Source organism: Saccharophagus sp. K07, from assembly GCF_014336955.1.
Taxonomy (GTDB): Bacteria; Pseudomonadota; Gammaproteobacteria; order Pseudomonadales; family Cellvibrionaceae; genus UBA5868.
This window is the reverse complement of record NZ_QRAI01000003.1, coordinates 403,700-603,799: the sequence shown is the minus strand read 5'-3', so window position 1 is coordinate 603,799 and position 200,100 is coordinate 403,700. Positions and strand designations below refer to the sequence as shown.

The following is a 200,100-nucleotide window of genomic DNA, read 5'->3' as shown; positions in this document are numbered from 1 at the left end:
CCCACCACCGCGTTTCTCACCTGGCCCACGGCCTGGTCATTGACCGTCGCCGTGTAGCTCACCGTGTACGTGCCCGGCACCGTGCCCGCAGGCAGCGTGCAGCTCAGGCTGCCCGTGCAGGTGAACGCACCCGCATTGGTCACCGACCCGAACGTCAGGCCCACGCCCAGCGTGTCGGTCAGCACCAGGTCCGTCACCAGCTGCGAGTTCGTCACCGTCGCCGTCAGCGTGTAGGTGATCACGTCACCCACCGACACCGGACCGGCCGTGTCCGCACTCTTGTTGTACGTCACCGACGGATCGGTCACCGGCACGTCGACGTCGCAGTCGGCATCGCACGTGCCCTGGTCGCCCAACACCGCGTTCGACACCGTGCCCGTGGCCTGGTCATTGACCGTCGCCGTGTAGCTCACCGTGTACGTGCCCGGCACCGTGCCCGCAGGCAGCGTGCAGCTCAGGCTGCCCGTGCAGGTGAACGGCGTCGCGTTCGCAGGATCCGTCGAGGTCTGCGTGCCCACCGCACCGAACGTCAGGCCCGTGCCCAGCGTGTCGGTCAGCACCAGCGCACTGGTCAGCTGCGACTCGCTCACCGTCGCCGTCAGCGTGTAGGTGATCACGTCACCCACCGACACCGCGGTCTGGCCCGCAGGCAGCGTCGCCGTCTTGTTGTACGTCACCGACGGATCGGCCACCGGCACGTCGATGTCGCAGTCGACCTCGCAGGTGCCCTGGTTGCCCACCACCGCGTTTCTCACCTGGCCCACGGCCTGGTCATTGACCGTCGCCGTGTAGCTCACCGTGTACGTGCCCGGCACCGTGCCCGCAGGCAGCGTGCAGCTCAGGCTGCCCGTGCAGGTGAACGGCGTCGCGTTCGCAGGATCCGTCGAGGTCTGCGTGCCCACCGCACCGAACGTCAGGCCCGTGCCCAGCGTGTCGGTCAGCACCAGCGCACTGGTCAGCTGCGACTCGCTCACCGTCGCCGTCAGCGTGTAGGTGATCACGTCACCCACCGACACCGCGGTCTGGCCCGCAGGCAGCGTCGCCGTCTTGTTGTACGTCACCGACGGATCGGCCACCGGCACGTCGATGTCGCAGTCGACCTCGCAGGTGCCCTGGTTGCCCACCACCGCGTTTCTCACCTGGCCCACGGCCTGGTCATTGACCGTCGCCGTGTAGCTCACCGTGTACGTGCCCGGCACCGTGCCCGCAGGCAGCGTGCAGCTCAGGCTGCCCGTGCAGGTGAACGGCGTCGCGTTCGCAGGATCCGTCGAGGTCTGCGTGCCCACCGCACCGAACGTCAGGCCCGTGCCCAGCGTGTCGGTCAGCACCAGCGCACTGGTCAGCTGCGACTCGCTCACCGTCGCCGTCAGCGTGTAGGTGATCACGTCACCCACCGACACCGCGGTCTGGCCCGCAGGCAGCGTCGCCGTCTTGTTGTACGTCACCGCGGGCGGCGCAAGCGGATGGTCCGTTTTGCAGTCGTCGCACGTACCGACATTGGGCTCGACGCTGTTGCTGACGCTGTCCGTGGCGCCAACGTCAACAGTCGTGCTGTATTTGAACGTATAGGTGCCGGCCGCACTGTTGGCCGGCACCGTGCAGGTCACGATGGTTTCCCCGCCGCCACCCGGGCTGCTGGAGCAGCCGGACGGCAGGGAGCCGGCATCGAGGGTCTGCCCGGGGCTGATGGTGTCGGTCAGGACGACGTCAGCCGGCAGGGGGCCTCCGCTGACCTCGACCGCCAGTGTGTATGTGATGGTCTGCCCGACGGAGACCGCCTCCCCGGAAGCCGGGCTGGAACTCTTCGAGGTCGCGACCTGGACGATGGGAGTCTCGTCCGTCGCCTCGTTGTTGTCCGTATCCGGGTCGACAACGCCGTCAGGCGGCGAAACCGTAGCGGTGTTGACGACGACCTGCTGGGCAACCGCTGGGGTGGCGGCAAAGACCAGGACCAACAAGGCGCACAACAGCAGCCACGCACGGCGGCCGCGCACCGTCACGAGTGCGGCAAGGCTTCCTGACACGTTGTCCCCCTAAGAAACATCAACTCCTCCTGAAACTTGATGCATTGACAGCAAGAATCGCGCCAACGTCGAAAACTGAACGAAATCAGTGGGATATCTTGCTCTGGGCAACGAGAGTGACGTCGGAAAGTGACACTCCCCGTCGTCGGAAAGTGACACTCCCCGTCACATCACGTCGGAAAGTGACGCTCCCCGTCACATCACGTCGGAAAGTGACACTCCCCGTCACATCGGAGCGGAACAACGGCAGCACGCACCGACGGGTTTTCCCGGTATTGGTTCCGGCTTCCATCGGCCATCACCGTGCCACACGGGGCCATTTGCACAGCGCACCGGCGAACGGCGGTGAAACCGTCGTGGAATTTCAATGCCGGGGCGGATGACAGGCAGCCGGAACGTTTCGCAGGGGCCGGCAGGGTCATCGCGGGACAGGCAGGCCTGCAGAGACAGGCCACGCCGGCCATGCGCCTGGCCGGCATGCGTCATGACACCCCGGAAGGGAGGAAATGCAGGCGATCCGGCCCCGGAGAGACGGCCGGTGATGCCCGCAACCATGGAGAGACGTGGTGGGTCGTGTTGGATTCGAACCAACGACCAGCGGATTAAAAGTCCGATGCTCTACCGACTGAGCTAACCGCCCGATGCGTTGCCCGATGCGCCGCGGTGCGGCGGATCGAAGCGATGCGGGCTGCAAATTCTACGGGGACGGCCGCCGGCAGACAAGCGGCGGACCATGCCGGGCGGAAGCTGCCGGATCCCGGGGGGCGGGGTCGGAGCGGGGCGGTGGCGGGAACGGCTTCTCCCGGGCAGGGAGGTCAGCCGGTGTACGCGCTCACGAGGCGGTGCAGGTGGACGCGCTCGCCGTCGCGCAGGAAGGGAGCGAGCAGCATCATCACCTGGACGATGCCGTCGCGGATCGCGGCCTGCTCGTCCCGTTCGCCGCGGATGGCGGCGTAGTTCAGCCAGAAGGTCGCCAGCACCAGCAGGTTGGTTGCGGCGGCCTCGATCTCGGCGGCGGAGGCGCGGATCACACCGGCCTGCGCCAGCCCGCGCATCACCGTGCGGGCGCGTTCGTCAGCGCGCCTGAGGATGCGCGAAACGCACGCGCAGGCGGCGGTTGCGGCTGAGGATCTCGAGCAGGTCGCGGTAGAGGAAGCGGTAGTCCCAGATGCACTCGAACACCCGGTGCAATTGCATCCAGATGTCCTCGAGGCCGGGCAGGCGGTCGTCCGGCGGGGTGAGGGCGCGGTCAGTATGGCCGGCACTGCCGGAAGCGCACGCGGGCGTCGCTGCCGGGCGGCGGCGTGAGCTGGATGCGCGAGGCGGCCAGCTCGTCGAAGCGCTCGACCAGCGGGCAGATGCGCTCGAAGGCGTCGCCGTTCACCGCGGACAGGAAGACCTGCAGCGTCGATTCGCTCGACCAGACGGCGCGGTCCACGTCGGGCAGGGTCGAGACGGCCTTGCGCAGCTGCTCGCGCTGCTCCCCGATGGACAGGGCCTTCGGCGCGCCGGCCGCCGCCTGCTCCCCGGCCTGGCTGTCCTGGCCGGCCGGACCGGCCGTGGTGGCGGGGGGCTGCGCGGCGGGGGTGGCGGCCGTGGCGGTCGGGGAAGGTTCCGCCTTTTCCCGTGGCGTCGGCAGCAGCAGGAAAACGGCGATGCCGGCGACGAGCGCCAGCAGCCACGACAGCAGGACGCCCTGGCGCGCGCGCTGGGCGGCCTTGCCGCGGATGGCGGCCAGCTGTTCGGCCGGCAGGGAATCGCGCAGTTCCGGCCACAGCGCATGGCCGTCGAGCAGTTCGATGCCCTGCACCGGGGCGATGTCGCGCGCGTCCTCGCCGATGCGGCCCTGGGTGACGAGGAAGCCGCCCGCGGCGTTCTTCAGCAGGATGTCGTTGGCCAACTGGTTGACCGCGGGCCGGCCGAGCACGTAGGCCCGGCCATGCTTGCATGACAGCAGCCAGAGCTTGCCGTCCTTCTCGAGGACGATGTCGCGGTCGCCGGCCGCTTCCTCCTGGTCCACGGCCGCCTGCTGGTAGCCACGGCGCGCGAGCGCGTCCAGCACCATGCGCACGAACACGCGCCACGACACGCCCGACAGCGCGTTGATGCCGGCCATGGTCTCGTCGCGGCGCATGCGGTACGTGAGGTAATACGCGGTCCCGGCGGCGCCGATGACCACCATGGCGGCAACGGCCACGAGCCAGCTCGCAATCGAACCCATGTGTCGCGATCACCCGATCGGTAGGGGCGCAACAGGATAACGGATGGGCCCGCACAACCGGGCATGCCGTTTCTCCCATGCGTGGCGCGCTTCACGGTTCCGGCGCGCAATGGGTGCGCGCCACCGCCCCCCGGCCGCCGGGCCGTTCAGTCGCGGGTCGCCCGGCTGCGTGCCTTCCCGGCCTTCTTCGCGGGGGACCGGTTCGCGGCCTTCGTCTTCGCCGTGCCCGCCCTGCCGGAGCGGGTGCCTGCGGAGGAGCCACCCGGGCGGCCACGCAGCTCGGCGGCGAGGGCGTCGATGCGGCGGGACAGCTCGAGGATGTCGTCGCGTCCCGGCACGCCCAGCGTGGCCAGCGCGCGCCGCACGCGCTCCTCGAACAGTTTCTCGACCTGGTCCCAGGCCTCCGTGGCGCGTTCGCGGGCGTGGCTGATGCTGGCCTCGACCACCTCGCGGACGGCGCCGGCCTGCCTGTCCGTGGCGCGGCGCGCGGTGTTCTCGAAGTCGAGCCCTTCCTTCACCAGCGTCTCGAACAGGCGCGTGCCTTCGGCCTGGGCACGGCCAAGGGCGCCGAGCCCGGCCAGCCAGATCTGCTGGGCGGTCTCGCTCAGCGTGCCGGCCAGCCCTTCCGACGCCGGCTGCGTCGGCTTGCGCCGGGTTTTCCTGGACGTGGCCATGGTTGCCTCCTTTTCCGGTTCTTCACCCAAGTCCGGGGAAGGCCGCCCGGATCTTCAGGAAGAAGTAGGCGTCGTCCCGGTAGCCGTAGGCCACCCGCTTGATGACCTTGATCTTGTTGTTGATGCCTTCGACCAGATTGGTTCCCAGCGGCCAGCGGCAGTGGGCCAGGATCCCCGAAAGGTAGGGCTCGAGCCGCCGCACGAACACGCGCAGCGGCTCCAGGCCGCTGCGCAGGGCTCGTCGCTTCCAGCTCTTCCACGCTTTCCAGGCCCATGCCTCGCGCCGGTAGCGCCATAGCCCCTTCAGGTCTCCTTTCAGCAGGTAGACCGTCAACAAGGCCTTGTTGGCCGCCAGCAGCTCTTCCAGCCGCACCACCTGCTCGTCGGGCACGTTCTCCCGATTACGAAGTAGCAGCCAGCGCGATGTCTTGACCACCCGCCGGGCCGGCTTATCGGCGCGCAGCCGGTCTGCCTCGTCCACCCGGACCCGGTCGATCACCTCCCGGCCGTACTTGGCCACGACATGGAACAGGTCGTAGGCGGAGTTCATGTCCATCGCCACGGCGCGGACCTGGGCGCAGCGCACCGGGCCCAGCAGCTCAAAAAACGGCCTGATTTCCGCTCTCGAACGCCCGCGCCCCACCCACAGCACCCGCTTGCGCTCGGGGTCGACCACCACGGTCGCGTACCGGTGGCCCTTCTGGATCGCGAACTCGTCCATCGCCAGCAGCCGCACGCCGTCCAGGTTCGGCGGGCCCAGCGAGCGCTCCAGATGCCGGAAGTCGATCGCTTTGACCGTCTTCCAGTCCAGCCCGAACCACCGGGCGGTGTGCCGCACCGATGTCCCGGCGCACAGCCGGGCCACGCTCTCGGCCAGCCGCCGGGTCACCCGGGCGTGGGGGTCTAACCAGTCCAGTCGCTCAAGCCTCGGGCCGCAGCGCGGGCAGGCCAGGCGCAGCCGCGGTACCCACAATTCCACCGCGTATTCGAACAGCGGCAGGTCCCGGATCCGGCGAACGGTCTGGTCGTGGATGGCCGCTACCGGCTGGTCACAGCCCGAACAAAGGCGCTCTGCGCCCTCTACGGGCGCCAGTTCCAGCACCGCCCAGGACTGGCCGCCCCGATCCTCCTGACGCCAATCCCATACGCGATAACCCTTCCAGCCACCCAGCTGGAACATACAATCCACTTCGGCCACGGCCGGTCCCGTTTTGTTGCCTCGAGAACAACAATTCTGCCGGGTCGGCCGTGCGCCTCTCTCCCCTCAGTTGGGAGAAGAACCTTAAAAAAGGCGTGTTGCCTCTGCTCGATGGACTGACCATGCCAGGTTGCATTCGTGATGCCGCCCCGGATGCGTGGGGACGGCGCGTGATCATCAACAAAAAGCTCGGACAAAAAGGTAAAGCTGCGGACACAGATGCTCTCGGTGAGCTGACCTATTTGCTGGAATCCGGCTCCGATCGCATTGGCGCCTTGGATTTTCAGCGCTCGCCAACAGAGTATGTTCCCCGCGCCCCAACCAATGTTCCCTTGGAGGAATTGCTGGAATCGGCTGCGCGGGTCGAACAGGGAGTGCCACTGATGCCGGAGCTGGATCAGGCCTTGTTTCACGGCAGCTCGATCGGCGGTGCACGCCCCAAAGCGTTGATTGAGGATCAAGGCAGAAAATACGTGGCGAAATTTTCTTCCAGCACCGACCTATACAGCGTGGTGAAAGCGGAATTTATTGCCATGCGTCTCGCCGCCTTGGCTGGAATCGACGTAGCGCCTGTAAAGCTGGTTCAGACTGCGGGGAAAGACGTTCTATTAATCGAGCGGTTTGATCGGCAAAAAAGCCCGCAGGGATGGACGCGCAAAGCCATGGTTTCTGCGCTGACGCTCTTTGGCCTCGACGACATGATGGCACGCTATGCGAGCTATGAAACCTTCGCCGAAATTATTCGCCTTCGATTTGAAAAACCGAAGGAAACGCTCAGAGAGCTGTTTTCCCGCATCGTCTTCAATATCTTGTGCGGCAATACCGACGACCATGCGCGCAACCACGCGGCCTTCTGGAACGGCAAAACTCTGCGTCTGACGCCGGCTTACGACATATGCCCCCAAAACCGCACCGGCAGAGAAGCAACCCAGGCCATGCTGATTTCCGGCAACAACCGGCTGAGCACCATGAAATCCTGTCTGGATGCAGCTCATCATTTCCTGGTTTCTGAAACCGAGGCCAAGACCATTATCGACGCGCAGGTGGAAGTGATTGAAAACAATTGGACAGCGGTTTGTGATGAGGCTGGGTTGAGTGAGGTTGATCGCCAGTTCTTCTGGAAACGGCAGTTTTTGAATCCGTTTGGGTTTGGGGGGTAGGTGGGGCGCCAGGGATGGTGGAAATGCAGGTTGTGCAGGAGCACACTACCTGCACTGCCGTTTGCGAACTTGCGGGAGGCTGACTCGGGGCATCCTTGCCCCTCGGGACTGCGCCCAGCCTAACGGCTGTCCAAAATGGCTGTCCTGCCATTTTGTCGCTCCCCAAATGCGCCATACAAAAAACCCCCGCCTTTTGGGCGAGGGTTTTTGAATTGGGAGTTGCTCCAAGCATTGGTGCGTAGTCCGGAGAGATTGACTCGGGACATCCATGTCCCTCGGGCTTTGCCCAGCCTGACGGCTGCCCAAAACAGCTATCCTGCTGTTTTGTCGAACTCGCGGGAGTTCTCGCTCTCCGGGTGCGCAAAAAAAACCCTCGCTTTTTGGGCGAGGGTTTTTTGTATTTGGCGCACCCGGAGAGACTCGAACTCCCGACCAAGTGGTTCGAAGCCACCTACTCTATCCAACTGAGCTACGGGTGCATGGTCGTTTCAGCTGGGCTGAAAGAGGCGCACATGATAGCAGGCGGCGGGATTTAGGCAAGGGTGGGATGCGGTGGTGGTTTAAATTTTCGTGCCTTGATTTTTACCAGTCCATTCCGGTCGCCAGACCAGCGTAGGTGTCTTTATCAAACAGGATGGCGACGAATTCGGCGTAGGAGGGAGTTAGGAAATAGAGGGCGATGACGGCGACGGCCATGATGCCGGAGGTGGTGATGTTGCGGTAGTCAAATAATTTGAAGGCGCTGCCGAATGAACGCTTCATAGCGACGTTCATAAAGTCCACCGCAAAAATTTCGTCGAGCAGCAGATGGATGCAGTAACCAAAACCGAGAAACAGCGCCAAAAACCAGCTCATAGTACCGCCCGCACCTAAAAAGGCAGCGCCTATGGCGGTGATGAACATAAACAACAGGCACGCCAGCAGCGAATGGAAAATGCCTCTGTGGCGCGTGAAGCGCGCAAACACGTAACGCACACCGAACTGCACCGCAATAAATACCATGGTGCAGGCTGCCCAAACCCAAATGAGAGGCCAGGCATCTATCCATGCCACTGCAGTAAATCCACAGGCAGTAACACTAAAGGCGCCAAATAAAATTCCAAGACTGTGGGAATTGTCGGAATCTATATCGGGCAACAAGCCGCCGAATGTGCCCATAATCCAACAGAGGAATGCTTCTTCCGCGAGCAAATGACCACTGCTGTAAAACAGGGTGCTGGCCAAGCCGCTGCTAATACTTGCAACCTGTAAATGGGTTTTGAAATTCGCCATACTGCCGTCCGTTATTTCCGTAAGGGCGGCATTCTAGCGATGGAGCCAAGCAGAATGAAGTCTGGCTTCGTCCATTTACTGGAAGCCATTCTCAAAAATGCAGAGTCGAAGCATTTTGTAGTAGTTTTTTCCCTATAGCGTTACTCACATGATCCCATTAGTCGCCCACCCCCAATACAGTTATCCATTTCCGGCAAGCCATCGTTTTCCAATGGAAAAATTCGGTTTGCTGCAGGAGTACCTGCGCCAAAAAAGTTTGGCGACTGAAGCTAATACTTACCGCCCGGGCAGTGCGCGTATGGATGTGTTGGAATTGGCGCACTGCCCGGATTATTTGCGGCGCTTTATCCATAACAGCCAGAGTGCTGCGGAAATTCGCCGAATGGGATTGCCGTGGAGCGAAGGGCTGGTGCGGCGCACGTTGATTTCACCCAACGGCACACTGCTCACCGCCAAACTCGCGCTGCAAAATGGTATTGCCTGCCACCTCGCTGGCGGGACGCATCATGCGCATCGCGATTTTGCTTCCGGTTTTTGCATTTTGAATGATCTCGCTATAGCTGCTTTGACTTTGTTGGCGCAGAAAAAGGTTACGCGAGTACTGATTTTTGATTGCGATGTCCATCAAGGCGATGGCACCGCCACCATACTCGCGCACGAACCGCGCGCATTTACCTGTTCTGTCCACTGCGAAAAAAACTTTCCCGTGCGCAAGGCGAGCAGTGACCTGGACGTCAATATCGCCAAAGGCGCGACGGACGACGAATATCTCAGCCGCGTGCACGAGTCTTTCGATTTAGCTGTCGACGCCGCCAAACCCGACCTGGTTTTGTACGACGCGGGAGTGGATATCTACGAGCACGACCCGCTCGGTTTGTTGAATATCAGCCTCGCAGGAATTCGCGCGCGCGACCGCATGATTTTGCAGGCGTGTAAAAACCGTGGCCTGCCAGTCGCCACGGTGATTGGCGGCGGGTATGATGACGACCGCGAGGCGCTGGCGCGCCGCCACGCCATAGTCACTGAAGAAGCTTTCGCCGTTTGGGCAGCTCATTTCCAACCGCAGAAAAATCGAGTACTCACATGCTGAATAATTTTTCCTGGCAAACCGGCCACAGCGATTTTGCCAAACTCTCACTGACGACTCCCAACGGAGCGAGCGCGGAAATTTATCGCTACGGCGCACACCTGACTTCATGGAAAACCCGCAGCGGACGCGAATGGATGTTTTTGAGCAGCCAATCATTGTTTGAGCAAGGCAAGGCCATTCGCGGCGGTGTGCCGGTTATTTTTCCGCAATTCAGCGGTTTTGGTCCCGGCCCGCGCCACGGTTTTGCGCGCAATATGGAGTGGCGCCTATCGCGCGAACCGCACAACGGTAGCTGCACTTTTTTATTGGAAGCGGATGAATCCTCCCTCGCCGCCTGGCCACATAAATTTCACGCGGAATTTACCCCGACGCTCGCAGACGATCAGCTCACCATGACTTTGCTGATCCGCAATATCGATGACAAACCTTTTACCTTTACCGCCGCACTGCACACTTATTTTGCGGTGAGCAATGTGCATCAGGTGGAATTATCCGGACTCGAAGGTTTGACCTATTGGGATAACAACGGCTCGGATTTTCACAAAGACCGATTTGTGCAAAAAGGCAATTCACTGAATTTCCCCGGCGCTATAGATCGCGTTTATTTTGCTTGCACCGGCCCGCTGCAATTAACCGATGGCAACCATAAGCTCAGCATTCAAGCGGAAGGTTTTAGAGACGTGGTGGTGTGGAATCCGGGCGCCGATGCGGCAAAAAATTTGTCGGATCTCGCCGATGACGAATACCAAAAAATGTTGTGCGTTGAAGCAGCCGTAGTGGATCAGCCGATTACCTTGGCACCCGGAGAAGTCTGGAGCAGGTCGCAAATACTGAAGGAATTATCCTGACAGTAAACCCCGCCTATGCGGGGTTTTTTATTTTTATCCAAGCAATTTCGCCAAAAATCCCAGCGGGTGATGAGCTCTGGCAACTGACACGATAAATCCATACACCACCAATGCGGCAAGCCAGAGAAAAAATCGTCTGCCGCGCGGACAATGAGTGCGAAAAGCCATAATTCCGAATGCGATATAAATCAGCACACAAATGACTTTTACCGTCAACCAAGGCTGCGACACAGGATATATATGCAACACGCCCATCAGCATAAAAGCGGCCAGCAATAAAATGCTGTCGACGGCATAGGTGGCATAGCGCAACACAGGGATTTTCGGCCAGGACTGCTGCAGTAATAATCCTACACCGCGAATAAAAAATAGTCCGCCGCTTAAAAGCGCGGCGGTTATATGTAGCGTGCGAATTTCCAAATAATATTCCAGCATAATATTCACACCGAATGTGCGCTGTGCAGGGGTTCCATACCGAGAAGGCGGATCATTTGCGGGCGATTTTCCGCAGGCAGCAAATCGGCAAGCGTGTATTTATCCAAACATTCGAAAAATGCCTGCAAGGCTCGGGCAAAGACTTTTTTCAGTTCGCAGGCGGGTGTCAAAACACAATTACCTTCGCCGGCAAAACACTCGACAATTTTCAGATCCTGTTCCAAATCGCGCACCAGCGCACCTATATTGATCTGCGCCGGATCGCGTTTTAAATACATGCCGCCATTTTTTCCACGGCTCGCCGCCAGATAACCCTTGGTGGAAAGTTCGTGCACAACTTTGCGCAGATGGTTTTTGGAAATACCGTAAGCCTCCGCGATTTCACCGATAGTGGAAATCTGGTCGCCTTTAAGAGCAACGAAAAGTAAGACGCGCAGTGAATAATCGGTATAAAGGGTAATACGCACAACCAGCCTCAGAATTTATCCCGGTTTTCCGTCCGCCCGCGGACGCAACAGCACCGGTATGTAAAGAATCAGAAAAAAAGTAAATGCCACCATCCAGGCCGCACTGGCCGCCAGCACTCCGACCCTAAATCCCAAGACTCCGGACGGCACTAAAATGCGCAACACCGCAGCAAGACTAATGGCCAGATATATCCACACGCCATAGCGGGGAAGCTGCAAGGGTCTTCCGGTGTGCCCCAGGGACACCCGGGTCATCACTCCCAAAATCATCGTCGCAATCGCCCCGACACCCAGCGCATGTTGCCACAGGGAAGGGACAATCGCCGGGAAAAATGACGCCAAGCCGCGCAGAAAAAGAGCCAGCACCAGCCAGAAATAAGACAGATGCAGAATCCACAACAGCGGTTCCTTCAGCGTCAGCCAGCCTCGCCACAACAGCAATCGCCACCCATTGAAGCAGGCCGCGAGCAGGGCAACACCTCCTGCTACAACCGCCGGCACAGGTGTTATATCCGTAACCAGCAAGGCGAACATACTACTCAAAGCGCCGATTTCCACCCACTGGGCCCGCTGCACCACAGTCCCATCGCGGGCATTTCTCACCAGCCAATTGGCGGTAAACAGCGGGGTAATTCTGCCGGCGATAATGACGATCAGAATGCTGATCAAATCCAAGCCCAGCAACTGGCCGGTTTGCAGCACGGCAGTTTTCCCCGTTGCCAATCCGATTTGCATAAGCACATTGCCGAGCCACAGGAGCGCCAGAACTCCGACCAAAATCAGATTCCGCCGGTTGTTATAGCGCAGCAACACAGTGCCCACATAAGCCGCCAGCACTGGCAAAAATGCCAAGTCGACCACCGCTACCAGCCAACCGGGCAGCCAGCCTGCCGTCCACATAACCACTCGTCCAGCCGCCCACAGCAGCGCCAATAACAATAGCTTTCGTCCCTGCAGCGGCGGTGCGCCGGTCCAGTTGGTCATAGCCGTCAGAACAAATCCGGCAATCGCGAGAGTGACGAATCCGTACAGCATTTCGTGGCTGTGCCACTGTATCGGCGCCCACCCGACCGGCAGCGGCCAGGAAGCAAATAAAAAGGCCATCCAGCCAAAAATCAGCAGCAGCGCATAACTACCGGTGAGGATAAAGAAAATGCGGAAGGGGTAGGCCAGGGCGGATTTCATAAAGGTCTCCGGGGCACGGGGCGAGTCAGGATAAAAGTGCCGACACAGATAAACAGTGCGCTGATCACCATCAATACCGGCAACACCGTTCCGACTATCCACAACAGCAGGGCGCTGGCCGCCATTGTTCCGATTGCGAGCCGTTTGGCGCGCCTGCTAATTGCACGCTGGTCTCGCCAGTCGCGCAGAGTGGGCCCCCAAATGGAATGTTGATACAGGCGTTCATAGAGTTCCGGCGCTCCCCGCTTTGCCGCCCAGGCGGCCACCAGCAGAAAAGGGACAGTAGGTAATCCCGGCAAAACCGCACCCACAACGGCAAAGGCGACACAGCCGCCGGCCAGCAACCGCCAACCCATTTGCGGCAGGAACAATCTCAATCGGCGCATAGCGACCTCTCTATTTTTAAGATGTATTTATTTTACATCATTTAAAGATGTACCTAGAATACATTTTATAAATTCCCGCAGACGCTGGATTTTTCCCCATCACACAACAGGAGGCTCAGTTATGGGCTCGTATCGCAAACTCTGGTGGCTGCTTATTGCAGTTCTGGGAGTCACCTTCAGCATATTGGGTTACTTCGGCTCCGAGGTTTACCGTCAGGCACCACCTATTCCCCAAGCGTTTATCGATGCCCAGGGACGCCCGTTGATCACCCAAGAAGACATCCTCGAAGGCCAGACGGCTTGGCAATCTGTCGGCGGAATGCAGTTGGGATCGATCTGGGGACACGGGGCGTATCAGGCGCCCGACTGGACCGCCGACTGGCTCCATCGCGAACTGCTCGCCTGGCTGGATCTCGCCGCCCGGGAACAGCACGGAAAACCCTACGCCGAACTGGATGGGGCGGCCCAGGCCGTTCTGCGCTATGAACTGAAAAACGCTTATAGAACCAACACCTTCGATCCCGCCGCCCAAACCGTGCGCCTGTCCCAGCGCCGCCTCGAAGCCATCCGCCAAACGGCTGATTACTACGGCAAACTGTTCAGCGATCACCCGGACCTCAGCAGCACCCGGGAAAGTTACGCCATGAAAGAGAACACCCTGCCGGATGCCTCCAGGCGTGAGAAGCTCGCCACCTTCTTTTTCTGGACAGCCTGGGCGGCAGCCACTGAGCGCCCCGACAGCACCGCCACCTACACCAATAACTGGCCCCATGAACCTCTGATCGACAACCGCCCGACTGGCGAAAATATCGTGTGGTCCGTGGTCAGCGTGGTGTTGTTGATTGCCGGTGTCGGCGGTTTGGTTTGGGGTTGGGCCTTTCTGCGCCGCAAGGATGAAGACGAGCCTTCCGCTCCCGCTCAAGACCCTATTTCATTGGTCAAACTCACGCCTTCTCAGCGCGCCCTGGGTAAATATCTGCTGGTAATCGTGGGGCTGTTCGGATTTCAGGTACTGATGGGAGGACTCACCGCTCACTACACGGTGGAAGGCCAGCATTTTTACGGTATCGACCTCTCCCGCTGGTTCCCTTACACACTGACCCGCACCTGGCACATTCAGGCGGCGCTGTTTTGGATCGCCACGGGATTTCTCGCCGCCGGCCTGTTTCTCGTTCCTATCATCAACGGCGGCAAAGACCCCAAGTTCCAGAAGTTGGGTGTCGATATTCTCTTCTGGGCATTGCTGGCGGTCGTCGTTGGCTCGTTCACCGGCAACTACTTGGCGATCGCCCAGGTGATGCCTGCGCATCTGAATTTCTGGTTGGGGCACCAGGGTTACGAATATGTCGATCTCGGACGCCTCTGGCAGATTGGCAAATTCACCGGCATAGCCTTCTGGCTGGTATTGATGCTGCGCGGCATGGTGCCGGCTCTGCGCCGATCCGGAGACCGCAACCTGCTGGCCTTGCTCACGGCGTCTGTCGTCGCCATAGGTCTCTTTTACGGCGCAGGCTTTTTCTACGGCGAAAAAACTCATATCTCCATCATGGAATACTGGCGCTGGTGGATCGTGCATTTATGGGTGGAAGGATTTTTCGAAGTGTTCGCGACGACTGCACTGGCCTTTATTTTCTGCAACATGGGTCTTGTATCGCGCGCCGCCGCCACCACTGCCAGTCTGGCATCCGCATCCCTGTTTATGCTCGGCGGCGTTCCCGGCACTTTCCACCACCTGTATTTCGCCGGCACCACCACACCGGTGATGGCGGTAGGCGCAACCTTCAGCGCCTTGGAAGTGGTTCCCCTGGTGGTACTGGGTTATGAGGCTTGGGAAAACTGGCGCCTGCAATCCCGCGCGCCCTGGATGCAGCAGCTTAAATGGCCGCTGTACTTTTTTGTTGCCGTGGCCTTTTGGAATATGCTCGGCGCCGGGGTGTTCGGCTTTATGATCAATCCGCCCATTTCGCTGTATTACGTCCAGGGACTCAACACCACCGCGGTACATGCCCACGCAGCTCTGTTCGGCGTCTATGGATTTCTCGCATTAGGCTTCACTTTATTGGTGCTGCGCTATATCCGTCCCAATTTCGTTTTTGATGAAAAATGGATGAAAACCGGATTTTGGTGGCTTAACGGTGGCTTGGTTTTGATGATTACGACCAGCCTCCTGCCCGTCGGAATTATTCAATTTGTCGCCAGCGTATCAGAAGGCATGTGGTACGCGCGCAGCGAAACCTTTTTACAGCAGGGATTTTTAGAAATGTTGCGCTGGATACGCACAATCGGCGATGTGGTATTTCTTATCGGAGCGTTTGCCGTGATATGGCAGGTTATCAAAGGCGTTTTTGGCAAGCAGCCAAGCAGCATCACAGCTCCTGCTCACACCTCGACAACGGCTGTTTAACCAAGCAAAAAGCCCGCATTTCGCGGGCTTTTTTAGTTACACCTCATGTCAATTTAATTCGGTGAATTTAAAAGGCCTTTTGCGGAGAAGGACGGGAAAGGATGAATAAGCTCACACAGATGAACACAAGTGCCATCACGATCCGTACCGGCAGCGCGGCGCCCAAAAACCATAATAAAAACCAGCTCGCGGCCATGGACACTAAGGCCAAGGTTTTTGCCTGTTTAGAGATAGCGCGCTGATCGCGCCAGTTGCGCAAAGATGGTCCCCATACATGGTGTTGATGCAACCGATCATAGAGTTCCGGAGCTCCACGTTTTGCCGCCCAGGCCGCCACCAATAGAAACGGAACTGTCGGCATTACTGGCAAAAAAGCTCCGACAACAGCCAGAAAAACACCAGCTCCCGCCAGCATCCGCCACCACAACCGCCCACCGTAACCAAACTGTTCCGGATATATTTTTTCATCATGCATACGCAACACCGAAAACTCTCAATCGCATAAGACGAAGATCGGCGCAATAAATTCCATTTTCATGAATATGAATGTTTCGGTGCGATAGCTTTATTTCGTCAATACAAAATGCCGAGACGAATTAAACGCTTACAGTAAAAAGCCATAGCAATCATGATTGCCGTCAGAATAATCGGCATAGGCCAAAGAACCCCCATGGCGAGGCGTCCATCGGTAAGCAAGTGGGTGTAGACCATATACACCACACTCCCTATCACGGAAGCGAAAAATAAATGTAACGCCCAATGTTTACGCATTAACAAAGCCAGCGCTCCCAGTGCACTGCCCAAAACAGAAATTATCCAACCTACGACCGCCCAGGCAGGCTGATTGGTAAAATAGGCAATCTGTGCCTCACTCATGCCGGAAGATCGGTAAAAATCCTCACCTTGTAAAAGACTCATAAAAAGGTCGAATGATGCGGCGAGGCCATATAAAAACAGCAGCCCAGCAATCATCCATATATGCATGGGCATTTTGGGTTTGGTCATAATGTTTCCGTATTGTTAATAAATAAACTTGCCTTGCAGTCTTATGTCCTGACTGGAGGTTCCAACCAAAACCTCAAATTCTCCCGGTTCGACTTTCCAGTTATGCGCATTCACATCCCAAAATGCCAAATCGCGCTGGGTAAGATTAACGGTAATGGTTTTTGCTTCTCCATGCTCGAGAAATACTTTTTTAAAGCCTTTCAATTCTTTCGCCGGGCGCTCGACACTGGCTTGCACATCGCGCAGATAAATTTGCACTACTTCGGCCCCGGCTTTTTCACCCGTATTTTTTACAGTCAGAGTGACCGGAATTTCGTTGGCTTTGGCGGAAATCTTTTGGGGGATTTTTAAATCTGATAATGCAAATTGCGTATAGGAAAGTCCGTGCCCAAAGGGAAAAATGGGTTCGATCTTTTGCTTTTCAAACCAGCGATAACCGATAAACACGCCTTCTTTATAAAGCGAGTCTTTGTCGTTGTAATCGTTGAGTGCTATAGGCGCTGTATCGGCAAGTTTTTGCGGCAGAGTAATCGGCATTTTTCCACTCGGATTGACTTCACCCAATAAAACCCGCGCATAAGCATTGCCAGCCTCCATACCACCGTACCACGCCCACAAAATAGCGTTGACCTTGTCCACCCACGGCATTTCCACCGCAGATCCTGCAATCATCACCACAATGGTATTGGGATTAGCTGCGGCGAGATCAGCTATGACTTTGTCCTGCATACCGGGCAGCGTCATGGTTGTGCGGTCATCGCCTTCCCGGTCGTGGTTGTGGTCGAGGCCGGCAAAATAAATAACGGCATCGGCACTTTTTGCTGCAGCGGCATATTCCGCTGCCGAAACCGTGCGCAATCCCGGCGCATCCCAACCTAAGGTTGCGCCTTTGCTGCCGTCGTAAAGAAATTCCACGTCGTATTCGCGATCGGCAGTTAATTCGATTGCATGACTGTGCGAGCGGCCCGCCAGGTTTTGTACTGCCAGTACTTCACGCCCGTCAATTTTAACGCGCGCTTTGCCATCACCTTGCACTTTCAGCACATGCTGACCATTTTCCAACGGTTTTATTTTTGCCCACAGAGTTAAATAGCGGGTTTCCGTTTGTGCAGGAATTTGCGAGGACGGCCATTCTTCGCGTTGCAATTCTTCTTTGCGCGCTGCCTCAGCGAAACGACGCACTTTCCAAACCGGGGTGCCGGAACCGCCGTGACGAGTAAGAATAAAATCCGCCGGAATGGGTTGTACTCGATCGCTATCCGCCGCGACCAGATAAAGAATTTCTGCTGTATCGCCCAAAGCGTTGCGCAAACCCTGTAAAGGTGTGACCTCATATTCGGATTTCACTTGCGACGAACCGCCGCCTCGACCGTGTGCCAGATTGGCGTTGGGACCCATCACCAGAATTTTGCGCAGCTGGCTTTTTTCCAGTGGCAGACTATTTTTGTCATTTTTCAGCAAGACTACGCCTTGTTCGGCAATATGTTGTGCAATGGCACGATGTTCCGGCGTATTGCGCGCACCGGGTTTGCGATCGGGATCATATTTACCGACGCGCAATTGCAGCCGCAGCACGCGGCGCACTTTTTCATCCAATACGGATTCGGGAATTTCGCCTTTTTGAATCGCTTCGCGCAGCGGTCGAGCGAAGAAATAATCTTCATAATCCGGCACATGAGTGCCCATTTCCAGATCGAGGCCGTTGAGCGCCGCATCGCGGGTATTGATATCCACATGCCAATCCGTCAGCAATACACCGTCAAAACCCCATTCACCTTTCAGAATTTTTTTCACCAACAATTCACTTTGATTGGCGTTGGTGCCATACACACGGTTGTAGGACCCCATCACGGAATAAGCGCCGCCTTCTTTTACCGCGGCTTCAAAAGCGGGCAAATACACTTCGCGCAATGTGCGTTCGTCGGGTTTGGCATCGACACCCCAGCGATTTAATTCCTGGCTGTTTAAGGCGTAGTGTTTTACACAAGCGGCGACATCCTGTTCCTGAATGGCGCGAATTTCCGGCACCACCATATGTGCTGCTAAAAACGGATCTTCGCCAAAATATTCAAAATTACGGCCGTAGAGTGGCAGGCGCGCAAGATTAACGCCGGGACCGAGAATAATATCTTTATTGCGATGCCGCGCCTCGCGCCCGAGCACAGTGCCGTGCAGATGAGCAATTTCCGGATCCCAACTGGCTGCGACCGCAGTGAGCGGCGGCAAATAGGTGGCGAAATCCGTCGTCCAATTGGCCGAATCCCAGCTGTGGCGCGAAATTTCTTCGCGTACTCCGTGCGGCCCATCGCTCAGCGTCATTTCTGCAATACCGAGCCGAGGAACACCTGCCACGCTGAATTTGCTATTGGCATGTACCAGGGAAATTTTTTCCTCCAGGGTCAAAAGACCCAATAAACGCTCAACTTCTTTTTCAATGTCAGGAGGGGCGTCGTTTTTACTGGCGGGAGCGCTACAGGCATTCAGAAGCAGCACAACAAGCGCTGCGAGAAAATAGAAGGGGTACAGTGGGGATTTGTTATGCATATGGGCCACCTGACCGTTTTTATGGTGGCCCAAGCTTGACCATTGAAGTTTATTTGGTCAAGCGAGATAAATCACCTAGGTACGACCGAGGCAGTGGTGCCGCCGTTTTTATCCTCCAGGTTGGTTTTGCAAAATAACAGTCCCTGGCGCGCAATAGGAGACAGGTATTCTTTGTATTTATCCAGATTGCCTACCAGGTGGCGCGCATTTTTCACATGCAAATCAAATAACACGTTCTCATGTAGTTCGTTTCGGTAAGCACCGATGAATTCACAATAATTGGCCGCAACCCGCAATAATTTTTCAACGGAGGATTTGAAGTAGGAATCAGCATTTTTCGGGAACGCAAAAGTGCCATCGATCATATCCGCAAGCTCCACCCGGCGCGCCGGATCCACCGCGAACTCACGGTGCAGCAAGTGAGTGAGTTCATTTTGATATTGGCTGAGATTGCGCAACATTTCCTGACTGCGAATTTCGCGGGTAATTTGCAGCATGTCGCGCCTTTGCTGGCGCAGAGTGTAAATCAATAAAAATAGCAAAACCCACATCACCACCGGCCCCAGGATTCCGCCAAAAAAGGTGGCGAAGTCCGACCAGTCGAGAGGTGCACCTAATAAATCCAGTGTTCTGTCGGCGTAATTGAAATAGAGAAAAACCGCCGTTGCGATCAGAATAATTCCAACCACTGCTGCAATCACAAACTCCATAGAGGGGCTCCTGGTTTTTATTGTTCTGCAAATAGCGAATTGGCGTGTAGATCACTTAATACTGGGTTCGCTTGGTTTAAACAAGCGCAACGGTACGTAAAATAGCTGCGATTGACGGAAACAGCGGAGTTTTTCGCGGTGAGATGTGAATTTATTCGCAGTTCACCGCGATTTTCTTCGACCGAGGCGATTTGACAGGCGCTGGTTTGCGGAGTAGGGTCAGCGCCCCTTATTTACTCGGGAATCTGTCATGAGCCAATTACCTAACTGCCCCAAATGCAATTCCACCTACACATACGAAGACAATGGCCTGTTTATCTGCCCGGAATGCGCCCATGAATGGTCCGGCGACGCAGCGGCAGTCGCGGCCGATGATGTGAAGGTGGTGAAAGATGCGCATGGCAATATCCTGCAGGACGGCGACACAGTCACCGTGATCAAGGATTTGAAGGTAAAAGGCTCCTCCCTGGTCGTTAAAGTCGGGACGCGAGTGAAAAATATCCGTCTGGTGGAAGGCGACCACGACATCGATTGCAAAATCGATGGCATAGGCGCCATGAAACTAAAAAGTGAGTTTGTGAAGAAAGCCTAAGAAGCGGGCAAAAATCCACATAAAAGCCGCCCTAGGGCGGCTTTTTAGTTTCTCCCAAGTCGTTCTCTCCAGCTGGGGTGAGGGCCACAGGGCATGCCACTTAGGGAGCCGGTGGCGGTGGTTCCGACTCCTGCTTGGAGGGTTTAATCGGTGTCCACCAATACCCGTGCACACCCAGGTTGCGCCAGGCCCAAGGCAGCCAACGCATCAGCGCAAACGCCAGCCACAATGCCCACAACAGCATGGCGATGCGGTAAACCCACAAGGGCAAGGTAATGGCCCAGGCCGTGGGAATAACGCCATTGCCCTGGTCTTGATACCAATTCAAATAGCTTGCGCTGGAAGCGTTGCCTACCACCATCATGTCCGGGCGCGACAGGAGGGATGCTGGAATGGAGCTGATCAGCGCCCCTAACACCACCACTGACAACACAAATAAGACGATCTGGATCAGGTTGAACAGGTGATCTGCCGGTTCAGTCTGGCGGCGGCCGCGCCAGTACAAGACCACAAACCAGGCTGCAATCAGGGCGAGGACATACAAGTTGAAAGTCGCCACCCCCAAACTCAGCAGCACCCATTCATAGGCTTTCAGCGGCGTCATGCCGGTACGGGCCAAACCGACCGCCAGCAACAACACCACGATCAACACACCCCAGAACAGCAGTGCAGGACCCATTGCCGGACCGCCGACCAGCAGTAACCAGCGATCACTGGGCAAGTTCATGGTCAGATTCAAGTTGGTCGCCGGCATGGCCAGATCCAACGCCGGGGTTTGAGTGCGGAAGCCGCTGTGGTTGTCGCTCTGCCAATCCACCTGAATCCGGTGGTTGCCTGGATTGACCGGGATTTTCAGGCGGTTCTGACTCTGACTGATGGGCGTTTCCGAGCCGTCGATCAGAACGCGCTGCAATTGCGCCCCTTCGGGCAATTGCAGGTCGTAGTGTTCACCCTGGGTGGCGCGCATTTGTAAGCGCAGCGACAGGTTGTCGGCGCGTTTACCGACATTCTGACTGAGGTCTACCGAGTCGATGCTCAACTGCCTCCCTTCCACTGCCACTGGCCGGCTGATCGCAATGGTCAGCGCCTCGCCCGGCCAGGGCTGCCACAGGTTGTAGTTGCCCGCCACCGGAGGAATACCGCTCGCTTCCTTATGCCAGCTGGGGGAGATATCCATCGACCACACCTCGGCCCAAGGCTGGCCGCTCGGCGCCACCAGGGTGATATCGGCAAAGGGTTTGATGGTGGACTCCCAGCGATACTCCCGCTGCTGCGCGCCCAGGCGAACATCCATAGCGCCGTCGCGCACTTGTCCGCCATTGGGCGCTTCGCCCGGCAACAATGGCACGGACAGGTTGATCACACCCTCTTGCGGCGCCACCCGGCTGACCACTGTGGTGATGGTCCACTCCAGGCCCACCTGCAAACTGCGCGTCACTGTCACGTAGGGCGGGATAGGGTCCGGCAACAGGCGTTGAATATCATCTTGCGTGGTCTGCTCCTGCTCGCGTTGCAGCTGCAGCACCTGACTGGCTTGCTGCGCATTCGGCTCGCCGCTCACACGCCAGTGGCGCAGTGCATGTTTGAGATTCTGGATCGGCATCTCGAAGCTCAAGGAGATCTGCTCCCGCCCCGCAGTGCTACCCAACAACTGCACCTGATGCTGCCCCGGCTGCAGACGCACCCACAGGCGGCCATTCAAACTCTTGAGCCACGCCGCCTCCCGGCCATCGACGCTCACCTGTTGCGGATACCAGCCGCTGACCTGGGCGGGCAGCGGAAACGCCAGTTCGGTTGCGGCGTGAACTTTCATGCGCACGCTCAAGCGGTTCTCTTCATCCGCCAGGGTTACCGACTCGATCGAAGCGCAATCCGGCAGACATTTCGGCGGTTCGAGCAAACGTTTTTCTAGCGTCTCCAGCAACTTTTCGTCGATAAGCACATCCGCTTCCGCATTGGGTGAACCCAATCCAACCGCCAATACTAATGCCGCAGCAGCGGTTGCATTAAATGGCCAGATGCGCACTGGCGGCGTGGGAACGCGGCCGCTGATATGACGCAGCAGCGCCACCGTCAGCAGCAATGGCAGGATAATCGCCAGCACATAGCCCAAACGATTCAGCCACGGCGGCACCAGATACAGGCGGGTCTGCTCTCCAGCAACTACAGGTCCGCTCCAGCCGAGCTGCACCTGATGCCAATTCCAGTTGGGCACACCGGGACCCACCTGAATTTTCTGGCCCGGATCATAGGTTTTTTGTTGCGGGGCGGCTGAGGTGACCTTGGCACGCGGTGGCGGAGCGGCGTATTGGACGCGAGCGAGACTTTCCCGACTTACGAGTTCCGCTACTGCCGCTTCCTCACGCAACGCATCGCTAGTTCCGCTACCCGCGTAATAGTCGCGGCTATCGCTGCCCGACCATTCCCGCTCCAGTTGGGGGTAGAGCGCCTGACGCGCCTGCTGCACGGCAAATGGCAGAAGAATCAGTGCCAGCGCCGCAAAGCTCAGCCACAAATAGCGACGCAGCCAAGTCAGAAACTTGCCCTTGGCAAAGGGCAGCAGTGCGAAGATCGCGGCGAAATTCAGCCAGATCACCAACGGCGAATCCGGTCGCTGGAAGGTCAGCACCACGGTGACAAAAGCGAGTGCGCCGATTGCCGGGGTAGTCGCTCGCCCTAAAGCTACCGCAATAATGAGCACCAGAAATATCTCCCAAAGACTCCAATTGCCGATCCAACTGCCGGAAATCCGATCCGCGCCGGTGGCGTGAAACAGCGACCAACCGGGCGGCAAATGCAGCCTTGTATCCACCCGGTCAAAGCTCGCCTGCCAACCGCTGACCGGCAGAGACGAGGTCCGTTCAAGACGGCTGACCGCGAGCAGGTTCAGGTCCTGGGCGCGGATTTCCACCCCGCGCGGTCCCTGCTCGTCCAAGCGAGTGACCGACAGCGGTTGACCTTTCTGCTCCGCGCGGCCCAGCTCATAGGCCGGTGAGGCGTCCAGGCGCTGGCTGGCGGTAAAGGAGCCGTTGATCTGGTCTTTGACGGTGAATTGGCGACCGGTGAAATCGAGCCACAGGTCTTTGTTCAGAGTGAGCTGGTTGGCCACCGGATTGGGGTCGCCGCGATGCAATTCGCGCACAACTAGGCGGCTGCCCGGCTCGGCCAGATAGGCTGGCAGGCGCTGCCATTGGGCGGGCAATTGCGTCTGGCTCGGGTCGATACTGGGAAGACCTTCCAGCTGCACCGTGCGCAATGCGGGGTTGGCCTGGAATACCCAGATTTCCTGTTGTGGCCATAGGTCATCGGAAGGTTGATAAGTTAATTCAGCCAATGGCTGGGCACTGTGCGCAGTCAGGCGGATCTCCCAACGGCCGGGCTTGAGCTGCATGCGCAGGCGACCGTCTTTCTCCACTCGTGCCGGCAACTGGCTATTGAAACTGCGCGGCTGGAATCCCGGCAACAGAATCGGCCCGGTTTGCACCTCGCGCTCTTTGCCGCTGACGCTCAGCTGCACCAGGGTTTCCAGAAGCGCCGGGTTGGCGTCGTTGAGATAGCGGAAGACTTTGATATCGAGACTGTCGCCCGCAGGCGCGGCCTGTTCTTCTTTTTGCCCGCGCAACCACAGCTCAGTCGCCGTGGCGCGGGTGGGGTTGGCAACCGGGGTGCCGTTGATGGATAGGGTCAGAAGGCCGGTTTCTGCTGGGACCACCAGGGTGCGCGGCAGTCCTTTCCACCCCCAGACGCCATTCAGCTGATGCCGGCCTGCCGGCAAACGCACCTGCGGTTTGTTATCGCGCAGCAGTACCGCAACCGGCTCGCCGCGGTTGCTGACCTGCTCCGGCCAGACGCCGCCCGTACCCGGCAATTCAATCCAGGTTTCGGCAAAGGTTTCCACCTCAAAGGAGAACTCGCCACCACCGTCACCCAACTGCAACGCCAACCTACTCGGCCATACGCAGGTTTTTTGCGCTTGGTTGTGCAAATATGGGCAGCGGATGTCCGGGTGGTCGTGCAACACCCACTCGCGCCACTTCTCCAACTCTGGCGGCACCGCCACCTGGGCTGAAGCTGCCAAAACCAAGCTGAACCAGCCGATCAGAATTGCCAGACACTTTCCCATATTGTTTACCTGTTATTTTTTATTCGTCTCGAGGGAGTTAATCCTTCACATCGGCAACGGCCCAAAGACCCGAGAGGTCTGATTAACCCAATTCCACCCTTTTCCCGGTCGCCCCGGACTGCAATACCGCCTGCACAATCCGAATATCCTTCAGCCCCTCGCTGCCGGGTACCATGACGTCGGTGTTATTGAGAATAGCCAAGGCGTCGTCGTCCATTTGTCTGGCTTGTTGGTGGACGATTTTTTTATCCAGGGCTTTGCCGTCGCTGGTGCGGCCGCGCACGCCGTTGTACGCCTGCATGGGCGCCAGCTCGTACCAGCCTTTTTCGCAGTCCACGCGCAGTTGGTTGAAATTGCGGGTAACGCTGGTGGCGCAGTGAGCGATGACGCCGCCCGGGAATTCGAGATCGAAAATCGCGGTGGAATCGGCCTTGGTGAAAATTTCCGGGTAGTCGTTTTCGAAGCGTGCGGTGACGGCGGCCGGCTCCAACCCGGATGCATAACGCGCGGCATTGATCGGGTAAACGCCCATATCGTAGATAGCACCGCCGCCTTTGCTCTGGTCCATACGCCAGTCATCCTGCGGCGCACCGCGACCGGCGTAACCCGCTTCGGCTTTGACGGTTTTGATCGCGCCGTAAGGTTTGCTCTTGGCGAATTCGATCACCGTGCGCGTATTGGGCTCGTGTTGCAGGCGATAACCGATGGAGAGCTTCACCTTATTTTTATTGCAGGCATCGATAATGGCCTGACATTCCTCCACCGTCATGGCCATGGGTTTTTCACACCACACGTGCTTGCCCGCCTCGGCAGCGGCCACGGCAAATTTTTTGTGCAGAAAGGTCGGCGTCACTATGTAAACGACGTCTATATCCGGGTTGTCGGCAATTTTCGCCAAGGTGTCGTAGGTGTAGACGTTTTTATCCGGAATACCGTACTTCTTCTGCCACTCGGGAATTTTCTCCGGGCTGCCTGTGACAATGCCGCGCAACTCGCAGTGTTCAGTCAATTGCAGCCCCGGTGCCAACAAGTCGCGGCTGTAACCTCCCAGCCCCAGCAGGGCAACGCCCAGTTTCTTTTTCGGTTTGGCGGCCCAGGAAGGAAGAATCAATCCAGAAGCAGATGCTCCGGCAATTCCCTGAAGTAAACGGCGGCGGGAAAGAATAGACATGGCGTGTCTCCTTTGGCTGAAGGGGAGTCGGTGGGAAACGGCGAGCATATAACAGTCCGCAAGCACCGAACCACCAAGGTTTGTAAACGGCGCATAGACCTTGAAGCGGATGGGAAATTCGGATTTCGCCCTCTCCCAGAGGGAGAGGGGGGTTAATTGTGCGAATCTTCCTTGTGTAACCCTTGTTGCCGGTTTGCACGGGTGAGGGCCTAAAACAAAACGCCCGATGGGTTTACACCGGGCGTTGATAAAGCGGATGGGATTAAAGGATCAATTACATCCAATGCGGTTGGGCGATACCACAATATCGTCGTACTTCATGGTATTGCCCGCAGAGCCGTGCCAGCCTAAACGCACCAGACGCACATCGACGTTGAAGGAACCGCCGAAGGCATCCAGCCAGCGCTGGTCGTAACCGGTGTTACGGTCGTTGTCGATGGCTAGGCCCGGCACCTCGGTGCCGTTCATCCACACGCGGATCAGGTCGTTGGCGTTGTCGTAGAACAGCTCAAAACAGGTAGTAGCGCCGGTGGGCAGGGAGACGGTGGAGCTGCGTTGCGCCGGATCGAAGAAGTTGGGCGATACCGTGTCGCCAGCGGATTCCATGTTCCAGGCCAGAACATTGTTATCGAAGATGCGCATGCGCATGGACTGGCCGTTGCTGTCTGCCTGTGGACCGTTTTCCACCAGCATGAACCACTGCAAGCCGCTTTTCGCTGCCGCTTGGCGGGTATAGAAACGCACATAGCCCGCCGGCAGATTTTGCACGGCTTTCACATCCAGCCAGGCTTCACAGAAGTTGCCCGGCGAGGTGACATCGACCGATACATTGCCACGCAGAGCGCCGCTGGTAGTGATGTCGTAGCTGGAGCCATTGCCACCGCAGTTGCGGAACGACAAGCCTTCCGGCAATTGCCCGCCCGCCAGGGATTCGAAAGTCTCACAGAAGATTGCGCCATTAGCGCAGTTGCCTGTCACACCCGAGCTGCTGGAGCTGGAAGACGAAGAAGAGCTTGAGCTGCTGCTTGATGACGACGAGCTGCTCGAACTGGATGAAGAGCTGGAACTTGAGCTTGATGATGAACTGGATGAGCTGCTGGAGGACGACGAACTGGAACTAGAGCCAGTCCCACCACCACAGGCAGTCAGCAACAGGGCGAGGCTGGCAAGGAGCAAAGGTTGTTTCATAGGGCCACCCGGATTGAATCATTGTGATGGCGCGGAGCGCGCCGGATGCGCGCCATCTTATAGTAGGGATGACTGCGCTTTCCGAGTGGCCGGTCAAAAAATGATGTTCAGGCAAATGCCCAGGTTATTGCTGACTGTTGCCCAAATCCTTAATCCGCTGAGCAATAGGCGGCACTTCCTCGCGGTCGATGCGAATATCGAGCAGCAGTGGACCGCGCGATTTCACCACACTGGCAAAATCGACTTCCTCGAGTTGCTGCGCCGTATGGATCACCAGACCGGGCACGCCCATGGCCTGCGCCTGCAGGGCATAATTCACCCGGTTCAGCTCCCAACCTATAGGTTCAGCCCCGGCGATGCGCTGGCCGTGCATCACCATACCGAGCGCGGCGTCATTCAGCACCATAAATACCACCGGCAGATGATGTTGCGCGGCGACGCTCAGCTCCTGCGCGCTCATCAAATAGGCGCCATCGCCCACCAGGCAGACGGTCAACACATCCGGATTGGCTTTGGCCGAGCCTATGGCCGCCGCCAGCCCCCATCCCATAGCGCCAAAGCCCATGCCGGAACGCACCAGGCCGAGGTTATTGCGGTTGACAAAGTAGTGCGTCATCCAAGCCCAGACGTTGCCAGCGTCGAGGTAAATGCGCGCATCCTGTGGCAACGCCCGATTGAGCGCGACCATCAAGCGTTGCGGTTTAATTGGCGTGGAATTGTCCTCACAGCGTGCAGCCGCATTCAAGGTCACACGGGTACCCAGAGAATTCACCGGCGCATCAGCCCTGACACAATTGCGCCAGCGTTTGCCCTGGCCGAGTGCTTTCAACACCATTTTATTGAGCTTGCTGAACACCAATCCCGGATCGCTGCACACATGGTGATTGGCCATAGGCGAGCGGGTGAAATGTTCGGCGTTTTGATCTATATGCACGAGGCGGGTGTTGAGCAGATGGGGATCCCAGCCGCCGGTGGCGATCTCCGTCAGAGCCGTACCGACCGCCAGAATCAGATCCGGGCGCCCTTCAGTAAGCACGGCGTGAGCAGAACTGTGACCGGCAAAACCGTACACCCCGCGATACAGCGGATGGCGCTCGTCCACCCAGTATTTGCCAGTCGGCCCCACCACAAAGGGGGCGTTTACCAACTCGCAGAAGGCGATAACTTCATCTGCAGCCGGACCTATTTCACCGTCGATAAACAAGGCGATGGTGTCCACCTTACAGACTTTTTTGGCGAGCACATCTATGGCCGCATCGTCGGCAATTTTGAAATCGTGGGAAAACAGATCCGCATGAATACGCCTTGGCGGAGGGCAAGGCGAGTTGAGCAGGTCCGAGGGAATGCTCAAATGTGCCGGAGCGTAAGGGCTGCGATGGGCCGCCATAATGGCGGAGATCAACTTGCTCTCCAGTTGCTCCTGGTGGGACACCAGAGAGGAAAACACCGTGCAATGGCGCATCATACCGACGGTATCTATGGCGGTGCAGCTACTCTCTTGCAGCGCGCGGCGGCCAAATTTCGGCAGAGCCGTCTGCGCCGTGATCACCAACATAGGCACATGTTCCACCATGGCGGAGCTGACACCTGTGATCAGATTGGTCGCACCGGGACCTGTGGTGGCGCACACCACCCCCATCTTGCCGGTCTCGCGGTAGTAGCCGTCCGCCATATAGGCCGCGCCGCACTCATGGCGGGCGACGATCAATTGTGGACCGCCGGCGCGACCGCTGCGGGCAAGGGCGTTGAATAGAGGCTCTATAGCCCCGCCCGGCACGCCAAAAACGGCCTCTATGCCCAATTGCGCGAGGTAGTTCACCACCAAATCCGCCGAGGTTGTGGCCCTTTGGGTAGGCAGGGGAAGCGTTGCAATATTGGATTCGCTCATAAAAATATCCAGCAAAAAACTCGGCCAGGCGCAGGCGCTGTCCGCAGAAGTGTTGATAAAAAAGGAATTAGCGCGGGGGTAAGGCGCGGGGGCTCACCCCGTCGTAATGAACGTCCGTACATCGCTGCGGCAGAAAGGCCTGCGCCGTACTGCCATATAAATCCCCGTAACACGCCAGCACACCGCTCGCCACGTCCATGGTGCGGATGCGGTATACCTCCGTGGCGTTAAACCCTTGATCCATCAGCACAGCGCATGCATAAGCTGCAGCGTTCATATCCGCCTGGTGATGCAGGCGTAAATGTTCCGCCAAGGATTCGGTAAAGCTGAGATAAGGCCCGTCGGCCAAGCCGAGTTCTCGAGTAAATTGCCGCATAGGCTCGAGGCGCTCGTCGGCGATTTTCACCGGGCGCGCAAACCCGCTGATGCTCGGCACCCCGTTGCGCACGGGAAACCCGGCCACCAGCTCGGCGAAACTCTCGCCTGCGCAATAGCGGCGATAGAGTTCTTCCAGGACTTTTACCGTGAGGTACTGGGCGAGGCTGCCGTAGGCTCTGGAATCAGCGGCCAATACACCGGCAGCGACCGCGGCCACTGGCGATGCAGCACCGTTGCCCGCCAGAGCGCCGAGTTGGTTACACCAGATGCGATGATCGGGATAACTGGTAAAAAACACTGTCTTTTCCAGCCAAGTGGCCAGCTGCGGTTCAATCAACCGGCCGGTGATATTCAGCACTTTCAGTTGCGTAACGCTGATTTCCTGCAACAAGTCGCCGAGCAGCCAGCGCCCGCGCACACGCGTATCGCGCCCGCCGAACCATTTACCTATGGCGGTGCGAATATGGCGGCGACGTCTATCGAGTTGCTCGACCGCTGGATCGCCGGTTGCGCTGGCTATGTGCTTGTCCCTGTCTGTCATACATCGAGATCCGTACATTCATACTGGTCATCGCGCAGAAAAGGATTGCTGGCGATGGGTTTATGAGACTGTTCTATACCGTGAGCGGCGACGCCCGGCGCAATAGCGACTTGATAAAAACCCATGGTCTCACGCGCGCCGAGTCCAAGCGCGAGACCTCCCGCTGCGGCAATGCCGGGCAATAGCCAGCCCTGGCCTTGTCGATTGAGTGATTGGTTAAACGCAGAACACCATTGCATAACCGGGCTGTCCGGCAAGGCCGCAGCCAAGTCCTCCGCCAGCTGTTGCCAGATAGGCTCAATGTCACCAAATTCGCTGCCAAAACCGGGTGTGGTACTGGATTCACCGAGACACCGTTCGGCAAATGCGTGCGGCTCCTCCGCCAAATGCGAGGAAATAAATTGATGCGCTTCGGCCACTTGCTTTGCGCCACCTTGAACACCTGAACCTGTTAATAATCCCAAAGGCAGTAAATGTTCCGGCGCGGTTTTGCTGACGCCGGCGGTCATGGCAGCGCGCACGGCCACATGGCGCGGACCTGGATTGAGCAAACCGATCAGCAAAATTTCGCCAAAGCGGATTTGTGCCGGCGTCGGTAATTCACCTAAAAACAGCAGCAACAGCACTTCGGCGTAGCTGCGCCCGCGCCATAAATCCGCCAGGTTATAGCCAGCGATATAACGGCGCTCCGCGATATAGGGGTTGGTAGCGGCGGGTTCTTCCAAGCAAAGCTTGGTGGTGAAATCTGGGCGGAAATTAACGTCGCTCATCAAAGGCATAGGTCACATCAAACAGCCAATGGCGTCCCGCCAGCGGATAATCGTCCACAATAAATCCATTGCTCGGTTCCCTGGCGTCTTCGTCGAAGAGATTTTTCACAGATAAACCGAATTCAAATGCGCGCCAACGTTTTTGCAGGCGGGAATTCACCCATACGTAATCGTCGATCTTTGGCCGCGTATCGTTCTCGGTGCGGTCGCGGTCACCAACCCACTTCGCTCCCAAATACCAATTCCAACCATCGAGGCGCCAATTGAGGGAGAGATTGGCCATTTGCTTTGGCACTGCCGAAATGTCCACGTCACGCTGAGTCTGCTCATGCAACAGGGAATAATTGAACTCCAAGGTGATTTGCCGGCTCGGGCGCCAGTTCACTTGATATTCCAAGCCGTTCATATGCAACTCGCCGGAATTTTGCGCCACCTGTCCGCCGGCAGAAGGCTGGAACGCAATAATGTTGTCCGCCTCATAACGGAACAGGTTAATTTCCATATAAAGGGCGTCATTGAATAAATAATTAAGAGCAAAACCGCCGTCTAAAGTTTTAATTTTTTCCGGCTGCAAATCAGGATTGCCCAAACCTGCAGGATTATTTTGTGAATACAAATCGACGAACGAGGGGGTGCGAAACGCCGTTCCCAAAAATAATTTTGCTGTCAGGCGCGGCGTGGTTTGCCAGGTAATACCGAGACGCGGATTTACCGTGGAACCAAAATCGGTGTAGTAGTCGTAGCGTACACCGAGTGTGCTTTGCAGGGTTTCGCTGATGGCCCATTGATCCTGCAAAGCGACGAAATAGGTTTCGCGGGTTTTATTCGGGATATACACAAATGGTGTGTCGGTGACGTCCGTCAGTTCGCCCGGCGCAACCGTTTCGCCTGATCCCAGCACGCCGGTACCAAAGTTTTTTTGTTCAAACACGTCTGTGTCGACAAATTCATAGCCCACCGCCCAGCGCACGCGATGATTTTCCGCGAGATCAAAAATATGGTTGAGCCATAAGGTTGTCGCTTGATCGTCATATCCTGCGATACCGATCATGCCGTATGGGAAATCCACCAACCGAGTGGCATTTACAAAATCCAGATTGCCGTCGTCATCGAGAGGAAGCCGCGCCCCTGCAGGAAAAATATTGGAAACCAAACGTCCATAAACCCGGCGCCAGTTGGCCGTCAATTTCATGGAGCCGCGCACGAGCGAAGAGAGATCGTAAGTTGCTTCGAGTGTTTGGGATTGTTGGCGGAAACTGCCATCCGGATCGAGCGCCTGCGCCGCACCTGCACCATTGCCATTTTCGCGATTGAGCCAGTTGTAATACTGCACATTTAAATTGCGGTATTGCCAATGTGCCCGCGCGCTGTAAATTTCGTGGTATTCATTCATAGGGCCCGGCGCGCGCGAAGCGGAAGTATCGAATTGTTCATCCAACTGCGTTTGTAAATCCGCACCTACGATCCGGTTGGTATCACCATCACTTGTCTGTGCACCCAGCGCAAACTGAAACAGGCTTTCACCAAAATTCAATTGTTGGCTCAATTCGAATTGCTGAGTATCGAAATTTCCCGCTCGAACCGTCATACGCCGTGGCACTTCGCCAGCGTCATAACTGACGAGGTTAATAATGCCGCCCACCGCATCCGCACCATAAATGGCGGAGCCTGGGCTGCGGATGATTTCGATGCGTTTAAACGAATTTAAAGGAATGCGCTGCCCCCAAAAGGAGCCGCCATCGCGAATGGCGCGAAAACGAATGCCGTCGATCAGCACTAAAATCTGTTGCCCGAAGGTGCCGGATAATCCGCGAACCACGGGTCGATTATTACTGACAGCGGTCTGTGCTTTGGTGATGTGCAATCCAGGAACATGCAGCAGCGCTTCGAATAAATCGGTAGCGCCCATGGCCTGCCATTCTTCTGCGTCTATAACAGTTACGGTTGCAGGCGCTTCCTCGACGTTTTGTTCAAATCCCGCCGCTGCGGTTACCACGCGAACATTGAGCAGCTCAGTCAATCCCAGATCGAATAAAGACGTCTGACCTTTATCAGGATCAGAACTTACCGTGTCCTGACTAAAGGCCACGCAGGGAACCAGAGAAATGCCAATAATCTGGAATAACGTTGTCAGGTTCATGCAACGCCTTATTATGAATTAGCCCGCGAAGTAATTACTCACAAATAACTTGTGAAATAAGAACGTATAAATAATTCGTGTTATTTGCTCAGTATAGACAAGAATAAAAAATGGCAAATGCAGAATAAGCGGAATAAGAAATTACCGCCCCGGAGGGCGGCATTGATTTGATTTGCTTTAGAAAGGAAGGAAATCGAACGAATAGTTAAGCGTCGTTTGCAGGACGTCGGAAGCACCAAAATTAATCCCGCGAACGGCCGCGAGAAGTTTGCGTTCCAGATCGGGATCATTCAACTCAGAAGAAACGATCTGAGCGCTGGATACCGCACCGGTGGGTTCAATAACCAGTTTAAACACCACTTTTCCTTGCAAGGTCGGATTTTCCCGCAAGGCGCGGTTGTAAATACCAAAAATGCGCCCTTTGGCTTCCTCCATTTTCTGCCGAATCGCCTGATCGCTGCGATAGGCTTTGTCGCGCGTCTGCTGCTGGCGTGTCTCCGCAGCGGCAGCCGACACTTCTTCCAGTTTGCTTTGCACCGTTGTGGTCTCGCGTCCGGAAAGCGCCACACCGCCGGTATCGCGGCTGAGCGCCGAGGTATCTATGCCGCCGCTTTTTGCCTGTGCAGCGCTGTTGAGCAGATTGCGCTCCACCTGCGCAGCTTCGGTTTGCGCGCGCCTGAGGTTGGCTGCCGGCTTTTTCACTTCCGCAATATCAAATGCGTCGCGCATTTCTGCCAGCGCATCCATATGCTGCAACACACCACTCTGTTTCGCCTGGTCAATCGCCTTTTGCAATTTCACCGGATCCGGCTCCACTTTTTTTGGCTCTGGCGGTTTGACTTCCGGCTTTTTCTCTTCCGGTTTCGGCTCGGTTTTTTTCTCCTCAACCTTTTTTTCTTCCGGCGGTGGTGGCGGAGGTGGTTTGGGCAATTCCTTTTTCTCCAACACAACACGCGCCAACTGCGGTGGCAGCTGCTCCAGCTCTTCGCGTTTCGGCTCGGGCACCGGGATATAAGGAATGGCGATACTCAAAACCAATAAAGGAATACAGAGAAAACCCAGGACGCGCCAAAAGCGGCGGTCATCCTGCTGGGCACTGCTCCAGGGTAATTCCAGATTGGGCGCTGCAAAAACTACCGCCATATCAGCCGCCTCCCTGTGTTTCCGGAGGGAGTTGATTCACCGCGAGAGAAATATTGCGATATTCGGATTTCGCGCAGGTGGTGATGATTTTTTTCAACAGCGTATAGGGCAATGCGGCGTCACCCATAATGGTAACGTCGCGGCCTTTTTCGTGCGCCTCATCCGACGCGTAGGGTTCGCGGGATGCGAGATATTCCAGTTCTTTTTTCAACGGTTCAATGTCTTCCGCGCTGCTTTCAACCACCGATTTCACATCAGTGATCAGGCGGCCGTTGATGACGATATCGTCGCGGCTGACCATCACGATCAGATTATTTTCCGGTTTTTTATCCGAAACCGATTCCGGCAATTTGATGCTTTTATTGCTCTGCAGAACTTCCACTTCGGAAGAATTCACCAGCAGGAAAAACACCAGAATCGTAAAAATATCCATCAGCGAAACCAGATTGAGTTTCGGCTGAGTTTTTGCGCGCTTATGTCGGCGCGCCATGCGGCTGGCGTGCATCGACTGCTTCATGGAGCACCTCCAGCATCTGCGGGTGCATCACCGAGGGAAATATCTGGAAACAATTCCGCATCGACCACGGATGCCACTACCACCGCTTTAAATGAACGCACCGTATCCATCACGGAAACCAACGTCTGATAATCCGTATCCGGCTGCGACAAAATAAAAATATCGCGTTTTTCGATGCCTTGATCTTTCAGCAGGCGTTTGACTTCCTGCAATACCTCGGAGAGCAGCTTGTAATCGTATTCGCCGTCTTTTTTCGGCACCGTTTTAAGCGGCGCACCGGCGGGATAATTCACTACAAAGCGATCTTGCAAAACCACCAGTTCGAGCATCTGATTTTCTGCAGGGCTTTCAGCTGCACTGTCCGCAGAGAGATCCGGGAGCTTTAAATCCAGCACGGTGATATGCGAGAACACCATGCTCATCAACAGCACCGGGACCAGGATGATCATCAGATTCATGAAGGACGTGATTTCGAGATCCGCCTCTCCACCATTTCGTCTTCGAATGCGCATGCGAAACGACCGTTGAGATCAGGGAGTTCGTGGCTTTTCTGAAACTGATCGACCTACGTCGGACGCACGTGTTCTCTCACTGAAGGCGTCACTGCTGGACATGATATTCAGGGTTTTAACACCGGCCATTTCCAGGCTGTCGATAATTTCATTGGTTTTGTTTTGGATCGCGGTGTGCAACAGCAACAGCGGAATCGCCGCAATCAAACCAAATGCCGTGGTGTTCATCGCCACCGCAATACTCTGCGAGAGCAGCGCAGCCTTTTCTGCCGGATTGGCATTGGCTACCGCGGTGAACGCCTGAATCAAACCGATAATGGTGCCGAGCAGACCGAGCAGAGTGGCGATGTTCGCCAAGGTGGCGATATAAGACGTGCGCTTTTCCAAACGCGGAACCGCTTCCATCACACCTTCTTCCATCGCGTATTCAATTTCGTCGCGCCGTGGAGTTTGCTGCATGCGGACGAGGCCTGCAGCAATGATGCGGCCGATAGGAGCGCGGTTGTTACGCGCCAGATCGATAATCGCGTTGTAATCGCGCTTTTTCAGCAAGGGCAATATGCGATCGAAAACCCGGCGATTGGAGCTGCGCGCCGCACTCAGTACCACCCAGCGTTCGATGGCAACTGCCAGACCGAACACCAGCACTACGGCTATGGGGTACATAAACACACCGCCATCCTGAAAAAATTTCACGGCACTGTTAAACATGATGAATTGGCCTCCAAAAACTTGGGCAAGATTGAATAAATTCCGATTTTTTCGCTTGCACTGCGCGCCGCGCGCGCAATCAGCAGGTTATTTTTCCGGTTTTGGCGTCAACTGTTCCAGGTATTGCAGTTCACGTACATGCTCCGGGCGCTCTATATGGGCAAAAATATCGCGGTGTAATTTGGTGGTGAGCGGTTGGGTAAGAATAGTGTCGTCAGTGGCTGGCTGCCAGGGAACTATATACAACACCTTGGGTTGTTCCTGATTTCCGGTAACTGTGTCACTCAACACCACAACCCCTTCCTGCTGCGCATTCGCCCAACTGGGCAGCCAAAAGGCCAGCAAAAATAGCGTAAAAAGTTTTTTCATAGGCTACTTCCTCGACAGCTCAACCCGCCGCCATGCGCCGTTTCAAATCGATGATCCAACCTTCCACTTCTTTGTTGGGGGTGGGGGACAGTTTCAACACCATTTCGTAGTGCTTCAGTGCCTCCTCGAACTTTCCCATATAAAGATCGTAGAGAATGCCAAGATTGCGGTGCGCAGCGGCGTTGTGCGGCCACACTTCCAAGGCTTTCAAATATTGCGCTTCCGCGTCGGCAAAACGCCCCTGCTCACGCAAAAACAGCGCAAATTGCACATAGGCATCGTTGTTGAGCGGGTTAGCCGTCAGCGCGCGCGTAAAAAACGTTTCCGCGTCGGCCAGTTTTTCCTGGCGCCAGGACACTATGCCCAGATTGACCAGCGGACCTGATAACTCCGGATGGCGATTGTGCAAATCGAGCAACTGCTGTTCCGCCAAGCTCCAGTCTTCACTCTGCATGGCGACCAAGGCATTGCGATATTCGGTTTGCACCGCAGGCGGCACCTTGACGGCCTGGGCCAGATAGGGGTTGGGAATTAATTCGATTGGGCTGCTATCACCATCAACAGACACTTCGGCTGCCGCAGCGGGTTTGTCTTTTTTGCTGCCGCCGGATGCGGCGCATCCGGCGATCAATGCCAGGGCACTCACAATCCATAACCAGCGAACAATTCGTGTCTCAGTGCAGACCATCGCTTACCTCACTGCTCTGTTCCTTCTTGCCGTAACGCGCAGGCAGAATCTTCGCAAGTTCAATAAAACTCTGTTTCACCCACTTGTCGTACAAGCCTTCCCACGAGCGCTCGGCCGTCGCGGCCAGCAGCTCCACCGATTTGTCCTGGAACGGTTCGGCCTGCTCTTCCAGCAAAATTTCGTATTGCTCCAGCGCCAATTCGTCCAAGCCTTTGGGCCGTTCGGAATTCATCAGATCGCGGCTGAGCTGGGAATAGACATTGCCGATGCGGTAATTGGCTTCAGTCACAAATTCGGCCACACCGTAATCAAGCACGCGCTTGTAGGCATTGAGGGTTTCCTCCAGCGCTTTGCGTTTGGCCGCTAGACTGTTTTTGATGGGCAGCGTCAGGCGGATGCGTTCAAACCGGGCAAAGGCTTCCCCGGCAAATTGATTGGCGGCATAGGCGGCGAGATAGGTGGAGCGATCCGTACGGTCCGCGCCCGCACGCGCGTCCGCTTCGATCAATTGGTTCAACCACTGGCGGCGCGCCTTATCGTCGCCGCGTTGCTCTGCCAATTTCAGCAACTGATAGCGCGCCTCAGTGGCGAGCGCAAACGGCTTGGGATACAGGCGGACATAATCAGCATAGCGGTTGGCGGCATCAGCGAGGCGACCGGATTTTTGGTAGAGCTCGGCAGACAGGTACAAAGACTGGCGGCGCGCCTCGGGATCAGCTTCGTTTTGCGCCATAAGTGCGAGAGCAGCTGCGGCTTTATCCCACTGTTGGGTTTCCTGATAGATCAACGCCAGCTTGGGCGCAAGGGTCGGCGTCAGAGCATGGCGCGGAAAGCGCCGCTGAAAATCGCTGAAAACCTGCTCGGCGCGGTTCCAATCCTTTTGTTCCAATAAATAGTTACCGGCGTCGTACTGAGCTTTTATGGCAATTTCGCTGCCGGGGGCGGCACTTTCGATTAACAACAATTGCGCTATGGCCGCGTCTATATTGCCCGCCGCCACCTTTTGCTCAGCGGATTTGAACATGCTCGCGGCAATGCGCTCGATCACAGAAGCGCGCTCGCGGTCTGTCGGTTCCATCAGCGCCAGAGCCGAGCGATAAGAAGTCTCCGCATTGTCGAAATCCGCTGCATCAAACTGGCTGTGCGCCAGGATCAACCACGCGGTTTTGCGCAAATCTGCCGCTGGTTCCGGCTGCCACTGGGTAATGCGCGATGCTATGGCCACCGCCTGTGCCTGATTGCCACCGGCAAATACTTCCTGCGCCGCCCGGGTCAGCACCGCGACCGCGCGCGGATCTTCCGGGTAATAATCGGCAAAACTGATGGCACTGCGGATTTTGTGCTCCTGTAGCGCCTGGCGACGCACTGGGTCCTGCGTCTGCTCAATCTGCGTTTGCAGGGCCAGGACTGCCGCATAACCAGCTGCGGCGCCGCGGGTCTGATCGAGTTGGTCATAGGCCACGGTTTCGTAAGCTGGCACCGCGCGGTCGAGCCGGCCAGCCTCGAAGAAGGCTTCTGCCATCAAATAGGTAATTTCCGCTGTGCGCGGACCTTGCGGCACTGTGCGCAGATACTGATCGTAGTATTCGGCGGCGTGCAAAAACTGTGGCTCCGCTGGTGCAGGCTGCTGTCGCCCACGGCCGCGCGCCTGCTGATTAGCCCGTTGAGCCGCCAGCAAAGACTGGCCTTCGGCGTGATAGAAGCTGGAGAGTTCGTCGAGGAAACTTTCCAGGCGCGGCAGAAGCTGCTGCCGCTCGGATTCCGAGCGCGCTGCCCAAAAGGTGCTATCCACACCGAACTTGCGCACAAATTCTTCTTTGGCCGGCAATATCTCCGTCGGGAAGCCGCCCTCTTTGTAGACCTCTATGCGCTGTACTGCGAATTCCGGCCCGTGTTCGGAATCCGGAAACTGCTCCAGGTACTGGCTGAAAGTATCCGCCGCATCCTTGTAGCGTTTTTTCTCCAGATAGAGATTGCCGAGCGCCTGATACACCCGGTGTTGATAGGGGCGCGGACCTACCTCGGCAAAGGCCTCAGCAATGGTCGGCGCGCCGTCTTCATAGCTGAAGGTAATGCCGAGCACCCGCAGGGTGTCGTCCATCAGACTGCGCTGGGCATTGGTCAAATCCGCCTCAGTGCGGCCTTCATGCAGCAGGTCGAGCACCTGGATAAAAGTGTCGACACCCGGGCGGAAATCGCTGGCTTTGAACTGCGACCAGCCGAGCATATAGAGCGCATTCAAATAAAACGGCGTCTCGGTCCCGGCGGCCACCACGTTTTGATACAAACGCTGAGCCTCGCGATAGCGACCTCTGCTGAACGCCTGCTCGGCGCGGCGGAATTCCGCTTCTGCGGCGTAGGGTGAATCCGGGTGGAGGCTGACCAAACGGGCGAGCGCCGCGTCGGATTCCTCCATGCGACCGTCGAGGGCATAGGCCTTGGACAAGCGATAGAGCAGGCGCTCGTCGGTGGTTTTGTCGGCGCGGGTCTCTTCGAGGGTCAGCAGTTCGTTGTAAAGGGCGATGGCTTCCTGGAAGTGGACTTCCTGTTCCATCTGCGTCAATTGGCGATTTTCACTGCGCGCCATTTCGATATCCGCCAGGCGCACCTGGATGCGGTGGCGCAGTTCCGGCGCAGCGGCGACATCGAGAGCAGCGCGGTAGCTTTCTTCGATCTGGTCCAGTGTCGCCGGCGCCACAGGTTCACCTGCAGGAGGCAACTGCGCGGCCGGTAAATCGGCCAAGGTGGGACCGTAAGGACGGTATTCACTGCCCCACCAGGAGCAGGCGCTGGTGGTCAGCAGCAGGCCGGTCAGCCACAGGTAACGCGTATTAGCGATCATTCAGCGCCACCTCCAGTTTGTTCCGCATCCGCCGATTTAGCCGGTCCGCTGACGGTCTGGTCGAGCAACCGGGCGATGGACAGGCGGGACTGAGCGAGATAGTGCAGCAAGCGCGCTTCCTGTTGTTCCAGCACCCCCAATACCTTGCCGCGCAGTGCGTCCTGGGCCAGCTCGATGGCGAGGTCAATATCTGTGCTTTGCACCAATAACTGTTCCGCCGCGGCGGCTATGCGCTGGCGATAGGGCTGCAAGTCGAAGCCTTGATCGAGGATAGCCTGCACCCGCGCCTGGGTGGCGCGCGCCGCGCTGATTTCCTGATTCAGCTGCGCCAACTCGGTTTCTGCGCGCCAGAGCCGCTCTTCGTACATTTCCATGGCGCGCCACACCATCAAACCTTTCTGGCGGCGCAGGGTTTCGGCGAGTTCTTCGAGTTCACTGGCAGGCATGACTTCCACGCCGCGCTCCCATACCGCGCGCTGCAGAACGCCGATATTGCGCTCGGCGCGCAGAATCCGCTCCAGGCGCGCCGTGTCCTCTACGTCCACCAGTGCGAGAAAATCTTGTTGCGCGCGCAGTCGCGCGATCGTGTTCGCCAGGATGCCGCGCTGGGTTTCCAACTCGGTGAGCTTGCTTTCCAGCTGTTCGCGCGCGATGTAATCCATCTCCTTGGCCCTGTTGGCCTCACGCTCGTCGAGCATGGCGGTGTAAAAGTCGAGCTTGCTCTGCCATTCGGCAAATTGATTCTGAATCGCCAGCAAGTCGCGCAGCTCGCGCACCAGATCGATGAAATCCTCGCGCGCAAACAAGGCGACCAGATAGGTCAGTTGCGGGGACAACTGCTGTTGCTGGGCCTGGTCGAGCCAGTTGATGTCGGTACTGCGGTCGATATTGAGCGCTTCGCGAATGGCATAACCCTGCAGACTGCCGATCACCTGGCGCAATTGGGCGATCTCCGCCAGATAACTCGTTTCCGCTGTGCGAAACGATTCCAATGCCTGTTTGGGATAGCCCATTTTTTCGTAGGCGTAGGGAATGGCGACCAGCACTTCCTGGGTGTATTCATCGATCAGCGAGCGCTTGGCCAGCTGCTGCCAGGGTTTCAACGCCAGCACATAATCCCCTTGCTCAACCGCCGCCCAGCCATAACCGAGCAGCGCGCGGTTGGACAGTGGGCTGTTGAGGCGAACCTGGGAGAAGTGATTGATGGCCTCACCGTATTGTTTGTCCAACAAGGCCGCATAACCGGCGCCGGTCATGGCCTTGTCGTAGAGCGCGAGATATTCGGGTGTGGTGGTCGGTAGGGTGTGCAGTTTGGCGAAGTAGGGAATGGCACTGCTGTATTCGCCCGCGCGACTGTAGGCCGCGCCCAGGTTGAAATGCATATAGGGCGCAAGCGGCGACTTCAGATTGCTATCGAGGATTTTGCTCGCCTCATCCACACGCTCTTGCTGGACGGCGAGATTGAATTTCAGATTCGCCACCTCAGGCGCCAATTCGGCATGCGGACGCGGGCTGACTTTGGCGAGCGCTTCTTCCGCACCTGCCCAATCGCCGCGCCAATAACGCATCTGCGCCAGATAGAACCACGCCGAATCACGCGTGCGCTGCGGCCGATTGGCGTCCAGCAGACGGGTAAAAATATCAGCGGCGCGTCGCTCCATGCCGTAGGCCATGCTGAAACCACCGGCCATGATTTCCGGGTTATCCCCATGACCTTTGATGCCGCCTTTTTTCTCCGCCACCATGAGTTCCGTCATGGCTTCGAGATTGCGGTTTTGATAGTAGTTGTACAGCGCTACGCCATAACGCAAATCCGCCACAGTGGACAGCGGTTTTTCCTTGGCGCACAACGGCGCGGCGGCGAACACCGGGAGCAACGACATCACCTGCAACGCGGTTTTCAGTTGCAGCACATTGGCGCGCAAACGGCTGGGTCGCAACATGCTCATGCCGTTTATTGGACTTGCCATTCTTTGAATTCGAATTCCGGCTCCATGCTGGCGGTGGAGTCTTTGATGCGCATTTCCAGCATGGTGGGTTTCTGATCTTTCTTCAGGGTGTAAGTGGCCGCGCGTTTGTATTCACGCCGTTGCGGGCCATAGCCGTGCACAAACGCGGTGATTTCGTGTTTGCCGGTTTTCAAATTGCCCAAATACAATCTTTGAATACCGCCGCGATTCAGCGCGCTGTTTTGTTTTTCGGTGTATAGATGGCTCGCCACCAATTGGTTGTCGACATGCAGTTTGATGGCGTCGAGCTGAAAATAATGGCCGACATCCGACGACACATAGACGGCAATTTGCGTGTTGGCGGGGAACAACAAATCTTCTTCGAGAATCAGCAAATCGCGATTGAGTTCCAACGCGGCCTGCTTGAGATCCTCCACCTGCTGACTCAGTGATGAGACATTTTCCTTGCGTACGCTGAACTCCCCAGTGTTTTGCGCAAATGCCGGAGATGCAAAAAGAAAACTCAGCAGCACAGCCAAGAGTTCATGGCGCCAATTTAGATTTATCAAAGCTTTATCTCCCCAAAATGCGACAGCTGCAGAGGATAGGTGGAACAGCCTGAGCAGTGGATGCCGGGTCCAGTGGCCCTTGCGTTGGCAGTGGAAAACAGGCGTGAAATCGAGGTGCGATATTACCCGGCCAGGTCCAGCAATGGGAACCGACAAACAAGTTAACCTTCATAAATTTAGCACGGTGGGAAAAATCCAAAGGGGGCGAAGCGGAAAACAGCGGGAATTTTGTGGCCTGAATCCCAAATCGCACTGATCACTCGGTCGGTGCCTGTAGTCCCTTGCTGTAATGCACTTTCCCCTGGGCATCGATCATCACCGCGTCAAAATCCGCCAGCTCGTCAATCAGAGCCAACCCGTCCTGCACACCTAAAACAAATACGGTCGTCGACAGAGCATCAGTATCAATTCCGCGCGGGCCGAGAATGGTCACGCTGATCACCCCTTGCGCGGAACGTCCAGTTTTCGGGTTGATGATGTGATGGACACGCTCACCGGTTTTTTCATCGACGAAATAACGTTCGTAATCCCCCGAGGTGCTGACGGCCACATCGTTGAGCGGCATGGTCAGTACAACATCTCGGTCGTCCGGCCCTTTTTGGCGTGGATTTTTGATACCGATCAGCCAGGGGCGGCCGCGTCGGTCACCCAATAAACGGCTGTCCCCGCCAGCGCTCACCGACGCGTGCGCGACCCCATGGCGCCGCAGTATGTCGATCGCCCGATCCACGGCGTAGCCTTTGGCGATGCCACCGAGATCGACGCGCACATTGGGGTGGCCGTAGCTCAACGTCCGGCGCTCGGGGTCGTAATTCAGCAGGTGATAATTAATAGCGGGAAGCAGGGATTTTTGCTGTTCGGCATCCGGCTGTTTTTTGCCGCGGTAATCGTAAAACCAACCGATGGAGGCAAAAGTGATATCGAAAGCCCCGCCACTGAGACGGCTGTAATGCAGGGACCGGTCGATCAGCAGACTCAATTCGGAAGAAAGTTGCACGGGTTGTTTGGCGGCGGAGGCGTTTAGCTTGGCCAGTTCACTGGTTTCGATATAGGGAGAGTAGGTGGCATCAATCCGGCGCATTTCCGCCATCACCGCAGCAATTGCGGCTTTGCCCTGAGCGGCGTCCTCATGCCAGACGGTCGCGGTGATTTCGGTTCCCATAATGCTCTGCTGGTCGTGAACCCACTCGCCCAGTGCCGGAAAGGGAAGGGCGAGCATCGCCAACAGCAGCCAAAGTTGTCGCAAGCTAGCCTCCGATAGGCCACTCGAGCTTATAGGAGCCGTCATCCTGCATTTCCATAAACACGCCCAAGGCGTCTTTGAGCGGTTGCGGCGCCGTTTCTTTGGGTGTGATCACACCGCTCAGCTGCGGCTGCTCCCCCACCATCAAGTCACCCTGCACCTGCACACTGAAATCACCTTCGATATCCGTGATATTCAGCGCCACACCGCCGCGCCCGTTCTCCGTGGCGTCAGCCGCAAAAGAACCTAAGGAAAACCAGCCAGTGCCGACATTGATCGCCATGCGTTGGGCGGTTACGCTGCCAGCCAGATCCTTAATTTCCACTTGGCCGCCATTGCGCAAGGTCAACTCAGCGTGTTGCACAGTTGCGTTACCCGTCCCGCCAATTTGCACACCCGGGTTGTTGTAAAACACTTTGGCGGGCACCTGATCGACCAACAATTTATTGATGGTGACCCGTCCGCCCAACCCGTAGCACACCTCACCTTGAATGGTGGTACTGCGCACGTTCATGCAGGCTTTGAGCAACAGCAGTGATAGGCCATCCAGGCGCCACTGCAGAGCGCCCAAATCCATGGTCTCGCGATTTACCACTACCTGGGCAGAGGCCGCTTTGCCCGCCCACAGAGAACCCGACACCCCGTTCAAGCTTAAATTCGGCACAGCGCGCAGCGCCACCCAGGCACCCCATTCAGCTGGCGTTCGCGCCACTACGGCCATCAGGAAATAAATCAGCAGGCCGACAAAGAACACTACTTTTACAAGACGCTCCACTCAGCCCCCCTGAGTCAACTGGATATTCACCTGCACCACGCCGGGATTCCGGTCTGCGGTGATCGTCAGATCCGTGATCTGCAGTCCGTGTTTGATTTCCATGTCGTGCAGCCAGGCGAGTACACGATTGAAATCCGATGCGCCCAGACGCACCCGCGCACTGTTGCCGGACGGCTGAATGTTTTCCATCGTCAGGCCGTGGTTACGGGTGGTTTCGTTCAGCAGCGAGGTCAGGTTTTGATTGCTGCTGTTGCCGTTCTGGCCTGACTGTTGGCGGGCGAGCATTTGCCCGGCGAGCTGGCGGACTTCCTGCTGCTCATGCAAGGACGCCAGATTGCGTTTTTCTTTGCGCTCCAAATCGTTTTGCAGCGGAAACAGCACCAGAAAAATCAGGATGTAAATCAGCACTGCAACCCCGCCGAGCGACAGCATCATCTGGTCGCGCGGATTCTGATCGAGGAACCATTGTTTGATCTCGTTCATCAGCCAGCCCTCGATACGCGCAACTGCGCCTGGTGAACATCGCCGCTCACATTGGCGCTTCGGATATCAACCGTCATACCCGCTTCCGAAATTTTGCTGCGCAGGTTTTCAAAGGTATCGAAACTTCTTGCCTCCAAATTCAGCTGCAGCTGGCCGCTGTCATGGTTGTAGCGGAAGCTGCGCACGGAGACATCGTTAAAGGATTTGATCGCCGGGGCTACGCCCGCCAGCAATTCCACAGCATTGGACGAGGCTGCCTGGCTGCCTCTATTACCTAATAAACCGCGCAATTGTCGTAGAGGGTCGGTGATGGTCCCCTGTGGAACGACTTGGCGGAAGATCGCGTCGGTCTGCGCCATGATGCGTTTGCGCTCGCTCTCGGCTTTTTGCAGCCCGACCATAGTGGTGGCAACCGCAATCACAAAACCGGCGGCAGTGGCGATGATGGGATATTTGAATTCCTGCCACCATTTGTGGAATGGCAATTTGCGGGCGAGTTTGCCGCTGCGGAATTCCATCAAAGACGGATTTGAGGGAACCACCAGATCCCAGAAACCCGCTTCTTGTTCGGTGATAAGGATGGTTTCATTCTGAGTGATGGAGGCTGGCAGCAGCGCGTGCAGCGCCATCAAGGATTCTTCACTGTCGCCATACAGATAAATATTGCCTGGAGCTGGCGACTGCTCCGCCAGCGCCGCCAAGAATGCACCGGCCATAGGTTGTTCGACGGTAAAGCCAATCCCCTTGTCGACCAGGGCCAGCAAGATCTCGTTCTCCAGCAACAGGGTCCAAGTACCCGGCTGATACGGCAAATAGAGATAATCCGCCGAACAGCGCACCACTTCGGCGCCAGTGGCTTCCACTTCGCTGATGGTCGCCTGCAGGCTGTCGAAGTCCGCATAGGCGACGGGAATGGTGTCGTTTTCGATAGGCCCGAAGGCGAAATGCAGATCTTCCACTGCATCTATGATGGTGTCCTCGATCTCGTAGGGGAGCACCTTGAACAATTGTTTGCGGTCTTTGATATCCACATCGACCCGCTGGCTGACAATGTCCTGGCCCGGAAGGATCAGTACAATCGGCTTGCCTTCCACCGCCTCCTTCAGCAGGTTGATATCCCCTGTGTAAAAAGCATCGCGCAGCCATTCCCCCTGGCTGCTGGCTTCGCGCCACTGCCACAGGTTGTGCCCGATTTTTCTGACCAGAATTCGTTCTGACACTCGTCTCACCTATCGATGATTTTGTTATGCCCCATCCTGGGATGCGATTCGGCACTCCCGTGCTCGAATCGCCAATTGTTCACGAACGACCAAACTAAAAATTGGAGTCCGTCCGCCTCACTATGTGTACATGATCAACGCCATTCATGTTGCCCCGATACAGCAACGTTTTACTGCGCCGCACCTGCTCACCCACCAGGGTCTCGGAGATGAGTATGAAATAGCGCGACGAGGTCACCAAATCAGATTGGTCAAATTCTCCGCCGCCCAATATTGCCGCGGCATTGGGCGCGTTTACAAAATCCGCGACCTGGCGAAAGCCTTCTGTCGCAGCAGCGCGATCCTCCTTCAGCGCTTCCCACTCTGCCTCAGACAAAGGCTCCGGGTTTATTTTGCGATTCAAACTGCGCAGGATTGGATCCTTCAGTGTATTGATATTCATCATTTCGCCGTAGGGCAACACCACTACCAATGGCAGGAGCTTTTCGTAAAGCTCCGGTGTCATGCCTTTGATTAAACTTAGCTCACTGACGCTGGTCATGGGACCGTTGGTAATCGGGTAGGGCGGATCCTGATCGCGATAATAGTCCGCCTCTGCGCCGCCAAAACCTGTCACCTGATCATCCGGATCGAGCCAATCCTGGATGGCGTCGACCAGCTCCATCGCCTTTTGATAGGTGACCGGCCCATCCTCCAGTTCGATGGTCTGTAACAACCGCACAAATCGCCGTTGGCTTTCAATCAAAACGTCCCAGGGGTCCTTGTTGCGCTCGTTATTACGACCACCTTGCTGGGGGCGCACCAACAAATTCAGATTGAAGCGACCGTGGGCGTCTTCGATGATGCCGCGAATCCAGCCTTCATCCGTGGGCAGAGGGTCGCCCGACAATGCCCACATCTCACCCAGGTGATCAATATCACCCGTTTCAACCCGATCCTCCCATAATACCTTTCGTGCCAGCTGTTCCCCACCCTCCATATAGGCGCGCGCCTGGGAACCGTGCCAGCGATTTTCATTGCGCGCCATATCCAGGCTGAAACGCCAACTGACCGACACCACTATAGTGGTGACCAGCGCCACTACCAGCAGGGCCATGATCAAAATGACCCCTCGTTGACGCGATGGCATCTGGCTCAAGGTTCCGCTCATATCAATTTATCGTTTCCTGAACCGGCTCACCGCTGCTGGAAGACGAAGACGAGCCGGCTCCTGGATTGACCACTGGGTCAGGTCCTTTACCGGGCAACAAACTGTAAAGCCGTTTGATTTCACCCATGTCTTCCAATGTCAGCGTCAATTCGATGGCAATAGGCAACTGATCCGCCGGTCGCCCCGTCGCTGGCCAAGCATCGTACCAAGGACCACCGGCAATCGAGACGCCCGGGCCGGTTGGCAATACTCGCACTACCATATCCCTTACACCTGTCAGGAGCTTTTGCTGACGCGCCTGCTCTTGTTCCGTCTCCAAGGGGTTATACCAAGTATCCCGCCAGATGGTTTCCTCTATGTAGCGATAGCCAACCCTCACTTCCTCGGTACGGCGCTGATGCAGCGGATTGGCCATACCACCGCGCATGATCGTCAACCAATAATCATCACTTTGGGCGACATACAGGGCTGGCAGCGTTTCCCCGAGTCGCGTGCGCAGGGGCTTGGGAATGGCATTGCGCAGGTCGTTTTCGATCAACACCAGAGTCCGGTCAATCTCCGCCAGACGTTGCATAGCCTCGCGCGTGGCATCAGCGCCCGACGAGGCCGTGTTGAATGCTTGAGCGGCCAGAATCGCGATCATCGCCATGATGAACAGCGCGACCATCACTTCCATCAAAGTGAATCCGCGGCTCACCCTATTGGCTGATTTATTCAAGAAAGAACCCCGATATCTCCACCAAGTTGTCGTCCGAGTCCTGCAATTTCACCCGCACCCGCAGACGCAGCAGCCCCGGCAATGCGGTTTCTTCGGTCTCCGTCTGCCAATCCCAGGTCTCTCCCGCCATTTTGACGTCGTCCGCCTGCCGACCGCGGGGCGTCACACCCTGCAACCGCTGGGTGAGATAAATTTCCTGCATCTTGTTTTCCGCCACCCAGTAGGCAATCGCAACATCCCGGCTGTGCCCGGCTGCAGTGGCCATACCCCCGATGCGCATCAAAAGTGCCGGCAAGGCCATGGCGATGATCAACAGCGCCACCATCACTTCCACCAAGGTAAAACCGTGCACTGATTTAGAACGCATTGCGATCCACCTTCGGCGGTTCGGGGGCTTCCACCCAAATCAATTGCCCGGTTTCATCAACTTTTATGTTCTGGCTAAAACCGGGGGCGCGCTCATCGGTAATTTCGATACTGAATTGCGTGATATCACCCGTGGGATAGTAGGCAGCGACGGGTGTGGTGCGGTCGACTTGGCTTTCGTAGTCCCAGAGCATTTCGTCTATTTCCACCCGCAGGTGGACAGTGGGCGGCAAGCTCACGGCTGGCACATTAGGTATCCTCTGCCAGCCCTCACTGCTGGACGTCAGCCAAGTGTAACGCCAGCCGATGTCGCGCACCGACTGGCCGCGCTGCACCTGCCATTCCGGCGGTTCCAGATACAGAGCGGAGGTTTCACCCGAGAGAATGGCCCGCTCGCTGGCGAACTGGGCCAATCCCATAAATTGCTCGATGGCGGTCCATATCTCGTCTTGCGGCTCGCCGCCTCGCATGGTCAGGGCAACTATCCCCAGACTGATGCCGATCACAAAAATGACCGCCATCAACTCCAGTAGCGAAAAACCTCGTTGGTTCCTGACCTTCATATATCTCGCTTGCCAGCGCGTCCCGTTATGGCGTTACGTCGTTGGCGTCATCCCAAAAACCTATATCGGCATCTTCACCCTCACCACCGCGCACACCATCGGCGCCCAGAGTGTAAAGGTCAAATGGGCGGCCGTTATCGCCGGGGCTCACGTAGATGTAATCGTTGTCCCACGGATCCTTTGGAATCTTGTCCATGTATTGTCGCCAGCGTTTCGGCTCAGGGTCGCCACTCGGTTTGATCACCAGTGCCATCAACCCTTGTTCAGTCGTGGGATAGCGATAATTGTCGAGACGATAAGAATCCAACGCTGTCTTCAGGTTACCGAAGTGGGCTTTCACCGTCTGAATTCTCGCTGCGGTGATGTTATCGAATACCTTGGGCCCCACTACGCTGAGCAACAGTCCCATAATCACGATCACCACCATGATTTCGATCAAGCTGAAACCACGCTGACCACCTTGTTTCATATATCCCCCTGGATCATTAAAATGCTGGATTTCGATTAACCGCCGATCATTTCGTTCATCTGAACATGTCGTTCATCTGGAAGATCGGCAACATAATCGCCATCACAATAAAGAAGACGATGCCAGCCATGAACAAAATCATGGCGGGCTCCATCAATCCCATCATGGTCCCCAATGTAAAAGACAGTTCCCTCTCCTGGTTGCGCGCGGCGTGTAAAAGTTGTTCGGCCAACTGTCCGTTGGCTTCGCCACTTGCCACCATTTGCACGACCAATGGTGGAAATTCATCCACCTGATCCATGGCCCGGTGCAGACTGGTACCTTCCTGTACTGATACCGCCACCGCTTTTGACGCGTCCTGAATCACCCGGTTCGTTAAAACCTGGCTCGCGATACGCAGCGCTTCAAGCAGCGGCACACCACTTTTGACCAACAGGCCCAAGGTGTTGGCATAACGCGCCGATTCGGATACACGGATGAATTCGCCAAAGAGCGGCATTTTCAGTAACAGGCGGTGCCAGCGCAACTGCCGCTCTGGCGCTTTGAGAAGCTGTTTGAACAGAATGATCAGGCCAATAATGCCGATAAGGACAAACAAACCGTAATTGACGATAAAGTCGCTGGTGCCGATCAGAATTTCGGTAATCGCCGGCAGTTCCCGTTTGGTCTGGGAAAACATGCCGGTGAGCTTGGGCACCACAAACGCCATCAGCGCCATAACCACCCCCATACTCACGCACAGGAGCACTACGGGGTACATCATCGCCGTTTGGACTTTTTGGCGGGTCTCTTGGCTGGTTTCGGTGTACTCAGCCAACTGTTCTAGTACTGGGCCGAGAAAGCCTGCGGATTCGCCCGCTTTTACCATCGCCCGGTACAGACCGTTAAAGGCTTTCGGGGCTTCGGACATGGCTTGGGCGAGACTCAAACCCTCAAGAACCCGGGAGCGGACCTGCAACAACAAACTCTTAATGGTGGGTTTGCGGCTTTGCGTCGCCGCCGCTTGCAGAACCTCATCAAGCGGCAAGCCGGACTGCAGCAACGACGCCAGCTGGCGCGTCACCAGGGCAATATCTTTGTGGCTAAGTTTAGGACCTCCACCGCCGAACAGACGGCGTGGGGACGACGACGAGGTGTCCGAAGACTTGCTGCGTTTTTGCGAAACGCTGCGCACATCGAGTGGCTTGAGCTGGCGCTGGCGCAACAGCGAGCGCACATGGCGTTCCGAATCGCCCTCAACAACTCCTTTGACAGTTTTGCCATTGGCGTCCAGCGCCTGGTAGGAATAAGCTCCCATATCAACCGACGACCGTTACTCGTAACAGTTCTTCCACACTGGTGATGCCTGCCAGCACTTTGCGGCGACCATCTTCATCAATGGAGTCACTGAACTGGCGCGCGTGCGCCAACATGGCCTGTTCACCCACCCCCTCGTGAATCAACTGGCGCAGCACGTCATCCACCGGGATCAATTCATAAATACCGGTACGACCCCGGTAACCGGTGTAATGGCATTTGTCACACCCCACAGCCCGATAAATGACACTGCCTTTGGGAATATTGACCCGTTCGCATTCGGCGTCGCTGGCCTCGTGCTGCTGTTTACAATCGGGACAGAGTTTGCGCACCAGACGCTGCGCCATAAGCGCCTCAAGACTCGACGACAGCAAAAATGGTTCTATCCCCAAATCCTGCAAACGCATAACCGCACCAATGGCGGTGTTGGTGTGCAAAGTTGATAACAACAAGTGACCGGTCAAACTCGCCTGTACAGCGATGGCCGCAGTTTCGCGGTCACGGATCTCACCAATCATGACGATATCCGGGTCCTGACGCAGAATGGCGCGCAGGCCGCGGGCAAAGGTCATATCGACCTTGGTGTTTACTTGGGTCTGGCCAATGCCGGGCAGTACGTATTCGATCGGGTCTTCTACTGTCAGGATATTGCGCGAGCGGGTGTTGAGATGGCTCAAGCCCGAATAGAGCGTTGTGGTTTTACCGGAACCCGTCGGCCCGGTTACCAGAATAATGCCGTGCGGTTTGGCGAGCGCCGCTTTGAAATCGCGCAGCACTTTCTCCGGCATGTTGAGCTGTTCCAGCGAGATGGCGCCAGCAGCTTGGTCGAGAATACGCAACACCACACGCTCGCCGTGCGCTGAAGGCATAGTCGAGACCCGCAGGTCCACCGCGTGTCCAGCTAACTTAACAGTGATACGACCGTCCTGGGGAATCCGTTTTTCGGCGATATCCAAACGCGCCATTACCTTCAAACGGGAAACCAGCACAGGAGCCAGGGCGGGTTTGGGGGAGAGGACTTCTTTCAACACACCGTCGATACGGAAACGCACTGAAACCCGGTCTTCATAGGGCTCAACGTGAATATCCGACGCCTTCTCCTGCACCGCCTGGGACAGGATCGCGTTGATCAAACGAATCACCGGCGCATCGCCTTCACCGCTGAGCAATTCGCCGTCATCGATATCTTCCGCCAACGCCGACAAATCGAAATCGGCGTCCATATCTTCCACCGCCTGCTGAGCTTCTGCGTCACTACTCTGATACAGCTTGGTCAGGCGTGTCTTAAATTCACTTTCCGATAACTCTTCCAACTCTAAAGGCGCACTCATATAGCGGCGCAATTCGCGCAGGGTCTTCAATTTCAGCCCAGGCAAATGCACCAAACGCCCGTTTTCAATCATCACTCCATTGCTGGACGCATAAGAAAACGGCAAACGCGCTTTGGTTGGCGCCGCCGGCGTCTCTTCGGCGAGTGCAGCGGCGGGAAGTTCGTTATCCGATAAAGGTTCCATATCCATCACTGCTCGATTAAAGGTGCCGGGATATTCTTGGCCTCTTCATCAGCAGCCTCCATGGCTGCGTCGGCTGCTGGAGTCACAATGACATTGGCAGTATCCGCCGGAAGAAGTGGCGCCTTGTTGTAATAGGAAATATCTGGCAGCACTGGTATCGCATTGTCTTTGCGACGCATAAAACCACCGCCGCGCTGCTTGAGCTGCTGCCCACGCAAATATTGATATTTTTCCGCTGTCGCTCCGCTAAGCCCCTCAACATCGCGAATAACGGTGACTTTCAAAAACACCATCAGATTTGTACGTTCTTTGGTCCGGTTGTCAGAACGGAACAACCGACCGATAAGCGGAATGCGCCCCAGTACAGGTACACGCATCTCCCCTTTGTCCAGCTTGTCCTCAATCAATCCACCCAAGACCACGATTTCGCCATTGGAAGCCAATACTTTGGTCTCGATTTTCCGCTGATTCGTTACAAACCCTTGATCGGTCGGTGAAGAGGTATCAATGCTCGATACTTCCTGCGCAACCGTAAGGAGAATGGTGTCGCCTTCATTTATTTGTGGTGTAACCGTCAGTTTGATACCGACATCCTGACGCTGAATGGTTTGGAAAGGACTGCTCAAGCCATTGGTCGTCGCAGATGAACCTGTGAGAATCGGAATATTTTTACCGACAACAAAACTGGCCTCATGGTTATCCATGGTCAGCAGAGACGGCGTGGACAAAATGTTTGTCTGGCCTTCCTGCTCCAGCGCACTGATCAGCGCCATAAAATCGGTTTCATTATCAGATCCCATTATCCCCAGGGTCTGGCCCAATGTGGTCGACAAGGCTTTGCCAAAAGCCTCCAATGCCCCTTCGCCATTGGGATCTGCCAATGCGGCTCCCCCGAATGACTCAAGACCGGCATTCGCACGTGAAGCACCAAATACACCTTTATCCGTGTTGCGGAAAAGCCACTGGATACCGAGATTTCTCGAAGAGTTGTCTCCCACCTCCGCAATAATCGCCTCAACCAACACCTGGGCGCGGCGGATATCGAGCCGGGCCACCACATCCAACAACGCCTCCAAGTCGTCTCCAGAAGCCGTTATCAGAAGCGCGTTGGTATCCTCATCCGCTTCCACAGTCGCTGCGACCACATTTTCTTGTTTGCCACCAGGGCCCAGCTTGGCCAGGTTGGCCATTACCTTCGTCAAGGTTTCCGCAACGCTCTTGGCTTCTGCGTAATCCAGATAGACCACCCGGACATTGCCAGACTGAGCGCGCGGTTTGTCGAGGCGTTTGATCAGAGACTTCATGCGTTGGCGCTGTACATCCTCACCGGTGATCAGGATCGCGTTATTGCGCTTGTCAGAAGTCAGGTTGAGCGAATTGTTCGGCAGGTTATTGTTGTTCGGATCTGCCTTTTCCAGACCTTGTAAGACCTGCACCAAATCCGCCGCGTTGGCGTATTTCAATTCCACGATTTCGGTAACCGGCGTCGCGGATTTATCCAGGCGTTCGATCAGATCGCGAATACGCGCGATGTTTTCCGCCGAATCGGTAATGATGATGGCGTTCGATGGATCGTATGCGGACAGATGCGAATGCTGCGGCACCAACGGACGGATAGAGGGCAGAATTTTCGCCGCCGCGATGTTTTGCAACTGAATGACCTGCGTCAGGAAGCCTTTTTCCGGCGAATCGGCATTGACCACCGGAACCGGAGATGAGCGTGCATCTTTCAGCGGGATAATGCGCATTACCCCTTCGACGTCCACAACCGAGAAATCGTGCATTTCCAGCACAGTACGGAAGAGTTGCAACAGTTCTTCCTGATTGAGCGGTTTGGACGAGATAACCTTGATCCGCCCTTTGACACGGGGATCGATAATAACGGTGCGCCCGGTGACATCGGCCACGAACTTGATGAGCTCCTGGATATCCGAGTCTTTAAAGTTGATCATCCATGTCTGTTGGGCCCAGCTGTTCACCGCTAGTGTCAGCGCCAGCATACCTGCCGCACCCAAACTTGTTATTCGTCGCAACACTGTTACCCCTCGGAACTCATGGTAATTAGGATTGAGTGCGTCGAGCCGTCACGCACCACTTGAAGGTTGGCTTCTGTGGCATTCTTCAATGCTTGGTAAACCTCCCGCACTTTCTGCGGTTCATTCACCTCAATGCCATTCACTGATACAACGATGTCATCTGGACGCAATCCGACCTGGTCAAACAGCTCGCGTTTGCGCCCCGGCCGCACTTTATAACCGATCATGCGACCATTTTCTGTGGCGACCATAAAGCGCACCACATCGCCTATGTTTCTGGCTTGTTCAATCTGGTCACGACTGACCGTCGTCGCCTCAGGAGCGGGGCCGGTACTGATTGGGGGGGGAGTATAAGTGGGCTGTGGCGCTGAACTGGCGACCTTTAAACCATCTTCGCCATACAACCATAGCTCTTCCAGTTTGCCGTTATTATTCAAAATCACTTTCAGCGCATGGATTTCGGCAATTTTTACGCCGCGAGCGTTATCGATTTCATCGCCGATTTTGTATAACTTTTGATCGTTTGCACCACCAATGATTGCCCATGAAAGCTTGGGATCATTAGCCGCAATAATGCCCTGCAGCTCCAAATTGAGCTGGGTTATTTCGATGCGGGGTTGCTCAATGATTGGCTGCTGCACTATTGGCTGTTCGCCCATATTGCCAAACAGATTGAGTGACTGGATGCTGGTGATGTCGATATTGCGACCTGTGCCACTATCGACCCGCACTGCAGTCGATGGAGTCACGGGTGCCACTGGCAGTTTGGGAGCCGGAACCAGATACCAGACGAGCACGGCCAGGTTGTGGCAGATCCAAAACAACACCAAGCCCAATACGGCCATACGCCAGAACTTCAGCGGTACCTTTTTCACCACTGCAGCCCATCGTGTCAATGCGGCCTCTGCATTGGTAAAGAAGGGATTATTGGCGACGTTATTCAGGGCCACCACAGATCTCCGTTAGGGGCGTTGAATGATACGAAACCTGTGCGAGAACCTACACAGGGTGCGCAAGTATGCAGGTAAATTATTATGGATTCACCCACAATATCTCTTAATTAGACTTAAGCTGTAAACACTTTGCATCAAATATAGCCTTTAAATTCCGTATTTTGGGGCCTGTTCCTCACCCTAAGTCTCAACCTTGTTTCAGCGAAAAACAGTTTGTATCCTAGCGACCTTCGCGCAGAGGTACCCTATGTCTGAGATGTATATCATCCGTAATCAGGACCATTTTTACCTGAGCAAACAAGGTGAGTGGGTCGACGGCAGCGACAGCCACGGCCTATTCCGCACTGCGTATAAAGATGAAGCGATCAACGTAAAAGTCGAACTGTCAGTGCGTGACCCACATTTGCGCCTCACCATAGTCCCGGGTGTCCTCGACGAAAAAGGTCACCTGACCCTAAAAGGTGGCGAAGCCATAGGCCCGGTTATTGACCAAAGCCCAGATGGTTCGTTCAGCTCTGCCGCCACGGAATCCGCGGACCAAGCAGCAGATCACATTGCCGAAGATGCTATGCAACCTTCCGACTCATGCGCATAGCACCCAGTCTTCAACCAGTTCCCCAATTTGCTGTACTGTTAAAGCCTAGCCGCAAATTCTCTGTGCGGCTGCCCCTGGTCAACTGAGGATGGCATTGTGAGCCAATATACAAAGCTCAGCCCCGAGCAGATCCCTGCCGGATTATTCGATCGGGAGAATGCCCCTCTGTTGTCAGGCATTCTGCGCGGTGTCGAAAAAGAATGTTTAAGGGTTGCAGACTCCGGCTGGATTGCTGCGACAACTCATCCGATAGGCTTGGGTTCTGCACTTACCCATCCGCAGATCACGACAGACTTCAGCGAAGCCCTGCTGGAATTCATTACCCCGCCATCGCACCGACTGGGCATGTTGCTGGAGCAACTTACGTCTCTCCATCAATTCACCTACCGCCATATAGGCGACGAACTCCTGTGGAGCCACAGCATGCCTTGCCTGGTGGGCAAGAGTGACGATATTCCGGTTGCGCTCTACGGCACCACCAATCGCGGCAAAATGAAAACCGTCTATCGCATTGGCCTCGGCCACCGCTATGGTCGGGTGATGCAAACCGTTGCAGGCGTTCACTACAACTTTTCGTTGCCGGGATCGTTTTGGGCCTTCATGCATCAGAACGAAGGTTCAGTGGAAGAGCTGGACCAGTATACAAACCGGCGCTATTTCGACTTGATCCGCAATTTCCGTCGCAACTATTGGTTATTGATTTATCTCTTTGGTGCCTCACCAGCACTGTGCCGCAGTTTCGTACAGGACCGTCCTCACGCACTGCAGCCGTTTGGCGAAGATCAAAACACCTTGCACCTGCCCTATGCAACCTCCCTGAGAATGGGGGACCTGGGATATCAAAGCAAAGCCCAAGAGTCTCTGTATGTGTGTTACAACTCACTGGAGAGCTATGTCAAAACCCTGGGCCGCGCTATTACAACTCCTTACGCACCTTATGCAGAGATAGGAGTCACCGACAGCGAAGGCCACTTCTGCCAACTCAACACCGGCTTGCTGCAAATCGAAAATGAGTTTTACAGCGCCATTCGCCCGAAGCGCAGTGCGCAGAAAGGTGAAACGGCGCTGACCGCTCTATGCCGCAGAGGGGTTGAATATATTGAAGTGCGCTGCCTGGACATAGATCCCTTTTCGCCCATAGGTATCAATGCGGACCAGATCCGCTTTCTCGACATCTTCTTATTGTTTTGCGCCCTAGCCGACAGCCCCCATTGCGATAGAACCGAGTTTCAACACATTCTCGCCAACCAGAAAATCATCGTCAGCGAAGGCCGTCGTCCGGGTGTCGATCTCATCACGCCGGAAGGCCAGAGTATCTCTATGCGCCAATGGGCCAATGAGTTGTTCGATGCGTTTCAGCCATTGGCGGAACTGTTGGATCAGGTGCATGGCGGCAACGCCTATAGCAACTCATTGAAAGTACAGAAAAACAAAATCGACAACCCCGATTCCACGCCATCCGCTCGCGTGCTGACAGAACTGCACGAGCAAAAGCTTTCCTTCCATCAATGGGCAAAACAGCGGGCCGTTATCCATAAACGCACACTGCTCGCGCAGCCGCTCGCGCCTGCAGTGGAAAAGCTTCTCAATGATATGGCGGAAGAATCGCTGACGTTGCAAGCAGACGAAGAAAGGCAAGAGCAAGCGCCATTTGCCGATTACCTTAAATCCTATTACGAGCAATATCAGCGCTGCTGCAACGAATCGAAAGTGGCCTAAACGGTACTGCCTTTGAGATAAACGGTTATTTTTGGATTAAAAAGGCGTTGAAGTAGAGATCGACCACACCTTCTACCTGGTCCTCTCGCTGGATGACTTCGCGCACCGCCTGCAGTGCCTCTTGCCGCAGCGCTTCTTTACCCTCCTGAGACGAAATACTTTCGTCTGTTTGAGCGGAAAACAGCATGACAAGGTTATTGCGGATATAGGGCATATGGTGGCGCACAGAATTGGCGACTTGCTGGTCCTGTAAGCGCAACGAGATATCCGCCTTGATATATTTCAGCTTGCCGGGACCACCGTAATTCACAATAAATGCCGGTTTCAACGGTAGATAAATATTCCCCGCATTGCCGCCAGTGGCTTCTGCCGAGGCGTCAGAGGACGCCCACGCGAAGGATGGAGCGAGCCAGGCGCAGGCCAGCAACATGATTACTCTCAGCAACATTTTGCTTATCTCGTTTGCGATATTCGAACTTAAGAATAGTTGAATCCCCGTTCTCTGCTTGTTAGAGCAAAACGGCGCCTTGAGTTAAAACGAAACTTTCACTACCGTACAGCGTCCATCAGGAAAATTTTAATGCGGACTCCGATATGCCCTTACCTTCATCTCGCCAGACGTTTTTGCTGATTTTTCTCGGCTGTACCGGATTGATTCTCACCGGCCTTTATATGCAGTACTTCATGGATCTTTATCCGTGCCCGCTGTGTATAACGCAGCGAATTTTCATTATTGCGGTGGGACTCACCGGGTTGCTGGGGTTCATTTTTAATCCGCAGGCTAAAGGCAGAAAAATCTTCGGAATACTTGGGGTTCTGTTTGCTATTTTGGGCGGCTCTTTTTCCACCCGCCAATTATGGTTGCAAAGTTTGCCGCCAGATCAGGTACCCGCGTGTGGTCCCGATATCAGTTATCTGCTGGAAAACTTTCCTTTAATGGATGCTTTGTCGGTGCTTTTGCGCGGCGACGGCAACTGTGCGGAAGTCGTGTGGACCTTTCTTGGGATCAGCATCCCCGGTTGGACACTCGTCGCTTTTATCGGCTTAGCCTTATTTAATATCTGGCAGATCTTGCGCCGCGCTTGATGCGGCCTAAGTGCCCACTTCTCTTTGGCCCCGCTTCGATCTAACGCCCTCCAAATGCCCTAAACCCGGTTAAAGTTTAGGGCTTGCTCATTGCTCGCAGATCACCTATCTTGCTGAACAAGCCAGTCAATAATCCCAATTCGAATAATAATGGCTTTATAAAACCGAGGAATTATGAATGCTTGAGAACTGTCAATCGGCACGGGAGCGATGGGGTGGTGTAAGCGAAATCATCGACCGGTGGTTACAAGAACGACAATCCCTTCTGGTATTGTTTTGCAAACTTAGCGCAGAAAAGGAAAGCAATTTCACAGCAGAAACGGAAGAAAACCTGCGCCATTTCTGCCAAATCCTAGTGGATTATGTCTCCGCCGGACACTTTGAAGTTTACGAACAACTTCTGAATGAAGGACGTGAATTCGAAGACCAGGAGGGACTCGCGCAAGCCAAGTCGCACTACAAAATCATAGATACCACCACCGAATTTATTCTCGACTTCAACGATAAATATCAGGAAACCGATGACTTGAGTTCTCTGATAGCCGACCTATCCAAGTTGGGTGAATCTCTCGCTATCCGCTTCGAAGCGGAGGATCAAATGATCGAAGTGCTCCACCATTCGCACAGAGATCAGGTGATATAGATTCACACTCGCCCAATAAAAAAAGCAGCATTAGCTGCTTTTTTTATGTCCCTGGCCATCATCGGGAGTGCTGCTAAGCTTCCAATGAATAGCCCCCACCAATTCGAAGACCGCCGCATGAATCCGCGCACATTTATTCCTTTGCAACACTCCGCAACATTCCGTTGCTGTGCGCGGGCTCTGGTCGCGATTTCTGTATTAATGGCTGGGTTGGGCTGTAGCGAAAAAGCGCATCCACCAGCGGGCCAAATAAAAGTGGCTACCGCAGGGATTTATGCAGGTACGTTGGACGATCGTGGAAATTATGCGGTGATCGGCTCCATGCATCACGGCATCAGTTATTGGCGATTATCCGATGAAGAGCGCCTGTTCAACTGGAGCCATAAAGCGGCGACCGACACCATTTTGGCCGCTGCGGATACCTCCCCGGATGGCAATTGGGCGCTGACAGCCGATACTAATACATTAGTGTTGTGGGACACCAAAACGGGTGAGGCTTCGCGCTACTGGCAGGCACCAGGAGAAATATCCTCGGTACAGCTTTCTTCGGGCGGCAATAAAGCACTTTTAGGATTGGCTGACCACACGGCGGTAATTTTCGACGTCAGACGCGGCGGAATTATTCACACGTTCAATCATAAGGATCGGGTTCACAGCGTCAGCCTCGATGACAAAGGATTGATCGCCGCTACCGGCTCAGCGGATTACACAGCTGTGACATGGGATCTGCAAAACAACAAACACTTTGTACGTATGCGTCACAACGACGAGGTCCAATTGGTCGTCCTGTCGCCCGATGGCAGCCTTGTTTTATCCGTCAGCCAATACGATAAAGCCATTATTTGGCGCAGTCGCGACGGCCAAGTGGTAGGGGAAATTCCGCTCAAGGCGGGACGAGTAAAGCGCGGTTTAAGCTTCACCAGTGCTCGGTTCAGCCCGGACAATCAATTTTTATTAGCGGGCCAAACGGATCAGACCATCTCGTTATGGCATTTGAACGATCTTAAAAACCCCACCATTTGGAAGCTAGGGCAGCGCAGACTATGGAAACCGGCGGGTGCAGCAGTCATTGATGTCGCCTTTAGCGAAGAGCAGGGGAAATTTTACGCAATTGCATCAAATGGACTGGTTTTTAAATTGACCCAGAAAAAATAAACGGGGCCGAAGCCCCGTTTATTTTCAACACCTTTATATCAAGGGTGACCTTCCATTGATGGATTGATTTCCAACAACTCCACTTCAAAAATCAGCGCGTCGTTTGGACCGATCTGTCCAGAAGTACCACCTTCGCCATAGCCCAACTCTGGCGGAATGTACAATTTGAATTTATCACCCACTTTCATCAACTGCAGCGCTTCCACCCAACCGTTGATCACGCCTTTAACCGGGAAGCTGACAGGCTGACCACGTTCGACGGAGCTATCGAATACAGTACCGTCAACCAGAGTGCCGTGATAATGCACTTTGACCACGTCATCTTCAGTCGGTGACGCAGCGCCTTCCGGAGCAGCGGTCAACACTTCATACTGCAAACCGCTTTCGGTGACTTTCACGCCATCTTTTTTCGCGTTCGCAGTCAAAAACTCTTGCGATCTTTTCAGGTTTTTCTCAGCAGCCACTTTGCGCTCTTCTTCGCGCTTGCTGTGCTGCTCTTCCTGGAAGGACATCATGATTTGTTGCTGCTCGGCTTGAGCAATGCGGGGATCTTTGCCATCCAGAACATCCTGGATTGCAGCGGACATAACTTCTTTTTGGAAATCAAGTCCGTTGGCCTGAGCCTGTTTAGCCATGTTATATCCGACGATGTAGGTCATCTTCTGTTCGACGGTGTCGAGCTTGACCTCAGTTGAGGCTGCATTATTGGATTCTTTATTACAGCCTGAGGTAACCAATACTGCAGCTATGGTGGCACCCAGAAGGCCGGCTTTGGTGACGTGTAACTTCTTCATAGTGTTTTTCCAGTGAGCTCCTATTATTCAAAGGGTTCTCAGCTGTAGCGGGCGAGCCTTACTCCCGGGGTGCCGAGAAAACGAACTTGGTGCGCCATGGTAACGCAATTTTTGGCGGGATCGCAGACTGGCAGCACATTTTTTTGCTTTACCCACCCTCCCTTGAAGCATTACCCGCCAAAGTTGCCGAGCGAATGCTCGTATCGAAATTTCGACTCCCAACGAAACACTCAAGGCGCGCCGATCCAACCCCGTATTCAACTAGATATTTCTTGGCGGAAATCCTGCGAAAACGACATTTCACATCAATTAACAATACGTGCGATTGGGCTGTGTTATTACTGATGCTCGATCGCGATTCTATTCATTTCAATTAAATCGCGAATATTTAGTGATATTTTTTTGAAAAGTTGCATTTTTAAACTTGCAAATAGCGCAAAAACTGTACATTTTTTATTTGAAGCACGCTATTATTTTGAGTGTTGATTGAATCCCTTGTTTAACATTACACAGGTATCCCGTATGGCTGCGCCGAAAAAAAAGAAGGTAGATCCCGTTCTCGCACTCGAAAAACAGATCGCCCAACTGCAAGGACAACTCGCTAAAGCTCGCGCGAAAAAAGTAAGCGACGCGCAAAAAGCACTTAAAGCTGCTCAAAGCGGTGCCGCAAAAAACAAGACTGCGTTGAGCAAGGCTAAAGACAAACTGGCGGCTGCTGTCGCTGCCAACAAGAAGAAAAAGTCTCCAGCTAACCAAAGCAAAGTTAAGCAGCTCCAGGCTGAAGTGGCAAAACTGAAACAAGCTTCAACTGAACTCAAAGACGCAATTGCTGCAGCAAAACTCGAACTTGCCCAGGCAAAAGAAGGCGGTAAAACCGCAGCAGCAACCTCAAGCAAAGCTCCTAAAGCCAAAGCTGCTGCGAAAGCGACTGGCAAAAAACGCGGACGCAAGCCAAAAAGTGAAGCTGCCGCAGCCCCTGCAAAAGCGAGCAAAAAGGCAGATAAGAAAGCCGAGAAAGCCAGCAAAAAAACTGAGAAAGTCAGCAAGAAAGCTGAGAAGGCAAATAAGAAAGCTGAGAAGACCAGCAAGAAAGCTGAAAAGGTAGTGGTTGAGAAGAAAAAGCCCGGCAGAAAACCTGGCAAAGCAAAAACTGAAACTGCGCCAGCTGCAGCAGAAACTTCCACAGCGCCAAAGCGACGCGGTCGTCCTAAAAAGAATGCCGCCCCAGCGGAAGTGACGGAAGCTAAGAAAGCTACTGAGAAGAAAGAGAAAAAGGCGAAAAAAGCCAAGCTTCCCAAAAAAGAAGATGTGGTATCAGCGATTGAAGAAATTGCCAATGAGCCATCAGTAGTGGAAACCGCTGAAACTTCAGTTGAAATTCCGGCTCCGGCAGAAGCCGAGCACGCCTCTGAAGAAGCTACAACTGAAGCACCTGCGGCACCAACCAGCCTGTTCGATAGCGAAGCCTAATCATCCCACGCCGGCCGCCACCTTCTGGTGGCGGCAATTATCTGATTCCATCGTCGACCAAAGTCGATATTTGTATCTTAGAAGCGCAGTTGGTAGCCCGCGATCAAGTACGAATAATCGATATTGATCTTCTCATCCACATCCCGAATCGCTTCATTACCTACCTCCAAACGAAGATCGGTATTGCGCCAGGGGCGATATGAAAGAGCCAAACTGCCACGCACATTGGTTTGCGCCGTGTCGTCGGACTTTTTCTGGGTGTATTTCAACTGCACTTTCGGTGTAACGAACACGCGGTTGTTAAACAGGCGAAAACGCTCGGACAGCTGCAGAACATTGGAGGAGGATTGGGTGGTATCAATAAAACGCAAACTCATGATCGCCGAGTCATTGCCGCCAAAAAAGTTCTCGACAACCGCTTGCACGCCTACGGACGAATAGCGGTACTCGGCGTCTTTCGATTCCACAGTCCAAGTCAAACCACCGTCTTCTGCAGTAAAAATGGGGATATCCGTACTGACGGAGTGATAGACATCGGTAATGATTTGCAGCTCGTCGTCCACTTTCCACTGGTGGCTCAATGAGCCGAATTCGTACAGAGACGTTCGTTCCAGTGCGTAATAAAGGAGGTAGTCACGGTTAAACTGATCGCGTAAATACTGCTCCAGATTCAGATAGGGTTGCCCTATAAGAATGTTGGTAGAGGTCAGAAATGGCGACCGCTGGCGACCGTAATGAGCGGAGAGTTGGTGTTTGTCGTTGATATGGTAAGAACCCTGCCAGCGCAGAATATTCAGCTCGGCGAACTCGTAGTCATAATCCAGGTTGAGGTAGCTGGAGAACTTTTTCGATACATACTGCGCTTTGCCACCGTAAGCTGCCCGATCAGTCTCGCCATATACAGTCTGCTGGGTGATATAGCCACCAAAGCTCCAGTGGTCATCCCAGTCGAAGCTGGTTTGCAGGCTGTAAAATTTGCGGTCCATGTAATCGTAAAAGTCGGAAAACTGCACAGGCACACCTGCGCTGGCGCCGATTTTCCAGCGCTGCGAGAGCGGGTACTTCACGCTCACCCCGTCAAAGTAGTGATACATACCGCTGCCGTAATCGCGCTGCCGGCCGCCCACCAGGTTCAAACCTGTATTCACATGGGTGTAATTCACATAGAGGCGCTTGATGACGGTTTTATCGTCATCTACATAGTCGAGCATGTCTGCTTGGTCATAACCAGCCAAGCGCACTTCTACTTCATGTTCTGGATGGCGATAACCCGCGGTAAAGTCATAATTGGTCGCTAGAACGGAAAATACATCTTCCGTTGGCAGATGTTTGCCGCCGCGTTCCATGTAGTTGTATGACTGACCAAACAAACCGCGCCAATAAAATTTGGGGTTGCTCTCGGCATATTTGGATTTGCGCAGCGCCCCTTTGCCATCGTCCGCCGCGGTTTCCAATGCACGCAGACGCTGGTTGATGCGCTTAGCGCTGCTACCTTCCGGATTGCTCTCTACTAAATTGCGATACGTCTGCAGCGCCAGGTCTGTTTGGCCGAGGCGCTCATAGGTCAACCCCATCAACTCCTGCGCCCAGGTAGAGATTTCGCGATCAGACGCCAGCGACAGCACCGCGTAATAATTCAATGCCTGCTGGTACTGTTGGTTCATATAAAGATTTTTGGCTTCCGCCAGAATGGCCTGGAGGCCGGCGTGTTTATCTTCTGTAGACGGTGAGAGCCAATACCAGGATTGCGCATCTCCCGAAAACAATTGACGGTGCTCAGTGGGCGCAACGCTGACGACGCGCAGACCGGTAAATGCAGAACCGTTATCGGCGATAAATTTTTGTGCTTCCTGGCGTGAAATAAAAAATCCGAGATGCACCAACGGCAAAGGTTTGTTTTGCAGAAGCGTCGGGGAGGTATAAAACGCAAGGTAACCATAGCGACCGAGGCGATTGCGCAAAGCATTTACACCGCCCGCGCTAACCGGCCACTCCACTGCATAACCCGCATTGGCGTAATCGCGGTACAGGGAAAAAAATGTTTCCGCCTGCGGCTCAGTTTCCTGAGCCACGGCCACAACTCCGCAGACTGATAAAGCAGTGGCGAGGATGGCGTTGAGGAATGTTTTCGTTAAATTTTTCATAACACCTTATCCATCACCACTAAAAAGATAAGCCGCCCAAAAACGACGTAGTGCTTTTATGGCATGTATCGCACTCCAACGGCCCTGTTGGTATGTGGCCATCAAACTGCCCTTTAGCAATGACTCCGTTATGGCAGGATGAACAGGTCCCCAACACAAAATCGTGATTGACCACCGGTACCGAAGGCCAGATTTCCGTGCTCGTATGACACTCGTTGCATTGAGCATTCGGCAGCACATTGATGTGATCCACGGGTTTGTCTTCGGCGTGACAACCCTGACAGGTACCCGCAACAAACTGGTGATCCACTCGCATCACCGGAGAGAAGGCCACTGTGTTGTGGCAGTGCTGGCACTCCAATGTGTTGATCGAAATATGCGTAGCAGGAAATGACGTATCGGCATACTGGCCAAGATGGCAGGACGAGCAGTTGTCACTTACCAAACTGTGGTCAACTTCTCTGGGTTGCGTCCAGAACGTCGTGAAATGGCAATTGCCGCAGCTGTCTTGTAACAGCGGCATATGCTCCGCCGGTTTGCCCGGTGCAATATTGTTGTTGTGACAATCCACACAATTGCCGATCACAAAATCGTGGTCCACGCGTGTGACTGGAGCAAATGACACTGTGGAATGGCAAGCATCGCACTGTTGTTGCGTACGGATATGATTATCCGGCTGCCCTAGTGCAACAGTATTGTTGTGGCACTGGACACAAGACCCGCGAACAAAATCATGATCGACTCTTAATACTGGGCTAAACGCGACTGTGGAGTGACATGCCTCGCATTGCATCTCCGTCTGAATATGATCTGCATCCTGGCCAATCGCGTTGATATTGTTGTGGCAGGTAAAACAGGGGCGATCAGTCACGTGATCGTGATTAAACCGCGCGGGTTGCCAACTGAGCTCTGAATGGCAGTCGGCACAATTGTTTTGGGTCGGAATATGTTCGGGGTGCTGCCCAGGCGCAATGATGTTGTTGTGACAGTTCTGACAGAGACCGAAGACCTCGTGGTGATCCACCACCGGAACTGCCTGCCACGAAATCGTGTTATGGCAGGAGTCACAACGATCACTAGATAAAATATGCTCGATGGGTTTGGGCGTGGCGTTGAAGCGGCCATTGATGCTGTGACAGGCGGCGCACTCGCGCGGCGTGCTCTCAAACTGTCCGTTGATATGGCAGCTTTCACAGGGCACAAAATTGTGCCCACCAGTGAGTTCAAAACCGGTTTTTGCGTGATCAAAAAGGCTGCCTTGCGCCGCTGACACGCCGGCCCAGCCGATCAAGATCAACAGGCCAAGCACCCGCATACACCACTGCATTGCTCTGATCATGGGTCTAGTCCTGCAGTATCAACTCAAAAAACTTGTTCTGACTGTGGCACCGGCCGCAGTCCAGGCCAAAACCGCCGTTGTGAATATCCTGCCGTGCGTGACATTTACCACAGACTGGTTGGGTCTTGTGCGGATCAGTTCCGGGAGCATGACAGGCGTCACAGGCAAGATTCTCGTGTGAACCCAAGAGCGCATAGCCGGTGAATTCTTCGTGATCGAACTGCCAGAGGTTCCAGGCATTGGGCGAATGGCAACTATGGCAATTCTCACCGAGTGCGCCTTTGTGATGATCATCCTGCTTGTGACAGCTCACGCAATTGGTGCTGGTGCCGGCAAACTGGTTGCCGATATGGCAGTTCTGGCAAGGAACAATGCTGTGCAAACCCACCAACGGAAAGTTGGTGAAGTGGTGGTCGAAGCGATTGATTTTCTTCCAACCGTCAGTGATATGACAGGTTGCGCAAATCTGCATTTCCGGATTTTTGTGTACATCATCTGCGGCGTGGCAAGACGCACAGTCGCGCGGCAAATCATCTTGCAACGCACCTACGTGACATCTCGTACAGGCGAGCGCCTGGTGTTTGCCAGTGAGCGGAAAGCCGGTGACCCGCGCGTGATCAAACTTGGTTTTTTTCCACTCCGCCGGAGTATGGCAGCTCTCACACTGCTTGCCGTTGCGCCCCAGGTGAATATCGTCGGTGGCGTGGCAGCTGTGGCAGTTCATCGGCGTATTTTTTTCCACCACACCATTGGTATGGCAAGCGCGGCAGGGAATCTGCGCGTGTTTATGGGTCAGCGGAAATTCCGTGGTGTTGTGATTAAAAATGCGCTTATCCCAACCATCCACTGAGTGGCAGGTATCACACTGCTTGCCGTTTTTACCTGCGTGCACATCCTTCGCCTTGTGACAGCTCACGCAGGTGGTTTCCTGGAATTCGTAATTCTGTCCCGCATGGCAGCCACTGCACGCCACTTCACGGTGCAGCCCTTTTAGCGGAAAACCAGTCTGGGAGTGATCGAATTCCAGGCGCTTTTGCCAGCCGTGAGGCTCGTGGCAGGTCTGACATTCCGTGCCCAATGCGCCTTTATGGAAATCATCTTTTTTATGGCAGCTCGCGCACTCGGGTTCAGCATCGCGGAATTTTGTGCCGGGTTTGTGGCAGCTCTCACACGCCAGAGGCGCATGTTTGCCCTGCAGCGGAAAGCGGGTGAACTCATGACTAAAAGCGTCGATCGCAATTCCGACAATGTCGGCATCGCGGCCGAGGTGATCGGTATGGCAGGTATTACAAGGTTTGACGCTGGCTAGCGGAGACTGGCCATGGAAACCGGTTTTGCTCGTGCGGTCCGCGCGAATTTGATCGTGGCAGTCCAAACACAGATTGGACATGGCGGATTTATCGAAAGTCGAATGGCACTTATCGCAATTCGCTTCAAATTCCGCGTGCCCTTTGATCAAGTCACCCGGCATCAGCACACGCTGCTTGATGGACTGTCCCCAAGCAGATCCGCTGAACAATAAGCACAAGATCAGCGCCCACAGTGAATATTTCATTCGGCTATCCATTCAATAAATGCCATTCGTTAGATGTCATTCAATACTTATGAACCACTTACGTGGGCGATGGCCGTGATAATCATGTGACCTAAACGAAGAAGCTGTAACAGCGTTCGTCCACTCAGGGTCATACCACTCGACCTGCAAAGATCCCATCTGCTTGAACAGATGAATTCCTACCACTACGAGGTTCCAACAACACACTAATCAACTGCATGGCGGTTAAATAGGAACCGCCCTTGCAATTCAAACAGGGCTATCGTCAGCCAGACTATTTAATAGAAACGGCTTCTGCGCAGGGAGAATGCCCATCTGCGCAAAAACCCGTTTTTGGATGCAATGACCAAAGCAACACCCAGATGGGCTTTTGGTTATTGCAACCATAATATGTTAATTTGAACGCCACGACCAAGTTCACTCTAGTTCGGCAAGTCGATATTCGAAGACAGCCAATGTTGAGGATAGCCAAGGTTGCGCGGTGTGGGGATTGTTAACCTCTGTGGACCTTCCCGACTTTTTATACTTTTTAACCCAGCAGCTTATACTTTTCGGACGTTGGTTGCTCGATTTATCGCCACAGGGTTGATCAAATTTTAAGTAAAAGGATTGAAATTATAGGGGACATTCCTACACCAAAGTGAGCAGTGCATCTCACTGCCCGCGGAATTATCAACTTCTCTATATAGTGAATGCTAAACCCAATTGATTAAACTACGCGCGGCGAACGCGGGATTTTAATGGGTGACGATCGATATAGGGTTGAATGGTGATCGCGCAGCGGCAATTTGAATTCCGTGAAGCTCGTAAAGATCAACTTATGGATTTCTGGCACCATGCCATTAGATCCAAATCCAATCATGGTGCACAGGCCCCAAGGCCTGGGCACTCGGAACAAATAAATAGGACAAAAAGTCCTTATCCTGGGCGGCCACAGCCGCATTTTGGTTACCTGCGGCAGCGCGTAAATGAACGCTCTGCGAGGGAATCTCATTAAAGGAAAACAAATTCCATAGAGTGGCTCTGGAGATCAGCAGGGTCTGCAGACACTACCTATGATTAAGTCGTAACCTGTGCAATTGACCTTGTTGCGCAGTGCCGGAATCGAAGTGGAGGCAAAATTTGGGACTTGTTAATTTCGGGTTGCGTATTGGCGCAACCTTTCTGGCTTTTAGCATCATCGCCGGCGCGCACGCCGACGATATGGCTGCTGCACGCAAAGCCGTTCGCCTGCAACAATTCGCCGAAGCAGCCGCGCATTACCGCAGTGCCGCCGAGTCTGGCAATCCCGATGCCCAGTACGAATTGGGCAATCTGTATTTGTTGGGACGCGGTGTCAAAAAAGACGAGCGGACTGCACAGCAGTGGTTCGAGAAGGCGATAAATCAGAATCATGCCGGCGCTCAGTTCGCCCTGTCCCAATTGCTGCAATCCCATTCGCCTGAACGCGCCCGCGGTCTCCTGGAGGCTTCTGCCTCCCAGGGTTATGCCCCGGCGAAAAACCTGCTCGCGCGCGGTGTTCCGGAAACCAAGGTCAACCAAGATGCACCAATGGAAAATCAATGGTTTGGCGCAGCGCGCAGCGGCCAGATCGACCTGCTCAACCGCCTGCTGCAGCAACACGGCAATATCAATTTACAGGACAGCGCTGGTCGCACCGCGCTGTTCTACGCCGTGCAAAGCGGCAATGTCGCCGCAGTGAACTGGTTGCTGGAACGCAAAATCGACGTCCGCCACGCTGATAAATTCGGCTTGACGGCAACTCAGGCCGCCCTGGAAAGCAAGCAGCCAGCATTGGTTCGCAAGCTGCTGGAAAAAGGTGCAGACAAGGGCCAAATCCTCAGCAATGGCGACAACCTGCTGCACTACGCCATTCGCCTCAAACAATACGATCTGATAAGCCATTTGGTGCAGCTCGGGGTGAATGTCAATCACAGCAATAAAGAAGGTTTGACGCCGCTTGATCTGGCCGAACAGCAACAACACAAGCCCACCATGGCACAGCTGGAGAAGCTCGGCGCCAAACACGGCCAGGGCTGGCGCCGGGGCCGCGCAACCCAAGACGTGACTGTGGTAGCTGCACAGCTGGAAGGCGACCGTTTACCTCCCGCCGCCAAAGCCGTGATCAACGACAATGCCCCTCTGCTCAACCAACTGCTCGCCAAAGACCCCAGTGCGGTCAATTTGGAACTGGAAGACGGTTCTACGCTGCTGATCCTGGCGATCAAGCACAAAAAACCCAAGATGGTCGACGCGCTGATCAAGCACAACGCCAAGGTCAATCAGAAGGCCTATCGCGGGCAGACGGCGTTGCATGTCGCCGTGCAAACCGATCAGGAAAATATGGTGAAAACCCTGTTGGCCGCTGGCGCCGATGCAGGCATTACAGATAACAGCGGCCGCGATGCCCTGGTTACCGCGCTGGAGCAGGATCGCCTGGATATGGCGGATCTGCTGCTGACAAAGCTGATGGGGAACGCCACCAGCACTACATCCATCAAGGCACATTTGACGGTCGCCAAAGCGCCCGTAGACCGTTACATATTGCTCGCCACCCAGCACCATGCAACCAAGATCCTGGACCGCCTGTTGCCCTTCGCCAGCTCTGCCGCCGCGGTCGATGAGCAACAGCGCAACGCCTTGTGGTTTGCCGCCGCAGAAGGCAATGACAAGCTGATTCAGCGCCTGTTACAGGCGGGCGTGCCCGCCAGTCAGGCCGACTCTGTCGGGCGCACGCCTTTCCAGATGGCGGTTGATAATGGCTGTCTGGAGTGCGCGCGCCAGCTACTGCCCCACAGCGCCATTGATCATCAGTCAACCAGCGGCAATACAGCGCTGATGATCGCCGCCACCAACAAAAACGCGGCTATGACCTCCTGGCTGTTGCAGAACAAAGCACAAGTGGACTTGCGCAACCAACGCGGCGATACGGCGCTGATGATTGCGGTTTCTTCCAACAGTCTTGATGTGGTTCGCCTGCTTCTGGATGCCAATGCGAGCGTAACGCGCAAAAACCGCCTCGGCTTTTCCGCTATAGATCTTGCCAAACAAGTCAGCCCACAAATGCACGAGCTTGTGCGCAGCAAATCGGTGCTGGGGGTTTTTTGATTTTTAAGGGCAGGAAGCCCTCCTTAATCTCCCTGTTAATCAACTCGCTAAACCTGCATAAACAAAGATGTAGGTTTTACATTTCCCTTTTAAATTCCTCTCCTCATCAACCCGTCACAAAATTTATCTTCGAACAAATTCTGCCCAAAATCATAAAAATCAACACCTTTGATTTTATTGCCCAATTCTTGCAAAAGCTCTTTGGTTCAAAAAACAAATATTGAAATGCGGATCGCTAAGGCGCGCTTCCGGTGAATTTCAAGCAATTCCAAAGGGTATTTAGCTATGAACTATGAACACAGAGATGGCCAGCGAGAGCCAGCAAGTTCCCTGAACAATATCAGGGAGGATTTGCAAGCGGCATTGCAAAACACTGTAAGAACCACGCAAGACGCGGCGGATTATTTACGTGAGCATGACAATCCGGACCTTTCACATTACGTAGCGGAAATTGCTGAAGGTGTCGGTTCGTTTGCGAAAAAATTGCAAACCAAAAGTGTCAACGAATTAATTCACGATATGGAAGCGGTAGCGCGGCGCAATCCCGCTTTGTTTATTGCTGGCAGCCTTGCCATCGGCCTGGGATTAAGCCGCTTTGCCAAAGCTTCCTCGCGACGGCTTCAGTCTGAATATCCGCGCAGCGAATACGGTGCGGATTATGGTGCACAAGATGATTCGGAAGCTTGGTTTGATCGCTGGGAGGATGAACCCTGGTCAGACACACTGGAAGATCGCCATATAGTGGATGAGCCGTATGACTCTTCTGAAAATTTTGCTTCTTCCGCGAGCGATAATTTTGCTTCTTCCGAGAGCTATGCCTCTTCCGCGAGTGACTCGCCTGCTTCTGAAATTGACGCACCTATGGAGTCGGAAGCGGATTATGTCGCTGATGATTTCGCCGGCACAGAAAATCCCTCCCTCGACGAAATCAACAGCCCGGATAAATATGATGTCAACGAATTATCGTTCGAAGACGACATCGCGGAATTTCAACGCGCGCGCAGCCCGCGCTCAACCGCATCCAATTCCAATGATTTGCTAAACGGAGGTAAACGTTATGAGTGATTACAACCAATCTCATATTCGCCCGATTCCATCAGCGCAAAATCATTCTGCGTCGCTCACCAGCCTGATGAAACAATTAGCGAATGACATCACCTCTTTATTCACTAAAGAATTGGCTCTGGCAAAGGTGGAAATTTCTCATTCGGTTGACGAAGCCAAATCAGGGTTGGTCAGCCTGGTCACCGGCGGTTCAGTTTTATTTGCAGGATTTTTATTTATTCTGGCCGCGGCAACTTTTGGACTTGCAAAAGTCATGGAGCTTTGGTTGGCGGCATTGATTGTTGGTTTGGTCGTGTCTATTGTCGGGTTTGTAATGGTCAGTGCAGGCAAAAAGAATTTAAAAGCCTCGTCATTTAAACCACAACATACATTGGACTCCCTCGACAAAGATCAACGAGCGGTAAGGAGTGCGTTATGAGTCTCAAAACAGAAGCACAAAAAAACCAGGAACAATTAGAAAGGGAAATTGCGGAACAGCGCGCGCATATCGGCCAAACCATCGACGCATTGGAGCAAAAATTCTCTCCCGGCCAAATGTTGGATCAGGTTCTCGCTTACGGCCGGGAAAACGGCGGGGAATTTGCGCAGAATTTTGTTAATACGATTAAAAATAATCCCGTACCGACAGTACTCACCGCTATCGGATTGGCCTGGATGATGTTTGGCAGCCAAAGACGTGCAGCCTATCCACGTTCTTATGAGCATGCGAGTTCCAGTCCGGATTATGACGAGCCGGTCAGTGCAAGTTATGGTTTGGATGCGGATTACGATCCAGCCTATCGTGGGCCCTCGCGCAGTGCTGATGTAAAAGAAAAAGCGGGGCAGGTAAAAGAGCAAATGAAGGATTCCTGGCGCGGCGCGCGCAGAGCGGGCGATCGATTGCGTCATAGCGTCGGTCACACCGGCAAGGAAATTCGCCATCAGGCTCATCGCGCATCTGAGGGATTTCAGCACCTTTTGGAGGATCAGCCGTTGGCTGTGGGCGCAGCTGGTGTCGCTCTGGGAGCGATCATTGGCGGAAGCCTGCCATCCAGTCACGTTGAAGATAAATTGATGGGGCGCGCTAGAGATGATGTGCTTAATAAAGCGAAGGAAGCATCAGAGGAAATTACTCAGCGCGTAGAGAATGTCGGGAAAAAATCCGCTCGGGATATCAAGGAAGATTTTGCCGTGAAGCCCTATACACCGGAACCGAGATATTCGGATAGTGCGCCCAAATTAAATTCTTAAACAAGCAAATCCCGGCATAGCCGGGATTTTTTTATTTTAATTCTCTTTCAATCGCCTCCAGCGCAGTTTGCAGAGTTTTTCGCGGCGCCCCCAGATTCATGCGCATAAATCCGCTGCCGACTTTGCCGAAAATGATACCGGCACTAAAACCCACGCCACAGCGATGAATAAAAAAGTCGCGCAGCTGATGATCATCCATTTGCAGTTGCCTGCAGTCGAGCCATAACAAATAAGTGCCTTCAGCATCATTGGCACTAATTTTCGGTATACGCTCAGCGAGAAATTGTCGGACAAATTGTTTATTGCCGTCCAGATATTGCAAAAGCGCATCCAACCAATCGGCACCGTCGCGATAAGCCGCTTCAAAGGCGACAATACTAAAAGGGTTATGGTTACTGACGTGGAGCAACTCCATGGTTTGCAGAATTTTTTTGCGCTTCTGCGCGTCCGGCACTATCAGACTGGACAGACCCATGCCCGGAATATTAAAAGTTTTGCTCGGTGCAACGGCAGTAATTAAATTGCGCTGAATAAAATCGGCAAATTCCGGTTCGCTCGCAAAAGTGCCGAGCATCGTATGCTTATGACCTGGGAAAATAATATCCGCATGAATATCGTCAGATACCAGAATCAAATCGTGCCGCATGGCAATGCGCAATAATTGACGCAATTCCTCTGATTTCCATACCCGACCGACCGGATTGTGCGGCGTGCAGAATAATAGAATTTTTGCCTCAGCTGCCTGTTGATCCAGTTCAGCAAAATCGATTTGATAATTGCCGTCGATTTGCTGCAGCGGATTTAATAGCAAACGCCGTTTGGTATTGGTCACTGTGGAAAAAAACGGGAAATACACCGGCGGCTGAATAATGACGCCTTCCTGTTCATTCGCCAGCGCCAGACAACAAGCGTGCAGCGACGGCACCACACCCGGCATCATCAAAATCCAATCCCGCTCGATACGCCATTGATGCCGCGTTTGAAACCAGTCGATGACGGATTGATACAAACTTTCCGGATAGAGCGTGTAACCCAATACCGGATGTTGAGCGCGCTTATAAATGGCTTCGCTGACGCATGGCGGCACCGCAAAATCCATATCGGCAACCCACAGAGGAATAATATCGCCACGACCAAAATAGCGCTGGCGGCCGTCGAATTTTTCCGAGTCTGTGTTGGTGCGATCTATAGGGAAATCGAAATCAAACGTCATGGGCGGGGGAATGAATAGTGGAGATTGCTGCGGCATTCACCGCAGCGAAAAATAATCATCAAGGTGCGCTGACCGCCGCTTCCTCGGCTTCCAGGTTGTAGCCGAACTGGCGCCCCTCTTCGAGGAAATAAGCCGCTATCTGACCAGAGCGCTCGATGGCAAAACGATCCAGGTAATCAAACAAACTGAGGCATTCTTCCTCCGGACCAACAGAGGGCAGGCGCGAAGTGAGATCTTGCAAACGTTGCAGCAACACTTTTTCGATGGCCAATTCCGCCGCGAGTATGTGTTTGCGCACCAGCTGTTCCTGCACACGGGTAAAACTGCTGGCGGCAATAAGTTTATGACGCACCTCGCGCAGGCCACCCAACAATTCCTGATTGATACCGCCGACTATGGCAAGCGCCTGATCCAATGCCGACGGCGGCACATGAATGCGATTGGAGTCGATCCAGCACAACCAAAGAATCGTGTCCACATTCGCGCCGTAAACATCCTGCAATTCCAGGCATTTCTGGCGAATGGGCTCCTGGGCGTAAAAACCCGTGGCATAGGCCCACAGGTTGGTTTTGATCTCGTGGGTCATGATCGATCACTCCTCATTTTATTGCCCTTTTTTGGTCAGGCTTATTATTCATGAGCCGAAATTCGAACATGTGTTCTCGGCGATCTCAGGTCAGAGTTTCGGTAACTTAGACGGCGACGACTGCCTTTTTAAAAACTTACTCAGTTACCTAAATTCGATTTGGCGACCTAACACTACGCGCTTGTTTCATAAGCGTCCACTGCGATGATTTATTGCAGCGCGAACTCCATCAAATTTTTTCGAAAAGCAAATCCCATACCCCATGCCCCAAACGCTCGCCGCGGGCTTCGAATTTGGTTTTCGGGCGGAATTCCGGGCGCGGCGCAAAATCGTTTTCCGTGTTGCGCAGAGACGGTTCGGCGCTGAGCACTTCCAACATCTGTTCCGCATAGTTCTGCCAATCCGTCGCCATATGCAATAAACCGCCTTTGCCGAGCTTGCTTGCAACCAGCGCTACAAATTCCGGCTGCACGATACGGCGTTTGTGGTGTTTTTTCTTATGCCATGGATCGGGGAAATAGAGTTGAAAACGGGCAATGCTGGACTCGGCAATACAGTCCGTCAGCACGTCTTTCGCATCCGCCATATAGACGCGCAGATTGGTCACATTTTCTTTGGCGGCATTATTGATCAGACGACCAACGCCGGGAGGGTGAACTTCAATGCCGATGAAATTCAGGTGCGGTTCCGCCTGCGCCATGGCGAGCAGAGAGTCGCCCATGCCAAATCCCACTTCCAACACCAGCGGCTGATCATTGCCAAATGCCTTTACCGGATCGAGCAAACCGTCAAACAGGCTCAAACCATAGGTTGCCCAGTGCTCGTCAAAGGCGCTGCGTTGGCCCTCGGTCATACGGCCAGCGCGGATAACAAAACTGCGAATGGATTTGGGTTTAAATTCGGGTTTGATTTCCATGAAGTCTCACAACAAAAAAGGATTACCAGACCAGTGAGGTCTGTTGTTTCAGCCAGGCGCGATGGATGGCGTAATCGGGCATGACCTCGCGCACCACCTGCCAAAACGCCGGGGAATGATCGAAATGGCGCAGATGGGCTAACTCGTGGATCACCACATAGTCCACAACGGCAGGCGGGGCCATCATCAACAACCAATTGAATTGCAGCTCGCCGCGGCGGTTGCAGCTGCCCCAGCGGCTTTTGTAGAAGCGCACGGAAAACCCCTGCGGCTTCACACCTACGCGCGGGGCAAACTCCGCAACGCGACCTGGCAGATAAGCCTGAGCCTGACCCACCAACCAGCGCGCCAATTTCGCTTTGTACAGATCTGCCTCGCCGCCAATCAGCAAACGGTCGCCGTCGCGCACCACGCCATAGGGTTGTGTGGACATCTCCAGACGCAAGCTTTCCCCGAGAAACGGCAGAGAAGCACCCGGCTCCAGCTTCAATTCGGTCGGCCGCGCGGCGGCCTGCCGCTGCAACTCCAGATGTTTGCGGATCCAGCGCGCCTTGCGCGCGACAAACGCCTGAATCTCCACCAGCGGTGCCCGCATAGGCGCGCTGACGGTGACCTCGCCACGGTGCACTTTGATGCCAATAGAGCGCCGCCGCGTACGCTTGAGTTCCGCCATCACATCCGGCGCTACTGCAATTAGGGCCACACCGCACCTCGCGTTAAGCGCACCAGAATTTCCACATGGGGAGTCTGGGGAAACAGATCGACCGGCTGGACTTCGCACAAAACGAAGCCAAAAGTGTGAAATTCTTGCAGATCGCGACATAAAGTCGCCAGATCGCAGGAGATATATAAAACTTCCCGCAAGCGATTCTTTTTATCGAACAGGCCAGTGCGACATTTCAGGCCATCGCGGGGAGGATCGAGCACCAGTATTTCCGTATCGCGCTGACGGCGCATAAGGTCCGCGAAACTCGCTTCATCGAACAAGTCACAGGTCACCGGCGTCACGCCAGCCAGACCGCGCTCTGCCAAGGCGGATACCGCTTCGGGCACCACCTCCACCGCCGTGATCTTGGAGAAGCCAGCGCGGGCGATCACCTCGGTGAAATTGCCGGAGCCAGCAAACAATTCCAGCACGCAGCTTGCGGGCGACAAGGACGCCAAATGCTTGGCCAGCCAGTTCTGCATAGCTTCGTTTTGCGCGCGATTGGCCTGTTGGAACGGCAAACGTTTGTTAACGCTCACATTCTCCGAAGACACCGATTCATCTATATCGAGCGTCGTCCAATCCTGGCGATTTGCCGGTTTCCACGCCGGGTTGGGCAGGGTTTCGCGCAGCTCGCGCAAGGTCGCGCGATTGGTGGGCGTCAGCACCAGACAGTCCTGTACATCGACGAGCTGGCGCTGGGCATTGGCGACGAACCCGAGGGCGGTACCATCTGTTTTAAGCTGGGCTCGGATGCGGTAACCCAGGGGATCCGGGGACGGCAGTATGGGCAGCACCGGCGCGTCCGCCTGTATACGCCGAATGGCCTGCTCGACCCGCTGTTGTTTGGCGCTCAGCTGTTCCTGGTAGTCCATAAACATCCAGGCACAGCCGCCGCATTCACCAGCGGAAAAGCCGTGATAAGGGCAGGGCGGAGCGATACGAGAGGGGCTTGGCGTCAGAACCTTAACAAGCGTCCCTATGCCGTACTGGCTTTTCAGTTCTTTTATCCGCACGAGAATGCGCTCACCCGGCCAGGCGCCGGCCACAAATATGCGCCGGCCATCCGGGTGCTGCACGACGGCACTGCCAGTGTCGCTTACGCCGATCACATCTGCTTCAAACTCGCTCGGCCCGGACCTAGTGGTTCGCCCGGGTGTCACAAAGCGCAAACCGCGTTTTTTACTCACCACGGCTCAGGTTTCCTCGACTGGCTTTACGCGGCGCGGCGCAATCTTAGGCCGCCATTCCCTTGGGTCCACCTGGTAATAGGCAAGCAGCTCGTTGTAGAGCGCCGGATGTTCTTCGGAGAGAGTTTCCGGGTCTTCAAAGAAACTCTCCGTGGCGACGGCAAAAAACTCCGCTGGATGAGACGCACCATAGGAGTCCAATACGGATTCTTCGCCAAAATAGACGTGATCACGCAGGGAATTGAATTCTCGCGAAAGAATGGTCGCCCAGCTGCCATAGGCACCGCGGCTGCGGAGCAAAGGAGCACCGTTCATGGAACCGGACTCGGCATCCAGCTGATGGGCAAATTCATGCAATACCACATTGCGACCATCGTTGAAGTCGTAGACGCTCTTTTGCACATCGTCCCAGGACAAGATGACTTTGCCATCCGACCAGGATTCACCTGCCAACACGCCTTCTTCCGACGATACGACGCCCGCAACGTCATGCACAGTATGGCGCACGACAAACTCGGCGGGGTAGAGATAAATCCAGCGCACATTGCGGAAATGCAGAGTCGGGCGGTTGAGCAGAAGCAAGCAGGCGCTGGCCGCTATAGTCACCGTCATTTCTTCGCTGACTTCCAAACCGGCGCAACCGACAAAGCGTTTTTCGAACAGAAAGCGGGTGATATGAGCTTGCAACTGTTGCTGCAATTCACTGGGCATATGATCGTAAAAGGGAACTGACTTGCGCACGAGCGCCAGCCATTTTTCGGGAAAAGGAGCCCGGCGGGTGCGAAACCACTGGTACTGACGCCAGCCCCACATGGCGACGATGGCCACCGTGAGACCGCCGACTATGACGCTGAACAATACGGGGTCACGCATATACACAGTGGCTCAAGAACTCGACGGGATCGAATTGTACAGGGTGAGACCGGGGGATCAAACTGCGGCCCGCCGTGTTAATGCGGGCCGTGTTGCGTTTAGAAGGTGTAAACCAATGTCAGAGCAGTCTGCCGATCTGTGCTGGTGCGGTCTTCCGGCACTTCTGAGTTGTGGGTGATGATGAAAGACGCCTTCATCGCCAGCGATTGGTTGATATTGGCAATCAACGCAGTCTCTGCCTTGGATTTGGTGTTGGCGCCATCTTCCAAAGCCACATCGCTGGAGAATGTCTGAGTGAATTTGGCGTTATCGCTGAAATCGTATTGATACAAAGCGGCCAGTCTAACCATGATGGACTCATCATAGATGTTATCGGTCACCAGCACGCCATTAGCGTCGCGCACTTCATCCGTACGGCTCATGGAAATACCAGGACCGACGCTGTAATCAAAAAACGATTGGGTTCCCTGGAACAAACGGTCGGAAAAACCCGCGGCGATGGATGCTTGGAAGTCGTAGCCGCTGAATTTGTCTTCTTCATAGGAACCGAAGATAAACAGTGAGCGGTACTGATTATCCAATTTGTAATCGGCCTGGGCGGAGGCGAAGTATTTTTCCGCCGTGGTCTGCTCTTCCGTACGCGCAACGCCGTTTTCCACGATCTCCAGCTGATCTTCTTTATAAAGCGCTTCCAACACATATTTGGTACGCCAGCTCTCCAGCTCCTGCTTCAGATTCAGCTTGCCTTTCAAGGCGGTGGATTCGGTATTGCCAGAGGTCAACAACACCCCCAGCTCCGCATCTGCGGCAAATGGAGGTTCGTCTGCAGCATGAGCCAGTGACAAAGTTTGCAGCAAACTAGCGGTAATCACGGCTGCAAGCGCGTGTTTTTTCATGGTGTGCTCCTAATGTTTTTGGAAGTTGGAGGTTGAACTCTAGAGGGGTTAGAGAAGCCGGTGTTAAACCGGCGATTGAGCAAGAGCAATCGCGCCGAGGCGCCTGCCAGTCCGCCTAGCCCTGCGGGCACAATAAAGTGCTCAATGTCCTTAGTCTGATCGCCCAGATACGCGTTCATCTGGGCAAGATATGCCTTGCGTATCATGGGTAAGAGAGAAGCCCGCTCCATCACGCCACCGCCAATCACGATGCGCTGGGGCGAGTAGGTTAATGCCAGATTGACGCACATGCTAGCCAGATAGTGCGCCTGCAATTCCCAGGCGGGATGGTTATCCGGTAGGCTTTTTGGGTCCACCTGCCAGCGCTGCGCCAGCGCCGGACCACTCGCCAAACCTTCCAGGCAAGCGCCGTGATAAGGGCAGGAGCCGACAAATGGGTCACCGGGATAACGCGGCAACAACATATGGCCCGCCTCCGGATGCATGGTGCCGTGCAACAGTCGTCCGTCCACCATAACCCCAGCACCGATTCCTGTACCGACGGTGACGTAAATGGCGTTCTCCAACCCCTGCGCAGCACCCCAGCACCACTCCGCCAGGAGCGCGCCATTTACATCCGTATCGAAACGAATGGGCAATGCCAAAGCATCGCTGAAATAACCGACGATATTGATATTGGCCCAATGGGGCTTGGGCGTGGATGTGATCGACCCGTAGGTCGGAGAGTCGCGCCGCAAATCCACCGGCCCGAAACTGGCAATCCCCAGCGCCGCAAAACTGCCATGGGCTTGCTGTGCCGCGCGGAAAAAATCCCGGCAAGCCGCCAGCGTGGTTTCCGGATAGGTGACCGGGATCTTGTCCTGCGCCACCACCTGATCCGGCCCAGTGGCGAGGATACATTTAAATTCAGTGCCCCCCGCGTCTATACCGGCATACAGCTTTTCGTTTCCTCTCGTACCTACTGCCTGCTCATCAGTCATCGTCCTCTCCCTTGTGCCAACGCAATTTGTCCGCGCTGATCGTCTCCTGATCCACGAACGCCAACTGCTCCTCCATCGCCGGGATCAGTACATAGTCAGCGTAAGGACATTGGGTAGTGCCTGGGTGATACTGCTTTTCTTTGTCGCCGCCCACAGCGGAATGCCCGCCGCCGCGCTGGAGAATGTCCACCATCGGCTTATAGCCCGGCTGCCAGGCTTCAACACCAGGAAACACCTTCTTCAAGGCTGCGAGAATCGCCATACCGGCAAAATCGAGGTCGCCCCAAAAATAACAAGGCATCTGTTGGTGCCCCAGCCAGAATTGGCCGAAGCGCTCGCGCAGCTCTGGGCTGACCGCGTTGACGTAACTGAAGATCGCCTGACCCGCCTCGCGCACGCGCAATGCAGCGCCGCGAAAACCCGCCAGATAAATCAACCCTAAGCGTTCCGGAGCCTGGGCAACCAAGCCCAGATAGGAATCCTGGTTTTCCACAAACAGAATTTCCTCCATCGCCTCCGGGAGATACACCGATAACAACAGCGGACGCGCAATTATCTTGCTCGCCAGGGAGGGAAAGGTCGCCAGCAACAGCGGCTCGCGGCGATCGAGAAACTTCGAAGCCCCCCAAAAACACCGCGCCGACAACTGGCGCAGAGTCATAGGATGTTCCAGTGCTTTAGGAATACTGGCGAAGGCCGCGGCTAATTGTTCATAGGTTCGGCCGGGAAAGCGCAAAACTTCGCGCCTTAAGGCCTCACCACCATCTTCAAATATGTCCAGGTGAGGAGCGAGTGCAGAATCCCAGAGATGCTGGCGTGGGTCGAACGCCGGGCGCTGCAGCCAGATGCGCACCATCTCTTCCGCTTCGTATTTAAGCTGGATCAGGCCGTCGTCATAGTCGTTGTTGCCGGGTCGCTGACGCGCCTTCAGTTTGAGGTCGAGAACGCCCAACTTGGCCAGTTGCTTCAAATCGTCCCACACCACTTCCACCTGGGACTGGTCGGCAAAATCGTAGAGTTCCGGCGTTTCCCGGGCGGAGCATTTGAGCTGCCAGCGCATGTTCCCGGCGTCCACCTTATCCAGGAGCCGGTGTAGCAAAGCGTGAGTTTCTTCGGCCAAGAGAGGGGCTTCGCTCATGGTCATTTCCTTACTGGCTCATTAGGACATGAACTTAATATGAGTGAAAAAAGGCAGCGATGCAAAAAAACAAAAAGCCGCTTGGCAGCGGCTTTTGTATTGCGGGCGCAAATTGATCAGGCTTCGATCATTACCCGGATTTTTTTCATGGCATTTTTCTCCAGCTGACGGATGCGTTCAGCGGAAACACCATACTCTGCCGCCAGTTCGTGCAGAGTCGCTTTTTCTTCGTTCAGCCAGCGTTTTTGCAGGATATCGCGGCTGCGCTCGTCGAGTTTTTCCAGCGCCTGCTCGAGATTGCTGACGCTGTTGTCTTCCCAATCGGCGTTTTCCAGCATCACAGCCGGATCGAAACGGCGATCTTCGAGATAGTTCACTGGAGCTTGGTAGGCAGTGTCATCGTCTTCGTCGACACCGGCATCGAAACCGGCATCAAAAGCCGCCAGACGGCCTTCCATATCGTGAACGTGTTTAACGTCGACGTTGAGGTCCTTGGCAACGGCTTCCGCTTCTTCGCGACTCAACCATCCCAGATGTTTCTTCTGGCCGCGCAGATTGAAGAACAATTTGCGCTGGGCTTTGGTGGTGGCGATTTTGACGATGCGCCAGTTGCGCAGGATGAATTCGTGAATTTCAGCTTTGATCCAATGAACGGCAAAGGAAATCAGGCGCACGCCTTTTTCCGGGTTGAAGCGTCTTACCGCCTTCATCAACCCTACGTTACCTTCTTGAATCAGATCGCCCTGGGACAAGCCATAGCCTGAATAGGACTTGGCGATATGGACTACAAAACGCAGATGAGCCAGCACCAAACGGCGCGCGGCTTCCAAATCGTTGCGGTAATAGAGATCTTCCGCAAGGGCTTTTTCTTCTTCAGCGGACAGAATCGAGAACCCGTTGACGACCTGAATATACGCCGTCAGGTTCTGACCTGGTGCCAGAATGTCGACAGGCTGTAATTGGGTGCCCATTACTAATCCTCCTAATGAAATAGCCGGGGGAGTGTAGCACTCCCAAATCTGCAGGCCAATGCTCGTATGTTAGGTTTTCCGCCTGCTTTTCAAGCTTTCTAACCTGTTTGTCATGCTCTCTGAGAGTAAAAATGCCACAGAGTTCACGGGCTGCTTTTGATTTTAGACAAGCCTATGTGTTCCATAGCACTAACGGGGTTCTATGGCACTCAGGTGGCGACCCACGGTCAACCATGCGCCCAGCAAACCGAGAGTGACGCAACAAATTATCAAAAGTGCGCAGCCGGTCAATCCCAAGCCCTGCAGCTCAAAGGTCGACTGATAGCTGGCGGCCAGTTGGCGTACCGCCTCGGCCAGCGATGCCACCCCGACGCTAACCAGCAGGCAGGCGAGCAAACCGCCGATTACGCCGTACCAGAAGCCGGTATACAAAAAAGGTCGCCGCACAAAACCGTTGGTGCCGCCCACCAGTTTGATCACCACTATTTCCTCGCGCCGGCTTTCGATCTCCAAGCGAATGGTATTGCCGATCACGAACAACACGCCTATGCCAAGCAGGGCGGCAAAACCCAAAACCAGTTGGCGACCGAAGGTCATAATCGCATTCAGTCGCCGCACCCACTCCATATCCACACTGATGTCATCCACCAATGGCGACGCCGCAATCTGCTGGCGTAATTGTTCAAACCGCTCCGGCGCAATAGCCTCTGCTGTCGGCGTTACCACCACGGCGGGGGGCAATGGATTGACGTCCAGGGCCGCTATGGCTTCGCTAAAGCCGGATTGAGCTTGGAATTCGCGCAGGGCGCGCTCGGGGGAAATATATTCGACGGAACTTACCCCCACCATTTGCCGCAGTTGCGCCTGAAAGCCTTCTATGGCGGCAGCCTGGACTTGCTTGTGTAAAAAAACGGTCATTTGCGGCTTGGAATCCCAGCGATCGCCGAGTTGACGTAGATTCTCCAGCGCCAATAACAAGGTGGCGGGCAGCGCGAGGGCAATGGCAACGACCAGGGCGGTCATCAAGGTTTGCAGGGGCGTGTCAGCTAAGCGACCGAGACTATCCGAGGCCGAGGTGCGGTGGTGCTGCCACCAGGCCTGCCAGAGGTCGCTTATCCCGGTGCGGGACTGGCGCGCCCCGCGGGCAACTGGGTCACGACTCATACCAATGCTCCGTCGTGAATCAGCTGGCCGTGCTCCAACGTAAGCACGCGCGCGCCGACAGAACGGATCAGCGACCAGTCGTGGCTGGCGATCAACACAGTTACGCCGACCTGATTGAACTCGCTGAACAGGCGCATGATATCGGCGGCGAGATCGGGGTCGAGGTTGCCGGTGGGCTCGTCGGCCAACAGCACTGGCGGCTTGTTGACCACCGCGCGGGCTATGCCGACACGCTGTTGCTCACCGCCGGACAGGGTGATGGGATTGGCGCGCTCGTGGTCGAGCAGGCCGACTTTATCCAGTGCTGCGCGCACCCGTCGGCCAATTTCGCGATGCGGGTAACCGGCAATTTGCAATGGCAGAGCGACATTGTCGAAGACACTGCGGTCGAACAGCAGCTGGTGATTCTGGAACACCACCCCCACTTGGCGGCGGTGAAAAGGGATTTGACTGGAGCGCAGCCGGTTGAGGTTGTGACCGCCGACTACCACCTGTCCTTGGGATGGTCGTTCGATCAGCATGATCAGCTTCATCAAGGTACTTTTGCCGGCGCCTGAATGGCCCGTCAGAAACACCATTTCGCCTTCGCCGACATCAAAGGTTACACCCGCCAAGGCCTCATAGCCGTTGGGGTATCGTTTACTGACGTTGTGGAATTCAATCATGCCGTTGCGGAACTGTCGCTGCGGCTGAACAGGGCATCCACGAAGGGCTTGGCGGCAAACGGCTGCAGATCATCAATCCCCTCGCCAACACCGATAAACCGAACCGGCAGCTGGTGTTTTTCCGTCAGCGCAAAGATCACCCCGCCTTTTGCCGTGCCGTCGAGTTTGGTCAGGGCAATACCGGTCACTCCCGCACTTTCGCGGAAGATATCCGCCTGACTGACAGCGTTTTGCCCGGTACCGGCATCCAATACCAGCAACACTTCATGGGGAGCGGTGCTGTCGAGCTTGCCCATGACGCGGCGGACTTTGGAAAGTTCTTCCATCAAATGGCTCTTGTTGTGCAAGCGCCCGGCGGTATCGGCGATTACTACATCTATATTGCGTGCTTTAGCCGCAGCTATAGCGTCATAAATAACCGAAGCGCTATCCGCACCTGTATGCTGCGCGACTACCGGCACCTTGTTGCGCTCACCCCAAATCTGCAATTGCTCCACCGCAGCGGCGCGAAAGGTATCACCTGCGGCGAGAATGACGGATTTACCTTCGTTTTGCAGACGCTTGGCCAGCTTGCCGATAGTGGTGGTTTTGCCCACGCCATTGACCCCTACGACCAGAATCACAAAAGGCTTGTGGGAGCTATCAATCTGCAACGGCTTTTCCACCGGTTGCAGCAGGGATTGCAGTTCCGCCTGAAGCGCCATGTAGAGCGCGTCGGAATCCGCCAATTGTTTGCGCGCTACTTTGGCGGTCAGGGATTCGATCAGGCGATTGGTGGCATCCACACCCACGTCCGCCATCAGCAGCTGGGTTTCCAGATCTTCCAACAGCTCGTCGTCGATGGCTTTTTTGCCGAGCAGTAGATTGCCTAGCCCCTCACTGAATTGGGCGCTGGTGCGTTTTAGACCTTGTTTGATGCGGGCGAAGAAGCCGAGCTTCTTATTGCTGTCTTCAGCGGGCTTGGTCTCTTCACTAGGTTTAGTCTCTTCACTAGGTTTAGCCTTGTCGCTGATAGATTTGGCGTCTTCAACGGCAGCGTTGGCTTCAGGTTGGGCGTCTAAAACTGGCTGGCTATCTTGGACGGTAGCCTCAATGTCCTCGACGACAATAGACTCAATGTCTTCAATTTTGACTTCGACAGCAGGCTCGACCGCCGCTTCAGCCGGTGCGGGAGTAGAAGATTGTATTGCCTCGGGCTCTGGAGTAGATTGCCTCGCAACTTCTACTTCAGACGTCGATTCGGGCGAGGCGGGCTTTTCCGCTGCATCTTTGTTTTTGTTACGTTTAAAGAAAGAGAACATAACCTTCACGTATTCCGCAAAATGGCGTAATCCTACCACTTGTCCCCAGGAAATAAGAGAACACCTTGACTTCACGCGCAAAAAAGCCACCCGCATCGCTCCACCGCCTGCGCATCATCGGCGGCCGCTGGCGCAGCCGAACCTTCAGCTTCCCGGTAGTGGACGGTTTGCGACCGACCGGTGACCGCATCCGCGAAACCCTGTTCAACTGGTTGGCCCCCATACTGCCTGGCGCGCGCTGTCTCGATCTGTTCGCTGGCTCCGGTATTCTCGGCTTAGAAGCCCTGTCGCGTGGAGCCAGCCATTGCACCTTGGTGGAACTGCATCCGGCAGCGGCCAAACAACTGCGCCAAAACGCGCAACTTCTCGGCGCCAATAACGCCCAGGTACTGCAAACCAGCGCGCTGGCGTTTCTTGATCAGCAACCCGAGCCAGTGGATGTAGTGTTCCTCGACCCACCGTTCAGTGGCGATTTCTGGCAACCGGTCATGAACAAACTCAACGAGGGCTGGTTGCGCGACGGCGCCATGATCTACGTTGAATCTCCGCGCGATGCCGCGCTGATTGCACCAGCCAATTGGCTGCTTCACCGGGAGAAGCTGGCGGGCCAAGTGTGCTATCGGCTCTATCGATATGAGACAAACGTTAGTGGGCGCGTGTAATATGCGCGTTTTACCGATCAAACAGATCAAATTTTGATCAACCGGGAGCACCCCTTAATGTCGTCCCCCACTATCAAGCGCGTGGTTTACCCTGGCACCTTTGATCCCATCACCAATGGTCATATAGATCTTGTGCACAGAGCCAGCCATTTGTTCGATTCCATCGTTGTGGCTGTGGCGGCAAGCCCGAAAAAGAAACCGCTGTTCAGCCTGGACGAACGCGTACAGCTGTGCCGTGAAGTGCTGGCCGATCTCGACAATGTGGAGGTTTGCGGCTTCGATTGCCTGCTGGCGAACTTTGTGAAGGAACAGGGCGCTTATGGCGTCGTGCGGGGTCTGCGGGCGGTGTCGGACTTTGAATACGAATTCCAGTTGGCGAACATGAACCGCGCGCTTGCGCCGGAAATGGAAAGCCTGTTCTTAACTCCTGCCGAACATCTTTCTTACATCTCTTCGACTCTGGTGCGGGAGATTGCCTCACTCGGTGGCAATGTCCATCAGTTTGTACCACCGGCGGTGGAAGCGGCGTTGAAGGACAAGTATCAGTCTCTTGGATCAAACGTCTAAACCTTGGATTAGACATCTAACATCTAAAGGAGCAGTAGCCTGCTCCTTCTTTAGCTCCCTTCGAGTTTCCTTTCTCAGATCACCATAATCCCGTCAGCTTCGACCAAAGCACCTTTCGGCAATTCTTTCACGCCAATTGCGGCGCGCGCCGGATAGGGCTGAGTGAAAAAGCGGCCCATCACCTCGTTGACGGTGGGGAAGTTGCTGAGATCGGTCAGATAGATATTGAGCTTGACGATATCCTGCAAATCGCCATTGGCCGCACGACATACCGCCTGCAGATTCTTAAACACCTGCTCAGCCTGGGCGGCAAAGTCATCGGAGATCAGCTGCATGGTTTCGGGCACCAACGGGATCTGGCCAGACAGATAAACCGTGTTGTTGACTTTGATGGCTTGCGAATAGGTCCCTATAGCGGCGGGTGCTTGTTCTGTAGAGATAACGGCTTTATTGGTCATGGTCAAAATGCCCTTGGATCAGCAAAAAGAAAAAATGAATGACAGGACTTAGTTTTTCGCCCGCGAAACCCTGGTAACGGACCGCATGGTTCGCACCCGGCGCATCACGTCCGCCAAGTGCACGCGATTGCGCACGGCGATGGTCAGGGTGATGACGCTGTGCTGGGCATCGCGCTCTTTCACCTGGATACCTTCGATACTGGTGCGGGTATCGGCGATGCGCGTGGCGAGACTGGCAATTATGCCGCGTTCGGACTCGACTTCCACCCGCAGCTCCGTCAAAAACTCGCCTTCCACCTTGAGCGACCAGTTCACATCGCTGATATTTTCACGCTTGCTGCGCAAATCGGCGACGTTTTTACAGGTCTCCCGGTGCACCACCAGTCCTTTTCCGGTACTGATATGGCCGACGATGGGATCGCCGGGAATAGGACGGCAGCAGCGGGCGAAGCTGATCATCAGGCTGTCTGACGATTCAATAGTGATCGGCGCCACCTTAACTTGCTGGTCTTCCGCTTCAGGCCGCAAGGTTTTGGCTACGGAGATAGCGACCCGCCGGCCCATACCTATGCTTTCGTACAACTCCTCCATGGACTGCACATTGTGCACCGCCATCAGGTGGGCGATCTGCTCCTGGTTGATCTGCTCGAGAGAGAGATCCAAATTGGCCAAGGCGCGCGAAAACATGCGTTTGCCCAACTCCACCGACTCCATGTGACGCTGGTTCTTCAGATAGTGGCGGATGGCCGAGCGGGCTTTGGCAGTAACGACGAAGTTGAGCCAGTTGGGGTTGGGCTGAGAGGATTCCGACGTGATGATTTTGATTTTTTGACCGCTCTGCAGTACCTGCGACAGAGGCGCCGGGCGGTCATTGATCCGGCAGGCAACACAGCTGTTCCCCACCGCCGTGTGCACCGCGTAGGCAAAATCCACTGGCGTGGCGCCGGCGGGCAATTCGATGATCTCTCCTTTCGGAGTAAACAGATAAACCTCTTCGCGGAACAAGTCGATTTTGACGTTCTCGATAAACTCCAGGGAGTTGCCGGTGTGCTGCTGGATTTCCAGAATGCGCTTGATCCAGCGATCGATGCGCGCCTGTGCCACGTCGGTCGATTCTTCCGCGTTGACTGACTTATACAGCCAGTGCGCCGCCACACCGCGCGAGGCGAGTTCGTCCATCTCCTTGGTGCGGATCTGCACCTCAATAGGCACCCCGTGCATACCGATCACCACTGTGTGCAGCGACTGGTAACCGTTGATTTTCGGGATGGCGATATAGTCCTTGAACTCGCCCGCCATAGGCTTGTAGAGGTTGTGGATCGCCCCGAGGGTGCGATAGCAGGTATCGACGTTCTCCACGATGATGCGGAAGGCGTAGACATCCATAATCTCGTGGAAGGATTTGTTCTTGGTGCGCATCTTGTTGTAGATGCTGTACAGGTGCTTTTCCCGGCCGATCACCAGAGCGCTGATATCTTCGCGCTGCAGACGCGCTTCTATCGCGGACTGAATATCTTCGACTAATGCTTTGCGGTTGCCGCGCACGCGCTTCAACGACGCCTGCAGGCGCGCAGCGCGCAGCGGATACATGGCGGTAAAACCGCGATCTTCAAATTCGATGCGCAGGTCGTTCATGCCCAGGCGATGGGCAATGGGGGCGTAGATTTCCAGAGTTTCTTTGGCGATGCGGCGCTTTTTATCCGGCGGCATGGAACCGAGGGTGCGCATGTTGTGCAGACGGTCCGCCAGCTTGACGACGATCACGCGGATGTCTTTGGCCATGGCCAGGGCCATCTTTTGGAAGTTTTTCGCCTGTTTCTCTGCCTGGGATTCGTATTCGATCTTGGCGAGCTTGCTCACCCCGTCCACCAGTTCGGCAACTACATCGCCAAACTGCTCGCCAATGGCTTCTTTGCCAATGCCGGTATCTTCAATGACGTCATGCAGCATGGCGGCCATCAGGCTCTGATGGTCCATATGCATGGAGGCAAGGATGTTTGCGACAGCTAGGGGGTGGGTAACATAGGGTTCGCCACTACGGCGGAACTGGCCGTAGTGGGCCTGTTCCGCGTAGTAATAGGCGCGTTTGACGCAGTTGATCTGCTCGGGTTCGAGATAGGAGGAGAGTCTGTGGCTTAACGAATCTATGGTTAACAAAGCCGCCCTCCCACAGAATCAATCCATGCCGGCGTCGAAGGATGCATCCTGATGATGGTGGTGTTGCTGTTGAACCGGGGGACGCTCTTCCGGCTCGTCAAGAATGGCGGCAGTAACATAACCTTCTTCAATTTCACGCAGAGCGATTACAGTAGGCTTGTCGTTTTCCTCTGGCACATAAGGCGTTTTGCCGTAAATCGCCAATTGGCGAGCGCGCTTGCTGCCTACCAAAACCAGTTCGAAACGGTTATCTACATGATCCAGACAATCTTCAACGGTAATTCGTGCCATATTTTGATCCGCTTGTATGAGCTTTTAATGCTTGGAGCTTAATGCGATAGCTTAACGCAGTGCGCCAGGGGAACGCGAGCCGGCCATATTTTAACCAACTTTTGGCCACAGCCCAAAGTTCAGGATGGGGGCACGGAGTGTACGCAAATTGGTCAGTTACGACAACAAGCTGCGCAGCAGTGCCTGATGTTTTTCCGCCTGCCGCTGCAAGCGCAGCCGCTGGGCGTGGATGACTGCCTGAAGGTCCGCCAGAGCTGTGGCGAAGTCTTCGTTGACGATCAGGTAGTCGCTTTCGACGTAGTGGGAAATCTCGCTTTTGGCCTCTGCCATGCGGCCGGCAATCACTTCCTCGGAGTCCTGGCCTCGCCCTTTCAGGCGGTTGTACAAGGTTTCGCGCGATGGCGGGAGTATAAAGATGGATACCGCATCGGGCATCAGACGGCGGATCTGCAGCGCACCCTGCCAATCGATCTCCAGAATCACATCGGTACCACTCTTCAAAGTGGCCTCGACCCATTCGCGCGAGGTGCCGTAGAAGTTATTGAATACCTGAGCGTGTTCGAGGAATTCCGCACGCTCCAGCATCGCCATAAACTCCTGCTGGCTGACGAAGTGATAGTTGACTCCATCGACCTCACCGGGCCGCATTGCGCGGGTGGTGTGGGAGATGGACACCTGAATCCCTTGGGTGGACTCTATCAGGGCTTTCACCAAACTGGTTTTGCCCGCACCGGATGGAGCGGAAACCGTATAAAGAGTGCCTCGGGATATCATGGGTAAACCTTCCTGTACTTCGTGCGAAACGGGGCGCTAGTTGAGTAAGTGTAGCGGAAAGGCGCTGATTATACGGACCGGCGTCCTTTTCCCCAAACAGTCAGAAGTTCACCCAAGCTGCCATGCCGCAAATCGCGCTGATGTTATGGATCTGAGTCCTCAGAATTGTCATCGTCAGGAACTGTCTTTTTGCGGCTGTCGCGCAATCGCACTGCTTTTTCCAATGCCCACACCAGGGCCGCGCTGTACCAACTGCCGTTACTCAAATAGAAAATGCCGACGGAAATATGGCGCGGATGCCAGCGGTCGATCCAATTAACGCCTGTCACAAAGCTGACACTGTCGATAGAGCCCTGTGCCGCTGATTGCTCTGCTAATTTATACAACAGCAAATAACCTGGGCTGACCGCTGCAAAATCTTCGCGATAACCAATTTTCAGCAAAAAAAGCCGCGACCCAACACGCACACCAAATTGCGCCGCAATGGGAATGTCGTTGCAGTACAGAATATTAATCTGACATAAGCCGTGACGCGCGTAATGATCCAAGAGATATTGATAGTAAGCGAGTTTGTCCGGCTGTTTTTTGATGCTGGTACCTGCATCACCTTTCCAGCCGGAGTCTTCTACTGCGAGAAAATGCTCGAATGCCTCAGGCAATTCACCTGACCTGGTTGCGCACCATAAACGTAGAGCTCCTTGCTCCTCAGCTTTGCGCATTTTTTTCTGCAAGCTTTTGCGAAACTTACTCCTGTAGTTTTCCCAAAAAATATTAAAGCCCTGAGAAAAATCAATGTACTTTGATGTGTGTGTCGGGCGTGCTTTTTGATCTTCCGCAAGTAAAGTTACCGCATATCCATTTTCCAACACGCATTGGCAACGAATAAAAGCAAAATAGGGCAGTGTGCGACGCAACGTTTGCACAAGAGTAGCGCGATAAGGCGCCAGCGGACGGTCCGATATTATGTCATTAACACCCATTTCATTCGGATAGAACAATTGCAATACCGGAACAGTAATGCGGCCTTTGCGCCAAAAAGTCCGCTCCAATGGCAAAATTGCAAAAAGTTTCGCATCCTCGTAACACGCAACGAAATAGATTTGCGAATCATTGCGCCGATTTTTTAACTCTGCTCCGTACCAGCCCGGATAATGAAGGAAATGCGCCGCTTTTGCCGCCGCCAGCTGTTGCCACTCCGGCATAAGTTCAGCGAAGCCGGATTGACCAATGTAAATTCGAACGGTGGCCTTGCCTGAATTCACTGCCGCAGATTTCGCTTCGGTGATGGCCTTTACGTCAACCATTCTTTTGCTCACATGCACGAATGGATTCGTAAACCTCCATGACTGCATTGCCTGTCATCAAATTCGCGTGATCAGCGTCGACCTCGCGGATTTTTAGCTGGCCGCGGACTATGGATTTGAGATCGTAATCGCGCTTGGCTTTTAAGCCAAAACCAAAATTCGTTTTGGTCGCCTTTATCAGCAGAACATCAAAATCGTAGTGCCGAGGGGCGCGCTCAAACAAAATGGCCGCTCGGTCGTAAGCTCTTTCCCTGACTTTTTGTTCCTTGGAAAGATCGAAGACGGAATTATCTTCTATACCCATATTCACGGCGATTTTCCGCAGACTGCGCTCGAATATCTGTCGCAGGGCAGCCATGCCTTCCCGCTGCACGCGTTTGCGCAAATCCGTCATGAGTTTGCGAATCGATCTATAACCACTGGAAGAAATATAGGAATCCAACAAGACTACGCCGGATATTTTTACCCCTTGACCGAGCAATATTTTGGCCACCTCAAGCGCAACCAAACCGCCAAAGGACAAACCGACTAGCGTAATGGAGGAATAGCCCCCCTGGCGTTTAATTGCATCCACATAAGATTGCACGAATGCATCAAAAGAAAAGTGCAAATCTTCTGACGATTCGATAATGGTAAATTCCTTTTTGGCAAAAACGCCAAACACTGGACGCCGATCTTCAAAACACTGGGCGAGGTCCCGATAAATTTGCACCCCACAGAGACAAAATATCGGATTATCCCCAGTGGCAGAATTCAGTTTTACGACACTGGCCGCATGGGCCGCCTTATCACCAAGACTATCGCGCAATGCCCGTATCGTTGGCGTTTTAAAAAATGCGGAGGAGGAAAAACTCAGGCCTGTTGCTTTATGCATATCCGTGAGGACCTGCAGCGCCAAAAGCGAATGTCCACCGAGCGCAAAAAAATCGTCGTCAATGCTGATACCGTTAATGCCGAGAGCTTTTTCCCACACATATAAAAGGCTGTGGTCGAGGTCGTCCCGCGCATCCGATGATTTTCTTCCTTCACTCATGCGCTGGTGGCCGATGGCTACCAATGCTTTTCGATCCACCTTGTAATTCGCCGTCATTGGAAAATCAGCGAGCCAGATAAAGTGGTGCGGTACCATATGGCGCGGCAAATGACTATGGCAGAAATCGTATAACTCAGATGACTCCACCAAATCACCGAGATAAAACGCCATCATGCGGGTATCCCCCGCAGTTAACTCCGTAGCCACCACGGCAGCCTGTTTCACCTTGGGATGGCGCGCAAGCACATGCTCAATTTCTCCGGGTTCTATGCGAAATCCGCGAATTTTAATTTGGTTGTCGATGCGTCCGACATACTGAAGAACGCCGTCGCCGCGCTGAATGACGGCATCGCCTGTGCGATAAATCCGCCCATTTTCCAGCTGCGGCTGGATAATAAATTTTTCGTCCGTCAATGCTGAATTTCGATAATAACCTAGGGCAACACCTGCACCACCAATCAGCAATTCGCCAACCATGCCATCAGCAACTGGATTTGATTTTTCATCGACTACATAAATGGAAGTCCTGCGAATAGGTTTGCCGATAAAAATCTGCGAATCGCTTTCGTCAATTCGATGACACGTAGACCAGACGGTGGTCTCGGTTGGGCCATACATATTCCATAATTCCGTGGAGATCGCATGCATCAATGGACGCAAATCCACTGGCAATGCCTCTCCACCAACCAAAATCTTCAACTTCTGTCGCGGCTGCCAATTGTGACTGAGCAGCATGCGCCACGTTGCAGGAGTGGCTTGTACAATATTAATTTTCCACTGATCGATCAGACGCTGCAGCAGATCCGGTGTGGTCGCTTCCTGCCGGGAAGCCACAATCACATGAGCTCCGACCAGCAAAGGTAAAAACAGCTCGAGAATATGAATATCAAAGGAGATAGTGGTAACGGCTAAGAGCCTGTCACGACTGTGCATTCCAGGCTGCTCTGCCATACCAAGGAGAAAATTGATGAGATTGGCCTGAGTAATGACGACACCTTTCGGATTTCCGGTAGAACCGGAGGTGTAAATCATATAAGCGATATCATCTGGCTGATAACCAACATTGGCCAGGGGCTTAACAACATCATCTGTTGCAAACAACGAATCAAGAGCTACGACAGACCCAGGAAAAATTACATCCTGTCGCAGTTTATCCACGATCAGAATATCTGCCTGGGAATTTTCCAGAATGTAGGATTGGCGGTTCGGCGGATAGCTGGGATCCACTGGTACATAGGCAGCGCGCAAAGACCAGACCGCCAGCAACAGAGGCACCAGCATTTCCGAACGCGATACCCCTACGCCGACTTTACTGCCTGGCTGTACACCACATCTTTGCAATCCGGCAGCAATACGGCGTGTTAGTACGGCCAGTTCAGCATAGGTAAGGGTTGCGTGAGCAAAACTGACTGCGGGGTCTGCGGCGCGCTGTCCGACCCAATGGTCGACATACGCGAGAAATCCACAACTCTCCCGCTCAGCGGCAAACAAATTCCATGTATATGAGGACATAGAGAGACCGCTACTACGTTGACGTCAGCGATCCCTCGACCCTTTGCCATCATCCGTGATATTCAGGGTAGAGCACGTGGACAGCTCATCGTCCCTGACTATTGTTTAGTGAAAATCGCGGCAATGAGCGCACTGCCTTGCTCCACTGGATTTGCGCGGATCTTTTGTTCTTCCTCCGCAATTTGTCCATACAAAGCCGCCAATCCGCGATTAACAGCATACTGCTCAAAATCCAATTCCGGTTTATTGGCCAAGGGAATCGCTTTATAGGTATTCAACACTTGTTGATACTGTTTGTAGAAACCCAGCTGCTGCAGTTGATTCTGCATAATTGACTTGTAACGCACTGTGAGTTGGGCCTCAGTTGCAGAACGAAAATAGTCCGTTGCCGCTGTGCCGCCACTGCGGATAATGCCAATAGCGTCCTGCACAGGCATATCTTTTACTGCTTGCAGAAATACTAATTTCGCCTCGGCAGCAGCCAACTCCGCACCGCGATTCATCAATTTTTCTACTTCATCGAGCGGCCCGCCGAGACCGAGCTGGCGCAATGTGCCTACTACAGGCTCCACTGATTCCGGCAAACCTAGGCGCCAGCGATTGTTTTGTGTGTAGCCGCCAGACTGTCCCAGCTGGTCTGTTGCGCGTGTCACACTGAGTTGCAGCGCTTCTTTTACCGCGCTGTTTAATTGAGCAGGGCTATAACCAACCGCTTGGGATACCTGAGCACCAGTATCCAACACCTGATTAAGATTGCTGCACGCAACCGAACCAAGCGCAATTGCGAAAATCATCAGAAACCGTGGCATAAATACCTTCGACAGACTATCAGTGGCTAAAGCGCGGCATCATACCGCCCTCTAGGCGCAAATTGTCAAATCAAATGGCACTCAAGGTAGTGTAAAAAACAAATTCCCTTCCTGGTTTTGATTTGAAACAAATTGGCGCTTTCCCCGCATCTCCAACTGCCAATTCCGTCATCATTTTCACAAGCAGAAGAATTTTTCTGTCTCGAAAATAACAAAGGCTCCTAGTGGAGCCTTGTTGCAAAATTGTTCTTCGCGAATTACTCAATGTTCTGCACCTGCTCTCGCATTTGTTCGATCAGCACTTTTATATCGACTGCCGACTGGGTATTGCTGCTGGAAGTGGATTTGGAAGAGAGCGTATTGGCTTCGCGATTGAGTTCCTGCATCAGAAAGTCCAAGCGTCTGCCGATAGGTTCGTTTTGTTTTAATGTGCGGCGCACTTCTGCGATATGGGCTTCCAGACGATCGAGTTCTTCTGCGACATCGCTTTTTTGCGCGAGATAAACCAATTCCTGCGCCAAACGCTCCTCATCTACATCGACTTGCAGAGCGTCCAGGCGCGAACGCAATTTCTCCTGTTGTTGGGCGGCGAGTTCCGGCAAACGCTGGCGCACATCGGTCACCTGTTCAGCAATGGCCTGCAACCGCTGTTCAAGCAAATTCGCAAGCTCCGCTCCCTCTCGGCTGCGATTGTCCAGTAATTGTTGCAACGTTTTGCCGAATAACGCCAAGGCCTCTTTTTCCAGTTCTTCCTGGTCGATTTCGCGCGCTTTTAATACGCCCGGCCAACGCAGAATCTCAATAGCGTTGACGGGAGCCGGGTTGGCGGTCAATTGATTAACCTGCTCCACCATTTTGATGACGTCGCGCGCCAGCTCGTAATTAAAATCAGTGCTCAACCCCGAGGATTCATCCGGTTTGAACGCGAGTACCACATCGACTTTGCCGCGGCCAACCTGATTGCGCAATGTCTCCCGCAGAACCGGCTCAAGACTGCGCAATGCCTCGGACATACGCATACTGGGTTCGAGATAGCGATGATTGACGGTGCGAATTTCGCAAATGAGATGACCCCAGGGATATTGGGCCTCCAAACGGGCAAATCCGGTCATGCTGCGTGGCATTGTGTTCATCCTCGGTCGACAAAGGCTCGATATTAACACATTGGTTTTCGCCTCCTGCTCGTTATAATCCCGCCACATTTTTCCCACTGAAAGGTGCTCCATGCCTCGTCCAAGCGGCCGCGCAGCCGATCAATTGCGCGCAATATCCATCACCCGTCACTACACCAAACACGCTGAAGGCAGTGTTCTGGTCTGCTTTGGCGACACCAAAGTGCTTTGCAATGCGAGCGTGCAAGAAGGTGTGCCGCGCTTTTTGAAAGGCACGCAACAGGGCTGGCTGACCGCCGAATACGGCATGCTGCCGCGCTCCACCGGCACCCGCATGGATCGAGAAGCGGCGCGCGGAAAGCAGGGCGGGCGCACTGTCGAGATTCAACGTTTGATCGGCCGCTCCCTGCGCGCTGCAGTCGACTTAAAGCAATTGGGCGAATACACCATCACAGTGGACTGCGATGTGATTCAAGCGGACGGCGGAACCCGCACTGCTGCCATCACCGGCGCTTGTGTCGCAGTGGTGGATGCGTTACGCCATATGCAAAGGCAGCAAATTCTCAAAACTGATCCACTTCTGGGAATGGTCGCGGCCGTCTCGGTGGGAATTTATCAGGGCGAACCCGTGCTCGATTTGGACTACGCAGAAGATTCTGCCGCCGATACTGATATGAATCTGATCATGACGGACAAGGGCGGCATCATTGAAGTGCAAGGCACTGCGGAAAAAGAGCCTTTTACTGAACAACAATTTCAGCAGTTGTTAGCTCTTGGCAAACACGGCATCCAGCAGTTGTTGACCTACCAGCAGGAAGCGCTTAACCAATAAAAAAACCGGCGGAATTTTCCGCCGGTTTCAATTTTTCCCCATTCCCGTTTTATCTAGCGCGGCTTTCCATAATATCCGGGCACACCTGTGTAAGGCTTGCTGTAATCCGGCACATAGATCTGTATCTGGGTTGCGCGCACATATCCGTATTCGTAGTAACCCAGCACCCTTACAAAGGCGCCGTTGCCGCTGCGGAAAAATTCTGCGCTATCAATCGCCGCTTCACCCTTCTTATAAAGCGTGTCCGGGCCCACAACGATTTTAGTGCCAAAGATAAAGAACGATTGGGTCGACTCCGACAGGAAATAAGCTCCACCCATCAGATCTGCCGGCATTGCCTGCACATCCCGATTGTCCACAGCGATACTGCTAGCGATCACCAGATCGCCCCAGGTGTAACTGGAGATATAAACCTGATCGCCAATGCGCAAATCCCAGAAGTTGATGCGGCGGTCATACTCACCGGTCAAACGGGTATCTGCCTGAACCAAAAACTCCTGATCCTGCACCTTAATTTTGCCAAGCAACCAGTAATATCCCCAAATCGGATACACCTCTTGAATGCTGCCGTAAATCTTAGTGTGCGGCGAGGACAGGATTTTCACTTCCTGCGCAATTAACACGTCGTTAGCGTCAATTGAGCCTATGACACGGACTTTGGCGTTGGCGGTCAAACTCGCCGCATCGCCACCACTAAATGTGGTTTGGGACGTGGTTTTAACCGGCACGGAATCCATGATGAACAAACCGTCCGATTTGGTTTCCTGAATGATTCCGGACAACTCTATGCGCGGAATGTGGCGCAGGTTGCGGTAATCCTGATGGAATGACAGCTCTTCGGCCTCCAGCACCTCGTCTACCACAGAGCCTCGCACAACCACCAAGCGACCATTCGACAAACCAGAAGATGAAGCCACGGATGCATAAGACACCAGTTGGCCGTTAACTACGAAGGTTCTGGCAAAGACATTCAGCTGTTCAACCGAACCGACCAGTTCGGCAAATGAGCTTTCATCAAAACCTATGCGAGTAGCCTGAATCACCCGATTGGCATCCAGCGGTCCGCTGATCGATATGTGTTTGCCAACGGAGAGGCCATGGATGTTCTGCGGCATTATGTCGCTGGCGTAAACCGTGTCGACCAACAGCTGAATCACTTGGCCGAGAACGGAGAGCTGATTGCGCTCCACATCGATCCACTGTATCTCACCAGTTACTCGGGGCTGGTAATGGACTTCATAGGCAACAGGTTCGCCCTCAGCGTTGGTGCCGCCCACAACCGTGACGTAATCGCCGACATTGAGATCGATTTCGGAAGCTGGCTCGCCGCGCACGTAGACTCGCGCCTGGTCGGTGTTGTAATGCACACCGTTGACGATCACGCTACCAAACCCGTTGATAGGTCCAACCACTGATAATTCTGGCTTGGCACCACTGCCGTCTATACCTGCGTATCCGCCACCGCCACCGCAGCTACCTAACAAGACGGCGCACAATAAAGTTCCTGTCAGCCGCTGCCAGTTGAAATATCTGCCCATTGTTAATTACCTGTGTCCCGATCGGATTTTTCTATGGCAAAAACACCTACGCCAAGACGCACACTTGTAGTTGCGTTCGCCCGTTTTTCTGGAACCACCTCACCTGTGGGCGGCTCTGCCACTTCGTGCTCTGATAACCATGCATCCACGCGCTCTAGAAACGCCTGCCCTTCCGCTTCGAGAAAAGCATGAAACGCCTTTACATACCGACTATCTACCTGGTTGTTGCTCGCGCGACGCTCAAACCGCCGCCGATATTTAGAGGTGGGCTTGCTGTCATCCACCACATATAAATTGTGAAAAAGTGTTTCGCCCAGCTCACTGATCACTGAGCCCGCCCGCAACAGCGCCTGCGGATCGCTTTGCGCCGGGAAGTAATATCGGCTCAAAGGCGTCACGCGGTCGTCCTGTTTGGCAATAACACCAACCCGCAACATCTCCTTGAACAACGCCTGACGCGGCACGTCACCACCGAAGCGCCGCACCAGCGACTGAAAACTGCCGTGCTCACCCTCTATAGGTAAAGGCCTTGCCTGATGTTCATCGTCACTGAATTCAGGGTCTCTGTGCCAAGCCGTGAGAATGCGAGTGATGCGGTCCTGGGACGATTGCGCTTCAAGTGCCAGAACATTTTCCTGCAGCAAATCTTTAATGCGCTTGACCTCTTTGCGATCTATCCCGGTAAGCACGGCAATGCGCGAGACGTTAGTCGGCCTGCCGCGAATCCCGTAGTCCTGGGCAGCAGCCTCAACGAAGATGGATTTGCACAAAACCGCAAATTCCTTATAAGTGACGCCATTACGCAGCAATAACATGATGATGGGTTTCATCAAACTTTTGACTGTCGCAATAACGTGCGCTTTGAGATTGTCCGCCATAAACTCCCGGCTACTCCGATGATCCACTCAGCACAAATACCGCTAGCACACTCAGGCTAGGGCTTCAGCTGGATTCGACCGCAGAGCATACCTGGACTTGGCTGCTTAAAGAACTCCTATCCAGATATAAACCGCGCGATCAGATCACCCCTTAAATTAACAACCTTGCACGATCGACTTCGTGCATACCTCTCAATTCGTGAGCAATTTTTGTACGCTGCGTCACGTACTTGCTACAACACAAAAAAAAGAGCGCTCGCAACTGACGCTGCGGCGCCCCAAACGCATTGGACTTCAAGCATAACTTGAAGCCGTCGATGCTCAGCAAATTACATCAGTGAAAAAGCCTTGTCTCTTAACACGCAAGAGAACACCGGAGCAGCACTCCAGCACCGCAACCCCCAAGACTAACCAAGGCTGCGGCATGCGTCCTGCAGGGACCAGCAGCCATGCAGAACACATTCAGACCCAACTAAACCACTATTGGGGAACAATTGCCCAAATATTACCTTTAGGAAGAAGATGTCGACAGCAGGAGAGCTGAAATTTGTGAGCTTATTTGCAAAAACCTCAAGCAGTCGCCCTGTGACAGGGCAACCAAAGAAGGAGGGAAGGGCAGTTAGGACGATTACAGATCTTCTATGTCGTAATCGACAATCACCGGAAGGTGGCTGGAGAAGGTTTGTTTTTTGTAGATCACCGCATATTCCACTTTGCGGCGGATGGATTCGGAAACGATTTGATAGTCCGTTCGCCAGCCATCGCCAACGCCGATCTGGCCGGATGGCCACCAGGAAAATTCATCGGAGTCGCGATTGACCTGGCGGAAGGCGTCTACGTAGCCGATCTGATTGAACAACTGGTTCATCCATTGTTGTTCATGGGGAAGGAATCCTGGGGTGCTCTGATTTTCCTGCCAGTTCTGCACATCTTTGCGCGTGTGCGCCATACCCCAATCGCCGCAAATAATGAAGCTGCGGCGCTTGCGAGTCACTTTGTGGAGCAGGGCCTGAAAATCTTCAAAAAACTTGATTTTGACTTCCAGGGATTCGGTTTCGGACATTGCAGACGGCGCCAACAGTGACCCTATGCTGTAATGCTCGTAATCGACTTGCAGGTAGCGCCCTTCCATATCGACGCCACTGGAAAAACCCAAACCGTAGATCAGCGCTTTGGGTTGATGACGAGTGTAAATGGCAACGCCGTTATAGTGCTTGATACCGGAGTCGAAAAAATAGGCGAAATAGCCGGGGGGATGGAAGACCTCGTGATCCAGTTCGGATTCAAGGGCACGCAAATCCTGCAGGCATACAACGTCAGCGTCCTGATCTGCCAGCCAATCAAACAAACCACGCTGGGCCGCCTGGTGAATACCGTCGACACTGAGAGTTATGATTCGCATGATGGCCCCTTACAAACGGACTGTGTATCATACCGATGTTTTAGCATTATTGTTAATAAGTACCGTTTTTTAAGCACCAAACAATACAGCTTCCACGCATTTCGCTTTGAAGTCGTGCAAAGGAAAGGAGGCCGAATAAAATGGATTTTGATTGCCATCAAAGTGGCTGAGTCCCCATAAGGATAGCCTCAATTTCCGGCCAAGCTAAATCGGTTCGAACTCCAACCTCAACCGCTACTTAATTCCACAACTGCCACAAAAGTTGCATTTTCCCACAAATCATCCAGATCTAAGAACGGGTTTTATGAAAGAGTACCAAAAGCGATTCATTCAGCTGGCATTACAACACCAGGCATTAAAGTTCGGTGAATTCACGCTCAAGTCCGGACGCAAGAGCCCTTATTTTTTTAATGCCGGGCAATTCCAGACCGGCGCCGCCTTAGCGGAACTGGGCCGGTTTTATGCCGCAGCCTTAGTAGATGCCGGAATCGAATACGACATGCTTTTCGGGCCGGCCTATAAGGGCATTCCGCTGGTTTCCACTACAGCTGTGGCGCTAGCTGATGGTTACAAACGGGATGTGCCCTATTGCTTCAACCGAAAAGAAGCAAAGACTCACGGGGAAGGCGGGACTCTAGTAGGGGCCCCCCTGCGCGGACGGGTGGTGATTGTAGACGATGTGATCACAGCAGGAACAGCGGTACGAGAAGTGTTGTCTATTATCTCGCAAGCCCAGGCGCAGCCCGCAGCTATACTGATTGGACTTAATCGCCAAGAACGCGGACAAGGAGCCTTATCAGCGATTCAGGAGCTTGAGCAAAGTACCGGGGTTCCCGTTGTGAGCATCATCAATCTTGAGCACATTTTGACGTACCTGCAGGAGCAGGGTGATCCCGACATCGTGAACCGAATTGCAAATTATCGGCAGACTTATGGCTCGTTATAGAAATCACATTGTATGGCCGTTTGGCCGCTTGCCCGTGCTGGCGGCGCTATTGTCACTGGCGGTAACTTTAAATGTTGCCGCCGATACCAGACAGAACGAAATCTACGAGTACACCAACAAACACGGCGGACGGGTAATCAGCAATACCATACCGCCTGAAGCGATTCGCACTGGGTACAAGGTCCTTAATAAAAGCACCCGCGAGGTCATCCGAGTCGTCCCGCCCGCTCCCGATCCGGAAGTACTGAAGCAGCAGGAGGCTGAGCTTGCCGCGCTGAATGAGAAAAAAGCGCGCTATGAGGAGCTGGCCAAACGCTACAGCTCAGAGAATGAGATTTACGCGGCGCGCGACCGCAGATTGGCGCAGGTCGATGCCAATATTGCAATTCTGCGCAGCAATATCGGCAATATCAGCAATCACATCGAAAGCTTGATGAAAAAAGCGGCGGAAATCGAGCGAGCGGGCCGAGAAGTTCCCCGCCAGCACTTAAAGACGCTGGAAGAAACCCGTGAGGAACTGCGCATCGCTCAAAGCATGTTGCAAGAGCGGGAGCGGGAACATAACGGGATTCACCAGGAATACGAAGAGATGGTGGACTTATTCCGTTGGGGACAAACCCTGTTCGCCAAGAAGTAAAAGGATCAGCTAGCTCAGGCCGGCTCAGCAATACATCCCTTGACTAAATAGGGCCATTGCTCCGTCCAGCCAGTGGTGGGCGCCACACGGAATTGTCCGCGCACAAACTGCGCGATTTTTCCCTCTACCACAGCCAGCCAGAGATTGACGGTCGCACTGATGGATAACTGCAGACTGATACTTTCCCGCAGTTCCGCTTCACGCAGAATCTGCCGCAAATGCGTTTCCAGGCGATCAAAAAACTGTACGACCCGGTGATGAAGACGTTCGGTTTCCCCCGCCAAGGCGTCGCCGGTCAATATTCTTGTGATGCCCGGATTGCGCTCTGAGAAAACCAATAAAAGGTTGAGAATTTTTTCACACTTCTCAACGCCTGACGTTTCGGCTTCGGAGCTGATGATATTTACCCGGGCAAAAATTGCCTCCTCGATAAATTCAATCAAGCCTTCAAACATCTTGGTTTTGCTGGGGAAATGGCGATAAAGCGCGGCTTCAGAAACACCGACTTGTTTGGCCAGGGCTGCAGTTGTGATGCGAGCTCCGGGGCTGGCCTCCAGCATATGTGCAAACGCTTCAAGGATTTGTTGGCGTCGCGGCTTCTTGTTTTGCGTGGAATTCATGTATAGCGCTCAAACGTCTAGTGTCGCCCCGAAACATACCCGGCTCCTGCGGGTGCGCCGTTCGGAATGGTTAATCGCTCCAACTGACTGGCCGAACCCTGCCTGCCCGCCTGCATTCAGCTGGTTTATGCTGATTTTCCCTGTCGCTTCCCAAAGCTCTTATTCTCAACTCTTCTTTTATATCAGAGCCACAGGCACACGCGCGGGGAGAACAAGTCTCCGCGCGCGCTAAATACTTAATCGTGATCCTTGATGAGTGTCTGGCTTTAGAGTTGGTAAAAACTCACCTTATACCAGCCGGGATTCTTGGGCATTTCCAGCGATCCTACAAAATCCCGGAATTCCCTGAGAAATGAAATGTCCTGCATTGGAAAGTTCTCATCCGTGAGTTTTATAAAGACCGGTGTGTAATGACACCAAAATCATCGTCGCCTATCCTAGCCCCAATCTTATTACCCTTCAACTATTACTATAAAAAATTCAGTTTAATTTTTATTGGTTATAAGCGTTCCTACACCGGCATCGGTAAATATTTCTAGCAAAATTGCGTGAGGAACTCGCCCATCAATAATGTGAGCGCTTGCTACGCCAGATTTTACAGCGTCCAATGCGCAGCGAATTTTTGGCAGCATCCCACCGTAAATAGTGCCGTCTGCGATTAATTCGTCCACTTTCGCGGTGGTTAAACCGGTCAACACTTCTCCCGCCTTATTTTGTAAACCGGAGACATTGGTCAACAGCATAAGCTTTTCCGCCTGCAATACTTCGGCAACCTTGCCCGCCACCAAATCGGCGTTAATGTTATAAGAAGATCCGTCCGGACCTACGCCAATGGGCGCAATCACCGGGATAAAATCACTTTGCACCAATAAATCGATCACCCTGCGATTGATTGCCCGGACTTCTCCGACATGGCCTATATCAATTATTTCGGACACCTGCATTTCCGGCGATTTACGAGTGACTTCCAGTTTGCGCGCCTGGATGAGATTTCCGTCTTTACCGGTTACACCAATCGCCTGTCCGCCATTGCGATTAATCAAACTGACGATCTGTTTATTCACCGTTCCACCGAGCACCATTTCCACCACATCCATAGTGGCGCTGTCGGTAACACGCATACCATCGACAAAGCTGGACTCGATATTCAATTTTTTCAGCAAATCACCAATTTGTGGACCACCGCCATGCACCACGATTGGATTCATGCCAACCAGTTTCATCAAAACGATATCGCGAGCAAAGCTGTTTTCCAGCTCTATGTCCGTCATTGCATTGCCGCCGTACTTAACCACAATGGTTTTTCCGGTAAAACGCTGAATATAGGGCAGCGCTTCTGTTAATACCTGCGAAATCTGCAATGCATTTTCAATTGTGCTAGTCATGTATATTCCTGATATAAGCGTTAAAAAATGACAGGCCCATAAAGGGCCTGTTGATATTGTTCTTTGTGTAAATCTGTATTTACCAACGAATTTCCACAGAGGAATCAATTTTGCGAATTTCTCGCGTCAGCAATGCTTTGAGCTGATGAATTTGTTCTTCGGTTTCCGCTTCGAAACGCATGGTAATTTCGGCTCCCGTATTGGAGGCCCTCACCAGACCCCAACCAAACGGATATTCCACCCTTAAACCATCCAGCGTAATGACTTTTGCGTCTTCGAATTCACCCTCTGCAATCAGTCTGCGGATAAGGTCAAATTTTACCTCCTCTGCAACGGGAAAACGAATTTCCGGAGTTGCACATAACGGAGGAAATTCGGCAAAAATTTCATCGAGGTCTTCATCGCGCAAACTCATGATTTCAATCAGACGAGCTGCCGCGTACATGCCATCATCAAAACCGTACCAGCGATCTTTAATAAAGATGTGGCCAGAATATTCACCGCCCACCAATGCTCCGGTTTCCAAAACTTTGGCGCGCATGGGTGCGTGGCCGGTCTTCCACATAATAGGCCGCCCGCCATTGCTGCTGACTACCGTATTTAATTGACGCGAGCTTTTTACATCGAACACCACATCAGCGCCGGGATTGCGCGCAAGTATATCCTTGGCAAACAACATCAGCAGGCGATCTGGCCAAATGATCTGACCAGATGGTGTCACCACTGCGAGGCGATCGCCATCACCATCAAACGCTACACCGAGGTGGGCATGAGTCTCTTGTACTTTCTTAATCAGATCTTGCAAGTTGGCTTCAACTGACGGGTCAGGACCGTGGTGCGGGAAATTGCCGTCGAGATCGCAATACAAGGGTATAACTCGGCATCCCAATTCCTCAAACAGGCGCGGTGCAACCTTACCGGTTACACCACTGCCAGCATCTATAACGATGCTGATATCGCCCGCCAGGGCGATATCGGAAAAAATCGCATCGACGTAACGGTCGACAACATCAACATTTTCCTCACTGCCAATTCCCTGGCGAAAATCCTGTTTCATAATCCGTGTCCGTACCGCTTTAATATCGTCTTCGGTACGCACCTGTCCTTTCATCACCACTTTAAAACCGTTGTATTCAGCGGGGCTGTGGCTGGCTGTTACGATCACGCCGCTGGAAGATTCTTCCAATACCTCAGTAGCAAAATACAACAAAGGCGTGGGTACAGTGCCGATATTGATAACCTTACAACCGGTACTCAAAACTCCGCGAATTAAATTTTCAACCAAAATCGGACTGTGCGTTCGCGCATCGCGCGCAACGATTAAAGCTTTTTCCCCTTGCTCCAAGGCCTCACTGCCTAAGGCTTTGCCGATGAGAAGAGCTAAATCGTTATTGACTTCTTCCGGCACTTTGCCGCGAATGTCATAAGAACGGAAAATATGATCCGGAACTGCTGCTGCAGTTGCATCCGTCCCATTCAGCTCATCCGGCAAATCAATATCCAGAACATCATCGGACTCAGGTTCATTATCCAAGCCCAACAAATCTTCGTCTTCCTTCAACAACATGACTTCACGAATATCGCGCTCTTTCGGCACATTCGCACTTTCCCGCGGTTCCCGTCCCATACGAATGCGCGTTTCTTCCAGAGCCACTTGTTTGCGATAAATCTGTCTGCCAATAGCCAGACCGACTAAAGCAAAAAATGCCATAGAGGCCAGCGATATGACTGCACCAACCAACACAAGAAATGCGTAATCAATTTGCGTAGATTCAAACAACTTTTCCGATGCAGTAAATTCCACCTGCCAGGGTGAATCCGGCACATTAATTGTTCTTGCTTTATAAACTGTGCCTTTGCCAAACGAGCCTATTAATCGCGGAGTTTGGTTGAAGGTCTGATACAGACTGATTTTGCCGAGATCCTCAATTCCTTTGCGCATGCTTTGATGAATTTCATCCATCGGCAAAGTCACCAGAATGGTGCCCAATACGTCCTTCTGCGGATCCTGGGGAACGGGCACCACAATATTGACGCGCCATCCGCCGCCAATATCCAGCGCTTCTGGCACCACTTTTTCCCGCTGTTCCGCCTTTTTTATGATTTCAACTTCGGCAAAGCGCAAAGGCGGATCACCATCGAGATCTACTTTGGCTTCGCCGGTGCGAAAAATTCGTATTGCCTGCGCGCGCGGGAAGCTATTTCGCAGGGCTTTATCGATCTCCAGCAGTCCCACGGGATCCCGATAAGTCAGCGCCGTCGCCAAACTGCTGCTCTTGGTGAAAAATGCGAGTTTTTCGTAGGCAGCGTGCATATAGTTGGCGACATTAGCAGCTGCGACACGCGCATGATGTTCCGCGAAAGTTTCGAGCTGGCGATGGCGCTCCTGCACCACATATTTTTGCCAGGCAATCAACCCTCCCACGGCATTGATGGCTAGGCCAAGCAAAATACTCAATACCACTGCACTGGTAATAGGTGAGCGCGCCAAAAGCTGGCGAATTTTTGTTAAAGGGACACTCAGAATACTGGTTTTTAACTCTTTTTTATTTTTTTTCTGTATGTCTTTTATTAAGGGTGAAGCCACACTAATTTCCCCGCGATGCTTTGCTATTGCGTTGCTCTAGGCGCTTCGCGATGTCCCGCACAAGAACTTTCGCCAGTTGTCCTTTATCCTGTTCCGGATAAGCTGTTTCACCGTTGGCATCCACTATCCAAACAGCGTTGCGATCACTGTTAAAACCTATGGTTGTATCGGAGACATCGTTTGCTATAACGATATCCAGATTTTTCCGCGACAATTTATTTTTTGCATGCAGCAAGAGGTTTTCAGTCTCCGCCGCAAACCCGACTACAAATGGCCTGGGTGTTTGCGCTGCAACCGCTGCCACTATGTCCGGATTTTTTTTCAAGCTCAGTTGCAGCTCCTGGTGATCTTCCTTTTTGATCTTCTGCGCCGACACTTGCATCGGCGCATAATCCACAACGGCCGCGGCCGCTATAAAAATGTCAGCGCTGCGCGCAGTTTCCAACGAGTGCGTCAACATTTGCTGCGCTGTTTCAACTCTTACGGTCTTCACTCCAGGCGGATCTGGCAAGCTGGTGGGGCCGCTGATCAAAATCACATGCGCCCCCGCATCTCTTGCGGCAACGGCCAAGGCGTAACCCATTTTGCCCGAGCTGTGGTTGCTGATATAGCGCACCGGATCCAAAGGCTCGCGCGTAGGCCCGGCCGTCACCACCACCGTTTTGCCACTGAGCACATCGGGCTCAAAAAAGTCGGCAACCTGTTGGGTAATATCCGCAGGTTCCAGCATTCTTCCCGCGCCTACATCTCCACAAGCCTGCTCCCCCACGGCCGGCCCCCAAATCCGGATACCGCGAGCCGCCAGAACAGAGCAGTTATGACGTGTCGCCGCGTTGCGCCACATCGCCTGGTTCATTGCCGGTGCCACCGCAATGATTGCTTCGGTCGCTAAACACAGCGTAGTCAACAAATCGTCCGCATGCCCCGTTGCGAGCCGCGCCAAAAAATTAGCGCTGGCGGGCGCCACGAGAACCAAATCCGCCCATTTGGCCAGCTCTATATGGCCCATTCCGGCTTCTGCATCCGGATCCAAAAGGCGAGTATGCACCTGCTCTCCTGTCAGAGCTTGAAATGTCAGGGGTGTAATGAAGGTCTGGGCGCTGTCTGTCATCACCACCTTTACTATGGCTCCCTGCTTGCGGAGTAAACGAGCCAGCTCCGCAGCTTTGTAAGCCGCAATCCCTCCGGTAACACCGAGAAGAATTTTCTTGTGCAATAGACTGATCATAGGAGCAGGCACCCAAAGCCGAAGATCGATATCAGTTACCGGCCAACCGCCACGCGCGCGCGGGCTTCCAGCTTGCTTTGACCGGCTCGGTACAATACCATTTTGACCACTTTGCGTCCTCATTCTGAGCATTGAGGCACTTCAAGTGTTGACCCGTTAAAGGAATAACGATCATGTCAATCAAACATTGGCCAACCTGCGAACGTCCCCGCGAAAAACTGCTCTCCCACGGCGCTTCCCACTTATCCGACGCCGAGCTTCTCGCCATCTTTTTACGTACCGGCTGCCCCGGAAAGTCCGCAGTCGATCTCGCACGCGATCTGTTGCAGCGCTTCGGCGGTTTGCGGGGGTTATTAGAGGCCGAGCAAAAGCTGTTTTGTGAAGCCCGGGGTCTGGGGCAGGCAAAGTTCGCACAGCTACAGGCGGTGTTGGAAATGGCGAAGCGCCACCTCGCGGAACAGCTTGTGCGCGAACATGTATTCACTAACGTAGACCATGTGCGCAGTTTTCTCACTGCTCAGTTGCGCCATAAAGGTCATGAAGTATTTGCGGCGCTCTTTCTGGACAACCAGCACCGCCTGCTGCAATACCGTGAGTTGTTCCACGGGACTATCGACGGCGCCAGCGTCTATCCTCGGGAAGTAGTGAAACAAGTGCTGCAATTGAACGCCGCCGCCGTGATCTTTGCCCACAATCATCCTTCAGGTGTGGCCGAGCCCAGCCAGGCGGACAGACATATCACGCAGCAGTTACGCGATGCTCTCGCCCTGATCGACGTGCGGGTATTGGATCATTTCGTCGTTGGCGATGGCGAGATCACATCCTTTGCAGAACGCGGTTGGATTTGACACAGGTTGGTTGCCATTCAACCATTGTTCTGGTATAAAACGCGCCTCTTTTCGGCCGTCGACCGGTAAATTGTCGAAACTTACCCTGATGCAATGCGCCAAGCCCCCGAGGTTTGCCCTGCTGTTGGCCGAATCGCCCAATCATTCCGCAGACCGCATTGGCGCTCGGATGGGGTCATGCAGGGATCTTGTCGATCCCCAATAAGCGATACAGGTTTAATTTACGAGGCAGGACAATGTCTAGAGTATGTCAAATTACCGGTAAAGCCCCGGTAACAGGTAACAACGTTTCTCACGCAAAAAACCACACCAAGCGCCGTTTTTTGCCAAACTTGCACACTCACCGTTTCTGGGTTGAATCTGAGAAGCGTTTTGTGAAATTGCGTGTATCCGCCAAAGGTATGCGTATCATTGATAAAAACGGAATCGACAGCGTGTTGGCCGATCTCCGTAAACGCGGCGAAAAAATCTAAGCCGTCTTTATTGCAGGAGATTATCCGATGAGAGAGAAAATCCGACTGAACAGCAGCGCTGGCACAGGTCACTTCTACACCACTACCAAAAACAAGCGCACTATGCCGGAAAAAATGGAGATCAAAAAATACGATCCCGTTGTCCGCAAGCACGTTGTTTATAAAGAAGGCAAAATCAAGTAATCCCAAAAACCCGGCTTCTGCCGGGTTTTTTATTTCACCCCCAAGACTCTTCGTTCACTCACCCTCTTCCTTGTACACTGGATGAATTTCATCCAACTCCTGCTTTTTTTCGGAGATCAGTTGTGCCCGAACTACCTGAAGTCGAAACCACCCGGCGCGGGATCTCACCCCATATTCGCGGCCGCACCGTTGAGCGAGTCGTGATTCGCCACAAACAATTGCGCTGGCCGATCCCCGACGATTTACCAAAAAAAGTCATAGGGCAGCCGATTCGCGATGTTTCCAGACGCGCCAAATATCTCTTGATCCACTTCGACCACGGCTGCGCCATCTGGCATTTGGGCATGTCGGGCAATCTGAGAGTTCTGGCAGGAGAATCACCTCCGGGCAAACACGATCACGTCGATTGGGTATTGAGCGGTGGCGTGATCCTGCGCTTCAACGACCCGCGCCGGTTTGGCGCACTGGTCTGGACCGAAGACGATCCCAACAGTCATTTTTTGCTCGACCACCTGGGACCAGAGCCTTTAAGCGATGACTTCGATGGCGAGTATTTATTCCAGGCAACGCGCAAGAGCCAGCAAAACATCAAAACCTGGCTGATGAATGCCAGCAATGTAGTTGGGGTGGGAAACATCTACGCCAACGAATCCCTGTTCGGCGCCGGGATTCACCCGCTGAAGGTTGCGCGAACCTTATCTCGGCCGCGATGCGAAAAGCTCGCGGCAGAAATCAAAAAAGTGCTGGCCCGCGCTATCGAACAAGGCGGCACTACCTTAAGGGATTTTGTCGGCGGGGACGGTAAACCTGGATACTTCGCACAAGAGTTAAACGTCTACGGACGCGGCGGTGAGCCCTGTAAAACCTGCGCGAAACCCTTGATCGAAAAACGGGTAGGGCAGCGAACGACCGTGTATTGCAACGTCTGCCAAAAATAAATCGGAAGGAATAAAAAAAACCCCCAGTGGCCTTGGGGTGAACCACTGGGGTAACTAATGTGTACGGAAGACTCCGCACACCGTAGGCACTGATTTGGAGTAGCCCCAAATCCCTAAGTTCAATTTTTCAACAGCTCGCCGAAGAGCGTTAGTCAGGGCAAAAAAAAGCCCGGTTTGTTTCCAAACCGGGCACCAACAGGTTGTACCTTGGGACTACATCCATAAACAATTCACTAGGAGCGTTACCTGGGTCTCTCGCTACAGTTACCAGGCACAGGTTATGACTGAGCCCCCAAGAGGAAGTTCAACACAAAACCAAATTATTTTTGTTGGCCTGTTAATGAGCCTCGTCCCAATTGTCCCCGGCGCCGACCTCCACCAATAGCGGGACTTTCAATTCCATCGCAGATGACATGAGCGCCGCCACTTCTTTGCGGAAACGCTCCACATCGCCCGTAGCCACTTCAAAAACCAATTCATCATGCACTTGCATGATCATTTTTGCGTCGCAATCGCCGTTCTGTAGCCAGCCATCCACTGCGATCATGGCTCTCTTAATGATATCTGCCGCCGTCCCTTGCATAGGCGCATTAATCGCCGTGCGCTCCGCCGCCTGCCGGCGCGCCGGATTGCGGTCGCGAATTTCCGGCAAATACAAACGGCGCCCGCCCAAGGTTTTTACGTAACCCTGGTCTGCGGCTTCTTTGCGGGTTTCGTCCATATAGCGCTTCACACCGGGATAGCGCTCAAAATACAGATCGATATATTTCTGCGCTTCGCCACGCCCTATGCGTAGCTGTCGCGCCAAACCAAACGCCGACATGCCATAGATCAACCCAAAATTAATGGCTTTCGCGCTGCGCCTCTGATCTGCAGTTACTTCTTCCAAAGGAACACCGAACACCTCTGCCGCCGTTGCGCGGTGGACGTCGAGGTTATGGCTAAAGGCATAGAGCAGCCCCTCGTCGCCCGACAGGTGCGCCATAATGCGCAGTTCGATTTGCGAATAGTCCGCCGCCACTATGCGATAACCCGCAGGCGCCACAAACGCCTGGCGGATACGGCGGCCTTCCTCGGTACGAATCGGAATGTTTTGCAAATTGGGATCCGTAGAAGAAAGGCGACCCGTTGCAGCGACTGCCTGATGGTAACTGGTATGAACCCTTCCGGTTCTGGGGCTGATCATCTGCGGTAGCTTGTCGGTATAGGTCGACTTCAGCTTCGCCAACCCGCGATATTCCAGCAGTACCCGCGGCAACTCGTAGTCGTGAGCCAGCTCCTGCAATACTTCTTCCGCAGTGGAGGGAACACCTGTCGCGGTTTTTTTGGTTACTGGGATTCCCTGTTCTTCAAATAGAATCTGCGCAAGTTGCTTCGGTGACGACAAATTGAATTCTTTGCCCGCTAAAGCAAAAGCTTGATGCTGCAACTCCAGGATCTTCTGCGCCAGCTCCTCGCTCTGTTTTGCCAGCGCCCTGGCGTCCACCAATGCGCCATTGTTTTCCATACGGCATAAGACGCCGAGCAGAGGCAACTCAATCTCGGTGAAAACCTTAGCCAATTCCGGAATCGCTTCCAGCTTCGGCCACAGAGTTTGGTGCAGACGCAGGGTGATGTCGGCGTCTTCGGCGGCATAAGGCGCAGCTTTTTCCAGCTCGATTTGATTAAACCTCAGCTGTTTTGCGCCTTTGCCGGCGATATCTTCAAATTCGATGGTTTTATGCTGCAGATGAGAGGCAGCGAGGTTATCCATGTCATGGCGGCCAATGGAGTTCAGTACGTAGGACTCGAGCATGGTATCGAAGGCAATACCTGTGAGCTCAATTCCATGATTTCGCAGAACATGAGCGTCATATTTCAAATTTTGGCCCACTTTTTTGTAGCGCGGATTTTCCAATATAGGTTTGAGAGCACCCAAAACCTGCTGCTCTGACAACTGCGCAGGTGCGCCCAAATAGTCATGCCCAAAGGGGATATAAGCCGCCTTGCCGGGCGTCACCGAAAAAGACACCCCCACGACCCGCGCGTCCATATAGTCGAGCGATGTGGTTTCCGTATCGAAAGCAAAAAGTTCTGCGCTGCGCAGCTCTTCCAACCAACGCAAGAATTGCTCTTCTGTCAAAACCGTTTCGTATTCGACCGATACAGGTGGAGTTGGGGCAGGAGGCGCAACATCAGGCTCTTCTGCTATAGCGCTGTTACTTTCCAGCTCGGTTACCCAGGACTTGAATTCAAGATCCTTAAAAAGAGCCAAAAGCGCTTGTTTGTCCGGCTCACCGGGAATCAAATCCGTTAAATGGAGTTCCATTTCCACGTCGGTTTTGATGGTGGCCAGACGGTAGGAAAGAAATGCCTGTTCTTTAAAGGTTTCCAGCTTGGCACCGAGGGATTTGGCTCCGCGAATGGGTAAGGTCGAAACCCGCTCGATATCTGCGTAGATATTTTCCAGCCCGCCCAAACCTTGCAGCAATGCGACCGCCGTCTTCTCCCCGACTCCCGGAACACCCGGGATGTTGTCGACCTTGTCACCCGTCAGCGCCAGATAATCGACTATGAGTTCTGGCGGCAAACCAAATTTCTGAATGACCCCCTCTCGATCCATGACGGTTTCCGTCATGGTATTCACCAGGGTCACATGATCGCAGACCAGCTGCGCCATATCTTTATCGCCGGTGGATACCACCACGTGACGCTCCAACTCGCGCGCTTGGCGGGCGAGGGTTCCTATAACGTCATCCGCTTCAACCCCCTCTATGACCAACAACGGAATTCCCATCGCCTTGATGATCTGGCAAATGGGCTCAACCTGTGGCCGCAACTCTTCCGGCATAGGAGGGCGGTTAGCCTTGTAGTCCGCAAAGATGTCATCCCGAAAGGTCTTGCCCTTCGCATCGAATACCACCGCCAGAGGGCTATTGGGGTAATCCTTGGCAAGGCGGCGAACCATATTGATCACGCCTTTTACTGCGCCAGTCGGCATGCCTTTGGAGTTGGTGAGCGCGGGTAACGCGTGAAAAGCTCGATAGAGGTAACTGGATCCATCTACCAGCACGAGTGGTGGGACTTGATTCATCACAAATAACCATCGGAAACGGCGGGAAGGGCGGCAGCATAACCGATCTGTTACCGATTTTTTATCGAAGAGCCCACATCCGTGTTACCGAGTGGTTTCTTATAACCAACGGCTTTTAAAAAATGAAAAATTCGTCAACGCGAATCTTAAAAGTCGGGTAACACTTTTACTTTGTTACTGCGAATAAAAAACAATCAATTTTTTAAATCCATATAAATCAACATGATAACAGAAATTTACGAATTTTTTTCCACTTCGACTTGCAAACGCTTCCTTTTTTGTTACCATTAGTAACGTAAGGTAACACAAACCCTTACACGACATGTCGACCACCCATATCGACATTCGGTATCCAACCACCTTAAGAGGACCACACATGAACAAGCTTGGTTTTCTGCTGCTTGCCGCTCTTGCGTCTAAAGGCGCTCTGGCCAGTGAGGTTGGTGCCCCATTTCCACAATTAGCAAATACCACCGCCGTCCTGGCTGTTGCAATTGCGGAGACTGGCGCCAGCTCCAGTCTGGCTGTTGAAGCCAAACCCGAAGTCGTAGAAGAGGCTGCACAGTACATCCCTTTGCACACCTACACCGAAAATGCTCTTGAAGAGATGGCGGTAAATTTCGAGCAACGAGTTTTGCAAGATTTAGAGGCCCGCTACGCAGGTCGCTGATCGCCACCGCTATCACCGAAAGACGATAGCGGTACTTCTTCCCTAGAAACGCTACATGCTGAATGTGCGTTATTTGTTTAGCCCCTCCGGTTCGCTGGTATGGGGCTTTTTTTTGCTGCTACACTGGCCGTCCAACTCGCTTTAAAGCTGGATCATGCCTGTTTTTTATCGCTTTTTTTTCCCCCTCCTTTTAACGGTATTTACAGCCGACATCTGTTATGCAGCTTTGGATGATCTCCCTTTAATCGGCGACAAATTCCCGGTTACCGTTTCCGCCAATGGCAATAAAACCTTGGCAAAAGAATTGGAAGAAGCGCTCAAAATTCAGCGCAAGGAAAGCGCCGAATTTCAAGCGATTAAACGCTTAAGAGCGGCGGGGCGTTTTGACAGGGATGTGATTGTCCGCTGGTTGCGCTCTGAGGGGTATTTTGTCGGGACTCTTAATACAACGTTTGACGACGGGCGAATCTATCATCAGGTAACACCAGGCCCTCGTTACCGGATCGAGCGGCTCACCTTAAATTTTCCAGCGGATGTAGCGCCTCCCGAGATGAATAGCCTGCCTATACGCGAAGGCGCCCCGCTGCGCGCAGAGGATGTATTGGCAGGACAGGATTTCGTGCGCGACTTTGTGTTGGATCGCTACTGCCTTTATGAAGTGGCTGTTGACTATGACGCGGAAGTCGATCACCGCACCCAACAAGCCTTTGTTACTTACACACTGGCTCCCAGCCCTAGCGTGGTGTTTGGTGAAACTCAGATTTCCGGTGTTACCTCGTTGGAAGAGGATTACCTCCGGCTTTATCTGACCTTCGGCAAGGGCGCTTGCTTTAAGCGCCGGCAAATCGAATTGAGCCGTCTGGCGCTACTGCAAACCAATTTGCTGACACGGGTTGATGTCACGACTTCGCCACCGCAAAACGGTGTAGTCCCCATCGCATTCGAGCTGACCGAACGCAACCACCGCACTTTAAAAGCGGGCATAGGTTACGACAGCAATATAGGTCCCGGCCTGACCCTGGGATGGGAACATCGCAATTTGTTCCACCGCGGTCAGCGGTTGGAGACGGAAGCCAAAATTTCCGAAATCGAAAGGGGGTTGACCGGCGAGTTGACCGTCCCGCACTTTCGCCGCAAAGGTCAGACACTGGTTCTGCACAGCGAAATTACCCATGAAGTGCCTGATGCTTATGAACGCACGCTTGGCGAGGTAGGGGCGAGGCTCAGCCGCGAACTGAAGCAGAACTGGACGGGCAATATCGGCACAGTGCTGGAATTCAGCCGCACTATCGAAAACGAGCAGAAAAAAGATTTTGCACTCTTGTCCTTCCCGGTCGGGGTCGATTTTATTCACACCAACGACCTTCTCGACCCCCGTTATGGCTGGACTTTCGGGGTGCAGACCCGCCCCTTTATCAATCTGTACAACACCGGCACCCGGTTTGTGAAAACGACTTTTGTCGCGAGTGTGTATCTAACGGAAAGCGATTGGAAACTGCAGCCAACCTTGGCAATGCGCGCAGCGACCGGAACCATTACAGGTGAAAGTCTGGAAGCGGTGCCCGCTGCGCATCGCTATTACGTCGGTGGCGGCGGTTCTGTCCGGGGATACGCGTATCAAGCGGTGGGACTGTTAACGGATGGGGAACCGGATGGGGGTTTATCCTTTGGCGAAACGTCTGTTGAGGTCCGTCTGCGCCTTAGTAATTCGTGGGGATTTGTGGTGTTCGCTGATGGCGGATATGCCTATCCTGATAAAAATCCAAGTTTTGGTGAAGATTTTCTTTGGGGGGCCGGGATCGGGATTCGCTATTTCACATCGTTTGCACCCATTCGATTTGATGTAGCGACGCCTCTGAATAAACGTACGATGGAAAAAGATGGGGTCGCTGACGACAGCGTGCAAATTTATATCAGCATTGGACAAGCATTCTGACGATGTGGAAACGAGTGGTTCGATGGTTCCTGATTTGTCTGGTACTGATCCTGGTGCTGCCGGCAGTCTTTGTGACAATTCTGTTGGGCACGGAATCCGGTCGCCTTTGGTTGATAAAGCGCGGCGGGGAGTTTGCCGAAAATGCCGGCATCTATATCGAGTTAACCAATCTGCGCACCCCGAGCCTCGGTATATGGCGAGCAGATGAAATTATTGTCCGCCGGGAAAACCAGATCCTGGTGGAGGTACAGCAACTGGAATTGCTCTGGTCGCCATCAGCACTGGTCGACCGTCAGCTTTTAGTCCACCGTTTAGGTGCATATCAGATCGCTTATCACCATTCGCCTTCCGCAGAAGAAACACCGCCCGAGGAAGAAAAATCCAGCGGCGAATTTTCCTCACCAGTTCGCGTTACGCTCGAGGATCTGTCGGTCTACAAGCTGGATCTGCACAATCTTCAGGTATCCGAGCAAGCGTTGCCGAGCTATCAGATCAGCGGTGCAGCAGATGCGTTTGGTCCGCAGTATCCTCTGCAATTGCGCCTGGATATTACTTCTCTAGGGGCCATCGAAACCGCCTTGCACATAGACACCCAAGCGCTCTCTGCGCAGAAAGTGCGGTTTACCGGAGATTTTCGCGAAGCTTCCGGCGGATTATTGGGCGGGTTGATTCAATGGCCGAAGGAGCAAGATATTGAGGCTAATTTCGCTGCGACCTTGGAACATGACGCGGGATTTTTTGAGCTAGGCCTGGAAAACTTGCGCTTATCCTTAAGCAGTCATGCGTTGGAGGCAAACGGCAACCTCTCTTACACCACCAGCAGCCGTACCTTATCGGTTAGTGAATTGGCGATCATCATCGATGGCAATCGCCAACGCTTGAGCGGCAGCTATTCGCCACAAGACCTGTCTGCGCAGATCAATCTCGATCAATTACCGCTCGAATTGGCTCAACCTTGGGTAGAAGATTTGCAAAGCGGTAGCGTCAGCGGCGATATAAATGTCACTTGGTCACATCAGGAGGAAGGAACCTGGCCAAATGTGATCGCCACTGTCGACGCCACCGCGACCTATCAGCAACGCACTTACAACGCCAAAGTGTCCGGTAGCCTGTTAAACAAACTTGTCACCCTGCAACCGAGTTTCGCGCGCCTTGGCAATACTCAGGTTGAAGCCCAGGGCAAGCTGGATCTGATTGGCAATCAAAGCAATTTGAGTGGCAAAGTCGTCGGTCTCGAAGACGGACTGCTGCGGCAATTTAATGTTCCGATTCCAGAAGAATTAAATGTGCGCGCAGATCACGCAGTATTTACCGTGCGCGGAGCGATTACCGATCCTATTGTGCAAATCGATACGCGCTTGAACGGACAATTTCAGAAACGCGCATTTTCCCTGACGCTGTCCGGCAGCGGCTCGCAGAAATCCGCCAATATCAGCAACATGCATTTGCTGTCGGAAAAAAGTGAGGCCAAAGCCTCTGGTCGTCTCGACTGGACAGGCTCGTCAACCAAATTGCAGCTGCAATTTGCAAATCTCAGTCAGGATTTGCTGCAACTTCTGCCCGAGGAAAACCGCGAGGCGATTCCGCAAGAACTCACCTTTAACGCCAGCGGCAACCTCCATGTATCGGGTGATTTAAAGCAGCCGAAAGTGCAGACGCAAAGTGTGATCAGCGGTACTTACGCCCGCCCCACAGAGAGTTTGCCTTACAAGCTAAGCCTCGACGGCACTGTGCAGGTCGGCCAGTTGGCGGATTTGTCGATGGCGCTGACGCAAGTCGAACTTATCCTGTTTGATAAACCCGCTCTCACTTTGGACGGTCATTACAAAGCCTCCGACATCAACCTGCATTTACATATGGATGGATTGCCGACAGAAACACTGGCGGCGTTCGGCTGGCAGCGGGTGGATGGACAAGCGAAAGCCGACTTGCAATTCAGCGGCTCGCTGCAGAGTCCGGTGATTGCCGGTTTTCTCGAATATAGAGACCAAATGCCCAGTCCCGGTCGCGGGCGTGTGCCTGTAATGATGCGGCTCGACCTCGCCACCGAAAACGAACAACTGAATCTGCACGCCGGTTTTACCCACAACAATGACCAGGTCGGCAATCTTTCGTTTTCTCTGCCGCTCGGTCCCTATCTGCAAGGGCGATCCCAGCAGGATTTGCCGCTTTTTCTCGATGCCAAAGGCGAATTGGATTTGCGCTTTTTGCGCATGTTTGTCGATTTGGGCAGCCATCGTATCGACGGCAAAATCCTTACCGACTTGACCGTGCGCGGCACTGCCGCCGAACCGGAATTTGTCGGCAAGGTACAACTGCAGCAAGGCACCTACAACAATTCCGCGACAGGTTCACTGCTGGAAGATATCCGCCTGACACTGGAAGGCGACGGCCAGACCTTGCGGCTTACCGATGGCTGGGCACGCAGCGGCGATGACGGACATCTCGCTATGAGCGGCCATATTCACTGGAGTGAAGACAAGCGCAATCAACCCGATGCGGTGGAACTGACTGTAACGGCCGATAACCTGATCTTGATTCAGCGCCGGGATTTACAAGGCGAATTGCAGGGTGACGTTAAAGTATCCGGCAGTTTTCAGGAGCTTTGGGTTAAGGGGAAGCTGGATATTTCTCCGCTCAACGCCAGCGTGGAATCGGCCATTTCCTCACGCATTCCGGAAATTGAAGTGACCGAAATTAAAAGTGAAGAGCAAGACAAGCGCGCCAATCCGCTGCCGGTGATTCATTTGGATATCACCATATCCGCGGAGCGCCAGGCCTATTTACGCGGGCGCGGTTTGGATACGGAATTAGGTGGCCGGATTTCCATTCGCGGCACCGCGACCAACCCGGAATATCAGGGATTATTCACTACCCGACGCGGGCGCATCGATTTATTTGGCAAACGTTTTGTGCTGAACAATGGTGAAGTACGCTTCAATAACGACGGTGCAATTTTGCGTATTCCGGCTACCTACACCACTGAAGATCTCACTATTACCGCCGAGTTATACGGCACAGCCGACGAACCGAAATTAAAACTCACTTCCGTGCCGGCACGTCCCGAAGATGAAATTCTGTCGCTGCTGATTTTCGGCAAATCGGTGCAGGACATTACCGCTTTCGAAGCTATTCGTTTGGCCGGGGCAGTGCGAACGCTCAGCAGCGGCGGCGGATTTGATCCGGTCGACAGCGCGCGGCAGATGCTCGGGGTGGACACGCTCACCATCGACAATACATCTACCTCGGAAGGTTCGGGTGTCAGCGTTGGCGTGGGCAAATACATCAATGAAAAGGTGTATCTGGAAATCAAACGCTCTCCCAATCCGACACAGCCGTGGAACGGTTCTGTGCAGATCGAGTTATCGCCCAAATTAACCTTGCAAAGCGGCACCAGCGAAAATGGTGGGGCGGGGGCTGAGTTGATGTGGAAAAAGGATTATTAAATTTATTTGGAGCCAGCCAAACAGGTTTCAAACGCTGCCGCTATACCCGTGAGAAAATCCGCATAGGTTTGCAGCTTTGCGTCGGACGCCAAACCGTCTGCAACCACCATTGGCAAATTTAAAATTTTCGCCAGCCGTTGCTCCTGCTCGGCATTTTTTTCTGCCATTAAACACCGCGCATTGCGCGCCTGGTTTTGCAATTGATGCAGAGCTTTTGCACTCAGGCGCTGTTCCGAGGATTGGTTGACGGCATTTAATTGGTGCAAATCAAAAGCGGCAACAAAATGGCCGTAGGCGTCGTGATAGGCGATAAAACGGTGTTGTGAATGTGCCGACAGGCGTTGCTGAATATCAGCCTGTAATTTTTCCAGCTGCGCGATTTGTTGCTGCAGATTGTGTTGCACCGTTTGTTTCCAGGCTGGCCGAAGCTGCACAATTTTTTCCGCCAGGGCTTGATGAATTTCCATGGCGTTGGCGGGATTTAACCAAAGGTGCATATCGTGGCCGTGACCGTGATGGTCGTGTTCACGATGATCGTGGTGCTCCTCCGGCCATTGCAAGGCGGGCAAATCACCGAGTTGCAGATGGGCAAGCGATTTATGGCTGTGCAGGGTTTTGGCGAGGAAATTTTCGAAGTCGGGGCCGAGCCAGACGATCAGGTTAGCATTCTGCAGACGCGTCCGGTCGGACATACGCATGGACCAGTTATGAGGATCGGCGTTGGCCGGCAAGAGCGTCGCTACCTCGACGGGCAAGCCTTGGGTCAAGTCCTGCACTAGAAGACTCAAAGGGCGGATGCTGGCGAGCACTGCCAGTTTTTCCGTTTCCGCCGCTACACCCCGGGCGCACAACGCCATACTCAACAACAAAACTAATTTCGTCAGAGTGCAGCGGAAGGGAAGAAAGGAAGCCATATAAAACATCGCTCGTCGCACGAAGTGCAGAAAGGTAAAATGCAGACGATATATCATAACGTATCCCGCCTCTTCCCATCCGGGTGATTTGCCTATGAATGCCACCAGTTCCCCTTTAATCGCTTGCGAGAATGTCAGCTGGCGGCGCAACGGCGTGGATGTTTTACAGGGCGTGTCCTTTCATGTCGCCCCACGGGAGATCGTCACCCTTATCGGCCCCAACGGCGCCGGCAAAACGTCTCTGGTCAATCTTGCCATTGGTTTGCTTGAACCCACCCAGGGCCGCGTAGTGCGGCAGGAGCGCCTGCGGTTGGGCTATATGCCGCAGCATCTGCGCTTTGACAACAATCTGCCGGTCACTGTGGAGCGTTTTCTGCGCTTGGCGTCCAGCGATAAAAAGGTGATCCATCACTACAGCGAGCGCCTGGGCATTGCCAAGCTGCACAACCAGCAGCTGCAAAATCTCTCCGGCGGCGAGCTGCAGCGGGTGTTATTGACCCGCGCCGTACTGCGCAAACCGGAATTGCTTGTGCTGGACGAGCCGACTCAGGGCGTGGATGTCATCGGCCAGGCGGAGTTGTATCGGCATATTTCCGAGCTGCGCGATGAATTGGGCTGCGGGGTTTTGATGGTGTCTCACGACCTTCACCTGGTGATGGCGAAAACCGATACGGTGATCTGCCTCAACCGCCACATCTGCTGCCAGGGCGCACCGGAAAGCGTGGCGCGCCATCCGGAATATTTACAGATGTTTGGCAAGCAGGCGGAAGATATCGCGATTTATACCCACCACCACGATCACGAACACAACCTGCACGGCGATGTGGTGCCCGCCGCCCATCACCACCACGATCACTCCAACTGTCAGCACCACCACTCATGATTCCAGACTTTTTACTCTACGCATTGTTGAGCGGCGTCGGTGTGGCGCTGGTTGCCGGGCCTTTGGGTGCCTTTGTGGTATGGCGGCGCATGGCCTATTTCGGCGATACCCTTGCGCATGCATCCCTGTTGGGCGTGGCGCTCGGCGTGATGTTGGAAGTTCACCCGCTGCTGGCGGTAATCGTCACCAGCCTGATATTGGCGGGTGTGCTGGTGGGGCTGCAGAACGAAAAATGGCTGGCGAACGATACGCTGCTCGGCATTCTGTCCCACTCAACATTGGCACTGGGTTTGGTGTGTGCGGGCTTGTTGGCACATACACGTATCGATCTTTGGGGGTTACTGTTCGGCGATCTGCTGACGGCCAACGCGACGGATTTGCTGATCATCTACGGCATCGGCGGGCTGGTGTTGCTGACCTTGTGGCGCTTCTGGCAGCCGCTGATTTTCGCCACTCTGGATGAAACCCTGGCGCAGGTGGAAGGTGTGCCCGTGGTGCGTCTGCGTCTGTTGTTGATGGCGCTGGTTGCGCTAGTGGTCGCTCTGGCAATGAAGGTGGTGGGGGTGCTGCTGATTACCGCATTGCTGATTATTCCCGCTGCTACCAGCCGGCGTTTCAGTCGATCTCCAGAAACCATGGCAGTCGGCGCCGCCCTGATAGGCACAGTGGCGGTTATCGCCGGGCTGGTTCTGTCGTACACGCTGGATACACCGGCTGGACCGAGCATTGTGTTGTCGGCCAGCCTGTGTTTTGCGCTGAGCTTGCTTTTACCTCGACGAGATTAGGCTTTACCTCGACGGCAGCTTTGCAGCCTGTTGCAACAGGCTTAAGGAACTGACGCACCGTTGGACGCTTCCCAGATGCTGTACCACTGCTCGCGGGTCAGCAGCACATCCACCGCGCCCACCGCATCCTTCACCCGCTCCAGTTTGCTGGTGCCGAGCAAAGGCACCGGGCGACTCGGCAGCGCCATGACCCAGGCGTAGACCACCTGCTCCACACTCGCTGCGCCGCACTCTTCGCGCACTTGTTGTAAGGTCGCCAACAGACGCTGGCCTTTGGCATCCGTCGGATTCAACAGAGAGCCGGCGCCGAGACAGGACCACAACATGGGGCGGACGCCGTGGGTGGCGCATTGCTCCAACACGCCGCTGTCCAGAGCTTCCATGCGATAGGGCGACAATTCGATCTGGTTGGTCACCAGCCCGTCACTCCAGACGTTCTGCAAGGCGCCGAACTGCGCAGTGGAGAAATTCGATACGCCGAAATAACGCACTTTGCCCTGAGCTTTCAGGCGCGCAAAGGCTTCCGCGACTTCGTGTACATCCATCAGATAATCCGGCCGGTGCAGCAAGAGCACATCCAGATAATCCGTGCGCAAATCCCGCAGCGATGCCTCCACGGATTCGATAATGGCTTCGGCGCTGGAATCGTAATGATTGGTGCGCTGTGCGCCCAGAGGGCCAAACCCGGCAGGGCGGATACCGCATTTGGTGACGATCTCCATTTTTTTGCGCAGTCCCGGCTGCAGCGCCAGGGCTTCACCAAAAGGCGCTTCACTGCGATACACCATGGCGTGATCCATGGTGGTAATGCCCAGATCCATGATTTCTTCGATAAATCGCAGCAGCTCCTTTGCGCTCATTCCCCAATGCTTCAAACGCCAGAATCCGGCAATAAATTGCGAGACTTCCAAGCCGTGATAGCTGAGGGGCATTCTGGATATAGTCATAGGAACTCCGGAGAGATAAAAACCGCGATTCTACGCCTGTTTATTGCGCCGCGCGCGTCAGCCATTGACCGGCTTCCGGCTTGAATACGCCTTGGCCGAGCATAAAACGGAATGGCTCGGACACCATGCCGTTGCCGTCATTGCGTTGCAGGGCAAAGTGTAGATGCGGTCCAGTGGAATAGCCGGATGTGCCAGCGCTGGCGAGAAGATCGCCGGCTTTCACTCGATCGCCTTCTTTCACTTGGGCACTGCCCAACAAAATATGCGCGTAGATGGCGAAGGTGTGGTCGTCATGCAATACGCGGATGTAGTTGGCTTTATCGTAGAAAAACTTATCAACTCCGCCCATGTGATAGTCGTCTTTTACGGTGACCACCACACCATCCCGCGCTGCATGAATGCCATCGCCGACCTGCATCACTATATCTACGGCATGGCGTGAAGGTTCTTCCTTGTGGGAAAAGTGACCGTTGAATCCCTGACTGATGCGATAGCGCCCTTGCGGTGGAACCGGCGGTTGCAGCGGGCGCATATCACTGCGGGGAACGGGTTTGCCCATCACCAAAACGTATTCGTAGTGGGACTGCCATTCCAGCGGCTGGCCGCGGTGTAAAACCGGAGTTTCGCTGCGCGGTTCCACCACCCAGCGAACAATGCTCTGCCCCTCCGCGCGCACCTCAAATTGCACTGGCGCAAACCACGGGTTTATAGCGGTGAGCTGCTGGCTGTCGTCGTCGCGGCGCAGATACACCAATTGCGGTTCTTTGGGCTGGGGATTGGCGGTGACTACCAGCAGTTTTTCGTGGGGGACCTGCGGTTTGCGGTCGCTGAAATGCCAGCGGCCTTTTTCGTCCTGATAGCGATAAACCGTATCCGCCGCCGCACTGACGGCGAGGATAAGGCTTATTAGAATAAAGGGGCGCATGGCTTAATGGCGGAAGCTGACCACTATGGATTGATAAGTGGATTTTAGCTGACCGAGCTGGAAAGGCGGCTTGAAGATGCCGTGGTAGTGGCCGTACGGATTGATCAGCACCAAGTGGCCGGAGTGGTCCACCGTGTAATCCTCGCCGATCACAACCTTATTAAATGCCACATTCAACTGATCCGTGAGAGTTTTAATTGGCAGAAACTCACCAGTGACCCCGATAAAATCCGGGTCGAAATGTTTCATATACGCGCTCAGTTTTTCCGCGGTATCGCGCGCCGGATCCACGGTCAGCATCACCACCTGAGTATTTTTCTTGATATCGCCGTCGAGCTTTTTGTACCACTGGGATAAGGTCGCCAAAGTCGTCGGGCAAATATCCGGACAGGTGGTAAAACCGAAAAAAATCACCGTCCATTTGCCCTGTAAACGCTCCAGCGTAAAGGGGGCACCTGTGTGATCGACCAGTTCGAACGGCGGAATAATGCGCGGTTTTTCGAAAACCACCGCGCCGTTGATGCTCAGCTCCTGAGGCGACATAACCCGGGGAGAAAAAAACTTGTGCAGGAACAGCGCGATCACCACCAGGATAAGAAAAACCAGCCATCCCACCGTGCGCAAAATATTGCGCTGTTGCAGCTCACTGGGTACGGGTGCCGACATCAGAAACCTACCACATGACCGGTGAGAGGGAAGGTGTAGTGATCGATCAGCATAAGCCCGAATAGCAGCATCAAATACACGATGGAATAACGGAAAGTCGCCATGCCCGTGCCCGGCTCATTCGACACCAGCATCTTCACTGCATAACCAATAAAAATCGCGCCCAAAATCGCCGCGCCTGCGAGATAGATCAAATGCAGCATGCCGGTGGCGAAGGGCAACAAACTCACCGCGAACAGAATCAGGGTGTACAACAGGATATGAATTTTGGTGTAGCGCTCGCCGTGGGTGACCGGCAGCATGGGAATTTCCGCGTTGGCGTATTCCTTCTGGCGGTGCACTGCGAGCGCCCAAAAATGCGGCGGCGTCCAGGCAAAAATAATCAGCACCAACAGCAGTGCGTGACCGTCGAGTGTGCCGGTTACTGCGGTCCAGCCGAGCAGGGGAGGAGCAGCGCCAGCCAAGCCGCCGATGACAATGTTCTGCGGCGTCGCGCGTTTTAAAAACAGGGTATAGATCACCGCGTAACCGAGCAGGGACGCCAGGGTCAACCAAGCGGTGAGGGCGTTGATATAGACCAGCAGTATCGCCATTCCCACACCGCCAAGGGTAAAGGCAAATACCAGAGCCTGCGCTGGCGCGACCCGACCTTTGGCGATAGGGCGATTAAAGGTGCGCGCCATCTTTTGATCTACATGGCGATCCACCAGATGATTGATGACCGCAGCTGCCCCTGCACAGAACGCAATACCGAGATTGCCCAAAATCAGGATATGCAAAGGCACGGCTCCGGGCACTGCCAATAACATTCCGATTACGGAAGTCAGGATCATCAAAGCGACTACATTGGGTTTGCACAGCTCCCAATAATCCGACCAGACCGCGCGCTCGCGGCTTTCACTCATACTCTCAGACATGCTGTTGTTTCCTTAAGCCGTAATTCAGAGCAACCAAAACCAGCAGCAGAACCAAACCGACGCCGTTATGCGCCACCGCTACTGGAAGTGGCAGTACCCAATACACATTACTGATGCCCAAACCCACCTGTAGTGTCAGCACCGCCAGGAGCACCACCGTCATCTTGCGGCCCCATGCGCCAGATCGCCACAGGCTTATGGCTAAGGTGATCAAGATCAGGGTGACGGTGACAGCGCCGAGGCGATGGGTAAAGTGAATGGCAGTGCGCGCGTGGTTATCCAATAGACCACCGAGATAGTTCGGACCTACATGCTGGAAAATATTAAAGCCCTGCAAAAAGTCCGCAGGCGGCCACCAGACACCATGGCAGGTTGGCAAATCAGGGCAGGCAATAGCGGCGTAGTTGGCGCTGGTCCAACCACCGAGCGCGATTTGAATCACCACAGCCAACAATCCAATCGCCGCCAAGGTTTTCAGACCCGGCGAAAATTTGATACTCGGAAATTTCCAACCACTCAGGCGCAAGACCAGCAGCCATAAGCCCGCAGCGGTGGCAAAACCACCCAACAAATGGGCCGTAACTACTTGGGGCCATAACTTCAATGTGACCGTCCACATGCCGAAGGCAGCCTGCAGAATAACAAGACCGGCTAAAAACAATGGCAGTCGCAAGGGAATTGCACGATCGGTGCGATGTGCGCGCCAGGAGAGCCATGCAATGGCGAAGATCACCAGCCCGAGGGTGCCGGCAAAATAGCGGTGCACCATCTCCGGCCAGGTTTTATCGTGCTCCACGGGGGTTTCCGGGAAACGCGCTTCCGCCAATGCGACATCCTCTGTTGTCTTCGGCCATGTCAAATGACCGTAACAGCCAGGCCAGTCCGGGCAACCGAGCCCCGCGTCACTTAACCGGGTAAATGCACCCAACACCACAACCACCAGCACCAGCAATACGGCGAACAAGCTAAGAAAAAATAACGGCCGGCGTTGCAGGTGAGTTCTGGATACTGCGAAATCGGCGTTGATTGTTTGTGCCTTGGACATCCACTGAGTACCTATTTGTTATCGTTGAGTCAGTGTTGTTATTGTTGCTCTCAGCCTCCCGGGCTGTGGCGCAACACGCGTTTCAAATCCTTGAGCAGCTGGTTGCCGTCGTGCTGCAGGCTGTAATACATCATGGCAAAGCCCACCTGATCCACCAGCAAATAGTAATGATCGCCCGTGAAGTTGTTCGGCACATTGCTGCCCGCTAACCACCGCTCCCAGGTTTTTGGTGGAACAGAAAAATGTTTTAACCCTGGATGTTCCGCTTGAATGCTGCGCAGAAAATCCTCTCCGGCAGCACCGCCGAGATTCACGGCGTAGCGCTCCACACGATCGCCTTTCTCTGCAAGGCGAATATGGACCTGACGAGTGATATAAAGATTTTGCTGGCAGCCTTTGTCGCAATCCGCGGGCACAGGAATCAATAATCGCCACTGCAAATTATCGGCGAATTGCGGTTTATCACCCTCGGCCTCGGTGAGCAGATCCGCAACATTTTTAGCGGGCTGCAATAGGACACCCTCGTTCACAGTATCCTGAGGCACACCCCAACCGGTGTAATATGCGATGTAGGCAGCGACGATGGGAATGATGGATACAGCTAAAATGGCAAGCAATTGCCATGACATTTTCTTTTGATTATGCGCAGCTGCGTTATTCACAAATCACCCTTATTTAACTTCTTTTTTGCGGCGCCCGAGATTGGTATTGGCGAATACCCACAAAATTACTAACGCAATCGCCATCAAAAACCACTGCGCGGCGTAACCCAGATGTTTATCCGCTGACATATTGACGATCGGCCAATGAACCGTTTGTGCCATAGGACTGGTTTCATCCAATTGAATCACCCAAGGCAATAGTGGCTTACCCAGAGCTTGTGACATAACGGCAATATCCATTTGCAAAATCCGCTTCGGCCAACCCGCGTCCAAGGCCTCTCCACGTAAAAAACGGTTGTAGCTCGGTTGGCGGATCTGGCCAAAAAACCTCGCCGCCTCCGGCAATGCTGGAATCTGAGGCAATTGATCGCGACGTTCTGCGCCACTAATCCAACCGCAGTTCACCAGCACATACGTATCCGCACTCAACGCCACCGGCACGATCATGTGATAACCGAGACGTCCTTGATAAAGCTGATTCTCCAGCAACCATATGTGCTCTGCTTCAGGGGCTCCAGAAAAAACCACGCGGCGATAGGGCGTCATTTGCGCTGCAGTCGATGCGGTCAATTCCGCTGGCGGCAATGCCTGTTGCTCAGCGACTAATTGCTGTATGGTGCTTTTTTCGTCCGCCCTTTGCAATTGCCAAAATCCGAGACTCACCAGCAGCGGCAACAATAAAATCGTGAAGATGGTGATCTTCCAATTCAATTCCAGGGAAAACGGATCTTTGTCTGGGTTTTTCACTGCTCACCCGTGGAGGATGTAATCATGCTGTTGAAAGCACTGATCGTGATTCTTTTTATCGCGGTCGTAATCAGCCTTACCAGCGCGCTGATTTTTCTTCTGAAGGACATGAACGTGCCGGAATCCAAACGGACGCTTTACGCTCTCGGTATTCGCATCGCGTTAGCCGCTGCATTGATGGCGACAATTGCCTACGGCATTCAAACAGGTCAGCTAAAAAATAAAGCGCCTTGGGATAATTTGCCCAAGGCGCCAGTTGTTGAATAATCAAGACAAAATGTAAACAAAAATAAAGAGACCCAACCACACCACATCGACAAAGTGCCAGTACCAACTGGCCGCTTCGAAACCAAAACAATCGTCGTGCTTGAAATGGCCTTTCAACACCGATCGCAACAACATCACTAATAACATAAAGGTTCCAATGGTGACGTGAGCGCCGTGGAAGCCTGTGAGCATAAAAAATGTTGCGCCGTAAATACCGGAGTGCAGAGTCAGACCCAGTTCTTGATAAGCGTGAACGTATTCTTCGATCTGCAAAATCAAGAAGCAGATACCTAGAAAAACGGTAACACCCAGCCAGATGTTGAATTGTTTTTTGTTGTGCTTTTTAAGCGCTGTATGGGCGAAATGTACAGTAAAGCTCGAAGTCAACAGAATGACGGTATTCCAAAATGGCAGCCAGCTCAACCAACCGAGAATTCCCGGGTTGCTCATATTGCCTTCAGGTCCCAGATGTTTAGCGGCTTCGCCTTTTACGGCCATATCCGGCGTTGTCATCAGCGGCCAATCCGGTTTGAAACCACCCCACAATAATTCGCTGTTATTGGCAGTGCCCAACTCTGGTAAAGAAATTACGCGGACATAGAACAGTGCGCCGAAAAAGGCGGCGAAAAACATCACTTCAGAAAAAATAAACCAGCCCATGCCCCACACATAAGAGCGTTTGAGCTGAGCGTTATTGAGACCCGCGAGGTTTTCTTTGATCACCGCACTGAACCAGGCGAACATCACACCTGCCATCAGCAAAAATCCGCTGGCAAATAAAAACGGCCCAGCACTTACATTGTTGAACCAACTGCCCAGACCGTACACCGTAAGAAACATGGCGAACGCGGTAATGAGCGGCAGCTTGCTCTGCTCAGGTACGTAGTATGTCGATGCGTCGTGTTGATGAGCCATTCTTGTTGTCTCCGCCTTATTCAAGGTTATGCGGTTAAATTCCAATTCGTTTGGGCTGCGGCATCAATTTAATTGCGCCAGTCCGGGTTTTGCCTGCTCGGTAATATCAAATAACGTGTACGACAAAGTAATGGTGGTCACCTGCTTGGGAAGATCTTGATCCACCACGAATTCCAGCCCCAGTTCAGCGCTTTCGCCACCTTCCAAGGGCTGATGGTTAAAACAAAAACATTCGATTTTGTGAAAGTAATTCACGGCACTGAAGGGAGTGATGCTAGGCACTGCCTGGGCAACCATGGGGCGATCGGTATTATTTTTAGCGAAATATTTGATCACGGTTTTCTGCCCCGGATTGACCTTCACTTTGTAGGTCATAGGGCGAAACTCCCACGGCATAGCGTCGTTGTGAGTCGCCACAAATTGCACATTCACCCAACGTTCTGCGTCTACCTTGATTTCTTCCGCCTCGTAAGCGCCACCGACCTTGCGCAGGCCGGTGACTTCGCATAGCAGCGTGTAAAGCGGCGGCATAATGGTGAACACCGCAACAAACATCAAAACGGCGGATAGAGCCAGGCGCAAAACGGTTTTACGCGTGCCCTTTTCCATAACCGCTCCCCCTTAATCCACTTTCGGTGGTGTCGTAAAGGTGTGGTAGGGCGCAGGTGAGGGCACCGTCCACTCCAAACCGTGTGCGCCTTCCCATACTTGATCCGTCGCCTTGCGGCCGCTGACGATCGCGCGGATAACAATGTAGAGGAAGAGTACTTGCGCCGCGCCAAACAGGAATGCGCCTACGGATGACAGCATGTTCCAGTTGGCAAACAGCGGGTTGTAATCCGGAATACGGCGCGGCATACCGGCAAGTCCGGAGAAGTGCATGGGGAAGAACGTCAGGTTGAGACCGATAAATGCCAACCAGAAATGCGTTTTGCCCAACACTTCGTCATACATGCGGCCACACCATTTCGGCAGCCAGTAATAAACCGCTGCGGTGATGGAAAAGATCGCGCCCGGCACCAACACATAGTGGAAGTGCGCTACCACAAAGTAGGTGTCGTGATATTGGAAGTCCGCTGGAGCAATCGCCAACATCAGACCGGAAAATCCGCCGATGGTAAACAGAATCACGAAGGCGATAGAGAACAGCATAGGCGTCTCAAACGTCAGGGCACCTTTGTACATGGTGGTTACCCAGTTAAATACCTTAACGCCTGTCGGCACCGCGATAGCCATAGTCGCAATCATAAACACCCATTCACCGATAAAAGGCAGACCGACGGTGAACATGTGGTGCGCCCATACCATGAAGCTGAGAATCGCGATAGCGGCAGTGGCGTACACCATGGAGGAGTAACCGAACAACGGCTTGCGTGCGAAGGTGGGAATAATGGCACTCACCACACCAAACGCCGGCAGGATCATGATGTATACCTCGGGGTGACCGAAGAACCAGAACACGTGCTGGAACAGAACCGGGTCACCACCACCAGCGGCATCAAAGAAGGATGTGCCGAAGTGGATATCCATCAGCATCATGGTGACCGCTCCTGCCAACACCGGCATTACGGCAATCAGGAGATAGGCCGTAATCAACCAGGTCCATACGAACAACGGCATTTTCATCAGAGTCATGCCGGGCGCGCGCATATTCAGAATGGTGGCAATGATATTGATGGCACCCATGATGGAGCTGGCACCCATGATGTGAATCGCGAAGATAAAAAACGTCACACTGGGGGGCGCATAGGTGGTGGACAGAGGTGCGTAGAAAGTCCAACCGAAATTAGGACCGCCGCCTTCCATAAACAGGGTGGAAGCGAGCATTGCGAAGGCAAAAGGCAGAATCCAGAAGCTCAGGTTATTCATGCGCGGCAGCGCCATATCAGGTGCACCGATCATCATGGGCACCATCCAGTTCGCCAAACCGACAAACGCCGGCATCACCGCACCGAACACCATCACCAAACCGTGCATGGTGGTCATCTGGTTGAAGAATTCGGGCTGCACTATCTGCAAACCGGGTTCAAACAATTCTGCGCGGATTACCAGAGCAAAAATACCGCCGAGAAAAAACATTGCAAAACTGAACCACAAATACATGGAACCAATGTCTTTGTGGTTGGTGGTGTATAACCAGCGGGTTAAACCTTTCGCAGGACCATGTGCCATAAGATGTTCTCCTTATTATTGGCCTTGCTTGAAATTAACGACATCAATGGGCTGAATCTGATCGCCCATATTGTTGCCAAATGCATTGCGCTGGAATGTCACCACTGCGGCGATTTCCACCGGTGTTAACTGTTCTCCGAAAGGAGGCATACCGGCGCCACCGTTTACCACCCGATTGATATGGCCTGCGACTGGGCCGGTGGCTATAGGACTGCGGATGATTGCGGGGAAAGTGCCTGGAATACCTTTGCCGTCCGGCTGGTGGCAAGCGGCGCAGTTCTTCTGGTAAACCGCTTCACCCTGGTCGTAGAGTTCTTGGAAAGTCAGCGTCTGCTTTACTGCTTCGGCAATCTGGCGAGCCTTCTCACGTTTGCCCTCGAGCCACGCATCGAACTCTGCTTGCTCTACGGCGTGCACCACAACCGGCATAAAACCGTGGTCTTTACCGCACAACTCTGTACATTGGCCACGGAAAACACCGGGTTGCTCAACTTTGGTCCAGGCTTCGTGAATGTAACCTGGAATCGCATCGCGTTTGACCGCCAGCGCCGGTACCCACCAGGAGTGGATAACGTCAGCAGCAGTAACTAAAAAGCGGACTTTTTTACCTATGGGGATATAGACTGGCTCATCAACTTCGAGCAGGTATTCCGGGGATTTTGCTTCAGCATTTTCGATTTGACTGCGGGGGGTGCTGAGGAGACTGAAGAAACTGATGTTGTCACCGTTCTCATCCAGATATTCGTACTTCCATTTCCATTGATAGCCGGTGATCAAAATATCCAGATCCGCATCCTCAGTATCGTAGATATGGACCAGTGTTTTCGTGGCAGGAACGGCCATTGCGACCAGAATCAAAATCGGAATGATCGTCCATGTCAGTTCGAGAGCCACATTTTCGTGAAAGTGGGCTGGCTTTACCCCGCGTGATTTGCGGTGAACAAACATGGTGTAAAACATGACACCGAACACCACGACACCAATGGCAACACACCACCAAAAAATCTGCATGTGCAAACCGTGCACCTGCCGACTTATCGATGTTACCCCTTCAGTCATGTTCAGCGGCCATTCTGACGCCCACGCTAAGGCAGGTAGGCCTGCACTTAGAACTGCGTAGAGCGGCAACACCAACAACCGTTTCGATTTGCCTAACATCGCCCCGTCTCCGTGTTGTTTTTTTGTGAGGGAAAGTGAAAAAAGTAATCTTGTTATTCTTTTCGGGATTTGCATCCCAGGCATTCGTTATTCACTTCTGCGGCGCGGATTTCCGGCCGCTCAGGGACGGAGTGCAAACGGCTTCTGCGCAAGACCACCCCCAAAAACAGGGTCATAGCAAGCCATAAAACCTTTTAAAGGTCAACGCTTAAAATGCTCGTTTCAACTAACGCTCAGTGCGTCCCATTTCTTTTTTCTATATCTCAGCATAGGCGGCTTTGGCGCTTTTATCCTCTCATTTTCGCCCGATCGTCCAGCCAATTATTTTTTGTAACTAAATTTCTAGGAGTTTTAGCGAAGCTCATCTATCTTCTTTGGATTCGTCTGCTTCGTTATGGCGCACACCAAGGGTTATTTATTTTGTTTGGCTGTTTAAAAAATTTTTTTAATAGCGAAACGAAACTAAAAGGCGACCTTTGACACTTTTTTCTTTGCATACATAAGAAGCACTTCAACGACACATTACGCGAGTAATGATTTGATAGCCGGTACAACCGGTGCAGTGTGTGTCTCTGTATGACCGAACAAAACTTGGCTCTCATTCGTGAATGCATCGCGCGTGCGCGCATTCACGAAGAGACAACCCATCATCTGAAAAACTATTTGACGCTGCTGGTGCCGCGCCTGCACCGAAGTATTCGTTTACCTCAAGGTGACCCGGTTGCAGCGCTGTTGCAGTTTGTCATCCGCTATATCGAGTACGCGCCGGATTTTTTGCAGGCATTGCACGAGTCCATGCAACGCAGTGGCATTGAGCCTTACGGCGGAGTGTTTATTCGCATTGCCACCGATTTCTTTCTTCAGCCTCCAGAAGAGATCGAACAAAAAGGCGGCTTGAAAGAATTGATCGATGAGGCCTATCTGACCCACCGACTGATGGAAGAAATCAATGATCGGTTGTTGATGTTATGTGGGACACCGCTCGCACCCATGGACAATTCCCTGGCCAATATTCTGGTGTACGAGCTGTTGGGGGAAGAGTTTGCCAGCAAATTGGATATGGCCGTGTTCTATGCGGTAGAAACACTGTTTCAGCCGAACAATCTCGACGAACAATTAAAAGAATTCGTCAAACGTCATCCACAGGCGAGCCAGTTGCAAAGCTTACAGGACTGGCCCTGCTTGTTGAGTGAAGATTCGGATATCCAACTTAGCTTTAATAGTTTGACCTCAACGAAAGTAACCGAACACTAACAAGAAACTTTCATCCTGATTTTGATAGCTAAGTCTTATCCGGTTTTTTCGTCGGAATCGGCCCCAGAATTTTCACCACCTGAGTTTCTTCCGCCAGTTTTTCTTCCGGCGTATTCACCCGGGTTTGAATTTCCCGCACCACCGGTTTGAAGCGCATTTCATCTTTGAAACCGCACTCGACGCATTCGCGATAATCGATGTCGTCGATGCGATATATCACAATGCGATCCATCGCTTTGCAACGGGGACAGACAGCGCCTGCAACAAAACGTCGTTTGGGTGTACTCATGCGCCTATACCCGAGTGTCGCAACAGGGCAGCCAAATCCGGATCGCGGCCGCGGAATCTGCGGAACAGTGTCATGGCATCTTCCGATCCGCCTTTTTCCAAAATCTCATGCAGGAAGCGTTCGCCGGTCGCGCGATCGAACAAACCGTTTTCTTCAAATGCAGCAAAAGCATCGGCCGACAACACCTCCGCCCATTTGTAACTGTAATAACCCGCCGCATAACCACCGGCAAAAATATGGCTAAAACCATTCTGGAAGCGGTTGAACGTCGGTGGAATCAACACCGCCACTTCGCGGCGCACTTGGTCGAGCAGCGCCTGCACACCGGGGAAGCCGGCGGTGCCGTATTCCATATGCAGACGAAAATCGAAGGCGGCAAACTCGATCTGACGCACTGTCATCAGGGCAGCCTGGAAATTTTTTGCCGCGAGCAATTTTTCGATCAGTTCATCCGAGAGCGACTCGCCGGTTTTGTAGTGAGCGGACAGGCTTTTCAACACTGACGGCTCCCAGCACCAGTTCTCCATAAATTGGCTGGGCAGCTCCACCGCATCCCAGGCGACACCGTTGATACCGCTGACAGCGGCAACATCCACTTGCGTCAGCATATGGTGCAAACCGTGGCCAAACTCGTGGAACAAGGTGGTGACTTCGTTGTGCGTCAGCAGGCTCGGGTTGTCGCCAATGGGTGCATTGAAATTGCACACGAGATAGGCGACCGGCAATTGCAGCCCCTGCGCCGTTTTCCGCCGCACACGGCACTCCGCCATCCAGGCACCACCGCGTTTGCCTTCGCGCGCAAATAGATCGAGGTAGAAATAGGCGAGGGGCTCGCCCTTGCGGCTGATTTGATAGAAGCGCACATCCGGGTGCCATACCTCCACACCTTCCGCCGGTTTGACCTCAATGCCAAACAGTTTGTTGACCAGGGAAAACAGTCCGTCGAGAACCTTGGGCAGGGAAAAATAGGGTCGTAATACTTCCTGGGAAATCTGGTAGCGCGCTTCTTTAAGACGCTCGGAGTAATAGGAAACATCCCACACTTCCAGGGTTTCCATACCGTGTTCGCGGCGCGCCCATTCGCGTAATTCGGCCAGATCCCGCTCTGCCTGCGGGCGGGACTTTTGCGCCAGCTCATTGAGGAATGACAGAACCTGCTCGGTGCTTTGCGCCATCTTCGGCGCTATGGAGAGTTCCGCGTAATTGCTAAATCCCAGCAACTTCGCCAACTCCTGGCGCAGCTGCAGAATTTCTTCGATGAGCGCGGTGTTGTCCCACTGGCCGGCAGTAGGCCCCTGATCAGACGCGCGCGTCATATAGGCTTCGTACATCTGCCGGCGCAATTCGCGGTTGGCGGCCTGGGTCATCACGGTCAAATAAACCGGGCCATCCAAGGTCAACACCCAACCTTCCAGCCCTTTGTTTTTGGCCGCCTGCGCGGCCCCGGCAACGGCGGATTCCGGCAGTCCTTCCAGTTCAGCACTATCCGTGATGTGTTTGAACCAACCTTGAGTTGCATCCAATACGTTATTGGAGAACTGGTTGCTCAGCTCGGATAAACGCGTCTGAATTTCGCCGTAACGTTTCTTTTTGTCCTCGTCCAAGCTAACACCGGCGAGGCGAAAATCGCGCAGGGCATTCTGCACGGTGGTCTGTTGCGCCACAGTCAGTGTTTTGTACTGCTCACTGGCAGCCAGTTTTTCATAGGCTTTGAACAGCGCGACGTTCTGGCCGATTTTGGTGTTGTAGTCGGTAAGCAACGCGATACTGCGGTTGTAGGCTTCGCGCAATTCCGGGTTGTTGGCGACGCCATTGAGGTGACTGACCGGCGACCACGCTTGATTCAGCAAATCCTCGCGCTCTTCCAAAGGCTCCACCAAGGTCTGCCAATCCGGTTCGCCCAACTGCTCCAGCTGCGCCTGCAACTGCGCCAGGTTGCTCTCCGTCAAGGTTTGCACAGCGGGCAGCACATGGGCCGCTTGAATAGCCCGGAAGGGTGGCAGGCGGTGGTGCTCCAGTAATGGATTAGCAGACATACAAACTTCCCCTGAGAAAAATCGTGATTGGTTTATCATACGTGAATCCCTTTTTGACAGGAGCATTCCATGTCCGACTCCTTACGCCCCTTTAAAAACCAGCGACCTGTGCTCGGCCACAATGTTTACGTCGACCCGGCAGCCGTGGTGATTGGTGATGTCGTTTTAGGGGACGACTGTTCCGTATGGCCCGGCGCCATTGTCCGCGGCGATATGCACCACATCCGCATAGGTGCGCGCACCAGCGTTCAAGATAATGCCGTGTTACACATCACCCATGCCAGCGATTACAACCCGGGCGGCTGGCCGCTGACCATTGGCGACGATGTCACCATCGGCCATAAAGCCTGCTTGCACGGCTGCACCGTGGGCAATCGAGTATTGATCGGCATAGGTGCTACTGTGCTGGACGGTGCCGTGATCGAAGACGAGGTCATTGTGGGAGCGGGGAGTCTGGTGCCGCCGGGCAAGCGCCTGGAAAGCGGCTTTTTGTATGTGGGCAGTCCGTGTAAGCAGGTCCGCCCACTGAAAGACAGTGAGCGGCAATTCTTTTTGTACTCCGCCCAGAATTACGTAAAGCTGAAAAACGAATATCTGAATCCGCCTGCCTGATCAGGCGGATTTGGCCATTTCGGCGCGCAGGGACTGGATCACCGGCGCCGTATCCGGGCGCACGCCGCGCCACAGTTCAAACGCCTCTGCCGCCTGCTCTACCAGCATTCCCAATCCGTCGGACAAGGATGTGACACCCTGGGCAGCCGCCCATTTTAAAAACGCCGTCGGCTCTGCGCCGTACATCATGTCATAGACGCGGGTGTTGCCATTGAGCAAACCTTCCGGCAGCGGCGGTACCTCGCCACCCAAACTGGCCGAAGTGCCGTTGATCACCAGATCGAACTGGCCTGCCAGTTCGGCGTAGCCGCTGCTCTTCAAGACGTCCGACGCAAAACTCGCCGCTACGGCTTCAGCTTTTTCCACCGTGCGATTGGCGATCACGATTTCCTGCGGTTGCTGCGCCAGCAATGGCCCCACCACACCGCGCACAGCGCCGCCGGCGCCGAGCAACAGGATGCGTTTGCCCTGAATTTGCCAACCGAGATTGAGCAGATCCGCCACCAGCCCTGCGCCATCCGTGTTGTCTCCCAACACAGTGCCATCGCTGCGGATGGCCAGCGTATTGATCGCGCCCGCCTGCTTGCCTCTCGGCGTGAGCTCATCCGCGTAGCGGAAAGCATCCTCTTTGAAGGGCACGGTTACATTGAGGCCTTTGCCACCAAGGGCGAAGAAACTGCAGACTTCTTCGTCGAAAGCGGAGAGATCCACCAGGATTTTTTCATAACTCAGTTGCTGCCCGGTCTGCTGCGCAAAGCGCTGATGAATCATCGGAGATTTGGAATGGGCAATCGGATTGCCAACCACCGCGTAACGATCCATGGTCAGAGCCACTCCCTCGCTTTCAGATAATCGGTATATAACGCATGTTCAGGTGTGCCGGGTTCCGGGTGCCAGTCATACTCCCAGCGCACCAAGGGCGGCAGGGACATCAAAATGGACTCGGTGCGCCCGCCGGTTTGCAGACCGAACAAGGTGCCGCGGTCGTAAACCAGGTTGAACTCCACATAGCGGCCGCGTCGGTAAAGCTGGAACTGGCGCTCGCGTTCACCGTAAGAGGTATTTTTGCGCCGCTCAACTATAGGCCCGTAGGCATCGATATAGCTGTCGCCGACGGAACGCATAAAGGCAAAGCTCTGGTCGAAGCCGGGTTCGTTGAGATCGTCGAAAAACAAACCGCCAACACCGCGCGGTTCATTGCGGTGCTTGAGGAAAAAGTACTCGTCGCACCAGCGTTTGTATTTTGGATAAACGTCCGCGCCAAAAGGCGCGCATGCCGCTGCAGCGGTCTGATGCCAGTGTCTGCAGTCGTCGTCAAAACCGTAATAGGGCGTCAGGTCATAGCCGCCGCCAAACCACCACACCGGTGCTTCACCGGGTTTTTCCGCAATAAAAAAGCGCACGTTGGCGTGGCTGGTGGGAACATATGGATTGCGCGGATGCATCACCAGGGACACCCCCATGGCCTCAAAGCTGCGCCCGGCCAGTTCTGGGCGATGCGCCGTCGCCGACGCAGGCATGCGTGCCCCCATCACATGGGAGAAATTGACCCCGCCTTTTTCAAACACATCGCCTTCCGCCAACACGCGCGAGCGTCCGCCGCCGCCTTCTTCCCGCTCCCATTGGTCTTCGACAAAGGTCTTGCCACCGTCAATTTTTTCCAGGGCGCTGCAAATGCGTTCCTGAAGATCCATCAAATAGGTTTTAACCGCGTGTTTGTCCGGCTGATTCATAGGTTTACCAATTTGTCAGGGGCGAATGATCTGGCCGGTCGCCAGATCGCGAATAGTGCTGGGATTAGCGTTTTTATTAACCTGGCCCGGCGCGTACAAGACTTGGTCGGCAAAATAACAGCGCGCTTTAAATCCCGTGCGCGCCGGCGGCAAGCCCTGCGGATTTGCCGAGGTCGATACCAAGGGGCCTGCCAATTGGCACAAGGCTTTTACCACCGGATGAGCACTGACGCGCAACGCGACCGTGGCGTGATCCCCGCAGATCCAATAGGGAATTTCGTTGTAGTGAGGCACCAGCCAAGTATGTGGACCAGGCCAGGAGGATGCCAGTGCCTGCCGCTGCGCGGAATCCAGATGCCGCAAAATAAATTCAAATTGTTGAATATGCGCCGCAACCAGAATCACACCTTTGTGCACCGGACGGCGCTTGAGCTGCAGGATGGTATTAACGGCTTGTTGATTGAAAGGATCGGCGCCAAGTCCCCAAACGCCTTCAGTAGGGTAGGCCACCACACCGCCGGAAATGACGTGTTGTGCGGCCAAATGAATTAAGGGATGGGCGAGATAGTTCACTCAGATTTCCGGCGCCGCCACTGTTCACGGCATATGCAGTCGAAGGCCGGCAAAAGTACCTCAGTTGAGCTTGAGCGACAAGTCCAGCGCTCGCTCCATAGGGATCGCCCGCGCGTAGCCGCTGCCCATATTGCCCACCAGTCCTTTCAGCTCCATGGTCAGCAGCGCGGCCATCAATTCACCAGCACCCAAACCGGTTCGCGCTACCAGGGTATCCAGGGAAACCGGGTCGTATCCCAATTCCGCCAGAATGCGTCCTTCATGTTCGTTTTCGACCAGCTCGCCAGCGACTTTCAGAGCTGCGCGGGTCGGGTCTTCCAACTCCTGCCATTTCATCGATAAAAAACCGCGCAATTCGTCGACTATATCCTGGGCAGTTTCCACCAGTTTGGCGCCGTCTTTGATAAGTGCGTGGCAGCCGCGGCTGAGAGGATTGTGGATGGAACCGGGGATGGCGAAGACTTCGCGGTTTTGTTGTAACGCGTAGCGGGCAGTGATCAGGGAGCCGCTTTTAACCGCCGCTTCGACCACCAATACCCCGAGACTCAAGCCACTGATAATGCGATTGCGCTGCGGGAAATTGGCCGGCAATGGCTGAACCCCAAGCGGAAATTCGGTAATCACCGCGCCGCCGTGTTCAACGATTTCCTGCGCGATCTGAAAATGCCGCTGTGGGTATATCTGATCTATGCCGGTGCCGAGCACCGCAATGGTCTTGCCATTGACGTTCAAAGTGCCCTGGTGCGCGGCTATATCGATTCCCAAGGCAAGTCCGCTGGTGATAGTGACACCGGCAGCGGCGAGCTCTTTGGCAAATTGAATGGCGTTGTCGCGCCCACCCGGAGTAGGGCTGCGACTGCCGACCACGGCAATTTGCGGCAGTGACAGAACCGCCGGATCTCCCCATACATAGAGCAGCGGCGGCGGTCGGCGGATTTCGCGCAGCAGCGGCGGATAGTGTTCACTATGGGTATCCAGCAGCTGAATATTGCGCTCTCTGAGCCAGGCCAGATCTGTGCGCACCTGGCGCATTACAGCGCTGTCTTCACCGCGTTCGCGGTATTCCATCAGGGTGTTGCAGGCGGCGGGGGAGAGAACTTTAGACAGAACGTCGATGGGGGCTTCCAAGGCGGTATTGAGAACGGGAAATTCGTCCAACAAACGCCAATAAGTGCCCGAACCTGTTTCGGGCAGGCGTTGCAGCAGCAAAATCTGTTCAATGGAAGTCAACATGACATTCATCCATGAAAATCTAACGAATGAGGTGAAAGCCTATCAGCTAGAAACTTGGCTGTCACGGTAAAGAAAAGCCCCATAAAAGGGGCTTTTACACGCAATAGTACGTAGGTGTTGTAAATAAGTGTTAGGGATTGCGCACCAGGTCTTTGATGGCCAGCGGACGATCCGCTTCTAGTACCAATCCCAAGCTCAATTTTTCGAAGGTGCGGAACACCATTACCAATCCCGCGCGCTCATCCGGCAGAGTCACAATGTCACCTTTGACGCGGTCTTTCACTTTACCACCGCGCTTATAGACTGCCAGCACATTGCCAACTTCCATACCTTCGCGGTCACCGCGGTTGATCACGACCACATCCATTTTACCGACCTGAGTTACACCGCCTTCCACAGCAATAATCTGTGCGTTGACTTCGGTTTTCGGTGCGGACGGGAAGAAAGTGGAATCGATGGTGCGGGATTCGTCGGCCAGCAGGCGGTCGCCCACGCGGACTTCTTCAGTAGTGCGCGTCATCAGCAGAGTGGCGATCTCGCCGTCCAGCGCACGCATTCTGCCAGAGCCTATATCAATCGCCTGAATGCCCAACAATTCGCCAGTTTCGGGGTCTACGTAGATATCGCCTTTGCGGTATACGCCGTAAACGGAAACGTCGTCATCGAACTGACCGCGGGCGTAGAGACGGTCGCCTTTGCCCAACACCAGACGTTGCGCCTCACCGGACACCACATGGGGAGCGCGATCCAATTCAGCCTGGGTAACGATGCGACTGCGAGACAGAAAGTTGTTGATTTTATTCAGCGGGATTGCCGGGATTGCCTGATCGGCGTCAATGACGCGAACTTCCGGCGACAATTTCACTACTCGGTTGGAGGTGTCGACCACAAGGCGGGGTTTGCCGTCGAAGTACACTAGGCGAATGACGTCGCCGGGGTAGATCAAGTGAGGGTTGGATATCTGCGGGTTGACGTGCCAGATCTCCGGCCACATCCAGGGATTGTTTAAGAAGGTAGAGGAAATGTCCCAGAGGGTATCGCCTTTCACTACCGTGTACTGCTCGGGGTAATTGGCCTTGATGTCCGGCTCTTGCGCTATTGCCTGGCCGAGCAACAAACATGCGCCCAGCAATCCCAAAATGCGTTTTTTCATATTCGGAGGTCCTGTACCATGCGGCCCTAGAGATGTTTAAGTTATTATAGTAGTCGAATGCTGCTGGGTTTAAAGCCGGAACCGGCAGAGGTCGCCTTTAACAACTGTTATTGGATTAATGTTAGCAGCGACATTTACCCGTTTACTAGAGAAGTTTGTCACAAAGGCCAATGGCACGTTTAACCATACTTGAATTCCCTGACCCACGTCTCCGTATCCACGCCAAACCTGTGGAGACGGTCGACGACCGCATACGTACATTGATCGACGACATGTTCGAGACCATGTACGACGCTCCTGGAGTTGGCCTTGCGGCTACGCAAGTCAACGTCCACGAACAAGTTGTGGTTATTGACGTGTCCGAAAATCACGACCAACCGCTGGTGTTCATCAACCCCAAAATCGAAGTGCTCGATGAGACACTGTTCGATTATGAAGAAGGCTGCTTGAGCGTTCCTGGCTTTTACGAAAAGGTCACGCGTCCACGCCACGTGCGCGTCACTGCCCTGGATCGCAATGGCGAACCCTTCACCATTGAGCCGGAAGGTCTGCTGGCCGTGTGCATCCAGCACGAATGCGACCACCTCAATGGCAAGCTGTTTGTCGACTACTTGTCCAACCTGAAGCGCCAGCGCATCCGCGCCAAGTTGGAAAAGCACCGTAAAGAAGCCTGATCCCTCCTTCCTATTTACAAGGCGGAATTCTCCCCCATGTCCAGCAGCAATGGGCTCAAGATCGTATTTGCCGGCACACCTGAATTTGCCGCGCACCACCTTCAGGCCCTTCTCAATAGCCATCATCAAGTTACCGCCGTCTACACCCAACCGGATCGCCCGGCGGGGCGGGGCAAGAAGCTGCAAGCCAGCCCGGTTAAGGAAATTGCCCTTAACGCCGGTTTGGAAGTGCAACAGCCGCTCACGTTGAAAGATCCGGAAGCCCAAGCCACTTTGGCCGCCTATAACGCAGATCTGATGGTGGTGGTCGCCTATGGATTGCTCTTGCCCGCGGCGGTGTTGGCTATACCCCGGTTGGGCTGTGTGAATGTCCACGCCTCCTTGTTGCCGCGCTGGCGCGGCGCGGCGCCGATTCAGCGTTCCATAGAAGCCGGTGACGCCGAGACCGGCATCACCATTATGCAGATGGAAATTGGCCTCGATACCGGCCCTATGTTGCTGACCCGCACCTGTCCGATCCTGCCGCAGGATACCGCGCAGGATCTGCACAACCGCTTGGTGGAATTGGGTCCACCCGCTTTGCTCGATGCGCTGGATCAATTGGCCGCAGGCAGTCTCGTGGCACAGCCGCAGGATGACTCGTCGGCAACCTATGCACACAAACTGACAAAAGAAGAAGCTTTGCTCGATTGGCGCAAGCCCGCCGAACAGCTCAATCGTCAAATTCGCGCATTTAACCCCTATCCGGTCGCCTTTACGCTGCTAAATGGCGAGAACTTGCGCATTTACGCTGCCGAGAGCCGCCAGCTGGCGAAATCAGCGGAGCCGGGCACCTTGGTTTCCGTTGATGGCGAGCTGGTAGTCGCTTGCGGCAACAACACCGCGCTGGCCTTGCAAATAGTGCAACTGCCGGGCAAAAAAGCCATGGCGGTCAAAGATCTTCTCAACGGCCTGGCAGGTAAGGTCCGCGCCGGCAGTGTGCTAGGCATATGACAGCCAATGTCCGCACCCTCGCTGCGCGGGTTCTCGCTGAGGTAATCAAAGGCGAACGCTCCCTCGCAGCGCTGCCATCGACACCTAATTTAACCGCGCAAGATCGAGCCCTGCTGCAGGAGCTGTGTTTCGGCGTATGCCGGTATTTCTTCGAACTGCAATCGATCGTGCGACAACTTCTGCCAAAGCCTCTGAAAAGCAAAGATTCAGACGTTTTGGCGCTGCTCTATCTCGGCTTATATCAGCTGCGCCACACCCGCATCCCCGACCATGCCGCTATAGGCGCTACCGTGGAATCTGCGGTAGGACTAAAAAAGCCTTGGGCAAAGGGTCTGATCAATGGGGTTTTGCGAAATGCACAGCGCAAGCTTGATTCACTGACGCCGACGGATACGGAAGGCCAGTTCAATCACCCACTCTGGTTAATCGAGCTTTTACAAAAGTCCTGGGCGGACCAGTGGCAGACGATTCTCGTCAATAACGATCAGCGCCCGCCGTTTACCTTGCGCGTCAATAAGCGTCACAACACCCGCGATGAATACTTGGTCGCGCTGAAAGAAGCGGGAATTGATGCGACCGCCTGCGCTTTTGCTGCCGACGGCATCACTTTGAGCGAAGCCCGACCGGTGCAAGACCTTCCGGGTTTTCAGCAGGCCCGCGTCAGCGTGCAGGACGAAGCTGCGCAGCTGGCCCCGGATGTGCTGCAACTTGCGCCGGGTCAGCGGGTATTGGATGCCTGCGCCGCGCCCGGCGGCAAAACCTGTCATATCCTTGAAAGAGAAGCCGGTCTGGAAGAGGTGATAGCGCTGGATGTCGATGCGGAACGCCTGGCCCGCGTCCGCGACAATCTGCAGCGCCTGGGATTGAATGCCACTTTGAAGGCGGCGGATGCGGCGCAGTTGGACAGCTGGTGGGACGGCCGGCCATTCGACCGGATCCTGCTCGACGCCCCTTGTTCCGCCACTGGCGTTATCCGCCGGCACCCGGATATCAAGTTGCTGCGGCGCCCTGACGATATTGCTAAGCTGGCCGCCTTGCAGCGCAAGCTGCTCGGCGAACTCTGGCGCACCTTAAAACCGGGCGGCATTTTGGTTTACGCCACCTGTTCCGTGCTGCCGCAGGAAAATGAACACAATATCGCTGCATTTCTCGCCGATCACTCAGACGCCGAACATCTGGCGATCGAGGCGGAATGGGGGATTACACGGCCATTTGGGCGGCAATTGTTGCCCCAACATGGCGGCCACGACGGGTTTTATTATGCGGCGCTAAGGAAAACCCAAGCGCCTTGATTGCGTTTACGCCTTCGGTAAAGAGCTTGTCATCATGAAGATCATCATCCTCGGTGCCGGACAAGTCGGCGGGACGCTCGCCGTCAATCTCTCCAGCGAAGCCAACGACATCACGGTTGTGGATCGCAATGAAACCGCATTGCGCGAACTGCGCGACCGTATCGATATAGGGGCAGTTGCCGGCAATGCCTCGCACCCTTCAGTTTTGTTGCAGGCCGGTATCGAAGACGCGGACTTGTTGATCGCCGTCACGAACGATGACGAAACCAATATGGTGGCCTGCCAGATCGCCCACAGCCTGTTCAACACCCCCACCAAGATCGCCCGAATCCGCTCCCAGGAATACGCTTCCTACCCCGGCATGTTCGGCAAGGACGCGTTTGCCGTGGACGTTATCATCAGCCCGGAACAGATAGTTTCAGACTATATCTATCGGCTGGTGCAGCATCCGGACGCTTTGCAGGTGGTGGACTTTGCCGAAGGACGGGTGCAAATCGTTGCTGTAAGCGCTTACTACGGCGGCCCACTAGTGGGCCAGGAACTGCGCTTTATCCGCACCCATATGCCCAGCGTGGACACCCGAGTTGCTGCCATTTACCGGCGCAACCGTCCCATCACACCGCGCGGTACCACAGTGATTGAAGCGGATGACGAAGTATTTTTTATCGCTGCGCGGGAAGATATTCGCGCGGTGATGAGCGAGCTGCGCCGCCTGGACCGCCCCTATAAACGCATCATGATTGCGGGTGGCGGCAATATTGGTTTGAGCCTGGCGGCCAAATTGGAAGATCGCTATGCCGTCAAAATTATCGAAAACAACGAGCGACGTGCGGCCTATCTCGCCGAAAACCTGCGCCACACAATAGTTCTGCACGGTAACTCGTCCGACAAGGACCTGCTGCTGGAGGAAAACATTGAGGACACGGATGTGTTTCTCGCCGTAACCAACAGCGATGAAGCCAACATCATGTCGTCCATGCTGGCCAAACGCCTGGGGGCGCGCAAAGTGCTCACCCTGATCGGCAATCCCGCCTATGTGGATCTGGTTCAGGGAGGCGAGATCGATATCGCCATTTCGCCACAACAGGCGACTATCGGCAGCCTGCTCACGCACGTCCGTCGCGGCGACATCGTAAATGTTCACTCACTGCGCAGAGGAGCCGCAGAGGCAATCGAAGTGATTGCTCACGGGGATAGCAAGAGTTCGAAAGTGGTTGGACGGGCAGTGGAGGATATAGATCTGCCGGACGGCGCGACCATTGGCGCCATAGTGCGCGCCAAGAAAAACGATGCCGGTGAGGTGGAGGATTATCAGGTTCTGATCGCCCACGACGATACCCGCATAGAGTCCGGCGACCATGTAATCGTCTTCCTGGTCGACCGGCGCTACACCCGCGATATTGAGCGGCTCTTCCAGGTTGGCTTTACCTTCTTCTGATGCGCCCTGCGATTATCTGCAAGGTTCTGGGCGTTTTGCTGATGATGTTCAGCTTGACGCTCCTGCCGCCGATCGGCGTCGCTTTGTGGTATCAGGAGGGCAGTCATTGGACCTTTTTGTTCGCTTTCGCCATTACTCTGATCACGGGGCTTTCCGCCTGGTATCCGCTGCACGACATCCATAAGGAGCTGCGCGCGCGCGACGGCTTTTTGATCACGGTGCTGTTCTGGATCGTGCTCGCGGTATTCGGCGCCCTGCCATTTATGCTCTCCGACGCCACCCGGTTGTCACTGACAGACGCCTTTTTTGAATCCGTCTCTGGCTTGACCACCACTGGCGCGACGGTTTTATCCAACCTTGATGAGTTGCCGCGCTCCCTGTTGTATTACCGCCAGCAACTGCATTGGCTCGGCGGCATCGGCATCGCTGTAATTGCTGTGGCCATTCTGCCTATGCTCGGCGTCGGCGGTATGCAGGTGTACCGGGCGGAAACGCCGGGCCCTATGAAAGACTCCAAACTCACGCCGCGGGTCACCGGTACGGCCAAGGCACTGTTTCTGATTTACCTCTGCCTGACATTGGTTTGTGGTTTTGCTTATTGGGCGGGCGGAATGTCTGTCTTTGATGCAGTGGGTCACGCTTACGCCACAGTGTCCATCGGCGGCTTTTCCACCCACGACGCCAGTTTTGGCTATTACGACAATCCGACCATCCTGTTCATCGCCATGGTGTTCATGGTTTTGTCAGGCATCAACTTCGCGCTGCATTTTGTCGCCTGGCACGGACGCGGCTTGCGCCACTATCTGACCGATCCCGAATGCCGGTTTTATCTGCGCGTCCTGTTGGCCGGCAGTCTGGTAACCGCCGCTGCGCTTTATCTGACAGATACTTTGGGCCTCGCCGACAGTCTGGTGCACGGCAGCTTTGCCCTGGTTTCCACCCTGACCACTACCGGCTTTTCCTCCACCGAATACACGGTTTGGCCAAAGGCTTTGCTGGTCTTCATCTTTCTGACGGCGCTTATGGGCGCTTGCGCCGGATCGACCGGGGGGGGTCTGAAGGTGATTCGCGTATTGCTGATCATCAAACAGGGTTTGAGGGAAGTGCGCCGGCTGATCCACCCGAACGCCATCCAGCCGTTGAAGCTGGGGCAGCGCACTGTGTCGCAACGGGTCGTGGAGGCAGTTTGGGGATTTTTCGCGGTTTATTTGGCGCTTTACCTGCTGCTTTTATTGCTACTTCTGCACACAGGTCTGGATTTCTCTACTGCGTTTACGGCTGTCGGTGCCTGCTTGAACAATCTCGGCCCCGGCATGGGTGAAGTGGTCGTTCCCTACGCCGATATCAGCGCGTCGGCCAAATGGGTGCTGAGCGTTGCCATGCTGCTTGGGCGACTGGAAATTTTTACTCTGCTGATCCTTTTCACTCCTATGTTCTGGCAGCGTTGATCAGACGCCGCCGCTCCGCCTGTAACAGATAGTGTTTAACCTGAGGCAGCAGGACCTCCTTGCTCACGGGTTTGTAGAGAATGGCGTTGCCGCCGGCATCGTGACTGACATTGGCTTCTTCACCGCCGTGCCGCGCGGTCAGAAAAATGACTGGCAGCACATCCTCGGAATAGCTTTGCCGCAGTCTTTCGCAGACTTCAAAGCCGGACATGCGCGGCATCATCACATCGAGAATCACCAGGTCGACGCTGCGCTTTTCATCCAGTATGAGATGCAGCGCCTCCACGCCATTGCTCGCTTCGAGAATTTGATAATCGTGCAAACTGAGAATGCCGCTTAACACCATGCGGTTGACCGGGTCATCGTCGACGATCATCACGGTAAACCGATTGCCGTGGGACGGTGGAGATAATTCGTTGGCATAAGCGCATGGCCCCTGCGCGCTGAACTTTTCCAACGGCACTGGCGCTTCCTGATGTTCCGCCAGGGGCATAGTGAAAGTAAAACAGGTGCCGGATTCACCGTCGTTTGCCCCCCGCCAATGGCTTTCGAAGCTCAGCGTCCCACCGTGCAGCTCCACCAGATGTTTGGTAACCGCAAGACCGAGGCCAGCGCCGGACAATGCCTGCTCGCTTAAGGTTTTGCTGATGTGAGGGGTAAAGATCTTGTCGCGAATATCGGGTTTGATGCCGCAGCCGGTGTCGCGCACCTGGATCTTGAGCCAGCTCCCCTCCACCGTTGCACTTACGGTTACCGCGCCTTTGTCGGTGTATTTCACGGCGTTGCTGATCAGATTGGTGAGGATCTGTTTCAGATGGTTGCGATCAGCCATTACCCAGCCAGTTGCAGGATCGACTTCGTTCAGCAGGCGCACAGATTTGCCGTAGGCGAGGGGCCGGGACATTTGCATGACGGATTCGACCAGCGGGCGCAGTGCCAGGCGCTCAGAGTGCACTTCCAGTTTGCGTTCCGCGAAATTGCCGTAGTCGAGAATATCGTTGATCAGATTAGACAAGCGCTTGCCGTGGGCGACGATCAATTCAAGCCTTTGTCCTGCGTTGGGTGGGAGCCGCTCTTTGTCCTCGCGCAGGGTCGCCTCGGCCAGACCGATCATGCTGCTGATGGGCGAGCGCAGTTCGTGGGAGGTGTTGACCAGAAACGCGTCCTTGATCTTGTTGAGGCGCAACAGCTCGGCATTGAGAGCGCGTTGTTTGTCCAGCTCCAGATGCTTAAGAAACATGCGGATCAAAAACAACACCACCATTAGAGCCGCTAACAAGTAGACGACATAAGCACTGTAGCTGCGCCAGGGCGGCGGCAAAATGGTCACCGCCACTCGCGCTGTGTTGCTGTTCCAGTTGCCGTCCCGATCGGCGCTGCGCACATGGAAGACGTAGGAACCCGGGCTCAAATTGGTGTAAGTCGCGCTGTTAGTGCCCGCGGCTTCATGCCATTCCTCATCGAATCCTTCCAGCTTGTAGACATAGCGACTCTCGCGCGCCAGGCGGTAATTGAGCACCGCGAAGGAGAACGAAAACATGGCGTGATCGTGGCGCAGGGTGATGCCATTGCTATAGGTAATAGAGCGCGGCAGAGGGGAGTCCGGTTCACCTATGGCCACCGGCCGGTTGTACAGGCGGAAGTCGGTCAGCACCAAAGGAAAGTCATTGTCACCGCGCATAAAGGTGCGCGGATTAAATACGGAAAAGCCATCGGTGCCGCCGAAATAGAGTTGGCCTTTGCGATCCTTGAAGGTTGCGTGGCGATTGAAGGTATCGCCCACCAGTCCATGGGCGCGGTGGAAGGAGCGAATCTGCAGATTATTAGGGTTGATGCGCGCCACGCCGTTAGCCGTCCCCGCCCAGACAAATCCCAGATTGTCTTCGATAAAACTGGTCACCAAAGGGGCAAGGCTATCGGGCCAGTTCAAATGGGTGAAAGTCTCGTCTTCCGGGTTATAGATAACGGCGCCTACGTCCTGTGTGCCGATCCAGATACGTCCGACACTGTCCTCCATCAAAGCGCGAATGCGCACACTGTTGAGGGTTTTAGGATTGCCGGCCTCTTTGGTATAGCGGGTGAATTTGCGTGTGGCGCGGTCCATACGATTGAGGCCGTCCACTGTCGCCACCCAGAAACCACCGCGCCGGTCTTCCAGAATTGCCCAGACAAAATTGCTGGACAGGGAGTTGGAGTCACTTTGATCCAGGGTAAACGATTCGAATGAGTCCGTTTGCCGGTCATAACGGTTAAGGCCGCCGGTTTCTGTGGCGATCCAGAGGGTATTGTCGCTATCGAGCAAAATGTCCCATATGTAATCGCTATTGAGACTGCCCGGCTGATCCCGGTCGGCGGGGTAGTGAGTGAAGGTTTCGTTGATTCGATCGAATCTGTGCAGGCCGGCACCCCAGGTGCCGATCCAGATATCGCCGTTGTAATCCTCCGCAAGGCTCAATATGGCGTTGGCTTGTAATCCTTTATCACTTGTTGGATCGCGCATAAAGCGGCTGACGAAACGCTGACTCTCTACATCGAACAGATTGAGGCCGTTTTCCGTGCCGATCCACAAAAGGCCGTCGGCGGTCTGCATAAAATCCAGAACCGAACTGTGGCTCAGGCTGTTGGGATCGTCCTCGCGGTGGGTGTAATTGATGATTTCGCTGTGGCTGCGATCGTAGAAGTGAATGCCTTCGGGGAAGGTGGTGATCCAGAGGTTGTTCTCCCGGTCTTCGTAAATCGCCTGCACCTGATTGGACGCCAGGGTGTTGCGGTCGATTGGGCTGTGGCGGTAGTGCACAAAGCTGTCGGTGTCCGGCTGATAGCGCGCCAGGCCGCCCTGGTCGGTCGAGATCCACAGGGTGTCGGAACTGTCGAGATAGATATCCCAGATGGTATTGCTGCCGATGGCACCGGGGTTGGAGGAGTTTGCCAAATAGTTGGTGAAGGAGCGCTCGCCCTCATTGATGCGGCTGACACCGCCGCCATAGGTACCCACCCAGATCCTACCGAACTGATCTTCTTCGATGGTTTTCACCATGTTGCTCTGCAAGGCCGACGGGTCTTGCGGATTGCTGACATAACGGCGAACGATGAAGCCATCGGTGTTCAATAAAAATAAACCGTAGTCCCGCGTTCCCACCCAGATGCGGTTTTTGCTGTCGACGAAGGTGTCTTGCACAAAGGTCACCGCGGCGCTGCTGACCGCCAGCGGTATATTGGTAAAGGTGGTGCGATCGGCGGAGAAAATACTGATCCCACTGCCAGTGCCGACGATCAGGCGGTTTTGCTGATCCAACGCCAGAGATGTAGTGACGTTGTGGGGCAGGGTGGTGGGGTCGTCTAATACTGGGCGGAAGACATCAAAGCGATCCTCCTCCGCGACATAGCGACACAAGCCGCGATCTGTCGCCGCCCACATGATGCCCTGCTGATCCACCAGTAACGCGCGAACTATATTGGATGGCGGGCCACCCGGTTCCGGCGAGGGTTCATAGCGTTTGAAACTGACACCGTCAAAACGCACCAGCCCGTTCTCGCCACCAAACCACATAAAGCCGGTGTTGTCCTGCACTACGCTCATCAGCGCCGAGGCGTATTTTTTGATCGCGTCGGAATTTTCCATTACCCGCTGAATGCGCAGGTCCTGTGCTGCGAAAGCACCGCTGATTTCGGCAATAAAAACCAATCCGAGCAGCCAACGGGCGAATCTGTGATATCTACTTCCAGTATTCCCGGTTTCCATTTCGCCCCTTATTTATTGTTTTGAGGGTTGGAATTTATGGTGGGATGCTAGGTTAGTCGTAATGACCTTGTGCGTCGATATGCCTTTATCCAAATGGATAGCGTGTTAGGCATTTTGAATTCCGTCCCATAGATAGCATCCAAACGACCGCCCGTCGCCTCATACGCTTTGCTTCAGTCATTTTTATTATGGAACAGCGTACTAAGAACGTGAGATTTAGCACTTTCAGAAATAAAAATCGCGTTAGACGAGCTTTCCTATAACCAAACGGAAAAGCTCTGCACGAATTCGATCTTCTGCGAAATAACAACACTTGCCTACTGACAAACCTCGCTGCCGCTGCTTAGCAACTCGCTGATCTAGGCTTTCATTACAACAAGTTGTTAACGCGAACTCTGCTTATAACTAAGTTGCTATGAGCAGCGCGTTTTTATAGGGACCCGGAAGATTGCTCGTAGGGTCCAATCAGCAGGAGTGTGATTTCGATGTCCTGGATGTATTTCGCACGAGTAAGCCTGACCATAAGTTTTATGGTGATCTTGTGTGCGTGCGGGGGCGGCAGCGGGCCCAAACGCCCCGATAGCAAACCGCAATCGTCAAATGTCACAGCTCCCACACCCGCCATTGAGAATGTGGAACCTCATACTCCACCTGTAACCCAGCCCGCACCCGGCAAAATTCTATTGTCTGGCCGCATCACCTATGACCGCGTGCAGTTTGACGGGCGCACCTTTCGCGGTCTGGATTACAGCAAAACCCTGCCACTGCCAGCTCGCGGCGTCAGCGTCCAGCTATTGGACGGCAATAACGTGGTTCGCCACAGCAGTTTTACCGATGACGAGGGCAACTATTCCTTCAGCGTTGAGAGCGACGCAAACCTGCGTGTGCGCGTGGTCGCGGAATTGCTCGGCATCGAACGCGCGGCTTGGCATATTCAGGTGCGCGACAACACCGCTGGCAATGCCTTGTACGTGCTCGACGGCTCCCTCGCCAGCACTGGCGACTCGGATCAAACCCGCAATCTACACGCAGCTTCCGGTTGGGGCGGCGACGGTTACAACGCCGCCCGTAGCGCCGCGCCTTTTGCCATTCTCGATTCCATTTACGACGCCCTGCAGACCGTAGTCAGCGCCGATCCAGACGTAGTGCTACCGCCATTGACGATTTACTGGAGCGAGAAAAATATCGCCATCAGCGGCAGTTATTCCCAAGGTCACATAGGCACTTCGTTTTACACTTCCGACGGTCCGGCGATTTATTTGCTCGGCGCGGCTGACAATGACACCGATGAATATGACCGCGGTGTGGTGCAACACGAATTTGCCCACTACATCGAACACCAGCTGTCCCGCACTGAGACCCTCGGCGGCAGCCACAGCCTATCCGCTCAGCTGGACATGCGCGTCGCCTTTGGCGAGGCCTGGGGCAACGCGTTTGCCGGTATGGTGTCCGGCGATCCTATCTACCGGGATTCCATGGGGCAGAAACAGGCCCAGGTCTTTACCATCAATGTGGAAAACCGCGGCTACGGCCGACAGGGCTGGTTCAGCGAATCCAGTATTCAAACCCTGCTGTACGACCTGTTTGACGATGAGCAGGATGGCAGCGATATGCTCAGCCTTGGCTTCAAACCGATTTACGATGTGATCACCAGCGAACGCTACTTAAGCTTTGCGGGATTTGCCTCGGTCTTTGCGTTTAATGCCGAGCTGTTGCGTCAACGTCCGGAAATAACGTCGCAACTGACGCAGATGCTGCACTCTCTGAATATTTTCGGCACTGGCTGGTACGGCGAAGGGGAGACCAACGACGCAGGTTCAGCAATCACCTTACCTGTGTACCGGCAGATCAGCCTCGGCCAAACGGTTAACGTGTGCAGCAACAGTCAGACACAGGATTACAACGGCGTCGATGTACGGCGCTTTCTGCACATCACTCTGCCTGCCACCCGCTCTTACACCATCAGCGCCCATCGCAAAGGCGGAACCCTGCTGCGCACCAATCCGCAACTGCGCATTTTCCGCCAGGGCAATGAGGTGGGCTCCATTATGAATGGCACGCCCGACAGCGAAAACGCAACGCGCTGGCTGGAAGCGGGCGAATATATTTTTGAGGTTTATGAAGAGAGCAACGCCGACTGGAATCGCTCCAACGGCGGGCTTGCGTGTTTTGATATTAGAATCCAGTAAGGACAAGTCGCCTCCTGGCGAATTTCGTCCTTACTGTATCCCCTCCATAAAATCCAACATCGCTTGATGGCGAATGGTTTTGCGGTGATTGGCCCACAGTCGCGCAATTTGTTCCTGCCGGCACACTTTGCGATCCACCAGCACGCGGGTGCGCAATTCGCCAACGGGTTTTTCGGTCGGGCACTTGCTGTACACAAATTGATTGCTGATCATGTCGAGGAACGGCCCGGATTTGCTGGTCGGCATAATAAAAATCAATTGCAGACCCAAACTCTCGGTTAAATAACGAATCACTTCGCGCGAGCGCGTTTCATCCATTTTGGAAAACGCCTCGTCCACCATCACCATGCGCAAATGGGATTTGCCTTCGTTAAAACGAAAGGCCGAAGTTACCGCAGCGGCGCGAATAATATAGGCCGGTGTTTCCAACTGGCCACCGGAACCTGTGCCGTATTGGCTGAGTGCAATCGGCTCTTTGTCTTTCGGCTGTTTATAAATTTCGTAGCGGCGGTAATTGCGGTAATCGCTGATGCGCGCCAATTCGCGATGCGCCGTTTGTTGATCCTCATCCAACAACATCGCCAATAAACGATCGCGCGTGGCGGCGTGTTTTGGCGGTAGATCCAATTCAAACAGCGTTGCACCGTCACCCAAATTCGGTGAATTGATAATGGTTTTGAAAAATTGCCAGTACTCCTGATATTCCGGCACCCATTCCATCGCAAAATAAAACCGCTCCTGATCGCTACCGAAACAGTGATGGCACAGTTCGCGGTTGAGATCTTCCAGAATATTTTTGCCTTCGTTGATCGCCTGATAAATCGAGTGGCACAAATTGGTGACAAACGCGGTGTTGAAACTGTCTTTCAACTGGCGCAACTGGCGATGGCGTTCCACCAGAATATTGTTCTTCAAGCGGTTGTGCAGGGATTCGATCACGCCGGACAAATTGACCCAGTGGCGGAAAAATTCCAGCGAGTGCAACTCGCTGAAGGCAGTGTCATAAATCAGTTGATCCTGGGTCGCGGCCGTTTGATTGTGAACCTGGGTAATTTTAAACAGCTCGCGCTCCAGAGCATTCAAACGGTCGGTATGTTTTTGCACGTCGAGCGCATCGTCTTCGTGCTCGGTGCGCGCGCGCTCTTCCGCTTCGCGCAGAGCGGCATCCACGTCAAACCGTGGCAGAATTTCCTGCACCGCCAACACTGCGCGTTGAGCCTCGTCTTTTTCCTCTTCTAAACGCTCCTGCTGATCCGCCACTTGTTTGATGGCGGAATCGGTCTGTTTCTGCTGCTGCAACAAACCACCCAAGGATTGTTTATGCTGGTTGCTCTCCTGCTCCTTGGCGAAATATTCTGCGCGTTTGTCGGCGAGCTCCTGCTCGAGAAACTCCACATCTTTTAAATCCAATTTTTCCAGCGCTTGTTCCGATTCGTGCAATTGTCCCTGAATATGCAGCATATCCTGCAGCACTTGGTGCAGATGCACGGGTTTTACCCGCTGACAGATTTCCTGCAGACGCAGTGCTTGTTGGTAGGCTTGCTCGGCATCGCGCGCCTGTTCGGTCAAACGTTCCAATTCCAATTCCGTGGCTTTGAGCGCGCGCAAGCGGGCGGATTTACCGAATACCAATTCGCTGTCATCCAGGTCACAGCGCCACATGGCGTAATTGCCGGAGCCCATGCCGTCGGCAGTCAAACCGCGCGCGGTGGTTTTTAAAGTTTCCGCATCCGCCACTTGCACCACATTACCGTAGGAAACCTTGATGTAATCCGCCGCCGTGCTGTGACTGAACACCATTAACTCGACGATGGAATTATTGGGACAGTTCATGCGCTCGGCATCGCGTGCAGCTTTGCTGCCTTGAATTACGCGCGCTTTGTTATTTCGCTCGGCGCGCATATTGCGTACTATGCGAATCGCCTCCGCTTCCCACTCCGGTTCCACCATAATGCCGAAGCGCGCGCCGCCGAGATAACCTTCGATCGCCATCTGCCAGCGCGCATCGGCGACTTCCACATAATCACACAACACTTTTGGGTCGGCTGCGGGGCACTGTTCACGAATGGTTTTTACCGCCAATTCCACAAACGGCGGATATTTCACCTGCTGTGTCTGCAGTAATTTGATATGACGGGTTTTGTCTTTGACTTCCTGATTCAGTTTCTCGCGCAATTCATTGCGACGCGCGACCAGTGTGTAAATGGATTCACGCAAGCCCGGCTCATCGCTGGCAGAAAAAAAGTCCACCCAGCGGTTCTGCTGATTTTGCCAGGTAAAAATTTCGCCGATTTTTTGTTGCAAGCGGCTGGGATCGATCCAATCCTGGTTCAACAACTGACGCGCATCGAGCTCGCGCGCTTCCGTGTTTTGTGCAACCTGCCGGGTGAGCTGCACAAAATCCCGCTGATCCAACAACGTTATATCGGCACCGAGCGATGTTTTTTGCAATTGTTCGAGAAGATCAGCTGCCGCTTCCAGGTTGTTCTGCATCTGGTGCAATTGCGCCACCACCGGACGGGCAAAATCCGCCATTTTCTTTTGCAAGCGCGCAATTTCTTCGTTCAATAAATCTTTATCGCGCAGCGCTGCAATCCCCTGGCGACGCGCTTCCAGGGAGACAATGGCTGAGTGCAAAAGCTGGCGTTGTTGATCGATCTGGTCGATGCGATCCTGCAATTCCAGCACTTTTTGCTGCTGCCGTTTTTGTTCGTCTTTGTGTTTTAAATAAACCTGCTGCGATTGCCACAGGCGCGTGCAATTTAAGGTGTAAGAACTGAGCACGCGAGCGACCCAATGATCTTGATATTGCTGCGTGACTTCGCGTGCGTGTTCCAACAATTGCACGGATTCTTTGATCGCCGCCGCTTTGGCTTCCATATCGTGAATGGTGCGCATCAAATCGGAAACACTGCGAATGGCTTCGCCGAGATCGCGCGGTTCCAGAATTTCGCCGGCCACAAATTCGTGAATACTGCGCACCGGTTTATACGCCATAAAACCGGAAAATGTGCGCGCGGCGTGACGCGCTTCGCGGTCGGACACAGAATCCCGGCGGCCGCGCAAAGCGCCGTATAAACGGCGCAAATAGGCGCCTTTTTTGTCGTAGACCTCGATGGCACCCGAGCCGAATTCTTTTTTCAAAATCGCCGCAATACGATCGATCGGCACCAGATATTTGCCGCCGCTATCCTGGCGAATAAAGTGGCTGATATGCAGTTGTTCAAACGGAATAAGCAAAAAACTCAATTCATCCAAACGCGCCTGTTTGACTGTGCCGGATTTTTCCAAATGGCCACGCATGGCCATAACCGCGGTAAACGGCTCGCTGTCTTCGCCTTCGGTCGGACAAAAAACACCGGCGACATATCCGTCGTGAGTGCCGGTGCGCGCATAACTGCCGTCGTCACAACCGAGCAGATAAGAGGCGAGGGTGCGCACTTGTTTGCCACCGCGGCCTTTTTGTGTGGTTTCGTCCTGGCCGGGGTTAAAGGCAAATAAATTTTCGTGCGCCGCAGTCATCAACGCCTGAATTGCATCCGCCGCCGTGGTTTTTCCTGAACCGTTGCCGCCGGAAAATAAATTGACCGGGCCGAATTCCAATTCGATATTGGGAATATTGCCCCAGTTGATCAGGATCGCGCGTTTTAAAAACATCAGTTGTCACCTTCAAACTCGTTTTTCCCTGCAAACAGGGAGGACGCTGCGATTGCAGAAACCGTTTTATCGCCCGCAGATACTTCTTCCGCTGCCGTATCCAGCGGCCCAGCACCTTCCAACAGTGCATCGAGCGCTTCGTCCGTGACAAAACTGGTAATCGCCGGGCGAATACGCAACCAGCTTTCTGCGTTGTCCAGATCGTCTTCGCTCTGATAATGCACTAGGCGCAATTGCCGCATACGGCGCAACAGCGCGCGCCGCTCGGTCAAATTTTCCGGCAGGGAGCGTTTGAGCAGATTATTAAAAGCAATGCCGAGAGATTCGATGGATACCAGCACACAACCATTTTCGTCCACGCGGCCTTCGCGCAGCTGTTTGGCGTATTCAATGCGCAATACCAACACTAATGCGACTTCCATTTGGCTGAGACGCGCGCGCATACCGCCGTTAAACGGCTGTTGATCGTCGTCTTGAAGTCCAGGTACTTGCGCACCAGGCGGAAATACCCGCACATAACCAAAACGGCGATTGTGATCCAAACGCAGTGCGAGAATGGAGAGATAATCCTCCACCAGTTCTTCGCACTGCACAAAACGGTCGTAGAATTTCTGTTCCACAGCGCTTTCATCGCGGCAGAGCACGCCGTAATCCAAGAGGCGAATCAACAATTCGCTGAATTCATCCACCGACAGATGTTTATTTTTGAGTTGCTCGCTCAACCAATGTTTAAGCATGTTGCGTATCACCGTGTTTTTCGCGCAATTCGATTACGAAATCATCCGCCTGGGAAAAATAGCGATTGCTGAAAGGTTCTTTGTTGGAAAAGGTCACGTGGAATTCGTAGTCACTGCTGAGATTATTGATCGCGCCCAGCTCGATGATATGCGCAGCCGCCAATAATTCGCGCGCATCTTTGATCGGCAGATCGCGGCTGCTGACACGGCTGCCATCGGCCAGCACGCGGCGAATATAGTCCGTCAACGTCTGGTTGTTCAGCACAAAGGCCTGGTCGAGCAGAGCCTGAATCATCATTTCTTTTTGCGCTTCCGGATCGAGCGCCGCCCGCTCTTCCACATTGGTATTCACTTGTGCCGGCGCTTTGCGCTGAGTGAGTTTGACTTGCGCGGGATCTATAAGACCAACACTGACAGACGCCAGCTGACTGCCCATGCGTTCCAGTGCCTGCGCGCGCGCAGTATCGTCCACCGATGCCAAATAATCACACGCGCGCAAAGTGACATCGTCGCGATTGACAGAGATATAACTGAGCTGGCGAATAATAATGTCGGCGCGTTTGGTAAAACTCTGCAACGCCATACGCAGCGCGGGCAACATAATGTCCGAGGCATTGCGCATGCGCAGTTCGATCGTATCGAGGATGTACCAGAGCACCGATTTATTCGGCTCCACCAATTCCGGTGCCAGCGTGCGTACCCGTTGTTCTGCATCGCGCAGAAAATTTTTATCGCGGCGACGAATTTTCTGGATCACCTGTGCAATGCGGTCGCGGTGTTTTTCCACGCTGTCGGCCGACAGGCGAATCGACAAATCCGGCTGGAAGCGTTTTTCCATAAATTCAAAAAACTGGTCGGTCGCCTGCTGCACCAATAATTGCGATTCCACCTGTTTCACCAGATCGCGCTTGCGCTCTTCCAGCTCGCTGATCACATCGGTGAAGTCGGCAATGATGCGTTCGGAATATTCCAGCGCGTCCAATAAATCGTGCACCTCGCCGCGACTGGCAAATGCCTCGAGTGAATTGAGCGTGTTGCGGGTATTGCGATGGCGGGTGCGCACGCGGCGGCGGTCGATTTCTTCCAGCGGCAGAGAGAACAGGCGACCGGCGCGGGTGAGGGGATAACTGGTCTGCAGGGTAGCGGTGTCGACCTTGCGCTCGATCCAGCCGTGGTCGAGCAACAGCTTGAGAATCCAGTTGGCCTGCTCGCGGTTGCTTTTGAAGCGCTGTTCCACCTCGTCGCCGTCAGCCTCCAGCAGCGGCGCGCGCGCCAGAGCTTCTTCGAAGATGTCGATCACCTGCTCGCGCGTCAGCGACTGGCCGTATTCGGCAGCAGAGCCGTACAGGCGCTGGTGCAGCAGGCACAGGCATTCCACCACTTGCTCGCGGTACTTGGTGGTGAGCGGTTTGAAGAATTGGTGCCGCTGATCGTTGAAGAACATGAAGCTTGGCGTTGCTCAAAAGCCGGGGATTATAGCAAGGCTGCGAGGCCCGAACTGGATTGAGTTTAGGACGCGTATAAACGCCAGGGGAAACTTTCGCGAATCAGGATAACGGGCTTTTTGTCGCAGGTGATGCGATAGGTCCGGTATACCCAGTCGCCGCGCTCGGCGGGGCCGGATTCCACCCCCACGGTCATGATTTCCCGGTAGGTCTCGAGCCCGGATTCGCGCAGCAATACACCTATGCCGACGCTGCCTTCCACCAGGGATTGTTGCAGCCCCGGCTCGAACTCATCCAACCGCACCACAGAAAAGGCTTCCGCATACAAGGTGCCGCTCTGTTCACCGACCAGTTGCACGCGCCGGGCGAGAACGTCTTCGCCCGCTTCCAGGTTCAACCAGGGAATCGACTGCTCCGGGCGGACCACTTCCAGATATTCGGCGCGCACATCCACCGGCTCCCAGAAATAGGCTTCCAGCACTTTGGTGACAGTGCCATCGGTCACCAGCAGGGTGCGCAGCAGGGGAGGAAATTCCGCTAGTGGAATATAACGGCCATCGCGAGCGCGCACTTTGGCATCGCCGAGGTAACCATCACTGCGCAACGCGCGCCAATCGGTGGTTTCCTCGGGGATTTGATAAAAATGCTTCAGCATAAAGGGGCACTCGCCGCTTTTTGGCACAACATAAAAAATTCACGATTGCCATCACCGCCTTCGATCGCAGAATCAAAATAGGCAAGCAGACGAAACCCTGCCGTTTCTGCGCAATTCACCATCGTGTTGCGCACTTCATCATAAAGCTCAGGATTTTTGACAAGGCCGTTTTTACCGAGATTTTTCGCCCCAACTTCAAATTGCGGTTTCACCAAACTCAGCAAAAATCCGCTTTCACTCAAAAGAGAAGGAATATGCGGCAAAATCAGTGTTTGCGAAATAAACGACACATCCATCACCGCCCAGGAAAATCCCTGCGGGGCATAACTCAATAACAATTCCACAGGCATTTCCCGCGCATTAATGCCTTCGAGACAGACCACAGACGGATGATCGCGCAGTCTTTGCACTAATTGATCGTGGCCAACATCAATGCCGACGACTTTTTGTACTTCGTAATTCAGCAAACAATCGGTAAAACCGCCGGTGGATTGACCTATATCCACCACAGTGGTGCCGCGCAGAATGTCGGCAATGCTGGCAGAAAATAAGCCGCTTGAATCCAGATACTGCAGCGCGCGCTGCAGTTTTAACCCGGCGCGCGAGGCAAACCGCAGTTCATCGATTTCACCGGTGCGCAGAATGGTATCGGCGGGAATTTTTTGTGCGGGTTTGGTCAGGCTTGTCCATTGACCTTGGATTTTGGCTTCCACCACGCCCGCTTCAATCAATTTTTGCGCTTGCGTCCGGGAAGCGGCATAGCCCTGGTCCACCAGAATTTTATCCAGACGCTCCAACATGTGCCGCCCCAGCAATTAAATGGTGAGCACAGGAATATTGTCTATCAGACCGCGCAATCCATCGCTCCAATAGCGGCGCATTTCGGCAAATTCCTGATCGTCTTTTTCGATACGGCGGGCGCGGCTCAAATCAAAACTGTCTCTGTGATATACCAGCACATCCAAGGGCATATCGACAGTCAAATTACTTTTCATGGTGGAATCTATGGAGACGAGGGCGCACATCAGCGCGCGATCGATCGGCGTATGCGGCCTTATGATGCGGTCGAGAATCGGCTTGCCGTATTTTTCTTCGCCGATTTGCATAAACGGTGTTTCCACACTGGCTTCGACAAAATTTCCCTGCGGATAGATATGAAACAGGCGCGGCTCTTCACCGGCAATTTGTCCGCCGAGAATTAAATTGCAGCCGAAATCTATGCCCTGGTTGAAGGGGCGCGACTGCGCTTCCGAAATCAGATTGACCAGAATATTGCCGACGCGGCGCGCCGTATCGAACAAGGAGATATCGCTGTAAATGCCGTCGTGTTGCGTGCGCGAGCGGCTTAAGGTTTCGATCAAGGCCTGGGTGGTCGCCAGATTGCCCGAGCACAGGAGCACAATCGCATGGGTCGTACCATTGCCGAAACTGAAAAGCTTGCGGTAGGACGCGACTCGGTCGACACCGGCATTAGTGCGTGTGTCTCCGGCAAATACGAGCCCACTGTTTAATTTGATGGCCAGGCAATATGTCATACAGCTGCTTCAGGTTAGTGATAGAACGGCTGATTCGGCGTCAGTACCGGCTCCAGCGCACGGGTATCATCGCCAATCAACGCACAATAGTAGGTTTCCTGACCTTCGACTACGTCCGCCACGTAGATGGTGTTGTTTTCGTCAAAACTCTCCGGATCGTAAAATCCATCCTGAGATTGAAAGTAGGGCACGTACAGACCGCTTTTTAAACTATCCAATAACCATGCCGGTCCCGCTTCCTCTTTGATTACGCGGATCTGTTCGTTCAGATCGTAACGGCTGTACACCAAAAACAGCGAGGTTTTGCCGTCGCGCGCTTTGAGTTTGTAGCGCGGAGGATTGGTCAAAAAATAATATTCGACAATCCCGTGGGTTTTGAGCAGATTGTTGAAATATTCCGACAGTTTCGCATCGCTGAACAGTGACTTTTTATTATCAATCGCGCGAATTTTGATATACGAGGAAATATCGAGAAAATAGCGATTCTGCATTTCCTGAATTGCATGGGTCAGATGTTCAAACAAATTGTCATCTGACTTGCGAATGTAATAATTGATGATATTACTGTTGAAGGCTTTAATCGCTTCATCGGAACCTGCCTGGCCCGTCAGCAATATTTTTTTGATATTGGGGTTTTTCAAATTGCGGCAGAATTCCACGCCGTTCATTTCCGGCATGTCGTAATCCACAACTACCACGGATATTTCGTCGTAACGCCCTGTATCGGTGATTTTATTGATCGACAGATTTAAGGTGTTTTTGATGAACTGCTCGGAATCGCTGGCGTAACTGTAATCATTATTGGTAAAGGCATTCCAATTCACTTTATTAAGATTGTTGGAATGATTGAGGGCGCGAATAGGATCGTTGAAGGTAATGCAATTAAATCTGCTGGACATGGCCAATTCCACGGCCTGCAGGAAACTCTGACTGTCATCAATAAAAGCAACTGCGGTCGGGTAATAACACAGGGCGATTTCCGGTTTCACTTCGTGTACCTCATTTCATTACAGGCGTCCCTGCCCACACTTATTCCAATGACCGGTATTCCACAGCGACCGATTATTCCGCAGTGACCGGCTATTCCACCGTAACTGATTTAGCCAAATTACGCGGTTGATCGACGTCCGTACCGCGAATCACAGCCACATAATAAGACAACAGCTGCAGCGGAATGGTGTAGATAATCGGCGTCAACCATTCGTGACAGTGGGGCAGGTTAATCACTTTCAAATCCGGTGACGGCTCAAAGTGAGCATTTTCATCGGCAAACACATACAGCATACCGCCGCGCGCACGCACTTCTTCGATATTGGAAGTGAGCTTTTCCAGCAGATCATTATTGGGGGCGACCACAATGATGGGCATTTCGGAATCGATCAGCGCGAGCGGGCCGTGCTTCAGCTCGCCCGCAGCGTAGGCTTCGGCGTGAATATACGAAATTTCCTTGAGTTTGAGTGCGCCTTCCATCGCAATGGGATATTCCTCGCCGCGGCCCAAAAATAATGCGTGCTGCTTCTCAGAAAAATCTTCCGCCAGGGTCTCAATAACGGGGGCGAGTTTTAAGGTGTCTTCCAACAGACCCGGCAGACCCTTGAGGGCCTTGACCAATTCCTTCTGCTGTTCTGTGTCCAAACCGCGATTTTTGGCGAGCGCGAGCACCAACATCGCCAAACCGACCAATTGGGTGGTGAAAGCTTTGGTGGAGGCTACACCAATTTCGGTTCCGGCGCGGGTCATAAATGCCAGATCGGATTCGCGCACCAATGACGAACCGGCGACATTACAAATTGCCAGGCTGGTGACATAACCGAGCGTTTTGCCAAGGCGCAACGCCGCCAAAGTATCCGCCGTTTCACCGGATTGAGAGATGGTCACCAGCAAGCTATTGGGACGCACCACAGATTTGCGATAGCGGAATTCCGAGGCGATTTCCACGTTACAGGAAATACCGGCAATTTCTTCCATCCAATAGCGCGCCACCAAACCAGAGTGGTAACTGGTACCGCAGGCGATAATTTGCACATGCTCGATTTTGCGCAGCATGTCCGCCGCGCCATTACCGAAGGTTTCATCTAACACACTGGATTCACTCAAACGGCCTTCGAGGGTGTTGGCCACCGCCTGCGGCTGCTCAAAAATTTCCTTGAGCATGAAATGGCGGAAGGGGCCTTTGTCGCCGGCATCGTAGCTAGCGCTGCTCTCGTGAATTTCCCGCGTAACAGGTTGTCCATCGGTGTCGTAAATACGGACTTCCCTGCGGGTAATTTCCGCCACATCGCCTTCTTCGAGATAAATAAATCGGCGTGTGACCGGCAGCAGCGCAAGCGGGTCGGAGGCGACAAAGTTTTCGCCTATACCCAAACCGATCACCATAGGGCTTCCAGAGCGCGCCAGTACCAGTCGCTCCGGCTCATCTTTATCGAGAATCACCATGCCGTAAGCGCCATGAAGTTGCGCCACGGATTTTTGCACTGCTTGTAACAAGTTGTCAGAGCGGCGCAGTTCGTATTCGACGAGATGGGCGATCACTTCGGTATCGGTTTCGGACGTGAAAACAAATCCTTGCGCCTGCAATTGCGCGCGCAATTTCGCGTAGTTTTCGATGATGCCGTTATGTACCACCGCAATTCGGTCGTTGGAAATATGCGGGTGGGCGTTGCGTTCGCTCGGTTGACCGTGGGTCGCCCAGCGGGTGTGCGCAATGCCAGTTCCGCCTTGCAGCGGCTCACGCGCGACGGCGTCGGCCAGAATTTTCACTTTGCCCAGGCAGCGCACACGCTGGAGACGGCGCTCCTGGTCGAGAACCACCACACCTGCAGAGTCATAACCGCGATACTCTAGCCTGCGCAGCCCTTCCAAAAGAATTTCCACCACGTCACGTTGCGCGACTGCGCCAACAATTCCGCACATAAAATGAGTCTCCGCTAGATGAGAGGTACCGCAAAAGCCCGGAGCTTATGGAACGGGACCTTAACCTCCAATGAATTATTTTTTTGGTCTTTGCCAACCGTCCACATTGCGCTGGCGTTCGCGCGCCACCGCCAATTGGTTGGTTTTTACATTCAGGGTGATAGTGGAACCAGCCGCCACTGTTGCACCATCGGCAATTTCCACAGGTGCTACCAGAGCGGTGTTGGAGCCGACAAACACGTCGTTACCTATGCGGGTTTTATGTTTATTCACTCCGTCATAGTTGCACGTGATGGTACCAGCGCCGACATTGACGTTAGCGCCCAGCTCCGCGTCGCCGACATAGCTTAAGTGGTTGATCTTACTGCCTTCACCCACCACGGCTTTTTTGGTTTCGACGAAGTTGCCTACTTTAGCGCCTTTGGCGAATTGCGATCCAGGGCGAACACGCGCAAAGGGACCTATATGACACTCGGGGCCGATTTTCGCGTCATCAATCACGCTGTTGGCCTCGATCTCCACGTCGTCCCCGATTACCGCATCTTTGATCAAGCAGTTTGGCCCAATCCGGACGTTATTACCCAAAACAACTCGACCTTCGAACACGCAGTTGATGTCGACTATACAGTCGGCGCCGATCTGCAAGTCTCCACGGCAATCGAAACGCGCCGGATCCAACAGGGTGAGTCCCTGTTCCATGAGTTTTTGGGCTTGATGCTGTTGGAACAGGCGCTCCAATTCCGCCTGCTGCTGGCGATTATTCACGCCCTGGACTTCATATAAATGGCGGGTTTCCAGCGCCACCACATCCAGGCCAGCCGCTTTCGCCAGGGCAATGATATCGGTGAGATAGTATTCGCCCTGGGCGTTCTGGTTGCTCAGTTTGGGCAGGCAGTCGCGCAGAAACGCCGCATGCACGGAGATAAAACCGGTGTTGACCTCATTGATCGTCAACTGCTCGGGCGATGCATCTTTTTGCTCGACTATAGCGCTGATATTTCCCTGTTGGTCGCGCAGCACGCGGCCATAACCGGTCGGATCCGGCAGGCGTACGGTAAGCAATCCCAGAGCCTTGCGATTGGCGACGGAAGCCAGTTTTTCCAGAGTTTCCCGGCTGATCAGAGGGACATCGCCGTACAGAATCAGCACCACGGAATCATCGGCCAATTGGGGCAGTACCTGCATTACCGCATGACCGGTGCCAAGCTGCTGTTCCTGCGGCACAACGTTGACCTCGGCCAGGTTCAGACTTGCTTGCACCACGTCTGCACCATGCCCCAATACCAAGTGAATATTTGCCGGTGCCAAACTGCGGGTGGTTTCCAATACATGCTGCAAAAACGGTTTACCCGCCAACGGATGCATAACCTTCGGCAAGTTTGATTTCATGCGGGTGCCTTTGCCCGCAGCAAGAACGATGGCTTCCAACATGCAAATAGCTCGTTAAGAAATAAAGGGCCGTATTCTAGCCTTTCAGTCGAACAAAAGGGGGAGGGCCCCTATAAACGAAAAAGGCAGCCTAAGCTGCCTTTGGATGAATGGTGATAAGGATCTATTTGCCCATTTTTTTGCGGATCGCCTGCAGCGTACGCAACTGAGCAGCTGCTTCAGCCAATTGCACTGCGGCGCGGGAGTAATCCAAATCGCCGCTGGTATTGTGCAACGTCTGCATGGCCTGCTTTTTGGCTTCTAAAGCCGCAGCTTCATCCATATCAGCGGCACGTAGAGCCGTGTCGGCGAGAACCGTTACTGTGTGCGGTTGCACTTCGAGGAAGCCACCGGAAACGTAATAAATTTCCTCTTCCCCGTTTTGCTTTTTGATACGCACTGGCCCCGGATGCAGCGCCGTCAACAGAGGAGCGTGACCGTAACAAATACCCAGGTCACCCTCCACTCCAGCCGCTACCAAAAGCTCCACCAAGCCGGAAAAAATTTCCGTTTCCGCACTGACGATGTCGCAATGAATTGTCATTGCCATAACCCTTCCCCGTGATTGACCCGACTCGGGTTGTTACTTCAGTTTCGCGGCTTTTTCGATGGCCTCATCGATGGTGCCAACCATGTAGAACGCCTGCTCTGGCAGGTGATCGTAGTCACCGTTCAACAAGCCTTTGAAGCCCGCGATGGTGTCTTTCAGGGAAACGTATTTACCAGGTGCGCCAGTGAATACTTCCGCCACGTGGAACGGTTGTGACAAGAATCGTTCGATCTTACGCGCGCGGTATACAGTCAACTTGTCTTCTTCAGACAATTCGTCCATACCCAAGATCGCGATGATGTCTTTCAATTCTTTGTAGCGCTGCAATACGGACTGAACGCCGCGCGCCACTTCGTAGTGCTCTTGACCGATGATCAATGGATCGAGCTGGCGGGAAGTAGAGTCGAGCGGATCAATCGCTGGGTAAATACCTTTAGCAGCGATGTCACGGGACAATACAACGGTAGAGTCCAAGTGCGCGAAAGTGGTCGCCGGAGACGGGTCGGTCAAGTCGTCCGCAGGTACGTATACCGCTTGAATAGAGGTAATAGAACCGGTCTTAGTGGACGTAATGCGCTCTTGCAGCACACCCATTTCTTCCGCCAGCGTCGGCTGATAACCCACCGCCGAAGGCATACGACCCAACAGAGCGGATACTTCGGTACCGGCCAGGGTGTAACGGTAGATGTTGTCAATGAACAACAGAACGTCTTTACCTTCGTCACGGAATTTCTCCGCCATGGTCAAGCCGGTCAAAGCAACGCGCAGACGGTTACCCGGTGGCTCGTTCATCTGGCCGTACACCATCGCCACTTTGGATTTTTTGAATTCTTCGACGTTAACAACGCCAGCTTCCTGCATCTCGTGATAGAAGTCGTTACCTTCACGAGTACGCTCACCTACACCCGCGAACACGGATAAACCGGAGTGTTCGGTCGCGATGTTGTTGATCAGCTCCATCATGTTTACGGTTTTACCTACACCGGCACCACCGAACAGACCGACCTTACCACCCTTGGCGAAAGGACATACCAGGTCGATAACTTTAATACCGGTTTCCAGCAGTTCTTCAGAAGCCGCCAGTTCGTCGTAAGCTGGTGCTTTGCGGTGGATGGAAGCGCGCTCTTGCTCGCCGATCGGGCCTTTTTCGTCGATCGGATTGCCGAGTACGTCCATGATGCGACCCAGTGTTTCAACACCAACAGGTACAGATACTGGGTTGTTAGTGTTTTCCACTGCCAAACCACGACTGAGACCTTCAGAAGGACCCATTGCAATCGCGCGAACGATGCCATCGCCCAATTGCTGTTGCACTTCCAGGGTCAAATCCTTACCGGTCACTTTCAATGCATCGTAGACCTTGGGTACGGCATCACGCGGGAATTCCACGTCGATGACCGCGCCGATAATTTGCACGATACGTCCGCTACTCATTGGAGTTTCCTCTAACTTAATTCAAAAAAGGGTTCTGGACCGGCATCAAACTGCCGCAGCGCCGCCGACGATTTCCGACAGCTCTTGGGTAATCGCTGCCTGACGGGCTTTGTTATAAGCCAACTGCAATTCATCAATCAGGTTGCCGGCGTTATCTGTGGCGTTCTTCATCGCGATCATACGCGCGGCCTGTTCTGAGGCACCATTTTCCACCACTGCCTGATACACCTGAGACTCGATGTAACGCACTAACAACCCGTCCAAAAGTTCACGCGCGTCGGGCTCGTAAATGTAATCCCACTGATGCTGCAATTTTTTGTCGTCTTCCGGCGGAATCGGCAACAACTGCAGGGTGTAGGGTTTCTGCACCATGGTGTTGACGAATTCATTGCCAACCAAAAACAACTTGTCGATGCGGCCTGCCGCGAACGAATCCAGCATCACTTTTACGCTGCCGATCAGGTGATTCAGCGAAGGTTCTTCACCTATATCTCTCACCGAGGCAACGATATTGCCGCCGACGCTTTTGAAGAAAGCGATCGCCTTGGCGCCGATCAAACAAAATTCCACCTGTACACCAGAATCAACCCACGCCTTGCTTTCGGTGACAACACGCTTGAAGACGTTGATATTCAAGCCGCCGCACAAGCCGCGATCAGTCGAAACCACTATGTAGCCGACTCGCTTAACTTCACGCTCTTGCAGGTAGGTGTGCTTGTACTCCGGATTGGCGTTGGCGAGATGGCCGACCACTGCTCGAATGCGTTGGGAGTAGGGCTTGCCTTTCTGCATACGCTCCTGAGCACGACGCATTTTGCTCGCCGCCACCATTTCCATGGCGCTGGTGATTTTCTGCGTGTTTTTGATGCTTCGGATCTGGGTGCGTATCTCTTTTCCGCTTGCCATGCTTCACTCTCTGTCAGATCTTGGCCGCTTTGCAGCGGCCAGCACTCGATTACCAGGTTTGCGTCGCTTTGAAGCGGGTCAACGCAGTTTTGATGGTGTTTTCGATCTCACCGCTGTAGTCGCCAGTGGCCACTATGTCGTTCATGAATTGACCGTATTCGGTGCGCATGAACGACAACAGAGACGCTTCGAAAGAGCCGATTTTATCGACCGGGATATCTTTCAAATAACCTTCGTTGGCGGCGTACAACAGAACACCCATTTCCGCGATGGAAAGTGGCGCGTATTGTTTCTGCTTCATCAATTCGGTTACACGCTGACCATGCTCCAACTGAGACTTGGTCGCCTCATCCAGATCGGAAGCGAACTGGGAGAAGGCCGCCAATTCACGGTATTGCGCCAACGCGGTTCGGATACCACCGGACAGCTTTTTGATGATTTTGGTCTGCGCCGCACCACCTACACGAGATACCGAGATACCGGCGTTCATTGCCGGACGGATACCGGAGTTGAACAAGCTGGTTTCCAGGAAGATCTGGCCGTCGGTAATCGAAATCACGTTGGTCGGAACGAATGCGGATACGTCACCGGCTTGAGTTTCAATGATCGGCAGAGCGGTCAATGAACCGGTTTTGCCTTTCACTTCGCCTTTGGTGAAGTCTTCCACGTACTCGGCGTTAACGCGCGCAGCGCGCTCCAACAGACGAGAGTGCAGATAGAAAACGTCTCCGGGGTATGCTTCACGTCCGGGCGGACGGCGCAACAACAGAGAAATTTGACGATACGCCCAGGCCTGTTTGGTCAGGTCGTCATAAATGATGAGAGCATCCTGGCCGCGGTCGCGGAAGTATTCACCCATGGTGCAACCGGCGAACGGCGCGAGGAACTGCATAGCTGCAGGGTCAGACGCAGAAGCGGCAACGATAATGGTGTGCTCCAGTGCACCGTGCTCTTGCAGTTTACGTACTACCGCAGCGATAGAAGAAGCCTTCTGGCCAACCGCTACGTAGATACATTTAATACCAGTGCCTTTCTGGTTGATGATCGCATCAACGGCGATAGCCGTTTTACCCGTCTGGCGGTCACCGATGATCAATTCGCGCTGGCCGCGACCAATTGGCACCATTGCGTCGATGGCTTTCAAACCGATTTGCACCGGCTGATCAACGGATTTACGCGCAATTACACCGGGAGCGATTTTTTCGATCGCGTCGGTCGCTTTAGCGTTGATGGGACCTTTGCCATCGATTGGATTACCGAGGGCATCCACTACACGGCCCAGCAGCTCTGGACCGACGGGAACTTCGAGAATTCGACCTGTGCAGCGGCAGCTCTGGCCTTCGGCAACGGATTTGTAATCACCGAGTACTACTGCGCCGACTGAATCGCGCTCGAGGTTGAGCGCAATGCCGTACACATTGCCTTCGAATTCAATCATTTCGCCGTACATAACGTCGGCGAGACCGTGAATCCGGATAATACCGTCGGTGACAGATACTACAGTGCCTTCGTTCCGTGATTCGACGGAGACGTTCAGCTTTTCTATGCGTTGTTTGATGATTTCACTGATTTCTGAAGGATTCAGCTGTTGCATGCGCAATTCCTCAAACCTAATTCAATTAGGCGTTCATGGCTTCGGCCAGCTTCGCCAGGCGGCCCTTGACCGAACCATCGATTACGGTATCACCGGCACGGATTAACGCACCGCCCAACAAGCTCTGATCGATCGAACTGGACAGTTTTACGCGTCGTCCCAGTTTGTCGGCCAAGGCCCGGCTTAATTTGTCTAAGAGATCGTCTTTGATCGGATAAGCAGTTGTGATCGAGACATCCACAACTTTTTCATGCTCGGCCTTCAGGGCCTGGAAAAGGCTGCTGATCTCCGGTAACAACGAAAGGCGTTTATTGTCTGCCAATGTCGCAAGGAAGTTGGCGAACTTGGTGCCTTCGGTCTCACCAAGCAACTCTGTCAGCAAAGTGCTTTTTTCCGCAGCGGTTGCTGCGGGAGAAGACAAAAGGGCGTCGACCTTGTCGTTCTGGGTCAAGGCAGCTGCCAACGCCAAACTCGATGCCCACTGTTGCAGTTGACCTTCCGCTACCGCTACTTCAAAAGCCGCGCGCGCGTAAGGGCGAGCCAGAGTAATGTTTTCCGCCATATCAGCCTCTTGCTCAAAGTTCTGCTGCGAGCTTGTCGAGCATGTCGTTGTGCGCCGAAGGATCAATTGTTCGGGCGAGTACTTTTTCAGCACCTACCAAAGCCAATGTCGCTACTTGCGAACGCAGTTGTTCACGCGCCCGAGCAATCTCACGATCAAGCTCCGCTTGCGCTGAGGATTTGATTCGCTGCCCTTCCAACAGAGCTTGCTCTTTCGCTTCCTCGATAATCTGATTGGCACGCTTGTTAGCCTGATCAACAATTAAAGCTGCCTGTTCTTTGGCTTCTTTCAATTGTTGAGCGGCTTTCTGTTTGGCCAACTCAAGATCTTTACTGGCTTTGTCGGCGGCGTCCAAACCTTCGGCGATACGTTTTTCCCTGGCTTCCATCACAGACAGAAGCGCAGGCCAGACGTACTTCATGCAAAACAGCACGAACACCAAAAATGTAATGGACTGACCGATGAGCGTTGCGGTTATGTTCACACCACCACCTCTTGTGATTGTTCGTGGAAATTAAGGTGTTCCGAAATTAAACAGGAATACCAGGAGCAACCACGAAAATCAGATACATAGCGATACCAACGCCGATCATAGGAACCGCGTCGAGCAGCCCCGCCATCAAGAACATTTTTACTTGCAGGGCAGGACCTTGTTCTGGCTGACGAGCAGAACCTTCAAGCAGTTTTCCACCCAGCGCGCCAAAACCCAAAGCGGTGCCCAGTGCGCCCAGACCGATCAGAAGAGCTGCAGCCAAATAAACCAATGCTTGTGCCATTGTTGTTCTCCAAGTTGAGTAAAAGAAAAAGTTAAGGTGAAAAATCAGTGTTGCTCGTCAGGGACATCATGGGCCATTGCCATATACACAATGGTGAGAACCATGAATACAAACGCCTGAAGAGTAATAACCAGGATGTGGAACACGGCCCATGCCCATTGCAGTACGCCCGCAAACGCACCCAACAGCAAACCGGCACCAAACATCAGCGCAATCAAGATAAAAATCATTTCGCCCGCATACATGTTGCCGAACAGTCGCATGCCGAGAGAGATCGGCTTGGCCAGCAGCGAAACTACTTCAAGAATGAAGTTCACTGGAATCAGCAGGATGTTGACGTACCACTTGTCGGTGTGGAAAGGGTGCAAGGTGTACTCTTTGATGAACCCCAAGAAGCCTTTTTCACGAATGCTGAAGATGATCATCAGCAAAAATACCGTAAAAGCCATTCCGAGCGTGATGTTGGGGTCAGTCGTCGGTACCGCTTTGAAGAAGATATGGTCATCGCCAGAAACAATGGTCGCCGCCTGGGGAATCCAGTCAATCGGCACCAAGTCCATCAAGTTCATCAAAAACACCCAGGTAAAGATGGTCAGCGCCATAGGTGCGATAAGACGATTTTTGTGGTGGAAGATGTCTTTTACTGTGTTGTTGACGAAATCAACCACAAGCTCGACAAAACTCTGGAAGCCCTTCGGTGTGGATACTGTAGCGCGGCGGGCTGCTCGATAGAAAAAGAATGAAAACAGCAGACCGAGAACCACACTCCAGCCGAGTGAATCTATATGAAACGCCCAGAAGCCCATATCGGCAGCTTCTTGGGAACTGTGGGCGAAGGTCCAGGTATCTGCCGCCAGTACGGAGCCGTCATAACGCTCATAGCCGGCAGGCAATTTACCGAGAACCAAATTTTGAAGGTGGTGCTGAATATATTCGATCGAAGTTGGAGCTTCACTGGCCATTCGCAAACACTTCTCGTCTCAAGAACATGAATTCAGATTTATCGGTCGGTTACGCTCACAGTTTCGCAGACAGTGCGTTGGAAACCTTGGTCGTTACCACTACGTGCACCAACATCAGCACGCCGTAAGCAATAAAAACGGTAGGCGCATGCAATGGCTCAACAAACTTGAATGCCAATGCGAATCCTACCGCAGCTAACATTAATTTACCGGTTTGCCCCCTGATAAAAGCACCGAGAAACCATCGCGGCTCGCGATTGACAGCGAAAAGGAGAGCATAAAGGGTGAAGTAGGCACTAGGGATAATAAACACCAAACTGCCCACGACTATGGAAGAAATCCTGTCCTGGTCGATAAGCCATACAGCAAGCACAAGCAAACCCACAACCGCTAGTTCAACGGCCACAATTTGTATAAATGGCTTGATTGGCCTTTTCATCTGGCTCGGCAGCAACATTTCCGCCTCGGGATAAGTTGAGACCCCATGATCGGGACACGCCCGTTCGCGGAACTGCTCCACAGAATTGCCTGTTTGATGTACCGACAGCCAGATGTCCTGGATCGGTATTACCTTTGTTACACCCGCTTCGCCCGCTGTTTGTTTGTTATACCCCCGAGGGGGGCAGGGCGACGCGAATTATAGGTTTAAATATCGTTCAGGTTCAACAAGGGATTGAAACCAATACCTTTCTCTCGACGACGCGCAAGACTGTTCAAAAAATAATCAAATAATGCAAAGCGCGACTTTTGTATGAGTCAGTAAAGAGGACCACCAACTTTTATCCACGTCACAAAATCTAATGCTTGACCAGAGTTGTGTTGATTTTCGCGCCAACGAACCGTTTTTTTTTGAATCCTTACCGATATTCCTTTAGATGCACTCATATACTCAGCTAACCCTTGTCACAAAGGCGCGACCAAAAAAAGTTCCTAATAATCAAGGAGACGCGTCGAGTCTGACCTTGCGAAAGGGGTTCGAGCCGGACCAGTCATCCACAAAGATGCCGGACCGACATGTTTAGCAAGAAAGCAGTCATTCAGCGGTCATGGCCACGAAGGTGAGGTGTCTATACTGTTGAAGTAAATCGTCGACCTTGAATACTAATGCTTAAGCATTAGGTCTGATTTAGGAATGCGAAACATATTAATTATTTGATTACACACGAAGAATCAAGGGTAGTTAGAAATGAACCTTTTAAACAATACAATGAAGGCACTCAGCCTCGCTGTGTTTACTGTGTTGGTCACCGCATGCGGCAGCGGAACCTCCAAATCCAGTAATAAACAGTCTACTCCTCCTCCGGCTAACGAAAATCCCCAGAATGATTTGGCTCCGGTTGTATTGGACAGTGAGAACTATACGGAAGTGTCCAGTCAGGCTCTGAAATCATTGCTGTTGAACGAAGCTGGCTCCAACGCGTTAAATAAATCAGTTGTGATCACAACTGATCGCATTAACCCGTTTTCTCAGGATTCGGTAACCGGGATTGTGGTTACCATTAGTCCATTTCCTTGCAGTAACTCGGGTACGATTAAAGGCTCTTTCTCGCTCAACAACGCCGACGGCAGTCTGATTCTAGATCCTTCGCGTGATCTGATCGGAACCCTGAGCGCTGAATTCGCCGGTTGTAATCACGGTGGTTTCGGTCTCGATGGCAATGTCAGTGGCACATTGAACGGCAATATTTCGAAAAACAACTTCAAAACCAGTTTGAAGGTGCCTTCACTTGCGGTTGAACAACCCAACTTCCCAAGCTTTGTTTTCAATGGTGATTTTAGTTACGAAGCGTCCAGCGCCGACTACGTTTCTGTTCGTATCGATATAGAGTCACATCACTCCCTTTATTTTGCTGACGACGCTTACCAACAGTTTGATCTGACTATGAGCAAAGTGGTCAACAACTCCACTGGCGAATACTCCTATGAGATGACGAGCGAGTTCACGGATTCAAAATACCCGCAAGCCTATATCTCCTATCAAACGCTTGCTCCTTTGAAAGGGAAAGGTTTCTCCCTACCTACCGAAGGAGAATTGGCTATTTTTGGTGAAAATGGAACCGTCTACGTTTATCCGCAGGAAGAGGGTGCTTTGTTGCTCGAGCTGGATTTAGACGACGATGGCACTATCGATGACAGCTATACCACTACATGGCAAGACTTGGTATTGCGCCCTTTGCAGGCTCAGTAGAAACCAAAGTCCGCACTGTATGACACTATAATAAGGTCCTAATAGGACCTTTTTTATTTTGTGGCCTTGGAAATTCAATGAAAATCTCTCATTTATTGCTGCTTTCAGTACTTTTCGTTCTGGCTCCAGTTTCTACTGTTGCAGAGGAACAAAAGTATCTGCGCGGCTTAAACATCAGCGTTGGTTATTTTGATCAGCAATTCGTTGAATTAAATGATCAAGGTGAACCTCTGCTAGAAGAAACCGGCGCTATCACTTTTGTGGGTGGGGGATTTTATTGGCAGACCCGGTCCGGGCTTTTTGCGGAAATTTCTTATCGCGAATCATCCGATACTGTGGACTATAGCGGTTTGACGCAACAGGGCCGATTTGTGCAGACCAATACCGAGTTGTATCTCGAAGATACGACTTTTCTGTTCGGCCGCAATTTTGGTCAGACCTCGGCATTTATTGGAGTAGGGCGTTCGTTTCGCGAACGAAATATTCTCGGAACCGAAAACATTTCCGGCCTGTACGAAGAAATAGAACACACCAATGCGATGTTTGGTTTGCGGGCAAATTTATTTCCGCACAGACGCTTTCAGATTCGCTTAGAAGCGCGTGTCTGGACAGATATAGATTCGAGCTTTTACGTCTCTATGGACGGAAAGGCTGATCCGCTGACCTTTGAACCCGGAAAGTCTTTTGGACATCACACGTCAGCAGAATTTTTCTTTGATATTGGCAGGGACGGGGGTTTCACGATCAGTCTGATTCCAGCGTTCGAATACACTCATATGGATAAAAGCCGGGAATATCCGTTATACCTCAACGGCGCTCCGCTCTATTTGAATCAGCATCAACCGGAAATGGAGTGGGAAAGTTATTCGCTTACCGGAAAAATCGCCTGGTATTTTTGACCCCAACTCTGAAATGAGATGGGGTCATATGATGAAGGGTTTTATGACGTCTGATAGTTGAGATGGCTCAAAATGCCGTCCAACTCATCAAGATTGTTATATTTGAGGACCAATCGACCCGCACCTTTGGCACCGTGCTGAACCAGCACCGGCACGCCAATATGCTCTGACAGGCCCTCTTGCAGCCTTTCGATATCCGCGCTGACTTTTACGCTTTCTTTTTGTGCTTTTTGTTGCTCTGCCTGTGCATTGCGCACCAGGGCTTCTGCTTGTCTTACTGATAAACCTTTGGCAACGATCTGGCGCGCCAAAATCCGTTGTTGATCTTCACTCAGGCTGAGCAGGCAGCGTGCATGTCCCATTTCCAGGTCACCGCGCTCGAGCATGGTACGAACTTCGGGGCAGAGATTTAATAACCGCAGAATATTGGACACGGCAGTGCGGGATTTACCTACCGCATCGGCAACTTCCTGATGCGTCAGATTGAATTCATCCTGCAGACGTTTGAGCGCGACCGCTTCTTCAACGACGTTGAGATCTTCCCGCTGGATGTTTTCGATCAGCGCCATGGCGACCGCGGCTTCGTCCGGGACGTCGCGCACAATCGCGGGAATTTTTTCCAGACCAGCCAGTTGGCAAGCGCGCCAGCGTCTTTCACCAGCGATGATTTCGTAGCGATTGGTATCCAGAGGGCGAATAACGATGGGTTGCATCACACCCTGAGCTTTGATGGACTCCGCCAGTTCCTGCAGGGCGTCTTCGTGCATATCGCGACGCGGTTGATATTTTCCACGCTGCAGATATTCGACCGGTACTTCAATCAGCTGACCGTCCCGAGGACCTGCGTTGGCAATTACCATGGTTGCCGCAGTGGCTGCAGATGCGGATTCGGGAGCGGCTGGCGTCGCTTCTGTACGGGTGTTGGTTCCCAACAGCGCATCCAATCCGCGCCCTAAGCCTTTACGTTTCGATGTTTTATTCATTGGCGACTCAATTACCCTTGCAGAACCGCCGCATCGGCGATATCCGCATGTTCATGTTGTTCATTGCGCCGCAGGATCTCTCCAGCCAAGGCAAGATAGGCGAGGGCTCCCTTGGATTGACGGTCATATCCCAACACTGGCTTGCCAAAACTCGGCGCCTCCGCCAAACGGATATTGCGCGGGATACAGGTGCGGTAGACGCGGTCCCCAAAGTGTTCGGTCAATTGCGCCGATACCTCGCCGGTGAGGCTCATCCGCGGGTCGTACATGGTGCGCAATATACCTTCGATTTTCAAATTTGGATTGAGCGCCTGCTGAATGGTGTTGATCGTGCCCATCAATGCAGAAAGCCCTTCCAGTGCGTAGTACTCGCATTGCATCGGAATAATGACGCCTTCGCACGCGGCAAGCGCGTTAACGGTGAGCATGTTAAGGGAAGGCGGGCAGTCAATCAGAATGTAATCAAACTCGGTTGCAATGGAGTCGAGCGCACGCTTGAGACGTCGTTCTTTGCCGTCGACTTCCAGCAACTGAACCTCGGCAGCGGTCAAATCGCCGTTGGCGGGTAGTACGTGATATCCAGCATCGGGTGAAAACACCATCGCCTGCTGCGGCGCCAACTCATCCACCAGTACGTCGTAAACAGTGGCGATCTGGCTGTTTTTGTCGATCCCGCTGCCCATTGTGGCGTTGCCCTGTGGATCCATATCCACCATCAGCACGCGCTTTTTCGTTGCAGCCAGGGACGCGGCGAGGTTTACCGATGTGGTGGTCTTGCCGACTCCGCCTTTCTGATTGGTAATCGCGTAAATTTTCGCCACTCGTTTATTCTCGATATTGCTCAAGACTTGATTGCTCAAAGGCTGCCGGATTTGCCGTTGGGCTTGATCACTAACAGACACCGCTGCGCTTCCACGCCGGGCACCTTCAGGTTGTGGCAGCACTCTAGCGCATATTCGGGTTCAATTTCTTTTAATTCTTCGACGGGGATTTGTCCTTTCATTGCCCAAAAGCGGCCGTCAGCCTTCAACAGGTGGGCGCAGCAGCTGATCATATTGGGCAGAGAGGCAAAGGCGCGGCTGATGACCCCATCGAATCCTTCAGCGGGACGGAACTGCTCTGCGCGCAGATTTTCCACGGTTACGTTATCCAGACCAAGCTCTTGTTTTACCTGAAACAAAAAGCGGGTCTTTTTGCCAGCGCTGTCGAGCAGGGTAAACCGTTTATTGGGAAATTTGATCGCCAATGGAATTCCAGGCAGCCCGCCGCCGGTGCCGACATCGATAAAGGTCTCGCCCTGTAATACCGGCGCTATGCTGAGGCTGTCCAGCAAATGCAGCTTGACCATCGCCTCCGGTTCGCGGATCGCCGACAGGTTGAAAGCGTGATTCCATTTGTCGAACAGGCGCAGATAGCTCATCAGCTGATCAATTTGCCTGGTTTTCAAATCCAGTCCCAGCTCTTGCGCGCCAAGGACCAGCAACTGATGCTCCTCCGAAGAAATCACTACTGATTGACCACCGTTTTTTTCTGCAATAGACCGCGTTTTTTCAGAGTAATCAACAACAGGGAAATCGCCGCCGGGGTCACGCCGGGAATGCGTGAAGCGCGCGCCAAGGTATCCGGCCGCGCAGCGGTCAATTTTTGTTTCACTTCGTTGGACAGGCCGTCGACCACAGAATAATCAAAATCCGCCGGAATGCTGGTTTGTTCATTGGCGCGCAGACGCTCAATTTCTTCCTGTTGGCGATCGATATAGCCGGAGTACTTGGCGATGATTTCCACCTGTTCGGCAACTTCGGCATCACTGACACCTTCGCCTTTCAGCTGGCCGAGATCGTCATAGGTCAACTCAGGCCGCTTCAACAGTTCAAACAGGTTGTATTCGCGGGTAAGCGGCGTTGTCAGCTTGGGCGCCAAAACATCAGCTTCAGCGGAGCCTGCCTGGATCCAGGTGGTGCGCATACGCTGTTCTTCGCGGGCGACGGCTTCGCGTTTTTCACAAAAACGCTGCCAGCGCACGTCATCCACCAAGCCGAGTTCACGACCTTTCTCTGTCAGACGCATATCGGCGTTGTCTTCGCGCAACAGCAGACGATATTCCGCCCGACTGGTGAACATGCGATAGGGCTCGCGGGTTCCCATGGTGATCAGGTCGTCCGCCAGCACGCCTATATAGGCCTGATCGCGGGTCGGGCACCAGGGGTCTTTCTCCTGCACTTGCAGCGCGGCGTTGAGTCCCGCCAGCAGGCCTTGGGCAGCGGCTTCTTCGTAGCCGGTAGTGCCGTTGATCTGACCGGCAAAGAACAGGCCTTTGATGACTTTGGTTTCAAAGCTGTATTGCAAATCCTGGGGATCGAAAAAGTCGTATTCGATGGCGTAACCCGGACGCAGTATATGGGCGTTCTCAAAACCTTTGATGGAGTGCACCAAGTCCAGCTGCACATCGAATGGCAGGCTGGTGGAAATACCGTTGGGGTAGAGCTCGTTGGTGGTCAGTCCCTCAGGTTCGATAAAAATCTGATGGCTGTTTTTATCGGCAAAGCGGTGGACTTTATCTTCGATAGAGGGGCAGTAACGCGGACCGACACCTTCGATAACGCCGGAGTACATAGGCGAGCGGTCCAAGCCGCCGCGAATAATGTCGTGGGTGCGTTCATTGGTGTGGGTGACCCAGCAGCAGACTTGGCGCGGGTGGTCTTCCACTTTACCCAGGAAACTCATTACCGGGATTGGCGTATCACCCCATTGTTCTTCCAGTCCGGAGAAATCCACCGTGCGCGCATCGATGCGCGGCGGCGTGCCGGTTTTCAAACGTCCCACTTTTAACGGCAGTTCGCGCAAGCGCTGTGCTAATGCAATCGACGGAGGATCGCCGGCGCGACCGCCGGAGTAGTTCTGCAAACCTATGTGAATCTTGCCGGACAGAAAGGTACCGGTGGTTAACACCACAGCGCGGGCGTTAAAGCGCACACCCATCTGGGTCACAACGCCAGTAACTCGGTCCCCTTCAACGACTAGGTCGTCTGCCGCTTGCTGAAAAATCGTCAGATTGGGTTGGTTTTCCAGAATGTGGCGAATGGCCGCTTTATAGAGAATGCGGTCGGCTTGTGCACGTGTCGCTCGCACCGCAGGGCCTTTGCGGTTGTTCAGAATGCGAAATTGAATGCCGGCTTTATCTGTGGCGATCGCCATAGCACCACCCAGAGCGTCGATTTCTCTGACCAGGTGGCTCTTTCCTATTCCTCCGATGGCTGGATTACAGCTCATCTGCCCCAGTGTTTCGATGTTATGAGTCAACAAAAGGGTAGAGCAGCCCATACGAGCCGCTGCCAAGCACGCTTCCGTGCCCGCGTGCCCGCCGCCGATGACGATTACATCGAAGGATTTAGGGTAAATCATGGGGTCTTCACCGAGGAAAAGTTGCCAGTTTAATCGAAGGAGGGCGGCGATTATAGAGAATTTTCCTCGATCGATCAAAAAACGAACGATACACAAAACATAAAAAAGTACATAAGAATTTAAGAAAAGAATTTGAATATGAAGAAGAGAAGGTTTGAATCTGTTGTGGCTGTTATGCTCGCCTTCGGTTGTGCATAAGCGGAAAAATGCTTTTAGCCACAATGGTTTGAAGAATGGATAAACCTTGCAACAGAACTGTATTCAGGCAGGCAAAAAGGGTGTGGTGCCTGTGGTCAGAAAAACCCAGTTTGGCCATGTCTCGCCAAAAGCCCCTGTTTTCTGTGGACAAAAACAATTTTTGCTACCAGCTAACACTCAGTTTTTGTCTGAGTTATCCACGTTTGTGGTTAAGTCTGTGGGTTTCTTGTTGGCTTGCTTTGGGCTTTTATGGCCGGAAGCTTAGTTTTGTGGAAAAGTTTGTGGGCTTTTTGCACGTAAGTTTGGATAAGTCTGTGGAAAGGATTGGATAACTCTAAAACAGACTCTTGGCTAAGAGCCTGAAAGAGCTAGAAAAAGGAAGGAATGGGTGGGAGCAAGATTTATTTGCCGATGCAAAAACCGGAAAAGATACGTCCGAGCAAGTCGTCCGAAGAAAACGCGCCAGTGATTTCGCCGAGGGACTCCTGGGCGCGACGCAGATCTTCGGCGAGCAGCTCGCCTGCGGCGTACTGTTGCAGTTGGTCACGCCCGGCCAGCAAATAGTCGCGCGCGCGTTGCAAGGCATCCAGATGGCGGCGACGGGCGCTAAAGCCACCTTCCAGGGTTCCTTGGAACGACATTACCTGTTTCAGATGATCTTTCAGGTTTTGCAGTCCGGCGCCGGTTTTGGCGGAAATCAGCAAATAGGGGAGATCCAGTTCAGGTGGCTGGAATGGAGAGGTCAGTCGGTCGCTTTTGTTGAATACCAGGGTCAGCTTGTCCCGGTGAGGCGCTTGTAACAGTTGATTCCAGTGATGGTCGAGTTCCTGGTTTTGGCTGGCCGAGGCGTCGACTAACAGGAGGATGCGATCTGCGCTGGCGATTTCCTGCCAGGCGCGCTGGATACCGATTTGTTCGACGGCGTCATCGCTCTCGCGCAGTCCCGCGGTATCGAAGATATGCAGAGGCATGCCGTCGATTTGAATATGTTCTTTTAATACATCGCGAGTAGTGCCGGCGATATCAGTCACTATGGCGATATCCCGTTCGGCCAAAGCATTCAATAGGCTGGATTTACCGGCGTTTGGCCGACCGGCGATCACCACCTTCATACCATCGCGGATCACTACACCTTGGCGGGCGGTCAGGAAGATAGTGTCGAGGCGTTGTAAGAGTTCATCGAGGTCTGCGGCGATCTTACCGTCGCTGAGAAAATCCACTTCCTCTTCCGGAAAATCGATAGAGGCCTCCACGTACATGCGCAGGTGGATCAGATCTTCCACCAGCGCATGAATTTCCTTGGAAAACGCACCCTGGAGCGACTGCACAGCCTGTTTGGCGGCAGCGACGGAGGAGGCTTCGATCAGATCGGCGATGGCTTCGGCCTGAGTCAGATCAATTTTGTCGTTGAGAAAAGCGCGTTCGGTAAATTCACCGGGTTTGGCGAGTTGAGCACCGCACGCTAAAACCGCTTGCAGGATACAGTCGAGCACCACGGGACCGCCGTGACCCTGCAACTCCAGGACATCTTCGCCAGTGAAGGAATGCGGGTTGGGGAAAAACAGGGCTATGCCGTGATCGAGAATTTCGCCGTCGGCGGAGAAAAACGGCCCGTAGTGGGCGTAACGCGGTTGGGGGAGTTTGCCCAGCAGACGCCGGGCAATATCGGAAACTTTGGGTCCTGAGACCCGGACAATACCAACGCCACCGCGACCTGGTGCGGTGGCGACAGCGGCGATGGTGGTCCTAGTCATTTATCAATACGAGCGAGAAGTTAAGCGGACTTCTCGATATTTCTGGTGATGACATATTGCTGGGCAATAGACAGAGAGTTGTTCACCACCCAGTACAGCACCAGACCTGCCGGGAAGAACAGGAACAGGAAGGTGAACAGGATCGGCATCATTTGCATGATCTTGGCCTGGGTAGGATCCGGCGGTGTTGGGTTGAGCTTTTGTTGGATCCACATGGTCAGACCCATGATCAACGGCAGAACAAAATAAGGATCACGCACTGACAGATCCTGGATCCACAGAATGAATGGCGCCTGGCGCAATTCAACACTTTCCATCAAAACCCAATAGAGTGAAAGGAATACCGGCATTTGAATCAGGATCGGCAAACAGCCGCCGAATGGATTGACCTTTTCTTGCCGGTACAACTTCATCATTTCGGCGGAAAACTTCTGTCGGTCTTCACCGTACCGCTCTTTCAGCTCCAGCATTTTGGGCTGAATTTTGCGCATTTTCGCCATGGATCTGTAACTGGCGGCAGAGGGGTAGAAGAAGATGATTTTGATCAACAAGGTCAACAAAATAATCGACACACCCCAGTTGCCAACCACGCTGTGAATCGCATGGAGAATTTTGAAAAGAGGTTTGGCAATCCACCACAGGAAACTGTAATCCACCGTCAGGTCGAGGTAAGGAGAAATAGTCTCCAAGGTTTTGACATCTTTAGGACCTGCGTAAAAACCAGCGGCCACTTCACCAGTTGTACCTGGAGCGACGTTGAATGGCTGACCAGTGAACTGCAGGTAATACATGTCGGCATTTTTGCTTTTGAATAAGCGGAATTCGTTGAGAGTGTCTTGCGGCGGAACCCAGGCGCTCAAGAAATAATGCTGCACCATGGCGACCCAGCTGCCTTGTTTTTTGTGCGTCAAAGGCTCATCGGCGATATCGTCGAAGGTCAGCTTGAGATAGTTCTTATCCGTAGTACTGGTAGCCGCGCCGAGAAATGGCGCCATTTCAAATGAGGATCTGCGATTCGGATTGTAGCTGTCGCGTTTGATCTGACCGTACAGCGTTGCCTGCCAAGGGGCGGAACTGTTGTTTTGAATCAGATAACGCACGTCGATCAAATGGCTGCCTTTTTTAAAGGAAAAGCGTTTGACGATGGTGATATCCGGCGTTTGTTGATAAGTCAGATCGACGTCGATCTGCTCCTGGCCATTCAGGGAATACTGTTTTTGGCTGCTGCTGAAACGCGGACGCGACTCGGTAGTGTCCGTGCCGTTGGGTCCAACCAAGCCACTGCGTGCAACATAAGTGTGCGAGTCGGTTTGATTAAGCAATACCAGTGGATCGTCTGGAGTGTTCAATGCTTTCAAGAAGGTCGGCAATGCGACTTTGACTATGTCGCCGCCATTGGGATCGATCAACACATCCAACACGTCTGTGGTTACGCGAACCCAGCCTGCACTCGACTGAATAGGTGCATTCGGCGTTGGAATTTGATCGTCGGAAGACTGAACCGTCGAACTGCTGATATCTGGAACTTCGGATGTTTCCAATGGTGCAGTGCCGGTGGAAACAGTGGTCTGGTCAACCTTGGGTTGATGGCGTTCTTGAAACTCGCCCCAGCGAATCACCAGTAAAAAACAAATAAAAGCGATACCGGCAATTAAGGATGTGCGTAGCCAATCCATCTTCATTTATTAACCATCTTTTAATGTGTTGATTGTTCGGGTTTGGTGGGAATCGGGTCATAACCACCCTGGTGCCAGGGATGGCATTTACTCAAACGCCGTATTGCGAGCCAGAGGCCCTTTAAGGGTCCGTGATGATGGAGCGCATCTATGGCGTAGTGTGAGCAGGTGGGTTGGAAGCGACAGTGGTGACCCAGCCAGGGACTAAGCAAATACTGATAACACCGGATCGGTGCCACCAGCAATCGCACACTCAGCCGATTTATGGGGTGGGCGCATTTGCACGTTTGGAGATGCGTTTCCATAAACCGGTAAATAAAGAAGTCAGCTGCTCTCGGGGGACAATCTCGGCTCCGCGCCGGGCGAGAACTATAGCATCTATCGCGGGAAGATTGTGCTGCTCATTGCGAAAGGTCTCGCGCGCAATGCGTTTGATGCAATTGCGGTGATTGGCGCGGCGCACGTGTTTTTTCGGTATGACGAGTCCAATGCGAGCGATGCCTTGATCGTTCGGCCGGGCGAGAATCAGAAAATTGGGATGGGACGCTCGAATCGGTGCGTCAGCGAATACAGCAGAAAACAACGCCTGCTTTAAAAGACGTTGTTTCTTACGAAATTGAAAGCGCGGAGTAGAAGAGGTGCCGGCTTCGATTTGATCGGAGCCCTCGGGGCTCAGGGAGGAAACATTCAAAGCCGAAACACCACAGCAGAGCTGGAATTAAGCAACCAGTTGCTTACGACCTTTAGCGCGACGACGAGCCAAAACCTTACGACCGTTTTTGGTTGCCATGCGAGCGCGGAATCCGTGAGTACGCTTACGCTTCAAAATGCTGGGTTGGAATGTTCTTTTCATGACATCACTACCTGAGGGATATGCGGATTAGTTTGAGTCTTTGTCCTGGCAAACCCAGGCCGTTTAAGGACGCGGCATGATATAGAAAAAGCGGTTCGGGCGCAACGAGCATTTATTGTTCATGTCGATCCGGGGGTGGTTTCATACAACGCTTGGTTTATCTCACTTCTCCCAGGATCTGTACAGTTTTTGTTCAAGTTATCCACAGATTTTTCCACAGATCAACTTTATTCAGCTTTGGCCTGTTGAATTTTTCTTTGTCGTTGGAAATGGCGAAATTCGCGGCATAAGTTCCGCATAAGCAAATTTCGTACTTTGTAAGGCGGTCTACGCCGAAAGTTACACACAATTTTATTTCGCGTTGTCTGTGGATAACTTTGGCGGAAGTCGGTAGAATGGCCGTCCATTTCTGCCGCAGGTTGCTGGCTTCCCTGTCGGCTTAGCTTCGTGCTGTTTGCGAAGCGGCATCTTGAATATAACGACAAGATAACCGGAGTATTTCCTTTGCCTGATTCTCTATGGGAGCGCTGCCTTTTACGTTTGCAAGGCGAGTTGCCCGCACAGCAGTTCAATACGTGGATTAGGCCGTTGAAAGCCGATCATGACGGTAGCGGGTTGCGCCTGTTCGCGCCCAACCGTTTTGTGCTCGATTGGGTTAACGATAAATTCCTGCATCGGATTCGCGAGATTGTTGCGGAAACAGGCCAGGGTCCTGTTGAGTTGGGTGTTATGGCTCGTCAGGAAGCGGCCTTTTTACGTTCGACACCAGCCGCGGTTCCGACTCCGCCACCGGCTCCTGTGCATGCAACATCATCTTATGATTCTTACTCGACCGTCGATGCGACATTAATTGAGCGGCGTTCCAATTCATCGTCATTTTCTTCGATGAGTGATTTGGGCCTGGACGGCACGGCCGGGGCTTACCGCGATATGGTGGGTGATATACCGGCAGAAGAGCAGGACATTATGTTGTCCCGGCCGGTCAGCCCGAGTGATCTGAATGAACATGAGCCTTCCGGTCGCAGAATTGCGAAAGAAGATATCGAAGGCGGCCTCACCCATCGAAATTATTTGAATACGAGTTTTACCTTCGCCAACTTTGTTGAGGGTAAATCCAACCAGTTGGGTTTAGCCGCAGCGACTCAGGTGGCGGAAAATCCCGGCGGTGCCTACAACCCTCTATTTATCTATGGTGGTGTGGGATTGGGGAAAACCCACTTGATGCACGCAGTAGGGAACGCGTTAATTAATCGCCGACCCAACGCCAAAGTGGTTTATCTCCACTCCGAGCGTTTTGTCGCTGACATGGTAAAAGCACTGCAGCTCAACGCCATCAACGACTTTAAACGCTATTACCGTTCGGTCGATGCTCTGTTGATTGACGACATTCAATTCTTCGCCGGTAAAGAGCGTTCACAGGAAGAATTTTTCCACACGTTTAACGCGCTGCTGGAAGGTGGTCAGCAGATCATTCTGACTTGTGATCGCTATCCAAAAGAAATCAACGGTTTGGAAGAGCGCTTGAAGTCGCGTTTTGGTTGGGGGCTTACGGTTGCTATAGAGCCGCCGGAGCTGGAAACGCGCGTTGCTATATTAATGAAGAAAGCGCAGCAGGCGGCCATGGATCTGCCGAACGATGCGGCGTTTTTTATCGCTCAGCGAATTCGCTCCAACGTGCGTGAATTGGAAGGTGCGCTCAAGCGGGTAATCGCCAATGCGCATTTCACCGGGCGGCCAATTTCCATCGACTTGGTACGGGAAGCGCTTAAGGATTTGCTGGCGCTGCAGGATCGTTTGGTCAGCATCGACAATATTCAGCGAGTGGTCGCGGAATACTACAAAATCAAAGTTTCCGATCTCCACTCCAAAAGGCGCAGCCGTTCTGTGGCAAGGCCCCGCCAGGTCGCTATGCATTTGGCGAAAGAACTGACTAATCACAGCTTGCCGGAAATCGGCGATGCATTTGGAGGGCGTGACCATACAACCGTGTTGCACGCCTGCCGCAAGATCAAAGAACTTCTCGATTCAGATGCGGACATCCGCGAAGACGTTAAAAATCTTCTGCGTACCCTGACGACCTGATTTATCAGTTTTATAACTATCAATTTAAAGAGACTGCACAATGAAATTTTCCGTATCACGCGAAGCCTTGTTACGACCTTTGCAGCTGGTTGCTGGTGTGGTCGAAAAGCGCCAAACGCTACCCGCTCTGGCAAACGTCCTCGTGGTGCTGGAAGGTGAGAAGTTGTCCCTTACCGGTACCGACCTGGAAGTGGAAATCATCGGCCGAGTGACTTTGGAAAACCCAGGCGTCGACGGTGAAATTACGGTTCCAGCGAAAAAGTTTTTGGATATCTGCCGCAGCCTGCCGGAAGGTTCGATCATAGAGTTCCTCTACCAGGATCAGAAAGTCACGGTAAAAAGCGGGCGCAGCCGTTTCACTCTTTCTACTTTGCCTGCCAGTGAATTCCCGGCGATTGAACTGGGCGACAACGATCTGAGCTTCAGCTGCGAGCAGGCCGAGATCAAACGTCTTATTGATCGCACCAGTTTTGCTATGGCGCAACAGGACGTTCGTTATTACTTGAACGGTATGTTGTGGGAGTTGCATCAAGACTCATTGCGAGTGGTTGCCACTGACGGTCACCGCTTAGCGATGTGCACCCGCCCAGTGAATACTTCTTTGTCCGAGGAGTTGAAGCAAGCCATTCTGCCGCGCAAAGGTGTTATTGAATTGGCGCGTTTGCTGTGTGAGCCAGAGAAACCAGTAGAAATCATCATTGGCAACAGCCATGTAAGAGCGATCACTGAATCCTTTGTTTTCACCTCTAAACTGGTCGATGGCAAGTTCCCGGATTACGAGCGCGTATTGCCGCGTAATGGGGACAAGATCATGATCGGTAATCGGGAAGAATTGCGTCAGGCATTTACCCGAACCTCCATTCTCTCCAACGAAAAATATCGCGGTGTACGCTTTGTGCTGACCGAAGGATTGTTGACCATTACTGCCAATAACCCGGAGCAGGAAGAAGCGGAAGAGCAAGTTGTTGTGGATTACGCAGGTTCGCCGATTGAAGTTGGCTTCAACGTCAGTTATTTGCAGGATGTGGCAAATGTCATCTCTTCCGAGAATCTGCGTATTACTCTCGCTGACTCCAATAGCAGTGCCTTGATCGAAGAGCCTGATAATAGCGACTCTCTGTACGTCGTTATGCCGATGCGACTCTAAGGTAAGCGGATTTACTTTATGCCCATTACCCGCCTGGTAGTGGACGATTTCCGCAATTTGAAATCCGTTGAAGTGCGTCCAGGGAAGGACGTCAGCCTTATCGAAGGTGAAAACGGCTCGGGAAAAACTTCTCTTTTGGAAGCCATTCATACTCTCGGCTTGGGCCGTTCCTTCCGCACTCGTAAGTTCAAAAACCTGATCTCCTATCATCAACCGGCGTTCCACATCTATTGCGACTTTGCCCAACAGGGCATACCCCATCGTTTGGGTGTTACACGCGGTCGCGATGGCACCAGCCTGTTCAAGCTCGACGGCGAAGTCATTAATAGTGCTGCGGATTTGGCGGCGCTCTTACCCTGTCAGGTAATTGATAGCCACTCTTTTCAGTTGCTGGAAGGTGGACCATCCGAGAGAAGGGCATTTGTTGATTGGTTAGTGTTTCACGTGAAACCAAATTTCCGTCGGGTTTGGTCGGACTATGCGCGCTGCCTCAAGCAGCGGAATAGTCTCCTCCGATCTGATAGAATACAGCGCCCAGATTTCGCTATTTGGGACAATGCCTTAGCTAAGCTTGGTGGGGAAATCGATTCTTATCGGAGAGAAGTGGTTGAGGCTTTCGAATCCATCACTCGAAACTACCTTAAGGAATGCGACTTTATCGAGTCGGGCCATTTTGAAATGAGCTACCAGGCGGGTTGGGATACATCAAAGCCTTTGCTTGAGCAGCTCGATGCTCATTTTGAGCGTGACTTGGCTCTTGGCTACACCTCGCTGGGGCCCCACAAAAGTGATGTTCGTTTCACCTTTAATAAGAGACCCTTGGTAGAACTGTTTTCCCGGGGCCAGCAAAAGGCAGTGATTACGGCGTTCTACCTCGCTCAGCTAGAGGCGTTCTTGCAGAATAATCCGCGCGACTGTGTCCTTTTGATTGATGATTTGCCAGCAGAGTTGGATGAGCAGAATGTCCAGCGTCTGTGCAAATGGATCGGCAACTTGGAGCGCGTACAAAGTTTTATGACAGGGATCGATTTGTCCCTGATAAATCGTATTTGGCCCGCTCGTGTTTCCTCGGAAGAAGAGGGCGCGAGAAAATTGTTTCACGTGAAACACGGGCAGATTACTGAACAACCATGTCACCGGAGTATCCCATGACAGAGAACAAAGATTACGATTCGTCGAGTATTAAAGTGCTGAAAGGTTTGGACGCAGTGAGAAAGCGTCCAGGTATGTACATCGGCGATACGGATGACGGCACCGGCCTGCACCACATGGTGTTCGAGGTCGTGGATAACTCCATTGACGAAGCACTGGCAGGGCATTGCACCGAAATCAAAGTCACCATTCACCCAGATGAATCTGTATCCGTCAGCGACAATGGTCGCGGTATTCCGACTGAGATGCACGAAGAGGGCGTATCCGCAGCGGAAGTCATCATGACCGTTCTGCACGCCGGTGGTAAATTCGATGACAACACCTATAAAGTATCTGGTGGTCTCCATGGCGTGGGTGTGTCGGTTGTAAACGCGCTGTCTGAAACTCTGCGCTTAACCGTCCGCCGTAAGGGGCAGGTATTTGAGCAGGTTTATCACCACGGCGTACCAGAAAAACCGCTGGAAGTGATCGGTAAAACCGACGCCCAGGGGACCGAAATTCGCTTCAAACCGTCCCCAGAAACCTTTACCAATATCCAGTTCCATTACGAAATCCTGGCCAAACGCCTGCGTGAATTGTCGTTCCTTAACTCGGGCGTAAGGATCCTGCTGATGGATGAGCGCACGGGTAAGAAGGAAGTGTTCCAGTACGAAGGTGGCCTCAAAGCCTTCGTTGAATTCCTCAACGTAAATAAAACCACGCTCAACAAAGTCATGCATTTCACCGTCCAGCGTGAAGATGGCATTGGTGTAGAAGTCGCCATGCAGTGGAACGATGGTTTTCAGGAAAACATTTTTTGTTACACCAACAATATTCCCCAACGCGACGGTGGTACCCACTTGGCTGGCTTCCGTGCGGCATTAACCCGCGGTCTTAACAATTACATCGAAAAAGAAGGTCTGGCGAAGAAGGAAAAAGTCGCGACCACTGGCGATGATGCCCGCGAAGGTCTGACCGCCATCATTTCCGTAAAAGTGCCAGATCCGAAATTCTCCTCACAAACCAAAGACAAGCTGGTGTCTTCCGAAGTGAAGGCAGCGGTAGAGCAGGAGATGGGCAACAGCCTGAACGATTATTTGCTGGAAAACCCGCAAGACGCCCGCGCCATTGTCGGCAAGATGATCGATGCCGCGCGCGCTCGTGAAGCAGCGCGTAAAGCGCGGGAAATGACTCGCCGCAAAGGTGCGTTGGATATCGCTGGCTTACCCGGAAAATTGGCCGACTGCCAAGAAAAAGATCCCTCTCTCTCCGAACTCTACCTCGTGGAGGGTGATTCAGCGGGTGGATCGGCTAAACAGGGCCGCGACCGCAGAACCCAAGCTATTCTGCCTCTCAAAGGTAAAATTCTGAACGTCGAAAAAGCGCGTTTCGACAAGATGCTGTCGTCTGCAGAAGTGGGCACACTGATTACGGCGCTCGGTTGCGGTATTGGTAATTCCGAATTCAATATCGATAAGCTGCGTTACCACAGCATCATTATCATGACTGACGCTGACGTCGACGGATCGCACATTCGCACCCTGTTGTTGACCTTCTTCTTCCGTCAAATGCGCGAATTGGTGGAGCGTGGCCACGTCTATATCGCTCAGCCACCGCTCTACAAAATCAGCAAAGGTAAACAGGAACAGTACCTGAAAGACGACGAAGCCCTGACCCAATTCTTGACCAACGCGGCTCTGGAATCCTGCGCGTTGCACGTCAACGAAAATGCGCCACCGATTTCGGGCGAACAACTTGAAAGCTTGGTGCAAGAATTCCGCAAAGGCATGGCGATTATCGATAGACTTTCGCGCTTGTATCCAAAAGAAGTACTGGAAGAACTCATCTATCTGCCAACTGTAAGTAAGCAATCACTATCTTCCGTAGAAGAAATTTCTCCGTGGAATCAATTGTTGAGCGAACGTCTTAACAAGTTAAGCGAAACTTCGCGTACGCACCGCTATGCAGTGACTATCCACAACGATACTGAGCGCAATCTGTATCTGCCGGAATTGAAAGTTACCGCCCACGGTGTGCCGACAGTCGTTCGTATCAGCCCCGAGTTCGTCGAATCCCACGATTACCGCGCCCTGCGCAACCTGGGTGAAAAACTGGAAGGCTTACTCGAACCCAGTGCTTACGTTACCAAAGGTGAACGCAAACAGCCTGTGAGCAGCTTTAAAGAAGCTCTGGATTGGATCATGGCGGAGTCGAAAAAAGGCTATAACATCCAACGCTACAAAGGCCTCGGTGAAATGAACCCGGAACAACTCTGGGAAACCACCATGGATCCAGCCACTCGCCGTATGTTGAAAGTCACCATCGAAGATGCGATTGCGGCCGATCAAATCTTCACATGTTTGATGGGCGACCACGTGGAACCGCGTAGGGAATTTATTGAAACCAACGCACTTTATGTGGCGAATTTGGATGTGTAATTGAAATTAAATTTTTAATTGATTTGAATGGGCCGTTTATACGGCCCATTTTTTTGGATTGAATATTGTCGAACTATATTTTGAATCCAAAAAATGAATTCCCTTTAATTATCAATCCCAAAAGTCCGCAAAAACGCGTGCTGTTCACTACCTTTCTTGGATGGAAGCAGATTGCTGGAAAAACAATCTGCATTTTTCTGTGCGAACATCGGAAACTAAATTGATGTTTCCAAAATAATTTCACCTGTGCGTGTGTCCTTTATTGTTATTGTACTGACTTGTAGAGTTTCCTCCTTGTGATATAGCGGCACGATCAAAGGCAATTCGACACGACCGGTAACTCCAATCCATTCATATTTATCGTTTGAACTGGAATGAGGTTCGGCTTCGCGATAACCTGGATTTGCGATGTAGAAACGGTGGTCTCCGGCTCCGCGGATTAATACTTCCCAATCTCCGCTTTGGCGGGCGAAAACCTTGGGCGCATAGGCTTGAATCCGCTTGGATGAGAGTTTACGTGCACTCTGCAATTTGCCATCGACGAAATCGAAAGAAAGCGTCACTACAGCAACTTGTTTATTGGCCTGAGGTCGATCCATCGGCACTGGTTTAGAACTTGTGACAACTTTGGTTGGTCCATGGACACGGTTGTCAACGACCTGAGCATTGGCCATATTTGAGAAAAGCACAAATAAGCAAAAATAGAATAGATTTTTCATAATTTGATTTCCTTTCGTGGTGATCAAGGTGCGGGAGGAACGGAATAACTCCATTGTCCGGGAGCAAATACGCTCGGGTCATCGATGGATACGCCTAAGGCATCTTGATAAATTTTGCGCATTAAAAACCAATCAGCTGGACCCGATTCCCAAACCTCATTTTCAGTATTGCGCATGATTAAATTGGTAGTGATATTTCCTTGAGACCGCCACCATACGGATCCATCTCGGGAAGATGTCATAGATACACAGTTGCGCCAGGAAGCGTTGTTAGGGTCGGTTGTGCAACCATGTTGCGTGGCATAGAGGATTGGACGCACCTCTGAATAACTACTGTCACAGCAGTATTCATCGGGCAACCCAAATAATCCATGCCCCGTCTCGTGCACTATGGTTCTGTAGCTGTTTGGTTCTGCCGTTACACGACCACCGCCGCCACAGTCGCGCAGTTTGTTTCGGTGTATTAAGACAAGTTGGTCAGCAAATGCGGCGTCGGTGTTGACCTGAGAGGGCCACACCACGGTTGGGCAGCGAAAGTTTCCTTTTGTATCGGGTGGATTCTCGGTAACTGAACCTGTTGCGGTCATGTAATAATAATTGTAATAAAATAGCCCGTTGAAATACGCTTGATTCTGCCAATACGCATTTTCAATAACGTCCGCCATATCATCCACAAACGCTTGCCGATTTGCCAGAACCGACAAATCTCCGTAAGACGAATCCGGTACAAATACTATATTAAAAGCCTTATCCGGATTGCTTTGAGGAACGTATAGCTCGAAAACCGTGGCTCCCGACACTGGCTTATCTTTGTTGCTCACCGTGCGCGTAATTTCACAGCCCACGAGGAGATAAGCGCTGACAAAAAATAAAGGTATTAGAAAAATTAGGATTTTTCTTTGCATGGCCAATTCCTTCAGCTATTTAGCTATTAATGGATAGAAAAACTATTTCAGTTTTCCGCCATAATTTTTTAGGATCTGCTTTTTCTATGTCAGGGAGAATTACCTGGAAATATGTGAAAAATTCACAGGTATTAGTCCATTTTAGTAGCCTGTAATTTGGCACAAAAAAGAGGGTAATTTTTCACAGAATAATCTCTGGAAACGAGCAAAATCACCTGTAGGTTAAGAAAAAAGGTGAGGGCTATGCCAAAATGAAGCAGCGAATATTTGTGCAAATACCGGCATATCGAGACTCAGAGCTCGCATCCACCATTACGAGTCTTTTCGAGAATGCGGAAGACAAGGAAGCATTGGATGTCTGGATATGTTGGCAGCACGACGCATCTGAAGTTTTGCCAAAATCCATTACCGAGAATCCACAGGTCAATATTATTGATATTGATTGGCGGAAAAGTCGAGGTTGTGGCTGGGCTCGGCGAATTTTGCAACAACAATGGGATGGACAAGAATACTCTTTTCTAATCGATTCACATTTACGATTTGTCAAAGGTTGGGATAAATACCTCGTTCAGACGATGATACAGCTCAAAAGGCAAGGGCACAAAAAGCCGATAATTTCCACCTTACCTCCAGCTTATTATTCTCCGCAGAACTTTCCTCAGGATCGCGCCAACTTTCCTACAAAAATCTATCCTAGAAATCATGAGATGGGGATGTTGATCCGATTTTATGCAGAGTATTTACCTTTATTCCGCTGGCTGAAAGAGCCAGTGCCCGCCAGATTTCTCGGAATGTGCTTTGTTTTCGCGGACGGACGGTTCAATGAGGAGGTTCCGATAGACCCCGACATTTATTTTTTCGGTGACGATATTACGACTGCATTACGCGCACATTGTCATGGTTACGATTTTTTTCATCCGCAAAAATTGGTTGCCTGGCATCTTTATGATCGCGGCACTCGAGTGACACACTGGGATGATCATCAAGATTGGACGGAGTTGAATCAAGTCTCTTATGAGCGAGTGCGAGCGAGCCTTCTCGGACAAGAGCTTAGCGGTTTCCCGCGTGGAAAGAAACGAAGCTTCAATAGCTTTAAGCAGTTGGTTGGCTGGGACTTGGTGATATGAATCGAACTAGTTCTATTGACCGATTGCGGCAGAATCAAATCAACATTTTCGATCGAGTCTTGTCGCGGAATGAGTGCAATCGTCTCTTGCTGAGTTTTGATAATCGCCTTTGGGAAAGAAGCGCTGTTATGAGCATAAAAGATGGTAAGAAATTGGAATATGGTTATTCAAATTGCAGAACCAGCAATTCGCTGTTTTTTCCTCGGGACCAATTTAATGATGTGTTATTGGAGATTACAACGAGAGTTGTTTCTCGAGTAAAAGATCTCAATCCAAGCAATTGGGAGCCCTGGCAGGTTACTCGTTATTATCCAGGTCAATATTTTGAACCCCATTTAGACAGCCACTCAGGTGACCAAGATCCTGAAGGCCCACGAACTAAAACGATCCTGCTGTACTTGCAAGCCCCTCTGGAAGGGGGAGAGACATATTTTCGTGCGTTAAATTTATGGATCAAGCCGGTTCCTGGTCGATTAGTGGTTTGGGACAACCTATTGGCGACAGGAAATCCAAATTTCGCGATGATTCATTCTGGTGAACCGGTTGTTCGAGGAATCAAGGTGATTTTGCAAACTTGGCAGCGACAGAGCAATTTCAAACATTCAATGGAGGCATTATGAAAAAGCTAAACAATCCTGATGAAACTGTTAAACAGCAAGAGAAAGCAATAAAAGAAATCGTTAAGCGATATGGTGATACTATAGATCTGCGCAAATCACCGTATTTGATAGCAGAAATCATTCGAGAATACGCAACGTTATTTCCGAATGGCAATACTAATCAGAGCGAACCAGTACCTGGTAGCCATGGTACACCCCCTCCACCACCACCTTCACCTGACGGAATGCGGGATCCGCGAGATCAATATACGCAGATTAATGCTCAATTGGTGCAACTGACGAGAAAGATTTCTCAGATGGAGCAACAACTGAAACTTAAAGGCATGATGTAACTTGCTGTATTAATCCCGAGGCCATCAAATCCGGACTTGATGGCCTATCGCTGAATCCGGCTATTAAACCGGCTCCAACTTCGCATACTGCACCACCAGCCACTTTGTTCCTTCTGTTCCGAATTTCACCTGTACGCGGCAGGAGGGGCCTTGGCCTTCGAATTGCAAAATTGTGCCTTCACCAAAAACTGGATGGCGAACTTCCTGGCCGAGTCTAAAGGGCATATCCATGTCATTTTTTGCCGAGGGCATGGAGTGAAATGATGTTGGCCGTATCACAGTCGATTTCAGTCGCACCTCTTGAACAAGATGAGACGGAATCTCCCGCACAAAGCGGGAAATGGCGTTAAAGGTTTCACTACCGTAAAGACGCCGGCTTTCAGCGTAGGTAATAATTAATTTGGCCATTGCTCTGGTGATGCCGACGTAACACAGGCGGCGTTCTTCTTCGAGGCCTTCATTAGTGTCGGACGACATGCGGTGGGGAAATAGATTTTCTTCCATGCCCACCAGAAATACCACCGGAAATTCCAGGCCTTTGGCGCTGTGCAGGGTCATCATTTGCACGGCATCTTGGTATTCCTCTGCCTGTGCTTCACCTGCATCCAGTGCGGCATTGTCGAGGAAATTCGCCAGTGCTTCCTGCTCATTGTCGCTTTCAAAACTGCGGCACGCGTTGACCAGTTCCTGCAAGTTTTCCACGCGCGCTTCACCGCGTTCGCCTTTTTCATTTTTATGAAATTCGAGCAGACCGCTGTCGCGAATAACGGTGTCGACTTGTTCAGCCAGTGGAGAACCTGCAATGCGCTCTTCCAATGCATCCAATAAGCTGAGAAAACTCTGCAATGCATTTGCTGCGCGCGCGGTCAGCACCTGGTTGAGAATTAAAAGTTGAGCGGCGCGATGCAGGCTGCATCCTTGATCGCGCGCCGTTGTGCGAATGGTATCGACGGTTTTATTGCCAATGCCGCGTGTCGGAGTATTGATAACGCGCTCAAAAGCGGTGTCATCATTACGATTTACCAACAAACGCAAATAGGCGAGGGCGTTTTTAATTTCCAACCGATCGTAGAATCGTTGGCCACCGTAAACGCGGTAGGGAATTCCTTCGCGAATCAGCGCTTCTTCCAATACTCGCGACTGGGCGTTGGAGCGATACAAAATGGCGATATCCTGGCGTTTACAGCCTTTTGCTAACCAGCTCTCAATATTTTCCACCACGTAGCGCGCTTCATCTTGCTCGTTGAACGCGCAGTACAGATCAATCGGCTCGCCTTTTTCTCCAGAGGTCCATAATTCCTTGCCTAAACGGCCGCTGTTATTGGCGATCACCGCATTGGCGGCATCGAGAATAGTGCTGGTAGAACGATAATTTTGTTCCAGGCGAGTGGTGCCGACATTGAGAAAATCTTTGGAAAAAGACTGAATATTTTCAATGCGCGCACCGCGCCAACCGTAGATCGACTGATCGTCATCGCCCACAGCAGAGACAAAACTGTAGCTGCCCGCGAGCACGCGCAGCCATGCGTACTGCACGGCGTTGGTGTCCTGAAACTCATCGACCAGAATAAAAGGAAAACGGTGCTGATAATGCTGCAGCAAATCCGGATGGGTCAGCCAGAGTTCGTGAGAGCGCAATAATAATTCCGCAAAATCCACAACTCCTGCCTGCGCACATAAATCTTCGTACAGGGCGTAGACGCTCTTCATGGTTTTCATGAAAGGGTCGTGACTGTCGGCGATATGTTTCGGACGAATGCCTTCATCCTTTTGGCCGTTGATAAACCACTGAGCTTGGCGCGGCGGCCAGCGATTTTCGTCCAACTGCAGCGCCTGATAGGCGCGCTTGATCATGCGAAGCTGATCGTCGGAATCGAGAATCTGGAAATTCTGTGGCAACTTCGCCTGTTGCCAATGGGCCTTCAACAAGCGGTGCGCTATGCCGTGGAAGGTGCCTACCCATAAACTGCGGTAGGCCCCGGCCAGTGCGGGATGGTCGGCCAGCAGGTTATGCAGGCGCTCGCGCATCTCCTTGGCGGCCTTGTTGGTAAAGGTCACTGCCATGATCTGGTGCGGTGATACCCCCTCAACCTGAATCAACCAAGCGATACGGTGCACCAGAACCCGCGTCTTGCCACTACCGGCCCCCGCCAAAATCAACTGATTGCCCGGCGGCGCGCATACCGCCTGGCGCTGGGCATCATTCAAGGAGTCGAGCAGGTGGGAGACGTCATCTTTCATGGGTAAGGCCGATCATCGCAACGCAAAAACGGGGATGATAACTGATTATTTGTACAGGGAGGCTCCTGCGAATTAAAACTCCCAGTTAATCCCGCCGCTGATCTGGTATGCGCTGATGCCGTTATAGCCGCTCAGCACCTGTCCATTGAGAAAGGTAGACAGGCCGTTCGCCAAAGCGAAAGCGGTGGATATGTCCCATTGATAGAACAGACTATCAGGCGAATCAGCGCGCAGTTCGAAGTGACCGGAGCTGGATTCGACACCGATCAACTGGAAAGCGATAGGACTGTTGCTTAAGTTGGATTGGCTGACCAAGCTAAGTCTGATACTAGGAACCATCACTCCCCAGGAATAACTGAGCGTGTAAGAGGTATTCAGGCCAGCATTGGTATTGAGTTGTTCATGGCGCTGCTTTTCTGCTGCGACTAGCCAGCTCGCAGAGCCAGTTTCATTGAATGCGTCAATAGTGGTGTTAAGGTAATCCAGTCGCAGGAATGGTCGCAGTGCCCAGGCACCCAGCTGCAAGGACCAGTCGACTTGAGTACTGACATCTAGTTGCCTGCTGTTGTAATCGCTATCTGCCGCAGAAATTTCCAGCAGAGTGAAACGCCGTTGTGCCTGGGTGCTGCCCTGTGTATAGCCGGCCTGTATATCTACACTCCAGGCACCTTTGTACCAGCTCAAAAAGCTGGTCAAGCTGTAGATATCGGAGTCGAGTTTGCCTGCGTTGCCATCGTAGCTTACGTCATAAGATGTCCAGTCAAGAGCTGCGCCAATATTTACGTTACCGCTCAGGCGATATCCCAAACCAAGCATCAACCCGAAGGCGTCGTAGTTGTAGCCAGATTCGTTTTCGGTTATGTCGTGGTCGAAGTTTTCTATTTGGATTGTCGATAACAGCGTCCATGGAGACCCCAGGCTATCACCCGCTGCACCTCCAAGCGGCAGAATGGAGCCATTAATGCCGACGCTGATATTGCTGCCATTGCGCATCTGCGCAATGCTGCGATACAGCCGCGATGTTTTGTTACGAGAGTTTTCTGTTAATAAATCGCGCTGGATTAGCGTTTCATCAGGGGCAATTTCGCGCAGCAAAGAATTAAATTGAGCGGTTTCTGTTGTGGCTTCGAACAAAGCACCACAAGTATTTGTGAGAGATTCACGGGAAATGGCGAGAGTTGTCGTATTGAACGTTGTATCGGGATTGTTGGTCGGTTCCCCATCATTTTGTTGAGATGGAGTGCACAAATCATCCATTATTCGCGCGATAGCTTTATTCGTTTTTCCGACCGCAACAGACGAAAAATTACGCGGAATTTCGGGTTCCAAATCATCTGATACAACATTGATTGTTACAGTACCGAGAGAACCTATATATCCTGCATCATCATATAAATAGTAAGTAAATGAATCTGTGCCGATGAAATCGGATGGTGGGGTGTAATAAAACATTTGATCCACCAAACGAACGGCGCCGACGGTAGATGCTGCACTGAAAGCATAAATCGCGGCGCGTCCGTGAACGGTGCTCGGGGTATCATTTTGCAACACATCCAGGGCAATATCCTGGTTTCCCTGCGTCACAGTAAAGTTGTCCGGATTGGCGATAGCATCCGCATTTGCCTGTTGTGCCGCAGCTCCAAGGATTAATAGGGGAAATGAACGATAAACATCTTTCATCAAAACGCTCCTTTGTTCGAGAAATCACTGAATTGAGAATTGGATATGACTTCGTGTCACAAGACTGTTTTATGTACTTGGGAAATCGGGGCGGAATTGGGACATATATCTAGGTTGTCTGCAATAGCCAAAGCGTTGGAAGCTGCGGGCTATCGTGTGGTAGTTGCTCTGAAAGATTTATCGAGAGCTTATCACTTTTTTGCTGGTACGCGTGTACAGCTTCTTCAGGCGCCAGTGTGGTTGCCGCGAATCACCATGCAGCGTCCAGTCGCATGTTTACCTGACGCCCTGCTCTTAATGGGATACCTTGAACCTGAGCCTTTGGCCTGTTTGGTACAAGCGTGGCAGTCTCTCGCGACATTGGTTCGAGCGGACTTGATTATTTTTGATTATTCACCAACAGCAATGTTGGCCCTGCGAGAGTTAAGGATACCGAAGATTCTTGTCGGGACTGGATTTGCTGAACCAATTCCTGGACTGCCGACCGCAGATTGGCGTTTCAATCCTCTTGCAGATGGCCTGATTCTTCGGCAGGAAAGCCGGGTATTAGGTGTTGTAAACCAAATGTTAGAACAACATGGCTACTCACCCTTGTCCTGCTTTACCGAGATATTTAGCTGTGACCGAGTGTTGATTACGAATTTTCGAGAGCTGGATTTATATCCGAATCGACTCAATGCTCGCTACTGCATCGCGCCGGGTAGAGTGACATATCCACAAATCAAATTCAGGAGTAATGGCAGACCGCGTATTGTTGTATATCTAAAACCCTCTTACCCGTATTTGCCATGGTTATTGCAGGCTCTTGCAAATTGTAGGGCTCATATTTTTGTGGTGAGTCCAATGGGACCCGTTGCCCAGCTGCGGAATTTTGCTAGCTCCCGCTTCGAATTTACCACGGAAGTAGTGAATTTGCCTGAAATGCTGTCGCGAGCAGATCTATTTGTTAGTCATGGTGGTGCAGGTTCAGCATTAGAAAGTCTAGTTGCTGGCGTGCCTGTTTTGGTATTGCCAATTCAGGGAGAACAATTATTGACAGGTATGAGGATTCAATCTTTGGGAGTTGGTCACCTCATGGAGCGACCTACTAGTGAACAGGATTTAGAGATTGCAATTAATCAAATGCTAGAAAATCTTGAATTTCATCGACAGTCTATTGTTCGCTTATTGGCGAATTATTCAAAACCGTATGCAGCTTGCCACGAAGAAGTAGTAAAAGCTTGTTTTGAATTAATCAATTAACTGAAATGGAATTTAAAAAATAGTTTCCTGCGCCGGAAGCGAACGCACTTCGCTGGCTTTGTCGCCTTTGAAGCTCTTGGCATACACAGGCTCAAAATCCATATCTCCAACACGGATTTCACTGGCCAAAGCTCGCGCGGCGTAGGCGCCATCTTCAGCGTTGTGTTGCACGAACAGGTGGACGTAGTGTTGGCCTTCTTGATCTGCTCGGACGTGGATGGGCAGGGAGAGATTTTGTGAGTTGTCGATAGTGAAGTGCCACTCGTTTTTTGCATCGATCAACGTCAAACCTTCACTAGGTTCGACATTTATTTGTAACGAGCCTTTTGGTAATTGGCTGGCGAGTTCCAATTGCAACGTTTCTAT

176 protein-coding genes, 2 tRNA genes and 1 pseudogene (1 of these 179 running past the window's edge) are annotated in these 200,100 nt (G+C 53.5%); 48 read left to right on the top strand and 131 right to left on the bottom strand.

The window, feature by feature from the left end:
• The 6 genes and pseudogenes from DWB84_RS12345 to DWB84_RS12320 form a co-directional block, all read right to left on the bottom strand.
• On the bottom strand, positions 1 to 2,024 hold a 2,024-nt coding region (locus DWB84_RS12345; RefSeq protein WP_187410086.1), incomplete at its 3' end, for an isopeptide-forming domain-containing fimbrial protein.
• A 564-nt stretch (positions 2,025 to 2,588) separates the two neighbouring features.
• Positions 2,589 to 2,664 (bottom strand) — tRNA-Lys (locus DWB84_RS12340).
• 175 nt (positions 2,665 to 2,839) lie between these two features.
• A pseudogene (locus tag DWB84_RS19085) lies at positions 2,840 to 3,221 on the bottom strand (TetR/AcrR family transcriptional regulator).
• 52 nt (positions 3,222 to 3,273) lie between these two features.
• A complete protein-coding gene (locus DWB84_RS12330; protein ID WP_187410085.1) occupies positions 3,274 to 4,245 on the bottom strand; it encodes a restriction endonuclease in 972 nt (323 codons plus the stop codon).
• Positions 4,246 to 4,391: 146 nt separating this feature from the next.
• On the bottom strand, positions 4,392 to 4,919 hold the full coding sequence (locus DWB84_RS12325; RefSeq protein WP_187410084.1) for a phasin family protein: 528 nt from the start codon (positions 4,917 to 4,919) through the stop codon (positions 4,392 to 4,394).
• Positions 4,920 to 4,941: 22 nt separating this feature from the next.
• Positions 4,942 to 6,099 (bottom strand): ISL3 family transposase, encoded by a 1,158-nt coding sequence (locus DWB84_RS12320; RefSeq protein WP_187410083.1) that lies wholly within the window; start codon positions 6,097 to 6,099, stop codon positions 4,942 to 4,944.
• A gap of 68 nt (positions 6,100 to 6,167) precedes the next feature.
• Here DWB84_RS12320 and DWB84_RS12315 point away from each other — a divergent pair, with 68 nt between their 5' ends.
• Positions 6,168 to 7,277, top strand: a complete 1,110-nt coding sequence (locus tag DWB84_RS12315) for a type II toxin-antitoxin system HipA family toxin (RefSeq protein WP_370589708.1) — start codon at positions 6,168 to 6,170, stop codon at positions 7,275 to 7,277.
• A gap of 402 nt (positions 7,278 to 7,679) precedes the next feature.
• Here the strand turns inward: DWB84_RS12315 and DWB84_RS12310 are convergent.
• Together DWB84_RS12310 and DWB84_RS12305 are read right to left on the bottom strand one after the other, a co-directional pair.
• Positions 7,680 to 7,756: transfer RNA gene (locus DWB84_RS12310), tRNA-Arg, on the bottom strand.
• 103 nt (positions 7,757 to 7,859) lie between these two features.
• On the bottom strand, positions 7,860 to 8,549 hold the full coding sequence (locus DWB84_RS12305; RefSeq protein ID WP_187410082.1) for a metal-dependent hydrolase: 690 nt from the start codon (positions 8,547 to 8,549) through the stop codon (positions 7,860 to 7,862).
• Between the two features lie 148 nt (positions 8,550 to 8,697).
• On the opposite strand from DWB84_RS12305, the gene DWB84_RS12300 reads away from it, so the two are divergent.
• Together DWB84_RS12300 and DWB84_RS12295 are read left to right on the top strand one after the other, a co-directional pair.
• Complete coding sequence (locus DWB84_RS12300) at positions 8,698 to 9,639, top strand: histone deacetylase (protein WP_255428961.1); 942 nt, start codon at positions 8,698 to 8,700, stop codon at positions 9,637 to 9,639.
• Positions 9,633 to 10,487 (top strand): D-hexose-6-phosphate mutarotase, encoded by an 855-nt coding sequence (locus tag DWB84_RS12295; protein ID WP_187410081.1) that lies wholly within the window; start codon positions 9,633 to 9,635, stop codon positions 10,485 to 10,487. Before DWB84_RS12300 ends, DWB84_RS12295 begins: the two co-directional genes overlap by 7 nt.
• Positions 10,488 to 10,520: 33 nt before the next feature.
• Here DWB84_RS12295 and DWB84_RS12290 read toward each other — a convergent pair whose 3' ends face one another.
• The 4 genes from DWB84_RS12290 to DWB84_RS12275 are packed head-to-tail and all read right to left on the bottom strand — an operon-like array spanning position 10,521 to position 12,960.
• Complete coding sequence (locus DWB84_RS12290) at positions 10,521 to 10,922, bottom strand: SirB2 family protein (protein ID WP_187410080.1); 402 nt, start codon at positions 10,920 to 10,922, stop codon at positions 10,521 to 10,523.
• Positions 10,923 to 10,927: 5 nt separating this feature from the next.
• On the bottom strand, positions 10,928 to 11,389 hold the full coding sequence (locus DWB84_RS12285) for an Rrf2 family transcriptional regulator (protein WP_187410079.1): 462 nt from the start codon (positions 11,387 to 11,389) through the stop codon (positions 10,928 to 10,930).
• A gap of 15 nt (positions 11,390 to 11,404) precedes the next feature.
• Positions 11,405 to 12,574, bottom strand: coding sequence for an NnrS family protein (locus tag DWB84_RS12280; RefSeq protein ID WP_187410078.1), 1,170 nt, complete (start codon positions 12,572 to 12,574; stop codon positions 11,405 to 11,407).
• Positions 12,571 to 12,960 carry a YbaN family protein gene (locus DWB84_RS12275; RefSeq protein ID WP_187410077.1) on the bottom strand — a complete coding sequence of 130 codons (390 nt, stop codon included), beginning with the start codon at positions 12,958 to 12,960 and terminating at the stop codon, positions 12,571 to 12,573. Before DWB84_RS12275 ends, DWB84_RS12280 begins: the two co-directional genes overlap by 4 nt.
• Before the next feature lie 121 nt (positions 12,961 to 13,081).
• On the opposite strand from DWB84_RS12275, the gene DWB84_RS12270 reads away from it, so the two are divergent.
• Entirely contained in the window at positions 13,082 to 15,364 is a 2,283-nt protein-coding gene (locus DWB84_RS12270; protein ID WP_187410076.1) for a nitric-oxide reductase large subunit, read from the top strand.
• A 67-nt stretch (positions 15,365 to 15,431) separates the two neighbouring features.
• Here the strand turns inward: DWB84_RS12270 and DWB84_RS12265 are convergent, their stop codons facing one another.
• The 4 genes from DWB84_RS12265 to DWB84_RS12250 all read right to left on the bottom strand — a co-directional run bounded on the left by DWB84_RS12265 (position 15,432) and on the right by DWB84_RS12250 (position 19,623).
• On the bottom strand, positions 15,432 to 15,839 hold the full coding sequence (locus DWB84_RS12265) for a YbaN family protein (protein WP_187410075.1): 408 nt from the start codon (positions 15,837 to 15,839) through the stop codon (positions 15,432 to 15,434).
• A 98-nt stretch (positions 15,840 to 15,937) separates the two neighbouring features.
• Entirely contained in the window at positions 15,938 to 16,369 is a 432-nt protein-coding gene (locus tag DWB84_RS12260; RefSeq protein WP_187410074.1) for a hypothetical protein, read from the bottom strand.
• Positions 16,370 to 16,384: 15 nt separating this feature from the next.
• Positions 16,385 to 18,913: a glycoside hydrolase family 3 C-terminal domain-containing protein gene (locus DWB84_RS12255; RefSeq protein ID WP_187410073.1), complete on the bottom strand. Its 2,529-nt coding sequence runs from the start codon at positions 18,911 to 18,913 to the stop codon at positions 16,385 to 16,387.
• Positions 18,914 to 18,984: 71 nt separating this feature from the next.
• On the bottom strand, positions 18,985 to 19,623 hold the full coding sequence (locus DWB84_RS12250; RefSeq protein ID WP_187410072.1) for a hypothetical protein: 639 nt from the start codon (positions 19,621 to 19,623) through the stop codon (positions 18,985 to 18,987).
• Positions 19,624 to 19,873: 250 nt separating this feature from the next.
• Here DWB84_RS12250 and DWB84_RS12245 point away from each other — a divergent pair, with 250 nt between their 5' ends.
• The gene (locus DWB84_RS12245; protein ID WP_187410071.1) at positions 19,874 to 20,215 is read left to right on the top strand and encodes a zinc ribbon domain-containing protein YjdM; all 342 of its coding nucleotides are present in this window, start codon (positions 19,874 to 19,876) and stop codon (positions 20,213 to 20,215) included.
• Between the two features lie 100 nt (positions 20,216 to 20,315).
• On the opposite strand, the gene DWB84_RS12240 is transcribed toward DWB84_RS12245, so the two are convergent.
• The 29 genes from DWB84_RS12240 to gspC form a co-directional block, all read right to left on the bottom strand.
• The gene (locus DWB84_RS12240) at positions 20,316 to 24,338 is read right to left on the bottom strand and encodes a hypothetical protein (RefSeq protein ID WP_187410070.1); all 4,023 of its coding nucleotides are present in this window, start codon (positions 24,336 to 24,338) and stop codon (positions 20,316 to 20,318) included.
• A gap of 82 nt (positions 24,339 to 24,420) precedes the next feature.
• Positions 24,421 to 25,509 carry a Gfo/Idh/MocA family protein gene (locus DWB84_RS12235; RefSeq protein ID WP_187410069.1) on the bottom strand — a complete coding sequence of 363 codons (1,089 nt, stop codon included), beginning with the start codon at positions 25,507 to 25,509 and terminating at the stop codon, positions 24,421 to 24,423.
• 270 nt (positions 25,510 to 25,779) lie between these two features.
• Positions 25,780 to 26,697 carry a hypothetical protein gene (locus DWB84_RS12230; RefSeq protein ID WP_187410068.1) on the bottom strand — a complete coding sequence of 306 codons (918 nt, stop codon included), beginning with the start codon at positions 26,695 to 26,697 and terminating at the stop codon, positions 25,780 to 25,782.
• Positions 26,698 to 26,821: 124 nt separating this feature from the next.
• On the bottom strand, positions 26,822 to 28,585 hold the full coding sequence (locus DWB84_RS12225; protein WP_187410067.1) for a thiamine pyrophosphate-binding protein: 1,764 nt from the start codon (positions 28,583 to 28,585) through the stop codon (positions 26,822 to 26,824).
• A 67-nt stretch (positions 28,586 to 28,652) separates the two neighbouring features.
• Positions 28,653 to 29,504, bottom strand: a complete 852-nt coding sequence (locus tag DWB84_RS12220; RefSeq protein WP_187410066.1) for a hypothetical protein — start codon at positions 29,502 to 29,504, stop codon at positions 28,653 to 28,655.
• Positions 29,501 to 30,283 (bottom strand): hypothetical protein, encoded by a 783-nt coding sequence (locus DWB84_RS12215; protein WP_187410065.1) that lies wholly within the window; start codon positions 30,281 to 30,283, stop codon positions 29,501 to 29,503. The genes DWB84_RS12220 and DWB84_RS12215 overlap by 4 nt, the downstream gene beginning before the upstream one ends.
• A complete protein-coding gene (locus DWB84_RS12210; protein WP_187410064.1) occupies positions 30,261 to 32,414 on the bottom strand; it encodes a TonB-dependent siderophore receptor in 2,154 nt (717 codons plus the stop codon). The genes DWB84_RS12215 and DWB84_RS12210 overlap by 23 nt, the downstream gene beginning before the upstream one ends.
• A 177-nt stretch (positions 32,415 to 32,591) precedes the next feature.
• Positions 32,592 to 33,557, bottom strand: coding sequence for an AgmX/PglI C-terminal domain-containing protein (locus DWB84_RS12205; protein WP_187410063.1), 966 nt, complete (start codon positions 33,555 to 33,557; stop codon positions 32,592 to 32,594).
• Position 33,558: 1 nt separating this feature from the next.
• Positions 33,559 to 34,074: a biopolymer transporter ExbD gene (locus DWB84_RS12200; protein WP_187410062.1), complete on the bottom strand. Its 516-nt coding sequence runs from the start codon at positions 34,072 to 34,074 to the stop codon at positions 33,559 to 33,561.
• Entirely contained in the window at positions 34,071 to 34,586 is a 516-nt protein-coding gene (locus DWB84_RS12195) for a biopolymer transporter ExbD (protein WP_187410061.1), read from the bottom strand. The genes DWB84_RS12200 and DWB84_RS12195 overlap by 4 nt, the downstream gene beginning before the upstream one ends.
• A gap of 18 nt (positions 34,587 to 34,604) precedes the next feature.
• Positions 34,605 to 35,297: a MotA/TolQ/ExbB proton channel family protein gene (locus DWB84_RS12190; RefSeq protein WP_187410060.1), complete on the bottom strand. Its 693-nt coding sequence runs from the start codon at positions 35,295 to 35,297 to the stop codon at positions 34,605 to 34,607.
• Between the two features lie 87 nt (positions 35,298 to 35,384).
• Positions 35,385 to 35,666 carry a hypothetical protein gene (locus DWB84_RS12185; protein ID WP_187410059.1) on the bottom strand — a complete coding sequence of 94 codons (282 nt, stop codon included), beginning with the start codon at positions 35,664 to 35,666 and terminating at the stop codon, positions 35,385 to 35,387.
• A 19-nt stretch (positions 35,667 to 35,685) separates the two neighbouring features.
• Positions 35,686 to 36,312 (bottom strand): tetratricopeptide repeat protein, encoded by a 627-nt coding sequence (locus DWB84_RS12180; protein ID WP_187410058.1) that lies wholly within the window; start codon positions 36,310 to 36,312, stop codon positions 35,686 to 35,688.
• 28 nt (positions 36,313 to 36,340) lie between these two features.
• Entirely contained in the window at positions 36,341 to 39,196 is a 2,856-nt protein-coding gene (locus DWB84_RS12175; RefSeq protein WP_187410057.1) for a tetratricopeptide repeat protein, read from the bottom strand.
• Complete coding sequence (locus DWB84_RS12170) at positions 39,193 to 41,166, bottom strand: tetratricopeptide repeat protein (RefSeq protein WP_187410056.1); 1,974 nt, start codon at positions 41,164 to 41,166, stop codon at positions 39,193 to 39,195. The genes DWB84_RS12175 and DWB84_RS12170 overlap by 4 nt, the downstream gene beginning before the upstream one ends.
• Positions 41,151 to 41,714, bottom strand: coding sequence for an AraC family transcriptional regulator (locus tag DWB84_RS12165; RefSeq protein ID WP_222868146.1), 564 nt, complete (start codon positions 41,712 to 41,714; stop codon positions 41,151 to 41,153). Before DWB84_RS12165 ends, DWB84_RS12170 begins: the two co-directional genes overlap by 16 nt.
• Positions 41,715 to 41,970: 256 nt before the next feature.
• Positions 41,971 to 42,933, bottom strand: a complete 963-nt coding sequence (locus tag DWB84_RS12160; RefSeq protein WP_187410123.1) for an FAD:protein FMN transferase — start codon at positions 42,931 to 42,933, stop codon at positions 41,971 to 41,973.
• A 28-nt stretch (positions 42,934 to 42,961) separates the two neighbouring features.
• Complete coding sequence (gspN, locus tag DWB84_RS12155) at positions 42,962 to 43,732, bottom strand: type II secretion system protein N (protein ID WP_187410055.1); 771 nt, start codon at positions 43,730 to 43,732, stop codon at positions 42,962 to 42,964.
• On the bottom strand, positions 43,733 to 44,215 hold the full coding sequence (gene gspM / locus DWB84_RS12150) for a type II secretion system protein GspM (RefSeq protein WP_187410054.1): 483 nt from the start codon (positions 44,213 to 44,215) through the stop codon (positions 43,733 to 43,735).
• A complete protein-coding gene (gene gspL, locus DWB84_RS12145) occupies positions 44,215 to 45,435 on the bottom strand; it encodes a type II secretion system protein GspL (RefSeq protein WP_187410053.1) in 1,221 nt (406 codons plus the stop codon). Before gspL ends, gspM begins: the two co-directional genes overlap by 1 nt.
• Before the next feature lie 94 nt (positions 45,436 to 45,529).
• Entirely contained in the window at positions 45,530 to 46,585 is a 1,056-nt protein-coding gene (gspK, locus tag DWB84_RS12140) for a type II secretion system minor pseudopilin GspK (protein ID WP_187410052.1), read from the bottom strand.
• 1 nt (position 46,586) lies between these two features.
• On the bottom strand, positions 46,587 to 47,303 hold the full coding sequence (gene gspJ, locus DWB84_RS12135) for a type II secretion system minor pseudopilin GspJ (RefSeq protein ID WP_187410051.1): 717 nt from the start codon (positions 47,301 to 47,303) through the stop codon (positions 46,587 to 46,589).
• Positions 47,296 to 47,670: a type II secretion system minor pseudopilin GspI gene (gspI, locus tag DWB84_RS12130; protein WP_187410050.1), complete on the bottom strand. Its 375-nt coding sequence runs from the start codon at positions 47,668 to 47,670 to the stop codon at positions 47,296 to 47,298. Before gspI ends, gspJ begins: the two co-directional genes overlap by 8 nt.
• The gene (locus DWB84_RS12125; RefSeq protein ID WP_187410049.1) at positions 47,660 to 48,232 is read right to left on the bottom strand and encodes a Tfp pilus assembly protein FimT/FimU; all 573 of its coding nucleotides are present in this window, start codon (positions 48,230 to 48,232) and stop codon (positions 47,660 to 47,662) included. Before DWB84_RS12125 ends, gspI begins: the two co-directional genes overlap by 11 nt.
• A gap of 25 nt (positions 48,233 to 48,257) precedes the next feature.
• Positions 48,258 to 48,701 carry a type II secretion system major pseudopilin GspG gene (gene gspG / locus DWB84_RS12120; RefSeq protein WP_187410048.1) on the bottom strand — a complete coding sequence of 148 codons (444 nt, stop codon included), beginning with the start codon at positions 48,699 to 48,701 and terminating at the stop codon, positions 48,258 to 48,260.
• 55 nt (positions 48,702 to 48,756) lie between these two features.
• The gene (gene gspF, locus DWB84_RS12115; RefSeq protein WP_187410047.1) at positions 48,757 to 49,998 is read right to left on the bottom strand and encodes a type II secretion system inner membrane protein GspF; all 1,242 of its coding nucleotides are present in this window, start codon (positions 49,996 to 49,998) and stop codon (positions 48,757 to 48,759) included.
• A 1-nt stretch (position 49,999) separates the two neighbouring features.
• Positions 50,000 to 51,511, bottom strand: a complete 1,512-nt coding sequence (gspE, locus tag DWB84_RS12110) for a type II secretion system ATPase GspE (RefSeq protein ID WP_187410046.1) — start codon at positions 51,509 to 51,511, stop codon at positions 50,000 to 50,002.
• A gap of 5 nt (positions 51,512 to 51,516) precedes the next feature.
• Positions 51,517 to 53,547 (bottom strand): type II secretion system secretin GspD, encoded by a 2,031-nt coding sequence (gene gspD, locus DWB84_RS12105; protein ID WP_187410045.1) that lies wholly within the window; start codon positions 53,545 to 53,547, stop codon positions 51,517 to 51,519.
• A gap of 2 nt (positions 53,548 to 53,549) precedes the next feature.
• The gene (gene gspC, locus DWB84_RS12100; RefSeq protein WP_187410044.1) at positions 53,550 to 54,497 is read right to left on the bottom strand and encodes a type II secretion system protein GspC; all 948 of its coding nucleotides are present in this window, start codon (positions 54,495 to 54,497) and stop codon (positions 53,550 to 53,552) included.
• Positions 54,498 to 54,747: 250 nt separating this feature from the next.
• Between gspC and DWB84_RS12095 the strand changes: the two genes are divergently transcribed.
• Both DWB84_RS12095 and gshA read left to right on the top strand, forming a co-directional pair.
• Positions 54,748 to 55,095: a hypothetical protein gene (locus DWB84_RS12095; protein ID WP_187410043.1), complete on the top strand. Its 348-nt coding sequence runs from the start codon at positions 54,748 to 54,750 to the stop codon at positions 55,093 to 55,095.
• 96 nt (positions 55,096 to 55,191) lie between these two features.
• Positions 55,192 to 56,814: a glutamate--cysteine ligase gene (gene gshA, locus DWB84_RS12090; RefSeq protein ID WP_187410042.1), complete on the top strand. Its 1,623-nt coding sequence runs from the start codon at positions 55,192 to 55,194 to the stop codon at positions 56,812 to 56,814.
• Between the two features lie 25 nt (positions 56,815 to 56,839).
• Here gshA and DWB84_RS12085 read toward each other — a convergent pair whose 3' ends face one another.
• The gene (locus DWB84_RS12085; protein WP_255428960.1) at positions 56,840 to 57,262 is read right to left on the bottom strand and encodes a flagellar basal body-associated FliL family protein; all 423 of its coding nucleotides are present in this window, start codon (positions 57,260 to 57,262) and stop codon (positions 56,840 to 56,842) included.
• 146 nt (positions 57,263 to 57,408) lie between these two features.
• Between DWB84_RS12085 and DWB84_RS12080 the strand changes: the two genes are divergently transcribed.
• From DWB84_RS12080 to DWB84_RS12070, 3 genes are all read left to right on the top strand, one after another.
• The gene (locus DWB84_RS12080; RefSeq protein WP_187410041.1) at positions 57,409 to 57,900 is read left to right on the top strand and encodes a disulfide bond formation protein B; all 492 of its coding nucleotides are present in this window, start codon (positions 57,409 to 57,411) and stop codon (positions 57,898 to 57,900) included.
• A gap of 178 nt (positions 57,901 to 58,078) precedes the next feature.
• A complete protein-coding gene (rsd, locus tag DWB84_RS12075; protein ID WP_187410040.1) occupies positions 58,079 to 58,543 on the top strand; it encodes a sigma D regulator in 465 nt (154 codons plus the stop codon).
• Between the two features lie 84 nt (positions 58,544 to 58,627).
• The gene (locus DWB84_RS12070) at positions 58,628 to 59,698 is read left to right on the top strand and encodes a WD40 repeat domain-containing protein (protein ID WP_187410039.1); all 1,071 of its coding nucleotides are present in this window, start codon (positions 58,628 to 58,630) and stop codon (positions 59,696 to 59,698) included.
• A 38-nt stretch (positions 59,699 to 59,736) separates the two neighbouring features.
• On the opposite strand, the gene DWB84_RS12065 is transcribed toward DWB84_RS12070, so the two are convergent.
• Positions 59,737 to 60,492 carry an FKBP-type peptidyl-prolyl cis-trans isomerase gene (locus tag DWB84_RS12065; protein ID WP_222868145.1) on the bottom strand — a complete coding sequence of 252 codons (756 nt, stop codon included), beginning with the start codon at positions 60,490 to 60,492 and terminating at the stop codon, positions 59,737 to 59,739.
• Positions 60,493 to 61,014: 522 nt separating this feature from the next.
• Here DWB84_RS12065 and DWB84_RS12060 point away from each other — a divergent pair.
• Positions 61,015 to 61,962 carry a hypothetical protein gene (locus DWB84_RS12060; RefSeq protein ID WP_187410038.1) on the top strand — a complete coding sequence of 316 codons (948 nt, stop codon included), beginning with the start codon at positions 61,015 to 61,017 and terminating at the stop codon, positions 61,960 to 61,962.
• Between the two features lie 77 nt (positions 61,963 to 62,039).
• Here DWB84_RS12060 and DWB84_RS12055 read toward each other — a convergent pair whose 3' ends face one another.
• From DWB84_RS12055 to DWB84_RS12045, 3 genes are read right to left on the bottom strand one after another with little or no spacing between them, the layout of a single operon-like run.
• Complete coding sequence (locus DWB84_RS12055) at positions 62,040 to 64,106, bottom strand: hypothetical protein (protein ID WP_187410037.1); 2,067 nt, start codon at positions 64,104 to 64,106, stop codon at positions 62,040 to 62,042.
• A gap of 19 nt (positions 64,107 to 64,125) precedes the next feature.
• The gene (locus DWB84_RS12050) at positions 64,126 to 65,445 is read right to left on the bottom strand and encodes a cytochrome c3 family protein (protein WP_187410036.1); all 1,320 of its coding nucleotides are present in this window, start codon (positions 65,443 to 65,445) and stop codon (positions 64,126 to 64,128) included.
• 4 nt (positions 65,446 to 65,449) lie between these two features.
• Positions 65,450 to 67,000, bottom strand: coding sequence for a cytochrome c3 family protein (locus DWB84_RS12045; protein WP_187410035.1), 1,551 nt, complete (start codon positions 66,998 to 67,000; stop codon positions 65,450 to 65,452).
• Between the two features lie 1,122 nt (positions 67,001 to 68,122).
• Between DWB84_RS12045 and DWB84_RS12040 the strand changes: the two genes are divergently transcribed.
• The 4 genes from DWB84_RS12040 to DWB84_RS12025 all read left to right on the top strand — a co-directional run bounded on the left by DWB84_RS12040 (position 68,123) and on the right by DWB84_RS12025 (position 72,403).
• Positions 68,123 to 70,108, top strand: coding sequence for an ankyrin repeat domain-containing protein (locus tag DWB84_RS12040; RefSeq protein ID WP_187410034.1), 1,986 nt, complete (start codon positions 68,123 to 68,125; stop codon positions 70,106 to 70,108).
• Between the two features lie 285 nt (positions 70,109 to 70,393).
• Positions 70,394 to 71,173, top strand: coding sequence for a hypothetical protein (locus DWB84_RS12035; RefSeq protein ID WP_187410033.1), 780 nt, complete (start codon positions 70,394 to 70,396; stop codon positions 71,171 to 71,173).
• On the top strand, positions 71,166 to 71,591 hold the full coding sequence (locus DWB84_RS12030) for a phage holin family protein (RefSeq protein WP_187410032.1): 426 nt from the start codon (positions 71,166 to 71,168) through the stop codon (positions 71,589 to 71,591). Before DWB84_RS12035 ends, DWB84_RS12030 begins: the two co-directional genes overlap by 8 nt.
• Entirely contained in the window at positions 71,588 to 72,403 is an 816-nt protein-coding gene (locus DWB84_RS12025) for a DUF3618 domain-containing protein (protein ID WP_187410031.1), read from the top strand. Before DWB84_RS12030 ends, DWB84_RS12025 begins: the two co-directional genes overlap by 4 nt.
• A gap of 31 nt (positions 72,404 to 72,434) precedes the next feature.
• On the opposite strand, the gene DWB84_RS12020 is transcribed toward DWB84_RS12025, so the two are convergent.
• The 13 genes from DWB84_RS12020 to ftsY all read right to left on the bottom strand — a co-directional run bounded on the left by DWB84_RS12020 (position 72,435) and on the right by ftsY (position 84,714).
• On the bottom strand, positions 72,435 to 73,652 hold the full coding sequence (locus tag DWB84_RS12020; protein WP_222868144.1) for a MalY/PatB family protein: 1,218 nt from the start codon (positions 73,650 to 73,652) through the stop codon (positions 72,435 to 72,437).
• 22 nt (positions 73,653 to 73,674) lie between these two features.
• Positions 73,675 to 74,202 carry a TIGR02444 family protein gene (locus DWB84_RS12015; protein ID WP_187410030.1) on the bottom strand — a complete coding sequence of 176 codons (528 nt, stop codon included), beginning with the start codon at positions 74,200 to 74,202 and terminating at the stop codon, positions 73,675 to 73,677.
• A gap of 229 nt (positions 74,203 to 74,431) precedes the next feature.
• Positions 74,432 to 75,112: a tRNA (guanosine(46)-N7)-methyltransferase TrmB gene (gene trmB / locus DWB84_RS12010; RefSeq protein WP_187410119.1), complete on the bottom strand. Its 681-nt coding sequence runs from the start codon at positions 75,110 to 75,112 to the stop codon at positions 74,432 to 74,434.
• 28 nt (positions 75,113 to 75,140) lie between these two features.
• Positions 75,141 to 75,821 carry a SprT family zinc-dependent metalloprotease gene (locus tag DWB84_RS12005; RefSeq protein WP_187410029.1) on the bottom strand — a complete coding sequence of 227 codons (681 nt, stop codon included), beginning with the start codon at positions 75,819 to 75,821 and terminating at the stop codon, positions 75,141 to 75,143.
• Positions 75,812 to 77,017, bottom strand: coding sequence for a class I SAM-dependent RNA methyltransferase (locus DWB84_RS12000; protein ID WP_187410028.1), 1,206 nt, complete (start codon positions 77,015 to 77,017; stop codon positions 75,812 to 75,814). Before DWB84_RS12000 ends, DWB84_RS12005 begins: the two co-directional genes overlap by 10 nt.
• Before the next feature lie 3 nt (positions 77,018 to 77,020).
• Positions 77,021 to 77,887: a zinc-dependent peptidase gene (locus DWB84_RS11995; protein ID WP_187410027.1), complete on the bottom strand. Its 867-nt coding sequence runs from the start codon at positions 77,885 to 77,887 to the stop codon at positions 77,021 to 77,023.
• 98 nt (positions 77,888 to 77,985) lie between these two features.
• The gene (locus DWB84_RS11990; protein ID WP_187410026.1) at positions 77,986 to 78,783 is read right to left on the bottom strand and encodes a YdiY family protein; all 798 of its coding nucleotides are present in this window, start codon (positions 78,781 to 78,783) and stop codon (positions 77,986 to 77,988) included.
• Positions 78,780 to 79,763: an ROK family protein gene (locus tag DWB84_RS11985; protein ID WP_187410025.1), complete on the bottom strand. Its 984-nt coding sequence runs from the start codon at positions 79,761 to 79,763 to the stop codon at positions 78,780 to 78,782. Before DWB84_RS11985 ends, DWB84_RS11990 begins: the two co-directional genes overlap by 4 nt.
• Positions 79,756 to 80,901, bottom strand: coding sequence for a Wadjet anti-phage system protein JetD domain-containing protein (locus tag DWB84_RS11980; protein ID WP_187410024.1), 1,146 nt, complete (start codon positions 80,899 to 80,901; stop codon positions 79,756 to 79,758). Before DWB84_RS11980 ends, DWB84_RS11985 begins: the two co-directional genes overlap by 8 nt.
• A 116-nt stretch (positions 80,902 to 81,017) precedes the next feature.
• Positions 81,018 to 81,872, bottom strand: a complete 855-nt coding sequence (rpoH, locus tag DWB84_RS11975; RefSeq protein WP_187410023.1) for an RNA polymerase sigma factor RpoH — start codon at positions 81,870 to 81,872, stop codon at positions 81,018 to 81,020.
• A gap of 189 nt (positions 81,873 to 82,061) precedes the next feature.
• The gene (gene ftsX / locus DWB84_RS11970) at positions 82,062 to 83,036 is read right to left on the bottom strand and encodes a permease-like cell division protein FtsX (RefSeq protein ID WP_187410022.1); all 975 of its coding nucleotides are present in this window, start codon (positions 83,034 to 83,036) and stop codon (positions 82,062 to 82,064) included.
• On the bottom strand, positions 83,033 to 83,701 hold the full coding sequence (ftsE, locus tag DWB84_RS11965) for a cell division ATP-binding protein FtsE (protein ID WP_187410021.1): 669 nt from the start codon (positions 83,699 to 83,701) through the stop codon (positions 83,033 to 83,035). Before ftsE ends, ftsX begins: the two co-directional genes overlap by 4 nt.
• Positions 83,698 to 84,714 carry a signal recognition particle-docking protein FtsY gene (gene ftsY, locus DWB84_RS11960; protein WP_370589711.1) on the bottom strand — a complete coding sequence of 339 codons (1,017 nt, stop codon included), beginning with the start codon at positions 84,712 to 84,714 and terminating at the stop codon, positions 83,698 to 83,700. Before ftsY ends, ftsE begins: the two co-directional genes overlap by 4 nt.
• 353 nt (positions 84,715 to 85,067) lie before the next feature.
• On the opposite strand from ftsY, the gene rsmD reads away from it, so the two are divergent.
• Both rsmD and coaD read left to right on the top strand, forming a co-directional pair.
• Positions 85,068 to 85,664 (top strand): 16S rRNA (guanine(966)-N(2))-methyltransferase RsmD, encoded by a 597-nt coding sequence (rsmD, locus tag DWB84_RS11955; RefSeq protein ID WP_187410019.1) that lies wholly within the window; start codon positions 85,068 to 85,070, stop codon positions 85,662 to 85,664.
• 72 nt (positions 85,665 to 85,736) lie between these two features.
• Positions 85,737 to 86,231, top strand: coding sequence for a pantetheine-phosphate adenylyltransferase (coaD, locus tag DWB84_RS11950; RefSeq protein ID WP_187410118.1), 495 nt, complete (start codon positions 85,737 to 85,739; stop codon positions 86,229 to 86,231).
• Between the two features lie 74 nt (positions 86,232 to 86,305).
• Here the strand turns inward: coaD and DWB84_RS11945 are convergent, their stop codons facing one another.
• From DWB84_RS11945 to DWB84_RS11910, 8 genes are all read right to left on the bottom strand, one after another.
• Positions 86,306 to 86,689: a RidA family protein gene (locus tag DWB84_RS11945; RefSeq protein ID WP_187410018.1), complete on the bottom strand. Its 384-nt coding sequence runs from the start codon at positions 86,687 to 86,689 to the stop codon at positions 86,306 to 86,308.
• A gap of 48 nt (positions 86,690 to 86,737) precedes the next feature.
• Positions 86,738 to 88,846, bottom strand: a complete 2,109-nt coding sequence (locus DWB84_RS11940) for a bifunctional (p)ppGpp synthetase/guanosine-3',5'-bis(diphosphate) 3'-pyrophosphohydrolase (protein ID WP_187410017.1) — start codon at positions 88,844 to 88,846, stop codon at positions 86,738 to 86,740.
• Between the two features lie 18 nt (positions 88,847 to 88,864).
• A complete protein-coding gene (gene rpoZ, locus DWB84_RS11935; protein ID WP_187410016.1) occupies positions 88,865 to 89,137 on the bottom strand; it encodes a DNA-directed RNA polymerase subunit omega in 273 nt (90 codons plus the stop codon).
• 156 nt (positions 89,138 to 89,293) lie between these two features.
• Positions 89,294 to 89,911, bottom strand: a complete 618-nt coding sequence (gene gmk, locus DWB84_RS11930) for a guanylate kinase (protein WP_187410015.1) — start codon at positions 89,909 to 89,911, stop codon at positions 89,294 to 89,296.
• Between the two features lie 143 nt (positions 89,912 to 90,054).
• Complete coding sequence (locus DWB84_RS11925; protein WP_187410014.1) at positions 90,055 to 91,215, bottom strand: GNAT family N-acetyltransferase; 1,161 nt, start codon at positions 91,213 to 91,215, stop codon at positions 90,055 to 90,057.
• Positions 91,208 to 93,760 carry an amino acid adenylation domain-containing protein gene (locus DWB84_RS11920; protein ID WP_187410013.1) on the bottom strand — a complete coding sequence of 851 codons (2,553 nt, stop codon included), beginning with the start codon at positions 93,758 to 93,760 and terminating at the stop codon, positions 91,208 to 91,210. Before DWB84_RS11920 ends, DWB84_RS11925 begins: the two co-directional genes overlap by 8 nt.
• A 98-nt stretch (positions 93,761 to 93,858) precedes the next feature.
• Positions 93,859 to 94,569, bottom strand: coding sequence for a DUF4197 domain-containing protein (locus DWB84_RS11915; RefSeq protein WP_187410012.1), 711 nt, complete (start codon positions 94,567 to 94,569; stop codon positions 93,859 to 93,861).
• A 257-nt stretch (positions 94,570 to 94,826) separates the two neighbouring features.
• On the bottom strand, positions 94,827 to 95,693 hold the full coding sequence (locus DWB84_RS11910; RefSeq protein ID WP_187410011.1) for a YicC/YloC family endoribonuclease: 867 nt from the start codon (positions 95,691 to 95,693) through the stop codon (positions 94,827 to 94,829).
• 100 nt (positions 95,694 to 95,793) lie between these two features.
• Between DWB84_RS11910 and rph the strand changes: the two genes are divergently transcribed.
• Complete coding sequence (gene rph, locus DWB84_RS11905) at positions 95,794 to 96,513, top strand: ribonuclease PH (RefSeq protein WP_187410010.1); 720 nt, start codon at positions 95,794 to 95,796, stop codon at positions 96,511 to 96,513.
• A 53-nt stretch (positions 96,514 to 96,566) separates the two neighbouring features.
• Here rph and DWB84_RS11900 read toward each other — a convergent pair whose 3' ends face one another.
• From DWB84_RS11900 to DWB84_RS11890, 3 genes are all read right to left on the bottom strand, one after another.
• Positions 96,567 to 98,051: a DUF5666 domain-containing protein gene (locus DWB84_RS11900; RefSeq protein ID WP_187410009.1), complete on the bottom strand. Its 1,485-nt coding sequence runs from the start codon at positions 98,049 to 98,051 to the stop codon at positions 96,567 to 96,569.
• Positions 98,052 to 98,053: 2 nt separating this feature from the next.
• Positions 98,054 to 98,929: a DUF6502 family protein gene (locus DWB84_RS11895; protein ID WP_187410008.1), complete on the bottom strand. Its 876-nt coding sequence runs from the start codon at positions 98,927 to 98,929 to the stop codon at positions 98,054 to 98,056.
• Positions 98,930 to 99,557: 628 nt separating this feature from the next.
• The gene (locus DWB84_RS11890) at positions 99,558 to 100,331 is read right to left on the bottom strand and encodes an exodeoxyribonuclease III (RefSeq protein WP_187410007.1); all 774 of its coding nucleotides are present in this window, start codon (positions 100,329 to 100,331) and stop codon (positions 99,558 to 99,560) included.
• A 304-nt stretch (positions 100,332 to 100,635) separates the two neighbouring features.
• On the opposite strand from DWB84_RS11890, the gene pyrE reads away from it, so the two are divergent.
• Both pyrE and DWB84_RS11880 read left to right on the top strand, forming a co-directional pair.
• On the top strand, positions 100,636 to 101,277 hold the full coding sequence (gene pyrE, locus DWB84_RS11885; protein ID WP_187410006.1) for an orotate phosphoribosyltransferase: 642 nt from the start codon (positions 100,636 to 100,638) through the stop codon (positions 101,275 to 101,277).
• Complete coding sequence (locus tag DWB84_RS11880; protein WP_187410005.1) at positions 101,264 to 101,914, top strand: hypothetical protein; 651 nt, start codon at positions 101,264 to 101,266, stop codon at positions 101,912 to 101,914. Before pyrE ends, DWB84_RS11880 begins: the two co-directional genes overlap by 14 nt.
• A 14-nt stretch (positions 101,915 to 101,928) precedes the next feature.
• Here DWB84_RS11880 and slmA read toward each other — a convergent pair whose 3' ends face one another.
• The 4 genes from slmA to coaBC all read right to left on the bottom strand — a co-directional run bounded on the left by slmA (position 101,929) and on the right by coaBC (position 107,734).
• Positions 101,929 to 102,534 (bottom strand): nucleoid occlusion factor SlmA, encoded by a 606-nt coding sequence (gene slmA / locus DWB84_RS11875; RefSeq protein WP_187410004.1) that lies wholly within the window; start codon positions 102,532 to 102,534, stop codon positions 101,929 to 101,931.
• Positions 102,535 to 103,019: 485 nt separating this feature from the next.
• Positions 103,020 to 103,919 carry an acetylglutamate kinase gene (gene argB / locus DWB84_RS11870; RefSeq protein WP_187410003.1) on the bottom strand — a complete coding sequence of 300 codons (900 nt, stop codon included), beginning with the start codon at positions 103,917 to 103,919 and terminating at the stop codon, positions 103,020 to 103,022.
• Positions 103,920 to 103,998: 79 nt separating this feature from the next.
• Entirely contained in the window at positions 103,999 to 106,506 is a 2,508-nt protein-coding gene (locus tag DWB84_RS19385; protein WP_370589707.1) for a phosphomannomutase/phosphoglucomutase, read from the bottom strand.
• 1 nt (position 106,507) lies between these two features.
• Positions 106,508 to 107,734 carry a bifunctional phosphopantothenoylcysteine decarboxylase/phosphopantothenate--cysteine ligase CoaBC gene (gene coaBC, locus DWB84_RS11860; protein WP_187410002.1) on the bottom strand — a complete coding sequence of 409 codons (1,227 nt, stop codon included), beginning with the start codon at positions 107,732 to 107,734 and terminating at the stop codon, positions 106,508 to 106,510.
• A 173-nt stretch (positions 107,735 to 107,907) separates the two neighbouring features.
• On the opposite strand from coaBC, the gene radC reads away from it, so the two are divergent.
• The 4 genes from radC (at position 107,908) to mutM (ending at position 110,176) form a co-directional block, all read left to right on the top strand.
• The gene (gene radC, locus DWB84_RS11855) at positions 107,908 to 108,582 is read left to right on the top strand and encodes a DNA repair protein RadC (protein ID WP_187410001.1); all 675 of its coding nucleotides are present in this window, start codon (positions 107,908 to 107,910) and stop codon (positions 108,580 to 108,582) included.
• A gap of 236 nt (positions 108,583 to 108,818) precedes the next feature.
• A complete protein-coding gene (rpmB, locus tag DWB84_RS11850) occupies positions 108,819 to 109,055 on the top strand; it encodes a 50S ribosomal protein L28 (protein ID WP_187410000.1) in 237 nt (78 codons plus the stop codon).
• 27 nt (positions 109,056 to 109,082) lie between these two features.
• Entirely contained in the window at positions 109,083 to 109,238 is a 156-nt protein-coding gene (rpmG, locus tag DWB84_RS11845) for a 50S ribosomal protein L33 (RefSeq protein ID WP_187409999.1), read from the top strand.
• A 122-nt stretch (positions 109,239 to 109,360) separates the two neighbouring features.
• A complete protein-coding gene (gene mutM, locus DWB84_RS11840; RefSeq protein ID WP_187409998.1) occupies positions 109,361 to 110,176 on the top strand; it encodes a bifunctional DNA-formamidopyrimidine glycosylase/DNA-(apurinic or apyrimidinic site) lyase in 816 nt (271 codons plus the stop codon).
• A 337-nt stretch (positions 110,177 to 110,513) separates the two neighbouring features.
• Here the strand turns inward: mutM and polA are convergent, their stop codons facing one another.
• Positions 110,514 to 113,249, bottom strand: a complete 2,736-nt coding sequence (polA, locus tag DWB84_RS11835; RefSeq protein ID WP_187409997.1) for a DNA polymerase I — start codon at positions 113,247 to 113,249, stop codon at positions 110,514 to 110,516.
• Positions 113,250 to 113,625: 376 nt separating this feature from the next.
• Here polA and DWB84_RS11830 point away from each other — a divergent pair, with 376 nt between their 5' ends.
• From DWB84_RS11830 to DWB84_RS19380, 3 genes are all read left to right on the top strand, one after another.
• Entirely contained in the window at positions 113,626 to 113,919 is a 294-nt protein-coding gene (locus DWB84_RS11830; protein WP_187409996.1) for a hypothetical protein, read from the top strand.
• 226 nt (positions 113,920 to 114,145) lie between these two features.
• Positions 114,146 to 115,855 (top strand): autotransporter assembly complex family protein, encoded by a 1,710-nt coding sequence (locus DWB84_RS11825; protein ID WP_187409995.1) that lies wholly within the window; start codon positions 114,146 to 114,148, stop codon positions 115,853 to 115,855.
• Between the two features lie 14 nt (positions 115,856 to 115,869).
• Positions 115,870 to 119,301 carry a translocation/assembly module TamB domain-containing protein gene (locus tag DWB84_RS19380; RefSeq protein ID WP_187409994.1) on the top strand — a complete coding sequence of 1,144 codons (3,432 nt, stop codon included), beginning with the start codon at positions 115,870 to 115,872 and terminating at the stop codon, positions 119,299 to 119,301.
• A gap of 2 nt (positions 119,302 to 119,303) precedes the next feature.
• On the opposite strand, the gene DWB84_RS11815 is transcribed toward DWB84_RS19380, so the two are convergent.
• Positions 119,304 to 120,272 carry a metal ABC transporter solute-binding protein, Zn/Mn family gene (locus DWB84_RS11815; RefSeq protein ID WP_187409993.1) on the bottom strand — a complete coding sequence of 323 codons (969 nt, stop codon included), beginning with the start codon at positions 120,270 to 120,272 and terminating at the stop codon, positions 119,304 to 119,306.
• Between the two features lie 37 nt (positions 120,273 to 120,309).
• Between DWB84_RS11815 and znuC the strand changes: the two genes are divergently transcribed.
• Both znuC and DWB84_RS11805 read left to right on the top strand, forming a co-directional pair.
• Positions 120,310 to 121,098, top strand: a complete 789-nt coding sequence (gene znuC, locus DWB84_RS11810) for a zinc ABC transporter ATP-binding protein ZnuC (RefSeq protein ID WP_187409992.1) — start codon at positions 120,310 to 120,312, stop codon at positions 121,096 to 121,098.
• A complete protein-coding gene (locus tag DWB84_RS11805) occupies positions 121,095 to 121,883 on the top strand; it encodes an iron chelate uptake ABC transporter family permease subunit (RefSeq protein WP_222868141.1) in 789 nt (262 codons plus the stop codon). Before znuC ends, DWB84_RS11805 begins: the two co-directional genes overlap by 4 nt.
• 41 nt (positions 121,884 to 121,924) lie before the next feature.
• Here DWB84_RS11805 and DWB84_RS11800 read toward each other — a convergent pair whose 3' ends face one another.
• Genes DWB84_RS11800 through DWB84_RS11770 form a run of 7 tightly spaced genes read right to left on the bottom strand, consistent with a single transcriptional unit; the run spans position 121,925 to position 127,792 of the window.
• Positions 121,925 to 122,830 (bottom strand): aldo/keto reductase family oxidoreductase, encoded by a 906-nt coding sequence (locus DWB84_RS11800; protein ID WP_187409991.1) that lies wholly within the window; start codon positions 122,828 to 122,830, stop codon positions 121,925 to 121,927.
• 40 nt (positions 122,831 to 122,870) lie between these two features.
• Positions 122,871 to 123,755 carry a peptidoglycan DD-metalloendopeptidase family protein gene (locus DWB84_RS11795; protein ID WP_187409990.1) on the bottom strand — a complete coding sequence of 295 codons (885 nt, stop codon included), beginning with the start codon at positions 123,753 to 123,755 and terminating at the stop codon, positions 122,871 to 122,873.
• A gap of 3 nt (positions 123,756 to 123,758) precedes the next feature.
• On the bottom strand, positions 123,759 to 124,421 hold the full coding sequence (locus DWB84_RS11790; RefSeq protein ID WP_187409989.1) for an SCO family protein: 663 nt from the start codon (positions 124,419 to 124,421) through the stop codon (positions 123,759 to 123,761).
• Positions 124,421 to 125,338, bottom strand: coding sequence for a heme o synthase (cyoE, locus tag DWB84_RS11785; protein WP_187409988.1), 918 nt, complete (start codon positions 125,336 to 125,338; stop codon positions 124,421 to 124,423). The genes DWB84_RS11790 and cyoE overlap by 1 nt, the downstream gene beginning before the upstream one ends.
• On the bottom strand, positions 125,331 to 126,383 hold the full coding sequence (locus DWB84_RS11780) for a heme A synthase (RefSeq protein ID WP_187409987.1): 1,053 nt from the start codon (positions 126,381 to 126,383) through the stop codon (positions 125,331 to 125,333). Before DWB84_RS11780 ends, cyoE begins: the two co-directional genes overlap by 8 nt.
• A gap of 50 nt (positions 126,384 to 126,433) precedes the next feature.
• Entirely contained in the window at positions 126,434 to 127,045 is a 612-nt protein-coding gene (locus DWB84_RS11775) for a hypothetical protein (protein WP_187409986.1), read from the bottom strand.
• A gap of 9 nt (positions 127,046 to 127,054) precedes the next feature.
• A complete protein-coding gene (locus tag DWB84_RS11770; RefSeq protein ID WP_187409985.1) occupies positions 127,055 to 127,792 on the bottom strand; it encodes an SURF1 family protein in 738 nt (245 codons plus the stop codon).
• Between the two features lie 24 nt (positions 127,793 to 127,816).
• On the opposite strand from DWB84_RS11770, the gene DWB84_RS11765 reads away from it, so the two are divergent.
• The gene (locus DWB84_RS11765; RefSeq protein ID WP_187409984.1) at positions 127,817 to 128,059 is read left to right on the top strand and encodes a DUF2909 domain-containing protein; all 243 of its coding nucleotides are present in this window, start codon (positions 127,817 to 127,819) and stop codon (positions 128,057 to 128,059) included.
• Here DWB84_RS11765 and DWB84_RS11760 read toward each other — a convergent pair whose 3' ends face one another.
• From DWB84_RS11760 to coxB, 4 genes are all read right to left on the bottom strand, one after another.
• Positions 128,060 to 128,974 (bottom strand): cytochrome c oxidase subunit 3, encoded by a 915-nt coding sequence (locus tag DWB84_RS11760; protein WP_187409983.1) that lies wholly within the window; start codon positions 128,972 to 128,974, stop codon positions 128,060 to 128,062.
• Positions 128,975 to 129,037: 63 nt separating this feature from the next.
• Positions 129,038 to 129,583 carry a cytochrome c oxidase assembly protein gene (locus DWB84_RS11755; protein WP_187409982.1) on the bottom strand — a complete coding sequence of 182 codons (546 nt, stop codon included), beginning with the start codon at positions 129,581 to 129,583 and terminating at the stop codon, positions 129,038 to 129,040.
• A gap of 12 nt (positions 129,584 to 129,595) precedes the next feature.
• Positions 129,596 to 131,146, bottom strand: coding sequence for a cytochrome c oxidase subunit I (gene ctaD, locus DWB84_RS11750; RefSeq protein WP_187409981.1), 1,551 nt, complete (start codon positions 131,144 to 131,146; stop codon positions 129,596 to 129,598).
• 15 nt (positions 131,147 to 131,161) lie between these two features.
• Positions 131,162 to 132,304, bottom strand: coding sequence for a cytochrome c oxidase subunit II (gene coxB, locus DWB84_RS11745; protein WP_187409980.1), 1,143 nt, complete (start codon positions 132,302 to 132,304; stop codon positions 131,162 to 131,164).
• A gap of 576 nt (positions 132,305 to 132,880) precedes the next feature.
• On the opposite strand from coxB, the gene DWB84_RS11740 reads away from it, so the two are divergent.
• Complete coding sequence (locus DWB84_RS11740) at positions 132,881 to 133,558, top strand: hypothetical protein (RefSeq protein ID WP_187409979.1); 678 nt, start codon at positions 132,881 to 132,883, stop codon at positions 133,556 to 133,558.
• A 28-nt stretch (positions 133,559 to 133,586) separates the two neighbouring features.
• Here the strand turns inward: DWB84_RS11740 and DWB84_RS11735 are convergent, their stop codons facing one another.
• Together DWB84_RS11735 and prlC are read right to left on the bottom strand one after the other, a co-directional pair.
• Complete coding sequence (locus tag DWB84_RS11735) at positions 133,587 to 133,847, bottom strand: YheV family putative zinc ribbon protein (protein ID WP_187409978.1); 261 nt, start codon at positions 133,845 to 133,847, stop codon at positions 133,587 to 133,589.
• Complete coding sequence (prlC, locus tag DWB84_RS11730; RefSeq protein WP_187409977.1) at positions 133,844 to 135,883, bottom strand: oligopeptidase A; 2,040 nt, start codon at positions 135,881 to 135,883, stop codon at positions 133,844 to 133,846. Before prlC ends, DWB84_RS11735 begins: the two co-directional genes overlap by 4 nt.
• A 69-nt stretch (positions 135,884 to 135,952) precedes the next feature.
• Between prlC and DWB84_RS11725 the strand changes: the two genes are divergently transcribed.
• The gene (locus tag DWB84_RS11725; protein WP_187409976.1) at positions 135,953 to 136,495 is read left to right on the top strand and encodes a gamma carbonic anhydrase family protein; all 543 of its coding nucleotides are present in this window, start codon (positions 135,953 to 135,955) and stop codon (positions 136,493 to 136,495) included.
• Here DWB84_RS11725 and aroE read toward each other — a convergent pair whose 3' ends face one another.
• The 5 genes from aroE to DWB84_RS11700 form a co-directional block, all read right to left on the bottom strand.
• A complete protein-coding gene (aroE, locus tag DWB84_RS11720) occupies positions 136,496 to 137,317 on the bottom strand; it encodes a shikimate dehydrogenase (RefSeq protein WP_187409975.1) in 822 nt (273 codons plus the stop codon).
• Positions 137,318 to 137,319: 2 nt separating this feature from the next.
• A complete protein-coding gene (gene hemF / locus DWB84_RS11715) occupies positions 137,320 to 138,228 on the bottom strand; it encodes an oxygen-dependent coproporphyrinogen oxidase (protein ID WP_187409974.1) in 909 nt (302 codons plus the stop codon).
• A gap of 15 nt (positions 138,229 to 138,243) precedes the next feature.
• Positions 138,244 to 138,801, bottom strand: coding sequence for a Sua5/YciO/YrdC/YwlC family protein (locus DWB84_RS11710; protein ID WP_187409973.1), 558 nt, complete (start codon positions 138,799 to 138,801; stop codon positions 138,244 to 138,246).
• A 60-nt stretch (positions 138,802 to 138,861) separates the two neighbouring features.
• Positions 138,862 to 140,034, bottom strand: a complete 1,173-nt coding sequence (gene dprA, locus DWB84_RS11705; RefSeq protein WP_255428959.1) for a DNA-processing protein DprA — start codon at positions 140,032 to 140,034, stop codon at positions 138,862 to 138,864.
• A gap of 130 nt (positions 140,035 to 140,164) precedes the next feature.
• Positions 140,165 to 141,187: a LysM peptidoglycan-binding domain-containing protein gene (locus DWB84_RS11700; RefSeq protein WP_187409971.1), complete on the bottom strand. Its 1,023-nt coding sequence runs from the start codon at positions 141,185 to 141,187 to the stop codon at positions 140,165 to 140,167.
• A gap of 170 nt (positions 141,188 to 141,357) precedes the next feature.
• On the opposite strand from DWB84_RS11700, the gene def reads away from it, so the two are divergent.
• From def to DWB84_RS11675, 5 genes are read left to right on the top strand one after another with little or no spacing between them, the layout of a single operon-like run.
• Complete coding sequence (def, locus tag DWB84_RS11695; protein WP_187409970.1) at positions 141,358 to 141,861, top strand: peptide deformylase; 504 nt, start codon at positions 141,358 to 141,360, stop codon at positions 141,859 to 141,861.
• Positions 141,862 to 141,897: 36 nt separating this feature from the next.
• Complete coding sequence (fmt, locus tag DWB84_RS11690; RefSeq protein WP_187409969.1) at positions 141,898 to 142,854, top strand: methionyl-tRNA formyltransferase; 957 nt, start codon at positions 141,898 to 141,900, stop codon at positions 142,852 to 142,854.
• A complete protein-coding gene (gene rsmB, locus DWB84_RS11685; protein ID WP_187409968.1) occupies positions 142,851 to 144,146 on the top strand; it encodes a 16S rRNA (cytosine(967)-C(5))-methyltransferase RsmB in 1,296 nt (431 codons plus the stop codon). The genes fmt and rsmB overlap by 4 nt, the downstream gene beginning before the upstream one ends.
• 34 nt (positions 144,147 to 144,180) lie before the next feature.
• Positions 144,181 to 145,584: a Trk system potassium transporter TrkA gene (trkA, locus tag DWB84_RS11680; protein WP_187409967.1), complete on the top strand. Its 1,404-nt coding sequence runs from the start codon at positions 144,181 to 144,183 to the stop codon at positions 145,582 to 145,584.
• On the top strand, positions 145,584 to 147,032 hold the full coding sequence (locus tag DWB84_RS11675) for a TrkH family potassium uptake protein (protein ID WP_187409966.1): 1,449 nt from the start codon (positions 145,584 to 145,586) through the stop codon (positions 147,030 to 147,032). The genes trkA and DWB84_RS11675 overlap by 1 nt, the downstream gene beginning before the upstream one ends.
• On the opposite strand, the gene DWB84_RS11670 is transcribed toward DWB84_RS11675, so the two are convergent.
• Positions 147,013 to 150,774 (bottom strand): two-component regulator propeller domain-containing protein, encoded by a 3,762-nt coding sequence (locus tag DWB84_RS11670; RefSeq protein WP_187409965.1) that lies wholly within the window; start codon positions 150,772 to 150,774, stop codon positions 147,013 to 147,015. The two genes, DWB84_RS11675 and DWB84_RS11670, sit on opposite strands and share 20 nt — an antisense overlap.
• A 485-nt stretch (positions 150,775 to 151,259) precedes the next feature.
• On the opposite strand from DWB84_RS11670, the gene DWB84_RS11665 reads away from it, so the two are divergent.
• Positions 151,260 to 152,963, top strand: a complete 1,704-nt coding sequence (locus DWB84_RS11665; RefSeq protein ID WP_187409964.1) for a hypothetical protein — start codon at positions 151,260 to 151,262, stop codon at positions 152,961 to 152,963.
• 30 nt (positions 152,964 to 152,993) lie between these two features.
• Here DWB84_RS11665 and DWB84_RS11660 read toward each other — a convergent pair whose 3' ends face one another.
• The 18 genes from DWB84_RS11660 to DWB84_RS11575 form a co-directional block, all read right to left on the bottom strand.
• Positions 152,994 to 156,620, bottom strand: coding sequence for an ATP-binding protein (locus DWB84_RS11660; RefSeq protein ID WP_187409963.1), 3,627 nt, complete (start codon positions 156,618 to 156,620; stop codon positions 152,994 to 152,996).
• Complete coding sequence (locus DWB84_RS11655; RefSeq protein ID WP_187409962.1) at positions 156,620 to 157,357, bottom strand: DUF4194 domain-containing protein; 738 nt, start codon at positions 157,355 to 157,357, stop codon at positions 156,620 to 156,622. Before DWB84_RS11655 ends, DWB84_RS11660 begins: the two co-directional genes overlap by 1 nt.
• On the bottom strand, positions 157,350 to 158,801 hold the full coding sequence (locus DWB84_RS11650) for a Wadjet anti-phage system protein JetA family protein (protein ID WP_187409961.1): 1,452 nt from the start codon (positions 158,799 to 158,801) through the stop codon (positions 157,350 to 157,352). The genes DWB84_RS11655 and DWB84_RS11650 overlap by 8 nt, the downstream gene beginning before the upstream one ends.
• A 65-nt stretch (positions 158,802 to 158,866) precedes the next feature.
• Positions 158,867 to 159,457 (bottom strand): chorismate pyruvate-lyase family protein, encoded by a 591-nt coding sequence (locus tag DWB84_RS11645; protein ID WP_187409960.1) that lies wholly within the window; start codon positions 159,455 to 159,457, stop codon positions 158,867 to 158,869.
• Positions 159,451 to 160,257: a TlyA family RNA methyltransferase gene (locus DWB84_RS11640; protein WP_255428958.1), complete on the bottom strand. Its 807-nt coding sequence runs from the start codon at positions 160,255 to 160,257 to the stop codon at positions 159,451 to 159,453. The genes DWB84_RS11645 and DWB84_RS11640 overlap by 7 nt, the downstream gene beginning before the upstream one ends.
• A 15-nt stretch (positions 160,258 to 160,272) precedes the next feature.
• Positions 160,273 to 160,992, bottom strand: coding sequence for a peptidase (locus tag DWB84_RS11635; RefSeq protein ID WP_187409959.1), 720 nt, complete (start codon positions 160,990 to 160,992; stop codon positions 160,273 to 160,275).
• Between the two features lie 14 nt (positions 160,993 to 161,006).
• Entirely contained in the window at positions 161,007 to 161,981 is a 975-nt protein-coding gene (locus tag DWB84_RS11630) for a response regulator (RefSeq protein WP_187409958.1), read from the bottom strand.
• A 91-nt stretch (positions 161,982 to 162,072) separates the two neighbouring features.
• Complete coding sequence (glmS, locus tag DWB84_RS11625) at positions 162,073 to 163,905, bottom strand: glutamine--fructose-6-phosphate transaminase (isomerizing) (protein WP_187409957.1); 1,833 nt, start codon at positions 163,903 to 163,905, stop codon at positions 162,073 to 162,075.
• A gap of 75 nt (positions 163,906 to 163,980) precedes the next feature.
• Positions 163,981 to 165,336: a bifunctional UDP-N-acetylglucosamine diphosphorylase/glucosamine-1-phosphate N-acetyltransferase GlmU gene (glmU, locus tag DWB84_RS11620; protein ID WP_187409956.1), complete on the bottom strand. Its 1,356-nt coding sequence runs from the start codon at positions 165,334 to 165,336 to the stop codon at positions 163,981 to 163,983.
• A gap of 121 nt (positions 165,337 to 165,457) precedes the next feature.
• Positions 165,458 to 165,883, bottom strand: a complete 426-nt coding sequence (locus tag DWB84_RS11615; protein WP_187409955.1) for a F0F1 ATP synthase subunit epsilon — start codon at positions 165,881 to 165,883, stop codon at positions 165,458 to 165,460.
• A gap of 33 nt (positions 165,884 to 165,916) precedes the next feature.
• Positions 165,917 to 167,317, bottom strand: coding sequence for a F0F1 ATP synthase subunit beta (atpD, locus tag DWB84_RS11610; protein WP_187409954.1), 1,401 nt, complete (start codon positions 167,315 to 167,317; stop codon positions 165,917 to 165,919).
• Between the two features lie 45 nt (positions 167,318 to 167,362).
• The gene (atpG, locus tag DWB84_RS11605) at positions 167,363 to 168,223 is read right to left on the bottom strand and encodes a F0F1 ATP synthase subunit gamma (RefSeq protein WP_187409953.1); all 861 of its coding nucleotides are present in this window, start codon (positions 168,221 to 168,223) and stop codon (positions 167,363 to 167,365) included.
• A gap of 49 nt (positions 168,224 to 168,272) precedes the next feature.
• Positions 168,273 to 169,817: a F0F1 ATP synthase subunit alpha gene (gene atpA / locus DWB84_RS11600; protein WP_187409952.1), complete on the bottom strand. Its 1,545-nt coding sequence runs from the start codon at positions 169,815 to 169,817 to the stop codon at positions 168,273 to 168,275.
• A 25-nt stretch (positions 169,818 to 169,842) separates the two neighbouring features.
• Positions 169,843 to 170,379: a F0F1 ATP synthase subunit delta gene (locus tag DWB84_RS11595; protein WP_187409951.1), complete on the bottom strand. Its 537-nt coding sequence runs from the start codon at positions 170,377 to 170,379 to the stop codon at positions 169,843 to 169,845.
• A 13-nt stretch (positions 170,380 to 170,392) separates the two neighbouring features.
• Entirely contained in the window at positions 170,393 to 170,863 is a 471-nt protein-coding gene (locus DWB84_RS11590; protein WP_187409950.1) for a F0F1 ATP synthase subunit B, read from the bottom strand.
• 46 nt (positions 170,864 to 170,909) lie between these two features.
• Positions 170,910 to 171,155, bottom strand: a complete 246-nt coding sequence (gene atpE / locus DWB84_RS11585) for a F0F1 ATP synthase subunit C (RefSeq protein WP_187409949.1) — start codon at positions 171,153 to 171,155, stop codon at positions 170,910 to 170,912.
• A gap of 44 nt (positions 171,156 to 171,199) precedes the next feature.
• The gene (gene atpB / locus DWB84_RS11580; protein ID WP_187409948.1) at positions 171,200 to 172,117 is read right to left on the bottom strand and encodes a F0F1 ATP synthase subunit A; all 918 of its coding nucleotides are present in this window, start codon (positions 172,115 to 172,117) and stop codon (positions 171,200 to 171,202) included.
• A 55-nt stretch (positions 172,118 to 172,172) separates the two neighbouring features.
• Positions 172,173 to 172,637 carry an ATP synthase subunit I gene (locus tag DWB84_RS11575; RefSeq protein WP_187409947.1) on the bottom strand — a complete coding sequence of 155 codons (465 nt, stop codon included), beginning with the start codon at positions 172,635 to 172,637 and terminating at the stop codon, positions 172,173 to 172,175.
• Between the two features lie 666 nt (positions 172,638 to 173,303).
• Between DWB84_RS11575 and DWB84_RS11570 the strand changes: the two genes are divergently transcribed.
• Positions 173,304 to 174,305 carry a hypothetical protein gene (locus DWB84_RS11570; RefSeq protein WP_187409946.1) on the top strand — a complete coding sequence of 334 codons (1,002 nt, stop codon included), beginning with the start codon at positions 173,304 to 173,306 and terminating at the stop codon, positions 174,303 to 174,305.
• A 77-nt stretch (positions 174,306 to 174,382) separates the two neighbouring features.
• Entirely contained in the window at positions 174,383 to 175,204 is an 822-nt protein-coding gene (locus tag DWB84_RS11565) for a hypothetical protein (RefSeq protein WP_187409945.1), read from the top strand.
• Positions 175,205 to 175,245: 41 nt separating this feature from the next.
• Here the strand turns inward: DWB84_RS11565 and DWB84_RS11560 are convergent, their stop codons facing one another.
• From DWB84_RS11560 to rpmH, 9 genes are all read right to left on the bottom strand, one after another.
• Positions 175,246 to 176,187 carry a ParB/RepB/Spo0J family partition protein gene (locus DWB84_RS11560; RefSeq protein ID WP_187409944.1) on the bottom strand — a complete coding sequence of 314 codons (942 nt, stop codon included), beginning with the start codon at positions 176,185 to 176,187 and terminating at the stop codon, positions 175,246 to 175,248.
• Between the two features lie 11 nt (positions 176,188 to 176,198).
• The gene (locus DWB84_RS11555) at positions 176,199 to 177,008 is read right to left on the bottom strand and encodes a ParA family protein (RefSeq protein ID WP_187410114.1); all 810 of its coding nucleotides are present in this window, start codon (positions 177,006 to 177,008) and stop codon (positions 176,199 to 176,201) included.
• Between the two features lie 35 nt (positions 177,009 to 177,043).
• Complete coding sequence (rsmG, locus tag DWB84_RS11550) at positions 177,044 to 177,670, bottom strand: 16S rRNA (guanine(527)-N(7))-methyltransferase RsmG (protein ID WP_255428957.1); 627 nt, start codon at positions 177,668 to 177,670, stop codon at positions 177,044 to 177,046.
• 23 nt (positions 177,671 to 177,693) lie between these two features.
• Positions 177,694 to 179,589, bottom strand: coding sequence for a tRNA uridine-5-carboxymethylaminomethyl(34) synthesis enzyme MnmG (gene mnmG, locus DWB84_RS11545; RefSeq protein WP_187409942.1), 1,896 nt, complete (start codon positions 179,587 to 179,589; stop codon positions 177,694 to 177,696).
• A 599-nt stretch (positions 179,590 to 180,188) separates the two neighbouring features.
• Entirely contained in the window at positions 180,189 to 181,541 is a 1,353-nt protein-coding gene (mnmE, locus tag DWB84_RS11540) for a tRNA uridine-5-carboxymethylaminomethyl(34) synthesis GTPase MnmE (RefSeq protein ID WP_187409941.1), read from the bottom strand.
• A gap of 20 nt (positions 181,542 to 181,561) precedes the next feature.
• Positions 181,562 to 183,217 (bottom strand): membrane protein insertase YidC, encoded by a 1,656-nt coding sequence (gene yidC, locus DWB84_RS11535; RefSeq protein WP_187410112.1) that lies wholly within the window; start codon positions 183,215 to 183,217, stop codon positions 181,562 to 181,564.
• A gap of 20 nt (positions 183,218 to 183,237) precedes the next feature.
• A complete protein-coding gene (gene yidD / locus DWB84_RS11530; protein WP_187409940.1) occupies positions 183,238 to 183,522 on the bottom strand; it encodes a membrane protein insertion efficiency factor YidD in 285 nt (94 codons plus the stop codon).
• Positions 183,480 to 183,908, bottom strand: a complete 429-nt coding sequence (gene rnpA / locus DWB84_RS11525) for a ribonuclease P protein component (RefSeq protein ID WP_255428956.1) — start codon at positions 183,906 to 183,908, stop codon at positions 183,480 to 183,482. The genes yidD and rnpA overlap by 43 nt, the downstream gene beginning before the upstream one ends.
• 27 nt (positions 183,909 to 183,935) lie before the next feature.
• On the bottom strand, positions 183,936 to 184,070 hold the full coding sequence (rpmH, locus tag DWB84_RS11520) for a 50S ribosomal protein L34 (protein WP_187409939.1): 135 nt from the start codon (positions 184,068 to 184,070) through the stop codon (positions 183,936 to 183,938).
• A 504-nt stretch (positions 184,071 to 184,574) separates the two neighbouring features.
• Between rpmH and dnaA the strand changes: the two genes are divergently transcribed.
• The 4 genes from dnaA to gyrB are packed head-to-tail and all read left to right on the top strand — an operon-like array spanning position 184,575 to position 190,868.
• A complete protein-coding gene (dnaA, locus tag DWB84_RS11515; protein WP_187409938.1) occupies positions 184,575 to 186,152 on the top strand; it encodes a chromosomal replication initiator protein DnaA in 1,578 nt (525 codons plus the stop codon).
• A 40-nt stretch (positions 186,153 to 186,192) separates the two neighbouring features.
• A complete protein-coding gene (gene dnaN, locus DWB84_RS11510; RefSeq protein ID WP_187409937.1) occupies positions 186,193 to 187,299 on the top strand; it encodes a DNA polymerase III subunit beta in 1,107 nt (368 codons plus the stop codon).
• Positions 187,300 to 187,317: 18 nt separating this feature from the next.
• On the top strand, positions 187,318 to 188,451 hold the full coding sequence (gene recF, locus DWB84_RS11505; protein ID WP_187409936.1) for a DNA replication/repair protein RecF: 1,134 nt from the start codon (positions 187,318 to 187,320) through the stop codon (positions 188,449 to 188,451).
• Entirely contained in the window at positions 188,448 to 190,868 is a 2,421-nt protein-coding gene (gene gyrB, locus DWB84_RS11500; protein WP_187409935.1) for a DNA topoisomerase (ATP-hydrolyzing) subunit B, read from the top strand. The genes recF and gyrB overlap by 4 nt, the downstream gene beginning before the upstream one ends.
• A 215-nt stretch (positions 190,869 to 191,083) precedes the next feature.
• Here the strand turns inward: gyrB and DWB84_RS11495 are convergent, their stop codons facing one another.
• Together DWB84_RS11495 and DWB84_RS11490 are read right to left on the bottom strand one after the other, a co-directional pair.
• Positions 191,084 to 191,587: a hypothetical protein gene (locus DWB84_RS11495; protein ID WP_187409934.1), complete on the bottom strand. Its 504-nt coding sequence runs from the start codon at positions 191,585 to 191,587 to the stop codon at positions 191,084 to 191,086.
• Positions 191,588 to 191,610: 23 nt separating this feature from the next.
• Entirely contained in the window at positions 191,611 to 192,492 is an 882-nt protein-coding gene (locus tag DWB84_RS11490) for a hypothetical protein (RefSeq protein ID WP_187409933.1), read from the bottom strand.
• A 251-nt stretch (positions 192,493 to 192,743) separates the two neighbouring features.
• On the opposite strand from DWB84_RS11490, the gene DWB84_RS11485 reads away from it, so the two are divergent.
• From DWB84_RS11485 to DWB84_RS11475, 3 genes are all read left to right on the top strand, one after another.
• Positions 192,744 to 193,619 (top strand): GlcNAc-transferase family protein, encoded by an 876-nt coding sequence (locus DWB84_RS11485; RefSeq protein WP_187409932.1) that lies wholly within the window; start codon positions 192,744 to 192,746, stop codon positions 193,617 to 193,619.
• Positions 193,620 to 193,747: 128 nt separating this feature from the next.
• Complete coding sequence (locus DWB84_RS11480) at positions 193,748 to 194,239, top strand: 2OG-Fe(II) oxygenase (RefSeq protein ID WP_187409931.1); 492 nt, start codon at positions 193,748 to 193,750, stop codon at positions 194,237 to 194,239.
• Positions 194,236 to 194,571 (top strand): hypothetical protein, encoded by a 336-nt coding sequence (locus DWB84_RS11475; protein WP_187409930.1) that lies wholly within the window; start codon positions 194,236 to 194,238, stop codon positions 194,569 to 194,571. The genes DWB84_RS11480 and DWB84_RS11475 overlap by 4 nt, the downstream gene beginning before the upstream one ends.
• A 63-nt stretch (positions 194,572 to 194,634) precedes the next feature.
• Here DWB84_RS11475 and uvrD read toward each other — a convergent pair whose 3' ends face one another.
• Both uvrD and DWB84_RS11465 read right to left on the bottom strand, forming a co-directional pair.
• Positions 194,635 to 196,812, bottom strand: coding sequence for a DNA helicase II (uvrD, locus tag DWB84_RS11470; protein WP_187409929.1), 2,178 nt, complete (start codon positions 196,810 to 196,812; stop codon positions 194,635 to 194,637).
• Between the two features lie 72 nt (positions 196,813 to 196,884).
• The gene (locus DWB84_RS11465; RefSeq protein ID WP_187409928.1) at positions 196,885 to 198,492 is read right to left on the bottom strand and encodes an autotransporter domain-containing protein; all 1,608 of its coding nucleotides are present in this window, start codon (positions 198,490 to 198,492) and stop codon (positions 196,885 to 196,887) included.
• Between the two features lie 45 nt (positions 198,493 to 198,537).
• Here DWB84_RS11465 and DWB84_RS11460 point away from each other — a divergent pair, with 45 nt between their 5' ends.
• Positions 198,538 to 199,734, top strand: coding sequence for a glycosyltransferase (locus tag DWB84_RS11460; RefSeq protein ID WP_187409927.1), 1,197 nt, complete (start codon positions 198,538 to 198,540; stop codon positions 199,732 to 199,734).
• Between the two features lie 12 nt (positions 199,735 to 199,746).
• Here DWB84_RS11460 and DWB84_RS11455 read toward each other — a convergent pair whose 3' ends face one another.
• Positions 199,747 to 200,100, bottom strand: partial view of a hypothetical protein gene (locus tag DWB84_RS11455; RefSeq protein WP_187409926.1) — the 3' portion only. 216 nt of this gene lie beyond the right edge of the window; the window shows 354 of its 570 coding nt (coding positions 217-570); its start codon lies off the right edge, out of view; the stop codon is at positions 199,747 to 199,749.

Excerpts from the sequence above, each read along its gene's own strand:
- DWB84_RS12330 (WP_187410085.1), bottom strand. The coding sequence starts at position 4,245 with ATGGGTTCGATTGCGAGCTGGCTCGTGGCCGTTGCCGCCATGGTGGTC.
- DWB84_RS12325 (WP_187410084.1), bottom strand. The coding sequence starts at position 4,919 with ATGGCCACGTCCAGGAAAACCCGGCGCAAGCCGACGCAGCCGGCGTCG.
- DWB84_RS12320 (WP_187410083.1), bottom strand. The coding sequence starts at position 6,099 with ATGTTCCAGCTGGGTGGCTGGAAGGGTTATCGCGTATGGGATTGGCGT.
- DWB84_RS12305 (WP_187410082.1), bottom strand. The coding sequence starts at position 8,549 with ATGGCGAATTTCAAAACCCATTTACAGGTTGCAAGTATTAGCAGCGGC.
- DWB84_RS12300 (WP_255428961.1), top strand. The coding sequence starts at position 8,698 with ATGATCCCATTAGTCGCCCACCCCCAATACAGTTATCCATTTCCGGCA.
- DWB84_RS12295 (WP_187410081.1), top strand. The coding sequence starts at position 9,633 with ATGCTGAATAATTTTTCCTGGCAAACCGGCCACAGCGATTTTGCCAAA.
- DWB84_RS12290 (WP_187410080.1), bottom strand. The coding sequence starts at position 10,922 with ATGCTGGAATATTATTTGGAAATTCGCACGCTACATATAACCGCCGCG.
- DWB84_RS12280 (WP_187410078.1), bottom strand. The coding sequence starts at position 12,574 with ATGAAATCCGCCCTGGCCTACCCCTTCCGCATTTTCTTTATCCTCACC.
- DWB84_RS12275 (WP_187410077.1), bottom strand. The coding sequence starts at position 12,960 with ATGCGCCGATTGAGATTGTTCCTGCCGCAAATGGGTTGGCGGTTGCTG.
- DWB84_RS12270 (WP_187410076.1), top strand. The coding sequence starts at position 13,082 with ATGGGCTCGTATCGCAAACTCTGGTGGCTGCTTATTGCAGTTCTGGGA.
- DWB84_RS12265 (WP_187410075.1), bottom strand. The coding sequence starts at position 15,839 with ATGCATGATGAAAAAATATATCCGGAACAGTTTGGTTACGGTGGGCGG.
- DWB84_RS12260 (WP_187410074.1), bottom strand. The coding sequence starts at position 16,369 with ATGACCAAACCCAAAATGCCCATGCATATATGGATGATTGCTGGGCTG.
- DWB84_RS12255 (WP_187410073.1), bottom strand. The coding sequence starts at position 18,913 with ATGCATAACAAATCCCCACTGTACCCCTTCTATTTTCTCGCAGCGCTT.
- DWB84_RS12250 (WP_187410072.1), bottom strand. The coding sequence starts at position 19,623 with ATGGAGTTTGTGATTGCAGCAGTGGTTGGAATTATTCTGATCGCAACG.
- DWB84_RS12245 (WP_187410071.1), top strand. The coding sequence starts at position 19,874 with ATGAGCCAATTACCTAACTGCCCCAAATGCAATTCCACCTACACATAC.
- DWB84_RS12240 (WP_187410070.1), bottom strand. The coding sequence starts at position 24,338 with ATGGGAAAGTGTCTGGCAATTCTGATCGGCTGGTTCAGCTTGGTTTTG.
- DWB84_RS12235 (WP_187410069.1), bottom strand. The coding sequence starts at position 25,509 with ATGTCTATTCTTTCCCGCCGCCGTTTACTTCAGGGAATTGCCGGAGCA.
- DWB84_RS12230 (WP_187410068.1), bottom strand. The coding sequence starts at position 26,697 with ATGAAACAACCTTTGCTCCTTGCCAGCCTCGCCCTGTTGCTGACTGCC.
- DWB84_RS12225 (WP_187410067.1), bottom strand. The coding sequence starts at position 28,585 with ATGAGCGAATCCAATATTGCAACGCTTCCCCTGCCTACCCAAAGGGCC.
- DWB84_RS12220 (WP_187410066.1), bottom strand. The coding sequence starts at position 29,504 with ATGACAGACAGGGACAAGCACATAGCCAGCGCAACCGGCGATCCAGCG.
- DWB84_RS12215 (WP_187410065.1), bottom strand. The coding sequence starts at position 30,283 with ATGCCTTTGATGAGCGACGTTAATTTCCGCCCAGATTTCACCACCAAG.
- DWB84_RS12210 (WP_187410064.1), bottom strand. The coding sequence starts at position 32,414 with ATGAACCTGACAACGTTATTCCAGATTATTGGCATTTCTCTGGTTCCC.
- DWB84_RS12205 (WP_187410063.1), bottom strand. The coding sequence starts at position 33,557 with ATGGCGGTAGTTTTTGCAGCGCCCAATCTGGAATTACCCTGGAGCAGT.
- DWB84_RS12200 (WP_187410062.1), bottom strand. The coding sequence starts at position 34,074 with ATGAAGCAGTCGATGCACGCCAGCCGCATGGCGCGCCGACATAAGCGC.
- DWB84_RS12195 (WP_187410061.1), bottom strand. The coding sequence starts at position 34,586 with ATGCGCATTCGAAGACGAAATGGTGGAGAGGCGGATCTCGAAATCACG.
- DWB84_RS12190 (WP_187410060.1), bottom strand. The coding sequence starts at position 35,297 with ATGTTTAACAGTGCCGTGAAATTTTTTCAGGATGGCGGTGTGTTTATG.
- DWB84_RS12185 (WP_187410059.1), bottom strand. The coding sequence starts at position 35,666 with ATGAAAAAACTTTTTACGCTATTTTTGCTGGCCTTTTGGCTGCCCAGT.
- DWB84_RS12175 (WP_187410057.1), bottom strand. The coding sequence starts at position 39,196 with ATGATCGCTAATACGCGTTACCTGTGGCTGACCGGCCTGCTGCTGACC.
- DWB84_RS12170 (WP_187410056.1), bottom strand. The coding sequence starts at position 41,166 with ATGGCAAGTCCAATAAACGGCATGAGCATGTTGCGACCCAGCCGTTTG.
- DWB84_RS12160 (WP_187410123.1), bottom strand. The coding sequence starts at position 42,933 with ATGCTCGCCCTTCCCTTTCCGGCACTGGGCGAGTGGGTTCACGACCAG.
- gspM (WP_187410054.1), bottom strand. The coding sequence starts at position 44,215 with ATGAACGAGATCAAACAATGGTTCCTCGATCAGAATCCGCGCGACCAG.
- gspK (WP_187410052.1), bottom strand. The coding sequence starts at position 46,585 with ATGAGCGGAACCTTGAGCCAGATGCCATCGCGTCAACGAGGGGTCATT.
- gspI (WP_187410050.1), bottom strand. The coding sequence starts at position 47,670 with ATGCGTTCTAAATCAGTGCACGGTTTTACCTTGGTGGAAGTGATGGTG.
- DWB84_RS12125 (WP_187410049.1), bottom strand. The coding sequence starts at position 48,232 with ATGAAGGTCAGGAACCAACGAGGTTTTTCGCTACTGGAGTTGATGGCG.
- gspG (WP_187410048.1), bottom strand. The coding sequence starts at position 48,701 with ATGAAACAAGGTGGTCAGCGTGGTTTCAGCTTGATCGAAATCATGGTG.
- gspF (WP_187410047.1), bottom strand. The coding sequence starts at position 49,998 with ATGGGAGCTTATTCCTACCAGGCGCTGGACGCCAATGGCAAAACTGTC.
- gspE (WP_187410046.1), bottom strand. The coding sequence starts at position 51,511 with ATGGAACCTTTATCGGATAACGAACTTCCCGCCGCTGCACTCGCCGAA.
- DWB84_RS12095 (WP_187410043.1), top strand. The coding sequence starts at position 54,748 with ATGTCTGAGATGTATATCATCCGTAATCAGGACCATTTTTACCTGAGC.
- DWB84_RS12085 (WP_255428960.1), bottom strand. The coding sequence starts at position 57,262 with ATGTTGCTGAGAGTAATCATGTTGCTGGCCTGCGCCTGGCTCGCTCCA.
- DWB84_RS12080 (WP_187410041.1), top strand. The coding sequence starts at position 57,409 with ATGCCCTTACCTTCATCTCGCCAGACGTTTTTGCTGATTTTTCTCGGC.
- rsd (WP_187410040.1), top strand. The coding sequence starts at position 58,079 with ATGCTTGAGAACTGTCAATCGGCACGGGAGCGATGGGGTGGTGTAAGC.
- DWB84_RS12070 (WP_187410039.1), top strand. The coding sequence starts at position 58,628 with ATGAATAGCCCCCACCAATTCGAAGACCGCCGCATGAATCCGCGCACA.
- DWB84_RS12065 (WP_222868145.1), bottom strand. The coding sequence starts at position 60,492 with ATGAAGAAGTTACACGTCACCAAAGCCGGCCTTCTGGGTGCCACCATA.
- DWB84_RS12060 (WP_187410038.1), top strand. The coding sequence starts at position 61,015 with ATGGCTGCGCCGAAAAAAAAGAAGGTAGATCCCGTTCTCGCACTCGAA.
- DWB84_RS12055 (WP_187410037.1), bottom strand. The coding sequence starts at position 64,106 with ATGAAAAATTTAACGAAAACATTCCTCAACGCCATCCTCGCCACTGCT.
- DWB84_RS12050 (WP_187410036.1), bottom strand. The coding sequence starts at position 65,445 with ATGATCAGAGCAATGCAGTGGTGTATGCGGGTGCTTGGCCTGTTGATC.
- DWB84_RS12045 (WP_187410035.1), bottom strand. The coding sequence starts at position 67,000 with ATGAAATATTCACTGTGGGCGCTGATCTTGTGCTTATTGTTCAGCGGA.
- DWB84_RS12035 (WP_187410033.1), top strand. The coding sequence starts at position 70,394 with ATGAACTATGAACACAGAGATGGCCAGCGAGAGCCAGCAAGTTCCCTG.
- DWB84_RS12030 (WP_187410032.1), top strand. The coding sequence starts at position 71,166 with ATGAGTGATTACAACCAATCTCATATTCGCCCGATTCCATCAGCGCAA.
- DWB84_RS12025 (WP_187410031.1), top strand. The coding sequence starts at position 71,588 with ATGAGTCTCAAAACAGAAGCACAAAAAAACCAGGAACAATTAGAAAGG.
- DWB84_RS12020 (WP_222868144.1), bottom strand. The coding sequence starts at position 73,652 with ATGCCGCAGCAATCTCCACTATTCATTCCCCCGCCCATGACGTTTGAT.
- DWB84_RS12015 (WP_187410030.1), bottom strand. The coding sequence starts at position 74,202 with ATGACCCACGAGATCAAAACCAACCTGTGGGCCTATGCCACGGGTTTT.
- DWB84_RS11995 (WP_187410027.1), bottom strand. The coding sequence starts at position 77,887 with ATGCGTGACCCCGTATTGTTCAGCGTCATAGTCGGCGGTCTCACGGTG.
- DWB84_RS11990 (WP_187410026.1), bottom strand. The coding sequence starts at position 78,783 with ATGAAAAAACACGCGCTTGCAGCCGTGATTACCGCTAGTTTGCTGCAA.
- DWB84_RS11985 (WP_187410025.1), bottom strand. The coding sequence starts at position 79,763 with ATGACTGATGAGCAGGCAGTAGGTACGAGAGGAAACGAAAAGCTGTAT.
- DWB84_RS11980 (WP_187410024.1), bottom strand. The coding sequence starts at position 80,901 with ATGAGCGAAGCCCCTCTCTTGGCCGAAGAAACTCACGCTTTGCTACAC.
- rpoH (WP_187410023.1), bottom strand. The coding sequence starts at position 81,872 with ATGGGCACCCAATTACAGCCTGTCGACATTCTGGCACCAGGTCAGAAC.
- ftsX (WP_187410022.1), bottom strand. The coding sequence starts at position 83,036 with ATGAGTCGTGACCCAGTTGCCCGCGGGGCGCGCCAGTCCCGCACCGGG.
- ftsE (WP_187410021.1), bottom strand. The coding sequence starts at position 83,701 with ATGATTGAATTCCACAACGTCAGTAAACGATACCCCAACGGCTATGAG.
- DWB84_RS11945 (WP_187410018.1), bottom strand. The coding sequence starts at position 86,689 with ATGACCAATAAAGCCGTTATCTCTACAGAACAAGCACCCGCCGCTATA.
- rpoZ (WP_187410016.1), bottom strand. The coding sequence starts at position 89,137 with ATGGCACGAATTACCGTTGAAGATTGTCTGGATCATGTAGATAACCGT.
- gmk (WP_187410015.1), bottom strand. The coding sequence starts at position 89,911 with ATGATATCCCGAGGCACTCTTTATACGGTTTCCGCTCCATCCGGTGCG.
- DWB84_RS11925 (WP_187410014.1), bottom strand. The coding sequence starts at position 91,215 with ATGGTTGACGTAAAGGCCATCACCGAAGCGAAATCTGCGGCAGTGAAT.
- DWB84_RS11920 (WP_187410013.1), bottom strand. The coding sequence starts at position 93,760 with ATGTCCTCATATACATGGAATTTGTTTGCCGCTGAGCGGGAGAGTTGT.
- DWB84_RS11915 (WP_187410012.1), bottom strand. The coding sequence starts at position 94,569 with ATGCCACGGTTTCTGATGATTTTCGCAATTGCGCTTGGTTCGGTTGCG.
- DWB84_RS11910 (WP_187410011.1), bottom strand. The coding sequence starts at position 95,693 with ATGCCACGCAGCATGACCGGATTTGCCCGTTTGGAGGCCCAATATCCC.
- rph (WP_187410010.1), top strand. The coding sequence starts at position 95,794 with ATGCCTCGTCCAAGCGGCCGCGCAGCCGATCAATTGCGCGCAATATCC.
- DWB84_RS11900 (WP_187410009.1), bottom strand. The coding sequence starts at position 98,051 with ATGGGCAGATATTTCAACTGGCAGCGGCTGACAGGAACTTTATTGTGC.
- DWB84_RS11895 (WP_187410008.1), bottom strand. The coding sequence starts at position 98,929 with ATGGCGGACAATCTCAAAGCGCACGTTATTGCGACAGTCAAAAGTTTG.
- DWB84_RS11890 (WP_187410007.1), bottom strand. The coding sequence starts at position 100,331 with ATGCGAATCATAACTCTCAGTGTCGACGGTATTCACCAGGCGGCCCAG.
- pyrE (WP_187410006.1), top strand. The coding sequence starts at position 100,636 with ATGAAAGAGTACCAAAAGCGATTCATTCAGCTGGCATTACAACACCAG.
- DWB84_RS11880 (WP_187410005.1), top strand. The coding sequence starts at position 101,264 with ATGGCTCGTTATAGAAATCACATTGTATGGCCGTTTGGCCGCTTGCCC.
- slmA (WP_187410004.1), bottom strand. The coding sequence starts at position 102,534 with ATGAATTCCACGCAAAACAAGAAGCCGCGACGCCAACAAATCCTTGAA.
- argB (WP_187410003.1), bottom strand. The coding sequence starts at position 103,919 with ATGACTAGCACAATTGAAAATGCATTGCAGATTTCGCAGGTATTAACA.
- coaBC (WP_187410002.1), bottom strand. The coding sequence starts at position 107,734 with ATGATCAGTCTATTGCACAAGAAAATTCTTCTCGGTGTTACCGGAGGG.
- radC (WP_187410001.1), top strand. The coding sequence starts at position 107,908 with ATGTCAATCAAACATTGGCCAACCTGCGAACGTCCCCGCGAAAAACTG.
- rpmB (WP_187410000.1), top strand. The coding sequence starts at position 108,819 with ATGTCTAGAGTATGTCAAATTACCGGTAAAGCCCCGGTAACAGGTAAC.
- rpmG (WP_187409999.1), top strand. The coding sequence starts at position 109,083 with ATGAGAGAGAAAATCCGACTGAACAGCAGCGCTGGCACAGGTCACTTC.
- polA (WP_187409997.1), bottom strand. The coding sequence starts at position 113,249 with ATGAATCAAGTCCCACCACTCGTGCTGGTAGATGGATCCAGTTACCTC.
- DWB84_RS11830 (WP_187409996.1), top strand. The coding sequence starts at position 113,626 with ATGAACAAGCTTGGTTTTCTGCTGCTTGCCGCTCTTGCGTCTAAAGGC.
- DWB84_RS11815 (WP_187409993.1), bottom strand. The coding sequence starts at position 120,272 with ATGATATATCGTCTGCATTTTACCTTTCTGCACTTCGTGCGACGAGCG.
- znuC (WP_187409992.1), top strand. The coding sequence starts at position 120,310 with ATGAATGCCACCAGTTCCCCTTTAATCGCTTGCGAGAATGTCAGCTGG.
- DWB84_RS11805 (WP_222868141.1), top strand. The coding sequence starts at position 121,095 with ATGATTCCAGACTTTTTACTCTACGCATTGTTGAGCGGCGTCGGTGTG.
- DWB84_RS11800 (WP_187409991.1), bottom strand. The coding sequence starts at position 122,830 with ATGACTATATCCAGAATGCCCCTCAGCTATCACGGCTTGGAAGTCTCG.
- DWB84_RS11795 (WP_187409990.1), bottom strand. The coding sequence starts at position 123,755 with ATGCGCCCCTTTATTCTAATAAGCCTTATCCTCGCCGTCAGTGCGGCG.
- DWB84_RS11790 (WP_187409989.1), bottom strand. The coding sequence starts at position 124,421 with ATGTCGGCACCCGTACCCAGTGAGCTGCAACAGCGCAATATTTTGCGC.
- cyoE (WP_187409988.1), bottom strand. The coding sequence starts at position 125,338 with ATGTCTGAGAGTATGAGTGAAAGCCGCGAGCGCGCGGTCTGGTCGGAT.
- DWB84_RS11780 (WP_187409987.1), bottom strand. The coding sequence starts at position 126,383 with ATGTCCAAGGCACAAACAATCAACGCCGATTTCGCAGTATCCAGAACT.
- DWB84_RS11765 (WP_187409984.1), top strand. The coding sequence starts at position 127,817 with ATGCTGTTGAAAGCACTGATCGTGATTCTTTTTATCGCGGTCGTAATC.
- DWB84_RS11760 (WP_187409983.1), bottom strand. The coding sequence starts at position 128,974 with ATGGCTCATCAACACGACGCATCGACATACTACGTACCTGAGCAGAGC.
- DWB84_RS11755 (WP_187409982.1), bottom strand. The coding sequence starts at position 129,583 with ATGGAAAAGGGCACGCGTAAAACCGTTTTGCGCCTGGCTCTATCCGCC.
- ctaD (WP_187409981.1), bottom strand. The coding sequence starts at position 131,146 with ATGGCACATGGTCCTGCGAAAGGTTTAACCCGCTGGTTATACACCACC.
- coxB (WP_187409980.1), bottom strand. The coding sequence starts at position 132,304 with ATGTTAGGCAAATCGAAACGGTTGTTGGTGTTGCCGCTCTACGCAGTT.
- DWB84_RS11740 (WP_187409979.1), top strand. The coding sequence starts at position 132,881 with ATGACCGAACAAAACTTGGCTCTCATTCGTGAATGCATCGCGCGTGCG.
- DWB84_RS11735 (WP_187409978.1), bottom strand. The coding sequence starts at position 133,847 with ATGAGTACACCCAAACGACGTTTTGTTGCAGGCGCTGTCTGTCCCCGT.
- prlC (WP_187409977.1), bottom strand. The coding sequence starts at position 135,883 with ATGTCTGCTAATCCATTACTGGAGCACCACCGCCTGCCACCCTTCCGG.
- DWB84_RS11725 (WP_187409976.1), top strand. The coding sequence starts at position 135,953 with ATGTCCGACTCCTTACGCCCCTTTAAAAACCAGCGACCTGTGCTCGGC.
- aroE (WP_187409975.1), bottom strand. The coding sequence starts at position 137,317 with ATGGATCGTTACGCGGTGGTTGGCAATCCGATTGCCCATTCCAAATCT.
- hemF (WP_187409974.1), bottom strand. The coding sequence starts at position 138,228 with ATGAATCAGCCGGACAAACACGCGGTTAAAACCTATTTGATGGATCTT.
- dprA (WP_255428959.1), bottom strand. The coding sequence starts at position 140,034 with ATGTTGACTTCCATTGAACAGATTTTGCTGCTGCAACGCCTGCCCGAA.
- DWB84_RS11700 (WP_187409971.1), bottom strand. The coding sequence starts at position 141,187 with ATGAAAAAACGCATTTTGGGATTGCTGGGCGCATGTTTGTTGCTCGGC.
- def (WP_187409970.1), top strand. The coding sequence starts at position 141,358 with ATGGCACGTTTAACCATACTTGAATTCCCTGACCCACGTCTCCGTATC.
- fmt (WP_187409969.1), top strand. The coding sequence starts at position 141,898 with ATGTCCAGCAGCAATGGGCTCAAGATCGTATTTGCCGGCACACCTGAA.
- rsmB (WP_187409968.1), top strand. The coding sequence starts at position 142,851 with ATGACAGCCAATGTCCGCACCCTCGCTGCGCGGGTTCTCGCTGAGGTA.
- trkA (WP_187409967.1), top strand. The coding sequence starts at position 144,181 with ATGAAGATCATCATCCTCGGTGCCGGACAAGTCGGCGGGACGCTCGCC.
- DWB84_RS11675 (WP_187409966.1), top strand. The coding sequence starts at position 145,584 with ATGCGCCCTGCGATTATCTGCAAGGTTCTGGGCGTTTTGCTGATGATG.
- DWB84_RS11670 (WP_187409965.1), bottom strand. The coding sequence starts at position 150,774 with ATGGAAACCGGGAATACTGGAAGTAGATATCACAGATTCGCCCGTTGG.
- DWB84_RS11665 (WP_187409964.1), top strand. The coding sequence starts at position 151,260 with ATGTCCTGGATGTATTTCGCACGAGTAAGCCTGACCATAAGTTTTATG.
- DWB84_RS11660 (WP_187409963.1), bottom strand. The coding sequence starts at position 156,620 with ATGTTTTTAAAACGCGCGATCCTGATCAACTGGGGCAATATTCCCAAT.
- DWB84_RS11655 (WP_187409962.1), bottom strand. The coding sequence starts at position 157,357 with ATGCTTAAACATTGGTTGAGCGAGCAACTCAAAAATAAACATCTGTCG.
- DWB84_RS11650 (WP_187409961.1), bottom strand. The coding sequence starts at position 158,801 with ATGTTCTTCAACGATCAGCGGCACCAATTCTTCAAACCGCTCACCACC.
- DWB84_RS11645 (WP_187409960.1), bottom strand. The coding sequence starts at position 159,457 with ATGCTGAAGCATTTTTATCAAATCCCCGAGGAAACCACCGATTGGCGC.
- DWB84_RS11640 (WP_255428958.1), bottom strand. The coding sequence starts at position 160,257 with ATGTTGGAGCGTCTGGATAAAATTCTGGTGGACCAGGGCTATGCCGCT.
- DWB84_RS11635 (WP_187409959.1), bottom strand. The coding sequence starts at position 160,992 with ATGACATATTGCCTGGCCATCAAATTAAACAGTGGGCTCGTATTTGCC.
- glmS (WP_187409957.1), bottom strand. The coding sequence starts at position 163,905 with ATGTGCGGAATTGTTGGCGCAGTCGCGCAACGTGACGTGGTGGAAATT.
- glmU (WP_187409956.1), bottom strand. The coding sequence starts at position 165,336 with ATGTTGGAAGCCATCGTTCTTGCTGCGGGCAAAGGCACCCGCATGAAA.
- DWB84_RS11615 (WP_187409955.1), bottom strand. The coding sequence starts at position 165,883 with ATGGCAATGACAATTCATTGCGACATCGTCAGTGCGGAAACGGAAATT.
- atpD (WP_187409954.1), bottom strand. The coding sequence starts at position 167,317 with ATGAGTAGCGGACGTATCGTGCAAATTATCGGCGCGGTCATCGACGTG.
- atpG (WP_187409953.1), bottom strand. The coding sequence starts at position 168,223 with ATGGCAAGCGGAAAAGAGATACGCACCCAGATCCGAAGCATCAAAAAC.
- atpA (WP_187409952.1), bottom strand. The coding sequence starts at position 169,817 with ATGCAACAGCTGAATCCTTCAGAAATCAGTGAAATCATCAAACAACGC.
- DWB84_RS11595 (WP_187409951.1), bottom strand. The coding sequence starts at position 170,379 with ATGGCGGAAAACATTACTCTGGCTCGCCCTTACGCGCGCGCGGCTTTT.
- atpE (WP_187409949.1), bottom strand. The coding sequence starts at position 171,155 with ATGGCACAAGCATTGGTTTATTTGGCTGCAGCTCTTCTGATCGGTCTG.
- atpB (WP_187409948.1), bottom strand. The coding sequence starts at position 172,117 with ATGGCCAGTGAAGCTCCAACTTCGATCGAATATATTCAGCACCACCTT.
- DWB84_RS11570 (WP_187409946.1), top strand. The coding sequence starts at position 173,304 with ATGAACCTTTTAAACAATACAATGAAGGCACTCAGCCTCGCTGTGTTT.
- DWB84_RS11565 (WP_187409945.1), top strand. The coding sequence starts at position 174,383 with ATGAAAATCTCTCATTTATTGCTGCTTTCAGTACTTTTCGTTCTGGCT.
- DWB84_RS11560 (WP_187409944.1), bottom strand. The coding sequence starts at position 176,187 with ATGAATAAAACATCGAAACGTAAAGGCTTAGGGCGCGGATTGGATGCG.
- mnmG (WP_187409942.1), bottom strand. The coding sequence starts at position 179,589 with ATGATTTACCCTAAATCCTTCGATGTAATCGTCATCGGCGGCGGGCAC.
- mnmE (WP_187409941.1), bottom strand. The coding sequence starts at position 181,541 with ATGACTAGGACCACCATCGCCGCTGTCGCCACCGCACCAGGTCGCGGT.
- yidC (WP_187410112.1), bottom strand. The coding sequence starts at position 183,217 with ATGGATTGGCTACGCACATCCTTAATTGCCGGTATCGCTTTTATTTGT.
- yidD (WP_187409940.1), bottom strand. The coding sequence starts at position 183,522 with ATGGAAACGCATCTCCAAACGTGCAAATGCGCCCACCCCATAAATCGG.
- rpmH (WP_187409939.1), bottom strand. The coding sequence starts at position 184,070 with ATGAAAAGAACATTCCAACCCAGCATTTTGAAGCGTAAGCGTACTCAC.
- dnaN (WP_187409937.1), top strand. The coding sequence starts at position 186,193 with ATGAAATTTTCCGTATCACGCGAAGCCTTGTTACGACCTTTGCAGCTG.
- recF (WP_187409936.1), top strand. The coding sequence starts at position 187,318 with ATGCCCATTACCCGCCTGGTAGTGGACGATTTCCGCAATTTGAAATCC.
- gyrB (WP_187409935.1), top strand. The coding sequence starts at position 188,448 with ATGACAGAGAACAAAGATTACGATTCGTCGAGTATTAAAGTGCTGAAA.
- DWB84_RS11495 (WP_187409934.1), bottom strand. The coding sequence starts at position 191,587 with ATGAAAAATCTATTCTATTTTTGCTTATTTGTGCTTTTCTCAAATATG.
- DWB84_RS11490 (WP_187409933.1), bottom strand. The coding sequence starts at position 192,492 with ATGCAAAGAAAAATCCTAATTTTTCTAATACCTTTATTTTTTGTCAGC.
- DWB84_RS11485 (WP_187409932.1), top strand. The coding sequence starts at position 192,744 with ATGAAGCAGCGAATATTTGTGCAAATACCGGCATATCGAGACTCAGAG.
- DWB84_RS11480 (WP_187409931.1), top strand. The coding sequence starts at position 193,748 with ATGAGCATAAAAGATGGTAAGAAATTGGAATATGGTTATTCAAATTGC.
- DWB84_RS11475 (WP_187409930.1), top strand. The coding sequence starts at position 194,236 with ATGAAAAAGCTAAACAATCCTGATGAAACTGTTAAACAGCAAGAGAAA.
- uvrD (WP_187409929.1), bottom strand. The coding sequence starts at position 196,812 with ATGAAAGATGACGTCTCCCACCTGCTCGACTCCTTGAATGATGCCCAG.
- DWB84_RS11465 (WP_187409928.1), bottom strand. The coding sequence starts at position 198,492 with ATGAAAGATGTTTATCGTTCATTTCCCCTATTAATCCTTGGAGCTGCG.
- DWB84_RS11460 (WP_187409927.1), top strand. The coding sequence starts at position 198,538 with ATGACTTCGTGTCACAAGACTGTTTTATGTACTTGGGAAATCGGGGCG.